Source organism: Brevibacillus ruminantium, assembly GCF_023746555.1.
In the GTDB taxonomy this organism is placed as follows: domain Bacteria; phylum Bacillota; class Bacilli; order Brevibacillales; family Brevibacillaceae; genus Brevibacillus; species Brevibacillus ruminantium.
This window is the reverse complement of the sequence record NZ_CP098755.1, coordinates 647,501-878,186: the sequence shown is the minus strand read 5'-3', so window position 1 is coordinate 878,186 and position 230,686 is coordinate 647,501. Positions and strand designations below refer to the sequence as shown.

The window sequence follows — 230,686 nt, the reverse complement described above, 5'->3', positions numbered from 1 at the left end:
GTTGCCGTTATAGGTTACCGTAAAGGCGTTGGCGAGCGCATTTACTTCGACGCTGGCCACATCGCTGGTTGTCGTGGCTATCTTGCTGCCCGTCGCCTGGCTGTTCGTGTTCGTCACGACGACATAGTAGTAGGTCGTGCCCGCCGCTCCTGTGGGCGCGATGTACGTTGCGTCTGTCGCACCATTGATCGCTGTGCCGCCGCTGTTACTGCTTATCGTATTCCTGTACCATTGGTAGCTCAGTGTTCCGCCGTCATTTACCGTAGCCCCGATGCTCAAGGACACGCTGTCTCCCACGTTTCCTGTGTGGTCCATCGGCTGCGTGTCGATATTTGGTGCTGCTGCATTGGTCAATACAGAGGCGTTCTGCACATACAATCTGCCTCCTTCCCCAACCGCTATATACTTATTGTTGGCAAAGGCGATATGGTGGAGGTTCGTCGAAATTCCTGAGGTCTCAGCCTCCCATATCTTCCCGTCAGCAGAATGGATGACGGTGCCTGATGAGCCGACGGCTGTAAAATGACCTTGTTCATATGTGACACCATTTAGTACAACAGTCGAATCGGTTGGCGACGTCTGCCTCTCCCACGTCACGCCATCCTCCGAATAGAGGATCGCACCCCCGTTGCCCACAGCGATGAACTTACCGTCACCATATGTAATCCCAAGCGGTATACCCGGGACATTGGAACTCTTCTGCCATTTCCTTCCGTCAGGAGACGAATAAATCTCGCCGTCGTTATAGCCGTCATTCCCTACCGCCACAAATTTTCCGCCACCGTAAGCAATGTCGCTTAGTATGGCGGGTGGAAAATACATGTCATTTGATAATTTTGTTGATGCCCAGACCTGCCCATCTAATGAGTAAAGGATGGTACCGCTTTCTCCTACCGCCACAAACATGTCGTCACTGCTTGTGATTGCCCTCAGGTCGAAGCTAACACCGCTGTCTCCCGTTTTCCACGAATCCCCATCGTCAGTGGAGAAGTACAGTGCACCGAATCTGCCGACTGTCACCCAGGTATCGAGTGCGTTGGTCACATCGTTCAGGTGTTCCGTGATGCTAAGGCTTCCGCGTATGTTCCAGTTCTCCTCATCGGTCGATTTGCGAATCGCTCCATTGTTGCCCACTGTCAGCCAGGTCCCGCCGTGATGGGCCACCTTGTTCAGAGCATCTGTTGTACGTGTTTCTTTGCTTTCCCAACTTTCAGCCGCCCGCACAATTTTGACCCATTTCCCGTAGCCACTGGTATCGGCTAACAACAAAAATGTCAAGAGCATCATACTAAGAAAGCGAGTAAACGATCGAGTCTTCTCTTTCATCCTATGAACCACCTTGCTTTCCTGTCAAAATTTGATAGATAACGACAACATATCAAACCGTCCTCCCAAAATACTCCCAAGGCGTGGAGCTGTAAAAATGGTCATAAAAAAGAGAGATTCTCTTCTGTAAACTGCGAGAATCTCTCTTTTTCACCTGTTAAGTTAATAAGCGATGAATCATCTGCTACGCTTCCGTCGCTTTGTGTACGAATGCTGCCGCCAGCTTGCGGATCTCCTCCGCAGGCGCTGCGCCAAGTTCCTCTTCCAACCCTCTAACATACTGCTCATATTGGGCGCGAAAAGAACCGGCCTCCCCATCTTCGGCATACAGACGAAGGAGCTCGCCAGTTATTTCCTCATCTAGCGGGGCATGCAGCAAATAGACGCGCAGCGTCTCCTTCGCTGCCGAACGGTTCCCGATTCGCCGATAGTAGGCGGTCAACATACGGGCAAGACCTGCTTGCTTCGTCGCAATCTCGGCAGCCAGACCCGCGCTCCAGCTATAATCCTTGCCCCCGTACAAGGAACCGGCATGCGACCTCAGCAGTTTGGCGGCTTCCGCCGTATTCCGCTCATCGATCTCCGCCGTACGGTTCATGAAGTCCCGGAAACGTTCCAAATCAGAGAAATCGGGAGATAGCTGCAGACGGTATCCGTCATTGCTGTTCGATAAATCCAAGCTCACGCCTGCATCCTTCAACGCTTTTTTCAACCGGTAAACCGAATTGTGCACATTATGGAGCGCACGATCTTCATCCAGATCCGGCCAGAGCAGGTCGGCCAAGTGCCATTGTCCAACAAGCCGGTTCGGATACGCCAGCAAATAAGCAAACAGTTCTTCTGTCTTACGAGTCGGCCAGTTGATCAAGCTTCCGTTCGAGCCCCTCGTTTCAAATGTGCCGAAGCAGCGCGCGATCGGTTCCTGATCCGCCGCGACTGCGGGTCGAAGCGCCGAACGCATGACGTGAAGCTTCAGTAACCTTGCCGCTACCCGTTCCAGATCCTCCGAAGTGACCGGCTTCAGCAAATAATCGACAGCATGGACACGGAAAGCATCCACCGCATAATCCGGATACGCCGTTGTGAATACGACCTGAAGCTCCTCATTTTGCTCTTTCAGCTTCTCTGCGAGCTGGATGCCGCCCATTTTTGGCATCTCGATATCGAGAAACACGGCGTCAGGTTTCAGCTCCGCATGGCGATCCAGCGCGGCAATCGGACTGGTGAACGCGCCGGCGACTTGCAAGAGCGGATGCTCACCGACAAGTCTCTCCATCAGATCCAAAATCGGTTGCTCGTCTTCCACAATCATGACACGCAGCAAGTGCACTCCCCCCAAAGGCAACCATTTGCAACAAGGCAGAAGCTAGCCTGTCGCATTCGCCGCCTCTCGTTTTGGCAAATAAACGACGACCTTTGTTCCTTTCTCCAGGGCTGAATCAATAGATACGCTCGCACCTGGCAAGGACATCAGCCGTTTGCGGACATTGGTCATTCCAATGCCGGAACCATCCGGTCGTTCGCCTGCATTCAACTGGTACAGGACATCATCTGCCATGCCAACGCCATCGTCGACAATTTCGAACCGGATATACCCGTTTCCGTCCGTAATTGATAACGCCACGGTTCCAGTGCCTTCCTTTTCAAAAATGCCATGCCGAATCGCATTCTCAACGAATGGCTGGATTGTGAAAGAAGGGATGACGACCGATTCCAACCCGGAATCCTGCTGCAGTTTGAAGGATAAGCGATCGCCAAACCGCGCCTTCTCAATCTCCACATAAGCCCGAATCAGTTCCAGTTCTACGTTTAGCGGCACATATGGCGCGTGAAGTTCTCGCTGAAACACTGTTCGCAAATAGCGGCTCAGCATAGAGAGAAGGTAAGCTGCTTTCTCTCCATCCGTGTAACAGAAAGAAACGATGCTGCTGATCGCATTGTACAGAAAATGCGGCTTGATCTGCGCTTGAAGAAAAGCGATCTCGTTTCGCATAGCTTGATCCATCGAGGTTTTCATCGACAATAACGTCCGAACTCGCGCGGTTAACGTCTTCGCATCGAATGGCTTGGCGATGAAGTCGTTTCCTCCGGCTCGGAAGCAAAGCTCGATATCGTACAAGGAATCCTTCACCGTGGCGAAAAGGACTGGCAGTTCAAGCACGGAACGCGTTTCTCGCACGGCCTGACACAAGTCGATACCCGAGATTTCGGGCATCATGACATCCACAATCATCAGATCGACGCGCGGGTAGGCCTCCAGCTTTTGAAGCGCCTCCTTGGCGGAAAAAGCCGTCAAAACGTTATACTCGTCGCCCAGCAAGTTGAGCAAAATCCTCACATTGGACGCTTCGTCGTCGACAACAAGTACGGTGTTCTGCCGCATCGGATCGATGATGTCCAGGGGCATCTGGAGCGCGGAGGTCATCCTGCTCCCAGCTACTGATGATAACAACGATGGTGCGGCGGTTTCATCAGTGCCTCCTTGAGCAATCGGCAGGATAAAGGTCATTCGCGTGCCTTGTCCTGGCTCGGACCGCTCAACAAAAATACGACCGCCCATTCTCTCAATCAGTTTCCGGCTGATGTATAGACCGAACCCCATCCCGGTATAGCCATCGTTAGGCACGACCTGATCCACTTGCTCGAAGTAGCCGAAAATCGCTTCATGGATTTCCGGTGCTATGCCAACCCCCGTATCCTCGACCGATACGGCCACTTGGCTTTCCGCCACTACAGCACTGATTTCGATATACCCGTTTTTCGTATGTTTCATGGCATTGTGAATCAGGTTATACAGCACCTGCCGTACCCGATTCTCATCCGCAGCAGCCATTGTGCCGGGCGGAATACGGTTCTCCCAACGCACATCCTTGCCCATCAGTTCGAATTCCAGCACTTGAAACGCCGTCTCGGCGGCGACGCGAAGATCCACCGCTGTCTGGCCTAGCAGCAGATCGCCATGCTTCAACCGGACAACATCAATCAGATCGTTCACGAGCGCAGACAGCTTGGTCGACGTATCGTAAATGAGCGACAGCTCTGTCCGCTGCCTCTCGGATAACGTGCCAGCTTTGCCGTCGAGTAAATAGGAAGCGATGTTCTGGATACCGTGCAGCGGCGTTTTCAACTCATGCGAGGTATTCGCCAGAAATTCGTCCTTCAGCTTGTCGCGAACAAGCAACTGCTCTGTCAACTTCTCGGTCTGCTCTGTTGCAGAGGTCAGACGCAGTGCGAGCAGTGCATTCATGAACATAATGACGGCAAGAAAGGCCATCCGCCGTCCCATGTCGGTTTGAACCAGACCGAGCGAATAGAAGAATCCGACCAGCAGGATCATGGTGACGGAGATCAGCATGCCAACCACCAAAAAGGATTCCTTGTGCTTCAGTTGTCCGTCCTTTTTCAAGCCAAGTCTGACGGCTCGGTATAAATAGAAAGCGACCACCAGCGTAACGTACTCCCAAGGCAAATTGCCAATCTTGGAGTATACCTCGTAAGGCAGCACAAGGACGGTTCCCAAATAAAGAGTGATCGGCGAAAGAAGCAGGGCAAGATGCCTGCGTGTCAGCAGCTTGCCGTCCAGATGATGGAGGAAGATCCCAAGTACAGCAATATTAGAGAATCCGCCGAGATTATACATTTTGCGATAAAATTCATTTGATATGCCCGGCACGAGCTGCAGCAATAGTTTGTCGCCATCCAGCACGACGAGCACCATCAAGGTCAGAAAGTACAGTCCGCTGTAAAGGTACGCCTTGTCTTTCAGACGCATGACGTAAATGCTCAGGTGGTACCCGCCAAACAGAAGCAGGATAAACAGACCGAAAAATTCGAAGGCAAACAGAATTTGGTCTAACCTTGAAATATCGGCCTGTGAGCCGAAGTACAAATCCTCGAAGCCACCGCCATTCGACAGGGTGAAATTGGCCACCTGCAGGATGATTTCCATCTCCGGCCCTTGTACCCAGGCGAACGTGCTGTAAGGTTTGTTTTCAGTCTGGTAATCATGGTTGGCGGCGGTGGTCGGGTTGCCTCCATTGCCAAGCAGGAGGCCGTTCACGTAAAGGCGGTGGGACGAGTGAATGTTCGACACCCGGAATCCATACTGGCCCCCAGTCTCGGGCAGCTTCACGATTAACCGATAGGTTCCGTATGTCGTCTGGCTTGCTTTGTCGATAGGAACGCTGCTGTACCATGCATTCGGAATTTGAGCGGAATAGGTAGACGCGTTTCCCGTTCGTCCATTTCGGAAATCATCCGGCCTAAAGAGTTCATTCGGGTAAAAGCTCCACTCTCCGTTGAGCGCAATAAAGCTTTTCTGTCCGAAATCCCACTGGCTCAGATCGAGAACGCCCTGCCGTGCTTCTGGTGCGGTCCGGTCTGGAACGGTATATTGGTACAGCGCGATCAAAAGAACGAACAAGATCAGCGGGATGAGCGCAAGCCCCGCCGCCCGATAGCCGAAGCGTATTCCCTGTTGTAAACGCAAGCTTCGCATCGCCGCCCTCCTGATCCCGCCTTCGACTTTCAACATGTTCCAACAGCCAGATACGCCAACACCATTCTATAAGAACGCAATCCCAAAATACTCACAAAAAATGAGGATCCTTCTATTCTACCCCTTTTAGGGATTCAATCATATTTATCCTGGTGACTCTTCTCCTAAGTAGTAAGTTAGCGAGAATGGTAAGCAAGTATGCAAGCATAACAGATACGAACATAGTAAAAATATTTAATTGATCGGGAATTTGTTGATGGCTGCTAGACAGTCCCTTTACAACGATTGAATAAACATAGCCACTGATCGGTAAAGCTACAATGACCGCAAATGTGGTGAGTATGATATTTTCAAAAAAGATCAGTCTGTTTATTTTATTTTTTTGATAGCCTAATACCTTCAGTGTTGCTAGCTCGCGATTCCTTTCATATATGTTGATGGAAGATATTGTGTAGATAGCGCCAAAGGCGAGTATGACCGCACAAATGATAAACATGATAAAGATAAAACTGTTTTGTTTCAAAATATACTGAGCCGATTTTTTTAGATCACTCTTATCGGCAATCGTATCTACATGTTGATCTTGTTCAAAGAAGTTACGGACGCTGACAAGATCTGTAGAGCTACTGGCCTCAACGAAAAGAGAGGCGGGGCTGTAGTCTATGCCAAAGCTCTTTAAATAGGCCGGTGTGGCATAAAACGACGGATTCGAATACTGTGTAGATATTTTTAACACTTTCATATCTACTGTTTTATTTGTAAGCTCTGGTGCAACGAAATTGATTTTGATGATGTTTCCTTCTCCAATCTGATATTTATCAGCGTAAGATTTGGGTACCAGCACTCCATCATCTTCCAAAGATATCCGATTGCCATTTTCGTCAAAGAAATGAATGAGATTGTTTTCTTTTTCCGTAACAACCAAAGTGGCATTTTCTTTTTTATCGTCTTGTATGAATTCAACAAGAAACGTGGATAGATAATAATGATTTTTAATCCCGGCGGGGAGTGGTAACGTCCCAGGGGAAGTTCCCCTCGCATAATCTACTCGCAAATCATATCTATTCACATCTTCAATTTGGTTCGCTACTTTTAACAAGGCCGTTTGCGTGCCAAAGGCAGTGATTAGTAAGATAGTGCTTACCACAACACCAATGGAGCTGGCTAAAGCTTTTTGTTTATGTAAAAATATATTTCTCAAAATGAGTTTGTTACTGTAGGAAATCCGACTCCAAATACTCGGAAATCGTTCGATCAATAATTGTTTCATCTTCTTTGGGGGTTTCGGACGCATAGCCTGAGCCGCACGTTCTTTTAATATGGCTCTGCCACTCAAGTAACACGCGAGGAGTCCAAAAGCACTCGAGACAATGATGGGCGGAATGACCGAGTAAACAGATAGTGAAAATGTAATGTCAGGCAGAGAGTAGGCCCGTGCATTCGACGCAGTTATTAATGGAATAAATACGATAGCGGCAATGACACAACCTATGATTGAGCCGATGATCCCTACCAGCACAGGGTATCCCATGTAATGAAGCATGATGTTTCTGTTTTTTACACCCAACGCCTTCATAATACCTACTTGATTTCTTTGAGAATCGATCATCCTCGACATGGTAAGAAAGAGGATAAGCGCTTCAATTAAAAAGAAAACGAATGGTATCACTCTGCTCATCATTTTATTATTATGTATCGTTTGATCGATTTTGGAATAACTGAAAGTCCGTTCTTTCCTTACTTGATCTACATACGTAAGTTGTTTGGATTGCGCTTCAATTGATTTCCCTAATTCGTCAACATCGTACCCTTCTTTCGCATCAATCATGATTTCATTATAGGTAAAGCCGCCTAAGATATCAGGCAGGGCCTCTTCGGCAATATAAGCGAATCCGTTCGTTTTATGGTCTTGGATTTCGTTCTTTTTTACATATTCAACATTTTCACCCAAGCCGCTAATGGTAAACGCAAAGCTTTTTTCATTCGTACTGATACTGATTTGATCACCGACATGATACTGATGTTCGTTGGCGTAATGGGAATCCAGTAAAATCTCATTCTTTTTGGACGGAATACTCCCCTCGATCAAAGTAGGCGTATTGATTTCATTTTTTTCAGGGATTGAATGAATTTTTAATGAAGCTTTATAATCTTCAAAGGCTTGTGTCGCATCAAAGGTATAACGCCCTTCTATTTTATGGATGCCTTCTATTTCGCTTAATCCAGCCAGATCATTTTTGGAAAGGTGACTGTAATAGACATGTAAGTCGCTGACATTATGTTCTTGAAAGTAAGCATTTGTATACGCACTCAGATTATCGCTTAAAGTGACTAACCCCGCATAGAAAAAAGCACCGACCGCGATAACCAAAACAAAGGCAATAAATTGCCCGATAGATTGTTTGATATCCCTTACTAATTTTAATAGTAATTTCATAATTACCATTCAATCCCTTCAACACTCTGTTTTTCCTCATTAATCGCAACGCTTTCGATCATTCCGCTTTTCACTTTAATCACTTTATCAGCCATAGGAGCAATCGCAGAATTATGTGTGACCAAAACGACGCATTTTTTCATGTCCCTGTTCAAATCTTGAAGAAGCTTTAAGACGGACTTGCCTGTCACATAATCCAAAGCTCCGGTTGGTTCATCACAGAGTAAAAGTAAAGGATTTTTGGCAACAGCTCTCGCGATCGCCACTCGTTGTTGTTCTCCTCCAGAGAGCTGGGAAGGGAAGTTTTTGATACGATGCGATAATCCAACTTTGTGCAAAATATCTTTCGCATCCAGATGGTTTTTACATACTTCAGTGGCAAACTCAACATTTTCCAGTGCGTTTAAATTCGGGATTAAGTTATAGAATTGAAAGACAAAACCGATTTTCTCGCCGCGATATTCTGTTAATTTTCTTTCGTTGAATCTGGTGATGTGTTGATCACCTACAATCACTTGACCCGAGGTCGCCGTGTCCATACCGCCAAGTATATGTAAAATCGTACTTTTACCGGCGCCGCTTGCCCCCAAAATAACGACGAATTCTCCCTCTGATATGGAAAAATCAACACCGTTTAAGGCCTTGATCGGCACTTCTCCGATTTTGTATTCTTTGGTTACATTTTTGAATTCGATCAACGTTTTCACTGTTTCCATCTCCCCGTATGCTATTGTTTGAAATTTGTTTGGCGCGATTTCAAGGTTTACTAGAAGGATAGAATTACACCGCTAGCTGCCCCGCTGATCTGATGGAGGCAGCGCCCCGACTTCTATCATACACCAAAAGGAAGAATTTGGATCTAACAACCGATGTATTTTTGCATCGGTCTCGAGATGGAGGGATTTTTTTTTTGAACGCCAGATCGTTGCGATTCTTCATTCGACATGTTCGCAAAAAAAACGGAGTAACCTCAAAAAGGCTGCTCCGTTCGAGTAAAATAGCATTTCAACATTATGAATCACTATTTATTTAATAATCTTTCTGTTTCTGAAATGAGTTCTTGAAGTATTTCAATACCTTCCTTTGTACGGTCTTGATTTGAGGAAATCAAAGTAATAATTTGGTCTATCTTTTTCTTATAATCATTGGGTTTTGTATGAAAACCTTCAATCATCCGAACTGCCTTTTTCTCATTGATACAGTATTCCCCATTTAATGCAAATATCACTTGATTTAGACATGAAATAGAGCGGAAGACATGGCCCGCAACGTACGAAATGTCATCCTTATCCAAGTTTTTCTCAGCAAACAGTAAGGAGAAGGATGATTCAAACATAAAATATCCAATCATTGCATCTTTTAATGGTTTTGGATACGGCATGGTTTTCGCTTTTAGTTCGGCTAACTGATTGGTGGGGTCAGATAATACTTTACAAATGGAGAGTTCACCCATATACATAACATTAATATAAGCATGGGGGTGTCCAGTCTGATAATGGGGAGAAACCTTTCCCGTCAAACAGTCATCCATAACCTGTGATACCCGTTTTACATCACGGAATAAAAAATCCACATGATATCCTTGAACAATGAGCCATCCCCCGCCATTTACCCACGGACCCCATTCTCCTAAAGATGTGATGATTTTTTCCCGATGTTCATCATCTAACTTTGTAGCGATCTTACTAACTTCACTGACATCAAAGCCTGCCGCTTCATCATAATAAATCCCAATATCAATATCAGAAGCAGCATGATTCGTTCCTCTTGCTCGTGAACCTCCTAAAACTACCCCCACAATGCCCTTAACTCCACTAAGTTCTTTATTTATTTGATCAATAACCTGTTGTACAGTCATACATTATTCATCTCCAATTAAAAATATCAGCAATTTTATTCATTTTTCTTATCCATTTCTTCACGCTCCATTTCTGTTATTCATCCTTTTTCCTTCCCATAGGTTTCGATAAGACATCGTTACTATCCTTTGTTAAAGCAAGATCTGTCAGCATCAATATTTCAAAAAGAAGGCGCTCCGATTCGAGAGAGTAGGTAGAAGCTATCTGTACTACCCTGCCGTTTCCGAAAAAGAATGTGTCAAAGCGGAAAGCAAATCCTTTGTAAACAGGGTATTTGGCGGAGCAGCAAAGCTAATGGTAACCAACTTCTTGGAAGAGGGCGATTGGTCCGAGAAGGAGATTGAATCTGAGTGCCCGCCTTCAGCATGCGCTGTGGCTGATCGTGTTAGTCAGGCTGCTTTTGCCTGATTTTCCAAGCAGCCCCGCAAGCATATTTAATGTTGCCACACATATAAAAAATGCCGTTTCGATGATTCATGTTGAAGGAAACAGCCCGTCACATGATATCCCTCGAAACAGCGAAGAGAATAAAATACCACAAAATGATCATACCATTACGCCTGAAAAAAATCATGCGCAACCTGAAACAATCGAGCTGTGGGACGAAAAACAAGCACTCTACTCCTCGCAAGTTCGATATGCGTTCGGTGTACAAATCGTATCTGCGATCTGGTTGGCCGGGGCGGTAGCGTTCATTACCTCCTTTTTGTCCTACCTATTTCGGATGAGAAAGCGGCGCAGAACGCTCACTCCGGTAACAGACCCGCGGATTTTGTCTGTCATGGAAGAATGTCAAAGGAAATTTGGTATAAAAAAACCAATCTCGCTTTACACAGGCGACTATGCAAAGAGCCCGTTTATTTCTGGATTGATTCATCCGTGGATCTTTATGCCGGAAGCGGTCGCGAAAGAGTTGCCCCCTTCTCAACTGCTGCATATTTTGTCACATGAACTGGCCCATTTTAAAAGAAAAGACATGTGGTGGAATACGCTCAGCAGTTTTGTCTTGATGATACACTGGATGAACCCAATCGTGTGGATCTCTATGAAAAGAATGAAAACATCCAGGGAAATCGCATGTGATGCCTGCGTCAAGGAGGTTCTCGGAGAACATGAAGCGACTCCATATGGCTTGACGATGATTGATTTCCTGAAGCGGTTTGCCTTTTATAAAATTGGTTTGGCGATTTCGTGCTTCTCAGAAAAATGATACCTCTCATACGTACTTTGACAAGGCTGACCTTTGGATAATTCAAAGGTACCTGTCGTCAAATTCATGACGATGGAGAACAACGTACAATCGAGCAGCGCTGTCTCTTCACTCTCCTCTGCCTCCCCATGGCGGCAGATTGCATCCGGATAGCTGAAGTGATCTCGAAATATATCCTTTATATACTCCTCGTCAATACTGCCTCGCTCAGCTGTCAGCAATTTCGTCGCTCTCCCCATCCGCAAATACGTATCGGAGGCCCCCATGCGAACAGAATCATCTACCTGTATACGAGGGCTGACAAAATGATTCGTATGTGTGATATGCCCTTCCAACGGATAGAGAACGTCGTAGTTTACCTGTGCAGTCTCTACCCCTACCGCCTCACCTTCTCGATGCGCCAACAAATAATTAGCCGCCGTCCCTCGGGGAAGTCTCGTGATTTGGCGAATCGCCTGAGGCAGCGTGCTGCTATTCAATATTCCTCGCAAAATGATGTGAATCGGAACCCCAACTGATTTTTCCGAGGATCGAAGGAAATTCAGACATACCGCTAGTCCTTTGGCATTCATTCCAATTTTCCCGACGATACCCGCTTCCGTAATCATGAGAATGGTCGGTCGCGGCGGCTGCTCGATTTCTACCACCACGAGCCCATCTGCTATGAGATTGATCCAGTCCCAGTTTTGTCCGATGAGTGTCTCCTGTCTTTTCGTAGCAGGTGGAACTGCCGCTATGCATGTGCACCCGTCTGCTTTCGAAGCGGAGCCGCCCAGATTGGTAATGATTTCGCTTCGCGCATTCAAGGCAACGATATCCTGCAAATCAAGACCTGCCCCTTCGCTGATGCCTTTGATTTCTTCCATGATCTCCGCATCGTACTGCTCGATCCATGGGATAAACTGGGCAGCATATGCTGTTGCCTCTTCCCACGAAATGGCTGCCCCTTCCCGGAAGGCTCGTTCATATGCCCGCAGATTCGTTACGATTTGCTCTCTGGCAAGCTGTCCGAATTGCCTCCCTCTTTCGTATGCTGTACCGCTAATCCGAAAGACAGGAAATCCTTTCATCTTGAGAGGCGCCTCCTTTTACAATCTCTTTTCCATATAATGGCGGTCGTAACCGCTGCCGTACTCCGCAATACGTGTCTCTATAATCTGAAAGCCCGCTTTTTGATAAAGAGCAACCGCCCCGACATTTTCCGGTCCAACGGTCAAGCAAACCTTTGTAAATCCATCCTCTCGCAATTGCGCAAGCAAGCTCTCCAAAAAAGTGTAGCCATACCCCAAGCCTTTTTTGTCCGCTCGAATGTAGAACCCGTACACATACGCTTTATCGGGCTGGCGAAAATCTCTCATCAGCTCACAAACACCAACGGGCCGAGAGTCTCCTTCTTCCTGAAAAAGGATGATGCAGCCATGTCTGGCAAGCGGTACGAGCACCCATTCATCGATGCTTCCATGCACGCCAAAGGCTTCCTGCTCCAGCTCCTTCAGCATCACTAGCTGTTCCTCCGTTAATGTCTCCACGATTTTAAGTGTTGTCGCTTTTGTCCTGTGCATGGCTGTTCATCTCCTCATTCTCTCTTGCCTGAAACCTCCAGGCGTCAACGAATTTGCTCTGACATCACCGTTAGCTCGGCGAGAATCGCTTCATCGACCTCGATCCCCAATCCCGGTTTATCGCTCACTACAATTTGCTTTCCTTGGCACGTCAGATTCCCCACATCTTTTGAAAAAATGAAAGGACCTGCCAATTCATTTGAAATAATATTTTTCTTCGCGATCGATAAGTGAGCTCCTGCCGCGCTGCCCACTGATGATTCTGGCATCGAGCCAATCTGACATTCCATCCCGGCCATTTCGGCTTGATGAACCAGCTTGCTTGCAGGGTAGATGCCCCCGCACTTCATTAGCTTGATGTTCACCTTATCGGCTGCCTTTTTCGCGATGACTTCCCGCATCTCACTCGGTCCGAGCAAGCCCTCGTCTACCATGATCGGAATCGCCGTCTGCCTGCGAATTTCCGCCAAAGCTTCCAGATCATCAGCCAGGACGGGCTGCTCCATCCAATCGATTTGACAATCCTCGATTTGCCCGAGAGCCAGCAAGGAATTGGTGCGATTGACCCATCCCTGATTGGCGTCTACCCGCAGCTTCACAGCAGGGCCGACCGCCTTTCGAACGGCACGAATGCGCTGTACGTCTGTCATAAGATCAGCGCCTACCTTTATTTTTACACTGTCAAAGCCGGAAGCCACAGCCTGCTTCGCTTCCTCTGCCATAACCTCGGGCGCAAGAATACTGAGCACATATGGCAGGGACAGAGTCGGATGATATTTTCCACCTAGTAAATGATAGACGGGCTGCCCTGCGGCCTTTCCCATTAAATCGTAGCACGCGATATCGACAGCCGCTTTTGCTGCCGGTGCTTGGTATACGCATCGGTTCATCAAATCGTGAATTCGCTCGATGTCAAACGGATTTTCGCCGATGATTGCCGGGATCAGGTGATGGACGAGCAGCGCATAAGTGCTCTCCCATGTCTCCCCCGTGACATGCTGATCGGGAACCGATTCTCCAAAGCCCACCAGTCCATCATCGGTCTCTACACGCACAATAATAGAAGGCATCTCGTAATAGGTGGCGTACGCAACAATAAACGGGCGCAAAAGGGGGATTCTGATGGCATGGACCTGGACAGACTTTATTTTCATTTCGTTTATACCTCCGTAGCTACAACCTTAGGAATTTGTCGATATCCGAAAGCAACAGCTTTTACCTTTCCGTCTTCTCCGTTCGTAAAGCCGATTGTAAGCTCGCTTCCGTCCATGCGGGCCAAAAAGTAGTCTTCGGCGATCTGCATAAGCGGATACTTCACTCCTTTGTCGCTTGCAAAAATAGCCGTATTGTTTATCAGAGTCAGCACACCGTCCTCTGCTGTTATGCTGACATCCATTCCTTCGCCTGAGATATATCTGCCCACGTACTCCTCGAATCGATTTGTCGCCGCCCGATATTCTTCATAGGTGACCAGAGGCACGTCAGCTTCCCGGCCTTCGAGAAGATTCAAGGCAGCCAAAGTCAGCTTTTCCACCGGTGTTCCGATCAGATTGGCGAGCGCCATTGTTGTAATTCCTCTTTCGGGAACGATGCTCAAATGAGCCGCAACGCCTTTGATGGCTCCCCCATGCTTCAGAAGCGTTCCTCCATAATAGTTGGGCTCCACCATCAGGCCATACCCGTAATACCTTTTGTAGTTGCATGGAATGTGAGGAAGGGTCATCTGCCTTACGCTTTCTTCAGAAAGTATCCGTTCCTTGCCGACCGTTCCGTCTGTACGAAAAATTTCAGCGTAATTCAGCATATCGCGCACAGTCGAATTCAAATGTCCAGATGCAGCCACAGCTGGCCCATCCTCCCAGTGCGGGTCAGGGTACAGCTCAGGTACACCTTGATTGTCTCTCATGTGATAAATCGTAGTAACATCTGGATAACGAGGCAGGTCACTCAAAAGAAAGGTGCTGCTCGGCATATTTGCTGGCTCAAGAATGTGTTCCTTCACGTAGACGTCATACGGTTTGCCGCTCACTTCAGCAATAATGGCTCCGAGCAGGGAGTAGCCGTCATTGGAGTAGCTAAAATGCTGACCGGGCGAACCCAGCAATTCGTAGTCCACTCTTGAGAGAACCTCAATAAATTCCTGATACGTATGGATCGGCTTCTGATCTTCCTTCTTCAAAAATCTGTGTATCGGATTTGCCTCTTCTGGAAGCGTGTCGAGCAAGGAATGCTTGATCGCGAGTAGATCGACAGGCAGTGGCGGAAGCCCGGATGAATGCGTCATCAAGTGATGAATCGTTATTTGCTCCGTCTTCTGGCGGTCCGGGGTCCGGAACTGTGGGAGGTATGTGAGAACAGGAGCATGGACGGACAGCTTTCCGGCTTCCTGTAGTTGCATGATCGCCATGCAAGTAAAGGACTTAGTGACCGATGCCAGTCCCATGACGGTATCAGGCGTAATCTCCAGCTTTTGCTCGGCGTCGCGGTAGCCGAACCCTTTTCGATACAGACTCTTACCGTCTTGATTGACTCCAATGACGAATCCAGGCGCCCGGCTCTCCTTTATCACCTTTTCTGCGAGCTCTTCAAACGTGCTTTCCCAACCTTGTCTATTCATCCTTCACACCTCTTTCCCGTCATTTACGTTTTCATCTGCGAGCTTCACCAAGTAAAGCACACCTATTGAAATGCCGGATACGTTACCGCTCTCGTCTCTTTGAAACCTGATCGCTTGTTCCTCTTCATCCAGCTTCATCACGAAATAATCATCTCCGATCGGGCGCAGCGGGACCTTATTGCCGCCCAGATCAAGCACCAGAGCTCCTTGCTCCATCATCACTTGCCTATCGTGGTTGGCCCCTGCCCGATACGTACCTGTGTACTGCCGCAGCTGTGCTTCGTTGATACTGCACTCCGTAGGAAATGGCAGGGAGGGAGAGGTTGCAGGACGGTTCTCCAGCGAATGGACGGCATAGTTCAGCAGCTCGATGATTGGCGTCTCTGCCAAATTCGCCATCGCGATACCCGTTATTCCTCGCTCGGGGATGATGACCATTTGCGAGGCCACCCCTTTGAGCCCTCCGCTATGCTCCAGCTTTGTAGCTCCGTAGTAATTCGGCGTCACGAATAATCCGTAGCCGTAATACTGACCATACCCCGCTTGGACATGCGGATGCGTCATCTGCTCCACGCTCTCTTTAGAAAGAATGCGTTCTGAACCGACCAGCCCTCCTGTCCGATATATTTCCGTATAGCGCAGCATGTCATGGACGGTAGAGTTTAAGTGACCGGAGGCGAGCACAACGGGACCTTCCTCCCACTTAGGATCAGGGTAAACTTCAATGTCCCTGGCCTCATTTTTAAGTCGATAGATCGTCGTTACCTCTTTGTAATGCTGTAAATCCTGCAAGTCGAACGAGCTATTATGCATTCCCGCCGGCTGAAGAATATGCTCCTTTATATACGTCTCGTAGGTCTTCCCGCTGACTCGCTCAATGATGGCGCCAAGCAGTGAATAAGCGTCATTGGAGTAGTTGAATCTTGCTCCAGGCTGCCCTAATAGCTGAAAATCTGTCTTGCTGATGACCTCCATAAAATCCTCGTACGTATGCACCCACTTCTGATCCTCTTTCTTGATTTGCTTGTGAATGGGATGGTCCTCGTCTTCGATATTCCCATCCGGCAAACCCTTGATTGCCAGGTAATCCGTTGGCAATAACGGCAATCCAGACGTGTGTGTCATAAAATGGTGGATCGTCATTTTCTCGGTGCAGCTCTGGTCGGGCGTGCGAAACTCCGGTAAATAGGCGAGCACCGGATCGTGAACCCGCAGCCTTCCCGCTTCCTGCAGCTGCATGATCGCAGCACACGTAAACGACTTGGTGATCGACGCTACGCCCATCACCGTATCAGGCGTAATCGCCAGCTGCCTCTCTTTATCCCGATAGCCAAACCCGTGACGATAGATGCTTTGACCGTCCTTGTTCAAGCCCACATACACGCCCGGTACGCCACACTTGTCAATGTGCGGTTGTGCTACCTCTACAAATTGCTTTTGCCATTCCTTGTTTTCCATTCTCGATCCCCCATCTCTCTGCTGATGCCTTGCTTACAGATCCACCCAGCTCTCTCCCAGCATGATGCCATACATCGCATCGAGCTTGATTCCATGTACACGCTTATTCACGGCCAGGAAGGTTTTCTCTTCGGAATACGGAATCCAGTAGGCTTGCTCTACCGCAATTTTTTGGATCTCCGTAAAAATCTGCTGTCTCTGAACTGGGTCGACTACCGTGCGGCTTTTCTCCAGTAAAGCGTCCAGCTGCGGATTCTGGATGTGGGAGTGATTCAGGCCGCCAATTTGACTGGAATGCATAAACAAATACAAAATATCGGGGTCCAGATCGGTGTAGCCCAGTACGTTCAAATCAAACTGTCCCTTTGCTGACAAATCCAGCACACTGCCCAGCTCGGCGTTTTGCACCTTGATCTCCACCCCGATATCCTTCAGCATGCTTTGTATCAAAGGAATTCCTTGTGTATTCATAGCGGTTAAAAGCTGCAGGCTGAGCGGCTTCCCGTCCTTTTCGCGGATGCCCCCGGCACCTGTCATCCAGCCTGCGTCCTCCAGGAGCTTTTTGGCTCCCTCCACATTGAACGGATAGCCGTATGTTTCGACAGCAGGATCATAGCCGAACATCTTCCGCGGCAGTGGACCGAAAGCACTCTCTCCTTCTCCTTGCTGGTCTGCCTGGATGATTGCTTTTTTGTTGAGCGCCATGTTTAGCGCCTGACGTACACGAAGATCTTGCAAAATCTCATTTTCCAGATTCATCTGAATGAAATTCACACCCAGCTTCGTCGCTTCCAAAACCTCGAATTTGCCGTTGCTCCTGTAATCCTTCACTTCTTTTGCCGATATCGAAGCGATGTCGATCGATCCGCTTTCCAAGGCAGCAATCGTTGTTTGCGTATCCTTGATGAATTTGATAACGAGCTTGTCGGGCATAGGTGGTCCTTGAACTTTGGCAAAAGGCTCTGCCCACTTGTACGCTTCATTACGGACCAGCGTGATCGATTCCCCTGTCTTCCAGCTTTCGAATTTCCACGGGCCGACCCCCGCCGGATTTCGCCCATATTCCTTGCCGTACTTCTCGATGGCAGTCATGGACAGCGGCTGCGTCACATTCGGCTGAATCAGATACGACAAGAGCGGGGCAGACGGCTCCTTCAACTGAAGAATGAGTGTCTTGTCGTCCGGGGCAGAGATCTTTTCAATCACACTGAGCAAGGGGCCAACTCCTGGAGAAGCCGTTTCCGGTGCCATCGCCCGTTCGTAGGTCGCTTTAAAGGAAGCAGCTGTCAGTGGTGTGCCATCGTGAAAGGTCACTCCCGAGCGGATTTTAAATGTCCAAGTCTTTTGGTCATCGGAAATGCTGTACGACTCCGCCAAATACGGCTTGATCTCTTTCGTTTCAGGGTCGGTGGACAAGAGCGCTCCCCCAATCAGCCTCGTCACGACCTCGCTCGCCGACATATTCGTTTTGTGTATATCGAGAGTATCCGGCTCTGCCGATAGCCCGAGTGTGATCGTACCACCCGCCTTTGGTTCTCCCCCGCCCTCCGGCTGGGTGCCCTCCTGCGCTGCCGGACTTGCTGACTGACTGCAGCCGATCGCCGCCAGCAAGAGCAAGCAAACGAGTGAAACATACCAGATGCGCCCTCGAAAATTTCTTCTTTTCTCCACAATGACTCCCCCTCATGATTGCAAGTGAATTGTTCGTCTGGCTGGACAAACGTCATTCGTTTACCCACATATCCTGTATGGTAAGTGTCGCAAGCGGGTTAGGCTTGACCCCTTGAATGCGATTGCTGATAACCTGGAACGTCTTCGCAGAATACAGCGGAATCCAATAAGCCTCCTCCACGACGAGCTTCTGGATGGCCGCGTATATTTTTTGCCTTTCCTGACTGTCTGTTGTTATTGAACCTTTTTCCAGCAGGCTATCCAGCTCTTTATGATTCACACGGAAAAAGTTCAAGCCGCCGATTTGGTTGGAATGTAAAAACAGCTCCAAAATATTCGGATCTATGCTCCCGTGATCGGTTGCCATCAAATCAAATTCGCCTTTTACGGCCTGTGCATGGGCGGTGGCCATTTCGTAGCTTTGAATTTTCAGATCGATGCCAATTTCCTTCAACATGCTTTGCACAAGCTGATTTCCTGGCTTAGGATCGTCGATGATCATCGTGAGGCTGAGCACTTTTCCGTCCTTTTCTCTGATTCCTTGCCCTCCCAGCTTCCAGCCGGACTCCTCCAGCAATCGAATCGCTTCTTCTTTGTTGTATTTGTAGCCATACTCCTCTACCGCTTTGTCGTAGCCAAACATAGTAGGCGGGATCGGTCCGTAGACTGGCACTCCTTCTCCCTGCAAATCTGCGATGATCAGCGCTTCCTTGTTGATCGCCAGATTGATCGCTTTGCGTACATGGACATCCCGCAAAATCTCATTTTCCAAATTCATGCCGATAAGGTTCACAACCGGCTGCATTCCTTCCAAAACGGTGAAATCTTTATGATTCTTGTACTTCTTCACGTCCTTGGCAGGTACACCCGCGATGTCGATCGTTCCGCTGTCCAGTGCAGCCATCAAGGTCTGCGTGTCTTTGATGAACTTGATGACGAGCTTATCCGGACGCACAGGTCCCTGATTTTCCACAAACGGTGCGCTCCATTTATAGTCATCATTGCGGATCAGCGTAATGGATTCCCCTGTCTTCCAGCTCTCGAACTTCCAAGGTCCGACCCCGACTGGATTTCGTCCAAAATCACTTCCGTATTTCTTCAGCGCCTCCATCGAAATCGGCTGTTGATACCCCCCGTAAGACAAGGCACTGAGCAGCGGTGCTGACGGCTGCTTCAGCTGAAGAATCAGCGTAGAGTCATCAGGTGCACCAACGGATTCGATTGTGGTCAGCTCTTGTCCCGTCACCGGTGAAGCGGTCTTTGGATCAATGGCTCGCTCTATGCTTTGCTTAAAGACAGATGCAGTCAACGGTGTTCCATCATGGAATTTCACTCCCGGGCGCAGCTTGAACGTCAAGGTCACTCCATCCTCGGAGACCGTGTACGATTCAGCGAGATGAGGCTTCAGCTCAAAGGTGTACGGGTCGAGAACCATCAAGGCTCCCCCCAGTAAGCCGCCTACGAAATTGCCCGCTGACAAGGCTGTTTTTTGCGAGTCTAACGTATCTGGCTCCGCTTGAAACCCGATTGTGATTGTTCCGCCCGTTTTTGGTGTTAGGCTGACAGTCGCTTTTGGTTGTTGCTCCACGTTTTTGGCGGGTGGAGGTGTAGATGTACACCCCGCTGCTGAAAAGGCGAGTAAACAAGCAAACAGGACGTATTTGATGCGGCAATCCAAATTTTTTCGCAACATTGCGTGCCTCCTTTTTTTGCATTGTTTTATTGGGTAAAGCAATGGCTTACGTGACTAACGTCGCTATATAGTCGCAAATTTCATTTGTGCTTTTTGACGGGTTAGTAGATAGTGCTGGCAGGAGTCGATTCGTAGATGAGTTCAAGTAGAATGGTATGGAGGTGGTCCCGGATTGCTCCTTCACCTGGAACAACCGGGACATATTCGTTTTCACTAACGAGAGAGTAAATGGTGGTTGAAGCGATACACAGCGCGGGGACGTCCTTGTTGATACGGCTGCTCCTCGCCAACCACTTCAATCACTTGATGATCGATCAGTTTTTTTACGGTTCGCTCTGAGCTTCGTCTGCTGATCTGGAGGTATTCGGCCAGGTCAGTCGCTGTAAACCGATTGTCCCGTCGCAGCTTTACATACTGGATCAGCTTATTTATGGTAGCGACACTCGAGCCTGACTTTTCGGCAATCTCCAAAATGGCCTTGTTTTCGCTTTTTAAATGAAAAGTTTTCGCCTCAGTGTTCACAGGCCCGATGACTTCTTTTTCATCTGTCACGAGATAAGCATTGCTTTCTTGCGTGTTTCGCGCATGATAGATCGCGATTCGCGCGTTTGCTTCCGCTTCCTTCGCTGTGAGACCGAACCCAAAGCCCATCGTGACCGTGACCTTGCACAGATGACTGACATTTTCCAATACATGGGCAATCTTGCCGTATTCCATCATTTGCTCAATACTGCCTCTCGTCCCGTAAATAATAAATTGATCCATCCCGAGCTTTTGAATAGAGGCATCGGTCTCTTTAACCAGCTCAAGCAGCTCTTGGAGCAAGATGATCGTGGCGTCCTGCATTTGGCTTTCTGCCTGAAAGCCTGCGCCGCCCGTCTGATTGATCGTAGCGATGCCCACCGCTATCTGCGAATTTTTGCTAATTTTCAGTTGCCCATACGCCACCGCTTGCTGGATAGCATCCCGAATATTTTTGTCTGGAACGATGAGCGGGGCGCAGGGAATATTCAGCTCACACAGGCGCGTATACACATAATCAACACCGGTCAGGGCAAATTTGCTCTCCCCTCTCTCCCAATGCTCCTTGTGAAAATGGATGACTTCCTCGGCGTCAAATCTGGTGCCGCCTTCTTCGACTATCTCGCTGTAGTCCGTTACGAACCAAGACGTAGGCTGAATGCCCAATTCTTCTGCTACCTTCTCGATATACGCAGCCTTTGGCACATCGATGGAAATCCGGTCCAATCCCCCCGGGACATGCAGCATCGTATGAAACAGCGAAAGTGAAATCGTATACTCATCAGATGGAATGTACACCGCTGGCCACTTTTTTTGTTCCGCCTTTTCTTTGGCAAAAAAGTACGGCAGCGGCCCAGCAAACAGCAGTACGTCACAATCATCAATGAGGTCAAGCAAAGCCGTACTCTCTTTTGGATTCTGGTATGTGTACGTCGTCAGATGAATATTTGCGTCTGCATGGATATTCTTTCTAATCCTTGGTACGAATTCTTCCGAAGAGATTGCCGCTATTCTAATGATCATTGCTCATTCCCTTTTCATTGTTATTTCCAGACTTGCTGATACACGCGAATAAAGTTTTTGCCCATGATCAGCTCGATGGATTCATCTGTATACCCTCGATTGGCAAGAGCACTGACCAGCTCAGGTACCATGCTATGTCCTTTCACCACATCAAAATCCTTCCGCGATGCCTCAGCGAGAGCAATCGGAGAATCGTACTTCATGAATGGCTCGATAATATCCAGTCCGATTCCGATGTGCTCTACCCCTACGAGTGCTGCGACATGATCCACATGGTTCAGCAGATGTTCCAGATCGGACTTGTCATCGCTATCGGCTACAAAAATGTTAACGCCATTAATCCCGATCACCCCGTTAGTCGAGGCAATCGCCTTGATTTGCTCATCTGTCAGATTGCGCATGGAGCCAGCGAGTGACCGACAGTTGGAATGGGAAGCGATAATCGGTTTTTTGGCAATCTCCATGACATCCCAAAAGCCTTCGTCGTTTAGATGACTGACATCGATGATCATCCCCATCGCTTCCGCTGCTTCGATCAGTTGCACGCCGAACTCGGTAATGCCTCCCTTTTTCCCTTCACGTACCGGAGAAAAGTGGCTGCCGTCTCCTGCGAAATTGCGTCTGCTCCAGACGAGTCCCATAAAACGCACGCCAAGCTCATAGAAAATTCGGAGCAAGCTGAGGTCGTTGTACAGCGGATCAGCTCCTTCCAGAGAGAGGACAAAGCCGACTTTCCCTGTCTTCTTAGCGGTTTCGATATCATCCACACTCTTACATACCATGATTTTATCCGGCGCCTCTTCCACCTCAGCGTGCAGCGCGCTGATTTGCTGGAGTGCCTTACGCAGTCCCATCTCCGGTAAAAATTTGCTGTCGATATAAATGGCAGCGACGATGGTCTGCACCCCGCCTGCCAAAAAGTCAGACAAATAATCCGATACAATGACGTTTTTTCTGCCGTACTCCCGTTGGATAGCCACATCCATCAGCAGATCAAAATGAGCGTCAATCATATGTTTCATGCCCCGCTTCCCTCGTTCTATCGCAAATTCTCAGGATTGAGTGGTTCCAGCTCCGGCAGCACGAAGCGTCCATCTTTGCGGACCAGCCGATCATCGAACCAGATTTCCCCTCCGCCGTACTCCGGCCGTTGGATCATGACCATATCCCAGTGAATGTTGGAATTGTTTCCGTTCGAAGCATCGTCATAGCATTGTCCTGGTGTGAAATGGAAGCTGCCATCAATTTTTTCGTCGAACAAAATGTCCTTCATCGGTTCTCGTATGAAAGGATTTACGCCAATCGCAAACTCGCCAATATACCGTGCCCCTTCATCCGTATCCAGAATGCCTTCCAGACGTTTCGTATCATTGGCTGTCGCATTTACGATCTTTCCGTTTGCAAACTCCAGCCGCACATTCTCAAACGTAAAGCCCTGATAGGGAGATGGCGTGTTAAAGGTGATGACACCGTTTACCGATTCACGAACCGGACACGTGAACACTTCACCATCGGGAATATTTTTTTCGCCTGCGCCCAAAACTGCCGGGATTCCTTTGATCGAAAAAGCAAGCTCTGTGCCGGATCCAATGATTTTCACTCGGTCTGTTTTTTCCATCAGCTCTTTTAGTGGCAGCATAGCCTTGGCCATTTTGGCATAATCCATCGTGCAGACATCAAAGAAGAATTTTTCAAAAGCCTCTGTACTCTTGTTCGCGAGCTGTGCCACAGCGGGATTGGGATAGCGCAGATACACCCATTTTTTCTGGAGCCGCACCTGGCGTACTGTTTTAGCAAAAGAAGCGAACAGCTTCATCTGCTCGTCGGGCACATCCGAGAGTTCGTTGATGTTGTTTCCACCCTCGATGAGGATAAAGGCTTGCATCTTCTCCATCCGAAATTGATCAATCTCTGCCCAAGTCTTAAACTGCATGGCATCTCCGTACAACAACAACTGACGTTGTACAGAATGATCCTGCAGATTTACATGAGCGTGTCCGCCTGCCTGATGAACAGCTTTCACCAGCTCCTTGATCAATGGTGTGTCAATTTCAATTGCCTCAATCAGTACATGATCTCCGGGCTGTACTTGAGTCGAATAGTTCACCAGCACATCCGCCAATTTGGTTAAACGCGAGTCCAACATCGATCCATGACACCTCCGCCAATTGTTTTTCTATTTTCGCCGCATGCACCTAATAGAGATGACAAGCAACCATTCTTCCCTCTACTTCTTTTAAAGCTGGCACTTCCTTTTTGCATACGTCCATGCACGCCCAGCAGCGCGGGTGAAATTTGCAGCCCGCAGGAGGATTGGAGGGCGAGGGCAAGTCTCCTGTTAATATAATCCGTTCCTTTTTTTCATCTGGATCAGAGACTGGAACAGCGGATAACAGCGATTGCGCGTACGGGTGCAACGGCTTGCGAAACAGCTCTTCTTTTTTCGCCTGCTCAATGACTTCTCCCAAGTACATGACGGCTACTCTGTCGGCAATATGTTCAACAACACTTAAATCATGAGAAATAAAGAGGTACGTCAGAGAAAACTGCTCTTGCAAATCCTGCAACAGATTGAGAATCTGCGATTGGATCGACACATCCAGAGCGGACACTGGCTCGTCGGCAATAATCACCTTTGGTCTGAGCATCAATGCCCGTGCAATCCCGATCCGCTGTCTTTGTCCCCCTGAAAATTCGTGGGCATAGCGTGTGAGATGCCTTTTGCTCAAGCCGACAATTTCAATCGTCTCTTCAAGCAGTGCTTTTCGCTGTTCTCTGGGTATGCGATGGGCAATCAGCGGCTCGGTTAAAATGTGCTGGATGGTCAGCTTGGGATTGAGCGTATCAAACGGATTTTGAAACACCATCTGCATGTTCCGCCGGATGTTGTGCATATCTGCTTTGCGAAAGGTCCGTATGTTTTTGCCTTGAAAAACAATCTCTCCCTCAGTCGGCTCTATCAGGCGCAATATGCACCTTCCCAGCGTCGACTTTCCGCAGCCTGACTCCCCGACAATCCCTAATGTTTCTCCTTCGTTTACGGTTAGATTCACTCCGTTCACTGCATGGACGTAGGTCGGTTGCTGGAACCATCCTTTGCCCAATAGAAACCGTTTTTGCAAATTTTTTATTTCCAAGATTGGCGTCGTCATACATTCACCGCCGATCTCTCGCTATTTTCCTCATACAGCCAGCATCTGCACTGGGACTGCTGGTCCACCGCCATCAGCCGCGGATTCTGTTCAAGACAGACAGGCATGACTTTGTCACAGCGCGGGGCAAAGCGACAGCCCTTGGGATATTCGTCCGGAGCCGGCACGCTACCAGCGATGCTGTTCAGACGCTTTTGTCCTTTGGCTTTGTGCGGACTCGACTGGATCAACCCGATGGTGTACGGATGCTTCGGGTTGCGCAGCAGGGATCGCACATCTGCCGATTCAATCACCTGCCCGGCATACATCACCATAACCCGGTCACATGTCTCGGCGACCACACCCAAATCGTGAGTAATCATGATCAGCGACATGCCCATCTCCATGCGTACTTTTTGAATCAAATCGAGAATTTGCGCCTGAATCGTCACATCGAGAGCCGTCGTCGGTTCATCCGCTATGAGTAGCTTCGGGCTGCAGGCAATTGCCATCGCAATCATGACACGCTGCCTCATCCCTCCCGACAAGCGATGTGGGTACTCGTGGTAGATTTCACTGGCCCGTGAGATTCCTACCTGTGTAAGCAGCTTGATCAACTTTCTCCTTTGCCTGGGCGCGCTTCATTCCTTCATGCTTTTCGATTCCTTCACTCATTTGCTTGCCGATGGTCAAAACAGGATTGAGAGAGGTCATCGGCTCTTGGAAAATCATCGCCATTTCTTTTCCCCTGATTTTCTGCATCTCTTTTTCGTCCAACGCCAGTATTTCCTTGCCGTTTAACTGAATGCTTCCCCCGATTTGTCCGTTTTTCCCAAGCAAGCGCATCATCGAGAGCGAGGCGACACTTTTCCCGCAGCCAGACTCCCCTACGATGCCCAAGGCTTCCCCCTTCTCCACGTACAAAGAAAGATCGTCCACTACCTTGAAAGCCTTTTCATTTTTTGCAAACGTGGTTGTCAAACCGGATACTTCCAGCACGTTTGTCATGTTTCTCCTCCTTGCAAATGAATGGAAGCCGACTTTTCGTTCGCGGCCTTACGATTTCGGATCAAAAATATCGCGCAGGGTATCGCCTAGCATGTAGACGGTAAAGACAACAATCGTAATCGCCAGTCCCGGAAACGTCGCCAGCCACCATGCTTCCCGCAAGTAATCCTTGCCTTCACTCAGCATCGTTCCCCATTCGGGAGTCGGGGGTTGAGCTCCCAGTCCAATAAACCCGAGTGCAGACGTACCTAAAATTGCACCTCCAATGAACATCGTCGTATAAACGATCAGTACATTCGAAATATTCGGAATCATTTGGTTGATAATAATCCACCAGTTGGAGCTTCCGATTGACCGGCTCGCTTCCACATACCCTGAGCCTTTGACAGTTAGAGCTGCTCCGCGAACCAAGATGGCAAAACCGGGTATTGATGCGATCCCGATCGCAATCATCGCATTTTCCTGACTGGGTCCCAGTGCTGCTACAATCGCCAAGGCCAGTACAATCCCCGGCAGTGCAAGCAAAACGTCCATGATCCTCATCATCACGTTGTCAAAAATTCCTCCCAGATAGGCGCTGGTTACACCGATCAGCGTTCCGGCGACAAACGTCATCGCAGAGGCCATCACAGCTACCGTTAACGTCACTCTGGTTCCATGCAGCAGGCGCGATAAAATATCACGACCGATGGCATCCGTCCCAAGCCAAAATTCCGCCGAGGGTCCCTGCATGAATGCCTCGTAATATGTTTTGGTCGGATCGTGGGGAGCAATCCATGGACCAATAATCCCAATGATCATGATCCCAAGCATCATGAAAAAGCTGTATTTCGCTTTTCTTTTTTGCATGATCTTGTCCAGCAGTTCAAAGCGGGGCAGAGACCTTTCCTTCCGCCATATCGAACGGACAGGAATCGTTTTGTTGAGCTCGCTCATGCTACGCTCCCTCCCTTTTTGTCGTGTAATCGATGCGTGGATCGAGAATGGCGTACAGCACGTCAATCAAAATCACGACCAGGACGTAAATCGCCCCGATAAACAAGGTCGTTCCCTGAATCATGGGAAAATCCCGCGAGCTGATGGCTTGAATCGCCAAAGTTCCAATTCCCGGCCAGTTGAATACTTGCTCGACAATGACGGCGCCACCCAAAAGTCCCGCAAATTCCAGCCCGATGACCGCCACAATCGGGATCATCACATTACGAAAAGCGTGGCGCAGCAGCACGATCCGCTCCCCCATTCCTTTTGCCCGAGCCGTTCGGATGTAGTCATTGGATAAGACCTCGACCATGCCCGCACGCGTTAGGCGGCTCAGTGCCGTCGCCATCAATGTACCGAGCGTGACCGCCGGCAGCACGATATCCATAAATCCGGTGCCTCCCGCGATCGGAAACCAGCCCAAGTGCACAGAAAACACGAGAATCACCAGCAGCCCCAGCCAAAAGCCCGGCAGAGCCATGCCAAAGGTTGAAAACGTCATAATAAGACCATCAAGAAACGTATCTTTAAATCTAGCTGCGAGAACTCCGAGGCCAATTCCGACAACAACCGCCACCCCTAGACTTGCCACAGCCATTTTTGCGGTCGCCGGAAAACGCTCAGCGATTTCTGTGCTCACGGGTCTCCCTGTTTTTAGTGATGTCCCCAAATCCCCTTTGACCACACCGGACGCGTAGTTTACATACTGGACGATGAGAGGCTTATTAAGCCCGAGTTCTTCCCGCAGCGCCTCGATTTGTTCCACCGTCGCCCGCTGTCCAAGCATGATCCGCACGGGATCGCCAGGGATGAAATGGATGAGCATAAACGTAAAAACGGAGAGCCCAAAGAGTACAATGACACCCGACAGCAGCCTTTTTAAAATATATTGCTTCATGAGGTCCTCACCCGGCTGTGAGCAACAAATTGATCATTCCCCTTGTCTTTGTCAGGTAAATGCTTACTGCTGACTTCCCTACAATCCATTCTGTCGTTTGACACCTTTCGCCCCTCCCTGTTCGAGACTTCTTCTAACGACACACGTCGTTATCCTGTCGTTATTTACTTAAAAATAGTCTATTCGAAATTTAAAGAAAATTCAACACGTATTTTTCATCTTTTTTCCATAGGTGGATGTCTGCTGCCACGCGATTCTAACAAGCGCATGATAATTTTATCGGAAAAGAAAAGCTGACATCGTTTTCCACGACATCAGCTTATCCTTCCCACCATTTTTATCATGCGTCTTTACGTATCTGTCCGCACATCATCCCACTCGTCCTCCATGTAGTTGACGAGTCAATTCAGCGCCCTGTGACATTCCAATACAACCTCATCGTTCAGCCCGCCCTCTACAGTCCTGCCGTTTATTCTCGCATTGACGCAAGCCCAGTCGTAGCGGTAGATCTAATCGGCCATCCCCTGCTCCTGCAAAAGCTTGATGTTTCGCGCTTTCCGCTCTTCTCCCGACTGCGAAGGCCGTACATGTCTATCGATCAGGTCCACGCTCACATTTAACATAAAATCATCGAGCTCCGAACCCCTTATAGGTCAACAACGCCACTGACTCCACATGCCCCGTATGCGGGTCAATACAGCTTTACGATACAATCTGTTATAATCCGTTGAACCCTTGATTTTACTTGGTTTTAAGCATTCGCATTTTGTTCTTTTATGTTAATTAAGGATGGCTGTTGTTACACTTTATCACCAGTTTCACACCAACTTGTCACCATTTGTCTCCACCCCTTGTTTTTGGCAATCGAGAAATGTTCAATTTTGCAGCAAGTATTTTCATGTTCATACGGCATGACTTTATATTTATGCACGGGCTTTGCATGGAGCCTCATCAACTGTTCGCTTAGTTTTATTGTACCTTTCGAGCCAATTCCCTCTCATGCTTTTTCGAATCAGCTAGCTGTGTGACAGTTCCACCGAGCTGACTTACCTGGCTTGGAACACAAACAGTCGTTCACACACGTCTTGCTCGATCTCCTCTCGAAACTCCGTGAGCGCCTAAACCCTTGTAAAACCTTAGGAACTTGATCATTCAGCAAGACCTAATATTTTTTCCTACCATAACATTTTTCACAATAAGCCATTACAGGTACATCCCATGAATTATACAGGTAGTAACCCATTTGATTTTCTTTATTGCAATCATCACAAGTACCTATAAATGAAAGTATTCTTCGGGACTCTATTTCCCTATTTCTTTCTTCCTCTTCCCATTCATAAATTACGGAAGCCCAGTCGTCACTTGTATTTTGTAAAGCTTCTACCGCTTTACGTAAACAATTATAATACTCTAACTCCGCTCCCTCTTGAACAGCTAATTCCTCCAAATGTTCATGAAGATTGCTATTTTCCTTATTACCAAAATCAGTATGGTTTTTTGTTATAAACATTGTAACACCACCCGACTCCCTCTTAAGTGCACTATACTCTATAGTGCTGAAAAAAATAAGGGCATCAGCCATACTATTCTTTCTGTTTTTGGCAAGTAAGAAATGTAGCAAATGGCAATTAAAAATGTACCACTTGCCAACCCCTAAATTATTTACCGTGTAATAGCGATTCTTTGTATCGATGGCTTTCGCCATTGAAGACGATCAAATGAGAGTGATGAATCAAGCGATCAATAACTGCCTCTGTTAAAATTGGATCACCAAATATATGATTCCATTGGCCAAACTGTAGATTGGTCGTGATAATAATACTTTTTCTTTCGTAGCACATGGAGATAATCTGAAATAGCAGTTCTGCACCTTGTTTATGCAGAGGAATATACCCCAGTTCGTCGAGTATTAACAGATCTAGCTTCTCAATATGGTTAAAGAATCGGCTCAACGAGCCAGTCTCGTGAGCGTCTAGCAGCCGATTGACTAATCCAGCGACAGTAAAGAACTTTATCTTTTTCCCTTGCTGCTGAATGGCATTTAAGCCAATCAGAGTGGATAAGTACGTTTTCCCCGTTCCCACACCGCCATAAAAGATCAGATTTTCTTTCTCCTCTATAAATCCACCATGAAGGATATGATCCTGCGTGAGACCTTGTCCCATCTGAATATGACCCCATTCAAATGGCTTTCCTGTTATTCTTGGCAAGGAAGATTGTTTAAAGAGCAGATTGATTTTCCGTACTTCTCGTTGTTGTATCTCGTTTTCTAGTATTTTGAGTAAGTACTCTTCATTTGTAGTAGCTTCAACCTCATGGAAATGTTGCCGAACCCAACTCAACTTGAGACGCTTTGAATATTCTTTTATCAATGCATCCACTAGTGATGACCTCCCGTTCCCTTAAAAAATTCATTGTAATGGGCTAATCCTCTAGTGGCTGTTGGAACGGCAGGAACAAAACCTTTCGGTTGGATGGTATCCCTTTGTCCACGGCCATTCATGAGTTGATAATAGATCTGCTTAATAGAATCAACGGCTGGGTGACCATTCTCAGAGGCAAGCTGCAAAGCTTGCGTGGGTATTTTCATATCATCGTTTTTTAAAATGACGGATAGTAGCTGGAGAGCTTCTTGCTTCTCTGGGACCGTGCAATTCGAGAGATAGACTTGCCATTCGATTGGCAATTGTTCATAAAAACTTGTGTATTTAATAGCAGTTGGCCGTTTTGCCATCAATATCAAATATGGCTGCCAAATCACTGATTTTGGCTCTTTGCCATACAGCCTGGGATGCTGTACGATCAGCTCATATTCTTCAGTTAAAATATCGACTCGGTCAAATGAGATCTTTGCCAAAACCATACATTTGGCAAAACGGGGAGACGTTGAGTAGAGTTTATTTTCGACTCGGATATATCCGTATTTATCCGCTTTTACTCGTTCATATCGGATACAATCAAACTCTTTGGCAGGTAATTGAAGAAGGTGTTCCTTGTCTGCCAAATATAGTTCGGAAAGCATGGTTTCTTTCACATAATGAGGTCTCTCCCGATCTTTCTCGGCTTTTTTCCAAAGGGTTTCGTTTAGCTGATCAAGATTGTGTATCTGCAACTCAGGAAGCAGGAAGTTGTTGCGAACGTACTTGACCATCGCCTCTACGTGCCCTTTTTCATTGCCACTACCGGGATTGCAAAACTCGTATTCAAAGTCATAATGAAAAACGAAGTTTTGAAATTCCTCCGTCAGTTCACGCTGACCATTTGGCATGATCTTTTTCACCGCTGGTGATAAATTATCAAATCGAATGACCTTTGGAACTCCACCTATATAGTGAAAGATACGCTTTAATCCCTCCAGAAAGCATTCTCGATTCTGAGACTGGAAAACTTGAAAGTAGAACGTGTTGCTATAAGGAAACGAGAGAACGAGGAATGGCAAGGTAACACTTTCTCCCTGATATTTGAATGGTGCTTCTCCAAAATCAACTTGAGCTGATCCAGGTCTCGTTTCCAATGGCAATGCCGCAGCATCACTTGTCTCCGCTAACTGGTGCTTACGTTGGGAAACATATTGTCTGACAGAGCGAGATGATCCTGTAAATTGGTATTCCTCCACTAATTGCGTGAACAAGCGTTGTGCTGTTCTTCGGAACTTCTTTTTCTTGTTCAAGTCCTCTTTGATCCATTGATCAAGAATAGGTTTAACGGGCTCCATGACTCTAGCTTTTCGAATTTGCTTGGGCTTTTCTTGTAGATTGAAATCATCCATTTCTGCATACTTCTGAACCGTCCTTGAATCACGATTCATTTGTTTGGCAATCTTGCTATAAGCTCGCCCTTTTTTGTTTGCCTCATGCCTGATATAATTAATTTCTGCCACTGCTAACATCTCCTAACTTTATACCTCCCGTCGTCTGTAATGCCCAACAGGAGTGTATTTTGATAAGGGGATGTTGGCAAGTGGTTTTTTAATTTATGCAGCCCCTACGGGTCTGCATAAATTAACTGCCATAACCTACATTTTTAGTCTGCCATAAACACTTTCTTTGAAACGGTGCCTTTTTCTCTAAAGCAAAATCAATAGCAAGATTTTTAACATCTACAGAATCATTTAATTGTATACTATTCGGATGATTTATTAACGTATCAATTCTTTCTGTGAGTGACACATATTCTGAAATAATTTGAGGTTGATCACGGTTAATAACATCCCCTACCGAATTTAATAGAGCAATAAGTTCTGCGTTCTTTTCATTGCTACATTTTCTTTTGAAGTTATTAATGGTGTTTAGTAAACTCTCAAATAATCTGTTTTTTTCCAAAACAATTCTTTCCTCTTTGTTCTTATTCCATTCAATTCGCACTTGCTCCGGAATAACAAGCTTGAGGAATTTCGTTGCACTGAGATTTTCCAAGGTCTTAAGGAACTTCTCTTCTTTGTTATTAGCTATATCGATCCACACACATGTGTCAATTACTACCCCGTTGTACCATATCATTGCTCTCTCACTTACCTTTCGCCTCTCATCATTAATCTATTGATTTCGTCTTCAACCTATCAACTCTATAAGATAATTATTAAATATCAAATAATCTTCCCGCTTTTGCTTCGTATAACCTTGAGTACATTTTTGCTGCAAAGGAATCAGTCATTCCTGCAATATAATCACAAACTAAACGTGCTTGTTGTCTTGGAGTTTTAGAGCTCCATTTTTCCCTATCATTTTTCGGGAGGAGATTTTTTTCATTCATCATTGCTGTGAATAATTTTCTTACAATTTGTCCTCCCTTCCATTCGATAGTCTGGACTCTCTGTGATAGGATAACTTCTTCATAAACAAGATTATCATTTAAAACATCTGTTAAATCCTTCAATCTAGCTGATAATATGGCTTTAAACCTAAGCCTAGGACTAGCAAATTGATTATCCTCTAATATTTCAACATTTGTAATAAGCATAGATATCAAATATGCAAATAATTCTTTTAATTTGAATGAAAAGTTTGACTCACTTACATCATTAGGTATTTCTTTTATTAACTCTAAAAGTTTTGAATCAGTACCTAATTGAACCTGCAGCAAATTTTTTAATTCATTTATTTTTATTAGTCTTAGTTTTAAAGAGTCCTCTAAATCATGAGTCGCATAAGCAATATCATCTGCTATCTCAATTATTGAGCACTCTAAGGTCTTATTCTTTGACTTTTTGTGTATTGGTTTACCTTTCTCATCAACTATAGTTTTATCAATGTCCGTGTAAATTACCCTGTCATTATCACTAAAGCCTGACAACAACCATTCGAAAGCATCTCTATCTTCTTCAAAAACACTTGCTTTGGGTGGTTTGAAATGATTATTTCCTGAGTAAACCCCTGGATTAACTAATTCCTCATAAATTACAGGATACTTAAGGGTAGCCAATAAAGTAGCTCTTGTAAGATTTAATCCAAATTCTTTATCACCTTCAAGCTTTGTTAACAATCTAAATGTATGAGCATTTCCTTCAAAACCCCCATATTCGAGCATCATTTCATTTAATGCACGTTCTCCTTGATGACCAAATGGAGGATGTCCAAAATCATGTGCTAAAGCAGCAGATTCAAGAAGGGAAATATCGATTTTTCCAGCCTCTCTAAGAACTTTTGAATTCTTGTTTAAATGAATAGCTATACCCCGCGCGATCTGTGCAACTTCCATTGAATGAGTAAGCCTTGTTCTGTGGAAGTCACCCTCTTCAGGGCCAATTACTTGAGTTTTAGCTTGCAACCTCCTAAATGCGGAGGTATGTACGATGCGACCATGATCCCGTTCAAAATCATCTCTTGCATCTAGAGGATTTCTTTTATCGTTCCTAGAAGGGTCCATTCTTTCAATGTCTTCTTTCAAATACAAGTGATTATCTGAACCGATAAGCAGGTACATAAAGACGACCTCCATTAAATATTCAACATTAATTGTACTTGGTAACTCTTCTTACACTATCTTACAAAAAGGACTTTTTTCCTACATGATTCTATCGTCTTTTCCTTACAGGATTCGACAATCGTCTGATTCATATATTTAATAAAAAAGGAACGCCATAGGCATTCCCAACTTGTTATTTCAACTGTTGTGCTAAAGTCTCTTTTAATAATTCGATCGCGTTTTCTGCCTTTGAATTGTTCGTTCCTAGTTCACCCCGAAATGCTTTGAAGAGGATGGATTGGGTAATTGTATCTACATTCCTTTGTACTTCAAGATAATGCTCCCAAGTATTACCAATACCTGTAGTTACCTGATAAATAATATTAACTATTTCCTGCTGCTCTTCCAAAGGTGGAAGTAAAATTTCTGCATCCATTAAAGCGGCCTGTGTCAATTTACGCCTTCCTGTTGAGCCTGAAGTTAAAGGGATAAAATCATAGTATGATAGGCAAATATTTAAATAATCTACAGTAATACCGCCTAAAGTTCTCAATGCATGTGCATGATTATTTACCCAAGACTGGAGTCTGTAAAAAATTCTGTGTAAACTCTCAACCTCTAAACTACAATTAGGAGTAGAAAGGTTGGGAGATTTTTATGATGTCAAAAGAGCAGATCAAGCAATGGATCAAAGAGAAAAACATGACGACGTACAGTCAGCGTTAAAGGATCTATTCGCAGACACGATCCAAGAAATGCTGGAAGCTGAAATCGAGTCCTCTCTTGGATACGCCAAGCATGACATGAAAAACAAGCGGACAACCAACAGCCGCAATGGATACAGCAAGAAAACCGTCCGTTCTGAGTACGGGGATGTTGACATCCAAGTACCTCGGGATCGAGAGGGTGATTTTGAGCCGACTATTGTGAATAAACATCAGTCCAATATCACAGGGATCGAAGATCAAATTCTCGCCCTCTATGCCAAAGGCGTATCTACACGCGATATCCAAGACCATCTGCAGCCTTAACCGCCTCAGCATCAATAATACATTTAAAAATTACCTTGACCTGACTAACAAACCTTCAGAACTTCACATATTTTTCCAAAGACTTCCTGAACAGTTTTATCTATTCCCAATTTAGTAAGTACCTCTATATTCTCTAGTTTTCCAAGATTAATACGATATATTCCTCTATTTCTTTCCTGTATTATTTCATTATTTTTAGCAACATATTTCATTTGCTCCTCCGAGAAATCATTAGGGATTAATTCAAAAATATCCGCAATATCAAGACTTTCAATGATCCTCCACAATGGACAAAAAGACATCTGACTACCAACAATTTCACCATTCTTATCAATATCTATCGTGAATTGCAAATCTTTAAAAACAGTTGCAATTGTCTCCAGAGTCGTATCCCTCTTAACTTCCTGGAAATAACTTTGAGCCATTGGTACCAAGTAATACTCAAGATAATCCGCTCGATCTAACTCAAAAAACATCTTAAAATAGATTCTTTCCCAATTAAAATTTTTAAAATAATAGAATCCTATATCCGCTGTAAAGGTGTGGTCAGCCACTATACTTTTTCTCTTTTTTCTTACTCGAAATACTGGCCATTCTTCTCCCGTATTCATCGAATTATAATAATCAATTTTTTCTACCTGCACCAAATTTGTAATAAACAAACCATACGGCATCATAACAAGAAGAATATTGACTAATTCGTACCATTTTCCTCGTTCAACAAACAATCCGCTGTTTACTAATTTTTCAAAATCACGTTCTTCGTCCTCAAAATATAATCTGAAGGCTGCCGTAGATATGATTTCTTCTTTGGTTAACATTGCATTTTCACGATACATAATATCCGGACATACTTCTATAAGAAATCCAATGAATTGTTTTGTGGGTATATCACTACGAATTGACATATTACCAATTAACTGAAAAGTAAAGAACATCGCATACTTATATAGTTCTTCATTTTGTATTAAACTTTGTTCCAGAAACAAAAACGACTCTTCATCTTTCAAAAATTCATGAATATACCAATATTCATCCTTTTCTTCCAATGCTAGTAATTCATTTTTTAAAGACTTACTCATTGCACTATTTCGAATAAAATCATGTAAATCATCTTCCCAGAAATAATTCACATTACCTAAAATATGTTCTTCGTAAACATCAACGATCTCATTATACGCTATTTCTGATTCATCGATTTGAACCTCCTCTTGATCGTCGTCATATTCTTCCGTCCCCGCTGCAGCTTCGTCCAATGAACTCATTAAATCTTCAATTATAGCTCTAAATTCAATTGTATAGGCAATTCCGTACTGATCCAACTGCTTAGGTATTTCGGAACACAAATATTTACAATATTTTATATCGTTTATTTCAGAATAATAATGCAGTTTTTTAATGTAGTATTCTTCCAAATAATATTTTATATCCTCTCCGTAATTAATAAGGAATAATTGATACTCTTCGGGGAAAATTCCCTTAAACTTATTGATTTCAAGAGCACGATCTTCATAACATATTCTGTTGTAATACAATTTAATAATATTGAAGCCATTAAAAGAAATTCCAATCGCAACACACTTTTCTATCACATGAGGATAAATATCAAGATCTGTATTTTTTATTTCTAGATCAAAGTTTCCCAATTGACTATTGATGTGATGTATATAATCTTCAAAAAAGACTTGATACTCGGTTAACTGCTTATTCTCATAACACCATATCAAGTCAAAAAATTGATGAAATGTACTATTTTCTCTTATTTTATCCACGAAGTATTCAAACTCGTTATCATCTAAATAATCAATAAAATCTATTGTTATTTTAGGCATAGATTCAAAATTATCAATACACTTCCGAAATAATTTTCTATACTTCTCCTCTGATAGATCATTAGAGAAATTAGATAATAAATATGCTAATTGATTGTAATAACATATTCCAAAAAATAAAACATCAAAATAATGATCTATATGATGTTTTAAGTAGCTATGTAAATATTCTTGTACTAAAGGGTTTTGAAATTTAATAATAACCCTACTTTCTTCCTCATCTACTAGCGATTTAATAACCGTTCTCTCTAATTCTGAAATGCATTCCTGAAAACTCTTTTTTTCAATAACATTCCCCATTTGATTCAGGCATCTGCTATAAATTTCTTCCAGATGATTACTCTGGATCGGTATTGGAGAAATTAATAAAATAACAGATAATAACTTTGCTTCAGTAGGTAGGCTACTAAATATTGATTTCCAAAAATTTTCCGGACACTCTAAATACCCCCAAAAACTTTCCATGCATTCTCGAGGATGTAGTTCTATATCTACATTCCTTAGGAACATTTCAATAACTCTTGGGTTGAAATTAGCATGGTCTACTATTTCTCTGTGCTTATGAAATAGTTTTTCTGTTTGTTGCCAAGTTAATTTTGACTGCATTAAATGTCCAAAAAAAATCTTAACTTTTTCAACATCTCTATATTGATCCAATCTACATTCAAGCTTATACTTTTCAACGACTTCTTTTAGATCCGCATGTTTTTTAAAACCTTGTTTTAAAATATATTCCCTAGTTGTCAGTATTAAGACGCTGTGATTGTCATCCTTTATTCGTTCAATAATTTTAGCCAACCGCTGCTCATCTTTTCCCGCAATTGAACTTTCTTGAAAAATGCTCCCCCAAAAATCATCAAATACAATTACTTTTTTTCCTTCACTTCGTAACGCTACATAAATATCGTCTACCGATTTAACCCAATAGAAGGCAGCATATCCTTTGTTTCGAATGAAATATCTTCCAAGATGATAGGCAATGGAGGTCTTCCCTACCCCAGGTTCGCCAGAAATAAGAACTACTTTCTTTGCCTCAAGTTTTTTTAATGCAATTTTATATGGTCTGGTCTCCACGAATACTTCTGCTCTTCTTAAAGCTTCCTCGAATTCTCTTGCGGATTCATGTAACAACACACCGTGCAGCGCACTGTTTAACATATTTTTTAAAACATAAGTATTCGGGACCAATAATTTTAAATATTTTTCATGAATCGACTTATACTTGTCTTGCCCGAGCAAATTATTAAAATCTTTTTCACAAAGAATATCATCACTACTTTTTATATAAGGATGAAATAATGCTTTAATTTTTTCTTTTTCAGGCGGTGAAAGATCCGTCGCGATTGTCAAGATATACCTGTCAGGATTTAATTTTTCGACTTTTTCTTTCTCGTTATTTTTGAGATAGCTATATAAGGCGCTCCCACTCTTCCATCTTTTAGCCTGAAGAATAATTCTATTATTTTGGTGAAAGCACCCTCCATCAACCCCTCCATCCTTCCCTTCTTTATACGACTCCAAAAAAATATTATCTCTCATTTGTACAATATCTCTAGACAATTCTTGAAACTCCATAGGTTCTAGTAATTTGTGATAATCATAATTGATCAACATTATCCCTCCATGACGATTGCTCCTTAATTGATAGATAATAGTAGGTCAAATAATATAAACACATATTGTATTATTTTATATCGTTTTGATCTGTATTGCTCCATACACAATATGACTATAAGAAAAAACCGAGGAAACACAGAATGGATAACCTGAATTTCTCTCGGCTCTAATGCAAGCGATTTATGCTTTAGGCATATTATTTAAGTTTAGAGATGCCTGATTTTTGATTGTTTTCAATAACTATTGTGCATTTCAATTAAAGTCATCCTACCCATGAAACCTTTCCCCCAACGACTCTCCATCTTACAGCCCCAAGGCTTTTCCCTCTCTCCCTACCCCCTATCCCCAAATCCTCCCTGCAATTATAGTCGTGATGAGAAACGGGTAAAAATCGAGTTCAGGACGAGCAGAATCGGGGTCAAAAAAGCAATTAAAGTCAGCACGTGAGGGCAGGAAAAGAGCAGGGAAAAAGCTGGGGATAGGAATAAAGAAAATCGAAGGAAATGATCGAGATAGAACAGGAGAAAAACGTTCGAAACCCTTGCCCCGCTTGCATTTCCCTTTCCTCCCCGTCATCAGCTTTCCCCTGCATTTACGGGTCTTGCGACCCTTTTAAAACAGAGAAAAAAGCCGAGGAAAAACAGGAGTGGATACCCGCTTCTCGCTCGGCTGACAGCACGACTCTTTATGCTTTTGTACGACTGTTTATGCTTTGAGATGACTGAAATTGCTTTCTACAACTATTCCCTCACCAACAAAACCACACTCTCCACATGTGTTGTGCTCGGAATAGGAAGGCATTTTCCCCCTTTCATTTCGTAAGGACTTTTTTTGCTTGTGCATCTTGCTATGGATGCTGTTATGAAAGCCTGTTTTATATACGAAGGTCAATTTGTACGGCTCGGGACTACCTTGATCGGGGTTCTCCCCAATAATCACTTTATCGACAATGCTTTCGAATACGTTCCGGTCGAATGCGGTCAGAACTTCATTCGTTTGAAGCACTTTGCGAAAATGTTCAAGCCGTTTCCCCAAGTTAATTTCATCTTGCGCGGATTGCTCCAACTGTTCCTTTTCTTCGAGCAATTTAGTAAGCGAAGTATCGAGTTCCGCATACTTCTGTTCGTAAGTAGCCCTGTCTATTTTCTCATCCAGGCACAAATCAATCAGTTTGCAACGTTTTTGCTCCGTGGCCTGAATATCGCTGATAATTTTGTTCAGTCGCTTTTGATTATTCTGGTCGCTAAACACGGACTCCATTCTTTTCATAAGCTCGTCCAGCACATCCGAATTGTTGCGGCACACCAATTTGTAAGATTCGACAAAAGCACCCTCAATCAGCTTTTCCTCCAAAGCTTTGCTGCGAGAGCAGTATTTCTTCCCTTTTTTCGTGGCTGTCACGCACTGCCAAATCACCTTCTCATGCGGGGTTCCGCTGTGCCAGTTCCGCCGCGAGAGGTTGCTTCCGCAGAAAGCACATTCCAACTTGCTGCTGAAAGCAAATTTCCTGCTGTACTTGTCCCGCTTGCCTTTTGCGCCGCGGCGGCGATTCTCGCCTCTTCGATGCAATATGTCCTGCGCCTTTTCAAAAACTTCTTCGCTGACAATCGGCTCGTGATGATTTTTGACATAAAACTGATCTTCCTCGCCGTAATTGTCCAGTCTTCTCTTGGAAATTGGATCGACGGTAAATGTCTTTCCTTGCAACAAATCGCCTTTGTACTTCTCATTCTTTATGATACCAAGAACGGTTGTGTCCTGCCATTCGACTCTTCCGTACTTGGTTTTATGTCCCGCCTCAGTCAGTTCCTTTGCAATAACGTAAGCGCCGATCCCCGATGTATATCGTTCAAAAATATAGCGGACGATTTCGGCTTCTTCTTGATTAACGGATATCTTTTTCGTATTCACATCGTAATCGTATCCCAAACAACTTTGAAAGCCCACCAGTTCGCCGCGCTTCATTTTCATTTTCAAACCTTTTTTCACGTTGGCGGAGATGTTCTCCACTTCCTGCTGCGCTACGGAACTTAGAATGACAAGCAACAATTCGCCGTCCATCGTCAGCGTATTGATATTCTCGTCTTCAAAAAATACGGCGATGTTTTTTTCTTTCAACATTCGAACGTATTTCAACGTATCCAGCGTGTTTCTCGCAAACCTGGAGATAGACTTCGTGATGATCATATCAATTTTCCCGTCCATGCAATCGTTAATCATGCGTTGAAAATCCTCGCGCTTCGTTACCTGTGTCCCGGTTATGGCTTCATCCGCATAAATATCAACCAGCACCCAGTCGCTGCGTTTGCTTACGAGATCGGTATAATAGGCGACTTGCGACTTGTAGCTGTTCAATTGCTCCTCAGTGTCGGTACTTACGCGGGCATAAGGGGCGACGCGAAGAACATCCGATAACTTTCCGGCGTTGCGATCCGATATTTTCCGACTTGCTTTAATCACTTCCACTTCAAGAGCCATGGTGTTGTCCTCCATTCTTATTTACTCGCTATCAGTTTAATAAGAGATGGGCGGACCGACAAATGTGCGAATCAAGAAGTAAGGTCCGAAATGATGCCGTAATCCCGCATCGTTTTGTTCTTTATCAAATGAAATTCGTTTTCGGTAATCAAAGATAATGCCAGTAGCTGCCTTATCATAGCGATTTGCATACTGTACCGGATGAGTTTATGGTTCATAGCTACCTCCCATTAATCCAGCAAAGCTGAAAAACAGAGATGCGCAACAAACATAACCGCGTGTGCGCATCTCTGTTTCCGCCTCTGTTTTGGTTGCTTCTCTTCCAATAACCCTATCCGGCGGACAGTGGTTAGCCGTCCTCATAGGCTTCAAACCTCTTCCAGGATCGCTGCAAGCCGCCCCCATTGCGCTGAACTGTGGCTGGACGGAAGTATCATTATCCCTCCGCATGGGTCTTCGCCTTAAATGGAACCACCCTTTATGTATTGCATGGGCAAAATCGCTCGCAGTTTACCGCTTCTGATGAAAAAACATGCGAAAATAAGAATTGGCAAAATGGTCGTGGCGCGCCTGCAATTTGGCTATCCTTCCAGGCCATGCGGGGAACGTACCGGATAAGATTGTATTCGGTTGTCAAAGAGCTACGAGGGAGATGTTTTGTCCCTCTACTATCCGCTACATTTTCAGGGCAAAATCGGAACTGGATCGTCTACACTTAGTTGGACAATAAAAATGAGGGCTTGTAGAATAAACCTATCATCCTAAGGAGCGGATCTCTACAATGCCAAAACAACAACGACGTACCTTTACAGCAGAATTCAAAAAAAAACTACGACTGACCAATTAACATACAGTAAGCATTTTCGGCCTGTTCCAGGTACACACTTGGATTCGTTCGGAATCGTCTGCGTTTGGTAGCTTCACTCAAACGAGCAGACCAACGCAGGCGTTCATTTTTAAAATCAAGGTAGTTTACAGACTGAAGTCTACTTAACACATTACTCTGGTGAAGTGCGTCATCGACAAATACGACCATTTCACCACTTCGGAGGATATATTCGTTCCAACTTCTCAGACCCGTCATCCGTCGATGCCGGGTCTTCGTCTGGCGGAAGAAACGCTCATGGTCGTTGTTCGTTCGTGGGACATGCGGATGGTCGTAACACGTAAACAGGCCTTTCCAAAACCCTCGGGAGTAGCTTTTCAGATTTGCAACCATTGGCAAGTCGTCTTTGCTGGTGTACGTCTGTTCAACCCAATCTAACAGATGCTGCATATGAAATCGAACCGTTTCACTTCGTTTATCTATGCTTGGATTCAAGATCCCGGCAACGTGGTGAATCGGTTTGGACCAGCGCATCACGGTAGCATATTGCTCTTCAAAATCATCCAATTTATCGAAAATTCTGATTAGGTTTTTGAGCAGAGAGGGCCCCTTTTTTACTCAGGCATCGTTCGAGGGAAGCCTGAATGGCTCTAGCATTTTCATAAACACGTATGCCCGGTAGATCGAGTGGGGGATTGCCGTCTTCGAGGAGCACAGAACGAATGGCCGCCACGTAATCTTTTGCCACCTCTGCTTCTGTAGAGGCATCGTTTTCGATTCGCTTCTCGACTTCGCGAATACCACGGAGGCTCTTCTTGATTCCTGTCTTGAGCTTGCGGTCTAAATCGACAACAGGCTTTGCAATGTCCTTTAGATAGTGGTATTGGCAGTATTGGTACGGCACGTCCGGCAGTAACGATTCCATGGCCATTCGGATGGATTGTTGACCATCCGTAACGATCCCGATGATGGGAAATCCCAGTTCGATAACAGGCAGGATGAGTTTCTTAAGTTCTTCTGCGGAGCTACTCTTTAGATTTTGTGCAGACAGGATCGTTCCGCTGAATACTTCTCGTATGACATAGAGCGTCTCATTGCCTTTCTCGGGCTGAACACCGTCCATGGAAATCATGATACCGCCACGGTCCTGAACAACTTGCTTGAGTGCTTGCTTGACGTGATCCGTCACGCTAGCGCGGAGCAAGGTAAGATAACGTTCGTACAACCGCTGAGAATTGCGTTCTGACGTGGTTACCCCGCGCTGATTCAACGTTTCCGTAATTTCGCCGATTGTCATATGTTGCTTAAACCGAAGCTGACCAACCAACGCTAGCACGTCAAAACCGTAGGAAGTGTGTTTCATGCTGAGAAGCTCAGCTTCAGCGGATTTGTAATAGGTTCTGGGGTATGAGCAATCTGCGTTGCTGCAAGCATAAGCCATACTCCAAGCTTGGATAACACCGGCAAGTGTGATGACATTCTTTTTCCATGCGGTATGATGTCGCCTGAGTTTCGTGCCACAGTGCGGGCAATGCTGTATCTCTGGCCGAAAGTATATTTTCTTTTCAGGAATGACACGATTCTTGGGTAAAGGCATGAGAAGACCTCCGTCAAATAGGCTAATGACTAACTTCGACAGAGGTCTTGGAAATCCTTGTTAGTTAATTGGTCAGTCGTAGAAAAAAAATGGTAGAACTCTATGAAAACGGAAAATCCAGAGCAGCGATCGTGGAGGAATATGACCTCACAGCCTCCGCTTTAGACCGCTGGATCAAACAAGCCCAAACAACGGGTTCCTTCAAGGAGAAGGACAATCGCTCCTCCGAAGACAATGAGCTGATTGCCTTGCGAAAGGAGAACCAGCGTCTGAAAATGGAGGTGGATATTTTAAAGCAAGCCGCGCTGATCATGGGACGAAAGTAGCTATCATCCAGAACAACCGTGATAAATACTCGGTATCAGCAATGTGCGACGTCCTGCAAATCGCAAGAAGTACGTTTTACTATGAAGCGAAAGAACAAACGAGCGAAGACGATGTCGCCGAAGCGATTGCGGACATTTTCCATAAGAATCGAAAAGCTTACGGTACACGCAAGATTAAAGTCAAGCTCCAGGAACGTGGTTTCGTCGTCTCCAGACGTCGAATTGGCCGGATCATGAAAGAGCAGGGACTTGTTTCTACGTACACCGTGTCGCAATATAAACCCCTTAAGTCCGCGTGTAATGAAGCGTCTACAGCCAATACGCTGAATCGCGAATTCGATCAAACGGAGGCTAAACGAGTCGTTGTCAGCGATCTGACGTATGTGAAAGTTCAGAACCGGTGGCATTACATTTGTGTACTTATCGACCTGTTCAATCGAGAGATCATCGGCCATAGTGTAGGCCCTCATAAGGATGCCGTGTTGGTTTCTCGTGCCTTTGCAACGGTTCAGGGTGATTTATCTCAGATTCAATGGTTCCATACCGACCGTGGCAGTGAGTTTAAAAATCAAAAGATGGATGCACTTTTGGAGACATTTGAAATTGGCCGATCCCTGAGCATGAAAGGCTGCCCCTACGACAACGCTGTGGCGGAAGCGACCTACAAGATTATGAAAACAGAGTTCGTGAACCAGATGAACTTCCAGAGTCTTCGTCATCTGGAACTGGAATTATACGATTATGTTAACTGGTTTAACAAGCATCGGATTCATGGAACACTAGGATACATGACACCGGTTCAGTATCGCCATGCAGCCCTTAAAAATGCTGTCTGATTTACTGTTGACAATCCACCTCACCTTTCTTCTTGCCGGAGGTATACACCCCTATAATATTTTCAGTTTCCCGAGCCGCTGTGTAACCGTCTTGCGAGACAATGAACACGTCATCAGCCATCACATCCTGCCAATAGGCAAGTAGCACCTGATAGACATCATATTTGTCAACCAATGTGATATTTTCAAATTCCTCAAGAATCGCCTCGGCAAGTTCAACAATCAGTTCCTTTATCTTTGTATTAGCGTCTATGTTGCAGAGTTTATCGTTTACACGGCTCTGCCATTTCTCGAATGCGTCGTCGATTCTATCGGCATACTGACTAAACTCGGCATGTGAATAAATCGTGTGACGCACATCGTCCTTCTTGACTATAGGCTGATAGAACCCTTCACGAAGAGGGGCAAACAATACCGATTTCAAGTCGCCGAAAATACTCCAATAGCGCTCCATATTGTCAACGTCATGCGCTGGGATACCACCTTTTAGATGCGCTTCGATATTCTGCAAATCCTCTGGGAGACTGCTATCGATATAGCGCGAGATGTTAAGATTATATCCATTCTTATCTCTAATCTCCTCGATAGGAACGAAACGGGAGTATTTCGGTTCTTCAATCCGTTCTCTGAATGTCGTAACGATTTTATAGATATCCCGCTCACGCAGACGGTTCTTGTTGCCATCTTTAATGTAGTCATGGCTTGCGTCAATCATAAAGATGCCATCGCGCTCGTCTGCTCCTTCCTTGTCAATAACAATAATGCAAGCAGGAATACCCGTTCCATAAAACAAGTTGGCGGGCAGACCTATGATTCCTTTGATGTATCCCTTGTCCACTATAGACTGCCGGATTGTCGCCTCGGCGTTGCCACGAAACAGGACGCCGTGGGGTAAGATTACGGCAGCCTTTCCATTACGTTTCAGCGACTTTAATATATGAAGCAACCACGCGAAGTCGCCATTTTTCTCCGGAGGCCTGTCGCCATATCCGTCAAAGCGACCGTACTCTTTGAGTCCGTCTGTCCAGTTCTTTGTGGAGAACGGAGGATTAGCGACCACAAAGTCAAAACGGCGAAGCGTAGTTTTCTCGTCATCATCCTCAAAAAACTGCGGGTCGGAAAAAGTGCTGTAGTTGCCGGCAATCTCTCCAGAGGCTTTGTTATGCAACACAAGGTTCATTTTAGCGAGACCCGCAGTAGCGATGTCCTTCTCTTGGCCGTAGATGGCCACTTCAAAAGGCGCTTCATCAGCCGCTCTGATAAGCAATGAGCCTGATCCGCATGCCGGGTCGTATACGGATGTGTCTCTTTTTGTCGCCCGGTCAATGCCAATAACCTTCGCGAGAATCCGTGAAACCTCAGCGGGCGTGTAGAATTGTCCTTTGCTCTTTCCGCTCTCAGTCGCAAAGTTGCGCATCAGATATTCATAAGCATCTCCGATGATGTCGTCGCCGTTGGCACGATTACTGGAAAAATTCAGTTCTGGTCTGCGGAATATGGAAATCAGCCCGCTGAGTTTGTCCACCATTTCTTGGCCTTTGCCCAGCTTGGTCTCATCGTTAAAATGAGCGTTGTCGATAACTCCGCGCAATCCGTTTGCTTCAGCGAGTTTGGCAATGACTTTATCCATTTCCTCGCCGATGTTCTTATTACCTATAAGGGCAACCATGTCATCGAAACTGCCGCCTTCAGGAACCTCAATGTCCGCATAAGCCACACCCTTAAACCTGTCGGAAACGTACTTTACGAACAGGATCGTCAGAATATAGTCTTTGTATTGAGAAGCGTCCATGCCGCCCCGTAATTTATCACAACTCGCCCATAGAGAGCTGTAAAGTTCGCTCTTTTTCACTGCCATGTTATTTGTCTCCTAATCTGCTGAACCGCCGTAAATTCTGTTAAGGGCAGATTTATTTTGCCCCCGACGACAATGAGGGGGCTAAGGTCATCCCCTGAATTATCCATGAAGCAACCCTTGCCTATGCTTCTACATTTTACAACTTGGGCTTGGTGGCACCGAAAGTTGAGTAAGTACGTAAATTCGACAGCCTTAAATTAAATTCCTGCAATTTATCCACTAAAAAACGAACCCGCGCTTGGAAGAAGCGCAACGAATGATTCGATAAACTTCGTTATAGTACCAAGGTTGGAGAATTCCTAACAATAGTAATAACAAGCCGATTCCACCAGGCAATCATTTTGAGCCTACAATGTGAGGCCTGCCAAACAGCACTTGTTTATCCGAATCGAACAGCCCTCGATAAACCACTTGTCCCCGAGTGGAGGAAGCGTCCACTACTTTGCCGTCTCCCGCATAAATGCCGACATGAGTAATATCCATGAATCTGCCATTACGCTCGTAGCTCCAAAACACAAGGTCACCTGGAACCAAGTCGGCCGCGCTTACTGTCAGACCATTCTCCACGCAAAATCTGGCCTGCTCCGCAGCGGTTCGCGGCAAGCTGATACCCAGTTGACGATAAACCCATTGGACGAGATAGCTGCAATCCGTAAAGTGGTCCTGACCGGCCTTTGGTTGGCTGTACGGATCGCCTAGACGAGTCAGCGCCAACTTGACAGCTTCACTGCCCAGTTCCCCTTCGGGCAATTGCTGTTGAACCAAATCAAGCTGCTCCGGCGTCAAGCCAATATCCGCATCTTTTCCAAGTATCGCAAACATAAGCGGGCGGAACTCCTCGGACAGCATTTCCTTCATTAATTCTATCTGTTCATTTGTAAAGCGGTATATATCTGCCTGTTGCTCCGCAGTATGGCTAGTGACGGTAATATGCAAAATGCGCTCATATCGGGTAATCGTCTCTTCGCTGGTGCTCCCGTCCTCATGTTCTACCGTAACCGTTTCCTTATGTTCTACCGTTTCAACACGAGATTCCAGCGAATTCATATCCCAAAACACCGATCGGATGATACCGATTCTTGTTGCATCAAGCGTGGCCACATCCATTCCGTTTTCCGCATCCGTGACGGTCTTCACGGCAAAGACGGCGATAATGTCCATCCAGTTATCAATTCGAGTGTTGTCCGCGCTGCCGGGATAATGAAATTCCACCCGGTCTACATTTCCAGCGGATCGCTGTAATTCTGCCAGCCGGGCGGCAAATTCATCGTCTATTTCCTGAACGATTCGGGTAAGCGGCTTTACATCGGCATCCGTATTTTCAACTGACACAAAGATACCGAAAGGAGAGGAAATAACCGCCGCGCTCACCATGACAATGCACAAAACTACAATTACCGAACCGCTGATCCCCAAAAGCGCCGTCAATCCATTGACAAGCAAGGCGGTGGCTCTTACAACCATTTTAATGATAAGGCGATTCAATCTCGCGATGGCTCGCGCGGTTTGAATGGATCGGTGGGCAGACATCGCCATCTGCGCAGCCCGCTGTGCTTCATTGACGGCATTCATTTTCCCTTCAGTTTGGGCATCCGAATGATTGTTAACGTGCTCTAGCCGATGCCCATTTTTTATAAATGGCGATAATGTCTTAAAATTTCGTACTTTCCGTTTGATCGTATAACCTGATTGTTTTGATATAGCAGAGGGGACTCGGGTTAACGGTTTCACGCGTCCATTTGCTGAACGAGATACCGCGCCGGAGAATGTTTCCTTCTTCCCGGCCGGTTTTGGATGTCCGATATCCCGTTTTTGCATCCGTTCAGGAAAGCTGCCTGTTCGAGAACAATGCAGAAGCCGGGCATTGACCCGGCTCCGTATAAAACGTTGTTTTCCTGAATGCGAGCCAGAAGACAAGACGTATTTTCCATTAACCGGCTTACGGAGACGTATGCTACGGGCAAGTCGCGGTGTACGCGCAATCGAAGACTCCGCATTAACATCAATCGGGCTCTGACTTGTGACAGAATCACCATCTGGCAACGGCCGCCTTTTTAGAATGTGCCGGATCAATCTCTTGTTGATACGCAGACTCATCCCCATTTGGGCACGAATCGTTTTTTTCGTAGCCGCTGCGGAATGGCGCTGCGCATATTCAACTGGAGACGAGGAAGTCGTCTTGTCATTCTCAACTTGCCGCTTGACACGATCGCTTGAACGCCTTACACGATGCAACACGTTTGGGAATCTGTCCAGACGTTTGATGTCTTTAACAACACTCCTCGTTTTAATTTCCTTCATCGTCCCATTCCACTCCCGTCGTTGGCAGCCATTCAGCGAATTTGTTCGGCCAGCCGATTGATCGTTCTCTCGTGACTTCGGCAATATTCGGGATAACGAAGACGAATCGCTTCAAAAAAGTAGGGGGCATAGCTGCAATCGAATAATTCGTGGGGAGTGGAGTAACGTTCGCCGCCTGCTTCGGTCCAGCCGTTCCATAAATTAAAGGCGAGCCGACACACTCGAATGGAACTGCCGGTTTGCCAAGGGGCCGAAAGACCTTCGGGCTTAATGCCGCTATTGGAAAAATCATACAAATCGCGGATATAACTTCTGGTTTCCCGGGAAATGCCCAATGTATAGAAAAGTGCCCGATGGTACCCGTCGTTGCATTTCCTTTCATCCAGCATCTGAACATAAAATCTCTCGTGTTCCTCATCTCGAAATCGAATCGAATGCATCGCTACAAACCCCTTTCATGGAAAATGAGCGGCTGGTTGCAACCAGCCGCTGACTGAACATGGTCCTCTATATAACAGTTCATTTTGGCAGGAAAATCGGACCCTCCGACGAAACAATTACATGTTTTTGAGCAAGTATTCCATTTGTTTCAAGCCTCTTTGGATAGATTTACGAACCGCCCGCTCATCGACATGCTCGGCTCTGGCAATAGCGACTTTGCTCATGCCCAAGAAATAATGGGCATAGATCCGTCTGGCGGATTTCACCGGCAATTGGCACATAGCTTCATAAAGTTGCTGCCGTGAAAGTTTGCGCTCGTAATACTCCTCCGGTGAAATCGAAAGAAATAAAACATGCTGCTCAATCCCGTCATTGCGATCAAGCGAAAAATAGGCCCGATGGCGATACGTTCGCAGCCTGTAGGCGCTTTCTTCCAAGTCGAAGCGGCGGATTTCATGGGCAACTTCTTCATCTACATCGACCCATACATCCGTCTTAAAAAAAGGATACATATTCCGCAAATTCATCTTTTTCATTCAAGTCCCTCCATTTTGGTTTGTTGGCAAACCAAAACAGAGGGGGGAGAACGACAGCCAACGTTCCATTTCAAACGTTTGTTTATTTTTCGTGAAAAACAAAAAAGACCTTGCCGCAGAGCATTCCAACACTCCATTGCGACTAAGTCTGAAAATGATATCCATCGTTGATGTGTTAGAAACCGTACTAGTAGGACAGACACATAAAGAGACCGCTGCCTGACATTGCAGGCATCTGAGAGCACATAATATCAGCTCCATCTCACATGGCAACACCGCTGCGAGAAGAAAGATAGTCTGTTTTTATGTTGGTGCTGTCATACGTTTTTTGTCCAAACGCTCCTTTTCATCTCGAACTCAGCCGGTTATAGGTCATTTGTTCGATGAAATTGAACTTACAAAACGACATTTTTTGGCGCCGTGAATAAACTCCTTTCAAAAGGGGACTTAATACCCTTGCATATAATTGTTAGCACCTTTGTTCAAATGATTATCCTCTAAAAAGCATTGGACAATCTCATTAAATCGTTGTGGTTGGCACAAGTTGCTTGGGTTACAGGAATCCTCAATGACTTGTAAACGAGCATTGGACAACAGCCCTGCAGTTTCATTCATTTGCCTGATAACTGGATAGGAATGGTCCCCCGCAATACAAAGCGCGGGCACTTTAATTTGCGGCAAGAACGGGGTGAAATCAATCCCCCTGACCGCCAGACGCTGTTTATACCATTCTCCAGATCTTTTTTGCAGCATTCCTTTTCGAATTGCACGATAAGCCAAGTCCCACTTATAATAAGTGATCTTCATCGAGCGTAAAAAGAATTCACCTGGCAAATAATACGAGAGCGAACTGATGAGATCGATCATGGAGACGAATTTGCCAAGCATAGTTGTCCTGACATTTATACTCAAGCAGTCTGAAATCACGATTGCGCTTACTTGGTTTGGATACAAATTCGAGAATTTCTGAGCAATGATTCCACCATAGGAAACGCCAACAATTACAGCTTTTTTAATTCCCAAATACCCCAGGAGGAGACTTAGATCCTCACACTGGGTTTCTATAACTCTTCCAACCGGAACTTTCAAATTTCCAGACTGTCCGTTTCCTCTCAGATCAAGGAACACAGTTTGATACGATTGTTTAAAATAATTTTTTTGAATTTCAAACATTTCATGTGTTAGTCCAAGACTATGAATAAAGACGAGGGATGTTCCTTGACCACAAACTTCATAATATAGCGAAGTTCCATTCACTTTCCAAAGTGGCAACATTCCCAACTCCTTTTCGTTAACATCTATTAACTTTTTTCCATTAACTATCTGCTAAAACGTAATTATTTTTCATGAGACGATAAGCTATGTTACCCTTCATCTTGATAATAGCAAGCCTCAATATCCGCAATCACCAACACATCCATATGGCGTCCATAACGCAGAATCGGCCTGATTACGGATCGTTTCCATATTTTTTCCCACAAGGTCCGCTTCGATTGCCCGACAATCATCTGCGTACTTTGGATATCGTTGGCTTTATTCAGCAAAAGGTATGGAATCTGCCTTCGGCTCCGGGCAAACAGCATCATAAACTTACCGCCCAACCGCGCTGTCAAGTCTTCCAGCACTTTGATGCGTTTTTTCAACTCATCAGCAACCTCAGCATGATCGTGAACATACGTTACAACCCAGTCAGCCTTCAAACGATAAGCAATTCGAAACCCCCGCCTGATTAAGCGCTCAGCATTGGTGCTTAATGTTACCCCGACGAAGACCGTCTCCTGCTTTCTCAAAGGTCCGCGAAGCGAATCGTTTCTTTCCCAGGCTTCCAATCGTTCGTCCACATCGTCAGCGATTTCCCGTAGCGCCAATTCACGCAAAGCAATCAAATTGCCCGTTCGGAAGAAATGATTCAAGGCCTGATCCACTTTATCTAGCGCATAGATTTTTCCTTCCCGCATTCGTTGCTGCAGCGTTTTTGGATCGACATCAATGAGCTCGACTTCATCGGCCATGCGCAACACGTGGTCGGGGAGGGTTTCCCGAACTCGCACGCCGGTAATCTGTTCAACCGCATCGTTCAAACTTTCCAAATGCTGTACGTTCATCGTCGAAATAACGGAAATGCCTGCGTTCAAAATGTCTACAATATCTTCGAATCTTTTTTTGTTTTTACTGCCGGGCACGTTCGTATGTGCCAGTTCATCCACGAGTACGACTTCCGGATTGCGGCGAATGATGGACTGGACGTCCAGTTCTTCCAGATTCGCTCCACGATACTCCAACTTCGCCCGCGGGATCGTTTGCAGCGAACCGACTTGCGCTAACGTTTCTTTTCGTCCATGCGTTTCGAGAAGTCCGATGACGACGTCAATGCCTTTCTTCTGCAAATCGTTCCCCTCGCGAAGCATCGCATACGTTTTCCCGACCCCGGGGGCGGCGCCGATGAGCACCTTGAATCGTCCTCTCCGGATTTCCCCTATTTTTCGCTCCACTTCCTGATCGCTTAGCCTGCGGTAGCGATCATCCGACCGACCTTCCGTCAGCATTTTGGTCGGCAGTATCCGCTCTCCTTCCTTTTCAGCACGATCCGCAACGAAGTAGATATCCGTATGTCTCGATTTTTTAAGGATGCCGTTTGTAATCGATCCCCGCCACAGCTCCTGCCAGCGATTTAGCTTGGAATGGCCGAGTACAATTCTCGTTACCTGATGCAAGGTTGCGTAACGAGCCAACATGCCGGGAAGCTTCCGTCTACTTGCCAAGGTGAGTTCTTCGAATTTAGCTCCTATTTTATCGGCCAATTTCAAGAGGGAACGCTTAAATGCAGTTGCTTCGCGAGACAGCATTTTTTTCGGATGGACAAATGTGACGATCATCAAATCTCCACCCAAGCGTTTGGCAATTTGTTGGCCGCGGCGGACATGAATGGATCCGTTCCAATGGTATTGCGCCGAGACGAGAATGCGTTCCGCTACTCCGGAAGGCCCGGTTAAACCTTGCTCCATGCGGTATTTTTCGTGGGAATCGTTCACATCTTCCGCCACTAGCCGCAAAGCCAGCTCCCGTAATTTTCCGATGTTGCTTCGCTCAAACAACATGGGCGAGGAGTCACCGTTGACATGCCCCTCCTCCAGCCGTTTCAGTATCGTTTCCGGCGATACGTCGATCAATTGGACTTCATCCGCCATCTCCAATGTGTTTGCCGGGACGGTTTCCTCCACCACGACACCGGTCCATTTTCTCGCCAGTTCCGTCGCGCCGTCGAGTTCGTACACGTTGACGGTTGTGATTACGCTGATGCCATGATTCAGCAAAAATTGGATGTCATCCAGACGTGTCGGAAACTGTGCTCCTTCCCGATTGCGATGGGCAAGCCCGTCAACTAATACCACTTCCGGATTGCGTTTGACCAGCGCCTCGAGGTTCAAGTCCTTACGCTCCATTCCATCCTTGATCCAGTGAATGCTGGGTACACGTTCCAAGTCTCCGAGTTGCTCCACCGTTTCCGGCCGCTGTCTTGTCGAAACCGCACAAATGACGGCATCGATTCCCTGCTGCTTCAAATGCTGACCTTCCTGAAGCATGTGGTACGTTTTACCCGAACCGCTGACCGCGCCGATATAGATTTTGAGCCGACCACGGTGTAGCTTGGAAATGGAGTACAGGATTTCTTCCGGCGTCTTCCTGCGAAAACTTCCCACTCTTGTTCCCCCCTTGCGCAAGCTCTTTACTAAAATGCGATAACCCCGCCTATTTGGCCATAGGCAGGGCTCGCAGATGATATTTAACTATTTCATAAGTTCGCGCAGCGCGATGTTCAATTTCAACACATTGACTCTTGGATCCCCGAAAATCCCCAAATCCCGTCCTTCGGTATGTTCTTGTACCAGTTTCTCGAGCTCGCTCGAAGACAAACCGGTCAACTTGCTGATACGCGGAATTTGCACGTTGGCGGATTCTGGCGTAATATGGGGATCCAGCCCTGAACCGGAGTTCGTGATTAAGGCAATCGGCAATTGGCTAACAGGAACGTCCGGATTGTTTGCCTTCCACGCTTCAACGGATTCTTCCGTCCTTTTCAGCAAGTCCGGGTTCGATGGCCCGTAATTGTTGGAACCGGAGGCTTCCGCTTTGTATTCAATGCTGGAGACCCGGCCTTGAAAATATTTTGGATCGGTAAAGTTTTGCCCGATTAATTCGGAACCGATGATTTCTCCGCTGCTGCTTTTGATCAAACTGCCGTTAGCCTGATCTGACATCAAAAGTTGCGCGATGCCGGTGCAAACGAGCGGATACACAATTCCGCATAGCAATATGAACAACAAACTGAGCCGAATCATGGAAAACAAGTAAGATCCGCGGGAAAGTCCCTGAACATGCTGCTCTGAATGATTCATTCCATTTCAATCCTCTCTGTATTCCGTTTCAACTACACCCATAAGTGAACGACCATGTCGATCAATTTAATCCCGACGAACGGCGCGATGACACCGCCCAATCCATAAATAAGCAGGTTCCGGCTGAGCAATTGGGCGGAACTCATCGGTTTGTAGGCAACGCCCTTCATGGCCAACGGAATAAGCAACGGGATAATGATCGCATTAAACACAAGCGCCGACAAAATGGCCGACATTGGTGATCCGAGTCCCATTACATTCAATACGTTCATTTCCGGAATCGCCTGCATGAACATGGCCGGGATAATGGCAAAATATTTGGCGATGTCGTTCGCCACGCTGAAGGTGGTCAGAGCGCCGCGCGTCATTAGCAGTTGCTTGCCGATCGCTACGACTTCAATGATCTTCGACGGATCGGAGTCAAGATCGACCATGTTGGCCGCTTCCTTGGCTGCCGTCGTGCCGCTGTTCATCGCAAGTCCTACATCCGCCTGCGCGAGTGCCGGGGCATCGTTCGTTCCATCTCCGGTCATGGCTACCAGCTTACCGGCCGCCTGTTCCCGCTTGATCACGGCAATTTTGTCTTCCGGCTTGCTCTCGGCGATAAAGTCATCCACCCCGGCCTCTCGTGCGATTGTCGCTGCTGTCAACGGGTTGTCTCCTGTACACATGATCGTTTTGATTCCCATCTTTCGCAACTGATCGAAACGCTCCCGCATGCCGGGCTTCACCGTATCCTTCAAATAAATGAGTCCGTAAATTCGATTGTCGACGGCAACGGCGAGCGGCGTTCCGCCCTCCGATGCGATCGCGTTCCCTTTTTGTTCCAAATCGGTGGGAATAACCCCTCCTTGTGCACTGACCCAAGCCTTGACTGCGTCAACCGCGCCTTTGCGAACTTTTCGTCCATTCGGCAAATCGATACCGCTCATGCGAGTTTCCGCTTTAAATTCTATGAATTCCGCACCTTCAGCCGCATTCGTTGGATACGTATACCCTTCTTTTTTCATGAGTTCGAGTACGGATCGGCCTTCGGGTGTTTCATCCTTCACTGAACTGACGGCTGCCCATTCGGCTACCGTCTCTACGGTCGTATCCCCAACCGCGATGAACTCGCTGGCCATCCGGTTCCCAAACGTGATTGTACCTGTTTTGTCCAAAATCATCGTATCGATGTCGCCTGCCGCTTCCACCGCTTTCCCTGACATGGCCAGTACATTGAAACGGGTTACTCGGTCCATCCCGGCAATACCGATTGCGGATAATAAACCGCCGATCGTTGTTGGAATGAGACATACCAGCAGCGAAATCAGAACGGGAATCTCCAATTTGATTCCAAGATAATCGGCCATCGGCGCCAATGTCACCACAACGATCAGGAAAATCAGGGTCAGGCTGACAAGCAGGGTATTCAGCGCGATTTCGTTTGGCGTTTTTTGTCTCTTTGCGCCTTCGACTAATGCGATCATCCGATCGATGAACGATTCGCCAGGGTCGCTTGTAATCCGTACGGTTATCCGGTCGCTAACGACCCGCGTGCCGCCGGTTACCGAACTGAAATCGCCGCCTGCTTCTTTGATGACAGGAGCGGATTCGCCGGTAATGGCTGACTCGTCCACGGAAGCGAGCCCATCAATGACCTCCCCGTCACCCGGAATCATCTCCCCTTGCGAGACAATTACAACATCGCCTTTGCGCAGTTCCGTGGACGGAACCACCTTCACGCTGTTGCCGGTCACTTTATTGGCCATGATTTCTTTTTTCGTCTTCTTGAGAGTGTCGGCCTGCGCTTTTCCTCTGCCCTCAGCCAATGCCTCGGCGAAGTTGGCGAACAGCACGGTAAATAGCAAAATTAGAAAAACCGCCAGATTAAATCCAACTCGTCCTTCGGTACCGAAGTAGCCCGGAAACAACGTCATTAACAACACGACGAACGTTCCTGCTTCGACGACAAACATGACCGGATTTTTCATCATGACAACCGGATTTAATTTGATAAAGCTGTCCAAGATCGCCTTTTTGACAATCTCTCCGGACAACATGCTTCTTCGTTTCGTATTCATGATCTCACCTCTTCTATTTCAGGAGCGTCAAATGTTCTGCGATCGGACCGAGAACAAGGGCGGGCAAAAAGGTCAAAGCTCCGATAATCAGTACGATACCGACGAGAATACCCGTAAACAATTTGGTGTCCGTGCGGAACGTTCCGATCGTTTCCGGAACCCATTGTTTCGCCGCCAGAGAACCGGCTACGCCGAGCAATGCCACAATGGAAACGTACCGTCCGAACAGCATGACAAGTCCCGTAGAAACGTTCCAGAACGTTGTGTTGTCAGCCAAACCTTCGAAGCCGGAACCGTTGTTCGCGGCGGAAGACGTATACTCATAAAGCACCTGCGATATGCCGTGGAAGCCGGGATTGCTGATGGCCCCTTTCCCCAAGTCCGTCAAAAAGGCAATGGCCGTAGGCGCAAGAATAATAAGCGGGTGAGCGAGAATCGCGATGGCAACCAGTTTCATTTCTCGAGCTTCAATTTTGCGCCCCATAAATTCCGGCGTGCGGCCGACCATCAATCCGCAAAGGAAGACACCCAATATTGCGTACATAAGCATGTTGACCAAACCGACGCCGTCGCCACCAAACACACAGTTCAGCATCATTTGCGCCAGCGGGACGAGACCGCCCAGCGGCGTCAACGTATCGTGCATGTTATTGACCGAACCTGTTGTAGCCGCAGTCGTAACCGTTGTAAACAAAGCCGACTGCGCTATACCGAACCGAACTTCCTTGCCCTCCATGTTGCCTTGCGAAGCGTCGATTCCGAGCGCATTCAGCGCTGGGTTCCCTCGCAGTTCCGATGTATAAACGATGGACAGGAAGGAGACAAACAAGATGAGCATCGCGCTGAAGATCACCCAGCCCTGTTTTTGATTTCGCGCGAATCTGCCGAACGTATACGTCAGCGCGGCCGGAATGCACCACATGGACAACATCTCGATAACATTGGTTAGCGGATTCGGATTCTCAAACGGGTGCGATGAATTGACGCCCATAAATCCCCCCCCGTTCGTTCCCAAGTGCTTGATCGATACGAGGGAAGCTACCGGACCGATCGCGATTTGCTGCGTCCCGCCTTCAAGCGTAGTCGCTTGAACGGTCGGACTAAGCGTTTGCGGCACTTTCAACGCAACTAGTGCCAATGTCACGATGATCGCCATCGGGATAAGCAAACGGGTGTGCGCTTTGACAAAATCGGTGAAGAAGTTGCCGAGCGTTTTCCCTTTGCTTGTCAAACCGCGAATGAACGCGATCGCTACGACGATGCCGGATGCCGCTGATGTAAACATCATCATCATAATAACAGCCATTTGCGAAAAATAGGACAGACCCGTTTCGCCGCTATAGTGCTGCAAGTTCGTATTCGTCATGAAGCTGATGACCGTATTGAAAGAAAGCGTTGACTCCATGTTATCGATGCCGTTCGGGTTGATCGGCAGCCATTTCTGGATGCGTAAAATCAAATAACTGACCGCCACCAAAATAACGTTGGTCAATATCAAGCTGAGCGTGTATCGTTTCCAGCTCATTTCAGCGCGGTTTTTCAAACCGGTCAGTCCGTAGATCAACCTTTCAATCGGTCCGAATATTTTGTCGGTCCGGTTGGGTTCATTGGAAAATACATGAAAGATGTATGCCCCCAAAGGTTTGACCAAAAAAACTAAAATCACAATGACCGCTACCAGTTGCAAAATGGCCATTTCATGCCCTCCTCAAACATATACAGATCATATTAAAATTTTTCGGGATTCACCAAAGCAAAAACGAGATATAAAAAAATCAAAACCGTAAAAACAGCAACTATTATCATGAGCGTTCTCCCCCCGATTCACCTGCAACTCGTCCGCACCAAGCTAAAAATAAGCAAAACAATCCATATACGCCACCTAGTGTTAAAATCATTGCGATATCCATCATGAATGATCATCCCTCCCTTCAAGCATGTACCCGGTACGTTTGCCTGATATGGATTCAGCTTTCGTTATCAAGCAGAAACGAAACATCATCGCTGCGGGTGTAAATGACATAGCTAGCGCCAAGTCCTTTGTAGATGAGTCTTGCATTGTTGCTGCCGGTGATGATATAGATCGGCTTGCCTGTCCAGGATCGGCAGATCTGAATGTATCGGCAAATCAAGGGCAAACTTGACTCAAACAAGTACACCTTCCCTACCGGTAACTCTGGAATGAGCCAGGTTTCCCGGTCTACAGTATCGACCATTAAGATGTGCTTGACGCCCAAATGTGTCAATCTCGACTTCTCTGTTTCATTATTGGTAATCGCTGCATAAGTTATTCCTTTGATTCGCAACGCTTTAATAAACTGCTCCCCGGTTTTGTTGGGCGCAGAGACGAGTACAAACTCATCTTGAGCTTCCATAGCCAATCTCCTCCATCCTGGTACAGGCAACAAAAAAGAAGCTTTCGGAAGAGGAACTCTTCGTCAGCTTCTTAGGCACGAAAAAACACCGTGTCTAATCACGACAATTGTTGCCTCTCTTAAAGACGCTTACGAGGTTAGCTGTCGGATTCGGGCGTAAGAGTCGCCCTACGCCGGATTTACCGGCGATTCACCCCATGAAGCCGACAAGACCGGCTTCGATTGGTTCCCCCGCTCCTTCGTGTTAATTGAAGAATTCAGCGATTGAAACGATGATTATCATGTTCACGAAACACCACAGAGGCATAAGCACTGTGGTCGAAACTTACGATCACAAGCTTCATCATCCTCTCTCTACAAGGGCCACACTTTTGAAAAGAGCTGCTTCCGCATTTACGAGTTTTGCTTATGGATTCGGGCGGTGAGAGTCGCCCTGCCCCTGCTTAAGCTTCGTATAAGCGGGGGAATTCATCCCTTACGGATCCGGTTGACTTGCTCTCACACAAGCACTGATCCGTAGTTGGTTCCCTCTTGTTCCTGAGTCACAATTAAGCAACTGTAAATGAAAAACAATTCAATTCATGGACGTATGTTACTCCGAGACAAAAAAACTGTAAAGTGAAGCATATTGTATATCCGCTTAAAAAGAGTGCTTTATGTTTGGGAATTCATGACCCTGGCAGAAGATCTTCATTTTTCTCGTATTTACTCATTATTTTGAGGTTTTTCAATCATTTTTACGAAATTTTTACGCCCAGTACCGGTTTATTTTACTCTTTTTTTACAGTAACCTAGAGAGGAGAGACACAAAAAAGAGCAGGATGTGTTTTGCTATGCATAAATGGAATGCGGTATGGATTTCGTTGCGATCGTACGTAAGCACGACTTTGCTGATCGCTCTCATGACCATGGTATTAAAACCGTTTGGTCTTGCTTTTGACTTGGTCAATATTGCTCTTATCTATTTACTCCCGGTTCTTTTCAATGCCGTCTTCGGGGGACTGCGTCCTGCTTTCTACGCGGCGATCCTGGGTGTCTTAGCCTTTGATTTCTTCTTCGTGCCTCCTGTACTGAGCTTTACCGTATCAGACTTGCGCTATCTGGTTTCATTTGGCGTCTATTTGGCGGTGGCAGCATTAACGGCCAGCCTAGCGGCCAAGCTGAAGCAGCAGGTCCTCTTTTCCAAGCAAAGGGAAGCTCACACAGCTGCGTTGTACGCGCTTAGCAAGCAGATGAGCGCGATCGCGGACATCCATTCCATGCTGGACAATTTTTCCCGACAAGTTTCGCAGACCCTTGACACAGAAATCGCGATCTATTTGGCGGATGACCAGAATACCCTGAAACTTGCCCATGAGTCTGCCGATCTTCCTGACTGCAGGCAAGAGAATACGGAAATGTCTATCGCAAAGCGAGTGTTTGAGCACGTCGAGACGGCCGGAATGGAAATTTCGCGTTTGAACGAATCTCCGGGTTATTTTATTCCGCTTCGGACCGAAGACCGCACATATGGTATCATCGCGCTCTATCCGAATGAAGCGCGAACCGGGATCACAACCGAGCAAAAGCGGCTCTTCGAGGCTCTCGGAGGCTTGGCGGCCAGCGCAATCGCTCGCCTCAGGCTGGCGGAGGAAGCCCGAATTGCTCATCTAACAGCAGAGTCGGAACGCCTTCGTACTGCAATTTTGGATTCGGTCTCCCATGAACTACGCACCCCTTTGGCAACCATCATCGGCTCGGCAACCGGTCTGATCGAGGGCGGGCATATTTTCTCTGCAGAGGATCGAATGGAGCTTCTTGTCACGATTCGTGACGACGCCCTTCGTATGAATCGCCTAGTGACGAATCTGCTCAGCATGGTGCAGCTGGAGAGCGGGATGCTGCGCCTCAGGAAAAACTGGTGCGATGTGGAGGACTTGATCGGCGTCACGTTATCTCAGGTCAAAGACTTTCAACAACATCGAAAGCTGCGCACCGAGTTGCCGGATGACGGGCCCATTATGGTCCTGGGTGACGAAGTATTGCTAGAGCAAATGTTGGTCAATGTCGTGAGCAATGCGATCAAATACAGTCCGGATTATAGTGAAATCGTCCTGTCAGTGAAAACCGGGGAAGCAGGCGTTGTCATCTCGGTCTCCGATACGGGGATTGGACTGAACGAGGACGAATACGATCGGATATTCGAAAAGTTTTACCGTTCAACCGCTGCGAAGCAAATAACCGGTACGGGATTGGGACTTGCCATATGCAAAGGAATCGTCGAGCTTCATGAAGGAACGATATCGGCGCAGCCGAAGGAACCGCGAGGGACCATTGTAACGATAACCCTTCCCTTAAACAAGCAAGACGACTTGCTTGCAGCAGCTGAAGAAAGGGGAACCACGAATCATGACCATGAATGAACATGGGGCTCGCATTTTGATCATCGATGATGAACCCCAAATTCGAAAGCTTCTGAAGGTAACCCTGCAAGCCCATCAATATGCCATCTACGAAGCCTCGACAGGAGAGGAGGGCCTCCAACAGGCATCCTTGATGTTGCCGGACTTGATCATACTTGATCTCGGGTTGCCGGGCATATCCGGCATGGAAGTGCTCGGCCGCATCCGGGAATGGTCAAATTCGCCGATCATTGTGCTGACGGCAAAAGACAGGGAGGAAGATAAAATCGTCGCGCTCGACAGCGGCGCCGATGATTATGTAACCAAGCCGTTCGGGATGGGAGAGCTCGTCGCTCGAATGCGTGTTGCGCTGCGGCACGTAGCCAAATCGTCGAATGAGCCCATCCTCCAGATCGGCGAGCTGACCATCGACCTGGCACAGCGAAGCGTGGAGTTGAAGGGAGAACGGATCAAGTTGACCCCAACAGAATACGATCTGTTGAAAATTCTCGCCTCCAACGCCGGGAAAGTAGTCACGCAGCGTCAGCTGCTCCAACAAGTATGGGGCAGCCACCACAATGAGACCGACAGCCATTATTTGCGGGTGTACATCGGACATCTACGCAAAAAACTCGAGGAAGACTCGACTCGGCCCAAGTTCATTCTGACGGAGCCGGGGATCGGCTATCGCTTCCTGTCCAGGGAGTAACAGAGTCGCTTACCTCGGCTACGTCCATCCTCCGTTCAAAAACGTAAGAACGGGACCTTCGTGTAGAAATATTGCCGTCTCCGTAAGTTTTTGTCCGATGCATCCGTTTTCGCGCACGAGAAAAGGCTAAAAATCAAAAATAGGCGTTGGATTCGGCTTTTACATTGTCTTGCAAAAAGCGTATGATCTCTATCAACAACTTCAAATTCATTTGAATCGCTGAATTCCCTAAGGGGAAACGGGGGAACCAACAGAAGCCATTAAATGGTTTCACGGGGTGAATTCCTTGTCTGCTTGGCACTTGGAAAGGGTACTCTCAAGCCCTAACCCGACAGCTAACCTCGTAAGCGCATTGAGAGAGAACCGTATCCGAGCTGCGTTTGTCTGATGGACTGACAACAGACTGCCCGAGAGCTTCGTTTCTCTGCTCTTCGGGCTTTTTGTCGTACCCAAAAAAACATTTAGGGAGAGTGGCAAGCATGTTACACGTGCAAGAAGCGGATCCACTGCCGGGTCTTGAATCGCCCGGTTTTCGGTATGAGGAGAGAATCCGTTCCATCGAAGTATTTCGCTTCGATCAAGAGTTGACCCGGCGTTTATTTTTCGAAAACGAAAAAGGTAGCGTGTGCGGATATCTGAAACTATCCGGCAACGGGTTTAGCGGTTGGGGAGAATACCGATTGCCTAATACGAAAAAACCGTTCGACCTCGTCGGATGGGCATCCGTATATATGAATCTGAAAGGTCTTAACATTGCCCAAGCCTTTCAATTGCTACAGGGTAAAGAAGAGAATTGGGGAAGGATTCGAAAAGAGTTGGCCGAATCGGCGTTGATGGACTTGTCATCCACTCTCGAGACCCCTTTTCTTTTGCCACATCACGGTGATTTTCCGATAAAACAACAATATATCATGGAACATGCCGAATCTTACGTCTCATTCTGATCTCGTAACGGAAAGGAGAAATGCATGGTGCAGGAGCTTGTAAATCAACTGAAAGAGGCCTACTTGCAATGATCGGTGAACATCCGCAGGAGGTGGAAGTAAGAGTCATTAAAAACCATATCGTGATCATTGCCAAAGGAACTCCAACAATTGAGCATTCCATCTCTGTCCATACCATACGCGGCAGAAGCATTCATCAGACGATAGTCGAAATGGATCGCGACCGATTGCAAGCGCTGTTGAAACCTAAAGTGGCTGCAATTGTCGGTTGCCGCGTCACTTCCATTCAATCCGACATTTGCATCGGCACCGGGGAAAAAATGGAGCTGATTCATCTGGATTGCGATATCGAGCACAAGTATATGCATGATTAGGTTTGAAGAGACGTTTTATTCCAAGGCCTGTCCGTCAGTTAAGTGGAACAGTATTCGAATTCATAATCGGGAGTGATAATGTTGTCATTATTGGTGATGAAATATGGCGGCAGTTCCGTAGGCGACGCCAAACGGATAAAGCGCGTTGCGCGTCGGATAGCGGACCGAAGGCAGGAAGGCCATCAGTGCGTCGTGGTGGTCTCCGCAATGGGAGATACGACGGACGATTTGATCGAGTTGTCCAAAGAAATCGCGGAGGCAACCCCTTCAGCGCGTGAAATGGACATGCTGCTCAGTACAGGAGAACAAGTTTCGGTTGCCCTGTTGTCGATGGCGCTGCACGCCCTGGGCGAACAAGCGGTCTCTTTAACCGGCTGGCAAGCCGGCATTCGTACAGAAGCCAACCACGGGAAGGCACGGATTATCGACATTCAGGCAGATCGAATAATGAATGCGCTAAATCAGGGGCGCATTGTCATTATAGCCGGTTTCCAAGGAGTGACAGAGAATGGCGAGATTACGACGCTTGGACGCGGGGGCTCCGACACGACGGCTGTCGCGCTTGCAGCAGCGATCCGGGCAGATTTGTGCGAAATATACACGGATGTGGACGGTGTTTATTCAACCGATCCGCGCATCGTCAAGCAGGCCAGAAAACTGAAGGAAATCTCTTACGACGAAATGTTGGAAATGGCTCATCTCGGAGCGGCGGTTCTTCACCCCCGTGCGGTGGAATGTGCCAAACAAAATAAAGTGAAGTTGGTCGTTCGATCCAGCTTTACGAACCATGAAGGTACGCAAGTAAAGGAGGAAACGGATATGGAACAAGGAATCGTGGTTCGTGGCATCGCGTTCGACAAGCCTATTGCGCATGTAAGCTTATTGGATATGCCTACAAACCCAAGCCGACTCGCTGCGGTTTTTAATTCGCTTGCGAATGACGACATTGATGTCGATCTTATCGTTCAAGGCGGAATAAGGAATGGCAAGGCTGACCTGTCCTTTACCGTTAGCCTCGCCGATCTGGAGAAGGCAAAAAGTGTGCTTTATCACATCCAGGCAGATGTTGGTTTCAAAAACTTGGAAACCCACTCCGATTTGGTGAAAGTATCTATCGTCGGGGCGGGAAATGTCAGTTCCCCTGGTCTTGCAGCGACGATGTTTCATACCATTGCCGAAACCGGCGTTAGCATTTACACGGTCAGCACGTCTGAAATTAAAATTTCGTGCGTAATCGAAGGGAGAAGGCTCCATGAAGTTATTCGATCCCTGCATACCGTGTTTGGACTCGACGAGCACGAATATGTCTTTGTAACGGACGTAAGTAATGAATGAATGTTACTCAACGGAAAAACACGCTGTATCTTAGTTCAATTAACACTAGAAATTAGCGGTACATTCGAAAACCTAAACCACTTAGAAAGAGTAGCACCATTGGCAGTGAGTTTTACAAGAGTGTTTAAACCGGAAAATGAAAAACAATTTAAAAAAGTAAGCGATTGTTCTCGGTTAAGACCAATCGCTTACTGTTGTTTGTTAATGATCCCCAGGCTTCGTCGTCATCAGGCGATACAGTTTCGTGTTCCGCGGGAACTTGTCGGTAAACGGCACAAGGGAACTGCCTACCTTCATCAATCCATTCCCGGCGTCAACATTGGTAATATAGGAGAGTTGCAGGTCCGAAATATTGAGAAGCCCGGCAAGCTCCATCCGATCGGTGCTGGCCTGATTCAGCATGACGATAAATTCGCTGTTCGCCAGCATAGTCCGGGCCGTATGGCTTTGCAGCAAATCATCCACGTTTTGCGTAATTCCCGTACAAAAAGCGCCATACTTTCGGACGCGCTTCCAAAGCGTGAACAGAAAGTTGGCGCTGTATTCATGCTGAAACAAAAGATAGATTTCGTCAATAATGATAAACGTATTTTTGCCTTTAACCCGATTTTGTGTAATCCGATTCAGGATGCTGTCCAAAACAACAAGCATGCCAATCGGGAGGAGCTGTTTGCCCAAGTCGAGAATGTCGTAGCAGATGAGCCGGTTATGGACATTGACATTGGTCGGCTTGGCGAACGTATTCAAACTGCCAGAAGTAAAAAGTTCAATCGCAAGCGCGATGTCCTGCGCTTCCGGCTCCGATTGCTTGAGCAGCTCCGCGCGAAAGTCCTGAAGCGTCGGCGGCTGCCCCTTATAGTTGCTCTGCAAATACTTCCTGTACACGCTGGCGGTGCAGCGGTCAATGAGCGACTTTTCCTTCGCTCCCAGTTGATATTCGCCAATCAACTGCTCGCATAACGAGAGGACGAATTCCGATTTGAGAATGATCGGATTGGCTCCATCGCCATATTGACGATTCATATCCATCGCATTGATATGGTTGGGCGAAGTGGCGGATATATGAATCGTCTCGCCGCCCAATGCGTTCACCAGTGCGGAGTATTCCCGTTCCGGGTCGATCAAAATAATATCGTCGTCGCTGGCCAGCATCTGGTTGACGATTTCCCGTTTCGCGGTAAAGCTTTTGCCGGAACCGGATACGCCGAGGATAAAGCTGTTTCCGTTCAACAGTTGCTTGCGGTTGGCAATAATCATGTTTTTGCTGATCACATTTTGTCCGTAGTAAATGCCGCCCGGATGCACGATTTCCTGCGCCCGAAACGGAATAAAGACAGCCGTGCTTTCCGTCGTTAACGTCCGCAAAGCGTGAACCTTCCGCAAGCCGTAGGGGAGCACCGTATTCAGACCGTCCATTTGCTGGTAGGTAAGCGTGGAAAACTGGCACAAATGCTTGCGGGCGGTTGTGAGCAGCGCCTCCGTATCGCTGTCGAGCTGCTCCTTGCTGTCCGCGATATGGACCATCGTCAGCAGGCCGAACATCATCCGCTGGTCGCGGGTGGTCAAGTCGTTCAGAAATTCTTTGCTCTCCTTGCGTTGCTGCTCCATATCGTAAGGGACCACGGCAGAAAAATTGTTGTTCCGGTTTTGTCGCCGCTGCCAGTTGGTAATGTTTGTCTCCACGCCGAGCAAACGGCTCTCCACCTCACGAACGGCCTCGTCGGTCGGAATCGGGATGATATCCAGCGACAGCAGCAAATTCCGGTTCAGGTCGCAAAGCTCGGACACCATGCTGTCCTTAATATAGCTGGCGTATTCCCGCAGAAAGATGACGCGGCCAAAAAAGTTGCCCATCCGAAAATGATCTTTTTCAAACTCGAACGTATCCGGGCAAATGTAATCCTTGAAATCATGCCCCTTGCGCATTGTTTCGGACAGATGGAAACGAAAATCCGCTTCCTCGCCAATCCGAAAGAAATCATGGAAAATGCGCAGACGGTCGGTTGCATCCAGTTCGATACATTTGGAACCGAGACGGGAAAAATGCGACATCAATTCGGTTCCGACCCTCGCGAAGTATTGGCGGGCTTCCTCCACATTTTTCTTGGCGACAGAAATGGTAACGTACTTTTCCTGAATCGTTCCGTTCGCGCCGATGGCCTTTGCGAGCAACATCTCGTTGTACTCTTGCCGGTACACATCAAGATGGTCTTGCCGAAGCGGAATCAGAATCGAGCTTTCAAAATCGGTCCGATTCATACGCCGGTTATGGATCGTGATCTTCGTGGTCGCTCCGCTGTCAAAGGAATTGAGCAGCTCGGAATAAGACAAAAACATCGCTTCCTTGTCTTCCCTGGACGCTACGGCGTAGTTGATGTCCTCGAACCGATACGATTTGGAGAACTTGTTGCCGACAAAAAAAATCCCGTCCGGCCAAAGGGCGCGAATCGGGATGACTTGCTGAACGCCTTTCGGGATAACAAATCGTTCCTTGTCCTGCTTGATGATGCGTCTGAGCGTTTTAATCACGGCGCTTCATCCTTTCCTGCTCATGATACTGCATGCTCTTTTTCAGCGCTTCAACATAAATATTGGTCGAATAGAAGACGAATCGCCTTGGCAGCAGAAATTCCGACTTCACATACGCCCAAAGCAACTGCTCGGCCGTCATGCCGTGATAGTTGATGAAACCCAAGGCTGCGCAAGGCGCGGCCCCCATAATGCACATCCAACTGAGCGTTTCCAAACCAAAGCGTCCGCGCAGTCCAAAATAAAGGACGATCGCCACGCCGACAGCCAGCACAGAAAAAAAGAACTGCCGCAAGGACAGTCCAAAGAATAAGCTTTCCGTATAATCCCGGATTTCCCGGTTGATTTTCACTTCCATTTGAAGTCCTCCCATTAACGATGCTCGCTATGGTCTACAGCTCGGCCCCATCCTCCGATTTAACCGTTGTTGGCTCTGTCTTTTTCGATCTTGCCAACAACTCATCGCCGGATGGAAGGGGATCGGCCAAAAGCGCAAATACAAGCTGAGCGCCGTCTCTCATCCCCTGTAAATACAAGCGTTCATTCTCTAATGCCCTTGTGAAATGTTGTTTGTCCTCCCATTCCATAAACGCCGGCAACTGCGTCATCTCCACGCCGGAAAACATCGCTTGAAAAGCCGATCCCTCTTCATCGCGACATCTGCGCAACTCGGGATGGCGTTCGATCCGAGCTGAAACGTGGTCCAGCCGCCGCTGGATCGCATTTTGAAACCATAACGGAAACTCCATTGACATCCCCCTCCTTGTGCGAATGCGATCTAGCGCAGCTGATGCTCTCGTCCGGACTTCCTTTGAAGCCACTGGACGATCCATTCGTCCACCTTCCGGCTTTGAGCCTGAACCGCCTCATTCTCGAACAGAGGAATTCCCTGATCAAGAGATTTTTTCCCGAGTTCGTTCAACTTCCTTCTTTCCTCCTCCAATTGACCAAGCAAACGTGTCATCGGTCGGCCTCCCAGCGTCTTCATTAGATCGGCGTTCCTGGCTGTCTAAATGATAGAGTATCTCTACATTTTATTGCGAAAATCGGTTTATTTCATTTTAATGCGATATTCGCATTAAAACAATGATGCACTCAAGTACAATTTTGCTTGTAATGTGAGGTGCATACAAATGAAACATCGAAAAGAACCGCCAGGCGACAAAAATATAATCGGCGTGAGAGTCGTTGCCATCCGCAAGGCAAAGGGGATGAAACAAAAGGAGTTTCTCGCCAGACTGCAAACGGCTGGTCTCGACATCAGTCCTACCAGTCTTTCGCGTCTGGAAGGGCAGTATCGGCTTGTCCAAGACTACGAAGTCGTTGCGATTGCCAAAGCGCTGGATGTTTCCGTCCGGGAATTGTTAGGCGAAGAATCGGAATGAAGCTACAGCCCCATCATCTCCCTCACCACCCGGTCCGCCATTTTGACCGTCCCCACGAGTACCAGCATGTTGAAAATCAACTCGCCAATGTACGTCCACACCATCGTAACCGCGCCTGCGCCTTCATCGACCGCCGGGGGAGCGGAGGCAAAGGCGGAGTAGATGATGCAGGCGAGTACGATAATCGCTCCCTCCAGACAAGCGGCTGCATACCCTTTGAGAAACGATTTGCCGATATTTTGGCTCGGCTCCCCGGCAAAGGCGGAGAGCGGAACGGGAGCGATGGCCGTATATAAATAGATGCGAAAAAACCGTCCGTACACCGAGAGTATCATCACAAAAGACAACACCATGATGAACAGACTGCCCAGAAGGGAGACGACCCACAGCGGAATGCTTTGCCAAAAGCCGACGTCTTCAATCGCTTTTGCAATGGTGTTCGGCAAGGTCATGGCCTCCGTCTTTCCAAACCCGGAACGTCCCATCATCGTGGAGATGATTCCCTGAACAATGGTAAACAGCGCCATCATGAGCTCCAGCCCGTAGGTGACGACCGCTTTGGCCAGGACAAAGCGAATAAACAGCTTGACGGCCATCTCCGGCTTTTTCATTTCGGCGAAACTGCCGGTCGTTTTCACCACGCCAATCACAAAAAACAAGACCAGTAGCGCCAATCCCGTCGCCTGCAACGCGCCGTGAATGTCGGTAATGACGCGCCAAACGCCGCCGCCCTTGAAGTCGGCCGGCGACTCGGTGACAAGCTGCCAGATTTCGTTCATTTTCTCGTTCCACGTATCGAGCGCATGTTCGAGATTGTCAATAATCCAACTGTTTTTGGCCATATTCTCACCCCTTTTCTGTAGACGGGGAACGGACAAACCGTCCGTTCCCCTCATTTGCGACTCCCGTTTATCCGGCAATCAGGGTAAGAATTTCCTTCGTGAAAGTAATGATAATCCCGCCGGCGAGCGTCAGGAACCCGTTCGCTCGCTGGGAAGGATCGTGAGACTTGAGCGACAATCCGATCTGGACAATGCCGAAGCCGAGTATGATCATGCCGATGGCCCGGATTAAGCCGAATATGAAAGTGGACAAATTATTGACCGTCGTCATCGGATCGCCCTCGGCATAAGCGGTAGAGACGAATACGGTTCCCGTTAACATCAGCATGATGTACAGCGCCAGCAGCCGTTTCCTTTTGATTTTCAATTTCATCATTCCCTTCGTAAAAATAGCGACTCCATGTCTTCTTCCGATAGAAGCTCATACTCTCCGTTTTCATCAAGCGTCACGGTTCGCCAATCCAAAGCGTGTTCCGTGCCGCCATGCTGGAAGGGAGGACCTTTGCCATCCGTCGTGAGCGCGACATGGGGATGCCTGAGCAAATCGTATTTGTCGTCTTGAACAGGACGCTCGCCGCGAATAAAGAGCAGGGCATAGCGGTTATCGAGAAGCCGCACCTCATCGGGCGTAAGCAAGTCGCGGCCGGACAACTGATAGTTGATCGAATAACTGCCGCTGCGGCCCTTGCTTTGGCCGTATGTGTTCGTGTCGATCGTTTCCTTGCCTAGCAGCTCCGAGACGTATTTGTGGGTGGATTGTTCATTGCCGCCCAGGTACAAAAACACGTCGCAGTTCCCCACGATCGATTCCCACGACTCCTTATACAGCGCTTTGAGCTGCGCCAAATTTTGCAGGATGATGGAAACCGAAATCTCGCGGCTGCGCATGGTGGAGAGCAGCTTGTCGAATTCATCGGGCAAGGCAACGTTGGCGAATTCGTCCATCACGAAATGCACGTGCACCGGCAAGCGTCCGCCGTGCCGGTAGTCGGCCTCATACATCAGGCATTGGAAAAGCTGGGTGTAGAGCATCCCGACGATGAAGTTGAAACTGCTGTCGTTGTCGGGAATGACGGCAAACAGCGCCGTCTTCTTTTCTCCCATGACAGCCAATTCCATTTCATCGACCAGGCTCATCCCGGCGATCGAATGCAAGTTGAACTTCTCCAGCCGAACGCCGAGGCCGATCAAAATCGATTTGGCCGTTTTCCCCGCCGCCAGCTTGAAGATGTTGTACTGTTTGACCGCCAAATGCTCCGGGTCGCGCATGGCCAGCCGTTCAAACAACTCGTCCAGCGGACTCTGGTAGGTTTCGTCTTCTTCCCGCACTTCGGCTGCGGCGATCATCTCCATCACCATCGGAAAATTCTGTTCCTCCGGCGGCGCTTCATAAAGCAAATACAACATGAGCGCCTCCAACAGCGCCGTTTCGGACCGTTCCCAGAACGGGTCATTCGTGTTGCTGCCCTTCGGCGTTGTATTGCGTATCAGGTTGGTGACCAGTTTCAGCACATCCTTGTCGTCGTGCAAATAGGCGAAAGGGTTGTAGCCGTGGGAGCGGTGCGGATTGATCAGGTCGAGCACCTTGATGTTATACCCTTTGGCCTTGAGCAGATGGCCTGTATCCCGCAAGATTTCGCCTTTCGGGTCGAGAACGACGAAGGACGTATGCGCCTGCATGACGTTCGGTTTGGCGTAAAAGCGCGTTTTGCCGGAGCCGGAACCGCCTACGACAAGCACATTCACATTCCGGCGATGCTTGCGACCGTCGAGTCCGATGCAAACCTGCTTGGTTAAAATTTTGTTTTGTTCCTGCTGCTTGCTTCGATATTTGGCGCAAATACTTTTCGCCCGGCCCCAACGGGCGCTGCCGTGCTCCTCCCTACGCCGGTAGTTTCGCGGAGAAGCCAGATAAACTCCAACGCCGAGTCCATAAGCCAGCGTAAAAAAGAGCAGACAGCGGGGCGTGTCTTCCACCCATCGGATGTCAAAAGGGCGGTAGATCGCCACGCTCAGATGCTCCACAATCGCCGGCAGCCCCCTGGAAAGAAAAGGAGCGGTGAGCAATGCCGCCCAAACGACGGGAATCAAAAAAACCGCAAAGAGTATCAAATGACTCCTTGCGGTTTCAACGCGCCTCATGGTGACTCCGGCGTTTATGTTTTTGATAAGGGGCTTCAATCGTTTTGAGCAACAGTTCATCGACGGCATCGGTGGGGCGCTTCTCGCCGATCAAATCGTTACGCAGCGCATTCAGCGCATGCACCACAATGCCATGCTCGTAATGATCCAAACAGAGAATCCGTTCTTCTTCCTTCACAGGCGCTCCCTCCTGAACAAAAATTGAACATGTCCCGCGCGGCGCTCCTATCTTGCTGGTTCTGTCCGATGCTGCTGCCGCTGCTGCGCCAGCATCCGGTTCATCCTGCGGGCAATGTCGTGCGCGGTATCTTTCATCACTGCCAGTTCGGTGCGGATTTGCTGCGGCTCCATGTTCTTCAGCTTCTCCGGCACTCGATGGAAACGAAAGGAAGACGTGTCTACGCCGAACTGTTTGCACAGCATGTAAGAGGCGCAGTAAGCATGGAAGGTATATTCGGAACGGCTGTAACGACCATCGCCGCGATCCACTTCCGCATGCGCCAGCTCCTGCGCGAGCGACCGGAAAATGTCCCCGGCATCCATGCCTCGGCGAATGAAAATATTTCTCGTATCCGGCTGGTAGAGCGCATGCGTTTCCGGTGGGAGCGCATCGCCGATGACGATCGGGACAGGGGTACGATCCATCAAGGCTTTGATACGCATTCGGTCGTCCGGATAGGTCGGTTGTTCCCGTTTTGGGTTGGCCGTCGTTTGCGCGATGTCGAACATCTTTTTAAGGTTATAACTGATGCCGGTGCTGCCGTCTTCCCTCCGGTACTCCTCGCCCGGCTCCAAAATATAAAAGCCGGTTTCCTTGCGGCGAATAAACACGCCTTGTTCCTTCCACGAATCGAAATCGGCGATGCGGGTCGCCTCCGGCCGCTGCGTGAGAATCAGAAGCGCATTGGATACGCTGTAGCGGTCGAAACGGCTTTGCACATCCAGATATCGTTGAAATTCATCGCCGCTTTGCGAGATGGCGGTCGTGGCGGCATCAATCGTCTCGTAGGCCCATTGCCTGAGTTCCTGCTTTTTTTGTGCCCAGGCTTCCTTGTCAAAAGGTTGCTCGGACGAATTCGCGGAAGAATGGCCGGATGCTTCCTGCCGGAATAAATCGTCCAGATTGTTCATTTCGCTTTCCCTCGCTTTCGGGTTCCGATTGGTTTGGTTTTGCCCGTCTTCACTTTTCCATTATTTCGCTCGCTTCGCTTGGGCAGAGACGATTCCTTGACCATCTGACGCCGTTCTTTCTCCGCCTTCCGATTTTCTTCCCGGATCTCGCGCAGCAGTTCGCGGATCGATGGCCGCTGCTGCACTTTCTCGGCTTTCGGTTCAATCATACCCCTTGCGGATGCTTCGCTGCGCCCTAAGGTAGGCTCGGACGGATGGGGCGGCTCCGTCGTCGCCATCGCGGGGTTTGGGTTGCCGTTCGCCGGGGAAGTTGGCTGCGCCGATTCGGGCATCTGCATAAGTTCGTCCAAAACATCGTTGGTGCTCTTCTCCGCAGAAGTTCCCTTGACCGCCGCTCTTTGTTCCTCCATCTGCTGACGGGTTTGGTCCGGTGCTTGTTGCCGGTGTTGCCCGGATGTTGATTGGTCGTGCTGATTCCCGGCGCGGGATTTCTCAATTTCGCTTTTAATGCTGGCCGTATCCACGGTCGCCAGTTTGAAGCGTTCGACAATGCGATTGATTTTGGACGCGTCCTCGGCCCGTACCATCACGTCGCATAATCCATCGACATTCTTTTTGTCCCGCAGGGCACAGTACAGGACGCCGTAACGTTTGGCCTCCTTGCAGAACGTGGGCAGGTCTTCGTTTTTGACGGCAAACACTTTCAATTCCTTGCCGCTGCGAAGCAAGCTTTCCAGACGGATGCTGCCCTTCGTCCGCTTCTGCCCTTGCAGGGCGGCAAACAAATAGACGGCCAGATGCTTAGCGCCTTCACCGGAAATCTTGGCCATTACCTCGATACCCCGCAGACTCATGTTGACGACCTGATCGGCCGCCTCGGCTCCACTGCTCATGGATGGAATCCTCCCTTCGTAATGGTTGATTTTGCTTGTCGCCATGTAGTTTAGTCATCATTTCACCGGATCGGGCAAGGATGCCCGCACACAGCTTCACCTCCTTTCGGAGCGTGGCAAGCCGCTTGGATAGTACGTCTATTTGCTCTTTGTAAGCGACGATCCGGCTTTCCTCCTTGCAGCGGCGGAGGCGGTTGTATAGCATTCTGCGCTCGCCGGAGACTAGGCGCATCTCTTGCCGGGCGACGGATACATAGTCCAAAAGCTGCTCTTTGCTGGAGATACGGTGCTGGCAAAGCAGTCTGGTCTGCGCGGTAATAACCGCCAAATGCCGCAAGTCTTCCCGTAATAAAAAAGGCGTCCTTCTCACGGACGCGCGAAAATGAGGCCATATGCCCATCTCATATAAATAGCGCAGGTACAATGCTTGCAAGCCGCTGAACTTCCTGCCGGATCGAAGCGTTCCTTTGCAAACGGCGCGCCTGCGTCGCGGCATGGGTAAAGACGGTTGCCGCCGGGGGAGACGGTTTCGCAAAATCCGCTGTTTCAGGGCCTCTTCCGTATAGTCGTCTCCCAAGCTGCGCAAACGAACGAAACGTTCCTTGCCCGGTGGACGCACTGCCATATGCTTCACGGTCGTTTTCACTTCATAGCCTTGCTTCTGCAACGCGGCGATAAACTGGGTCCATGTCATCGATGCCGCAATCGCCTGATCTATATCGGTCCGAATCAATCCTCGCCAAGTCGGCTTGCCTTCCCGATCCGCTTTCCATTCTCCGTAATGTTTGGCCTTGCCCGGCTCGGGTTGCTCGATTACTGACAATGCATGTTCCCGGCATAACCGGTCGGATGTTCTCCGCAGAAGGGCGTAGGAGGCTTTGTTGTCGTAGTACCGTTTTCCGTCCATAAAGGAGACGGAGTTCAGCACAAAGTGATTGTGCAAATGCTCCTTGTCCAGATGGGTCGCTACAATGACTTCAAAACGGTCTCCCCACAGTTCCTGCGCCAGTTTGACGCCGATGGCATGCGCGGTCTCCGGCGTAGCTTCGCCCGGCGCAAACGCTTGGTAGCCGTGAAACGCGACTATGCCATCCATCTTTTGAAATTGACGCTTGGTACGCTGCATTTGCTCGTAAGCGGTAAGCGGATCGCAATTGATTCCGCTCACATAAAGCTGTTCTTTCGTTTTGGCATCCGCTTTTGCATATCCCAGCACCTGCCGCAAGCCTTCATTCTTCACGGCGCGATCTTGCGCTGTTTTGTCGGGATTGGTGGCGTAATCAAGCACGCGCTTCAATCGGTCGGTGACATCCCATATTGCCGTCGTTGCCATACGTGACGCCCCCTTTACGGCGGATGTACATTTGGAGTCGCTTGCTCGGTTCTTCGCTCCGGTTCAGTCACCGCCTGTTGAATCTGCTGAACAGCGCGGCGCAATTGATCGGCCTCCTGTTGAAAAGCAGCCCGATCCAGATGCCCGGTCGCGTGCGCCCTCGCCGCCAATTGATTGAGATTGTTGCCAATGGCGTGAAGCTCGCGCATCATCGCGTAATAATCCAGCGGCGGCAGCGCCTTCGGGACATACCCATTGATTAAGAAACGAATAAAGGCTTCCTGAGAAAGCCCCGACTTTTTCACCTGGCTCGCGAGATGCTGCTGCTCCTTTTCATTAAGACGAACCAAAACAGGAATGTTGCGTTTCCTCATCGCATGACCTCCATCCGGAAACCGGCTTCGTAAAGCGATCCTGTTCGTAATAAACAATACGTCTTGCCTACCATCTCGTCATGAAACTTTTGCGTCCAAACGGAGGGGTCTTAGGGGCGCTGCCCCTAACAAGCGAATTTGGCTAGCCAAATTCAGTGCTTGCTGCAACACGAGACATTCGTCTCGCGTCGCCTTCAAAGCACCTGCCGGGAACAAGAGAGAACCCCAAAAACACAAAAAAGACGCCGATCCGCTCGACGTCTCCCTCAGAACTTTTTTGTTATCGCACCAACCAGCGGTAATCCTGGCGGCAGTCTACAATGAAATCGACATACACGATTTCATCCTGAATCTGATACAACACCAGATACCATTTATCTACGAACATTTTGTGATACTTGTTTGACGGGATAAATTCCGCTTCCAGAAAAGGATAGCGTTCCGGCATTTTCGCCAAGGAACGTATCGCTTGCAGCAATTCGTTTTTCGTTTTTCGCGCCGCATCCGGATTTTTTTCCGCAAGGAATCGCACATGAACCGCCAGCATTTGGCGGGCGCGATCGGAAACGATGATCTTATAACGGGGCATCTTTTCCATGCTGAACCTCGTCTATAATGCCCTCCAGGTAAGCGTCCAGTTCATCCGGCGTCACACCAACACGGCCCGCCAAACGATCCTCTTGCACAGCGAGCAGTTCTTCGCGCAGCTTTAACATCTTCTCGCGACGGGAAAACGTCTCAATGTCCATCACGACGAGATCGCCTTCACCGTTCTTGGTCAGATACACCGGTTCCCCCGACGATTTGCATAGATCGGCGATTTCATTATAGTTTTGCCGGATACTGGCGGAAGGCTTGATAATCATCTTGGTCACTCCTTGATAGCTGTATATTGATTTTATTATACCTATTACATGCTATACAATCAATGCAGTTGCGCTTATCCTCAATCTATTCACATCTTATCCACATGCTGCGAAAATTTTCCGTAACCCATAAAAAAAGACACCAACCGTTCAGCGTCTACCGCTATCGGGATGGTTCACCGCGTCTTCTTCGGAATTCCATCAATTCGTTGTTTACATCCTTTCCGAACTTAGGCGGCTCATCGGATATGAGAAGGGCGGGGGAGAGGAGCCTCTGTATCGTGGCTGCCGCCAATCGCCCCGGCTCATCATTATCCAGGTGCAGAACAAGTCGATTTACTTGGGGAAAGCACTGCAAGTAATGCGTTAGGGCAGACGGGGGAGTAGAGTCCTCCCCATTTGTCCTGGGCCTGTATATTCCGGCCAGCGACAGCTTATGCGCCTGCCGCCAATCCCGGCCGGCGAGATGTTTCAGCGTACAGTAGGATAAGAGATCAATGGCGCTCTCAAACAGATGCAGTTCCGTACTGTTTTCCGAGGCCGGAATGGAAAATGAATACCGCTTGTCGCTGCCGGCAACTTCTCCCATATAACGGGTGCTTGTCGTACCGCGTATCGCCGCATAGCGCGGCGTCCCATCTTGGTCAAAACCGACGAATACCGCGTTGTGGTAGCGGCGGCTTTCATACAACCTTCCCGTTTCCAGACAGTAGTCGATCACCGAGCGGTGGATGCCCCGTTTGCTCAAATAAGCCATGACGCGATGAGAGTTTTCATACGGTTCTGGAAGCTCCAACCGCGCCGTAGATGTGCGTTGTTGGCACGATTGCGAAACCGTAAGCATGTTGCCGGGATGAACGCCTTCCATTTGCAGCACCGCATCGAGAAAAGGCATGCCGCGCACTTTGATCAGGTAATCCAGCGCCGAGCGCCCGCCAATCCCCCTTGACCACCAGTACCATTTGCCGTTGGAAATTTTCAAGCTGTCATGTGTTCGGGTGGTGTAGACATTGCGGGAGCAGCGTACCAGTTCCGCAGGCTCGTACATTTGCAAATACGTGAGCAAATCCAGTCTTTTGGCGCGTTCGATCTGTTCCTTGTTTACGTAGCTCATTGCCGCAGCTCCATTTGGAAATCCAGACAGCGTCCGATGGGTATATTGTTCATCGTGCCTTACCCCTCTTTTTGGGGTACGTATAAGCTCTGCCTTCCTTCAACTTCGTAACGCCTTTCTTGTTCATGAATGCGTCTAAATCGCCTTCATGAACTTGACTGGTCACCCCGTTTGAGTCGCGGATGTAATAATACGTGTCGCCAAATCCGTTTTTCTCTTTGGATATCAACTCCAACGATGGCACGGTTTCTCCCTCCTCGATCAAGCCGGTTCCGTAACCAAAAGGCGGCAAAATCGGACAAAAGCATCCGCCGCTTGGGACGGCATACAACATGTTCATTCCTCCGGAAATAAGAAAAGGACCCCGAAGCTGGAGTCCAATTCATCATGTGATTTTACCTTTAACGGACGGGCATATCTTCGATCTGTGAAATGCTCGCACCGATACCATGTTCTTTTCCGTAATGGTCAGCAAGAAGTTCCCTTTCAGGGGTAGGAACGACGGTGTCAGGCCGTTATCGCTCACGGCCCACCACCCGCCGTTCCGGCGCTTCCGGTTCATCGTCAGGCACGCTGTCCACGGCTTCGTTTTCCCGTTTGTCCATGTTGAGCAGCGCATTCAGTTCGGCGAGCCGCGCCGATTTTGTTTGCAGCTCCTGTTCTTTCTCGAAAGGAGCTTCGACTTGTTCCTTCGCTGTTTCCATCTGCTGGAGCAGCGTGGAGAGTTGCTGGCGGCTATGTTCCAGTTTGGCTGGCAAATCCGCCAACATATTGTTCAACCGGGTGATGTTGCCGCCTGCATCCATCCCTAGCGAGACGGTATGGCCCAATGCGCCGCGCAGGGTCGCCTTGTATTCTTTATGGAAGCTGTCAAAGGATAACCATAGGGAAAAACCGAGATAACTGCCCGCCTCCTGCGGCTCGGATGAAGTCATTCCCTTGCACGCCTCCAGCAAGGCCGCGCCTGCTGCCGCTCTCTCCGTGTAGGTAAAATCCTTAATGACCATACCTGGGAACTTGGATTCATCCGTTCCCTCCGGCATAGCCGATTTGGAACGCAGATATAGAGCGACATCCTGTTCATACCCGGCAATTCGATCTTCTGTAGATTTGACTTGTTGCGGCAATACTTTCAGCAACCGATCCTCCAATGCGTAGCGTTGGCTCAAGTGATTAGCCTTGAGCAGCTTAAGCTTGGAAACCTGGATATCCAGGTCCATCTTCTCTTTGATATACGGATTACCGGTTGCCAGCGCCTTGACTTCGGCATAAGAAAGGGCTGCTTCATCGATATCCTCAGCAGAACGTACCGGCGATTTACTGGTCATGATCTGCGAAATGAAGCGCTGCTTGTTTTCGAGTGTCTGGTACAAATACGCGTCGAACGTGTTCTCCGTCACATAGCGAAAAATATGCACCTCGCTGTTCTGATTGCCTTGCCGGATAATGCGCCCGCTTCGCTGCTCCAGGTCGCGCGGACGCCAAGGGCAGTCGAGGTCGTGAAGGGCAATCAGCTTCGTTTGCACATTGGTGCCCGCTCCCATTTTAAATGTCGATCCAAGCAGTATACGAATCTGGCCAGTCCGCACCTTGGCGAACAGTTCCTTTTTCTTCACCTCGGTGTTGGCATCGTGAATGTACGCAATCTCCTCGGTAGGCACCCCTTTCTCTGTCAGCTTGCGTCGCAGTTCGTCATACACATTGAACGTTCCGTCTTGCTTTGGGATGGATAGATCGCAAAACACCAGTTGGGCTAGCCGCTTTTCCTCGTGTTCCTTCCATAGCCGAAACACATTGTCCGCACAAACGCTCACTTTACTGCCTTCGTCATCGGGCAACATCGGATTGGCCAGCCGTTGATCCAGTGCCAGCTTACGCCCATCATTCGTAATCTTGAGCATATTGTCTTCGTGCGGCTCTACTTCCTTGGCTCGCACCCGCTCAGCACGGTGGGCGAGATCCGCGACCATTTCCCGCTGGAAGTCGCTTGGCGGCACGGCAACATTGTGGAAATGGGCTTTCGGTACGGGAAGCTGGAGCATGTCCGCCGTCTGGATGTCAGCCACTTCCTTGAACATATTCATCAGTTCCGGCAAATTGTAAAAACGGGCAAACCGGGTTTTCGCCCGATAGCCCGTTCCTTCCGGTGCCAGTTCAATCGCCGTGACCGTCTCGCCAAACGTCGAAGCCCAGGAATCAAAATGTTGCAATCCTTGCTTTCGCAGCCGCTCATATTGCAAGTAGCGCTGCATCGTATACATTTCCGTAATGGAATTGGAGATCGGCGTACCCGTCGCAAAGATGATACCCCGGCCTCCGGTCAGTTCGTCCAGATAGCGGCATTTGGCAAACATGTCCGACGACTTCTGCGCTTCGGTTTGCGACAGTCCGGCCACATTGCGCATTTTCGTGTAAAGAAACAGGTTTTTGTACGAATCGGCCTCGTCCACGAATAGCCGATCCACTCCCAGCTCCTCGAAGGTGACCACATCATCCTTGCGGCTGGTATCGTTCAGCTTTGCCAGCTTGGTTTGCAGCGTCTTCCTCGTCTTCTCCAGTTGCTTGATCGCGTACCGTTCGCCCTTGGCCTCCTTCAGCTCGCGAATGCCGCTTGTGATCTCGTAAATTTGTTCCTCCAGTTGTTGACGTTGGCGCTCCATCGATATGGGAATTTTCTCAAACTGCGAATGTCCGATGATGATCGCGTCATAGTCGCCGGTGGCAATCCGCGCGCAAAACTTCTTCCGGTTCTTTGTTTCAAAGTCCTTCTTGGTCGCTACCAGAATATTCGCCGACGGATATAGCTGCAAAAACTCCGCCGCCCACTGTTCGGTCAAATGGTTCGGAACGACCAGCATGCTCTTGTTGCACAGTCCCAAATGTTTGCTCTCCATCGCCGCGGCGGTCATCGCGAAGGTTTTACCTGCGCCAACACAATGCGCGAAAAGGGAGTTGCCGCCATACAGCGATCGGGCAACCGCATTGACCTGATGCTGGCGCAGCCGGATTTCCGGGTTCATCCCGGTGAATCGGATATGACTGCCGTCGTATTCGCGTGGGCGGATGGCATTGAACCGATCATTGTACAGCCTTGTCAGCCGTTCGCGCCGCTGCGGATCTCGCCATATCCAGTCGCGGAACGCTTCTTTCATCATCTCCTGCTTTTGCTGGGCGATGGCCGTTTCCTGCTTGTTCAGCACACGCTTTTCCACGCCATCCTCATACACGGTGTCAAATACGCGCACGTCCCGCAAATTCAGCGTATCTTCGAGAATTTTGTACGCATTGACGCGGTTTGTGCCGTACGTGACGTTCGCCTTGATATTGTTGCTGCGGTCATCGCTTTTGCCTTTGACGTTCCAGGCAGCCGTATATTCGGAATACATGACATTGATGTAGGTCTGATACATCGGCGGCGTGTCCACCAGCTCAAACAAAAATTGCCGAATGTCTTCCGGCGGCAGCCAGGTTGCGCCCAAGCGGACATCAATTTCGGAGGCATCCAGGTCTTTCGGCTGCACCGCTTCAAGCGCTTGGACGTTTTCACCGTAACGTTCGGCATCGTATGCGGCAAACTGTCTGGCCACACGCAGCTTCTCCCGCACATTGCCGGACAAGTATGCATCCGCCGTTTCGTAGATCGGCTTTCCTTCCTCGTCCAGATTTTCGGGATTGGGAAAGATGACGCCGCGCAGCTCCTTTATCAGTTGTTCTTCCGTCCAGCCGGTTAGCTGCGCCATATACGGCAGATCGACACGGGCTTTTGCGCCGATGGAAACGGCAAGCGCCTCCGAAGCGGTATCCACCTGTTCCACGCGGATGCGCTGCCGGATGGTGCGTTTGGTGAACATATCCGCCTTGCGCAGCAACCGTCCTTCCTCGTCGATGATTTCCAGCGAGCAAAGAAGAAAGTAAGAACTGTCATCTGAAAAAGCAAGGCTGTTGGCGCGGCTGTTGATCAGGCCGTATTGCGCCGTAAACCGGTCATACTGCGCATTCAGCTTGCGCTGTTGCTGTTGAATCATCTCATCGCTGTAGTCTTCGGTTTGGTACTCGATCAGCTCGCGCACGGTGTCCCGCAGCTGAATCATTCCCTTGATGCGGCCTGCCGCCGTAGCGGATGTGTCCACGCGCCGCATCCGGCTGTTCTCCCGATAGTAGATTTGTCCATCCACCAACGCAAAGCTGAAATTGCGCACAGTCGGATCGGCAGGGAGAGAAGGCTCTTCTTCCTCCGACTGGTCTTCCCGCTCCAGCTCCGCCCATTCGGCATGGATGTTGGACAACGCTTCGTGCAGCAACTCATCCAGATTGGCGTCCGGGAATGGCTTGCAGGACGTTTCCTGCCGGTTGCCGTACATCCGGTCGTCAAAAACCATGGTGCCCAGCACCATATCGGGATGTTCCGCGAAATAGCGATTCACCGGCACACCATCCGCTGTCTCGGATAGGGATAGCCATGCTTCGGTTTGCTCGCTGACGGCGACCATGCGATCCCGTTTCTGTAAAAAGATTATGTCGGCGGTTACTTCGGTTCCGGCATTGGCCAGAAACGCATTGCTCGGCAGACGCACCGCTCCGAGCAATTCGGCGCGTTCCGCAATATATTTGCGAACCGCCGGGTTCTGCTTGTCCATCGTTCCTTTGGACGTAATAAAGGCGATAATGCCGCCCGGACGCACTTTGTCCAGTGTTTTCGCAAAAAAGTAATCGTGGATGAGAAACTTGTGCTTGTCGTAACGTTTATCCGCCACGCCATAACCGCCGAACGGCACGTTCCCGATGGCCAGATCGAAGAAGCTGTCCGGCAAATTCGTCTGTTCGTAGCCGCTGACCGCAATCAACGCCTGCGGGTATAGCTGCCTGGCAATACGGCCGGTAATGCTGTCCAGTTCCACGCCAAACAGCCGCGAGCCTTGGAACGACTCCGGCACCAGTCCAAAGAAATTGCCGATGCCGCAGGACGGCTCCAAAATATTGCCGCTGCGAAAGCCCATCGATTCCAGACAGTCGTACATCGCCTTGATGACGGTCACAGACGTATAATGGGCATTCAGCGTTGACGCGCGAGCGGATGCATATTCATCCGGCTCCAGCACATTTTTCAGTTCCGCATATTCGGCTGCCCACTGCGTGTTCGCTTCGTCAAACGCCTGCGGAATGCCGCCCCATCCGACATAGCGAGCCAGCACCGCCTGCTCGTCCGCTGTCGCTTGCCGCTGCTCCTGCTCCAGCTTGTTCAGCAGCCAAATCGCTTCCATGTTCCATTTGAACTTCGTTTTTGCGCCGCCATGCCCCAGTTCATCATCCGTAATCCGGTAGTTGACAGCCGGGATAGACGGACGGGCTGGCGCGGCGCGGCCGGCCGCACCATCAGAGGAAAGGGAAGTGTCTGGCTGCGATACGGTCTCTGGCCCCTCCGTCACCGGCTCTTCCGGTAAAACCGCATCTTCCGCCGTTTCCCATGCCGTTTCGTCAGTCCATTCCGGCTCCTGCTCCCCGGTAATCAGATGATCGTTCAGCGGGTTTTCGCGCAGCATTCGCTCAAAATCCCGGCGATTCACCTCTTTGATGAAGAGCGGGAACTGACGGTCTTGCAGCGTCACTGTTCGTTGCTCCAGCTGCACAACTTCATATTCGTCCGCGCCGATCCAGACCGTGCTGCCCGCGTCATAACCGTATCGTGCCCGTTCCCGATTCACCGGCGTGTGTTCCGATTCCGCTTGTGCGTCTGGTCGGGAAAGCCCCGAAGATGCATCCGGCTGCGGCGCATCGGGCCTGGCCAATTCCGCCGCTTGCAGCCGCAGCTTTTCCTCCTGTTCTTCCGCAAAGGCAGGCAATCGCTCGGCTTCCTGCCGGTTCAAGTAACGACCCGCTGCCAGCAGTTCGCCGATACGTTTCTGCACCTTCATCCACGGCAGCATGACTTGAGTATCCGGGTTCATGATGGATCCGCGGGTCAGCGTGATGCCTTTGCTGTCATAATTCATGTGAATATCCGTGCCGATCAGCGCGGGAAGACGCCCGCCGGTCCCATATTCCCGTTTCAGGAATTCGGCGTTCTCCTGTGCGGACAGCGACTGCTGGAAATGCAGCGCAATGCGATACTTGCCGTTCTCAAAACCGCTGCCGTTTTGCAAAATGGCGTCAATGACCGCTTGCGGCATGAAAAAAGCGGAGGCTTTTGCGTCCTCCGCTTGTTCCATCCACAGCGTCTGTTGCCGGATGGATGGTTCTGTCCTTTTTGACAAGTCAAATTCGTTTAACAGTATCATGCTGGCGATATGCCCGACGATGACGCCCCAATCGTAAAAGCTTTGCGCCGTGCGTTCCTCCGCCGTCCCCGCCCACAGGTGCAAAACGTTGCGATACGGTTCAAATCCTGCTCGTACGCCTTCATCAAGCGTCAGTTCGGTGATGCCTGCCGGAAACAAACCGCGCACATATAACACACGCTCGCGCTCATCCTCATGAGTATGGAAAAATGCTGCGATGTCCGACTTGTTCTCCCGCAGCGGCGCGGCTCGGAGCATGTCATTGATGATGGCATGGTCATGAAAAAACGGAAGACTTCGGTCCTCCGTTTCCCGGTCGTACCATTTTAATGATAAATCAGTTCCGCGAGAATCAGTTCCTCCGCCTGCTGCTTCAGGTTGTTCATGTGTCCCGTCCAGCCCAGCGGATCGCTCGCCTTGTCCGGCGCCGGGTGAGACGCGAGCATCTCCTGTATCGTCCGGTCGATCTGCTCCCGCGCTGTCCGGTCGATGTCCGCCAGATGCCGGTTCAACTGCTCCGACAACATCAGATGGGCGTACATGCCCTTCCGCTCGGTTTTCAGAAACGTCTTGCGCATCATCCCGTACTTCCCGATGGTCGTCTCCGCTTCGCTCAGCGTCAGGTTGGGCAGCAGATAATCCCCTTGCGGCGTGTACGTCAGTTCCATGTTCATCCTTCCTTTCTTGCAGGGTAGCTTCATTGTGCGGCAAGGAATCGGGTCTTGCAAGGGTATGAAACGATTGCCCCTCATTTGCACGTTGTGCATCCCGGCGCAGCGCCCGGACGGTCGATTCAATTTCCCGCAGCACCATCTCGGACACATCGCTGATCGCTGCGCCCAAGTGGGACAGCACAGGAAGCGTGTTGAAATACCCGATGCCGGACAAATCCTCGATGCTGATGTAATGTGCGGGATCGAGTCCGCAACGGGTCATCGCCATGTAAGCGACGGCCGTTTCGGCCATTTGCTTGAACAGTAATTCCACATGTGGTATGTCCAGGTCTTCCAGCAAACTGTGCTCCCGCTCTTTCATCAACTCCGCCACATAATCGGCGCTGTTGTCATCCACCGCATTCCGCGCAGCAGCGAGCAACGCAGCAGGCAGATCCGCACGTGGTTCAATCTCATCCGGCGCGCCGAACGCATTTTCCAGCGTTTCGATCACATGAGCCGTATCGCTGTCCTGCAACCGCCAAAGCGACACTTGCGGCTGGCGTCTGCTCTGGGTATCCGATACGTCAAACACATGGCGCAGACCCAGGTGGTTGCCTCGGTCTTCGATCAGGGCAATCCCTTTTGCGCCGCGCTTCACCCAGCGATCCAGCCGCTTGTTCCAGACGTCAATCGGCGCGCAGGCCGTCGCGTCAGGACGTTGTGCGTAGATCAACAGTTGATCCTGGAACGGATATTTATAGTTCCAGGCCGCCGTCCGCAAAAAATCCGCCCACCGCTCAGGTTGATTCGTCACCGTGTGAGCCGTGCTGGCAGCCAGTTCGACGATGCGTTGCAACTTGGCTGTCATGAGAGCACCTCCCTTACAGAAACGTTATTTGATTGGTCAGGCGAACGCCTTCCTCGGAATAACGAGCCGTAATCCGAATGAGTCCAATAAGTTACAGGCGATGCAGATTTCGGCGGACAGCGGACGGAGAGAGACCCACCTCCAAAGCCAGCTTTTTGCCGGACAACAAGACGCAGCCATGCCGGCCGCCCGCGTGGTCCATCAGGTAGCTGTACAATAGTTTTGCTGCAGGAGGGACCTTCGCTTTGGCCAGCAGTTGATACCGGGTAAGATCATTCATAAACTTCCTCCTCGGCAGACGTTATCGCTCCGGCGATCGTTCCGACAAACGCTCCGGCCGGACGTAGCAGTACAGATAGAAATTGTAGTCTCCCGCATGCGGGAAACAACGCAGGTAGTACCGATGGCGTGCGGTTTGAAAACAAAAGCCGTATACGCCGGAATACCACGCCCCCGATAATCGGGCCTCCGGATGCGACAGGCAAAGTTGATGCATTCGGCTGCGGCTTTGAAGCCATCCCTGCTCGGTCAATGCCCGCACAACCGCATCCAGTTCCGCCCGGAAAGCCGGCGTTTTAAGCGCTGGAGCATGATCGAACCAGGTTGACCAGAACGTCTCGCCGCTGCTGCCAAAATAACCGCGCAGGTGCCCGATGCAACCCCGTTTCGTATCCTTCTCTATCGAAGCGGAATAAAAATAGGCCGCGTCCTCCGAAGCGGCCGTTTGCAGTCTTTCCAACATGTTTTTTCCTCCCGGCTGGTATAGAAGTGTCCTCTAATGGGTTCCCCCTGTGCCATAATCGTCGTAGCTGGACAAATTGGCATGATAAAAGACGACGTCGCCGTCCAGCAGGGAGAACGTTGCCCCGTATGGATCGACGAAGTTGCGCTGAAACCCTTCCATCCGCCACTGATTGTCCAGCGGCGCGTTTTTGTATTGCAGATGCGGGTGGTTCAAGTCTTGATTGCGGATCGTTTCGATGTTGAAATTAACGATGATGTACCCATCCTTCAGAAATACGGGCGCATTGTCGTCCAGCCGGTGCGTGCGGCCGTACTCGGCCAGATTGAAGCCTTTCGGCACCACGTACGGCGCGGCGGGCAAGCTGTAGTCCCCCCGCCACCGCTGAACCGAAGCGTTGGCGCGGGCCGCATCAATGCCGGAGGGCACCTGCGTGCTTCCAACAAACGTCCGAAACTGAGGCGGCAGCAGCATGATGTCATAGCCGCCGACATACGTCGGCTTCTGCGCATCCTTCATATACTGATTGATAAACGTCTGCCTGTCTCCGGGCGAACCGTTTAACGACCAAAGGGTTGCGGCGGTGTCGGTCAACTCCTGCCTCGGCACATTGCGCAGGCGAGCGTCGAGCGTCACATACCGTTTCTCCACATCGTCGCTGGAGCCGATGCGAATAAACCGCTGACTGCCTGAATGATAGTAAAGATCGACTTCCTGCCGATTACGGCCTTTGCTGTCCACGAAGTAAAAGGTTGGCGTGACTTTAATCCCGTCGCCCGAGCCGAACATGTTGCCTTTCGTCATGACTTCGAATTTGACATGGTAACCCGTTTTGACCGCAACATTTTTCTTGCCGCTCTCCGGGTGACTGCCTTGCCGTACCGGCAGCACGTAAGGAGGGGTATTGCCGCGCGGTGCGCCGTCAATGCCTTTCGTGCCGACCCAATAGGCGTTTCCTGTCGGCGTCGCGCTGCCCTTTTGGGTGCGGAACACCGATTCCCAGGCAAAATCGGCAATGTCGGTGATGCGGAAATCATAGAGACGGCCGATCACTTCCACTGGAACCACCTGCGCAGCCACATGGTTGGACAAGTCCAGGTTGGCATTCATCTGGGACGTAAAGGATGCCGGGCTGTTCTCGGCAAACGTTCGGAATAACACGTCGTAATTCCCCTCCTCCACCCAAACGGGCAAGTAGAAGGTCGTCTGCAACTGGCCGACCGGGATGGACACCCACGTTTCCTTGGGGACGAACGTCGTGCGATCCGCTTTGTACACATCGAACGGAAAGCGTACCTGCTTGTCCCTCACATACTTGGCATAATCCCGATTGCCATAGCCCTTGATGTCCTTGTGCGGGCCGCTTGTCGGAATCATCACGGTAAAGGGCCGGTCCAGAATGAGCGCTGATCGCCCGGCAGTCGGCTGCGTTTTCTGGTTGTGGGCCTGATCGTCCGACACCGAGGCGTAGTTCACCACCGGCGTATGCACCGTCACCGGATTAATGCCGCCGATCGGATAGCTCTTGTTTTCTCCGCCGCCAATGCCCTTAACCAGTGTATAAAAGATGGTTCCAGTGCTCGGTTGATTCGCTTTATTCGTTTTTCCGGCATCAATGACATAGCCAGAGCCGTACAGCACATCCTGACCGATCATCGGGGGAGCCGGAATCGCTCCCGGCGTCGGTGCTTTTTCCTCAACGATTCGGTTGTCCATGATTGTATTTCCGTTAAAAATGAACGAGTCGTTTTTCACCTTGATCTTGCCGATGGCGCTTTCTGCAGTTGACCTCCAGTCCTCGTTCGGTACGGAAGGCCGGCTGGAACCGCCGGAAATCGTTTGTCCGGGAAGCGTCACATTCGAATAGACCGGATCGATGATATGCGCGTTGAGCGACGCATCATGCGCGGCGGAAACGGTTGGCGGCGCATAGCCATTCGGCTCCAGCGTCACCGTTCCCGACGGAAGCGCATAATTGGAGACAATCGCCTTCTGAATGCCGTACACTTCGAGATTTTGAATCGTCCAGAAGCTGTACTTGCGTTCAATCGAATAGTTTTTGGTGACCATCTGTGTATCTGAACGCGGAACGGTAATGGTCGTCGGATTCCCATCTGCATCGGGCGGGCCGGATTGCGTCTCCGTCCAGGTAAGGGTATATGTTTTACTCACCTGAATCGTGTACTGCTTTGTGCCGGTCGTTTCCGTGAACGTGTTGCGATACAAGTACGATTTGGCCAAAGCGTTCACATACAGGCTCTCTGAAGTCGGTATGCCTTGCAGCACATCAAATTTTTCTGCGCCGCGCGCATCCGCCTGAATGACGGCAGAAACGTTTGGCTCCATCGCTTCGTCCTGCTGGGAATCGCCCGGTTGAGGTTCTCCGCCCCCGTCGCCTTTACGCACCGTATGGTCCGATGTCGAATCCCCCGTATTGCCGTCCACATCCTTCACGACGATGGTGATTTGCACGCTCACTTTGTCGCCGGACGTGAACGGGATTTTGATCGGAATCGTTTTACTCGTTGACGTGCCGGAGAGGTTTCCGGTTTTGTCGCCCGTTTGAACGAGCCTGGCATTTCGAATATCCGTGATTTCGTATGACTGCAAATTTTTTAACGACTTGACTTCAAAAACAAAATTCCCGTCCACTTCGGTCACGTTTTGGTCGACCGTTTCCGGCGCTTCAATCCGGGACGTGACCGTTACCGAGGAGGGAATTTTGTAAATGCCGATAAAGTTGGAGCCGCCCGATCCCACCAGAATGGAACGCTCTTTGAGTTTGGGGTCGCCTTTTTCCTGAATGAACAGCTTCTCGTCGGGTTTGTTATTGTTCGTAATGTAAGATCGGATGATCTCGTACGTTTGACCGCCATATGTGACTTGCTCTTCGAACGTATGATTCGCCTCATCCCCGGTAGCGAAAACGCCTTTGTCCATTTCCTTGAGCTTGGTGCCGTCTTCCTTCTGATATATGGCTTTCACCGGATTGTTCTCCGCATATTCGGCAACCGCGTCCGTTCCGCCCAGATGCACCGTAAAGCTTCGCGTTCGCACCTTCGGATTGGTGTCCGGGTCTTCTTGCAGCCAGTCTTTCCGCGTCGGGTCCTGCTTGGGCGACAAATAGGAACGAACGATTTTATACGTTTTCCCGTTATCCTCGATCGTTTCGGGAAATTCATGATTGATCGTTTCCCCGACTTTGAACTTGCCCTTTTGAAACGTAACTTGCGGTTGCTCAATGACTTTTCCACCTACGGTTTTCGCAATGACATCGACGGGAAATTCCGCGCTTCGATAGGGCACATGAATGCCGAAATAATCGTCCAAGTCGTCCGGATGCGCCCAAGGTTCGGCCCTCTTGATCTCATCCAGCGTATAAAATGGCCCTTTGCGCACGTTGCCGTTTCCGTCGATGGACACCATGATGGCATACAAATATAAGTCGTCGTTGTCTTTGATGTCGCCCATGCCCGCGTTCCACATGCCTTCCGTGACAAGCGCCTCGCTGACTTCGTAATAGGTCGTGACAGGCTGGCCGGGGATGGGCGGATTCGGTTCTTGGCCGACTTGCCGTACTTGCTGGTCCAAAAAAGAAGCGTGTTGGCCGCTTCTCGGATCGCCGCACTGCTTGGGCGTCGAATTCGTACATAATTGGTCACGGCGCACCGTCCAACCCACGGTTCTGTATTTAATGGACGATGTTGCAGCCGTACTGGTGATCTTAAATTTGATGGTGCCATTTTCAGTTCTGACATCGGGAGGTCCCGCGAAAACAGAGGTTGGAATGGAGAAAAACAAAAATAAGCATGCCAGCAGCATGCTCAAGAATCGTTTATGCAATTTGTTCATATCTCTACTCCATCCTTTTCATCGTATGGTTGTAGAATAAACTTGCACTCGGACTTACTTTTAGCGTGGGTCCCCAGTTGCCTCCCACATTCGTAGACATCGAGATGTCGGTGTAGCCTTCGTACCAAACTCCTTTTTCAAAAGTTTGTTGATTGGGGAACCTTTCATCGTAAATTAAGTCTTTGTTTTCCTTAAACGAAACAAATTTAATTCTGAATTTGGCACGAACATAATTATCGCCAAATCCATTCCGGTAGATCATGGAAGGCTCGGGATCAAGGTATCCTTCGATCTGAATCTTGTTTTCTTTCACCCACTCCGCATACCGCCGGATATATTTCAATTCCGCATTGGAGCTTTGCACTTTCGTGGCAAATACCGCCTGCGCCCACGTATCGTCAATCGTTTTGTAATCCACGTTCAGCCAGAGTGCACCAAACGTTTTCAGTCGGCTCATCCAAATGTCCACGTTCTTCTTATTGAATTCCGGTATGGTCGAATAGAGCACCGAAGAAACCTTGCTGTCCGTAGGATGCGAGTAGGGATAGGCCATCTCATAGGCTTCATTCGGCACATCGGCAAGTATATAAGGATAATCTTGCGCATTCTTGGGCAGGTTGGTTGTGCGAATCAGGCGGCCCCATTCATCGTACTTCGCATTGGCGTCTTCTTGTGTGGAAATGAAGACGGTCGATGTCGGGCTATCCCAATTCACTTCCGCCCCCAGCGCTTCGCTGACAAAACGCAGCGGGACAAACGTCCGGCCGCCGCTGGTGATCGCCTTCGAATCGAAGGCCACTTCTTTACCATTGACGAGCGTCTTGCTTTCGCCGATCGTAAGCACAATATGCAGGTCGTCCCGCTCAATCGGTACGGTCATGGTTTTGGGCTCCCAGCCTACGTTCGCGCCCATCTTTTCCGCGATGAATCGAACCGGCACGAGCGTCCGGTTGTTTTCATCGACAAATGCTTGCGCATCGGGAAACCAGATTTTTTGTCCGTCCATGACGACGCTGACAAAGGACGGAGGGTTGCTCGCCGCGCTTGCCGTTACGGTGAACAAGCTGCAAATCATCGCGGCGACAAGTCCTGCAATTACCCATTTTCTCACGCCATTCGCTCCTCTCTTAATATGGATCATGACAAGTTTGGAAGATTTCGACTGTTAGGTTCATCATAAAGCCGATCTGACGGCGTGTCCACTTTCCGAAATCACCGCCGTCTCGTTAAGATGGCGAGTCAGGACAGCCCAGCGGCATATAGCCTTTTTGCGCGGCCGCTTTTTCGCTGGAAAACGTCTCTTCCACCGGATAAGTAAAGTCGCATGTGCTGCGATAATACACTTTCATGCTTCCTTTCCTGGCTCCGACAATCTCCGGCTTTTTGAGCACGCGGCTTCCGCCGAGCGCATAGTTGTTGTAAAACTTGCCTCCCATCGGAATGCCTTGGATAAAGGCAAGCACCCCGACGTCATCCACGGTATTGTGCCATTCCTCCTGCGAAATGGTCGGCAGCGTGAAGGTGTAAGAAAAGCCGTATCGGGAAACCGATTCGTTGTGTTTGTTGATCCGGTAGGCGAGTTCGTCTTCAATTGCGCGGACGATGGTGCTCCGGCGCACCTGCTCAAATCGCTCCGCATCCTTTAATAGCGCAATGTTCGTCTGATGCCTAACGTCGGCCCGCAAGCCTTCGTGCCAGCTCCGGCTGTCCGCATCGTAAGCGAGGACGAAATCGTCCAGCGTGAACGAAAGGCTGTTGCCCGATGAATCGGCGTAGGCATACGGCTTCTTCGCTCCCCAAACCGGTTTCCGTTCCGTGTTCCCGTCGGCTCCCGTCCACTCCTCCTCGGCATAGACGTAGAAACCGTCGTAACCAATCACCGCAATAGCCGGGATATACCGACCCAGTACGCCTTGGGCAACGGGATCGTCGGCAATGCCGAAGCTTGCGTACAGCGTCCGATAAAAAGCGGCAATCGCTTCGTCCTTGTTCAGCGCCACCCGCTTGGCCGATTCGTATTGCGTCTCCCGCTGCTGATTCGCATTGACGGTCAACATCCGCGCTGCGTCATCCACCGCGGCATCCAGCGCGGCGTTATAGCGCAGCTCGGTCAATAGCGCCTTCCGCTGCGTTTCGACTTCAATCCGGTTCACGGTCGCAAACGGCAGGAAAATGAGCGCCCCGACAATGGCCCATTCAATCAGCCTCATTGCGCACCACCCCGCCGTAAGGAATGAAGATTTTTTCGTTCGGACTGATGGCCTGGTTCAGAAAATCGAACAGGATCGTGCCGGGAGTCCGGTTCGTATTTTTAACCGTGACCGCAAATGTATCGCCGACCCGCAGCTTGTAGCGTCTCGCCGGATCGTCTTTTGCGGCCGCGCTGTTCGGGAACAGAACAGGCAAAATCTGCGCGTTGTAAAACTTGTCGTAGTGCACTTCGTAGCTGCCCCGAAACGTGTCCGGCCTTGTCGGGTCGTCGTAAACCGGCACATACTTTTTGCTGCCGTGTTCCATTTGCACATCGAAGGTGTTGCCCGTTGCCGCAATCGCCTCCATAAAGTCGTTGTACATGGTCGGCGACACAAAGCCTTTGTCCCGCACCGCATCCACAAACGTTGTCGTCGCTTTCAATACGACCAGTTCCGAAATATCGTCCTGCTGGTCGAAGGCTGCGGAAATAGGGTAGAGGTAGAGCAAAAGAACGGCAATGAGCACCGCGAAAACTTTCGAGAAACTGTTCATGGCATTCTCCTTAGCGTAAAGCGAAAATGAGGCGCAGCAGCCGCCCGGACGCATCCCGCTGGGTGACTGCCGTATACCGGGCATTCAGGCGAATGCCGGCGGGGACGAACGGGTCCCGATCGACCGGCGGCGCGTATCGAACGCCGTCCACCACAATTTCCGCGTCTCCCGTCTCCAACCGGGCAACGGATTGCGCTACCTCTGCGCCGGATACGGTGCCGTCGCCGGCAATCGGCGAAAACGCCATCTGCACGTTGCGATCCAGCGACTTTCCCGACACATAGGCGGTGGCGTTCAGCGCGGCCCCGGTTTGAAAGAGCAGCAGTCCGCTCGTTACGGCCATCAGAAAGAGAAGACAGGCCACACTCATTTCCAGCATCGTTCTGGGGGCATGTTCCATCGGCTTCCTCCTTGAAAACGCCGGGGCGTCCGTCTATACCCGAAAGGACGCCCCATCAGCGTTGTGATGTCAGTACGGACGCTTACTGCTGCCGAAACACAATGCCGCGAATGACGTTGCTTCTGTCATGCACCAGTTGCGCCCGAAATTTGCCGCTCGGATTGACGTAGTTGATATTCGCTTCATCGAGCGCATGGCTCAGTTGCCCCGGCGCTTCACCAACCACTGAGCCGTAAGTCACGCTGTCGATCGGAACACCCGTGTTGATCACCTTGCCATACCACTGACCCGCCGGATTTTTCCCGGTGACAATCTGGATGCCGAACTGATCCTGATCGCTGAACTTGCGCAGCGCGTTGACCACCTGACTGCCCGACAACATCGTGTTGTCGTACACCGTAAACGCCGTTTGCGACAGTTCCGTCTGGATATTGCTGAAATTGCTTTGCGCCGCCTTGGTGGAGTCTTGCGCGGAAATAAACAATACGACGGCGAGGGTAATGAGCGCGATGGCAAGGAAAATGCCCGCCGCCATCACGAGTGCTTTTTGCGCGTTGGACATGAACCGATCTCTCCTTCAAATGAAATTCGAAATAAAAAGTCACTTCCCATTTGGAAAGCGCCGCAACATGTCCGTTTACTGAATGCGCTGAAGCTGTTCGTAGTAAATGGACATCTGGTGCAAGCTGACGATGACGAGAGGAATGACCAGATAGCCGAAAATGAGGGCCATCATCGGCGCAAACCCGATCCATTTTCCCCAGCCTGCCTTTTGCTCGATCAATTGCTCGTACTCCTGTTTACGCTGCTCCTGCGCGTAAGCCTGTTCCGACTCCAGGTCGTCGAACGCTTCCCGAATCGGCAAACTTTGCGCCGCCAGTTCCAGCTTTTCCACCGTGCGGACGAACGGCACAAACGGCGCATCCTCTTTCAGCTGCGCCAGCGCCTGATCCGCGCCCTGTTCGAAATGGAGCAAGCAGGTTTGCAGCGGTTCCTTGAACACGCGGGCAAACTGTTCGATCCAGATGAGCAGATGCTCGACCGACATCCGGTCCATATCCGCCAGCATGGCGATGACGGCATGCAGTTGATCCACTTCATGCTTCATCTCCATCTGCCGCATGCGCCGCTGGAACAATCGAACGCCAACCGGCATGGCGTAGCCGCCCCATCCCGCGAGAGCGGCGAGGAGCGCTTCCCACCACTTCACATACTGATTGTCCAGCTTCGTGAGCTTGCCCATAATGCGCCGAGCCGCGGCGCGAAGCTGATCGTCCTGGCCCGTCATCGGCGTTTCGCTGCGGAGCAGGGCCATCACCGTTTCTTCGGTGAGGTGCTTCACCTCCTTTGCGCGATGGATGATGCGGCGATCGAGCGCCGCCGCCTCGCGCGCCTTGGCTTCCTCCTCCGGCGAAAGTTGGCCGAACAGGATGCCCGGCTTTACCGGCGCATGCAGGATTTGATGCCGGCTTGCGGCATGAAGCGCCATAAACATCCCGAGCACAGCCAGAAAAGCCATGCCCCCCGCCACGATGCGCTGTACATAGAGCCATTCCAGCCGAAGCGACGATGCGGTGTCTTTAAGCAGCTTGACCATGCGGTCAGCTTCTCGGGAACCGGGGGCGGGACCGAAACGATGCACAAGCCAGCGCATCCACGGCCATTCGTAAACCCGTTTCTCCCATCTTTTTCGGCCGGTTGGTTTTGGACTCGCGTCCAGCTCCTGAATGTTCCGCAGCAGGACGTAGGACAGCCATACGACCGCCATCAGGCCGATTTTCACGATCCAGCCGGTCGTGCTCGCATAAAAGGCGTCCATAGCCGGAAAGTAATGGCTGGCCCAAGCTTCGATCGGCCGGGTAAACAGCAGCGGCAACAGCGCGATGGCGGTCAGTCCTTGCAGCAGGAAGCCGAGGCGCTCGCGGCGCAGCAATTCCAGATTCAGTTCGGTCGCGAGCTTCCCGAGCGCCTTCAAGTACACGGAACCGGCTGCGGTTCGTTTGTCGCCGTATTCCTTCACCAGATGCGACAGCCCGGCCAAGCCCTGCAAATACCGGTTCGGCGCGCTTTCGATATACTGCGCCAGCCGCTGCTCGGCGTCGCTTGCCGTGAGCACTTCGTATATTTCGTGTCCGTGCAGCGCCATCTCATACGGCGCGCCGTCCGCCGCTTCATAAATGGCTTCTTCCACCATGCCATGACGATGATAATGATGACGCACATCCGAGAAAAAATGCCGGAGTTGCCGAAGCAGTCGCGTCTCCAGCCGATGGACCAGGTTGTCCGAAAAGATCCCGTGGCCAACCCAGAAGCCGATGCCAATCATGCCGAGCGTGGCCGGGTCGCGCACGCCGAGCGCCAGCGGAACAGCCGCCGCGAGCAGCACGCCCCATATGAGGAGCGCCGACTTCATCGTCTCCAGCCGCAGCTTCCATTCGTCGCCAAGCTGGAGAATGGTCATTCGTTTGCGAATATGGTGCAAATAAGCGCGCAGAATCGGCACGCGTTCGCATAGGCGATACAACTGCTGCATAATGCTATGCAGCGCTTGCTTCTTGCGGGCTTTGCCCGGTTTGCGCAACGCTTCATACTGCCGAACGGCCTCCGCGTCCGAACCGTGACGGGTTACCCATTGAAACGCCGCTACCATCGCTAGGAACAATACCGTCGCTGCGCCGAATAGTAGGGACAGCCATTCAATCTTCATCGCTATCCCCCCAGTGAACCGCCAAAAACGCCTCGAACGCCGCCAGGTCCGGCCCGGCGAGGCATGCGGCGATTTCCTTGCGGCTTCGCTCGGACAACGGATGAACGGCGACATAGCGTCCGTCTCGGTATTCGATGACGTTCCGCGCGACGTAAAGCGGGCGGTCCGTCGAGCGGCGGAAATATTCCAGCATCGTCTCCATGAACGCCGTCATTTTCTCCTCGGTCGTCGTTTTGTGGCGGAACGTCTCCGGGTAGGCCGTTTCCTGCTCCACCGGGACGCATTCGGTAATCCGTTCGATGTAGCGATGTCCGTCCGCGTCCCGCCTGAGGTGAATGTCGAAGTTGATGACGCTGACGACCTGCTGCTCGGCCACTTTTTCGTTTGTAAACACCCTTGTCTTCAGCAACGAGTTGCGCAGCGAATAGACGAGATCGCGGAACGTTTTGGCATGATGCGTAAACAAGGTGAACAGCGAAGCGACCTGCGCCATCTGCACCATCCAGGCCGCAACCGGGTCGGTCGCCACTTCTCCCAAAATATTGACCGAGCCGTCCGTTTTTTTCTGGATGTCCAGCCCGTCCTGCCCGGAGATCGTTTCCGTTTCCCGCAAGCTTAAAATGTTGCGTTCCCGGTATATTTTCCGAAGCTGAAGCTCAAAGCTCATTTCCTGCACCCGTATCGGCAAGATGGCCGGAATGTAGCGCACCATCGCCATCAAGAGCGTCGTTTTGCCGCTGCCCTGCGCGCCGGTGATGGCCGTTATGCGCTCGCCCATGACCAGATATCGAATCAGTCCGATGGGCAGCTCCGCATTGTCGTCCTGGATCAATTGTTCCAGCGTGGCGTTTTGCACATCGAATTTGCGCACAAAAAAAGCCCACGATTCGCTGAACCGGGGGCGCAGCACGACGACGCGGGAGCCATCGGCCATTTCGTTCACCTTAAAGCCGTTCGCCTCGGACAATTGGCCGGGGAAATTATGTTTGTACACGTTCTGGCACACGCGTCTCAGTTCCTGCTCCGAGCCGAAGGACAGAAAGCTCAAATGAATGGATTTCCCTTTATAAAACAGCCACACGCTGTCGTGCGACCTTGGCACCTCGCGCAGCTGCGCTTCTTCCTCCAGACTCCATTCGCCTTCCCACATCGCTGGGGGGATGCCGGAGACACCGCCCGATACGCCGTCGATTTTCATGTCGCGGATTTCGTCGATGACGCTAAACCCTTTGTAATGCTGGTAGATCCGTTGCACAACGATCTGCGTTTTGTCCTCGGCAGACAGCTTGCGCGCTTCCCGCTTGTAGATGTCGCGGATTTCGTCGGCGGTAACCCGGTACGACTCGGTCTCCTCGTCTTCCATGCTCCGTTTGGGGCGGTCCAGTTCGTATTGGCGGATGAGCTCGTCCAGCGCTCTCAAACGATGTTGTTTCTTAAACAGATAGAGCAGGATGTCAAACTGATCTTGCGGCGACAAGTCTTTCGGATCGTCAAACGGCAGAAGCCGATTCAGGTTATTATCGTCAAAAGTATAGCGCTGCTCGAGCAAATCAGCGATTACCTGCTTCACATACGCCTTGTCCCGCAAATCTCCGGACGTGCAGCCCCGCAGCGCTTTCTTCAGTTCCGCGCGCTTGTTTTTGCGGCGGCGGTATTCTTCTTCCGACAAGCCGAAGTCGATCAGGTTGCTGCTCGTCATCTCGTGCAGCGCCTCTTTCACGAACTTGGTCATCGCTTCCAGCGTGTAGACCGGTTTTTCGTCCGGCTGCTCCGGCAAGCGGCGGCTCATACGTAAATAGAGCAAGACGCCAATCGCGATGAGGATGCCCGCCAGAAGCAAACCGTTCAGCGCGAACATCATCGGTCATCGTCCTCCTTCCCGCCGAAAAGAGGCTTGTTCAGTCCGGCGTTGTTGATGATCGCCTGCGCCAATGCCCGCACTTGTTGCATAAAAGGATCGTTTTCATGACCGCGCGGCACCTGTCGGTTGCGAAATAAAAAACGGACGGCTTCTCCTTGCTGGGTCGCATCCAGCCAGCCCGTATTATGGACAATCGGGTGCGCAGGCTCCCGCCGATGGAACTGGCGCTTGATATTTTGAACGGTCAAAGCGGAGCGAGGATCGTATTGTCCGAATACAAGCAAATGCTTCCGGTTGGACTGAAGCTGCGCCTCCACCAGCGGAAAAACCTGCTCCAGCTTGAGCGCGTTTTGCGGCAGACAGACGACCAGCAAATCCGCCTGACGCAGCAGCCCCTCTGTCCACGCCGACAGCTTGCCGCTTCCGCCGTCCAGCAATACCAGATCGTAAGCGCGCCTTGTCAGTTCCAAAAGAGGCGTAAGCCAGTCCTGTGCGGCGGAAACAAACGATGCATCCGGCTTGTTCGATCCCGGAAGGATGTCGAGTCGGTCGGCGAGTAGCGGCAGCGTGTAATCCCGCAACCTGTTCGGTTCCAGCTTGCGGTTCTGCAAGAGCCTGAGCAGCGCATCGATACCCGCGTCAGGCGGAGCGTCCGCTTTGCTCATCCAGGTCCGTCTCGGGTAAAAGCTGCGTTCGATGACCGCGTATTCGCTTTGCAAATGCCCAAGCAGCAAAAGACGGGAGGAGTATTCAAGTCCAAGCAGCGCGGCGGAGGCGATCAGGTTGCTCGTCGTACCGGCTTGTCCCGAAACCGGACTCCAGAACACCACGGTAAAACCCATTGCTTCATCTCCTTTCGTGCAACTTTACCGGCCTCACGCACGCTTTCGCGCACGCACCCATGCCCGCCGGGCCGTTTTGGCATCGCATTCAAACAACTGTTGCAGCATGTCCAGCACGTTCCGGCGATACACCCCTGACAGCCGCCTGATATCGATGCGGCCATGATGCTGGTTGTCCAGTTCGACCGACATATCCCGTTCGTCCAGCGGAAAGCGGAACACGGCCTCCTCCCAGCGTACAGCCTGCTGCGGCAGCAGCAAATCGATATACGACTCAGGTATGGCGATCGGCAAGGTAGGGGTAATCAGTTTGTAAAACGAGAGCGGCTGGCCCTCCGCTTCGTGAAGGCACAGCCGCTGCATCAGATTCGCGTTGATTTGCATACCGAGCCGACGATAATTGCTGCACCAAACCCGCTTGTCATAGCCCGGCAACTCCCGTCCTTTCACAAATTCGGTGTGATCGGTGTCGAGCAGCATGACATCGTATGCTGTTTCGCCACCGGCTTGAAGCAGGCAACGCTCCAGTTGCGCTGGCGTGATGAACCCGGTCGCCACATCGATGCCTTCAAACTCCCGCAGCGAATAGCCGAATTCTACTTGCGGCAAATAGCCTTGCATGGACTGGGCAAGGGTGGAATCCACGATCAGCACCTTTCGCTCCATCGCCGTGAGCAGCTTGCCTAGCACGAGAAGCAGATGGCTTTTGTCCGGCGCGCCGAAAAACACGACTTTTTTCATGACAGCCTCCTTCACTGATTAAAAATTTGCTTCAATTTATCCGTGCTGGCAGGCGCTTCCGACGGCGATGCTGGCGTTGATGGCGCTGGCTCCGCGGACGCTTCCGGTTGATCTTCATTCGTCGTTGTCGGAGCGGAAGGGTAAGGCAGCGGTTGCGCGGCTGGCGGTTCGTGATCGACCGTAGCCGTTGCGCCTGCCGGTGGCGGCGATGGAACCGCTTCTTGCATGGCATTGCCTTGCCGCGTGACGATCCGCTCGTTTTGCAGTTGCTGCTGAACCGTCACGCTGCCGCTCGTTACGCGCAGTTTGTCCGACTCGCTCATCGCCTTGAGATTGTCATCAAGTTTCAGGCGAAGCTGGCGGGCAAGCTCGGTTGTCGCTTTTTCGAGCAGGTTCGGATCATGTTCCATCAAATCAAGCACTTTCGGATTTGCGGGATAATTGACCACAGCTGCTTCCTGCAATCCCGGCTCGATATACGGCAGGGCATACAGCCGTGCGCCTTGCAAGTAGGCATCGATAATCGCGCTTGACGTTTGCAAAATATCCTTCTCGTTCATTTCGAGCCAGATGACCGTTCCTGACAACTCCCGCGCTTTCTTCTTCGCTAACAGGACATAATCTTCTCCTGTCGGGAAGTTGATTCGCACGTCGATGTACTGTCCCTTTTGCAGATTGGAGGGAAGCTGAATGACATGAAACTCCTGCACCCGCACATCCTTCGGGATCGGCGTGCTCTCGTACAGCATGGACGACATCAGCGGTGTTCCGGGCTGCAATTCGATTTTGGCGCTTTTGCCGATGGCCGCTTCCCGTTCAGTAATCATCCCGGATGGCACCAGACTCGCGGGCATCGGGACGGACTGGAGATCCTCCGCCGTGACGGTACCTCCGGCCGGAATGGTTCGTGCCACGGTCCAGACGTTCCTGCGCGATTGTTCCTCTATCGTTTTCAGTTCCTTGATCTGCCTTTCGTAGTGTTCCTTCATTTGCTGCTGATTCTGCTCTTGCTCCGATTGCTTTTTCAGAGAATATATGACCGCAGCCACGAGTAAACAAACGCTTATAGCGATCGTGGTGATAATTAGTGCCTTGCGGTGCCGATACGTCCACGACATCGCTCACGTCTCCTCTCAATCAATCTTAAACTGCTATCGAAACTTTTACCGGGCATCGTCACGGAGCTTCTGCTTTTGCTGGGTCGCAGCCTGATGCTGCTCCAGCTTTTCTTGCGCCCATGCGGGCATATGCTCCGGGTTTATCAGACCCATAAAATCATCCCGATTCCAGCGAGCCTCCTCACCGGTATACAGATTGATCACGTAAACGGCGCGACCTCGGGAATAGGCAGAGGTGCCAAACCCGCTTAGCGCCAGCACAAGCTGGTTAACTGCGGTGCGATATTCGGGTCGCAACCGTTCCGGCCGGATGACAACAACCTGGTTGTCAATGCGCATGTCTTCGCGATTCGGCTGGCATTGGGCTTGGGTAAGGGGAGATAGGGGCACCTTGACACTGGCCCTTTCTTCTTTGAGATCCTCCAGCTCCCATTGCACGCGGGAAACAAAGTCATGCACGGCCTCAAGATAATCCGCGCCGGCCGCAATCGCGTAATATTGCTCGACACCCAACGAATTGTTTCGGGTGCAGGTACAAACCATGTACGGACGTTCGGCATTGGTTTCGTCTATGCCAAGCAGCACTTCCACCTTCCCGATGGAGATGGCCTGAACGACTTCGTAGTTGTCCACCATTCGCTTCATTTCTTCCATCGTCCGTCCTCTTTTCCTGGAAAGTTGCGGTCTTCCTTCGTTCCCCGGCTTCGCTTTGATAGGCCGGCTTCACGAGATTTCTTGTTTCGCGTTTGCGGTTCCTCGGTTTCATCCTCCAAAACTTCAATGCGATTGAAACCCGGCTTTTCTTGCATCAGGCGTTCATACTGACGACGCCTCCCTTTCGTGAAATACACCATGAATCGCCTCCCCAAAAATGGGCATAAAAAAGCTCTCCGTCCTAGGGTTGAGTGCCTGCCGAACAGGATACATGCTAACGTTCCTGTTCCCGTTGCCGTTTTTTATACCAGCTTTCCAACAGTTGTACGATCAGGTCTTCCTTTTGCTTTTCGGTGAAGTCCCTCGGAAAGAAACGGTCGATCCGCTCGCGCCGAATGGTCATCTTTTCTTTCTGGTTCGGCTTCTCCTCTGTGAGAATCGAGAAGATGACATCCACGTTAAGCCGCCCGTCCTGACTCAGTTTTTTCATGCGCTGCGCCTGCGCCAGCGAAGGAGTGCAGTCTTCGGACTGCATCGTTTCGTACAGGGCTTGCTGCTCTTCTTCGGACAAGTATGAAAGTTCTACGGCCGGATTGAAGGCGATTCGTTTATCGTCCACCATTTCGAGAATGGAGGGGGTCAGTTCGGTAAGGCGGATATAGCGCTGGATTTGATTGCGACTTTCGCCTGTCTGATCTGCCAACAATTGATCAGAGCGCTTTTGTGTCCCAACTTGGGACATATTATCTTTGCTCGGTCTGCCCGCCTGTCTTTTCATTGCTTCCAGCTTCATCTTATAGGCGAACGCTTTTTCGCTTGGCAAAATATTTTCCCGTTGCAGGTTGCTGTCCACCATAATGATGGTCGCCTGATCGTCGTCCAGTTCGCGGACGATACAAGGCATTGTTTCCTTGCCCGCCAGTTCGCTCGCTTTTTTACGCCGATGCCCGGCTACCATTTCGTAGCCGCCGTCCGTCTTCGGACGTACCAGGCCGGGAACGAGAACGCCGTATTGCTTCACGCTGTCCGCCATTTCAAGCATCGCTTCATCCGCCTTCACCTTGAACGGGTGGCCGGGAAAATCGCTGATTTCCGATAATGGTATTTCCATCACCTTTTCCCGCTGCTGGTCGGCGCGGCTCTCCTCCGTCGAGAATAAATCAGCGACTGTGGTCAGTTTGATGCTGGCGCGCATGTCGTCTTTCGCTGCCAATGCTCTGCACCTCCTTCGTAAAGGCGGCATAAGCCCCCGCAGCTTTCCCATCCGGATCATGGACGTAGATGCTTTTCCCCTTGGCGCTTGTTTCCGCCGCGCGAACGGATAGGGGAATTTCGGTGTTGAACACGCGCAGCTTGTCGCCGTAGTCGCGCCGAAGAATGAAGGAAATGTCTTTGGCAAATTTCGTCCGGCTGTCTACCATCGTTAGCAGCACGCCGTCCAAAACCAATTTCGGATTGATCTGCCTGCGCACACGGGCAATGGTCTGCAAGAGCTGCGTCATTCCCTTGGCGGGCAAATAGTGTGCCTGAACGGGGATAATGACGCTGTCCGCTGCCGCCAACGCGTTGATGGTCAACATGCCCAAACTCGGCATGCAATCGATCAGCACGTAATCGTAATCGGCTTTAACGGAGTCGATGTACGAACGCAAAATCGTTTCTCTGCTCATCGTGTTGACAAGCGATACTTCAACAGCAGACAGTTCAAGGTTGCCCGGCATCAGGTCAACGCCTTCATGGTGATGCAAAATACCTTCCCGCGCTTCATAGGATTCTTCCAGCATCGTTTTCGCCAGCAATGTGGCCAAAGATACCGACAGATTATCCGGTTCGTGGAACCCTAACGAATCTGTCAGGTTGCCTTGCGCGTCCGCATCGACCAGCAAAACCTTTTTCCCATCGGCTGCCAAACCGATCCCCAGGTTGACCGCCGTTGTGGTCTTGCCCACGCCGCCTTTCTGATTGGCGAGGGCAATCACTTTGGTCATCCAACATTTCTCCTTTCACGCAAAAAGCCGGTTGCGCTGAACATGTCAGAGTAACCGGCTTTTTGAATTGTATCTAATCGAGTAGGAGGGGGTGGCTAACCCCCGTCCTCTCACACCACCGTACGTACCGTTCGGTATACGGCGGTTCACCAAGCTTGACGAATGTCAAAATATCGCTGTGTTAAGCTTTTGAGCCCTTGTTGTTGCCAGTAGGCAATGCCGAGGGCTTTGTGTATATGCGGAGTCTTTGTAGTACGCCATGCCCCCTTGCGGGTGTTTGCAATTTCAATTGCTTTTGTGTGAGATATACCAAGAGAACGGAGTTCTCGATATCTGGTTCTCACTCGTTTCCACTGCGTCCACAAGCAAAGACGGAGCCTACGCCTTGTCCATTCCTCAATGGATTGTAAGATTCCCTTTGCGTCTGCAAGGGCAAAATATCCAATCCAACCCATGAGATACTGGTTTAACCTTTCAACCCGTTCCTCAAGCGAGATACTCCACACTGGATTCGTGATCGTGCGGATTTTCTCTTTTAACTTGAGAAGGGATTTTGGGTGGATACGAACCGTTGTCTGTTTTACGAAAGTAAAACTAAAGCCAAGGAATTTACGTTTCCACGGCCGGTCCACCGCACTTTTCTCCTCATTTACTTTTAGCCTAAGCACCTTTTCCAAGTAATCTTTCATGCTCTTCTTAACCCGTTCTCCTGCTCGTCTTGTTTTCACGTAGACGTTGCAATCGTCCGCATAGCGACAAAAGCGATGTCCCCTCTTTTCTAATTCCTTATCCAGATCATCAAGCAAGATATTTGCTAATAGTGGGCTTAGCGGTCCACCTTGCGGTGTCCCCTCACTTGAGGTAGTACAGATTCCTTTTATCATGACACCTGCGTTTAGATAGGATCGAATCAGCTTTAGAAGGCGCTTGTCTTGGATTTTACGAGCCACGCGGCTCATCAGGATATCATGGTTGACACGATCAAAGAATTTCTCTAGATCGATGTCCACCACGAATCTGTATCCTTCCCTGATATACGCTTGCGCTTTCCTTACTGCCATGTGGGCGCTACGTTTCGGGCGAAATCCGTAACTGGACTCCGAGAAGGTGGGATCGAAGATCGGTGTTAATACTTGGAGGATGGCTTGCTGGATGAAGCGGTCCACCACGGTGGGAATGCCTAATAACCTTACGCCTCCGTCAGGTTTCGGGATTTCGACTCTGCGGACAGGTGAAGGTCGATAGGTTCCTCTTTCCAATTCCTCACGGATAGTTTGCCAGTGTTCGTGTAGATAGTCGCGTAGTTGTTCGGTTGAAACACCATCGACTCCACCAACACCTTTGTTTGCTTCTACTCGTTGAAGTGCCATCCGTAAGTTTTCCCGTGATAAAACTTTCTCCAGCAAGTCCATAACGATATTCCTTCCTTCGCACATGCGGGTTCCGTGTTTGCTGAACGATACTCAGCCCTCTTTTTGTACCCTCGGGGCTTCACCCCTGCTCTTCAAAAGTAGTTCCTTTCTGGAATTCTGCTTCGACGTATCGTAACAAAAGACATGGATCGCGTGCTGACTTGATGTTCAGCCCTTCCCCATTCAAGCGTCCTCTACTCGGGTACTATGGCCTCTGCTGACTTCTGCATGTTCAGCGCCTCCTTACGGAGGCGGTTACCAACAGTTGAAGGCGTTCCATGCAGACCTCCCCAGGTAAGAACGATAACTTTCATCCCATGTACCTGCCCAAGTTTACTGCTGTATCCCTTGGCTGTATGGGGCTTTGTCTTGTTTAGCAGACTCGCCCGAATACAACAGCCTCAAATTGGGTTCGTGTACCTCAGGTCGGGATTTTGCCGCTGGCTTCCTTCAGATTCGACCTCACGGTCGACACCCTTGCCTTGAGCTAACGGTTGGGACAGCCACCCCCCGTTCGGGACTTCCACCCTATAGCTATCGCCCATGCTGGGCGCACTATAAAAAGAGAACGCCCCCGATAGTGGAAGACGTTCTCTTGAGCATTTCTTAATTTAAGCAATTTGCATATAATAGATCGCGAACCTACGGAAATTTTAATTATCTATTCTCAACCGGATTGTATTGAGTGCTCTATATCTGTTTAAAGCTTCAATTTCGCTGTAGACATCTAACGAACCGCTGACATCCTCAATAGTAACAACAAGGGCATAGGGAACATCATCATTTTTATCCTCCCAACGCGAAAACAGTTCAAGCCAGACCTGCCAGTCGCCAGCATTAAATCTAGAAAAGGTTTTACTGAACTGTTGACAAACATCCCATTTTTGTCGTCCTTCTTTGAAGTCTTGTTGAACAGGCTGCAATGTCACTCCGTCCACATGACTTTTCTTTAATGATGCCCGTATATAAGCCCCTAAATATTCTGTTCCCTTTGTTCTATCCACCGATGGCCTAGACACACATGTTACAGAAACCTTTGCAACATTACGTCCAACCTGGGCTGCCAAAATTTGCGGCATAAATATGGTTACTCTTTCCTTAGTAGTTCTGTTCAAAGTGCCTGTCCTAACAAAAGTTACTTTTGACTGAGAGGAATATTTGCTGTCGACTACATTGGAAATTCCCCTACCATACAGATTATGCGCTAGAGTCAGTTCCTCTTCCTCCATCCCATCAACGTCCCACAAAGCAACTGCATTATGATAAAGCAACGCTTTCGATAATAGCGTATCTCGATCCGGAATCGTATTTAGTATTTCTGCGTAATCACCTGCTACAATAGGAGCAGAAAAGCTAGTGCCCGCATCAGGTATTAACCTTCCATCTTTTGAAATAACCATTGAAAATGGATCATTAGGTACGGATGCATCACTACCATCCAGAATAATCGTTCCTGCATATGCGCTTAAATCCGGTCTAGAGAATCCTTGAAAACCTGGTCCGCGTCGACTATAAGGTGCAATTTGGTTTCTCTGAGAAAGACTATTTTGGTGGTCTGCACCGATAATTGATCCAACCACTACCGACAGCATCGAATCTGCCGGTGCGGATATTCTTGAATCATCATCATCCAAAATATCTTCCAGACCAAATTCCGTTTGCCAAAGCTTATTATTACCCGCCGATACAAAAAACTGTACGCCTGTTCTTGATTGTAAAGCGTCTAGTTCATACCCAATAATACTCATTTCATCTCCTTCTATAGGGGAGGAAGCGTTGGCAGATAAATTATAGATTTTAACAATATCCGAATGAGCACTTACCGCAGCCTGTATTCGCTGAATAAAGATATTTACCGGCACGTTACCATCGAGTATGTTGCAGTCAAGAATTCTAGTACGAGGGGTAATTATTGATGATGATAGCTGTTGATTAATATATTTAAAGGCCACTCGGCTTGCTACCTTAGTTCCATGATCGCTATCTCCTCCACTAGAGTCTGGAGCAACCCAATTCTTTATGATTAACGATGATAATGACTCAGGGAACATTACACCGGAGTCCAAGACAGCGACAATCGGAAGCTCTTCTAAATTAACGCTAGGATCAAGCTCAAGTTCCCCCATATCAACAGAGGCCTCTTGAGTAGTCTCTACATTAAAAAAATCTGTTTTCTCGATTCTATAAATTGCAGAATCGTTCTCGAAACGAGTCAATGCATTTGATGGGATTATGGCACGGACAACTGGCGTGTTATCCGATAAATAATAGGGTGATTCCTGGACATGCCCTCGCGTTTCATTTATTTTTTCAATTAGATGCGTCAGAGCAGAATGATACAAATGGTTTTCCAAATTTGGTATCAGCATAAGTTGAATATCTAAGGTAACAGGCACCTGTGCAGAAGCGGTTAATTTTCGCAATTCACTTGAATTCTTTTCGGAACCAATGTATGGTTTGAAATCTTCAATAAAATCAAAATAAGTTCTTCCACTGCCATTACGTGTATAAGCGTCAACCCGATTTCTTAACGTTTGGAACTGACTGCTTGTTGAAGTCACGATAGCACTCCGTACATTTTTAACAGCTCTTACCTTCATACCATTAGAATCAAATAAACTCTGCTTGTCTTGAATCTTCTCCCCCTGAGGCAACTCGATATTAAATACAAGCAAATCCGAATCTGCTAAAGAATTGTCTGAAGCTACTGCTTCCAATGTTTGCTTTATTGCCTGCAAGCTGTGACTCAGTTTGGAACCATGCTCTGAAAAGGAAACATTCCTTTTTGTTGGCAACGCTCTTAAGGTTTTATCAACTCGTTGAACTTCCTCATCTGGAATCCAAAAATGACTTTTCTGCTCATCACTCATCGCTCTTTTCCTCCTTATTGAACCGATAACTCAAAGTAGATTTAGAAATCCCTGTGATTTCTTCAAGTGTACGCATCGAAATGCCACTTTTATTTAACTTATATAGGGCACGAGTATAAGCATCACTGTCTTCGCTAATCAAAAGAGAGGACTGCTTAACCCATACATTCGCAATATCTTCTTTTGTGACAATTTTAGTTTTGTGTTGCATAATACAATATTTGGCTAGAGCCTGTAAGAAAGTACCAACTTGAGCTCCGCTCATTCCTTCTGTTAAGGTCGTAAGGATCTTAATGTCCATTTCGTAAAGCTCAAGTGTCTCGTTAATAAATTTAGTGATAATGCTTTCACGTTGCTGTGCATTCGGTAGTTCTAATAAAATTGAAGTATCAAATCTTCTCCAGATTGCTGGATCAAGAAGGTGATGATGATTGGTTGCCGCAACTAAAAACACGTTAACAGGCATCGAGTCCAAATTTTGAAGCAGTGTTGTCACTACCCTCTTTAATTCCCCTAATTCGTGCGCATCATCCCTTTTTTTAGCTATGGCATCGAATTCATCAAGAAACAACACAATTCGTTTGTTCTTAACAAACTCAAAAATTTTTCTTATATTTGTTCCCGTCTGACCAAGATACGACGAGACAAGACCATCTAGCCTTACATAAGCGACCGGAATATCAATTTCTCCTGCAATTGCATTAGCTGTTAATGTCTTGCCGCAACCGGGAGGTCCACAAAGTAATATCCGATTCGTTGGAGAAACACCCTTAGTTAACAATTCCTCCGCTTGCTTTTGCTCCTCAATAATTTGAAGCAAAGCTTCTTTCGTTTTCTCTGGCAATGCTACATCAGACAATTTGACTTTGGGCTGCAATACTTCAATCAATTCTAAAGCGCTATCCTTATCTTTAGGAGTGGGGAATGCGCTTTGCACAGAAAACGACATTTCGGACAGCGGACTCGAGTTAAACGAGACATTGCTTTTTTTATCGTAAGAATAGGCGCTCATAAGAGCATTAGATAATGAAGAATTTCCTTTTCGTTCTTCATCACTTGCCAGATTCTCAAGAGCTTTCTTAAACGCATCCTCATTTCCTGAACAATGCGCCTCAATTAATTTAATTATTAAACCCGACTTCATTTGTTCCCCTCAATTCATAGCTAATTATGTAATACATTATAATTCACAACCACACTTAAGTCAAAATGAATATTGGACACGATTGGACAAACCAAAATGAAATCAAGTTAAATCGCATGTAATATCAGTATTTACATTCATTAAACAGAAAATTAAATTGGACATTATTGAACTTTCTTAGTATATAAAAAGAGAACGCCTTCGATGATGAAGTAACGTTCTCTTGGGTATTCCACGATTATACAGTTCTCGAAACTATTCTCCTGCATTAAACATGTCTACACACCCGACGTCCAAATCCAGATCCAAAACGACCGAAACCTCAATTTTGTCTTTGAGCACCTTATTTTTGAAGTCGCTGCCGTCCGCCGTGAAAGTCATAAAACGCGCAAAGTGTTGAAAATAAAGGATTTCTACGTATCGATTCGTTGCATTCCTATTACGCACTCCACATGCCCCGTATGCGGAAACATATCCACCGGCTGCACTTCCCTCACCTCATACAACTCCGCCAGCACCTTCAAATCCCGGGCCAGCGTCGATGGATTACAGGACACGTACACTACCCGCTGCGGCTTCATCTGCAAAATCGTCGTGAGCAGCGCCTCGTCGCAGCCTTTGCGCGGCGGGTCCACTACGATCACATCGGGACGAATTCCCTGTTCCTTCCAGGCCGGGATCACCACTTCGGCCGGCCCTGTCTCAAACGTCACGTTTTCAATCCCGTTCAGCTTCGCATTACGATTGGCGTCCGCAATCGCCTCCGGCACAATCTCCACGCCGTACACATGACGCGATTTCTGCGCCAAAAAGAGCGAGATGGTTCCAATTCCGCAGTAAGCGTCGATCACGGTCTCCGTCCCGGTCGCACCCGCATACTCCAGTGTTTTGTTGTACAACACCTCAGTCTGCGCGGGGTTTACCTGATAAAACGAACGGGCAGAGATGGCGAATTTGATCGGCCCGATGTAATCATAGATGACGTCGCTTCCCCACAGGGTAACGGTTTTCTCACCAAAAATCACATTGGTGCGGGCGGGATTGATATTGTGCACGATGCTTTTCACGCCCGAGAGCCTGGTGCGGATCTCTTCGACCAGCTTGTCCCGCTGCGGAATAAACGCCTCGGTAGTTACCAGCACCACCATGACCTCGCCGGTGCGCGCCCCAACCTTGACGACGACATGGCGCAGCAGCCCCGTGTGATTCTTCTCGTCGTATGGGGTTATGTTTAACTGAGAGGCGATCTCCTTTACGGCGTTTACCGCCTCGTCATTGGCCGGATGCTGGATCAGGCACTCGTTCATATCGATAATCTCGTGTGATTTTTCCGCGTAAAAACCGCCAACCAAACCGCCGTCCTGCTCCCCAATGGGCACCTGAGCCTTGTTGCGGTATCTCCACGGATCGCTCATGCCCAGTGTCGGGTGGACGATGACCGCCTCTTCCCCTTCCACTTTAAAGCCGCCGATGCGGCGGAGATTGTCTTTGACGATCTGCTGCTTGTGAATCAATTGCTCCTCGTAAGCGAGATGCTGAAGAGAGCAACCGCCGCAGCGGTCGTAGATCGGACAGGGCGGAAGGGCACGGCTCGGGCTCTTTTCCACCACTTCGAGCAGCTCGGCAAAGCCAAAATTCTTTTTCACATGCTCGACACGGGCACGGACTTTCTCCTGCGGCAGCGCTTTCGGCACAAATAAGGTGTAGCCTTCTACACGGCCTACACCTGCTCCTTCGTGACTCAATCCGGTTATTTCTACCTCTATGATTTGTCCAAGACGCACCGGCAAGTCGAGCGGTTCTTTCCCCGCCGCCTGCGCTCCGCGTCGTTTCTTTGTTGTCTTCGCCACAAACCTTGCTCCTTTTTCTCTGTTTACCCGCTGCGGCTGCCGCATGACGAACAACCCCGTCCAGCGAATAGACACCTGCGTTTCTCTCGTAAATTGTAACCGAACACGTTGCCCGCAGCAATCTAGCCAGGGTTGGTTACGGGCAAGCGGGCAGAGCCGAAAAAATCGGTTGTATTGGGTACGAACAGCTTCAAATTCAGGGTATGAACAGACCGAAATTTAGTTACAAATAGCCCCGAATTCAAGGTACAAACAGCTCTAAATGCCCAGGCAGCGCTTTGATTTCACAGGGCAACTCGCCGCCCAGCTCTCCGTCCAGGTTCAGCTGCACTTTTTCTGTGCCGAGCGTGGTTGCTTTTAAATAATCGGTCTGGATGTACTTGATGAGCGGGTCCTTGAGGTGTTCGCCCCGTATGGCCTGCGTCGCCAAACGGATGAAATCGCCAAGGTTGGCTTTTTTGACGACGATGACGTCGAGCTTGCCGTCGCCCAGGTTTGCGCTCGGGGCCAATCGCTCAAAGCCGCCAATAGAAGGACTGTTGGCGATAAGGAAGATCATGATTTCTTCGTCGACCAGCACCTCATTTTTTGTCTCCAGCCGGACATGGATGGGATGGAGGAACGGCAGCTTTTCCAATCCCTTCACATAGTAAGCGAGCTGGCCCATGACGGTTTTCAGTTTGCTCGGCACCTCATAGGTCAGGTTGGTCAGCGAGCCGCCCCCCGCAATATTGATAAAATACCGGTTATTAATCCGGCCGATATCCACTTTTCTCTTTTTTCCCGAAGAGATGATGCGGCACGCTCTTTTGATCGAACGAGGGATGTCGAGTGCGCGGGCCAAATCATTGCTGGTTCCGCAGGGGATGATCCCCAGAGCAGGGCGGGCTTTTTTCTCCGCCATGCCGTTGACTACCTCGTAAATCGTACCGTCTCCCCCAGCCGCGACGATGACGTCAAAGCCACGAGACACAGCGCGTGATGCTTCTTCTGTGGCATCGTATTCACCTTTGGTGGCGTAGCATGATGTCTCGTACCCGGCCGATTCCAACAGTTCCAGGATCTCCGGCAGATTGCGACGCACGATTTCCCGACCGGAGCTGGGGTTGTATATTAATCTGGCTCGTTTCAACGCATTCCCTTCTTCCTTTATACGCTCTTGTCGTTCTCTCTACTCATCATATCCTGTATAGCCATTTTTGGGAATCGCTATGCCGCTGTTGGGCGTGTTAAGATAGGAAAAGATTACCTGTTGGATACGGAGGGGTTGCTGTGAATCAGGTGCTGGTGGGTGTAGATATCGGAGGGACCGCCATTAAAATGGCGTTGCTTCGCAGGGACGGGGCCATGCTTGGCAAAACGATGGAAGCGACGCCCGTTGCGGACGGTGAGGATGGCATTGTGCAAAAAGTGGCGGAAATGATGGATCTGCTGCTGGATGGGCAGGGCCTGCAGCGGGGAGATGCAGCCGGAATTGGCGTAGGCGTACCGGGAACAGTGGATGCCCAAAACGGAATCGTCCGGGAGGCCGTCAATCTGAACTGGAAAAGCCCGGTGCATCTGCGGGACAAACTGGCAGCCGCCACTGGACTTCCCGTAGCAGTCGAGAACGATGCCAACACGGCCACGCTCGGAGAGAGATGGCAGGGAGCGGGCCAAGGTGCCCGGGACATGGTCATGATAACGCTGGGAACGGGTGTCGGCGGCGGGATTATCTGCAATGGCCAGATTGTCGAAGGCGTCAACGGCATTGCGGGTGAGATCGGTCATATCTCCATGGCCCCGGAGGGAGGCCCGCTCTGCAACTGTGGCAAGACAGGCTGTCTGGAGACGTACGCCTCCGCTACCGCGTTTATTCGTGCTGGATGTGAGGCCGCCGCCAGCGGAGTCAGTCCCGCTCTCGCCGAACTGCTGGCAAACAAGGTCGACATCAAAGCCAGAGACGTCCTGGAGGCAGCCAAAGCGGGTGATCCAGGCGCAGCAGCCATTGTCGAGCAGGCTGGACTGTACCTCGGGCTGGCACTCTCTCATCTGGCGATTCTTTTAAATCCATCCAGGCTGATCATCGGAGGCGGTGTGGCGGCGGCGGGCGAGTTTCTCCTGGCCAAAGTGCGTCAGTCTTTTCGTCACTTCGTCCCCTTTCCGTACGTCATTGCGTCTACGGAAATTCTGCCCGCCACGCTGGGAAATGATGCCGGCATGATCGGGGCGGCCTGGCTGATCCTGTCCCAAACGCAGCATGAACCGGGCGATGCCGAAGCTAGACTGGATTGATTCTAGGTGTTCTTTTCGGTAACTGATGAAAAACCAAAGAATCTTCAAGCTTTTTATGCTTTTTACCCAAACAGCAAGGAGGAGTTCCCATGCCTACATCCCAGAAACCAAAGTCGCCGAAGCTGCCGTTGACTCACGCCGAACGCACACAACTGAGACGTGCAAAACTGCGGCTGACAGACATCGAAAAGCAAAGCCCCGAGCCCTTCTCCTCCCTTTTGGGGATTTCTGTGGAGCGAGCTCGGGAGCTGATCGCGCTTGCGGCATTCCAAACGATCCCGTCCATTGGCCCGAAGCTGGCTGAAGACCTTGTCCGGCTCGGCTACTACTCGTTGGACGAGCTTCGCGGCCGGGATGGAGCCGAACTGATTGATACGCTGGAGCTTATCTACGGCTGCCAAATCGATCCTTGTGTCGAGGATCAGATTCGCTGCGTCATCCACCATGCCGACTATCCGGACAGCCAAAAGCAGTGGTGGGAGTTTACCGAAGAGCGGAAAAGCTTTCGTGCCCAGCACGGCTATCCCCCAACGCGTCCGGCCTCTGGCAACTAGAAGAGGTGTCACGACTCGGGCGGCAGGAGCTGTGTGATCGTCTCGGGAAACGAAGTACCGTGTCAACACCTCAGGTAACCAAGATCCGTGTCTCACCTCAGGCGACCAGAGCAAGCTCGGGAAACGAAGTATCGTGTCCCCCACCTCGGTAACTAAGCGCCGTGTCCCGCCCCGGCCCCCTCTTCCACCTTTCTCTGACTGGTGACGATCAAAACCGCCCCCAACAGCACGGCGCAACCGCCCAGAAGCTGGAGCCAGCCCAGTCGCTCACCGAACAGCATCGCCGAAAAGCCAATCGTCACCACCGGCTCCAGTGTACTCAAGACAGAGGCCCGCGTAGACCCGATGAGCTGGATGCCTCGAAACAGACAAGCCATCGCCAGGATTGTGGAGAACAGGACGATACCGCCCAAAGCAAGCCAGCCCTGCATGCCAAAGCCAAAATCCGGTCCGCCGTCCTTCAGGGCCAGTCCAAACGTCGAAAACGTGGCAAACAGGGAGACATACGCACTGGTGACATAAGGAGAAAGACCCGTGACGACGCGATTGCCGACGATAAAATAAACGGAATAGATCACAGCCGCCGCCAAAGCCAGCACGACACCAAGCGGCTGGACGCCGTCAAACGAGAGACCGAGAACCAAAGCAAGTCCCGCGAGCGACAGCAGGATTGCCCCGATCGTCTGTTTTCGCAGGGGCTCTTTATTGACGAAATAGTTGAGAATCGCCACATAGACGGGAAATGTGTACAAAAGCAAGGCCGCCATGGAGGCCGGGATGTACTGCACCGAGGAGAAAAAGCAGCGCGACTGGAGTGTGTACAATACCCCGCCCAGGCAAAACAGCGCAAGCGCCTGCTTCCGGTTGATTCGAAGCGGCTCCCTTTTTACCGCCATCCAGACAAAAAACAGGATAGCTGCCAGCAAAAAGCGCAAAAACAACAGGGTCGAAACGGAAACGCCTGCCTCATAGGCGTAAATAGCAAAAATCGACATGACGCCAAAGCCTGCTGCGGACAAAAATACATAGAGCACGCCAGCATAAAGCGCGTTCATTTCTGGTCACCAACCTTTTGGATACGAACCGATTATCGTCTAGTGCCTTCTCTCTAAAAAACAGCGTTACCCTTTGATGACTGCCCCCTCCCGGCGGAACAGACGTGCTGAAAGAGCCACGATGCCCGCCACATACAAAAGCGAGGTGCCCATGCCAACGAATATGTGCCAGGGCTGAATCGCGCCGTAAAACACTTCTTTTACCAAAGCAACACCGCTAAAGATCGGCAAATAGTAAGCCCACTGGGGAATGTCTACCGGATTGACAGGCATCATCATATACGAAGGAACCATGGCCAGGACAATCACACCCGTCATATAGGTCTGCCCCTCTTTAAACGATTTGGCAATGGTACTCAGCGTCAGCTCCAGACCGGCAAACATCGCAGCCAGCAGCAGAATTGTCCCGCCCAGGACAACCAAGGAGCCTGGCTCCAAAAAACGCAGGGAAAACGAGCTTTCCGCTGTATGATTGAACGGCCCCATCCGAAAGACAAAGGTGAGCGACAGCAGCGAAGCCATCGCACTCATACAGCTCATGACCATGACCGCCAGCAGCTTGGCTGTGAGCAGATGATTGGCTGCAATCGGAGCAGTCAGAAGAGCCTCCAGGGTCCCCCGTTCCCGCTCCCCCACGACCAGGTCTGTAGCCGCGGCAATTCCCCCGGAAGCCAGTGACAAAACCAGCATCAGCGGAACAATTCCGGCAAGCATTCCCCCCGCTTGTCGATCCTTCGATGCCGTATTGTCGTACACCGTTTCGATCGGTTTGATCGCCTGCTCAGACAGTCCCGCCTGACGCAAGCGCTGGTTGACGATATCCTCACTGTACGACTTTACCGCTTCTTCAATCACGGTGCGGGCGTACATCGACTTTTGATTCGTCGAGTCATATGCCACCTCCACCCGCACTTTTTTTCCTGCCTTCACCTGCTGATCAAAGTTTTCCGGGATGGAGATAATCGCCCGCAGTCGCCCTTGTTCCAGCTCCGTTTGCGGCTCGGCAGGTGACAGCAGCTGGACACCCGTCTGCTTTTTCAGGTAGTCCATGAGGATGGATTGTCCGTTGACAGCGATCGGAACATAAGCGCGGGCTTCCTTCTCTACGTTGGTGTAAGACATGCTCAATAAAAAAAAGACGAACGGAATAATGACAAGAGGAATGACAAAGGTGCCGATCAAGGTTTTGCGATCGCGCAACAGATCGGTCAGCTCTTTGCGAAACACTGTCCAGACAACGTTATGTCTCATCCAATCCACCTCCCTCCACCATCGCCATGAAGATATCATCCAAATCGTTCATCTTCACTTTATTCCGCAGGCCCTCTATGGTTCCCGCATAGGCAAGCCGCCCTTTATGCATGATGGCGATCCGGTTGCACAGCCGTTCAATCTCGCCCATGTTGTGACTGGAAAAGAGAATCGTCTTGCCCTCCTCCTGCAGGCGTGCAACCATGCGGCGAAACATGTTGGCCGCCGTCACATCAAGTCCGGTCGTCGGCTCATCCAAAAGGATGACATCCGGGTCATGCACCAGCGTACGGGCAATCGCCACCTTTTGCCGCATGCCGCGCGAAAAGCCGCCCACCCGCCGATCCATAAACTCTTTCATATCCAACATGGAGCTCAGGCTCTCCATGCGCTGGGCGAGCATCCGATCATCCAGACCGTACAGCTTGCCAAAATAGGCGATATTCTCACGAGCAGTAAGCCTGCTGTAAAGACCGACATCCCCTCCAAACAGAATGCCGATGCAGCGGCGGACCTCCACCGGCTCTCGCCGCACAGAAAATCCGCGAATCCGGATATCTCCCGAGGTAGGCTGAAGAATGGTCGCCATCATCCGCATCGTCGTGGTTTTCCCCGCCCCGTTTTCCCCGAGGAGACCGTAGACCTCTCCCTTTTCCACGGAAAAAGCGACATCCTCCACCGCTCGCAGTTCTCCAAATCGCTTGCTCACTCTGTCTACCTCGATCACCGGCATCCCTCCTGTATTCGCATCGTCACTGGCTCAGCCGAACTGCTGACAAAAAGCGATTCCTGTCGCTCTCCGAAAACATTCCGATTGACGAAAAAAGATCTCGCTCCTAAAAAGAGGAGATCTCCATCAGAATCTTCCGACTCCTTTTCGCACTCTCCGCCTGTCAGACAAGGGAGAGAGTGGGATACTTCGCTTTCAGTCCGCTCAAGGAAAAGCCCGCGAACAATTTAACGAAGTCTTCGGTATCATTGATATAATGCCGATTTTCACGGGCTTCCCCGTGGTGTTCCAGATAGAGGAGACCCACCAGGCGATTGACGGGCACGCCTTCTGCTTCCTGGTCATAGATGCCGTCATTGGCCAGTACTTTTTCAAAATAGCGTACATAGGTCACGGTGATGGTCTTTTGCTGTCCCTCTTTTTCGAAAGTAACCAGCGAACGTTCAAAGGTATCAGCAGGCGATCCGCCTTTGCTTGGCGGTACGCTCTCCCCCGCAACGGATAGGATTTTCATGCTCATCGGAACCTCCTCCACACAATCTCCCTTCCATTATAGGGGAGCATTTCCATTCTTACAAACGAAACTGCTTTATCCATTCAAGCGCTTGGCCGTATCAGTCACTTCCCCATGCAGACGCTTCTCAAACGTTTTCCGCCAGCTGCCCGAAAGCTCTGCCACAGCCAGAATACGCTTGGTTGCCTCCCGATCTTGCTTGTCATGATGCATAACTCGGTTTGCTTCCTTTACGGTAATTCCAGCCGGATGACGTTCGATCAGCGACAGCGTGCTGTCCGGCGACACATGGCCTTCCTGCAGGACGCGGAAATAATAGCCGGTATAGCCGGTCTCCTGCACCCACAAAGCGAGCTGGGGCACATCGTGTTTCTTGGCGAGCTTGTGACAGGGCTGTCTGGGCTGCGTCACCTGTACGATGGCCTCCCCTAGTTGATACACATCCCCGATGCATACCTCGTCTTCCAGCAATCCTGCTGTGGTCACATTCTCCCCGAAAGCGGCCGGCATCAGCTTCCGATTCAGACGCTCTTCCCAGTATGCATAATGCTCGTGGGGATAGACACAGACGGCTTTATCCGGTCCTCCGTGATAAACGAGATCCGCCTGGCCGTCTCCCTCCAGATTCTCCCGTGACAGAAAAAGCGTTTCCGCCGTAGGTGTTTTAAAGATGCCGGTATGCACATCTTTTCCTTGGTACGTAAAGTTCACCGGTTTTCCGATGTTCAGTGAAACCAGTTTGTATGAAGAGCGGCTCACACGCCTTACCCCCTGCCATCTGTTGATCATTTCTTTTACAATAATGTCAGATAGAAAACGGGAAGTAAATGTATATACCGGTAAGGTTTTGTTACTTTTTTCTGATGGATCGCCATCATTTTGTCAGAAACCCATTCAAATGCGAGTCTATGTAGCAGGTCAATTCGCTTGCGAGGTGTTTTCTTTGCACAACGAGCTTTTCCCGTCAAAAGCAGAAGCACGGGAGGAAGAACAGGAAGATTCGGTTCTGGTTGAAAAGGCGCGTACCGGAGACAGAGAGGCCTTTGGAGAGCTGGTCAGGCGCCATCGGGCCAAGGTGTACGGATACGCCCAATCCTTCGCCAGAGAACCCTTTTTGGCAGAGGACATCGTTCAGGATGCACTGATCCGCGCCTTTCTCCATCTCGGCACGCTGGCAGACAGCCGCCGTTTCCTGCCCTGGCTCCACCGGATTGTGCGCAACCAAGCGTACACCAAGCTGAAAGCTGCAACTCTCAACAAAGAACAGAGCTTTTCCGCGCTCCAAGCCGCTTACCAGACAGAGGCAGCAGGTGAGACAGACTGGGAGAGTCTGGACAGCATCCTCTACAGGCTGGGCCGGGAGCGTGAGCGTTCCGAACGGGAGCATACCGCAACACCAGAGGAGGCACTCATGCGCCGAGAGCTGCTGGAAAGCATTACGCAAATGTTTCGCTGCTTGCGTCCCCGGGAGCGTCAAATTGTCGAGTCTCACTTTTTCGACCACCTCTCCCCGCAGGAAATCGCCGGATTGTTTCGCATGTCTGAAGCCAATGTCTATCAGATTCTCTCCCGCTCCCGCAAAAAGCTGGTGCAGGAAAAGATTCGTGTCGCGGTTGACCAATACGTATCCAATCGGAGGGAGTTTATGAAAAAAGTCGAGCTGAAAAAACCCGAAGCATTTGGTAAACACGTGTGGACGACCGCTGCTGCTGCTATGTATGGACTGACCGAGTATACCGAGCGGAGGTTTTCCCTGGAAATGCTCATGGGATTGACGGGACATGCATTCCGGCTCAATGTCATTCCCGGAAACGTCCACATTGCCGGGCCCACCATGTTCCCCTTCGACGAGGTATTGACCGAGGGGATGCGCAACCTCGGGTTTGAAACCAAGATCGTTCGTACACGGATGCTGACCGATCACGGCCCCAACGCCAATCAGGTAGATTCCTTCCTGCTCTCTGCGGAAGCGCGGGAAAAACGGAAGCTTCCGGAAAACCTGCCGGAGGCGCTTGCTCTGGTTCATGACTCCATTGACCGAGGATATCCGGTGCTCGCCTGGGATTTGTTCATTCCCGAATTCGGCTTGATCTACGGCTACGATGCGGAGGCACGTCAGTTCCAGGCGGGAGACAACTGCAGCCATAATGCCTCGATCCCCTACGAGCATCTGGGTCGCGGATTGATCGGGGAGCTGTTCGTGCTCGCAATCGACAAGCAGGTGGAGATCGACCAAAAGACTATGCTGACTCGGGCTTTGGAAACGATCCTGAAGCATTACCGCGAAGAGGCGGGCGATCCTGTCTGCTCATACGGCCTTGCTGCTTACGCCACCTGGCGAGATGCCTTTGCGCAGAAGGGCGTCGAGCCAAACGGCAATGCCTATACCCTCGCCGTGGCAGAGGATGCCCGCCGCTACGGCTACCTGTTTTGGAGGGAAATCGAGAAGACCTGGACGGATACCCAATTTGACGGAATCCGCCCCCTTGTTCACAAAGCAGCAGACTTGTACGGACAAATCTCAGATGAATATAAAGTGTTGACCCGTATGTTCCCCTTCCCTGCCGGTGGCGAACCCAACGATCCGCAGGAGAGTGAAGAAGCCATCCGGATTCTCGGGCGGATTGAAGCACTGGAGCAGGAAGCCGTCTCGCTTTTGGAGGAAATGCAAAAGCAATTGTAAATGGATGGATAAAAAACAGAGAAAAGCCCGACGTGCCAAATACCTGGCAACGCGGGCTTTTTCGTTGTGTGATCTCGTTATGCTTTCGCTTGGTGCCGTCTCTTTGTGCTTTTTCTTGGTGCTTTTTCGCTCTGTTTTCCGCAAACAGCAACACTTCTGATGACGAGCCTTACACGTTTTTCAAAACTTCCACCAGCAGTTTGTTCACCATCGGCGGGTTTGCTTTTCCGCGCGTCTGCTTCATTACTTGTCCGACGAAGAAGGCGATCGCCTTGTCATTTCCGGATTTGTAATCAGCTACGGCTTGCGGGCTGTTATTGACGACTTCCTGCACGATCTGGAGCAGGGCGCCCTCGTCACTGATCTGTACCAGACCCTTCTCTTCCACAATCTTCTTTGGCTCTTTGCCGGTCTCCACCATCTCTTTGAAGACGGTTTTGGCGATTTTGGAGGAGATCGTTCCGTTTTCGATCAGCTTAATCATTTCACCCAGTCCGGCTGGCGTGATTTTGACATCAGCCAATGTCAGGTTTCCGGCATTCAGGTACCCGAGCAGCTCTACCATCAGCCAGTTGGCTGCTGCTTTCGGGTCCGCTCCCGTCTTGACCGTTTCATCAAAGAAATCAGCCGTATCCTTGGAGATCGTGATAACGCCTGCGTCGCTTTGGGACAGGCCGTATTCATTCACGTAGCGGGCCTGACGCGCATCGGGAAGCTCAGGAATCGTGGCACGAACAGCCTCGATCCACTCTTCGGAGATTTGCATCCGCACCAGGTCCGGGTCCGGGAAGTAGCGGTAGTCATGTGCTTCTTCCTTGGAGCGCATGGAGATAGTCTTTTTGTTGTTCTCATCCCAGCGGCGGGTTTCCTGCACGATCTTGCCGCCTGAGGAGACGACTTCCCGCTGACGATCTACTTCATACTCCAGCGCAACTTGTACGTTGCGGAAAGAGTTCATGTTTTTCAGCTCGGTTTTGGTGCCGAACTCTGCTTGTCCCACCGGACGGATGGAAACGTTGGCGTCGCAGCGCAGAGAGCCTTGCTCCATGCGGACATCGGACACGCCGGTATACTGGATGATCGCTTTCAGCTTTTCCAGATAGGCTCTGGCCTCTTCTGGCGAGCGAAGGTCTGGCTCCGATACGATTTCAATCAGCGGAACACCTACGCGGTTGAAGTCAACCAGCGAATCGCCTCCGAAATCACTATGGGTCAGCTTGCCCGCATCTTCTTCCAGGTGCAGACGAGTAATGCCGATCCGCTTGGTTTCGCCATTTACCTCGATATCGATCCAGCCATTGTAGCCGATCGGCTGGTCAAACTGGGAAATCTGATAGGCTTTGGGCGAGTCCGGATAGAAATAGTTTTTTCGGTCAAATTTCGTTTCGCGAGAGATTTCGCAGTTCAGGGCAAGCGCCGCTTTCATGGCAAACTCCACCGCTTGCTTGTTGGTCACGGGCAATACGCCCGGATGCCCCAGACAGATCGGGCAGGTATGTGTATTCGGCGGCGCACCGAACTCGGTCGGGCAGCCACAGAAGATTTTACTGTTCGTCGCAAGCTCGGCGTGAACCTCCAGGCCGATGACGGTTTCAAACTGGCTCATGCTCTTACCCCCTCACCCATTCCGGCTTGCGCTGAGAAAATCCGGCCGCCTGCTCGTAAGCGTGGGCCACACGCAAGACCGTGGATTCGTCAAACGCCTTCCCGACGATCTGCAGGCCAATCGGCATTCCGTTTTGGGCAAAGCCGCATGGAACGCTGATCGCTGGCAGACCAGCCAGGTTAACGGGCACGGTGCAAATATCCTCCAGGTACATTTTCACCGGATCATCTGTGTTTTGCCCGATTTTAAAGGCCGTGGTCGGCGTGGTCGGATGCAAAATCACATCGAAGTTGGCAAACACATCGTTGAAATCCTGGATAATCAGGGTACGCACCTGCTGGGCTTTCTTATAGTAAGCATCGTAATACCCGGATGAAAGCGCGTAGGTACCCAGCATGATCCGACGCTTCACTTCCGGTCCAAAGCCTTGGCTGCGAGATTCTTTGTACATCTCGATCAGGTTGGCGGCATTGTCCGCACGCACGCCGTAGCGAACACCGTCAAAACGGGCCAGATTGGAAGACGCCTCCGAGGATGCCAGCAGATAGTAAGCAGGGACCGCATACTCAGTGTGCGGCATTGATACCTCGCTCCAGGTAGCGCCCATGCTCTCCAGCTGCTTCAACGCTGCCAGAACCGCTTCGCGCACCTCACTGTCGATGCCCTCTCCGAGCAGCTCCTTGGGTACGCCAATCCGCAGTCCTTTGACGTCGCCGGTCAGGGCCGACAGATAGTCCGGCACAGCGACATTGGCCGAAGTAGAGTCGTACTCGTCATGGCCTGCGATCGCTTGCAGCACATAGGCAGAATCCTCTACGTTTTTCGTAATCGGGCCGATCTGGTCCAGAGACGAGGCAAAAGCCACCAGGCCAAAACGGGACACGCGTCCATAGGTTGGCTTGAGACCCACTACCCCGCAAAACGCTGCAGGCTGACGGATCGAGCCGCCCGTATCGCTGCCCAGTGTAAAGAAGAAATGGCGAGCTGCCATAGCCGCTGCCGAACCGCCGCTGGAACCGCCCGGCACGTACTCGGTATTCCAGGGGTTTTTCGTCGGGAAAAACCCGGAGTTTTCGTTGGAACCGCCCATGGCAAACTCGTCCATGTTCAGCTTGGCGACAACCACTGCATTTTCTTCCTTCAGCTTTTTGGAAACCGTCGCATCATGAATCGGATCGTAGTTGCTCAAAAATTTGCTCGCGCACGTCGTGCGAACGCCGTGCGTCACGATGTTGTCTTTCAACCCCACAGGAAGCCCGTACAACAGGCCCGGCTCCTCGCCTGAACCTGCCAGACGCTCGTCCAGCTCTTTGGCCTTGGAAAGCGCCCCTTCCTCGTCCAGATGCAGGACTGACTTGATTTCGCCGTCGTGCTCCTTGATGCTGGCGATGGACGCCTGCACCAGCTCGGTTACGGACAGCTCTTTATCGCGCAGGGCGCTATGTATTTCCGACAATCGCTTGTCAAACAGCGACACGTGGGTGTCCTCCCTTCTTTTGTTTCCTGTTTCGTTGAGCGATACGCGGTTTGGCGAAAACAGGAGGGACCGCTTGGGGTCCGGATCTCGATCGTTTTATTCGAATACAGCCGGTACTTTGAACTGGCCTTCATCATGCTCCGGCGCATTTTTTAGTGCTTCTTCATTTGAAACGCACGGACGATTGACGTCTTCGCGCATCACGTTTTTCACATCGGTTGCGTGGCTGGTCGGCACGACGTTTGACGTGTCCAGCTCGTTCAATTTGGCTGCGAATTGCAGGATCGCATTCAAATCCTTGGTATAGCGCTCCGCTTCCTCTTCAGTCAATTGCAAGCGAGCGAGATTGGCTACATGCTCTACTTCCTTGCGGTTGATTCCACTCATGCTTCCACCTCCGAATCTATCACATAATTTTGATCTTACTTGAAAAGAACCAGTTCAGTCAATTTTCCCGGGTATTTCTATCCTTTTAGACAAAAATCTTTATTGATAAATAAAAAAGCCCCGGAGATAAATCACCTCCGGGACTTCGTCACGAGCCAGTAAAAATCACTGCGTCTTCAGTTGCGCCAGTTTTTGTCCCATGAGCACCGGGCTGCCAATCTTCACATTGTCCGCCCACTCCAAATCCTTGGACTCAAACAGCAGGATGACCGTGGAACCGAACTCAAACCAGCCCAGTTCATCCCCTTTTCGGTAATGCGGAGCGCAAGGAATCTGTTCACTCATTTTGCGGCCGCGTTTCACGTTTGTCGTCGCCCGGTTGTACATCACTTTTACGCTGCCGACGAACAGGGCGCCTACCTTGACGATGGCGACACACCCCAGTTCCTTTGTCTCCACATGGGTGACCAGCCGTTCATTGCGGGCAAACAGCTTGTCGACATGCTCAATTCCGAGCTGATTCACAGGATACAATCTGCCTGGCACGTACGTGTAGCGCGTCAGATTACCTTCGACCGGCATATGAATCCGGTGATAGTCGCGGGGACTTAAATAAATCGTGATAAATTTGCCGCCGTAAAAGCGCTGGGCCAGTTCCGGTGCATCGCCCAATAATTCGGCGAGACTATACTGCTTGCCTTTCGCCTGAATCAAGGTGCCTTCATGGGTATCGCCCATTTGCGAGACGGTGCCGTCAACTGGACTGGCAACGACGTCGTCCCCCTCGGCAATCGAACGAACGCCGGGTTTTAGTCGACGCGCGAAAAACTCTTTTAATGAGCGGTATTCGCGTACGGGTTTTTCCACAATACTGGGGTCGATGTTATAGTGCTTGATATAGTGGCGTATCGCCAACCGGCTAAAACGAGACGCTGTGATTTTGCCCATGGTACGCGACATCACATTTTGCGGCAGACGATGAATGATTCCAGGAAGGAGTTTCTTGTTCATAAGCATCCCCTTGTTTTTTCCGTACAAAATCTATCCATACTGTACCATCTTCTGGTACCGACAGTAAACCCCACTCCGACCTTGGTCTCATCATTTTCTTGGTCATGATTTGCTATACTAAGAAAGTCATACCAGCATGACTAACAGGAGCGACTATGATGAGACCGAACGATATTGAGAACCTGATCAATCAATACGAAGATGTATTATCCTGCTTTTTCCACTATATGTCTGATATGATCTTCCTTATGTCGGTCGAAGAGGGAACACGGTTTCGCTATGTTCTCATGAACCCTCCAGCCATGCAGGTTTCGAAGCTGACAGAAGATGCGTACGGCAAACAGATTGAGGACGTGTATCCCGAAGAGAAGGCTGCGACGCTCAACAGTATGTACCGGGATGCAGTGAAAGCCGGCAAGCCGATCTACTTTACAACCTATGGTGACATCATCGGAGAGTCTCTGCTGACCCCGATTTTTAACAGCGAGGGAGTCTGCACGCATGTCCTCACGGTCACCCGCGATCTCACGGAACGAAAGAAGTTGGAAACGCAGCTCGAATTCATGGCGTACCATGATGCGCTGACAGGATTGCCGAACCGCCGCCTCTTGATGGACCGAATGAAGCAGGCCATGTCCCAGGCCAAGCACATGGGCCGTCAGATCGCTGTTCTCTATCTTGACTGTGACTACTTCAAAGAAATCAACGATACCTGGGGCCATGCCGTGGGAGATGAATTCTTGCGGGTTCTGGCGAAAAAACTTTCTTCCTGTGTGCGCGAAGTGGACACCGTTGCCCGGCTCGGGGGAGATGAGTTTATCCTGCTTCTCTCTTCTCTCGATTCGGCTGAAGAAGCGGCCAAAGTGGCCAAACGGGTTTTGCAAACCCTTCAGGAGCCGTGGGTCATCCAGCAGCACTCCTTTACGCTTACCATGAGCATTGGTATCGCTGTCTATCCCCGCGATGGCACGACGATCAATGAACTGCTGCGCCACGCCGACATCGCCCTGTATCGCTCCAAAGAAGCCGGACGCAATCAGTTTTGCTTCTACTCGTCCTCTATGGAATAATCCAGAAAAACAAGAGCAGCGACAGAGCAGAGAAGAGAAAGCTGACCAGATAGAGAATCACGACCGTTTGTTTGGCGGACAAGCCCAGTGACATCAATCGATGGTGAACATGTCGGCGGTCTGCTTGATACATCGGCGAGCCAGCCATCGCCCTGCTGACCATCACCTGGACTGTATCGATCACGGGGAGACCCAGTGCCAGAACAGTGACAACCAACGTAATCAGAGTCGCCCCCTTCATCGCACCCTCCAGAGAGACCAATGCCAGGGCATAGCCGAGAAACATGGAGCCTGTGTCGCCCATAAACATTTTCGCCGGAAAAAAGTTAAACCGCAAAAATCCAAGAGCAGCCCCTGCAAGTACAATCGCCACCAACGCCGTCAATCCCTGCCCTTTCACATATGCCAGAAAAAACAGAGTAATGGCCGAAAATACCGTGGCACCTGCGGCCAGACCATCAACCCCGTCCAAAAAGTTGATCATGTTGATCAGGCCGGTGATCCAGAGAAGCGTGGCCAAACAGGAAAGCCATAAGGGAAAGAGATAATAGTCCCCCGCTTCCCCGCCAATCCATGAAAATCCCAGCCCGCGAAAACGGATGCCGCTCGCGAAAGCCAGCAGTCCGGCCAGTAGCTGCATCAACAGCTTGGGCAGCGCAGGAAAGTCTTTTCCCCTCGTTTTGTAAGTATCATCCAACCAGCCCACGGCCACCAGGAGCAGACTGCCGCCAAGCAAAACAGCCACCAGTTTTTGCACCCCTGCAAAAAAAATGGACACTGCCGCCACTCCGGCGAACATAGCCAGTCCCCCGGAAAGCGGCATGGGCTGCGCGTGACTTTTTCGCCCTCGGGGAAGATCCAGCAATTTTGCCTTCAACGCCACCACTCTGGCCACAGGCATCAGCAGCCATACGAGGCAGAATGCCGATAAACCCGGAATTAAATAAGAAACCATCTGTCTCACCCGCCTTTGACGTGCTCGCTTTTTATGTAGTGTGAGCAAAAACGGGGAGAAACTCGCGTATCCAGCATACGTCCTGGAAAGGTAAAAAAAGCCACCTGATCAACAGGCGGCTTTTTTCCGGAAAGGAAGCGGGTCCTTACAGTTTTTCCGAAACCAGTTTGGCTTGCGTGAACAGCAGGAGGTAGTCCGGTCCGCCCGCTTTGGAGTCAGTACCCGACATGTTGAATCCGCCAAATGGATGCACGCCGACCAAGGCACCTGTACATTTACGGTTGAAATACAGGTTGCCCACGTGGAATTCCGTGCGCGCTTTTTCCAGATGAGCACGGTTGCGGCTGAATACAGATCCAGTCAAGCCATACTCGGTATTGTTGGCGATTTCCAGCGCATGATCAAAGTCGTTTGCTTTGCAGAATGCAACCACAGGACCAAAAATCTCTTCCTGCATAATGCGCGCTTGCGGATCGAGATCAGCAAAAACCGTCGGCATGACGTAGTAGCCGTTATCTGGCCCTTTTTCTCCGCCAACCATCAGCTTGCCTTCTTTTTTCCCGATTTCGATATACTCGAGAATTTTCTTCTGTGCTTTGTCATCGACGACCGGACCCGTGTAGAAGTCAGGGTTTACTACATCGCCCACTGTCAACGGTTTGGTCAGCTCTACGACACGGTTGAGCACTTGGTCATACACATCTGCGTGTACGATTGCGCGCGAGCATGCGGAGCATTTTTGGCCGGAGAAACCAAAGGCAGACGCGACAATCGCTTGTGCAGCCATTTCCAGATCGCAATCATTGTCAACTACGATGGAGTCTTTACCGCCCATTTCCGCTACCAGGCGCTTCATCCATTTTTGACCCGGACGATGTTTGGCTGCCAGTTCGTTGATGCGCAGACCGACATCGCGGGAGCCGGTAAAGCTGATAAAACGAGTCAGCGTATGCTCAACCAAGTAGTCACCGATCTCGCTGCCGGAGCCTGGTACGAAGTTCACGACACCTGCCGGAACTCCTGCGTCTTCGAGAATTTCCATGAACTTCGCCGCGATGACCGGCGTGGTGGAAGCTGGCTTGAGGACAACCGTATTTCCGGCTACCAGCGCCGCAGTCGTCATACCGACCATGATCGCCAGCGGGAAGTTCCACGGAGGAATCACGATTCCGACGCCAAGCGGTACATAGTACAGCTCGTTGTCTTCATCCGGGATGCGTGTCAATGGATGGCGCTCCGCCAATTTATCCATTTGACGGCCGTAGTACTCCATGAAGTCGATCGCTTCTGCTGTATCCGCATCTGCTTCTGCCCAGCTTTTTCCTGCTTCTTTTACCAGCCATGCGGAGAACTCATGCTTGCGGCGGCGCATAATCGCTGCCGCTTTGTAGAGGTAACGGGAACGTGCTTGTGCAGGTACAGCTTTCCAGCTCTCAAAGGTTTGTGCAGCGGTCTGGATCGCCTTCTCCGCCAACGCCTGATCAGCCTGAGATACAACCCCGATCACTTGCTCTGTATTGGAAGGGTTGATGGAGCGGGATTTTTTTTCCGTTTTGATGCGCTCCCCACCGATGATCAGATCATATTCGCGACCCAGTTCGCTTTCTACTTTGGCGAGAGCTTCTTGAAATGCCTTTTTATTTTCCGGCAAGCTAAAATTGGTAAATGGTTCGTTTTTGAATTCCACTTGCATCGAGAACGCCTCCCTATCGTTTTCTTCCAAACTTCTCATCCAAATGTATATGCAAGGATCATACCAATTTGGCTGCAAACTGCAGATTCTTCTTCCCGGGTTAGTGTTTGCATTTTTCTCGGAAAACAACAGGCTTTCTTCGGTTACCCAAAATGAACAGATGTGTGCATAAACTTGAACACTCATTGACAAATATGCTTAAAAAAACACCCTGTCTCTCCAACGAGCAAGACAAGGTGTTATCAATTTGTTATTTTCTGTAAATATGCATGTACGGATCTCCATTGGCTGGGCGGATGTAAATAGCCAACGGCTGATTGATGGTTTGCACGTATAGATTGACATGGACATTTTTATCAAACGCCTGGTCAATCGCTGCTGCCGCAAACTGAGTAAATTGCAGGACCTCGGTTCGGGAATCGTATTCTGCGATTGCGGTGATCGTCATTTCTGTCAGCTTGCCGCCCATGAAACGGCCTACTCCGGTTACGCCGATAAACTCATTGAAAGCCCCCTGTATGCGCCGCTTCAGCTTTTCATTGAACTGCAGCGATTGCTGCGGATAGGCTTTTTCCACATCGCTGCTCGGAAACAGGTAGAACGCTTCGTCGATCGGCTGCCATTTGGATACGCTCGCTTCATTCGCATGAACGGTACCCGACATGATGAATCGGCCCGGTACCAGTGAGGAGTTTTGCTCTGGCACCTGATACAGGGCAACGACAATCGGCACTTCCGTTGAGTTGGCGCGGATGGTCTGCACAATTTTCGCTGCCAACTGCTGCCCTTTCGCCCGAAGTTCATCCAGCGTATAGTTTTTGTTTTGACCGGTGGCATCCTGGTAGAGCGGCGTCAATGATAGTCCGACCACCATTCCGGCCAACTGCTGCTTGTCCTTGCTGAGATAATCATGCTCCAGGACGTGGACCAGTGTGCTGGTTTTGCGCTTGCTGTTGGGCGCCCCGGCCTTTTCCTGAGCGATCCAATCCTTCACCTGATCGCGGGTGATCAATTGTCCTTCCTGAAACAGATAATCCGTGGTCGGGAACGTATCACGAGCGATCTCCATCAAGCCCAGCTCCAGGTGGCTGAAATCGATTCGATAGCCTGTCCCGGACAACATCCCTCGGGTCTGATTGGGCGAATACGGCGAGATGCTGCCATAGTAATCTTCCGAAACCTCCACCACAGGAGACAGGGAAGGAATTGCAGGCTGTAAATCTTCCGTTGGCTTTCCACCGGGCAGAAGAGAACAGCCTGAAGCCGTCAAAGCGAGCATCAATACCAGCGGAAACATGTATATCCATCGTTTTGTTTTCATTTATTCCTACTCCTTACAGGACAAAAGAGGCCGGAGCCTCTTTACGTTTTACGTATTAGTTCCACTTTTTCCACTTATCGTCTGATAATGTATAAACAAATGCAGATTCACCGATACCGACCCATTGGTATTTGCCTGCCCCTGGTGCGATGACAATCAATGTTTCCGGCGATCTGGCATCGAGCTGCTTCCATTCGCCGTTTACTTTTTCCATAATCCCCTGATCGGTTGCTACGGCCAAAATGCCTTGGCTGTCTACCGACAGTGAATACACCTGCTGGACGTCAGGAACGACTTCTGTCTTCCATTCTCCATCCTCATGATACAACAGACTGAACTGGGCAGCCACATATAAGCGGTTTTCCACCGGATCAAAATCCATGGCATAAACTTCCTGATCCAGCGGGAGCCACAGCTTCCATTCGCCCCCGGCATCAGATGACTGGTAGATCCCTTCCCCGGCGACAAAAGCAAACAGCCGAAGCTGCTCCCCTTCACGCGTTCCCGCAAAGCTGCGGATTTCGGCCGACTTTGGCAAACCTTTTCCCAATTGGGTCCAGCTTTGGCCTCGGTCGTTGGAGCTGAGCACCCCGTTTTTCCCGGCGGCGAAGATCAGATCAGCGTTTTTGGGGTCGACAAACCACCCGGTTACATCTTGCTGCTCCAACTGCGGGGAAAGCAATCCCCATAACCCACCGCCAGCAGAGCTGTATAAACCAGCGTGAGTTCCCACCCAGATCTGCTGTGCGTCCGATGTCATGGAAACATTGTGTATGACTCCTCCCAACTGCAGAACGTCCCGGTAGGTAAGATCTCCCGTCGATGACGCTGCCGTGACAGGTGGTGGAGCTGGCTTGTTGCGCCCGCTCTCACTGCACCCGGCTAAAAGCACCCAAGCCATCAAGATCATTCCCCATTGCAGCAAGCCTTTCATGCCCACTACACTCCTTCCCGTTCTCTCCCAAGCTGGCTTTCGCCTAGTCTTGTCCCTGCAGCAGCTCGCGAAAACCAGCTTCATCCATGACGGTTACTCCCAATTTCTCCGCCTTTTCCAGCTTGGAGCCCGCCTTTTCTCCCGCAATGACGAGATCGGTTTTTTTGCTCACACTGCCCGTCACCTTGCCGCCCAACCTGGCAATCGCTTCCTCTGCCTCCTGCCGCGTCATCGTGGACAAGGTTCCGGTCAAAACGATTGTTTTTCCTGCGAACGGCAGATCCGCTCCGCTCTCTACGCGGATGCCTTTATAGCTCATGTTGACACTTGCTGCTTTCAGCCGCTCAATCACCGCCTGTGCCTGGGGCTGACGGAAATAATCGACGATGCTGGCCGCCATTTTCGGACCAATTTCATCTATCTGGGTCAGTTCCTCTGCAGCAGCCTGCATGATCGCGTCCATTTCCCCAAAATGCTCCGCAATCACACGCGCCGCTTTTGCTCCGACAAGGCGAATGCCCAGCCCGAACAACAGCTTTTCGAGCGAATTTTCCTTGCTCGCCTCAATCGCCGCGAGCAGGTTGTCTACCGACTTTTCACCCATTCGCTCCATGTTCAGCAGCACATCGCGCTGTTCATGCAGGTAGTAGAGATCGGCAACACTGCGAATGATCTCAAACTGGTAAAGCTGCGCTACGACCTTCTCCCCCAGGCCTTCGATATTCATTGCCTGACGGGAGACAAAATGGATGATGCCCTCGCGGATTTGTGCCGGACACATCGGATTGATGCAGCGCAGGGCCACTTCTTCCTCCAGGCGCACCAGCTCACTGCCGCACTCCGGACAATGCGTCGGCATCAGAAAAGGGGTTTCGCTTCCATCCCGCCGCTCAGGCAAAACGGCCACGATCTCCGGGATGATGTCGCCCGCTTTTTTCACCATGACATGGTCGCCGATCAACAGGCCTTTTTCCCGTATCATATCCTCGTTGTGCAGCGAGGCGCGCTTCACGGTCGTCCCTGCCAAACTGACCGGCTCCAGAATCGCGGTTGGCGTCACGGTACCGGTGCGTCCGACGGAAACCTCGATTCCCTTCAGCACCGTAATGGCCTCTTCGGCGGGGAACTTGTAAGCAACGGCCCAGCGAGGGCTCTTCGCGGTGAAGCCCAGCTCTTCCTGTTGGCCGTAGCTGTCCACCTTGATGACGATCCCGTCAATATCATACGGAAGCTGGGCCCGTTTCTCTACCCAACTGTTGATAAAGGAGATCACCCCGTCAATGTCATCATACGTGCGGCGTTCCTGATTGACCTTGAAACCGAGCTCTGCCAGGAGATCCAGTCCTGCGCTGTGCGACTCCACATCCACGCCCTGCAAATCGCCGATCGCGTAAATAAAGGTGTCCAGCTGCCTTGACGCAGCAATTTTGGGATCGAGCTGACGCAATGATCCGGCGGCGGAATTGCGCGGGTTGGCAAAGAGAGCTTCTCCCCGCTCTTCCCGCTCCTTGTTCAGCTTCTCAAAGGCAGTTCGCGGCATAAACGCCTCCCCGCGCACCTCCAGTGTCAGCGGACGCGTCAGACGCAAAGGGATGGAGCGGATCGTCCGCAGGTTTTGCGTGATATCCTCCCCGACCTGTCCGTCTCCGCGTGTCGCTCCCTTGACGAACACCCCATTTTCGTAGTGAAGGGATATCGCCAATCCATCGATTTTCAGCTCACAAACATAGCGCACCTGCTGATTGCCGACGATCTGGCGCACCCGGCGGTCAAAGTCGCGCAAATCCTCCTCACCGAAGGCATTGCCCAAACTGAGCATCGGTGTCCTGTGGACGACCTTTTCAAACGCGGATAAAGGGGCGCTGCCCACTCTCTGCGTCGGAGAGTCGGGGGTGACCATGTCAGGAAAAAGATCCTCCAGATTTTGCAGCTCCCTCACGAGCTGGTCGTACTCCTGGTCTGTTATTTCCGGACGGTCTTCTGTATGATACAGACGGTTGTGATGCTCAATTTGTTCCCGCAATTCCAGAATTCGTGCTTCCGCCGTCAATCGATCCATATCGTTCATCCTTTGCTATTCGATTCCTACCCACGTTCAATTGGTGCAAATTTGGCAAGCAGCTTTTTGATCCCGGTCGGGCTGGGGAAAGCGATGTCCAGTTCCGTATCGTCTCCGCTTCCTTTTACTTTGACCACGGTTCCGACACCCCACTTGGCATGCTTCACTTTATCCCCTACCTTCCAAGCGATTCCTGCGCCGCCGCCATGACCCTGCAGCTTGCCTGGAGCGGTCTGGGCCGGTCTGGAGAAAGCAGAGACTCCTGCTGTGCCCCGCTCGCCAAAGGCTGTTTTGGCTCCTGGACCAGACTGCCCGCCTGCGAACGAACGGCCAAACCCGTCACGCGAGCCGTACCCGCGTCCGCCAAAGGAGCCGCCGCCCATACCGCCGGACTCCACGTCCAGATTGCCTTCCAGCAATTCGGCCGGAATCTCTTTTAAGAAACGGGAGGGAGCATTGACATTCGTGCGGCCAAACAGGGTGCGCATCCGCGCCGATGTCAGATAGAGCCGCTCCTCTGCACGGGTAATGCCCACGTAAGCGAGGCGACGCTCTTCTTCCATCTCCGTATTGTCAAACAGGGAGCGGCTGTGCGGGAATACCCCTTCCTCCATCCCTGCCAAAAAGACAACAGGGAATTCGAGACCCTTCGCGCTGTGCAGTGTCATCAGGACAACCTGCCCCTCTGCGGACACCTCTTCTTCCGTCTGTCCGTCTTCCAGCAGGGAATCGATATCTGCAACCAATGCCAAATCGGTCAGGAAGGCGACCAGGCTCTTATCCTCGTTTTTCTTCTCAAACTCCTGCGTAACGGACAACAGCTCCTCGATATTCTCCAGACGCGCAGCGGATTCCAGCGTTTTCTCTTCTTTCAGCATTTCCCGGTAGCCGGTCCGCTTCAGCACTTCTTCCACCAGCTCCGTTACCGACAAGTAATCGGTCATCTGCATCAGGTTTGTGATCAGATCAGAAAACGAGAGAATCGCATTGGTTGCCCGGGCGGGAAGGCCCATGTATCCGGCTTCCTGAATCGCTCCGTACAGGGATTGTCCGTGTGCATTTGCATAGGCTTGCAGCTTTTCTACGGTAGTATCCCCGATGTTTCGCTTCGGTACGTTGATAATCCGCGTCAGACTGATATCGTCATCGGGATTGGAGATCACCCGCAGATAGGCCAGAATATCCTTGATCTCTTTGCGGTCGTAGAACTTCGTGCCGCCGACGATCGTGTAGGGAATATTCGATTTGATGAACACTTCCTCGATCACACGGGACTGGGCATTCGTCCGGTAGAGGACCGCAAACTTGTCATATCTTTTGTATTCCGCCATCTGCCGCTTGATCGTATCGACGATAAAATACGCTTCATCATGCTCGGAATCAGCCTGGAAGCAAGCAATTTTCTCTCCGCTTTGATTATCGGTCCAGAGATTTTTCTCCTTGCGCAGCACGTTGTTTGCGATTACCTGGTTAGCCGCTTGCAAGATAGTTTTGGTGGAACGGTAGTTTTGCTCCAGTTTGATCAGTTTGGCCTCGGGGTAGTCCTTCTCAAAGTTCAAAATGATAGATATATCGGCACCGCGCCATTTGTAAATACTCTGGTCAGCATCGCCGACGCAGCAAATGTTGCGGAATTGATCGGCCAGCATCGAGATCAGCATGTACTGGGCACGGTTGGTATCCTGATACTCATCTACATGAATGTAGCGGAATTTTTTCTGGTAGTATTCGAGAACCTCCGGCACTTCCTTGAACAGCCGGACGGTGGTCATGATCAGATCGTCAAAATCGAGGGACTGATTGTTTTTCAGCTTCTTCTGGTACAATTCATACACCTTGGCGACAACCATCGAAAAGGCGTCCCCTGCTGTCTGGGAGTAGCGAAGCGGGTCAATCAGCTCGTTTTTGGCCCCGCTGATGGCGGCTAAAAGTCCCCGTGGTTCGTATTGCTTGGGGTCGATGTTCAGCTCTTTGAGACATTGCTTGATGACAGAGAGCTGATCGCCGGCATCGAGGATGGAAAAGCTGCGATTGATGCCCAGACGGTCGATATCTCTTCGGAGGATGCGAACGCAAAGCGAGTGAAATGTGGAAATCCAGGCATCCTCTGCTTCACGGCCGATGATGGCAGCAACCCGGTTTTGCATTTCACGGGCGGCTTTGTTGGTAAAGGTAATGGCGAGAATGCTCCATGGCGCCACTCTTTTTTCCTGGATCAGATAGGCGATACGCTGTGTCAGCACCTTGGTCTTTCCACTGCCCGCCCCGGCCAGGATCAATACCGGCCCTTCCGTGGTCAGGACCGCTTCCCGCTGCTGCGGATTCAGTCCGGCGATAATTCGGTCAACTGTAGACATATGTATAACTTCCACCTTTCCTGCCTCTCAAAAACGCTCCCGAACGAAAGCATATGTTCCTATTTTCTCACAGATCGCAGGAGAGTGCCAGTGAAACCAGGGGCCCTAATGCTGGCAAAGAGAGTAAACAGGAAATTCCATTTATTGGAATCTTTTCGACTGCTAACGGAAAGCTTCTGTCAGCGGCGGTGCATGACTCCGAACAGGGCATGACCCCGGCCAGGACACGCCCGTCAGCCGCGAGCAGCCTCTGGCAGTAGCGGCTCATACATCATAAAGGCGTGATTTTCCGTAATGAACTCGTCTTCGATGAACGTCCCCTCCAGATCGTAAACGCGCCGGTACAAGAGATTGTGGCGCTCATAGCCACCCCAGATGGCCGGCGTGATCCAGTGCTTTTTTTCATACACCTCATACCGTCTCGTGGGCGGAAGCTCTGCTCGCCATTCGCCTGCCAGATCGGCATCGGTCAGCGAGAGACATAATTGAAAGGCTTGCTGGGTCGGATTGGTGATCTGCAAATCGAGGTAGTTGTAAAAGCAGGTGGCTCCGCTGCCAAACGGCTGTGTTCGCCGGGAATCGGGGAACACATCATAGCTGTGCCGATGACGCTCTGTGACGATAAGCGGCGTAAACAGCGTCATCCAGTAAATCAGGTTGGAAAGCTGGCACAATCCCCCGCCCACACCAGACAGCACCCGTCCATGGGACAGCAGCATGCCGTCCAGATAGCCTTTTCGCCGCGTCGGTTTTCCGATCAGCTTCCAGTACGAAAATGTCTCGCCTGGTTGAATCACGATGCCATTCAAACGCTTTGCGGCGATGCGCAGATTGGTGATTTTGTTATGCTGCATCCACATCTCTACATCCTTCAGTCGGCGCAGCAGCGGTGTTTGATGTCGTTTGTGCAGGCAGGGCAGCTGCTCCTCCCTTTTCTCTTTGGCAAAGCTCTTTCTGTTGATCAGCCACTGTCCATAACGCTTCCATCGGTAGTAGTGGATGCCAGCCACAAGCCGCAATCGGCTGCGCTTGATTGGTTTCACGAGCGTGTCCTCCTCCACAACATCAAGCCGAGCGAAGCCAGCCATGCAAAGACCATCTTCCAGCCCCAGCTTGCTTGTAATCCTTCTACGATATAGGACGTCACTTTTTGCCCGGTCGTTGCTTGTTCTGTAAAATCAATCACCACTCCCCAGCCCAGCATGACCGGTAAACTGGCGATGAGATAGATAAGGATGTATATACTGACAAATACGATGAAAAATCGCATCGGGTCACCCACTTTCATCGAAACTGGCTCACAGTTTTCTCCAGTTCAGCTTACCATAAAAATCCAACGGAGAAAGGCTGTTGCCCCCTGCGAGTCAACAGCCTTCCTGCCCTTCTTTTCCGTTATTATTTTTTCGTCGATACCATCTTGTCTGCCAGCTTCAGCACCTCATCCTTTTTCAGGTCAGGGTGCTGAATCTCCAGAGAGTAGCGCATGCCATCCTCATCCCACATGAAGAACTGAATATCTTTGAGATACAATCCCTCCTTGCCGCGGATCGTTACTTTTTCACTACCTGGAAAGGTCAGTGACGGATCATCCTTTGGCACCGGAAAAATGCTGAGACTTACATACGGCACATCATCCTTGGTATAGGACAGCGTCAGCTCTTTTCGCTGAAACTCCCCTTTGAGGTCACTCAGCTCGATATCCTGCTTCAGCTCCGGAAGATCCCAATACAGAAATGGTTTTTCCAGCGCCGCCTGCGCCTCTTCCAGCGTGATTTTTTGGGCTGGATTGACGTCCTCCATCCGGGTCACTTTGACGTTGGGAGGAAGCTCGATTTGGAAGGTCTTCTCGGTGAAGGCCGGATTCCACTCCATCTTCGTATAGACCACTTCGCTTTTGGCATCGCCGTTCTCCATAATCGACTTCATGACATGCCACGTTTTTTGATCGATCCAAAACTCTGCCTTCCCAAACAGGGTTTCCTTTTCTTGCGGCGTCGCTTTGATATGGGTGACCGTCCGATCCAGCAGCTTTTCTTCCCCAATCACATCGACTTTGTGCGTATTCTTGATATTTTCCAGGAAGTTTTTGATCTGATCTTTTTGGGAAGGCATATCTCCGCTCCCGGTCAGATCAAACGTATAGGCGACATCCTTTCCCTTTTCGTAGATCAATAGCTGCTTGCCGTCATTTAACACTGTGGCTGCTTCATCCCCTGTTGTTGTCTCGACAAGGCGTTTTCCCGTCGCTGCGTCAAACCATTCGTTAACCGAGATTTCTTGTTTCAATTGTCCTCCCTCGTAGTTGCGCATCTTCGCTTCGCTTGCGTAGGAGTCCTGCTGGTTCTTTTCCGCCGCCAGCACCTTCCCTACGATCTCTCCGCCGGTTAATGACGGACTCCCGCATCCAGACACGATCACACCCAAAGTCAGGGTACACCCCAATAGCATGTTTCTTATTTTCAATTCGACTCATCCTTTCTGTATGGCATCCAGCAGGCAACCATCGTTCCATAAGGGGCCTTTGACCAGATTCGAATCTCGCCCTGGTGGTGATCCATGATCATTTTCGCGATGCTCAGGCCAAGCCCAGTGCTGTGAGTCGCCTTCTTGGTTCGGGCCGGGTCTGCCTGGTAAAATGCTTCAAATATCCGCGGCAGCTGCTCTGCCGGAATCGCTTCTCCTTCATTTTGGACAATCACCATAACACCCTCGCGCCCCCACTCCTCCAATACCGGTCGGCATGGCGGAAAAATCCACGGCGGCAGCGGCTGATTCTCCGAATAGGCTGCCAGCCAGATCTGTTTGCCCGCCTGCGTGTAGCGCATGGCATTGCTCATGAGATTGTCAATCAAACGCATGATTTGCTGGGGCTGCAGCTCGCATGTACCCGCCACCGCTGTCTCTGTCCGGAGAAGGATGCCATTTTTCCGGCAAAGCTCCTCGTACCCAGACAGAACGGTCTCAAAAAACTCTTCTCCATCAACGGCGACCTGCTCGGTTTTTCCCTGAGATGAGCGAAGGGCCGTATACATGGTCAGATCATCCAGAATTTGTTTCATGTAATCAATTTTATCGAAAAGGATGGAGACGTACTCCCGCCGCTCCTGATTGCTCAACCCGGTATCATGATGGAGCGCTTCCGCATAGGCCCGGATCGACGTAAGCGGTGTTTTCAAATCATGCGACAAGGAGGCCACCATATACTCCTTTTCCTGCTGCTGATGAACCAGCTCCAGCCTGGCCTTGTCGATGCTCTCCCGCATTTTCTCAAAGTGGGCAAGTACCTCGCCGATCTCGTCTTTGGAGCGATGCTCATTGGCCGGGATCGGCAGGTTTTGAGCAAATGCGGTCATTTGCTTCATCAACAAGGCCACAGGTCGATTCAGCTTGCGATTCAGCAGATAGACCACTGTCACATACAACAGGATCAAAAAGATAGCCAGCGAGCCGGCCAGCCAGATGCCCCGCTCCCGAACGCCGTCCAGCCACTCTTCCCTGGCCAGAGTGATCTGATAGAATCCGACCATTTCCGAATCGCGGTCAACCAGTTTTTTCACCGAATACGTCCGCGTGTTTTTGCGCAGCTCATGCAAATCGTAGAGATTGCGCTTTCGTTCGGTTTGCAAACGGGTGTAGGGCAGCGAGCCTTGATCCAAGGAAGAGTAGAGCAGAGTTCCATCGATTCGGTACAGCTCGATGCTCACCGAATGGCTGCTGAGTGCAGCAATCGCCTGATAATGCTGGGGCGGCTGAATTTGATACAGAGAGGGATCTTGCAGCTTTTGCTCGATTGCGCCAATCTTTTGCGAGGCTTGCACAAATTCCTTGACATCCCGGCTCTGGTCGAAAGCATTGATCAATCCATACAGGACGAAAAGGGCAGCGACTGGCAAAAGCATGATAACCAGATGTGTGAGCAGCAGCCAGCGTTTCAGCTTCATGACAGGCGCTCTCCGATAAAGCGGTACCCGACTCCCCACACCGTCTGAATGTAGGCAGCTTCCCGCATCGTATCGCCCAGCTTGTCGCGAAGGCTTTTCACATGAACGGTCACCGTGTTGTTTCCCTCTGTATCCGCCTGTTGCCAGACATGCTCATACAGCTCTTTTTTGGAAAACGTCCGGTGCGGGTGCGCGACCAGCAAAAGGAGCAGAGCAGACTCCTTGGCTGTCAGCGTCACTTCTTCCTCGTTCACAAAGACCATTCGCTTCTCCCTGTCAATGGCGAGCCCATGCTTGAAGGTGAGCAGCTCACTGCTGTCCGCATGGTTCTGGTAGCGGCGGTACCGGCGAAGATGCGAAGCAATTCTCGCGGACAACTCCAGCAGACTGAACGGCTTTGTCACATAATCATCGGCTCCCAGTGCGAGTCCTCGCACCTTGCTCTCGTCCTCCTGCCGCGCGCTCATGATTAACAGGGGGACATCGCTCACCAGACGAATGTTTTTACAAAGTGTGAAGCCGTCCATCTCCGGCAGCATCAGATCGACGAGGACCAGATCAAAGGAACCCGTCTGAAAATCCTCCCAGCCTTCCATGCCGCTGGTTGACCACGTGACGTCATGCCCTTCTCTTCGCAAATGATCCCGCACAATCCGGGCAATCTCCGGATCGTCTTCCACCAGTAGGATGTGCGCTGCTGTTTCCATCTCTGCTCCTCCCTCTCTACGCGTTTCATTGTAGCTGCTCTTTTCCGTACTCTTTTTGATTTAAGAAATTCTTTATGATTATAAGGCAAACAAAAAAGAGAGACTGACTCGTCTCTCAGGAGGAATAAAATGGAAGCGCTTTTTCTGTCTTATCTCGCTTTTACCGCTGGAACCGTCCCCAGCGCTGCCTCCAGATCTTCGTAGATGATATTGCCGACCACGATCGTGTCTGCAACGGCAGCCATTTCCGCTGCCTGCTCGGCGCTGCGAATACCGCCCCCGTAAAAAAGATGCGCGTCTGCTGCGCCATTCCGGCAGGCCTGCACGATAGTCGGGTCCCCGTACGTGCCGCTGTACTCCAGATAGACAATCGGCAGACGGCAAATTTTCGCCGCCACCTGTGCATACGCCTTGGCTTCCGCCGCATTCTCAATAGGACGAGCTTTCGTCAGCCTGGCTACACCGGAATCCGGGTTGGCTACCAGATAGCCCTCGGTAATGATTTCGTCCCAGTGTATGTATGAACCGTACGCCTTCAGACCGCTGACATGCGGCGTAAAGAGCCAATCAGCATCTCCCGCGTTGATCACCAGCGGAATCAGGTACGCATCAAAACCGGGTACGACGGCATCGAGCGAAGAGATTTCCAGCACGGCCGGGACCGCAAAGCGGCGAATCCGCGACATCAGCTCCAGCGTATTGTCATAGGTTACGCCGAAGGTGCCGCCCACGATGATCGCATCGGTCCCTGAATCGCAGAGTGCTTCCAATGCAGCGTCATCGATGGTTTTGTCAGGGTCCAGCTTAAAGGTATGGCGCCAACTGCGATAGTCAATCAACGGTGCTGCCTCCTGCCTATTTTCCGATTCGCTCAAGCGCCAGCTGATAGCCGTCGTTGCCGTAATTCAGACAGCGCTTGACGCGAGAGATGGTGGCTGTGCTGGCACCTGTCTCCGCTTCGATCTGATTGTAGGTGTAGCCTTTGCGCAGCATGCGGGCTACTTCCAGCCGCTGTGCGAGCGACTGCATTTCATTGACGGTGCAGAGGTCGTCAAAAAAGCGGTAGCACTCTTCCATCGACTCCAGGGAAAGCACCGCTTCGAACAATTGCTCAATTCCTTTGCCTTTTAACTTTTCCAATTGCATCTGGATCACCCCATCACTCTTATAGGGAAAGTTTTTCACTGTAAAATTTTCAAGCGTTAAAGCTGACAAGATAATCTTAGAAGAAATGGGCCCTCCCTGCAAGCCCTATTCTTCTGGAACCTATTCAAATTTGAGATAGCTGGTAATCGCAGGTGCATTTGGAACAATCGATACCCAGGTATTCCCCCTCAGCAGCGGCACCTCTTTGCTAAGTGAGGCATCCTCGTAGGCTCGAATGACACCGTTGCTCCGTTTCCATTTGATCTTTTTCGCTTTTCCCTGCTGGAACAGATAGCCGTCCCCAGGGCCGACGACATCCACCTCTTTGCGTCCTTCATTGTCGAGCACGCGATGTTTGGTGGCAATCACCAACAGATTCGTTGTCGACAGCTGCTCGTTGGTGGTCAGATCGAGGTGCGGTTTTCCCGCTGTGTAGCGCATGTACTTTTTCTTTTCCGGGTCGTAGACAAATCCGGCTTTGTTCAGTTGATGAAAGACCAGGTCGATCTTCGTTGCCGGTTCGCCTTCTGTAATCTCCGCATCTGAAGGAAAAAACGGGAAGTACGGCAGCTCTCCGGTCATGCGGATGCCCTTGTCCACCATCGCTTGTTCAATCAGCTCCGGTTTGGTGTACAGATTATGTGGGGCCTGACGAAACTTCTCTCGCCAAAAATAGCGACCGTTGGGAATCTCATCGAGGTGGCTGTAATCCGAGCGGGACAGCGTCCGAAGTGCGTCCGGACTGCCTCCGGCATGAATCAGCATAGCATCAAGCCCAACGCCCAACTGAATAAAATACGGCCGGATACTCCGTACAGGACCGATCACTTCCGGCTTTTGACTGTGAAAAACAGCGAGGAAGCGGGTCATTTCCATTTCAGCCAAAACTTCATAGACCAAGTCCGCCTTGTTTACACCAGACTGCGGACGTGCTTGCGGTGCGTTGTTGATCATCACCATGATCGGACGCTGATCCAGCCGCTCCTGGCTGCCCAGGCCGGTAAATGGTGCCGTGTAAGGATATTGCGGCGGCTGCTCTTCCGCTGGAGGGGTCTGCGTAATGGGAGCGGGCGGCTGCTCCGGTTGCGGCGTTGTATCGGCCGGCTTCGGCGAGCACGCTGCGAGCAGCGCCAGAGAAAGCAACATGAGAGTTCGTTTGATGCGTCTTTGCATGAAAGCGCTCCTTTCCAGTTTTCTTCCGCACCCTCTTTTTTTCTCTGAAGGGAAAAGAGAATCCTGCTTCCACATGATTTCCACGATTCTCATACCCTGCTCCCACACATCCGTTCAGCTGCTGTGCTACAATTGACAAAAACACGGATGAAAAGCGAGGAATGCCGTCATGCAAACGCCCTACCTCGTCTATTTGGTAGATGACGAAGCCAGTTTATTGGATCTTTTGCAATCCTATCTGCAAAATGCCGGTTACCAGGTTCGAGCCTTCCGCAGCGGCGCCGAGGTGCTGCCTGTCCTGGACGAACCGGAGCAACCACATATATGGATACTCGATATCATGCTGCCCGACATCGACGGATACGAGCTGCTGCGTCTAATCCGCGGGAAGTCGGATGTCCCCATCGTCTTCATCTCTGCCCGGGATCAGGATATGGATAAAATTATCGGACTGGAGCTGGGCAGCGACGATTACCTGGCAAAACCGTTTTTGCCTCGGGAACTGGTGATCCGGGTGCAAAAGCTGCTGCAGCGCACCTACGAAAAAGGAGGAGCCTTGAGCCCTGCACCTGTCCAAGTCACTTACCAGGACTGGGTAACCGTGGGACCGTATCAGATTTCCGAAAAAGGGCGGCAGGTAAAGGAAGGAGAGTCGCAGATCGAACTGACCACGAAGGAGTTCGAACTGATTGTCTACCTCCTCCAAAATCAGGGACTGGCCCTGAACCGCGAGCAAATTTTGGCCGCGATCTGGGGCGAGGATTATATCGGGTCGGATCGGGCTGTCGATGATCTGGTTAAACGGATTCGCAAAAAAATGCCCAAATTCCCGATTGAAACCGTCTACGGCTTCGGCTACAGGATGACCCGGACATGAGCCGATTTCGCCTGAAAAACCTGCCGCTCTCCCGGCAAATCCTCATCCTGTTCATGCTTTTGACCAGCGTGCTGGGGATCGGTGTCGGGATTGTCTTCCCGTTTGCCGTCAAGCAGTATCTGGTGAACAACACCTACTCCCTGCTGGAGCAGGAGTTTTACACCTTGTCCGACCATATTTCCTTCAACGAACACAACGAACTGCTTCCGGTACCGGCGGCCGCGCCCTACTTTTTGCAGGTTTTGCTTTCCCGCTATGAGTATTCCTTTGACATGGTTGTTTATTCTGCGGATGGCGTACAGCTTGGCAGCCGCATATCGGATCGGGCTTCCTTCCGAGACCGCGACGCAGCCGCCCTGTACAGACAAGCCGCATCCTTCCCGCGCAACCAGGTCCAGCACGGAATGCTGGAACGCGGCGGAGAAGACTATCTGTTCGTCAGCAAGCTGATGGATTACCACGGCTTTCCCTATTACCTCGTGCTGTTTTCCAAAGAGCAGGAGCTGAATCAGATCAACGCTCTTTTGACGCGGCAGTTTTTCCTGATCTTCCTGGTGCTGCTTCTGGTCAGTTGGCTGCTCGCCGTCTGGTTCAGCCGGTACCTCAGCCAACCGCTCCGTTCACTGGATGAATCCTGCCAAAAAATCGCCAAAAGGCAGTTTGATACACCGCTGACGCTGGATCGGGAGGATGAAATCGGTCAGCTCGCCCGCTCCTTTGAGACCATGAAGCACCAGCTCAAGGAGCATGATGAATCCCAGCGCCGTTTTGTGCAAAACATCTCCCATGAATTGAAAACGCCGATCATGGCGATTCAGGGCTACACCCAGGGCTTGATCGAGGGGGTGTTTCAAGGGCCGCAAGCGGAAAAAGGGCTGGAGACGATCATGCAGGAAAGCAAACGCCTGGAAAAAGTAGTGGGACAGCTTCTCTATCTCACGAAAATTGAATCGGTCTCAGAAATGATGCAGATGGGCAGAGTCGATGTGATCGAGATGTTCCAACTCCTGGAGCAACGGCTCTCCGTGCTGAATCAGGATATCGAATGGCAACTGACGCTTCCCTCCAGCCTGGTGATCGAAGGAGACGGAGAACAGTTGAGCACCGCCTTTGTGAATATCCTGGAAAATCAGCTGCGTTATGCGAGGAGTCGCCTCATCGTCACGGCGTCACAGGCAGATGGCAAGGCGGTCATTCACATCTCCAACGATGGTCCGCCGATCGAGGAAGCGCTTCTGCCTCACCTCTTCCAACGCTTCCGCAAGGGCAAATCAGGCAAGCACGGACTTGGCCTGGCCATCGCCCGCGCTGTCTTCGAAGCCCACGGAGGCACGATCTCCGTCCGCAATGAAGCAGAAGGGCCATGCTTTGCCATTACGCTGCCAGTGAAAAGATAGCAACAGTCCCGGTTTACAGCGATTTGATTGATCAATCGAAGGCAAAACAGGCGACAGAAGCAGCTAACAAGCAAACGAAATAACCCGAAGAAAGCTTATCCACATGCCAAGGTTCTGAAGTACACGGGTATGAACAAGGCCGTTTTCCGTTGATTTTACGGGGAACGGCCTTTCTTTACGTGAAAAAAACTTTTATCACTTTCTATTTTTTATATTCTTACTAAATAGAATATTCATTGACGTAAACGTTTTCAATTGATATGTTTATTTAAAATATATAATTCGATCATTTATGGGGGTTTCACATGAAAAAAAAGAATAAGCTTCTCTTTCTCTCAACCCTATTGGTGGGCGCACTGGTCACAGGCTGTGGTTCAAGCGGTGGCGCCAATACCGGACAAACGAGCAGTGGAAACACCAACACTCCTGCTCCTTCTACCGAAAGCAATCCCAATCCAGGTTTGACCGTACTGAAAATCGCTACCCAAAGCCCGCTGTCCGGCGCTCAGTCGCTTGAGGGAGAAGGCATCAAGCTGGGAGCACAGATGGCTGTAGCCGATCGGGCTGAGGAATTCAAAAAGCTCGGTTTTGAAATTCAGCTCTTCCCGCAGGACGACCAGGCTGACCCGAAAATCGGCGTCACCAATGCCGAGATGCTGATCGCTGATCAAGATGTATTCGCTGTTATTGGCCACTACAATACCGGCGTGGCAATCCCCTCCTCCGTGAAATACGAGGACGGCAAGCTGGCGATGATCTCCCCTGCCAATACAGGCGTGGAACTGACGGAAGCAGGCAAAAAGAGCGTGAACCGCCTGGTCGCACGCAACGACCAGATCGCTCCGGCCGCTGCCAAATACGCCAAGGATAAACTGGGCGCGACGAACGTCTTCCTGACGCATGATAAAACGGCTTACGGACAAGGCTTGACCGATGAGGTCCGGAAAGCTTTCAAAGAACTGGGTGTCAATGAGCTGGGCTATGAAGGAATCACGGCCGGGGAAAAGGATTACAGCGCGATCGTGAATCAGCTGGTTGCCAGAAAACCTGACCTCGTTTTCTTTGGCGGCATGTACGCAGAGATGGGGATCATTGCCAAGCAAGCTCGGGATAAAGGCTATACCGGCAAATTTATGGGCGGTGAAGGACTGGAGTCAGCCGATATCTACAAAATTGCCGGCCCTGCTGCAGAAGGCATCGTATACGCAACAGTCGTCAGCGACATCCGCTCCCAGGAGGAAGGGAAAAAATGGATCGATCGTTTTAAGGAGTCCTTTAAGAAAGATCCTGGTGCCTTCTCTCCATTTGCCTACGATGCGACACTCGTTGCCCTGAACGGTATCGAAAAGGCAATCCAAGAGAACGGCGGCAAAAAGCCTACGCGTGAGCAAGTCATGAACGCGATCCGCGGCACCAACGAGTTCAGCGGGCTGTTTACCAAAGTTACCTTTGACGACAAAGGGGACAATAAACACTCACAGGTTTACATTTACCAATATGGCAAAGAGAAAGCCGAATTCATGGGCGAGGCAGGAAAATAAGGAAGTGCAAGGAAAAGTACGCGTCTTGTCAAAAGAGATGATGTACTTTTCTTTTTTTTTGTGAACGAAATGCCCTCCGGTTTACCAATAGAGAGTGACAATCAGGAAAGGGGCGTGTGCTGTGAAGCAGCCGCACGAAGAACATCTGCATCAACTCATCTTACGCTGTCTGGACGGCGATACAGAAGCGTTTGGCGATCTGTACGACCTGACCATTCAGGACGTGCAACAAACCGTCTTTTTTCTTTTGGATCAGAAGCATGATGCCGAGGATGTCATTCATGACATTTATTTAGAGGTTTATCAGTCACTGCCCGGTTACGACGCCAGCCGTCCGTTTCGCGCCTGGCTGAAAGGCCTCTGCATCCGGCAAATTCAAAACTACCGCAGAAGAAACTGGAAGCTTACCCGGCTGTTTGACCGCGTATCCTCTTTTTCACTGTTTCGTGAGGATGCAAACTGGTCGAAACCCGTAGATGACCAGATCATCGGCCGTGAAATCTGGGAGAAGGTGATGTCCCTGCCCTTTCCCTATCGGAGTGTCTTGATCCTTCGCTATCTGTTCGATTATTCGCAGGAAGACATCGCCGCGATCCTGCAGCTCCCCCTTGGAACAGTCAAGTCCAGACTGCACCACGCCCTGCGCAAGGCAAAAATCAAATTAAGCGAGATGCCGCTTGGTCTCGCAGAGGAGTGATCAGATGTTTGACCAGGAACAAGCTCTTTCACAGTTGTTGAGGCAAAAAAGCAAAGATTTTACGGTCAGTCCCCGATTGAAAAATAGAATTATGGCGTCTGTTATGGCGGTACAAGCGGATCAGATGGCTGCTCAAGCGGCTCAGGCCGACCTACCCACTCGGTCATTGCCGCCTGCTCAAGCAGACCGGGCTGACGCGACTCGGCACCGCGTTCCGTCTGGCAGAACCGCGTCTCGTAAAACCAATGCCGGAAAGCCGCTTTTGGCGATGGTCAGCTTGCTGGTCCTCATGATCACGAGTGGATTTGTTGTCCTCAAATACCTGGAGATTAAAAATGAAGCGGGAGAAACCGTGCTGTCCTACCAGGAGGCTCGGCCGCTTTCTGCGGAGAAGATCGAAGAGTTGAAAGCAAAGCAAGCCACAATCGATCAACTGCGCAGCACGCTTCAGCCGGGGACGGCGGCGGCTGTCTATCAGGCAAAAGACGAAAACGGCCAGCCCCAATACTTCTATATTCAAAATCCGCTCGTCGTGAACAACCTGGACGCGCTGAAAGAACGGCTGGGTCCCGATCTGCGCACTCCGGCAGAAAAGATTGATGGGTACCGTTTTTCTCAAGCCACCCTGTTTATCGGATACGAACTCGACGACTCGCAGATGGCAGTCATGGCTGCAGAAGCACAGGAACAAAACAAGGAATATGTGATCCGCCCCGTACCCATGCGCTCTGACATTACTTCTGTGTCAATTACCTATGAAAATGATGCCGGTCAGATCCTCTTCCTGAATGCGCGCCATCAGGAAGGACAGGGCCGTATCGTGCTGCCGGCCGTGCATGAACAGTCCGAGCAGGTGCTGATCCACGGAAGCGAGGGCATCTATTTGGAATATTTGCATCCAGAAGGCGGAAAAAGAAAAATACTGGAGTGGCTCCAAGCCGGATCAAACTGGCTTCTCTCCCTCACCACTGCAGACGGTTTTTCCAAAGACGACCTGATCCGGATAGCCGAATCCATATCGGCCCGGAAAATCTCGAGCCGGTAACACCTTTCAAAAAAGAAGACCACCCCTCATCTATTCTTGAGGTGTGGTCTTTTCTTCAACACTCCTGAAGCATTCGGGCCAGCAGCGCCCCCCGGACAGCCATCTGCCCGATTTCGACATACTCTTCCGGCGAGTGGGCAAAGGCCCCTTTTGCTCCCATTCCATCCAAGGTCGGAACCCCGCAGGCCGCAGCAAAATTGCCATCGCTGACACCGCCCGTACCCGACTCCTGCAGTTCAAATCCCAGCTCCGAACTGGCGATCTGCTGGGCGCGTGCGAACAGGTTTCCACTCTGATCCGTCCGCTCCATGGGCGGCCTGCGTATCCCTCCGGTCACGGTCAGCTTTGTGCCCGGCAGACTCGGCTGTAGCGAAAAGAAGATCTCTTCTATACGCTTTGCTTCTTCCAGCGTCATCACCCGCACATCTACCTCTGCCTCGGCAAAGTCCGCTACGACGTTCGAGCCGATTCCTCCCTTGACCAGCCCGACATTGACCGTCGTGCCCACCTGGTAATCCGTAAGGGTATGAACGTACTGGATGATGCGGGAGATTTCTTCGATGGCGGATACTCCTTTGGCATGGTCGACTCCTGCGTGCGAGGAGATGCCCTGAACGCAGATGCGAAAATGCGCACTCCCCTTTCGCCACGTTTTCAAGGCACCGTGCGGCTCTGTCGGCGGGCCATCGGATCGCGTCCTTCCCCAGCAGCAGGCGATTTTGCAAGAATTGCTTTCGACCGTGCAGGAAATGTCCTCCGAGCTTGGATACCGGCCGCCATCTGGAAGATCAGTCTAAGGACTGGTCTTTTTTTTATGTAAATTGTCGAGTGAATAGAATAATGTTTGCCGCCAAAAACGCTTGTTGCGCTAAGCCCTCGTTTCACTAACGCACCGCAGGGATTCTCCTTAGGAACATAATACAGGCCGGACGGCTGACCTTTCCCTTTCGAGAGATACTATAGCTAACCTTTTCCAAAACCTTAACGTTTACGCGAACGTTATACTTTGCTAAGATAGATACTGTCTTTTTTCATGAACGTATCGGGAGGGTCGTGCATTGTACCGAATCGAGGAGGTCTCCAAGAAGACCAATTTGACGAAAAGAGCGCTTCGCCACTATGAGGAAATAGGGGTGATCAGCCCATCCGGCCGCTCTGAGGGCGGTTATCGCCTTTATACGGAGGAGGATATCGCACACATCATCGAGGTTAAAAATACCCGTGATCTTCTGGGAGCATCCCTGCAGGAAATCAAAGAGATCATGGATCTCGGCAAACGTTACGAGCTGTTGAAGCAGGATTACTTCCAGAATCAACATACCAGTGAAAAGCTGCGTCTGTTGACAGAGCTGGAGGAAACTTTGGAGGCACAGCGCGTCGTCCTTCAGGAAAAGCTGACCAAATTGGCCGTCATGATTGAGGGCTACGATGAAAAACTGACGCGGATCCGCAATAAAAAACGAGAGCTCGAACGGGAAACGTAAAATCAAGGAGTGAACATCTGTGAGCAGTCATCAAATTTCCTTTCAAAGCTTGTTTAGACAGCCCAAATCAGCCTGGGCAGTCGCCTTTGCCTGTGTCGTTGCTTTTATGGGCATCGGTCTGGTCGACCCAATCCTGCCTGCTATCGCCGAAAAGCTGCAGGCTACCCCCAGCCAGGTGTCCCTGCTGTTTTCCAGCTACATGGTGATGACGGGGATCACCATGCTGGTCACCGGCTGGGTATCGAGCCGGATCGGTCCCAAGCCTACCCTGTTGATTGGCCTTCTCGGGATTATCGTTTTTGCCTTTTTGGGCGGCATGTCCAATTCGGTTGGGGAAATTGTCTGGTACCGGGCCGGATGGGGGCTGGGCAACGCCTTCTTCATCTCTACCGCTCTCGCCGTCATCGTCAGCGTCGCCAGCGGCGGTACTGCCGGTGCCATCGTCCTGTATGAAGCGGCCATTGGTCTAGGCATGTCCGTCGGTCCGCTGCTCGGCGGTCTGCTGGGCGGGATCAGCTGGCGCGGTCCGTTTTTTGGTGTCTCTGTCCTGATGGCGATCGCCTTTCTTGCCGTATTTGTTCTGCTCAATGAAGTCCCCGCTCCCACGCGCCGCAGCTCGCTGCTCGATCCTCTGCGGGCGCTCTCACACGGCGGGCTCTTTACCCTGGCTGTCACTGCTCTTCTCTACAACTACGGCTTTTTTACGCTGCTTGCCTTCTCGCCGTTTGTCCTGCATATGGATGAACACAGCCTGGGATACGTCTTCTTCTTTTGGGGCGTCATGCTTGCCATCACCTCGGTCATCATCGCTCCCCGGCTGCAAGAAAAGTACGGATCAATTGCTACTTTACGTATCATGCTGCTCTTGCTGGCTCTCGTATTGCTGGCCATGGGTGTCGGGGTCGACTCGAGGGTTATTCTGGTTCTCGCCATCGTCATCGCCGGTGCCATTCTGGGGGTGATCAATACGGTGTTGACGACCTCGGTCATGGATGCTGCACCTGTGGAAAGAGCTGTCGCTTCCTCGGCATACAGCTTCGTCCGTTTTTCCGGCGGAGCCGTCGCTCCCTGGCTGGCCGGAAAACTGGCCGAATGGTATTCCCCTCAGGTGCCTTTCTATATGGGAGCTATTGCAGTAATCGCCGGTATTCTAGTACTGGTCATCGGGAAAAAATCGCTGGCGCAGGTGAAATGATAGGCAGTGGTTCACGGTCGGTGATACGATCCAGCATGACATCGATGCTATTTACGCTAGTGAGCAAATGTTCGTATCGTAAACTGCCCCAGGGTTGGTTATCTCTGACCTTGGCCCGTATTGCGAGGCCCCGGGGTTATCTCTGACCTTGGCCCGTGCTGCGAGGCTGTAGTGAGAAGAATCATATTTCCCTGCTCAGCTCCGTACTCCGCCCTGCAGGATGATTCACTGTCCGCTCCTCAGCGGCTGGCGGGGGTGCGCAAAAGCCGTTTCGCTTCGTGGTTATCCCAAGGTTGCGCCCCTGTTTCCCGCCATCCGCTGCTCCGCTGAGTTGGGCTACACAGTCGCACCGCAGGGAAACATGATTCTTCTCCAAACAATCTGCTACTTCCGCGTTTTTAAAGGGTGAAAGAAAGCGAAAGCCAACGATTCTATCTGAAATCGGAGAAATCGATCGGTTTACTCATGGCCAAGAAATTAGTAGCGTATGCAGGAGTAGATCCAAGTGTATACTCGTCGGGGCCACTGATTCCGTTGCCTCTTATTAAGACTATTCAAGTCTTACTTCATATAGATATTCCAACTGCTTCTCCAAGATCCTTGCCGGAATAGACGGAAACAGAGCATCGCGAAGGGCGGCGGAAACGCGCCCGTCCAGCTGTGCTACCATTCCGATCCGGTTGGACATTCTGGTAATTTTCCCGGTTCGACCGACACGTTCGCGTTCATATCTTTCCAGCGCCACTTTAATGGCAGGATTGTGTTTCAAGTGACTTGCCAGGATGACTGCGTCTTCAATAGACTGTCCGGCTCCTTGTCCCATATTGGGCGTCATGGCATGTGCCGCGTCACCGAGTAAAACGATGCGTCCGAACGCAAAACGGCGAATTGGCGGTAGATAGTAAATATCATGTTGGAGCAATTGACGATCAGAGGTTTGCGTCAGTATTTGAGGTATCGGTTCATGATAACCCTCGAATCTCCTCATCAAGTCCCGTATAGTATCGCTTCTTAATTGAGAATTCGGTGATTTGGCATTCACGCAGGCGAACCAATAGATCCGGTTGTTCGACAAGGGAACCAAACCAAAGCGTCCCCTGCGACCCCATGTTTCTATAAATACATTCGGATCATATTGAAGCAAGTCTGGTTCGGCCTGCACAACCGCCCTCCAACAAGTGTATCCCGCATATTGTGGCTTTGCATTCGGCAGCAAAGCTTCGCGAATGTTGGAGTGAACACCGTCCGCGCCGACCAGTAAATCTCCTTCCTCCGTTGAACCGTCTTCAAACCATACTTTCACTCCGGAGTCATTTTGTTCAAAACGCCTGTAAGTTTTTCCAGTATGAATAATTTGCTCCTGACCTAAAGCGCACAAGAGCAACTCCAGCAGCATTCCACGTTCAATCGTAACATTATCGGGTCCGTACTTGCGGCTAATGGCGGCTGTTTCCGTGCGCTGCAGTATTTTCCCTGCGGGCGTAAGGATGCGAAGCTCTTCTAACAGCTTCCCTGCCCGAAGGACTTGATCGCCGACATCAAGCTTCTGCAATGCTCGAACGGCGTTCGCCCCAATTCCGAGCCCGGCACCTGCGAAACGTACTTCTTTCTTGCTTTCAAACACTTTCACGTTCATCCCGATTTTACGCAAAGCAATGGCTGTACTCAGTCCTCCGATGCCCGCGCCGATAATGATTGCTTTCATCTCAAATACACCACTTTCCGATAAGCTTTGAAATAAAAGAGATCATGAACGGAAACGTTTTCGACCCTCCTCCGATAAGCTGCCTTCCATAATAACCGCGAACACTTGAGGAAACATATCAGCGAAGTTGTACCCCAACCTGTCGATCACCTCCGGATGCTCCAAATGCTGCATCGCCTGAATCAATACGTTCACGATAATGATCGGCGGAATATCGGAACGGAAAAATCCATCCCTCGCCCCCTGTTCGAACATGCCGATGAGGGTTCCCGTTATGATGCTCCTCCGGCGTTCCTCGAGATGTACATATGCTTCCGGGACGGCCCTTCGGAAGTCTTCGACGACCGAGGCGTGCAATTGGCTAAACCGCTTCCTGACACTAAGAATGAACGACTGTACTTTCTCGGTGATATCCATCCTATCGTCGTTGATGATGCTTTGAATTTCCTGCTCGAATGAATTGTAGAAATCGTCGATTACTGCAAACAGCAGTTCTTCCTTACTTGTGAAGTATTTATAAAAGGTCGATTTGCTCATTTTCAGATCGGACGCAATCTGTGCTGTCGAAACTTTGGAGTAGCCGACTGTTGCAAACTGCTGCTGGGCATAATCCAAAATTCGTTTTCTTTTTATACTTTCCCTATCCATCCGTTCCCCTCCGTCAGTACCCATAATACCATTACAGTACTATCAGTATTGTATTTCCTTCAATTTCCTTTTGTCAACCGTGTATCCATCCATGTATCCGTTCGCGCCAATTGAAAATAAAAAAACACTCCCAAAGATCGGGAGTGCTCAAACGATTAGCTTTTCACAATCAATACATCAAGAAAGCACGTCATTTCGGCCATGTTCTACTGTAGTAGAATTATATATTTGCATACTGCTACAGTAGCGAGCTGTTAACATGAGAATGGGTACGTTGGAAACCTTGCGAATGCGTCTGCATACTGACCACCCGTCCTCGTAAAACCTGTTGGTCTTCCACAATCAGTATCGTTTTCGTCATGCTAATGACCTCTCGTCCTCTATCTCTCCAAAGATATTTTTTAGCATGTTATCATGACTCTGAGGTTGTCACAGTATGGGCAGATTTTCCAAAGGGCGTAGACTACCTCCTGTATGTATGAAAAATGGTATGATAAACAAATACATCTAGGCAAGCAGGTGATAAACATGAAGAAGCTGTCTATGCTAGTAGGTTTATGGTCGATGTTAATCATCGGATTTCTATCCGGATGTTCCGGGAACCAACCGACCTCTCCTGCCAATCCATCCCCTCCCGTTCCTGCGCCCGAAGCGAGTTCCGAGCCGCCTCCGAGTCCATCCGCACCTATAGCGGAGAAGGACGCGATTCGTGAAAGAATAGACAAGATGACGCTGGAGGAAAAAATCGGACAGATGATCATTGCCGGTGTACAAGGGACCTCCGCCTCATCCGAGGATGAAAGAATGATTAAGGAACAGCATGTCGGAGGGATTATCTTTTATAAAAATAACCTGTCCGATCCGTCCTCGGTCGTTCGCTTTGCAAACCAGCTCAAGCAATGGAACGAGAGCCATTCTGTCCCACTGCTGCTTACTGTAGATCAGGAAGGCGGGCGAGTCAGTCGTTTGCCTGGGCTTGATCTTCTGCCGACCGCACAGGAAATCGGGCAATGGAACAACCGGGAAGCCGCGGGGGAAATTGGCGCTATCCTTGGAGAAGAGCTTAAGGGAATGGGCTTGAACATGAACTTTGCTCCGGTGCTCGATATTAATAACAACCCGAAGAACCCGGTTATCGGAGACCGCTCTTTTGGATCGACTGCCGAAATCGTATCCTCCATGGGCATAGAAGTTATGAAGAAAATGAAGCAGACCGGAGTCATCCCGGTCGTGAAGCATTTTCCGGGACATGGGGATACCGAGACGGATTCCCATCTGGATTTGCCGGTTATTCATAAGAGCGAGAAGGATTTAACCCAACTGGAGTGGAAGCCTTTCGCCAGTGCCATTGAGGAAGGGGCGGACGCTGTTATGGTGGCTCATATTTTGTTTCCGCAAATCGATGAGCAATATCCTTCTTCCTTATCGCGGGCGGTAGTGACGGGCCAATTACGCGATAAGCTGGGTTTCGAGGGCGTCATCTTGACGGACGACCTGACCATGGGAGCGATTGTGAACCGGTATGGAATCGGGGAGGCATCTGTTCTTTCGGTGCAGGCGGGGACCGATATTGTTCTCATTGCCCATGAATACTCTAATGTGGATAAAGTGATTGCCGCCCTGAAGCAAAGCGTAGCGGATGGCACGCTGTCCGAAGAGAGGATTGACGAAAGCGTCCGGAGAATTCTACAGTTGAAAACCAAGTTCAACCTGGAGGACAAGCCGGTCGATCCCCCTGATTTGACGTTGCTAAATGAACGGATAAGTAAGGCGATAGACACCTATCGAATACAATAGAAAGCTGAACGTCTCAAATCCCCGCACTTTCGGTAGTGCGGGGAAAAAAACCCTTGATCTCTCAAGGGCTTCGTAGACGGTATCTATGGTGGAGCATAGCGGGATCGAACCGCTTTCACTGCCCATGGACTGCACGACGAGCTTTGAACAGGGGCAAATCATTATTGCACATGTCGTAGTTTATCCGGATTTGCTACGGCATAGATCGTTTGGATTTGATTATTTTTAAAAGCAAATGAGTATATATACTGAATTTTTTCATCCGCTTTGACTTGAACCCCCGGCAACCCGTTTACTGTAAGGAACGAATAAGAATACTTCCCTCCATACATTCTGAGTATATTATCATGAAAATTGATGACTTTATCAAAGCCAATGATAGGAATTTGCGCAGCTCTTACTTTGCCTCCGCCGTCTGAATAGAAAACCACATTTTCACTGACTAGCTCAAGCAGTTTGCTCGTATTTCCTTGCATTAAAGAGTTCACAAACTCCTTTATTTGCTCCTCTGCCATCGAGATCGAAGGGGTTTGATCAGGATCGAAATGAATGCTCTTTTTGGCTCGATGATAGATTTGACGGCAATTTGTACTGCTTTTTCCGATCATTTCCGCTACTTCATCATACGAATAATGAAAAATCTCACGGAGCAGGAATACTGCTCTTTCTACAGCGTTTAGTTGCTGCAAAAGCAAAAGGTACGCCGTGGAAATTGATTCGTGTTGTAAATACGCATCTGATGGATCTCCTCCCAGAGCATTATTCTCGATCAGAGGCTCTGGAAGCCATGGTCCAACGTACAGTTCTCGTTTCTTTGCCGACGAACGGAGAAGGTCCAGACACCGGTTCGTAACGATCTTGTATAAAAATGCTCGCTCATTTTTAATTACAGAAGAATCGGACAACTGATCATATGCAAGAAAGGCTTCTTGTACAATGTCTTCTGCATCCATAACACTCCCCAGCATCCGATAGGCTAATGAAAAAAGAGGAGTTTTATACAAATTATACAATTTTTCGATGCTCATAGGGGATTCTCTCCATTTCCTCATGCGAGAGTATATGCTGTACAGCTCTTTTGGCGCTTGCTGTCGCGGCATCGACCAGTAGTTCACCGTGTGAAGCCCACTCTCCTGCTACATATAACCCATTAATTTCCGGGACAGCGGGCCCTGGGTTCTCTTGACGTTTTACATGCATAAAATCATGGCAAACCGTGATCTTTGGAAGGTATTGTTTGACAACTAATTCCTCCCGCCAACCCGGTTGCACCAAATCCAAGGTTTGTTCCAGGTCTTGTAAATCTTTTTCTGAGTTTGTCTCCCTTCCTTGATACTTGATCAAGGATATGACTTGTGCACCATCTTCGCTTAGGTAAGCTGCACGCGATTGATTGGAGAGAAAGACAGTTTGATCGATTCCATATACAAATTGTTGCTTCGGTTGTGGAAGTCGGCGCAAAGCGACATCTAAACAAGCTGCAGTGACTTCAATCGCCTGTTCTTTCCAAGTATGGAGAGCGGTTTCCTCCGCATGGGGCACCAACTGGCAAGCGATCGCAGGCGAAGTTGTGACGATGATATTTCTCGCACTTACTTTCGTTCCGTCTTCACAAAGGACATGTTGTACAATTCCGTTCTGATGTTCGATACGATTGACCTTGTTCTTGGTTAAAAAGTGCACTCCGTATTCAGATGCTTTTTTCCTTAATTCATCGACCAGTGTGCCCCAGCCACGATCTAGATACAAGACACCTTTCATGGAGTTTTGAAGTTGTTTTAAAACTGGGCCGGCAGCTTGTAAGTCAGGAGCCATTACATAACTTGCTGTTCGCAGCAGAGAGTAAAATACATTTCGAACCATGGGATCTTGTAAATTTGTTTCAATCCATTCGCGGAGACTGATTTGATCAAATGGATGAGTATCTAGCTTTCCTAATTTCGCAAACCAAGCAGCTACCTCCATTTTACCTTTCCAGGTTAAGAGGGGGGTGGTGAATAAGGATGTAACTCCCATGGGTAGAGTGCTTAGTTTTCCTTTCCAAATCCCATAGGCATCACGGGAAGGTTGATCTCCTGGCAGATTCAATTCAAATTCACGGAACGTAGCATGAGCATCTCCACAATACAAGGCATGCCCTCCCAGGTTGAAGTACGCTCCATTTTTCTTATTCGTAATCGCTCGACCGCCTAAGCGATCCTGTTTTTCAATGATTACCGCTTGCTTGCCTGCCTTTGCTGCATAGATCGCAGCTGTTAATCCTGCGACTCCCCCGCCGACAATAGCCACATCGTATGTTTCCATTTGAATCATCCCTTTCGTTTTTTGTACCGGTATGACGGGGAGGGGCAGCAGAATGTGACAAGAAAAATTTTTTCTAATCAGGCAAATTTCCAGACCGTGTTCCTACTTCATAAGAAGGAAGCACGTGATCGTACATAAGATGCAAAATCATCCCGGTCGCTGCATGATCCAGGTTATGGCAGTGGTCCATCCACATGCCGGGATTATCCGCGAGAAATGCGACATCATACGACTCACCAGGCATGACGTTTAACGTATCGGTTAGCCAAGGCGTTTTCACTTTCTCACCGTTTTTCTTCAAAACCGGTGGTTGGTACCGCGAAATAAAAATGGAGCCCGACACCGCGTGCCAAGCCCCTCCTTATACATTATTCGTATTTCACAAATTCAATCTTCAAGATTCGCATCGCATCCTTAAGCGGAAGTCCGTTCTCATCCGTATTCTGAGCAGCGATCTTGTCCACTGCTTCCATTCCTTCAAATACTTGTCCGAATACGGTGTGACGGTTATCCAGATATGCGCGGCCGCCAATCTCCTGATACTTCGCTTCCGCATTCAACGGGAGTGCAGACAGATCCAGGTACTGCTGATCTACATTCGGACTTTGTACGATGAAGAAATGGTTGGTATTGGAGTTCGGTCCTTCGTTCCCCATGCTGATCGCCCCTCTGAAGTGGAACAGGTCCCGGTTGAACTCATCTTCAAACGCGCCACCAAAGATCGTCTCGTTTTCCTCCGGCGTTTCTTCTTTGCCGCCGATTTGGATCATGAAATCATTGATCACACGGTGGAACAAACGCTCATTGTAGAAGCCCTTTTTCGAAAGCTCCTTGAAATTTTGGACTGCCTTCGGAGCCTTGTCGGGGAACAGCCTCAGCTTGATCACTCCTGCATCGGTCGTGATGACGCAGATTTCTTCACCCTTGGCCGGCTTTTCGAGCTGGAACAGCTTCACATCCGAGACATCGATTCCGGTATCCTGCCAAACCAGTCCCCACAGCTTCCAATCCGTTGTTTCCTTGCCCAGCTTCGCCAATCCTATGTAATCCGTCTTTTCGATAATCTTATTGTCCTTCGTGTAGCCAAGGTACTTGAATTTGGCAATGGCACGATAGTTGGTGAAAGCACCGTAATCAGCAACCGTATACAGCTTTTCTACCTTCGCTTCTACGACTTTCACTTCCTTGTATTGTGACAGGCCCGCTAGGTATTCCTGCACTGCTGCTCTCGTTTGAGAATCAGCCGCCAGAAACTTTTCCACCTCTTTTGGATTCGCAATATTCTTAACAAACTCCGCAAAAAATTCTTGCACTTCCGCTTGGTCCCCGCCATGTGGACGGAATTGATTCACCTGGATTTCCTTGTTGTAGTCATGGGCCGTTGGTGCAGGCGCCGCTGATACCATCGATGCGCTCATAAGTGGAACGGCAAGGCTGAGAGCAGTTGCGATACGAATTACCTTTTTCATGTTCTTCCTCCTCGTCTGGATATTTGTTGCGTATCTTACTTCCAATTTTTCGCAGTATAAATCCAGTATATATCATTTCCCCCACAGTCATACAATTACTTTTTAAAAATTCTGATTCTTATACTTTTGACACCGCTGACCCTAAATATTTTCCATTTATTTGTGATAAGACTCACCGCGCTGTCTGCAGTGTAGCCGATTCACATACTCTGCTTGCGCCTGAGCAAGTAAACCCTCTACTGCCTGTGCACTTTTTGCCATTGACGTTCATCCTCCAAAATGATTTTCTCATGCAAAAAAGGCTCACTCCATCTGTAACAAGTGGAATAAGCCTTCTAAGTGGGGGCAAGTTTGTAAAGTGTGTACGTTGAACTATGTACAGTGAACGACCCGTCCCCCAGCTTAGTAAACCCAGTAATATATCTTTCCTACACAGAATTCCCTGTCAGGAAGTTTAGTCCAATATCAAACTCTATACTAAACCACCTTCAATGAAATGCTACATTTTCAAAACACTACTCAAATCCGCAATTTACAAAAAAAATGCACAGTGTTAAAATTTGGAAAGAGACGTAAATGGAAATAAAGGAAAGACCGATTTGATTGGAAGGTGAAAGAGATGGAGGAAAGTGTAAGCACTCTTCAATTTACTACCATCGGTGATGTCATAAAAAGATACAGAGAACAGGCTAATCTAAGTATCACACAACTTGCAAACATGTCGGGGGTACACAAGGGGGTTATTTCAAAAATCGAATTAGGGGATACGAAACGACCAGAATTACGAACAATCAAAGCGATAGCGCATGTTCTGGAAATCCCATATCAAGAAATTGTTGAGCACTATATTGATGTAGAAAAACGGGTGGAAGCGTTAAAGGAACTGCTTATGGAGGCCGTAGAATTTTCAAACGAGCCTTTAGTATCAAAAGTAGCTTTGAAACTTCTCGAATCTCCACAAGAAGATACATATAACGCGATAAAACAGCTATATCTTCTGACGGAAAACCTTGCAGATACAGCTTTTAAGTTGATGCTATACAAGATCATCGCAAGATACGCACGAGAGCGAGGGGTTCCTCCATACGTTGCAAAAAGTCTGTTACAAATTTATCTAATTGAGCGACTTGACTTAAAGCAAATGGAGGAGTCTTTCAAAGCTGGCGAGGAAATCTTGCACTACGTCGACTTCTTATCTCAAGAAGAAAGGATTATTTACTATTTCAGAATGGGACTACAAGCTTTTGCGATAAAGAGATACAAGCAGTGTATTGAACTTTGCGAGGCAGGTCTAGCATTGGAGACGACACAAACAGAACTCAAAGCAAGGGCATATTTGGCAATGATCAACTCTTATCTACTAACTGAAAATTATGAAGCTGTAGAAAGTCATTTGGTTTTCTATGAATTACTTGATTATAGTTTTGTTAAAGAATCGGCTAAACTAACAAGAGCTATTGTTAAAGCAAGGAAAAAGGAATACAACATAGCAATCCCCATGTTAAAAAGTTGCCTTGAAGAAATCAGCGAACATGCCCGTATACACGTCATAAATGAATTATTAAGGGTTTATTTCGAAGTAGGAGATACAGAGTTAATCTCCGAACTTCTCACGAAAGAGGAACAATACTTGGTATTTGATGCAAAAACCCCCTATAAACATTCCTCTTTGGGGGAATACTTCAAATATAAAGGTAATTTCTATTTCAATACAGGCAAGTTTGATGAAGGTGTTACGAGCTATTTGAATAGTATGCTAGCATACGGACGGATAAATGATCATGAAGAGATTACCAAATGCATGAGTGATCTTATTGCCTCTTACGTTTCATATGGAAAAGGTATAGATGCGCTATCTACTCAAAAATTAAAACAAGTATATAATGAACTTATTGATTCATCACCATAACCCGTGCTAGACATTGAAAAAACGCAGATGTTCCTCTATCGTGGGAGTTGTCGAGACAACCACTGAAAAGGAGGAAATCTGCGTTGTGCCTTGATTTTAGCACAGACTTTGTCAGACTTCCATCATTCCATCTCACTCATTGGGAAAAAACAACGGAAACGGATTGGATCGCTGTTCTGGAACCGAATTCTGCTTGTTATCTTTGTCCGATCTGTCTCCGAGCCAGTACCAACCATGCCCGTCCTGGACGGCGTATTCTTCGTCATCGTTTCGTTCCTTCTTGGGGGACCGTCTGGGTATCCGTTCCCGTGTATCGCCAGCGCTGTGCGAGTTGTGGGCTTACATGGACAGTGGAATGGAACGGTATCCCGCCTCGAGGATTGGTCACCTCTGCTTTTCAAGAGATGGCGGTGGATATGTGCCGCGGCCGGGATTTGCTCTCGGTTGCCAAGCAATTGAGTGTGGCCTACTCGACACTCGAACGCTGGTACTACCAACTGGCCCCCCAACGCCTTGCTCAACCAAAAGAACATGAAGCTCCTGAAGTGGTCTGTCTGGATGAGTTTGCGTTGCAAAAAGGACATAAGTACGGCGTGAACCTCATGGATGCTCAAACCGGTCATATCTGGCAAGTCACAGAAGGACGTTCACGTGAACAGGTACGAAACGCCCTGCAGCAATGGCCCTTTCGTAAGGCTCCCCATGTAGTTGTCACGGATTTGGCTCCAGGAATGGCTGAAACAGTACGCCAAGTCTGGAAGCATACCCTTGTGGTAGCAGATAAATTTCACGTGATCCAGCTTTTCTCGAAAGCGTTGGAAGCTACCCGAAAACGCACTCATGCTCGTGGAACACATCGTCGGGGCAGACATGAGCAACGCCTGCTCCATACGATCCCTGACAAGCTGAAGCCCGAAGAGCTTCAGGAACTGAAGAATTGGTTAGCAGAAGATCCACACCTCAAACGACTCTACTTTGCGCTTCAAGACATAAGAACCGTGTATGCCGTTCAAACCCAAGAGGCAGGCGAGGAAGCACTTCAGAAATGGATTGACGACCATCTCTATTCTCCGACTCCTGCGGTTCGTTCCATTGCCAAAACGATTGTCCAGTGGCGAGAGCCCATTCAGAATTATTTCTCCTTTCGGGTAACGAATGCCAAGATTGAAGGGACACACAACAAAGTGAAGGTGATCAAACGAAGAGCCTACGGCTACCGCAATCTAGAGAGATTCAAGATTCGCATTAGACTGGAGTGTAAACCGGCTACATAACTACGAAAAACTGCGATAGAGGGAGATCAAGCACGTTTTACGGTGAAGAGCTAACTTATTACCTAATAGGAAGAAAGTGGGTGTGATTAATGAAAAGAAAAATTTTCATGATTTTAACGGTATTTACGATGGTTTTATCTGTAAACTTAGCATCTAGCAACCTTGCCGATTCCAACAAAAAAGTCTCTCCGAAAACAACTGTTATCCCATACGTGTATGACCCAGGCTATTAATGCAGAACTATAAAACTTCCTCAAGGACGCTCAATGAGCGTTCTTTTTGTTTTTTATGTAGATTCAAGTCGAATTATGTAAAACTTCTCAAGGCGTCATTTTTGCTATGGGGGTGTGCGACAGCCTTTACAATAATTACATAGAGTAGAAAAAATAACAAAGGGGTGAATCAATGGCAGATCAGTATCCAGATGACATTTTCTATTTCTCTAATGCTTTTAATATCCCCCAGAAAGGCAACCCTGGAAGAAAGGCGTTCATCAATCGGCCAAGATCACAGGAACGCCATCTAAAAGGGACAATCAAATCAATTTCGTGAACTACTCTCCACTTAGGCTAACGCCTTGAAGTGGGAGCTTCTCAAATCCACGACGAAAGTAACCTTTCGTCTCCTCGAGCGTTACTTCGGGTAGTCCCTACCCTAGATGTCCGACGTTTCGGAGTTCTTTTGTTACCTTGGATATTTTACGCATGGAAGGATAAGCTTGGTTTTCGCATTTTGTTTCTCCATGCAACCCCATATATCCAGTTATCAAAGAACATCATAAGTAGATTTTACCAAAGTGTCGGACAACTGAACAGGCAAAAGCCTGTCCTTGTCCGAAGTCGATTCATCCCCCACTTACAACCAAACGCTGTAAGGTTTTAGAAGTGGAGACTTCTCGACCTATAAGTTAAAAAATAAACAAAGACAGAAATGATCAATCCGTATAAGGAGCCAATATTTTACTAGGAAGGGTATTGTATTGGAAGAGGAAAAACTTAAACTGACTATAGAACAGTTGCGACAACAATTATGCCAAATGGTAAAAGAAAAGGGCTTCTCCGATCCTTCCGTAGTAGCCTTAAGCCAAGAACTGGACATCTACATTGTTGAGTATCAGAAAAGACATACAGAAGTGAAAACATGGAATATGTAACATCAAATAAGTAGGGCTTGCTGAACCAATGTGAAGTTTACAAGGAGATCATGGATATTATTCTACGATTCCCCACGTCTTTTCATTGTTCAGGAAGCCTATTTACACGATTATCTATTTAGTTTGCCAAGCCTGCTTATGTAGTACTCATCAAGTACAATCTCCTGCCTAATCTTGTGTACCCTCACTTGTGGTACGGTTCAGCTTAACGGGTCTAACGGCGAAAAGTGTAAAAGTGGCCGTACAGAATCCAATATGGCCGAGGTCAGCCTACGCAATTATGTATAAAGCATCGTCATATCTTGATCATTCCCTCAGCATCAACAATAGTAGACACTCACATAGAACGTGTGGCCACTGGTGACCTGCCTAGATAATAGAACTGACAAGGCATCTTAATAATCCAGTAGACGTCCATAATCATTCCATTGACCGTACATTTTGTTTTCTCTCGTGTTGGTTATGAATTTGTCCAATCTGCTCTTAAATAATTCCGGTTGATTTTTTAGGCTTTGTATCGTGTCGATCCGAACTCTTTTATACAGATCCGGAAATGCCTTGAAATTCTCATATATTTGCTTTTCCTCTTTCAGCCTTTGCTCTATAACGGGATCGATTCGAAAAGAGTCGTAATCCATATCAGGAAGAATCTTTCTTCCTTCGTCTGTCATCAACCCCAACTTTTCGAGGCGGCGGACACGTTCTTTATTCAATTCGGTCCATGAGCTTTTTTTGCCTCGAGGGGACAGCCTCTGTGCCAGATCTGTTTCAGATATTTTCTTCTTGACTCCATCGATCCATCCAAAGCACAAAGCTTCCTCGACCGCATCCAAATATAAGAGCATATCCGATTTGGGCGTCATACTAACTAAGACCCAACAAGATTTTTCAATCTTACTATTTTCCTGTAGCCAAAACCTCAACTCTCCTCTGGACTTTACAGGAATTAAATTATCGATTTCCATATTTAGAAATATTTCCTCTCTACATTTATCATATATCCGTCAGTTCATGCTTGCTTTGTCAGCATGTGATTTGGAAATTGATGCTTTTATCATGGTCAGTATGAAAGCAAGCGACAAAAGCATAATACCGCTCCAGATAAGCTGATGCGCGCCCAACTGGGAAATAAACAAGCCGCCGATCCATGTCCCTACAGTGATGCCATTCCGGAAAGCCAGCATAACTTCGAACCTGGTCGTATAAGCATACACCAAATTAGAGATAGCAAACATCAGGATAGCGGATAGTAAGATCGCTTTTCGATTCATGCCGGAAGCGAGTAATGTTAGGAATGGGCCTGAAATGGCAACGATTAAAGCAAATGCACTCACAAGGTACCCGGCCTCCGAGGGTGATATATGAAACTTTTGAGTGACTTGGGGAAGAACTCCGATCATGCCCATTTCAGTTGTTATGATGCCAAATATACCTAAAGCCAGAAAAAAGATTAGCGAAAAATAGCTATTTTTCATAAATCGTGCCTCCATCGGTATATAAAAAAACGGCCTTCAGTTGGAAGACCACTTTTCAGAATGAGTTACTGTTTGTTGGATATTACGTTATCAAGAAACTGATCTGCGTCGCTATTGAATTTCCAGTTGACCCCAAATTTATCAACCAGCGTTCCAAAGCACGAAGACCAAGGATAATTGGATAACGACATGGTGACATAGCCACCAAGGGACAAACTATTAAAGTATTGTTCCAGTTTTTGCTTATCATCGATGACTAGGCTAATCAGAATATTATTCCCTTTCACCAGCTCACCTGTTACCGCCTTCATTGAAGGCAAAATGTCCGACATCATGATTTTCCCGCCTGCGAATTCTATGGAAGACTCCATGACCATATTTAACTCATTTTCCGGCATTGGGTAGTTTGGATCTTGTGGGATATCCCCAAATTTCACTATTTTTACCTCAAGTGCGCTTAAAGCCTCCGAATAAAATTCAATCGCTTGTTCTGCAATTCCATCAAAGTTTAAATAGGCAATAGCTGACATAAAGCATAACCTCCTTCTTGTTATAAATGGAGTATAATTTATAAGAGGTGACAGCTGTATGTCACCGTTTCATAATGAAGTAGAAAAAAAAAGAGGGGAACCGATGGAAAAGGTTGAGAGGCTAATCTCTATCATTATGATATTGCTGAAGAAAGATGTTGTTTCTACCAAAGAATTCGCGCAATTATTTAGCGTTTCCAAAAGAACGATTCTTCGCGATATGGAAACCTTGAGTTTATCAAACATCCCGATCTATTCGGTCATTGGAATTCATGGCGGCTACGGCATTATGGATGAATACAAGGTGGATAAACGTCTTTTAAACAGCTCCGACTTAGAGAATATATTGACTGCGCTCGGCGGATTGGAACAAATTCTAATTAGTGAAGAAGTTGAAATAACGATCAAAAAAATAGAAGCCATGGTTAGCCCATTGGCTCCGAAAGGTTCCATTCAATTATCTTTTTATGATTGGGAGGGGCGGTCTGAGATTCGTCAAACCTTGAAGACATGTCAGGAAGCCATCTTAAAGCGAAGAGTAGTTTCATTTGATTATATAGATAAAAATGGCACTGCGACGAAAAGAACTGTAGAGCCCTATCAGCTTCATTTTAGCGAGACGAGTTGGTACCTGAAAGGATTCTGCTTACATCGCATGAGATATAGAACGTTCAAATTATCTCGGATCGATCATCTTAATATGAATGAACAAACGTTTAGCCCTAGAAATGATTTGTTGGAACAAGAGCAGGAAGCAAGTTTTCAACCGGAACTAGTCGCAGTCAAGGCGTTGATTTCGCCTGGCATAAAAGATCAATTCATTGAAAGGTACGGTCGAAAGAGTATTGAAAAATACAGTTCAGAATATTTTTTAGCTACCATCTATGTTCCGCAAAACAGTATTGGCTTTCAATTTTTAGCGAGTTTCGGGACAAATCTGGAAATAGTAGAGCCGAAAACCTATATTGAAGAATTTCGAGATTATTTACTTAAAATAGTGAATAAATATTCCTAAAAGGTCTCTTTTAACATTAAAAGTTGGCGGGACCCTTTACCCCCAACAATAATAAATAACAGGCGATTCGTTTGAAGGATTTCGAACAAATTGGAGAACCAGCACCTTTATGGAATTGACACGCCTAGTCTTTAACCTGTTCAATCTCCTGCGAATCCGCCTTCTACTTCGTTTGTCCGATATATCACCTCTATTATTTATATGTGATGCGGTTCTCGTATTAGCTTGCTTATGTAGTAACTGTCTAGCACAATCTCGTGTCTAATATTTTTTACTATCACTTGTGGTACGGTTCCCCGCGCTTGATCTTAAACAAATCTGCCTTTAGTTGAATATGAACCATCATTGCTTTCACCCGCAATTTTTTGAAAATCTCCCGTTTCATGAAGAAGCATGTTTCCCTGCGTTGCGACTGTGGAGCCCTGCCCAGCGGAAGGGGGATTCGCGGGAAAAAGGAGCGTAGCCTTGGGATGACCTCGGAGCGTTACTGCTTTTACGTCTCCCCCGCGAATCCCCCTGGAGCGGACAGTACATGCTTCCTCGCGGGCGGAGTACGGAGCTGAGCAGGGAAACCATGCTTCTTCTCGCCAGAGCACCGATTTCAAAGGTTTACATCCCCTCAAATACTAGGCGCAAATCAAAACGTATACATGCTGCCTTACAAAATGAAAAAACGAAGCTGCCACGAACAAGGGGCAGTTCCGTCACCCCCGCTGGGCATCTTCGCTTTTTTGCTTTCTATCATCCACCCAGATAGCGCCAGATGATCAACGCCCCGACACCGGCGAGCAGCGCCCAGACAATCTGCTTTCTCCACAAACCGACGGAGAGTGCAACTACCCCGGCAGCCAAAAATTCGGGACTCCACTGACCGTTTTTTGTATGAAAGAGAATCGGCGGTACCGTCAAGGAACTGAACACCCCGACTGGCACCATCGCCAGTCCTCTTTTCAGCCAATCGGGAACCGACCAGCGGGAGCTGATCAACAGCATTGGAAAGCGTGTCAAATACGTGATCAGTGCCATCAGTATAATAATGAGGATGATGTTATCCATCCCGCTTCACCGCCCCAATCATCACCGCAACCAGAGTTCCCGCAATCACTCCGGCAGTTCCGCCGCCGAGCCAGTAAGCAAGACACGCCGCCACCGATGCAGCTAGCCCTACCTTCACGTGAAAAGACGAGAGGAGATTGACCGCCAGGAAGCCTAAAAATGTAGCAATAAAGGCAAAATCAAGACCAAACGCTTCCGTCTGGGTAAAGACAGTGCCAAACCACGCGCCCGCCAGTGTACTTACGTTCCAGATCACGTAATCCACAATCCCGGCACCTGCAAAAAACGGCAGACTCGGTTTATTGCCAGAGGTGAGATATGTCACCTTCAAGGCGTACGTCTCGTCATTCAGCCCGGCTCCCATCAGCGAGAGCTTCCACGGAGGTGTTTGGCGAAAATACGGCCCCAGCGAAAGCCCGTACAAAAGATGGCGGGCGTTTAACAACGCGGTAGAGACCAAGATCGGCCAGCCCACGATCCCCTGCGAAATCAAACCGACGGCAGCAAATTGGGAGGAACCCGCGTTTACCAGCAGGGATAGCAGCATGGCCTCTGTAATGCCAAGACCGGCTTGTCTGGCCAGAATGCCGAAAACCAGCCCGTCTACGATTCCGGCCGATGCGACGGGAATAATTTGTTTCATCCCTTGCAGAAAAGACAATTTTGACGAATTCAAGCAATTCCCCCTCCTGGCACACTCCCACTCTATAATTGTCTCTACTTTCTGTCAATAATGAGGTGCAGGAAGACAACTTCTATCGAAGCCTCTTCAAAGATAAGCGGCCTTCGGTCCAGGCAAATAGGGTTCCCATGTCTCTTTTAACAGGTGAATTCCTGCTGCAATCTCTTCCGTAGACAAACCGCCAAATCCAAACTGAAAAACAGGGGCTTGGCCCGGTGGATAGGCCATCCATTTTGGCGTGGCCGGATAGACGCGAATTCCTGCTGACCGCGCCACACGGGCCAACTCCTCCGCCGTCAGCAAAGAGGCCACTTCTACAGTCATCGACAAGCCCGCATTATGGCCCATCACCCGGATGCGCTCTCCAAACTGTTCATGCAAACTGCTCAGCATAGCTTGATGCTTCTTGCTGTAGAGCGTCCGCATTTTGCGAATATGCCGTTCCCATTCACCGTTTTTCATGAACAGAGCCAGTGTCTCTTGATGTATGCGCGAACAGGATTGATCAAACTCCCGGAGTCTCTCCTGATAGCGCCGCAGCAGTTCAGGCGGCAGCACCATATAGCTGATCCGTATTGAGGGCAGAAGCGATTTGGAGAAGGTCCCCAGATAAATGACCCGTCCCGCCTGATCCATCCCCTGCAGAGAGGGAATCGGTTTTGTCTGATACCGAAACTCGCCATCATAATCGTCCTCGATGAGGTACGCCCCTGTCCGGGCTGCCCATTGCAGCAGTCTGGATCGCTTTGCGTAGGGCATCACCGCCCCGAGCGGCTCCTGATGGGAAGGAGTAACATAAACCAGCGGTGCTCGGCTGGCTTCGAGCACTTCCACCTGGATGCCATCCTCATCCAGCGGGATCGGGATGACCTGGTAGCCGTTTTGCACAAAAACACTTCGCACGCCGTTGTAGCCCGGCTCCTCCATGGCGATGCTTTGACTCTCCCGGCCAAACAACCAGCACAGCAACTGAATCAAAAGCTGTGTCCCCGCTCCAATCACAACCGCATCGGCATGAGCATGTACCCCACGCGCCTTTTGCAAATAGCTCGCGATCTGCTCCCGTAAAACCAGCTCGCCCTGCGGGTCACCGTAGTAGAGAATCTCCCTGTTTTCCCGCTGCAAGCACTGATTGCTGTAACGACGCCAGATCTCATAGGGAAAATGATCAGCGTCGACCCGCGCATGGTGAAAATCGTAGAGAACTCTTGCCGTGTTTTCCTTCTCGACTGACTGCCTCTTCACCTTTTCCTGGCCATCACTGTTTTTGATTGGTTCCAGCCACGGGAAATCCCTCGAAATGCCCGCCGCCTCGCCGATCTCCTCCTCCCACTCCACCACATAAAAACCGCTTCTCTCCCGGCTTTCGATATAACCTTCTGCCAGGAGCTGATGGTAGGCCGTTTCCACTGTGGTTTTGCTCAGATGCAGGTTACGGCTCAAAGCACGAACAGACGGCAGGCGGGTGCCCGGCGGGATACGCCTGCTCCGGATTTCTTCCCGAAAATACTGGTAAAGCTGCGCGTACAACATGCCAGTGCTGTCTTTCATCCAGTTGGGGTGTATCTCCATCTTGCCCTCCTGTTGACCTGATACTTTCAGGTAAAATCCTCGAAATGAGAAGGTCAGTATTCTTAGAAACATCGTAGCAAATGAAAACGTTTTTGTGGAGCACCCTCAACATGAAAAGACCGATGGATCACGCCATCGGCCTTTTCTATCCGTTCTATTTATGAACCCCATTCTATACTTTCCATACTTTCTATCATTCTATACGCTTACTTCTATATGTCCACCGAACGTCCACCGTTTCGTATCTGTCAGCCTACGCCAGATAAGCTTCCCGCACCTGAGGATTTGCCAGGAGATCTTGCGCATCGTCCTTCAGAATAATTTCACCTGTCTGAATGACGTAACCGCGATTCGCCACCGATAGCGCCTGGTTTGCGTTTTGCTCAACCAGCAGGATCGTCATTCCTTCCCGGTTCAGCTCTGTGACAATATCAAAAATTTGTTCCACCAGAATCGGCGCCAAGCCCATGGACGGCTCATCCAGCATCAGAATTTTGGGCTTCATCATCAGTCCGCGTGCGATCGCCAGCATCTGCTGCTCACCGCCGGACATCGTCCCGCCTTTTTGATCAATCCGCTCTTTCAGCCGCGGGAAGTAGCGAAACGCCCGCTCGATGCCCTCTTCGATAATCTGCTTGTCTTTTACAGAAAACGCACCCATCTCCAGATTCTCACGCACGGTCAGTTTGGGGAAAATCCGGCGGCCTTCCGGCACATGGGCAATTCCCAGCAGTGCGATGTCATGCGTCCGCATCTGGGTAATATCTTTCCCGTCAAACGTGATGCGGCCTTCTCGGGCACGCGTCTGTCCACAGATGGTTTTCAAGGTAGTCGACTTCCCGGCCCCGTTGGAGCCGATCAGCGTAACCACTTCGCCCTCATTGACTTCAATGCTCATGCCTTTCAACGCGTGGATACCGCCGTAATAGGTGTGAATGTTTTGCAATTCAAGCAACGGCATGTTTTTTCCTCCCCCTCTTACGACACTTCCGTCGCGCTTTTCCCCAGGTAAGCCTCAATCACGTTCGGATTATTGCGGATCTGTTCCGGCGTACCCTCGGCAATCTTGCGTCCATAGTCCAGTACGTGAATGTATTCGCTCAGCCCCATGACCAGCTTCATGTCATGCTCGATCAGAATAATCGTCAAACCCAGCTCACTCTTCAGCTTGCGGATAAAATCGGTCATCTCGATCGTCTCGCGCGGGTTCATCCCGGCAGCCGGTTCGTCGAGCAGTATAATCTTTGGATTGGTGGCCAGCGCGCGGGCGATCTCCAGGCGCCGCTGCAAACCGTACGGCAGACTCCCGGCCGCTTCATTGGCGACATCCGCGATGCCGACGTATTCCATCAATTGATACGCTTCCACCTTTGCACGCTCTTCCTCTTCCCGGACACGCTTGGTATTGAACATGATGCCCAAGATTCCCGCCGACAGCCTGCTGTGAGTACCCACCATCACATTTTCCAGGGCCGACATCTGCTTGAACAGACGAATATTTTGAAAGGTACGCGTAATCCCCCGCTCCGCAATCTGGTCAGGGCGCAGTCCCTTGATGCTTTTTCCATCGAGCAGGACGTCTCCCTCATCCGGCTCGTAGAAACCCGTCACCATATTGAAGAAGGTGGTTTTGCCCGCACCGTTGGGACCGATGACAGCCGTAATGCTTCCCTCTTCAATTTTTACCGTTACATCCTGATTGGCAACCAGACCGCCGAAGCGCTTGGTCAACCCGTTGGCTTCCAATAATGCCATAGTGCTCCCTCCTTCTTCGCTACGACTCTTTCCCCTGGAGCTTGCTTAAAATGCCAAGCTTTCCTCCGGAGTATTTGCTGCCTCTGATCGCATCCAGATCGTTCTTCTTCCGCTTGGCCGGTATCAGCCCGTTCGGCCTGTACAGAGCGACGAGGATCAGCATGACCCCGAAGATCAGGCGTTGGAATTTGGACGGGTCCAACTGGTTTGGCAGATTAATGATCCCTGATTGCTGCAGCGAATGCAGGAAGTTGGAGAACTCCTTCAAAAGCTGTACCTGAAGCACGGTGACGAAGGCCGCCCCCAGAATAACACCGGGGATGCTTCCACTGCCCCCGAGAATAACCATGACGAGAATCCCGATCGACTCCATCAGTGTAAACGACGTCGGGTCGATAAAGGTCTGCTTGGCTGCAAAGATGACGCCCACCACACCGGCGAAGGATGCTCCGGTGGCAAAAGCAGCCAGCTTGGTATTGAGCAGGGAAATCCCCATCGATTGCGCAGCCAGCTCGTCTTCGCGCACCGCCACCCAGGCGCGGCCCAGACGGGAGTGTTCAAAGCGGATATTGGCGATGACGATGAAAATAATCACGAACAAGACAATAAAATAGAAGTAGAACGGCGTGCTCATTTTGATCCCGAACAGCTCCGGCTGCGGGATCGGTGTAATCCCCTGCGGTCCGTTCGTAATGTTGATCGGCTTATCCAGGTTGTTGAAGATAATCCGAATAATCTCACCAAAGCCAAGCGTAACGATGGCCAGATAGTCTCCCTTCACCCGAAGAACCGGCAAGCCCAGCAATATTCCGAATATCGCGGCCACTATCAAGCCGACGATGAGAAATGGCCAGAACCAGTCACCCGTGAGCGGGAAAAGCTCGCCTGGAATAAACTGATTGGCCTGGGACGTGGAGAAAATCGCGTAGGCATAGGCACCCGCTGCAAAGAACGCCACATACCCCAAGTCAAGCAGACCGGCAAAACCTACTACGATGTTCAGCCCGAGCGCCATTGCCACGTAGATGCCCACCTGCGAGGCTACCTCCATGTAATAGCGGTTGTCTCCTGCGACCAGCGGGATAATCAACAGCAGCACAGCAGCACCCAGAATCATTCGAACCATTTTGCTGGAATTGGTGTAGTAAATCAAGATGATCGAGAACAAAATCCCGAGGAAGGCAATGACGGACTTGTCCAGAAAATGCAAGGCTGATGCAAAGCCAACGATCCAGATCAAGGTAAAAATGAGCGGAATTCCTTTGATCGATTTCCATCCGATGTTTGCCATGTCTCTCACCTCACCTACACTTTCTCTTTCACGGCTTCGCCAAACAGTCCCTCAGGCTTGAAGAGAAGCACGAGAATCAAAATGCTGAATGCAAAAACGTCTTTGTACTCGGCACCAAAAGCGCCTCCTGTCAGTGGACCCATATACGCGCCGGACAAAGATTCCAAAAGTCCGAGCAGCACGCCGCCCACCATCGCGCCGCGAAGGTTTCCGATCCCTCCGAGAACCGCTGCTGTAAAGGCTTTCAAGCCGAGGATAAAACCAATATAAGGGTCGATCGTCCCGTAGTTTTGTGAAAACAGCACACCTGTGGCTCCGCCCAGGCTGGAACCGATCAAGAAGGTCAGCATGATCACCTTGTCCACGTTGATCGTCATCAGGGATGCTGTGGACTGATCCTGTGCAACCGCACGCATGGCTATCCCCCATTTGGTCTTTCCGATAAACAGGGTCAGCGCGATCATCATGACAATCGCCAGGATAATAACAATAAGTCCTTTGGTTGGAATGGAGGCAAAGCCAAGAGAAACGCTGCCGGAGAAAAGAGCGGGAGTATTCAGATAAAACTCATTGCGGGCGATTGCCTCTGTAAAACGAACCAGGTCTTGCAGCAAAAAGGAAACCCCGATAGCGGAGATCAAGGGGACCAGACGAGGGGCTCCCCGCAGCGGCCGGTACGCAATCCGTTCGATCAAAACGCCTAAACCGCCAGTCAACGCCATCGAGATCACCAGCGTCATGAAAAATGCCACATACGGATTCATTCCTTGGAGCGCGCCCAGTGAGTCGGAGATCAGCAGAACCTCCGTACCGATAAAGGCACCCACCATGAAAATTTCTCCGTGGGCAAAGTTAATAAATTCAAGAATACCGTAAACCATGGTGTAGCCGAGAGCGACGACAGCGTACATGAATCCCAGTGTCAACCCGTCCACTATCACCTGAGGCAAAATGCTTAGCATCATGCTTCCCATCCCTCATTCCTTCGTAAACTTGTGGATATTGCTAATTTTCTGCATTCTGCGAGAAGAAAGGGCTTTCTTACAGGCCCGTGGCTGTGGCTGAATGAGGACTTCCAAACTATTACCAACTTCCTGCTATCCGCGAAAAAAGACAGAAAAATCAGCCATTCCTATCATATCAAAACACTTTGGACGATCGCCATAAAGAAATCTGGCACCTCTCGATTTCTCCGCGATTTTTCGTCAGCGTTCTTCAAGCATTCTCTGTTTTCTTTCCGTTCGTGCTGCCTTTTCTGTCCCTTCTAGCATTCTCCTCATCGCGAATTGAATCCCCCTTTTACTACTCTTTATGTGTTGACAAAAATAAATCGAGCTGTCTCAACAGCCGGCGTTCACCCGTCGTTATACAGATTTTGCCAGCTACAAGAATAGATACAGCTTGATTCTTATTCATTTTAAAATAAATTAGAAAATTTACAAGAGAAAAAAATATTTTTTTATTATACATATACTCCCAACACATAGCGGAGAATTTCATGCTGAAAAAGAATATATCAATACTTCGCTAAACTAAAGAATCGACAGTCTTTTTATTCCACTGCTTGACTGGGTACAAGAATATCCCCCGTCTTGACTTCCACGATCCCTTCAGCCGAGAGCCGCACATAGGGAAGATGCGTGGCCGTAAAGAACAGCAGGGAATAGAGCGGGTCCAGATGGGGATATCCCTTGCTCAAAATCCAGCGCGTCAGACCCTCGGCCATCTCCATCACTTCGCTCATGGGTGCAGGGGAAAACCGTCCAGCCAAGGGCAGCGGGCATTCACAAACGATTTTTCCTTGTTCACAGGCGACAACCCCGCCCCCCAGTTCCAACACCCGCTGCAACGCCTGGGCCATGGCCTGGGCATTTCGCCCTAAGACGAGCCAATCATCAGATGCTGTATAGGTGCTGGCCAGCCCCTCGATATGCTTCCCGTACCCTCTGACGACTGCTTGGGTCATCCTGTTCTTTTGCAAATTGATCAAGCAAATGAAAGCCAGCTCCGGGTCCTCTACAAGAGAAACATGGCCGTTATCATCGACGGGCAAATCTTCATACTCCAGCTTGGTAATGACTGCATTCAGCATCTGGATGACTGGTATTTTCTCGCTTTTTGCTTCTATAGAGAACCACGCTTCGTCCACCTTTACCCGATGGTCCGTTACCGGTGGAAAATGATAATCCGACCACTCAGGTTTTTCGGTCGCTACCAGAAGGCTTCCCCCTTTTGCGGACAACTGGCCGTTTGCAATGACGGTATGCGGTGTAGGCTCCTCTGGAGTGGCCAACAACAGCAAATCAGCCAGACGACCCGGAGCAATTCCGCCCACCTCGCTGTCGATGCCGTAGTAAACTGCCGGATTGAGCGTCGCCATCACATACGCTTCTTCCGGTGGCATGCCCGCCTCGATGGCTACCCGGATCGTTCCGTCCATCAAGCCCTGACGATACATTGGCGGTGTGCTGCCGTCAGAGGTAAGCATCATTCTCGGCGACCAGGGGATGCCCGCTTCGATCAGTCCCTGAACCAGTATCGGCAAATCGGGACGGATGCTAGAATGTCTCAGCGTCGCATACATGCCAAGCCGCAGCCGACGCAGCACCTCCTGTGCCGTCATACTCTCATGGCAAGCGGTTATCCCGGCAGCCGCTGCGATATTTAGGGTTTGTTCTGATGCTCCCGGATGATGTCCCTCCATCCGTTTCCCCAGATCCAGTGTCCGTTTGATTCCATAAAGGAGCGTCTCGTCCTCTTTGAGCACACCTTGCCAGTCAGTCAGCTCTCCTCCCTGGATGACACGGGGATGCTCCAGCATCCGGTTCAGACCTTCTCTGTCAAATGGCGCTGCCGCTTCCGTCCGTCTCATCTGGGGGTCCAGTCTTCCCCAGAAGTATTGCTTTACGGGGTGTTTCGCCACCTTTTCCATCAAGGCCGCTACCTGTTCAAACGGAAGACTCATCAGCATCAGGCTGTCCGAAATCAGTGTGGTTGTTCCCCGCTCCAGGGCAAAGTCAGCCAAGGTAAAGGGATTGTACCATTGAAAAGGATGCGCATGCGGTTCGATGTAGCCGGGCACCGCATAAGAACCCGCCGCCTCGATCACCTCTGTATGATGCCCGATAACCGGTTCCTTCTCTCCTACATAAGCAATTCTTTCACCGGAGACGGCGATATGGACTTCTCGCCATTCCTTTGTATAGACATGCAAAACCTTGGCACCCTTGATCCACATGTCGGCAGCCTCTTCCCGCCTGGCGACGCGCAGCAGCTTCAGATAATCAGCTTCCCCGATCGGGCGAATACGCATATTGACCCCTCCTGTTCAAATCGACTTACGAACTACCTGCTTTAATGCTTCGCCACCTTAGAAACATTTTCCTTGGCTGTTTTCCTTCCTGCCGTACAAACTAGGCTGTAAAGACATGTTGGACAGGAGGATTCTCATGCGAAAAAACGTCGGTACCGTAGATGCCATGATTCGCATCACTGCCGGATTGGTGGGTTTGGCCTATGGGGTTGGCAGAATGAGCCGCCGTCCCTACCGAACGCCTTGGTTGCTGATGGCGCTGTCGGCGATGAAGGTGGCAGAGGGAGCCACTCGCTTTTGCCCCATGCTGTATGCAATGGACACCGAAACCGTGACCAACAAGGGTGTGAACAAAATGGTGGGCAAGATGACACAGGCTGGAGTACGGGCAGCCATGAACCGAATGACAGGGGCAAAAAGCGGTTCAGGCAGTGAAGCACAAGCCAGAGATAAAGAAAATGCCTCCCAAATCACAACTGACATGACATCACAGCGTACATCTGCTCACACCCATGATCTTTCACCAGAAGACAAACAGTTGGAAACCGCAGTACGCAATTTTGTTTCTTCAGCGGATGATTTTCACACGACAGCGACAAGTGACGCCCGGGAGAAGTCCACACCCTCCGAGCGCTATAGCCGGGATGAGCATTTTTACCCCACCTATTCATAAAAGGAGGAGGATGATCAGATGACGGTGGTCGGCTCCCCTTTCTACGAATGGTTCACGCATAATTTTTTTGTGATTGCGATCATCATTGGCTGTGTGGCTGTGATGGGCTACTTCTTTTACGACACACGTAAAAACAAGGGGAGATATCGCCAGTGAACGGCGTATCCTCCTTTTTTCATTTACAAATTTACTTGTTCCACTTATAATTGTCATAACAACTAATTTTGAACAGGAGATGTGACCCTTGGATGTCCTTCGCTATGAATCCATCGGTTTTCTTTTGGGTGTTACCTATCGGCGTATCAGTCATTTTGTCTCCATACGCCTGCGGGAGCTGGATCTGACTCCGGAACAGTTTGCGGTTCTCCTTCGCTTGCGTGAGCAGGACGGCATCAATCAGAAGGAAATTGCTGCGCGAACGGCCAAGGATCAACCGACCACAGCCCGCATCCTGGACGTTTTGCTGCGAAAGGAGCTGATTGAGAAAAAGGTCAGCGAAGCAGATCGTCGCGCTTTTTTGATCTATCTGACCGAAAAAGGAAAAGCCTTTACAGAACAGGCGATTCCGCTTGAAGAACAAGCGCTCAAAGAGATGCTGGCAGGGATTGATCCTGAACATTTGCAGTTATTCAAAGAGATACTTTTGACCATTCAGACAAACATCAATCAAGACATCACAGAGTAGGAGTGGAATTGTTGGAAGAGCTGAGAGAGAATCATACTGCTTTAAAAAGAGAGAAATTATGGACAAAGAAATTTGTTCTGCTTACGTTGTGCAACCTTTTTCTGTTTTTGAATTTGCAAATGATGACCCCCGCTTTCCCGGCTTATGTGACCGATCGATTCGGAGCCAGTGACTTCCAGACAAGTCTGGTCATCAGCCTGTTTGCTTTTTCTGCCGTCATCACCCGGATTTTTACCGGAAAAGCACTGCAAACGAAAAAAAGCCTGACGATCCTGCTCCTCGGCATTACCGTCGTCCTTCTCGCCACAGCCGGCTACATCTGGTCTGGATCGTTGATGATGCTGTTTGTGATGCGTGTTTTATTCGGTGCCGGATTCGGTATGACAAGCACCACCTTTCCTACCCTTGCCGCCAATGTCATTCCCAATCAACGGATGGGGGAAGGCATGGGTTATTTTGGTTTGTCCTCCAGTCTTGCCATGTCGATTGCTCCAGTCATCGGACTCTTTATTTTGGGAAAATTCGGTTTTACCGCCCTGTCCGTTTCAGCCATCGTTTTGGTTATCGCCATTCTTCCGCTTTTGCGCGCCGTTCAGCCCGAGTCAGTCAGCCGAACCACTGCGCATCAGCCACAAGCACAAGCAACTGATACAAACAGCCGTATCCCCCGAATTATCTGGCTGCCAGCTTTCCTCAATCTGCTCTTGGGGATTACCTACGGCGGACTGATCAGCTTCCTGGCGCTCTTTGGAAAGGAAGTTCAGATCGAAAACGTCGGCTGGTTCTTTCTGTGCAACGCAGGCGCGATGGTGCTGATTCGTCCAGTCTCCGGAAAGCTGTTTGACAAGCTGGGCCATTGGGCTGTTCTCCCACCGGGAGCGCTTTGCGCGGTAATCGGACTTTTGATCCTCCCGCATGCGACCAACGTGCAGATTCTTCTGCTCGCCGCTCTGTTCTACGGACTCGGATACGGAACGATCCAACCGTCGATTCAGGCCTGGATGATTAAAGAAGTTTCTCCGTCCCAGCGCGGGATTGCCAACGGACTTTTTCTCAACTCCATCGATCTGGGCATCGCACTGGGGGCCATGCTGCTTGGCGTGATTGCATCGGCTACCAGCTACTCCGCCATGTTTGGCTGGTCCTCCCTGTGCATGGTGCTTTTCCTGGTCATCTATCTGGCCTACCAGCTCGTATGGAGACGGGTGAAGCAGCCGATTGCCGGAAAAGAAATGAACGCCTGACGCTGAACCAAAAAACCTCCTTGCCACTCACCGTGGTTTGGAGGTTTTTTCGTCATGACGTATGCCGTTTTGCTTTATTTACCCAGCGCCCGACTGGCGATATCAGTCCGGTAATGCGCTCCTTCAAAAGAAATCGACTCGACAGCCTGGTAGGCAGCTTGTCTCGCTGCCTGCAAATCGCGGCCGATGCCGGTCACTCCGAGCACTCGACCACCGCTTGTGGCCGTTCCCTCCGAGGTTTCCACGGTGCCGGCGTGAAACACAGCGACTCCTGCATGCTTCCGATCCAATCCCTGGATGAGCAGCCCCCTCGGATAGTCAGCCGGATAACCGGGTGCAGCCATCACCACACAGACTGCGCTCTCCTGCTTCCAGGCGACGTCCAGGGAAGCCAGCTCTCCATTAACCGTAGCCAAACAGATCTCAAGCAAATCTGTTTCCAGGAGCGGCAAAATGACTTGCGTCTCCGGATCGCCAAAGCGGGCATTGAATTCTACCACCTTCGGCCCCTCTTCGGTAATCATCAAGCCGGTGTACAATACGCCACGAAACGGAATGCCATCCCGCGCCATCCCTGCTGCCATCGGCTTTACGATGGTTTCCACGATCGACTCGACAAGCTCCTTGGACATTTGCGGCACAGGCGCATAGGTGCCCATCCCCCCTGTATTGGGGCCTTGGTCGCCGTCATACACACGTTTGTGATCCTGCGAGGTGACCATCGGCTTTACCGTCTCTCCATCGACAAAAGAGAGAAGGGACAGCTCCTCCCCCTGCATGAACTCTTCGACAACGACACGAGCCCCGGCCTGGCCGAACGCATGCTCCTCCATAATGGTATAGAGCGCCTGCTCCGCTTCTTCCAGTGTTTCCGCGACGATGACTCCTTTTCCTGCAGCCAATCCGTCTGCTTTGACGACGATGGGTGCTCCCTGTTCACGCACGTAGGCAAGGGCCGATTCGTAATCAATAAACGATTCGTAGTGTGCAGTGGGAATGCCGTATCGCTTCATCAAATATTTGGCGAAGGATTTGCTGCCCTCGATCTTGGCAGCCTGGCCGCTCGGTCCAAAAACCGGGAGACTGCGTTCCTCAAAGAAATCGACAATCCCGCCCAGGAGCGGGTCCTCCGGGCCGACGATCGTCAAATCCACACCCTCGTCTTTGGCGAATTGAGCCAATGCTGCAAAATCATGAACGGGAATCGGCACGTTCTTTGCCAACAGGGCTGTTCCTCCATTGCCAGGGGCACAAAAAATCTTGTTTACTTTGGGACTTTGCGCCAGCTTCCAGACAATAGCATGTTCACGGCCGCCGTTGCCGATTACCAGTACGTTCATCGTATTCCCCTCCTGAGAACATCCTTTTTACTCTTTCTAATGCTTAAAGTGTCGCACACCTGTAAAGACCATGGCAATCCCAAATCGGTTACACGCATCGATTGAATCCTGATCCCGGACTGACCCGCCCGGCTGGATAATCGCGGTAATCCCTGCTGCAGCAGCCGCCTCCACGGTATCGGACATCGGGAAAAAGGCATCCGAGGCAAGCACAGCGCCCCGCCCTTTTTCCGCAGCCTGTTCGATGGCGATCTTGGCCGCACCGACCCGATTCATCTGTCCAGCCCCGACGCCAATCGTCATGTTGTCTGCTGCCAGTACGATGGCATTGGATTTGACGTGCTTGACCACCCTCCAGGCAAATTTGAGCTGTGCCAGCTCTTCCGCCGTCGGCTTTCGATCCGTGACGACGCGAATCTCATCATCGGCGAGCTGTTTGAAATCATAATCCTGCACCAGTGCTCCGCCCGCAACAGGAGCGATTCGCAGAACGGCAGCTTCCTCTTGGGCAGACGACAGATTGGGCAGGCGCAAAAGACGCAGATTCTTCTTCTCCATCAGGATATCCAGCGCCTCCTGACTAAAATCGGGAGCCAGGATGATTTCCAGAAAGGTCTCCTTCATCAGAAGTGCGGTTTCCTTGTCAATCGGGCGGTTGGCTGCCACAATTCCCCCAAAAATCGAGACGGGATCTGCTTCATACGCTTTTTGGTACGCTGCCTGTACATCTTTTCCGATGCCCACACCACAAGGATTGGAATGCTTGATGGCCACGACAGCCGGCTCTGTGAATTCACGAACAATGGCAACAGCAGCGTCTGCATCGTTGATATTATTATAGGAAAGCTCTTTGCCATGCAGCTGTTCAGCCTCCGAAACGGCTGCCCCCCTGCTCAAAGGCTCCTGATAAAAAGCGGCACGCTGATGAGGATTTTCCCCATACCGCAAATCCTGTACCTTCTCATAAGTGACGGTCAGGTTTTCCGGAAACACTTCTCCGACCACTTGATTCAAGTATTGCGCGATCAGTGCATCGTAAGCAGCTGTGTGGCGGAATACCTTGGCTGCCAAACGACGACGGGTTTCCAAAAGGGTGTCACCGGATGCCTCGATTTCGCTGGACACCTGTTCGTAGTCTGCTGCATCCACGACGACGGTGACGAATTGGTGATTCTTGGCCGCTGACCGAAGCATAGTCGGTCCGCCGATATCAATATTTTCAATCGCTTCGGCATACGTAACACCCGGCTTTGCAATCGTCTCCTTAAACGGATACAGATTGACAACCACCAGGTCAATCGTCTCGATGTTCAATTCTTTCAACTGCTGAAGATGCGACTCGTTGTCGCGTACAGCCAAGAGGCCACCATGAATATTCGGATGAAGCGTTTTGACACGTCCGTCCATGATTTCTGGAAAACCGGTTACATCGGAAATACCAATCACGGGAATACCCGCTTCCTTGAGGAGAGCAGCCGTCCCACCGGTAGAGATGATCTCAACCCCGGCAGCAGCCAGGCGACGAGCAAAAGGAACCAATCCAGTCTTGTCCGAAACGCTAATCAGTGCTTTTTTCACACTCACGTAAAGAACCTCCTGACTTTTTCAGAAAACGTATGAAAAACACGAACATTATATAAATATTAAAACATAATCGTACGTTTTTATCAAGGAATCCAAAAAACAAAACGCAGCCATTCCGTGCCGGAGCACTAAAGGACTGCGCTTGCGCTTCTTCTTTCCATGACGACTTCTGATCAGATCAGGGGCCGCCTCTTGTTGCTTTGCATTTTCTTGATCCGTTCCCGCAAAGATATACTTTTCGGTGTCTTGCCTTTATCGCTGGCCCTGTTTCCGCTTGCCTTGGTAGGGCCTTTCTTCTGCTCTCCCTTTTCTTTTACCGGATGGATCATCAGATTATTCACCTGATCGGGCGAAATCGGCTTTCCATCCTTGACCTGCTGTTTTACCTTTTTCTTCGTCTCATCGGAGAGATTCAGTCCCATACCGCCCAGCTCATTCAGCACAGAATCAATATTTCCAGCCCCATTTTTCGGCACTTTCTCTGCAAGCTTGATAAGGTCATCCATGGTCCATTGGCGTCCCGTTCGTTTGCTCAGCTTTCCGAGCAATTCAGCTACGATATCCCGGTTCATCTCGCTCCTCCTTCTTTCCGCCTTCCTTTTACTCTATGTCAGGGCTGGAAAAAAGTTTTTCCTCAGGCGCGATCTATCTAGGTTTTTTTGTTGAAAGGATGTCCCGGAGACGCAACCGATCGGTACCCTTCCCGCAGACGAGAAGCAACAGAGACCTACTCTGCCTTATTCACAGCATTTCTCAACGGGCTGGGCATTGACGTACTTTTCCAGACCCGCGAACGCCATGTTCCATGCCATTTCAAACCAGGCGCGCGCGGCCTCCCATTCCGCTGTCGCTCCCCAGCCATTGTGAATCAGCTGAATGTTCGTTCCATCCCCGTCAGGCAAAAACGAAATGACCACTTGTGTCAGCGGTCGAACCTCGTTCATCAGGGAAGCAAACTGTCTGGTCCCTTTCCACTCAAAAACCAGAAGCTTGCCCGGTTCCAGCGCCAATATCTTGCAACCGATGGTGCTGTCATTTTCACGATCATCAGGCGCCCAGAACAATTCATATTTTCCGCCGACTACCGGCTCCACTTCTGCCGCGTTGGTCAGCCAGTTGGCCAAATGCTCACTTTTTGTAAAGAACTGAAATGCTTGCTCAGGTTGACAGGATAGTCTTACGCTTTTGTGTATGATCTTGTCCATGTTTTTCCTCCCCTTCCAGGTGCTTGTCTCCATTATACGATGAAAGGGGAGCAAACTGCTTCTTCTCGTTAGCTCTCTCAGAAGGAAAATCACCCAGCTCCTAAATAAACCTTGAGTATGTAGCGGAACTCGTGACGTAGTAAAGATATAGAGAAAAGAGTGGGAAAGGAGCTGGACATCAAGAGAGATGAGCATCAGCGACGAGAACCTGACAGCTGAACTGAAAAAGCGAAACCCTGCGGCGTTGGAATATGCGATGAATCTGTACGGCAAACACGTCTATGCTCTGGCTCACCGCATTATGGGCGGGATGGGAAAGCGAGAAGATATCGAAGAGTGTGTCAGTGATGTCTTTATCACCGCGTGGAAAAAGATCGGGGAGTTTGATGAAAGCAAAGGATCATGGAGAACCTGGCTTCTGATCCTGGCCAAGTACAAAGCTTTGGACTACCGGCGCGCTCTTCAGAGGCGGGCTAAAGCTCCCTCGCCAGACGATCCGCCCGCTCAGATGCCTGTAGAGGATGTGGTCATTTCCCGGGAACGCTCTGCCGAGATTGTCCGGTTGGTAGACAGCTTGTCCGAACCAGACCGAACCATTTTTATCAGACGATATTTTTCTTATGAGTCGATGGAAACAATCGCAACCGCGATGGGCTTGACGAAAAGGGCTGTAGAAAACAGGCTTTTTCGCACCCGACAAATCCTGAAACAGCAGCTTCAGCCTGAGGGAGGGGAGGATTCGCATGAGACATATTGAGGATAAAGACGATAAAGATGTATTTGACCTGATCGATCGAGTCCAGCAAGAGGATTGGCTGAACTTGCGTGATGTCCCGGAGCTGGTTTCGCAAGCATCTCCCTGCCTGGATGACAAGACGCTGGATAGAATCAAGTCCCGGACATGGAGGGAGCTTGGCGTGCAGCCTGTCTCCCAGCGCCGTACTGGCAGACGCCATAACAAATGGGCGGTCTCTGCTGCCATCCTGCTGGTACTGCTAACGGCGGCCATCGGCATGTCTGAGGAAGTCCGTGCCGAACTGAAAAGGGTCCTGCAGTTTCTCCCCGGTTTTGGTGCCGTAAGCGAGGAAGCCGAGCATCCCCTCTATGTCTTGGAGAAACCAGTTGTCCAAGAAGTGAACGGCACGACTTGGAAAGTGGAAGGCATTCTCCTCCAGGAAAAAGAAGCGTGGATCAAACTGAGCGGAACAGGCGGTACACCACCTGACAAGGTCACGCTAACAACAGACCCGCCCCAAAAGGAGCAATACGATTTTCAACGAGGCACTTCCACTTCCTCTACAAAGGGTTGGAAAGCGTGGTATGACTATCAGGGAAATATACCGCTTTCAGAAAAAGAAGCTGTCCACCTGCATCTTCCCTCTGCTGTCATTGGTCCGCTTCCCTTGGCTTTGGCCAAACAGGCTGATGATCTCCACGGTCTGGGGCCAACCGCCGAAGCAAACGGCGTCACCATAACAGCGGTGGTCACCCCGATGGAGCAGGACCGCTTGTGGGTCAATCTCCTGTCTCTTTTGCCGGATGAACTGCAGGCAGATTCGTATGGGGTCTACCCGATCAATAAGGACATCAAGCTGAGTCTGACCGATGAGAAGGGTCATGCGATCCAGATCGAAACCGAAGAGCCCTTTGTCAATGAAAAGGAATTCTACTTTACCAGACCGGCATCGGCAGCGGATGATTACCTCTTGTCGATCTCGCATATTCGCGTTGTCAATCGCCATGCACCCTTTGAAAAGGTATCATTGCCCCTCCCAGAGCAGGGAGCGGTGGAAATCGACCGAACCGTAGCACTGGATGGCCTTCCCGTTCACTTTTTCAAAGTGGAGCGAATTTCCCCTGAGTCGGTGCGCGTCTACATGAATACCCATTTTGACTCCACGCAGCCCAAAACACTGCAAAGCTTTCGGGTAGATATGCTGGACCCGGAGCGTATGTCCTACATGTGGAAGGTAAACGAGGAGACGGAAGCCATCGAGTTTATCGAGCTGGAAGTACGGCCGGAGATGAAAAAGTTGACCTTCTCCATCGGCGAGCCGATGTTCCTCATAAAAGGCCCTTGGCAGATTAATTTGGAGTAGCATACTCCTGGAAGGTGTTTTTTGGATATCAAAAAGGACGGGATGACGAACTCCCGTCCTGCACTCCCGACCTTTTTTGATTTATTTCGTAGCTCTATCCCCTCTTCGATTCAGTTTTTCAAGCGATTGAATAAACTCATCTACGGTCTGATTAAATAGCTCCGAAACAAATGGTTCTGTCGTTCTAAAGATCATCCAGAATAATTCGTATTTCTGCCACCCACAGGCTCTACTATTTTCATTATTTTCTATGTTTCGAGATAATATAGAACTGAACTAATGAACCAATCGCTCCAAGTACAAGAACTCCAAATATAGGTGGGGGAAGTTCCAAAACTATTATCTCAATCAGTAGGCTAAAAAACACAATTAAGGTAGTTATTTGTAAAATTATTTTTCTATTCATTTCAACCTCCATCCTTTAGCTAAATTTGTTTCATTTTACAAAACAGCCATCGTCCAAATAGACTAATGGCTGTTTCATAAAATTTTTAATATCCGCTAACCAAATCAAATTTGACACTGGTCCAATTTCTGTAATCCATAACTTTCTAAGCAGAACTAAGATGCTGCACCTGAACAACTTTTGTATTAGAAGTAACTTACTTGTGCCCAGTTACCACGAATTCTCCTTCGCTGTCGATATCAAATGTTCACTATAAATTGTTCAGGGTCTCGTACACTTTTTGAGCAATCTTTGCTTCTACTTTCGGAACAGACATTCCAACAGTAAAAGCCGTGAAACGCAAGAGAGAACAAAGCATAAATTTCAAGCTTCTCATTTTACTCATTACGCATTATCCTTTTTTTGGCAATACATAAACAATAACGCAAATTCACTTAAAATTCAAATAACTACATTTGTGGGTATTTTCGTAATGTGTAAATTTTATCTTTATATCATAAAAAAAATTGAATATTTTCTATCATGACAGTTGTCGACAACACCATATTTTAGTGATTCGTTTGAGAAAATGAACGACGCTATCAGCTACATTGAAGAAAACCTGACAAGAATTGATCATTCCGAATTGGCGTAAATCAGCAAAAGGAGATGACAGGATGAAATACAAGATTGAATGCTCGATTTCTTTGTGGAGGAAAAAGTGGTAGGGAAAAACCAAACGGGCGGACACCTACAGTATAGTCAGGTGTTCGCCCTTTTTTTACGAATGTTATTAACTGTCGATTTGTACCCGGTTTCCATCCAACCTTACTCTTCCGGCAAGTAGCTTGTCGATAACAGCTACCAGCAATCCATGCTCCACTTGATGAATCCGCTGACTCAAGGACTCCGTGGTATCCTGCTCAGACACCTCTACGGGAATCTGCGCGATGATCGGGCCGGTATCCAGCCCCGCATCAACCATATGCACCGTTACCCCCGTTATCTTTACCCCGTAGGAGAGTGCCTGCCCGACGGCATCCTTGCCTGGAAAGGCGGGCAGAAGCGACGGATGGAGATTGATCATCCGCCCTTCGTAGGCTTGCAGCAGTGTCTCTCCCACCAGCCGCATATAGCCTGCCAGGACGATCAACGAAACCTCACGCCGCTGCAGCTCCGCAACGATTTGCCGTTCAAAAGCCGCCTTGTCCGGGTACGCTTTGGGATCGAAAACGAACGTATCGATCTCAAACCGCTTCGCTCTTTCCAATACTCCCGCCCCCGGCTTGTCACAGACCAACAGCGAGACCTCGGCATCTGCCAGTCTGCCGTTTCTCACCGCTTCCGCAACCGCCTCAAAATTGGAGCCGTTTCCCGAGGAGAATATGGCTATGCGTTTCACTTCGCCACCCCGTTGTATGCGACTTTCCGCTCGCCGGTGCGAATGGAACCGATCTGGTACACCTGCTCGCCCTGCTGCTTCAGCGTTTCCATCGCCCGCTGCGCATCCTCCTGCGCTACGACTACAACCATGCCGATGCCCATATTAAAAGTGCGGTACATATCCTCCATGGAAATGTTTCCTGCCTCCTGCACCAGCGTGAAAATCGGCAGAACAGGCCAACTGCCCAGGTCAACTACAGCTTCCGTCCCCTCCGGCAGGACACGCGGAATATTCTCCGTAAAGCCGCCTCCGGTAATATGCGCCATGGCCTTTACCCTAACGGCTTCCAGCAGCGCGAGAATTTGCTTCACATAAATCCGCGTCGGGGTCAGCAGCTCTTCTCCCAGCGACTTGCCCAGCGCTTCCACATGCTCCGTGAGAGAAAGGCCACGATCCGCGAGCAGCACCTTGCGAACCAGTGAGAACCCGTTGCTGTGCACGCCGCTGGAGGCGATGCCGAGCAAAACGTCACCCGGCTGCACAGTCGCACCCGTAATCAGCTTGTCTTCGTCTGCCACACCCACGGTAAAGCCGGCAATGTCATACTCCCCTTCGGCATACATGCCGGGCATTTCCGCTGTCTCGCCGCCGATCAGCGAGCAGCCTGCCTGGGCACACCCGTCGGCGATTCCTTTGACAATCGCTTCGATTTTTTCCGGTATCACTTTGTCACAAGCCAGATAATCGAGGAAAAACAGCGGTTCTGCGCCCTGTACGACCACGTCGTTGACACACATCGCCACAGCATCGATTCCGATCGTATCGTGTTTGTCCATGGCAAAAGCAAGCTTCAGCTTGGTGCCGACTCCGTCCGTGCCAGAGACGAGCACAGGCTTTTTGTACTTGCTGGTATCCAGACGAAACAGGGCGCCAAATCCGCCCAGGTCGGTGAGCACCTCTGGACGGAACGTCCGCTTCACATGCTTTTTCATGCGTTCGACGGCCTGATTGCCCGCTTCGATATCGACTCCCGCTTGCTTGTAAGCATCACTCATGATTTCTCCTCCATGCTCCAATGGATCTCTCAGCACTTCGCCGCTGGCAGCGCAGCCTCAAACTCTATTTCTGTCGGATATTTGCCGTTAAAGCAGGCCAGACAATGTCCCCGATTGGGAGAGCCATCCTCGCGACCGATTGCGTCAATCATGCCCTCAACGCTGAGATAGCTGAGCGAATCGGCTCCGATGTAGCGGCGGATCTCCTCCACAGATTGAGAAGAGGCGATCAATTCGTCCCGGGTCGAGGTGTCAATCCCGTAAAAGCACGGGTTCATGACGGGCGGAGAGCTGATGCGGACATGCACTTCCTTCGCTCCAGCCTCGCGCAGCATTTGAACAATCCTGCTGCTTGTCGTTCCGCGAACGATCGAGTCATCGATCATGACCACGCGTTTGCCTTCAACCACTTTGCGGACAGCGGACAGCTTCATATACACGCCACGCTCGCGCAGCTCCTGAGTCGGTTGGATAAAGGTACGGCCGACATAGCGGTTCTTGATCAGCCCCAGCTCGTAGGGGATGCCCGTCGCTTCGGCAAATCCGATCGCGGCAGAGATGCTGGAGTCGGGAACCCCTGTTACCACATCTGCCTCTACCGGCGATTCCAGCGCGAGCTGTTTGCCCAGACGCTTTCGTGCCATATGCACGTTGATCCCGTCGATATCGCTGTCCGGACGTGCGAAATAAATGTACTCAAAGGTGCAGATGGAACGTTCTGTCTTGGGTGCAAAGGTAGACTCACGCACACCGTCCTGATCCACGACAATCAGCTCGCCCGGCTGTACATCCCGCCAATATTGCGCCCCGATAATGTCAAAGGCGCAGGTCTCGGAGGCGACACAGACGGCATCGCCCAGTCGTCCCAGCGATAGCGGACGCAGCCCGTTGGGGTCAAGCGCCATAATCATTTGCCGCTCATTCATGACCAGGAGCGCATACGCTCCCTTGATGTGCTGGAGCGCCTCGCGGACAGCTTCCGTCAAATCACTGCTCTTGGAGCGTGCGATCAGATGAGCGATAACCTCGGTGTCACTGGTAGTCTGAAAAATGGAGCCTTTGGCCTCCAATTCCTTGCGCAGAACAGCTGCGTTCACCAGGTTGCCGTTGTGGGCCACCGCCATACTGCCATGTGCGTAGCGGAAAAAGAGCGGCTGCGCATTTTCAATTTTGCTGGCTCCCGCTGTCGTATAACGGGTGTGTCCAATCGCGATATGGCCGCGAAAGGTGTTCAGATCGACCCCTTCAAACGCCTCCGCTACCAGACCCATGCCGCGATGTTTGTACCAGCGCTCGCCGTCAGAGGCGCAGATGCCTGCGCTCTCCTGACCGCGATGCTGCAGGGCGTGAAGCCCCAGATAGGTGAGCGGCGATGCTTCCTTGTGGTTATAGATGCCAAACACGCCGCATTCTTCGTTCAGTTTATCCCAGATTACCCGATCAAACATGGAATCGCATCCTTCCATGCGGCCTTCAAAGCTGTCAGCGAAGCACGTACAGCTTCGGTTCCGTTGATGTTCACCACCAGTTGCTCCGAGCCCGTTTTGCCAATCGCCTGAGCAGGCACTCCCTGCTTGGCCGCCAGTGCCAATACGGTCTCGGCATCTTCTGCGGCTGCGCTGATCAGGATACGGGACTGTGATTCACTAAACAGCAGTACGTCTGCTCGCAAATCAGAAGAGAGCGAGACAGATGCACCGATATTTTTGCCAAAGCACGCTTCCGCCAGTGCTACGCCAAGTCCGCCTTCCGACAGATCGTGGGCCGATTTGACCAGCCCTTGACGGATGGCATCCAGCACCAGCTTCTGGACAGCCGCTTCCTTTGCCAGGTCAATTTGCGGGGGACGTCCGGAAATCGTGCCGGTCACGTACTTTTGATACTCGCTGCCCCCAAGCTCTGCATAGGTTTCGCCAAGCAGGATGATGACATCCCCTTCGCCCTTGAAGTGCTGGGTCGTGATATGATCCACATCGGTGATCAAGCCGACCATCCCGATGGTGGGCGTCGGGTAGATTGCGTCACCGCTGCGTTCGTTGTAAAAGGAGACATTTCCCCCGATCACCGGCGCATTCAATACCCGGCAGGCTTCGCTCATGCCGTCCACCGCTTTTTCGAATTGCCAGAACACCTCCGGCTTCTCCGGGTTTCCGAAATTGAGGCAGTCGGTCACCGCGAGCGGCTCTGCTCCCGAGCAAACGATATTGCGCGCCGATTCAGCAACAGCGATCGCTCCGCCCACCTCCGGATCGAGGTAGACATAGCGTCCATTGCAATCCGTGCTCATTGCGAGGGCCTTGCGCGTACCGCGCACCATGACGACGGCAGCGTCGGAGCCAGGTCCAGCAGCTGTATTGGCGCGGACGATGTGGTCGTATTGCTCGTAGACCCATGCTTTGTTAGCCACAGTGGGCTGAGCGAGCAGGGCTTGCAGCATCTCATTCAAATCTTCCGGCTGCTTGATCGCTGCTACCGGGTCCACTTTTTCGTTTTCCACGTAGTAAGCAGGTACAGCGGACTTTCGATGGTAGACAGGCGCATCATCCGCCAGTGTTTTCACCGGCACTTCCGCTACCACCTCACCGTGATGAACCAGTCGGAGCAGACCGTCATCCGTCACTTTTCCGACGACGGCAGAAGCCAAACCCCATTTGTCAAAAATCGCCATTGCCTTGGCTTCCTGGCCCTGTCCCACGACGACCAGCATCCGCTCCTGCGATTCGGACAGCATCATTTCATAAGCGGACATGCCTGCTTCCCGCTGCGGCACCAGATCGAGGTTCATCTCAATCCCGTTCCCCGCCTTGGACGCCATCTCGGCGCTGGAGCAGGTCAAGCCCGCCGCTCCCATATCCTGAATCCCAACGACGATCCCCGTGTCGATCAGCTCCAGGCATGCTTCCAGCAGCAGCTTTTCCATGAACGGATCGCCCACTTGCACAGCTGGCCGTTTGTTTTCCGATTCCTCTGTCAGTTCTTCCGAAGCAAATGTCGCACCGTGAATGCCGTCGCGCCCCGTGCTTGCCCCCACGTAAATAACCGGGTTGCCAATGCCGCTGGCTACCCCTTTCTGGATTTTGTCGTGGTCAATCAACCCGACACACATCGCATTGACCAGCGGATTCCCTTCGTAGGTGGAGTCAAAATTGACCTCGCCGCCCACAGTCGGGATGCCGATGCAGTTGCCGTAGCCTGCGATCCCCGCCACGACATTTTCAAACAGGTATTGAACACGCGGATTTGTCAGCTCACCGAAGCGAAGCGAGTTGAGCAGCGCTACCGGACGTGCGCCCATGGAAAAGACGTCGCGGATAATGCCGCCCACACCTGTTGCCGCTCCCTGGTAAGGTTCAATCGCCGAAGGATGGTTGTGGCTTTCGATTTTGAAAACAACGGCCTGATTGTCCCCGATATCCACAATCCCGGCTCCTTCGCCCGGTCCTTGCAGTACGCGCGGTCCCGATGTAGGGAAACGGCCGAGAACGGGACGGGAGTTTTTGTAGGAGCAATGCTCCGACCACATTACACTGTAAAGGCCGGTCTCTGTCCAGTTTGGCTGGCGACCGAGAATGCTGACGACGAGCTGGTACTCTTCATCTGTCAGCCCCATGTCCCGGTAGAGACGCTGGTCGGCAATTTGCTGGGCAGTAGGTTCTCTATGCGTTGGCTTTGACACTGTTTCGTTCCTCCCATGTCCGTAGTATCGAGGTAAACATGCGCCGTCCGTCCGCGGAGCTCATCCACTCGTGAACAGCCCGTTCCGGGTGAGGCATCATGCCGAGCACATTTCCTTTTTCATTGCAGATCGCCGCGATATCCTCCAAAGAGCCATTCGGGTTTTCTCCGTTATAGCGGAAGACGATCTGGTTATTTGCTTTCAGCTTGGCCAGTGTTTCTTCGTCACAGTAATAGTTGCCCTCGCCGTGCGCGATTGGAATCTGAATCACTTCTCCCGCCTGATAGTCGCGGGTAAAGGCTGTTTCATTGTTTTCAACACGCAGGGCAGTCAGCTTGCAGCGGAATTTAAGCGAACGGTTTCGCAGCAGCGCTCCCGGCAGGAGCCCTGCTTCCGTGAGGATTTGAAAGCCGTTGCAGATGCCCATGACCAGCTTGCCTTCTTCCGCAGCCTTGGTCACCTGCTCCATGATTGGCGAGAAACGGGCGACAGCTCCGCAGCGCAGGTAATCCCCGTAGGAAAAACCGCCAGGGAGCAAAATGACATCGTAGCCCGACAAGTCGTTAGCAGAGTGCCAGATGTAATCAACCTGCACGTTCATCACATCTTCTACTGCCTGGAACATATCCACGTCAGCATTGGAACCGGGAAAGACGATTACGGCTACTCGCATCGCTCAGCCCTCCACAATCTCAAAGCGGTAATCTTCAATCACCGTATTGGCGAGCAATTTTTCACACATGGCCGAAATCCGCTCTTCCGCCTGACTCCGGTCGGAAGTATCCAGCTCGACCTCCATGTATTTCCCGATGCGCACGTCTTTTACTTCATCAAATCCAAGTGAATGCAGCGCTCCTTTGACTGCATGTCCCTGTGGGTCCAAAACGCTTTGACGCAAAGTTACGTAAACGACAGCTTTATACATGTGCTTCTCCTCCCAATCGCTTCAGCATTTCCTGATAGGCTTCTTCTACTCCGCCAAGATCGCGGCGAAAACGGTCCTTGTCCAGCTTTTCTTTCGTCCGGGCATCCCAGAAACGGCAGGTGTCCGGTGATATTTCATCGGCGAGGAGAATCTCCCCTTCCGGTGTACGGCCAAACTCCAGTTTAAAATCGACGAGCAGGATGTTTCGCTCCTGCAGATATTCGGTCAACACTTCGTTGACCGCCAGTCCCATTTTTTCAAGCTGGGCCTGGTCTTCCTCTGTGGCAATCCCCAGTACCTTGATATGGGAAGCATTGACGAGTGGGTCACCAAGCGCATCGTCTTTGTAGTAAAATTCAACGACAGGATGTGGAAGAGGCGTACCTTCCTCCATGCCCAACCGTTTTGCCAGGGAGCCGGCAGCGATGTTGCGAATCACAACTTCCAGCAGAATGATTTCCACCTGGCGGACTAACTGCTCCGTCGGCGACAACAACCGGATAAAGTGATTATCGATGCCCCGTTCCTTCAGCATGGTGAAAAAGATCGCCGTGATCCGGTTGTTGAGTTCTCCCTTGCCGGAAATGGTCGCCTTTTTTTCCCCGTTAAAAGCGGTAGCATCATCCTTGTACTCGACCCAATACTGATTTTCCAAAGACGTACGATAGATCCGTTTCGCCTTTCCTTCGTATAGTTGTTCTCGTTTTTCCACTTCCGAAGTCACCTTCCCACGGTAGTATGGGTAAAACCAAACTAATTTACGAACGTTTCAAATTAATTAAAACATAATCATACGTTTTTATCAACGAAAACAAACGAAATCAATTCGACAATCGTTCGTAATTTACGCACAAAAATTTAACTTCTAACCTTAATATTCGTGTCTGTAACATTTCGGTACGCAAAACAAGAACTTCGGAGGGGCGTGTAGTAAAAAAACCGGGATCAGTAAACAGTAAAAGAGAGAATTTGAGGAAAACGGGGAGGGAACTTTTTTGCGGGACACATTTATTCCAGTCACCTCTGCAGCGAGCGGTCTCGGTCAGGAAATCACTTCTGATGTGTACGTGCACTGTGTACAAATCGTCAATATTTGTTTGGTGGGAAATCCGCAGTCTGCCGAGTGGGTGTTAATCGATACCGGCATGCCGAAATCGGCTGCTGAAATTTTCGCTGTAGCCGAAGACCGCTTCGGGCCCGATTCCCGTCCAAAGGCGATTATCCTGACGCATGGCCATTTTGACCATGTCGGTGCCGTGATTGAGCTTTCTTCGCTTTGGGATGTGCCTGTGTACGCTCATGAGTTGGAGTTTCCTTATCTGAACGGCACATCGGACTACCCTGAGCCTGACGGTTCTGTCGAAGGAGGCTTTCTTGCCAAGCTTTCTCCGCTGTTTCCGTACGGGGGAATCGATTTGGGAAGTCGCCTTCAGCCACTGCCTGATGACGGTACCGTCCCCCATATGCCGGGCTGGCGCTGGATTCATACACCCGGTCACTCTCCCGGACACGTCTCCCTGTTCCGCGAGCAGGACCGGACGTTGATCGCCGGAGATGCCTTTGTCACCGTCAGACAGGATTCCCTCTATAAAGTGCTGACGCAAACAGTCGAATTTACGGGTCCTCCCCGCTATTTGACCACAGATTGGGAGGCCGCCCGGGAATCCGTCGCCAAGCTGGAAGCCCTTCACCCGTCCAGAGCTGTCACTGGTCACGGTTTGCCTGTGGCAGGTGAAGAGCTTTCTGCGGGACTCGCCCGGCTCGTTCGTGATTTTGACAGCATCGCTATCCCTGATTACGGACGTTTTGTGGAACCAGAACCTGCTTCTGTCCCTGAGAATATGGAGCTGTTTTAAACCTGCAAATCGCGCCTGCACACCAATGGCTGCAGGCTTTTTTCATGCCGTCCAATCATTGTAAATATGCACGAGCAAACATCTGGCACGGTTGTTTCGGCTATGCGATAATGATGACAGAAAAAATTTTTTTACTATGGAGGTTACATACAATGGCAGATCCACGCATTCAAGAACTGGCCAGTCGCCTCATCCGATATTCACTTAATCTGCAAAAAGGGGAAAAGGTTCTCATTGAAAATATCGGCATCCAGGTGCCGTTGGTCCGAGCGCTTGTGCGCGAAGCATTCGCAGTGGGCGCACTTCCTCTAGTGACATTGAAAGATCAAGAAATTATGCGTGCACTGAAACAAGGGACCAGTCAGGAGCATATGGAGCTAATGGCCAAACATGAGCTGGCCCGTATGCAAGATGTAGACGCCTATATCGCTGTCCGCGCTTTTGAAAATATCAATGAGTACGCGGATATTTCCGATGAAAAGATGGGACTATATTCTCGTCACTTCTATCAACCGGTCCACTCCAATGAACGGATTCCCAACAAACGCTGGGTGGTGCTCCGCTATCCAAACAAATCGATGGCGCAGCTTTCCAATATGAGTCTGGAGGGCTTTGAGGATTTCTACTTCTCCGTCTGCAATCTGGATTACTCCAAAATGTCCAGGGCGATGGACCCGCTGGTCGAATTGATGGAGCGGACCGACCGTGTCCGTCTCGTCGGGCCGAAAACAGACCTGTCTTTCTCGATCAAAGGAATTCCCGCCATCAAATGCGACGGCAAGCGCAACATCCCGGACGGCGAGGTATATACTGCTCCGGTTCGTGATTCTGTAGAAGGAACGATTTTCTACAATACAGCCTCCAACTACCACGGCATCTCTTTCACGGATGTCCAATTTACCTTCTCAAAAGGTAAAATCGTCGAAGCAACCAGCTCCAATACCAAAGCGCTGAACGAAATCCTGGATACGGATGACGGGGCACGCTATATCGGCGAGTTTGCCATCGGCTTCAACCCGCATATCATGCATCCGATGCTGGACATCCTGTTTGACGAAAAGATCGCAGGCAGCTTCCACTTTACTCCGGGGAATGCCTATACCGTAGCAGACAACGGAAACCGCTCCTCCATCCACTGGGATCTGGTACAAATCCAGCGTCCAGAATACGGCGGTGGGGAAATCTGGTTTGACGATGTGCTGATCCGCAAAGACGGCCGCTTTGTCTTGCCAGAGCTGCAAGGGCTGAATCCAGAGAACCTGGTCTAATAAAAAGGCTGCCCCGGAAGAATCTCCAGGGCAGCTCACCGAATCATTATCACGTACGTCGTATTGCTGTTGAAGCACGCTCTGTTTCGTCCAACCGGCGAAAAGAGTCGTGCTTTTATTTATAGACCAGTTGGGATTCCAGCATATGGCGGACAATCACCTCGGAAAGTGCCTCTGCTGTGTTGTAGCATTCCTCGAGTGTATTGTTGGTTCCACCGATTTCCAGGAGCAAGCTCCCTCCGGAAATAGACTGATTATACTCGCCATTTCCCTCGTTCTTCCCTTTCAGAATAATGCCGCGTGACAAGCCGGGATACGCCGCCTCCAGGTGGGCATGAAGATGTTCCGCCAAATTTTTGTTTTCCTGATAGTTCGGATTGGCCGTCCCGATGACAAACAAGATGCGGGCATACGTCTTGCCGTTCAAGGTATGGGCTACCTTGCTGCGGGGCTCGTTACCGTCCCGGTGAATGTCAAACAGGTATTTCAAATGGGGGCTCGTGTTTGCTGCTGCCACGACCGCCTTGTACGATTCTGTGTAGGACATGGCAAAGCTCTTCTTTTGCTCGGCCAGCTTCTGGGCAAAGTCATCCTGGCTCACCATCGTGGGGACGCCCTTCGCCTGCAACAGCTCACCCAGCCGCTTCCCGACCAACGTAATATTGTTCACGGGATCATCCACGGAGCTGCCCTGTGTCATCTTCGCAACATTGTGCCAGGATTCACGGTTATGTGTGTGATAGATATAGACGGTCTCATTTCCGATCATCCCGGCATTGTAGCCAACCCCGGGGCTGCCGGTTCCCGTACCCGGCGCGCTTCCTGCCGGCTGGACCAGTTCAACAATCCAACCGGCAATATAGGCAGAAGACTGGTCGGGCATGCGAATCAAATACCAATCTCCTTCCGTTTGGATGATCGGATACGTTTGCCCTGGTTGAACGACTCCCACCACCGCATAATCGGTCCCGGGACCGCTTCGCAGGTTGGTGTCGGGATTTTTCACGCGAATGGATGCTTCCGTTTGAGCCGGCGCGGCTGGCACAGGAGTGCTTGTCCCTGGCGAATTGTTTGGCTGGCCCTGGGCTCCCCCCGCATTTGGGGTGGGGCCGAAAATATAGCCATAGGTGCCGTTGTAGCTGATCTTGTACCATCCATTTGTATTCCCTTGATGCGTAACAACCGTGCCGGCGGGAAGCCAACCGACGACAGTGGCCCAAATATCCGGATCGGAAAATACTTCGAAGCCGTCATGCAACACAAGTGTGTTTCCCGTTTGTTCCAGGCCAACTCCCACAGTAGGCGGTACATTCGATATGGGCGGGCTCACCGGCACACTAGGTGCGGGTGGAGCTACTGGTACACCCGCGGGCGGGGCTGCCGGCACACCAAGTGCGGGTGGAGCTGCTGGTACACCTGCGGGCGGGGCTGCCGGCACACCAGGTGCGGGTGGAGCTGCTGGTACACCTGCGGGCGGGGCCGCCGGCTCAGTTGGCGTTAGATTTGGGTTTGGCGCTGGAGTTTGCAGCACTGGCGGTGGCGGAGCCGGGGTTGGCGCCGGAGCGGGTGCAGCCGTTTCTGTCAGGTAGCTTGCGTTAACCCAGCCGTTCACTTTGTCAGAGAGCTTGATCTGTGCCCAGCTCCCTTGTTTTTTCACTTGCAAGAATACGCCGTTTTTGTCGATAATCTGCAAGATTTGCGCAGTAGCATTCGGTTCCGCCCGCACATTCAGCATGTCTACCGTGCTCTTTACATAGATAATCCGGGGAATTTCGATCATTTTGACGTATTTATTGTTGAGCCACCCCGACTGGCCATTTGCCAGCTTTACTTGTGTCCAGCCGTTTCGCTGCGAAACGATAGACAGCCGTGTAGCTTTGGTGATGGTTCCGACTATCTGGCTAGTTGTATCTGGAGCACTGCGAATATTTAACTGATCGACGGTTACCTCGACATGGGTTGCCGCCTGTGCGACCGAAAAGGGCGTCAGCAAAAACAGGAGACAAACAGCGATCAACATGGTTTGTGTACGTAAAAGCAACAGTCTCGTTCCTCTCTTCCACTGGTTATTGCCGGAAAATACATCCTACTAGGTAAGAGTTTCTCGATAAAGTTACAAATCCCTCCATTTTGTGACAGGTTTTTCATTGTAATGTTGATTTTCCGAACGGGTCCATCCTCGTTTCATGAACAAATGCCAGCCTGATTCCCCAACGCCCATAAGAAAAACGCGGAAAAATGTATCCGCGTTTTTGTAATGAGAAGCATCATGTCTCCCTGCTTGGCTCCGGGCTACGCCCTGCAAGGATGATTCACTATCCGCTCCACAACGTTTGGTGTCTCCCCCGCGAATCCCCCCGGAGCGGACAGTGCTTGAAAATTTTATCTATCTCCTTGCATACTACTCAGTTTCCATTCGTTATTTTCCTCAGTGAAGGATAATTCTAGTGTTCCCGCGTAAGTCTCATCGTTTATCCATACTTCGTAATGTGTAATAAACCGTCCATCTTTACTTATATCGAAAGACCTCTGACGGAAAGTGCTTCCCTTCATAGGGAATGGAGTGGTTATGGTTTCGTTCTCCACTTTATAAATAAAATTCTCACCTTCCACAGTAGCTTTCTCGGAAATATACTGTTTGACTTTTTCAGTGTCACCTTTCATCACGGCTCGGAAAATTTCCCTTGCCTGTAAATCTAGGGTATTACGCAGTTCGTAGATTTTCTTATTCGTATCATTAATCTGTTTTTCCTTAACTAAAGAGGCTTCAAGTTCTTCGTTTTTATTTTTCAATTGAGTGATTTCAGCTTGTAACCTCTCCATTTCGGTTTGATTCGTATTTGTGATTGTCTCGTTAGAACAAGCTACAATTACTAAAGCACTAAGGATAAACATGATCAGAACCAAGCCCTTTTTCATCCCTAACCTCCTATGGTTTTTCATATAGTAAAGAGTTTTAATCAAGCCGAGGATTTATTCCTCGGCTATTATATAATGAAGACGTACAGCGATTGGAAAAAGTTTCAAATTGGATTTTCTGCCAAACACCAATCGGCCTTGCCCGTCTTCGAGCACGTGCGCCTTGCGGATAATCCCTACGTGGCGAGCCTTTTCCGGGATGTCCCTTTGTAGATCAGGGTAATTCCTTCGATGATCCAGTCTTCGGCGACATATTTTCCGAACGTACAAAAAAACCTGACGCTTGATTGCGTCAGGGTTGCTCCTTCTCAGCAAATTGCTGGCTCAGCTTCTGATACGTCGGCGGAAATTCCGCCTGGTATCGCAGGTAGGTAGGGATCGGATAGCGGATGCCGCCCTTGTTGGTTCCCTCCAACCCGGCAATCAGCTCCTCTGCATCGCGGTAATGAAAGCTGAAGGCCATCTCATGATCCTGTGTCTGCGCAAACAGGCGGTCGCCATAACAGGGAACGATCACTTGCGGCTCACCTGTTTGCAGCGGCTTGATCGCTATGTCGGCGCAATCGGCCCGGCTGGAGAAGGTCGACGGGATCGAACCGCCCCGCTTGTACAGCATGCCGGCGACCAAACGCATGATTTGCGCGGAATTCCCGTAGACCACCACGACGTCTGGTTCAACCGAAGCCCGCTCCAGCGGAAAGGAGACGTAATACCCGCTCTCCTCTCGCGAAAACTTGGGCACATCCTGCTCGCTTTTCGCCCCCGCCTCCAGCGAATCGGTATACATCCCGCAGGCCAGATGCCCTTCGGAGTAAAAGGGAAGCTGCTCCTCATAACCAAAAGCCACCTGCGCGATGGGACAGGAGAGGTCCGCTCCATCCATGGCGATCGTCCAACCGTAGCGGCGAGAAAAACCAACCGCCTGGCAAATCGTGATCAGATACCCGAGATCTCTGGACGGTCGCTTTGCTTTGGCAGGCAAATCACTTTCATTCTTGACGATTTTGATTCCGACCGGAAAGCTGTCAGGACGAATATACGCCTGAATCGCTTCACTTACTTTTTGAACGCTCATGAAATCCCTCCGTTTGGCTCGTTTTCGGAATGGTTCTTCATTCGTCGCAGAAAATCCTGTTTTTCCCACATTACCATGCGGCGATGCAGCTGTCCGTCCGCATATCCGTGCCTCCGATCAGCACCCCTTGATCATCGCGCCAAATAATTTGCCCCCGCCCAAAGCCGGTTGGCCCCATTCCCCACTTGATCTGGTGCCCTTTTCTCTCCAGCGTCAGCGCGATGTGCTCGGGAAAATGATGCTCTACTTCTACTGTTTTCCCCTCTATCCAGCGCCATCTGGGTGCGTCCAGGGCAGCTTGCGGATTGAGCAGAAAATCGACCGTGTTCATGACGACCTGTACATGACCCTGCGGCTGCATGAAGCCGCCCATCACACCAAATGGCCCTACCGCCTGACCGTTCTTGGTCAAGAAGCCCGGGATAATCGTATTGAAGGATTTTTTCCCCGGCTCCAGCCGATTGGCGTGATGAGGGTCCAAAGAGAAGTTCTTTCCGCGGTTTTGCAGGGCAATCCCCGTTCCCGGCACCACGACTCCCGATCCAAAGCCCATGTAGTTGCTCTGGATGAAGGAAACCATATTGCCTTCTCCGTCCGCGGCTGCCAGGTAGACGGTACCGCTGGCAAGCGGTTCGCCCGGCTCGGGGATGCACGCTTCCTCGCTGATCAGGGTGCGCCTGTAGGCAGCGTACTCCTCCGTCAGAAGATCAGCTACGCGAACACTCATCTTGTCCTCCTGCGTAATGTAGCGGAAGCCGTCGGCAAAGGCCAGTTTGATCGCCTCGATCTGCTTATGGTAGGTATCGACAGACTCCTTTGCGTTAAAGGTGAAGCCCTTCAAAATGTTCAGTGCAAGCAAGGCAACGAGCCCTTGGCCGTTCGGCGGGATTTCCCAGACATCATAGCCTCTGTAATGCACACTGATCGGCTTGACCCATTCCGGGCGATAGGAAGCCAAATCATGAAGACGGAGAAAACCGCCGTATTGTCGAGAAAATGCATCGATCTTTTCCGCAAGCTCTCCGGAGTAGAAGCTCTCCCCTTTTGTTTCCGCAATTTTCCGAAGAGTTTCGGCGTGTCCAGGCGAACGCCAGATTTCCCCCACTTTCGGAGGACGCCCGTTTGGCGCAAAGGTATCAAACCAGGCGGCGAATTCAGCTCCCTTCCCAACCTGGCTAAATCGCTCAAAGGCCAGCTTCCAGTAGTGGGCCAGCGTCGGCGAGAGGGGGAACCCGTTCTCCGCGTAGTCAATAGCTGGCTGGAGCACTTCCTGAAGAGGCAGCTTGCCAAAGCGTCTGGAGAGTTCAGCCCAGGCCGCCGGCGCTCCCGGTACCGTCACCGGAATCCAGCCGTAGGTTGGCATTTCTTCATACCCCAGTGCTTTTACTGCCTCAATCGAAATTCCCTTTGGAGAGGGGCCGCTGGCGTTTAAACCGTGCAGCTCTCCATTTACCCACACGAGCGCAAACGCATCCCCGCCGATTCCGTTTGAGGTGGGTTCCACCACAGTCAGGCACGCTGCCGTGGCAATTGCCGCATCAATGGCATTGCCTCCTTTTTTCAAAAGATCCAGTCCCGCCTGCGCCGCCAGCGGCTGAGAGGTGGCGACCATGCCGTTGCGGGCATAGGTCGTCATCCGCCGAGAAGCATACGGATACTCCATTGCGTCAAAAAAACTCATTGAGGTTCCTCCGTTCCACACGAATGTAAAATTTAGCCGATAAAGAAAAACCCGTAGCACATGGCAATTCCCATCACCAGGGCCGGATGGAGCTTCCATTTTTCCAGCAGCAAAAATGATGCCACTGTGAGAAGTCCGGTTTGCATCCAGCCGATTCCCTCCACTGCCCCCATCAGAAATTCATAGGTCATCACACCCAGCAGTACCGTCACAATGGGCCGAACCGATTGTGTCATGGCCTTTACCTGGGGCGAATTGCGAAACAGATTGAGAAAGCCCAGCAGCAAGACCATGGCGATCGCAGTGGGTGCAACCGTCGCCAGCAGGGCAACCGTCGCGCCCGGGACTCCAGCTACCTGATAGCCGACATATCCGGCCAGCTTGGTCGCAATCGGACTGGGAAGCGCGTTGGCTACGGCGAGAATTTCCCCGAACTCTTTCATCGTTAACCAGCCATAGTGATCGACCACTTCATTTTGAATCAGCGGAATGCTCGGCGGCCCGCCCCCATACCCCAAAATATTGGAGATAAAAAAGGCCCAAAACAACTGAAGATAGATCATGCTGCCCCCTCCTTGTCTCCTTTGCTCCGTTGTTTGCGGACGGCCCAGGTCGCATAGCCAAAGGATAAGGCTAACGCGATCACCACCACGATGCCGGGGTGCAAATCAAGGAACAGCAATGCCACCAATGAGAGCGCCAGCGAAACGGCGGCACCGCTCTTGTTCTTGCTTCCCTGCCACCCCTTTTGCAGGAATTCCCACGTCAAGACACCCGTCATCACTGCAATCACCGGCTGAATCGCCTGAATCATCCCATATACCCCGGGGGCATCCTTCCACTGATAAATCACCTGAAGCAGCCCGATCATCACAAGAACGGTCGGCAGCACCATCGCGCAGTTGGCGATCAGCGCACCTGTCCACCCTTTCAACTGGTAGCCCACATAAGCCGCCAGTTTGGTGCCGATCGGTCCGGGCAGCGCATTGGCCATGGCCAGATTATCGGTAAAGTCTTCTTCATCCACCCACTTGTACTTCCTTACGCATTCGGTATAAAACAAAGGAATCATGGTCGGGCCGCCGCCATAACCAAAAATACCGATCCGGAAAAAAGCCAGAAACAACTGCCAATAGATCATGTCGAAGCATCCCCCCTGCTGTTATGTATATGGACTGTTCAGCCTTGCCCATTCCCTTTCAGTTGGTCCTTCCAGGCGAGCGATTCTCTTAGCGGATAAATTTGAATCGCGACTTGATCACCTTCAGCATATTGATGACATTGACTTTGGTAATGCCGTCGATCTTGTTCAGCTTTGTCATCAGGAACTCAGACAACTCATCGTAGTCGCGCAAAAGAACTTGGATGATCAGCTGGTATTCTCCCGAGGTGAGAACGACGAGCCGGGCCTCGTAAATCTCGTTTAATGCGGCCACGACATCGTCCAGCTTACAGGCCTCGACTGCGATTTGAATATACACCTGCACATTTAGTCCGACCTTGACCGGGTTGACCACGCCAACCAAACTGAGTACTCCCTCCTCCTGCATTTGCTGAACGCGCATTCTGACAGTCTTTTCGGTTACGTCCAGGTCCTTGGCGATCTGTGTAAAGGGAAGCCGTGCATTCTCCTGAAGTGCATTGGCAATGGCGTAATCGAGATCGTCTAGCTGTGAAAAAAGTGAACGGTGCATTTTTCCTTCCATGGCTTCCTCCCATTTCAACTCCTGATATCGACCAATATGAATGTAATAAGTACTTATATCAGTAAATAAAACAAAAAAATGGACGAATGACATTCATTGTTTGAAACTATAATATGATTCCCCCCTAATTGCAATAGTTTTCCGAAAATTCGCTTCCGCAAAAAAAGCAGATTCTTTGCGAACAAACCTTGTGGTCTGCCGCTTAGAATCTGCTTATTTGGATGGTGAACTGTTCTTTTCTACATAGACCGCTTTAAATGGAACAAATAGCGATTGCGAATAATCACGAAGTACACAAATTGAACGAGCACAAAGCTGGCCAACACAATCGCGGTCGGCTTTGCCACTGATGTGATCAGTATGAGTTTCAGCAAACTATGCAGCGAGAAAAACGCTACGGCGCTGTGAATAATCGCGACCAGAATCGGGATGAAGAAAAGCAGCGCCACCTGGGTGGTTACGATCCGCGACAACTCACGTTCCGTGAGGCCGATTTTCGTAATCGCGCCATATTGTCGTTTATCGTTTTCCAGATCGGTATACAGCCGGAAGTAGAGGAAGCTGCCCGCCGCGACGAAAAAGAGCAAACCGACAAACAACCCGATAAACAGCCCTGTATTTGCCAATTGCTTCAGCTCATGATACAGCGGGGCGCGCGCTTGGAAGGAATACGGCCCCGTATCTCCCTCGCTCAGTTCCGTCATCAATTTTTTACTCAGCGCATCGGTTTCCTTCCAATTCTCAACATTGTACAAAAAGTTTTGTTCGAGCGAATCCGCTGTGATCTGGGCGAACACCGGATCAGGCACAACGACAATGCGCGAACTATTCAAGGATGAGATTACAGGCATAAGCGAAGAGATTTTTCTCTGCAATGACTGTCCCGCTACAGGAAACGGCTCGCGATCAAGCTCTTCCCCCGGCCAGCGTTGAAAAAAGATAGCCTCCCCCGGCCCAACCTGAACCTGGTCCTGTCCCGCAGCACCGGCGATCCGATTATATTCGGACAAGCCGATCAGGGCCACATTCTTGGATCTGTCTTCTCCTCCAGACAGAACCTTTACCGTTGTCTCCACTTTTTCAAAAGCAAACCCGCCATCCTTCAAGGCAGCCTCGATCTTGGACACCTGCTGCTGATTCAGCTTGGTGTCTGCATCGGCTCGGTATGAGAAGGCAAACGGGTTCGTCTTGACCGTCGTTTCCGTAATCGAAGATGCCAGAGCAGCGAGCGTGCCAACCGCGCAAAACGCTACGGTCGAAACGATACAGACAAGAAAGAACATCCGGGCATTGTCCTTCATCCGATATGTCAAATCAGACAACGTGACGATGTTGGTGTGATTCCAATAGAAGCGCTTGTTCCTCTTCAGAAGCCTGATCAGGTACACACTTAGCTGTGTAAACAACAGATAGGTCCCGGCAATGGTCAAGGCACTTACCGGAATGAGCATAATGATGACCAGCGGCCCGCTCACCCAAAATGCCAGCACGTACGCCAATCCGAGCAAAACCGCCGCCAGCAGGGATAAAAAGACGGATGCCTTCGGCTCTTGTTTGGGACGCTGGTTCCCTTGCAGAAGCTCTAACAGACTGCTTCTTTTCAAAAAGAGTAAAGTAAACAGCGAGATCACCACATACAGGCAGAAAAAGCAGACGATCGTCAGCACCATGGCTTCCCACGGCAGGTAGAAAGGAAGCGGTTCTACATCCAGCAAGAATCCGGCAAATTGAAAGAACAGTTTTCCCAGTACCATGCCCAGACCGATTCCAAACAAAATCGAGATGGCCCCGATCAACATGTTCTCCATAAAGATCAGCACATTTTGCTGACCGCGCGTCATCCCGTGCATGATCAAAATCCCGAACTCTTTTTCCCGCCGCTTCAAGAAAGCTCCTACACAGTAGAACAAGAAGAAAAAGGCGAACAGGAAGATGATGTACTCGGCTGCTTTCATCCCTTCTGCGACATAGCGATGAACCTGGCCGCTATCTACCCCGGGATGATAGATGAACATCGCGTAGATGAAGAAGATCATCACCGAGAAAACACTGCTCAGAAAAAAGGCTGCATAGGTACGTTTGTTCCGGGAGACGTTGTTAAACGCGAATTGACGAAAGGTCATGCGTTTTCCCTCCCAGAAGTGACAGGACATCGATGATTTTCTGGAAAAATGCCTGTCTGCTGTCTCCGCGGTACATCTCGTTGTGCATCTGACCGTCCTTGATAAACAGGACGCGGTGACAATAGCTGGCCGCAAGCGGATCATGGGTGACCATCATCATCGTCGTACCGTCGTTTTTGTTGATCGTCTCCAGCGTCTCCATCACATTGCGTGAGGCTTTCGAGTCGAGATTGCCTGTCGGCTCGTCTGCCAGCAGCAAAGAAGGGGTGTGGATGATGGCACGAGCAATGGCGGCACGCTGCCGTTGACCTCCGGAAACCTCATAGGTTCTTTTTTCCAGGATCTCGGTAATCCCCAGCTTATCAGCCACAGTCCGAAGCTTCTCTTCCATCTCCGCTACACTTTTGCCGTCGAGGGTAAGGGGCAATACGATGTTTTCCGCAATCGTCAGCGTATCCAGCAGGTTGAAATCCTGAAACACGAAGCCCAGCTCTTTTCGGCGAAACAGGGCCAGTTGGTTTCTCTTCAACTGGTGAGGGTTGGTTCCGTTGAGCAATACCTCACCCGAGGTAGGCGAATCGATCGTCGAAATCATGTTCAGCAACGTTGTTTTTCCGCTCCCTGACGGACCCATGATGCCGACGAACTCCCCTTTTTTTATCGTAAAGTCAATATCAGTCAACGCTCGATACGTGACTCTGCCTCCATATATCTTACTGAGGCGCTTAACATGCAGCATATCCATGTGCGCTTCTCCTTTCTATTTTGACCTTCCTTTTTTCATGGGAAATTCCTTTTCCTCTTCCCACTATACGGAAGCGCGCATGGGCTAGCCATCGAATTAGCTTTCATCCAGCTTACGTTCTTGTAAGGTTGGTACGACCGCGAAAAAGATGATCCGTACTTTGGTTCCCACGCCAACCTTCGACTCGAGCTCCACCTCATGCGAAAGCCGTCCGCAAATCTCTTTCACCAAATAGAGCCCCATCCCTGTCGACTCCGGGTATTTACGTCCATTTTCGCCCGTGAAATAGGGTTGATATACACGCTGTATGTCCTCCGACGGAATACCGATACCGCTGTCTTCCACTTCGAGAACAACGTGTTTTCCCCTGGCAAATGAACGGATCGTTACCTTGCTTCCTTTTTTATCAGAGTAACGGACAGCATTGGTCAGCAATTGGTTGAGAACAAAGGAAAGCCATTTTTCATCGGACTCAACCACCCAGTGTTCATCTACAGCCAGCTCGGGATAGATCTGGTTTCGAATAAAGAGCCGTTTGTTCTCTGACACCACATTTTGAGCCAAACGGCGAAGGGAGACCGGCTCGATCAGGAAGTCCTGTTCGAAGCGGTCCAGGCGGGCACTGTAGAGCACCGTCTCCAGCCCCCGCTTGATCCGGTCTACTTCTTCGCGCACGCTTTCCACCCGGGGGTCATCCTCATCCTGGAGCAGAAGATGGATCACGGATATCGGCGTCTTCATCTGGTGAACCCATTGCTGGATAAAGGTCGTATGATCCCGTTGCTTCGTTTCATAGGCGTGAAGCTGCTCCTTAAACAGCCGATACTGATCCTGAAACGTCTGATCCATCGCCCGCCCCAGCGGAGAATTGCCATGTGCCAATGTCAGCTCCTCCAGCGTACGAACCGGTGCACTTAGCCGCTGGTAAACCAGCCGGTTGGATAAATAGCGGAACGCCAAAAAGCAGCCCCCAAAGAAAAAGCACAGGAAAACCGCATAGCTGATTAACGAAGGGTTCCAATACCCGTCCAGGGCAAAAATGAGTATCAGCAAAAACAATTGAATAAAGAACATGGTCAGAAATGCCCACTGATCCCGTAGAAAAAGCCTCATTGGCCGTCCTCCCAGGTTACCTTTAACCGGTAGCCGGAACCGCGCACAGTCTCAATTGCCCCGTCCAATCCCAGTTCTTTCAGCTTTCCGCGGACACGCGTGATGTAGACGTTTAAGGTATTTTCATCGACAAACTGCTCATCCCACAGCTTTTCCAAAAGGCGCTCACGGCTGACCACCCGCGGATACTGATTGAGCAGCGCCTCTAGCAACAGCGCCTCTTTTTTGCTCAGCTCCACCTTCTCTCCATGCATCGTCAGCTCCATCCGTTCCAGGAACAGGCGCAACCCGGCCACTTCAAACGTCCGTTCGCTTTCCTGGGCTGCATAGATGCCATACGCCCTTCGGAGCTGACTGCGTATTTTGGCCAACACGACATCGTAATCAAACGGCTTGGTGATGTAGTCATCCGCTCCATTTTCCAGTGCCATCACCTGATCCATTTTGCTCTCCCGTGCGGAAATGAACAGGATCGGGCAGTTGGACACCAGCCGTATCTGCCTGCACCAATAAAATCCGTCAAACTTCGGCAGGTTGACATCCAGTAGCACCAGATCAGGATTTGCCCTGGTGAAGACATCCAATACCTGCTCGAAATTTTCCACATTCACCGTTTCATACCCGTATTTCACCAGTTGCCCCTGGAGCAGCTGATTGATTTTCGGATCATCTTCTACAATCATGATTGTCGACATCGATCGTCCTCCTCGATTCTGTCGTCTTTCTTCTGTTTCTACTATACCAAAAAACCGGATACGTCCCAGCATCTGAGACGTTCCGGTTTTGGGCAGGCACCCTGTTACGCCTGGGTTACCATCAGCTTTTGCAGTTTTTTGATTCCCCGAAAATGGAGAATTTTTACCGACGCTTCCGTTTTGCCGAGGATTTCCGCGATCTCGTTCATCCGCAGATCAGCCAAATAGCGCAGAGAGATGACGTTGCGCTGATCTACCGTCAACGTTTTCACGTTTTTCCAGAGATCCTCATGGGACTCCAGATTGATGACGCGCTCATCCGGCAGCTTCTCGCTCGTGACCAGACTGGAGAAAACCTCCTGATCGGCTGGATATTCCCGCTTTTTGCGCAGATAGTCAATCAGCGTATTATGCGCAATCCGAAAAATCCACGCCCCAAAAGGATGGCGTCCATCGAACTGGTCAAGCTTCGAATATACTTTGATAAACACCGTCGTCGTCAGGTCCTCGACATCCCAGACATTGCGAATGCGGTAGCGAAAATAGCGATAGATTTTAGTTGAGTACTCTTCGTATATATGTTGGTGGTCAAGCGACTGAAATTTTCTTGCAGTATTCATGGTCCTTACTCCCGTGTCATTGATTTTTCTGTATAAATGGTTTTTGTATGAATTGTCTTTATTGTAAAAGGCCCGGGAGAAAGGAACCATCGAGTTATATTTCATCTTCCTTACAGTTTTGTAAGGTGTATGTCCGCGATCACTCTGCCATCCCGCATTTCAATCCTCCTGTCTGTCTGGCCAGCCAGATGCTCATCATGCGTGACAAAGATAATGCCGGTCCCATACTCCTGCTGATATTTCCGCAACAGCTGAAAGACCATTTCTCCATTGTTCGTATCGAGATTGCCTGTGGGTTCGTCAGCCAGCAGCCATTGCGGGCGATTCACCAATGCGCGGGCGATGGCGACACGCTGCTGCTCTCCACCAGATAGTTGGGAGGGCAAGGAATCCTGCTTATGCGCAAGACCAACCCAATCGAGCAGTTCCTGTGCCCTTTCCTTCTTGTCATAGCTGACTTTGCGCGGGAACAAGGGAGACATCACATTCTCCAAAGCCGTAAGCGTCGGCAGCAGGTGAAAATGCTGGAAAATAAAACCAATACGAGCAAAGCGGAAATCAGCAAGCGTCTTTCCTTTCAGCTTGCCGACATCCACATCGTCGTAAGCAATCATTCCCGCCGTCGGTGCGTCCAGCGTGCCGATTACTTGCAGCAGCGTCGATTTTCCTGAGCCGGATGGACCGACAATCGAAGTACATTCATTATTTTGCAGCAGGAGCGTTACATCTTCCAACGCAGTGGTGATGACTCCGTCTCCGCGATATGTTTTGGATAGCTTTTCGATTCGGATGTTCATGGTCATGTCGTTTTACCCCACCTCTCGTTTATGGTAATTTGAGCCACTTGGAAAAATAGTGTTCCTTCACAGGGAAATAGGCGGTGGCAAAACGGATGAACTCCTTGGTATCAACCTGCTTGTAGGCATATTGCTCATAGTACGTCTGCAAAAATCGCCAGCCTTCTGTGATGCCGCCATAGGTCGAGATCAACTCCCAAAGGCGCAGCGACGGCACGGCATAAACAGCCCCGTAGACCTCTCCGTCATATTCGTCCAACGCCAGATTGGATGGCATGTCACGGGCCAGATTGACGGCTGCCTTTGTCCTCGCCCATACTTCCTGCTCGCTTTTATTGTCGTGCTCCATAAAAAACATCGCACTGGCTAATTCCGCAAATCCCTCATCCAACCACCCCTCCCGGTACGAATCATTGGCGACCACGCCATAAAACCACTGGTGGGCGATCTCATGAACAACCGTGTACCTCAGGGATGCCAAATCCTCTTGCGGCACCACTGTCACCACCCCGGGGTACTCCATGCTCACCCGGCCATCCACCAACAGATCAAGCTGCTTGTGAGGATACGCACCGATTTTGCCGGAGAAAAGTGAAAGGGCTTCTGTTGCCGTCTGCAGTACGGCTTCGAGTTGTTTTTGCTGGGCCTTCTCTCCGAATACCCGGATTTGCACCCCGTCTTTTTCCTGAGACAAGGATTCCAGCCCTTTTACTACTGCCACATACAGTTCACGGACGTTGGCAACAGCAACCTCCCCTGATGTCTTTGCTCCCGCTCTATCTTCGTCCGAAGAGGTGATGACCTGATACCCCGGCGGCACTTCGTAGTGTAATGTAAAATCTGCATGGCTTGTGTGGTACGACTCGCCATTGACCCGATAGGGCTGCTTGTTCCAGCCGTTATGGTAGGTCGCCAGCATGGGATAGGCTTGGGCGAGAAAGTAACGCTGGTCCATCCTGTCAAAACGCAAGCCTTCTTCCGGTACGGTAAACGTATAGGCAACGCGAACCTCCCCTTTTTCTCCCGGCGCCATCTTCTTTTCGAGTGAGAGAGCGAGCGTATCGGAGGAAAGCTGGTATTTGGCCGGCTTCTGATTCACCTCTACACGGTTGATTCGCACATCGGCACTCCCTTCGATGCTCGGCGGCTTGTTTTCCCTCGTAAAGACATTGGGAATAAAATAAAACACCAGTGAATCCCACGTATCCGCCGAACGATTCTCCACCTGAATCGTCGCTTCCGCGGTGAAGGTCCCCTGTGGGTCCATGCGAAGCGACAAATGGTAACGCGCTTTGCTGCCGTCCGGAACAGATTGGGACACAAAACCGGCAAGCTGGCCAGGCTCGTTTGCAGATTCGTCCTGATTGGGGGGCTCCGCTTCTTTCTGCTGAGGCGATACTTCTTTTGGGGAAACGGGGTCAACCGTTCCCCCTTGCTGTTCGCCAAGGCCTTCGGACGATGCCGCTTGTTTGACTTCTGAAGCCTTCCACAGCCGAATCGCACTGGAGGTGGCCCCGGTTATAAAGCCGAGGAGGAGCAGCGCCAGCATCACCCGCAGTACTCGTTCGTTCCGCCTGCTGTTTTTATGGGAACCTCGCAGCCCTTCCGCAGGACGAAACCGTACCGCCATCATGGCCGGAAATACAGCGCCCAGGAGCCCCACCACAACAGGAATGAGACCAGCACTCAGCAAAAGCAGTATATCTTCCGTGGGAAACTGGCGATACAACGCCATAATCACCAGCACCCCCAGCCCAATTCCGCCCATCGCTGCCAACAGACCGCAGAGCAGCCCTTCCCACAAAATCAACCGAAAAATGGCTGTGTTGCGCCAGCCCACCGCTTTGAGCAACAAGAACTCCGCTTTGCGCTCCATGACGTTTTGCCAAATAATTTCCGCTGTCGTCAACACCGCGATCACCAGCGCAAGAACCATCGCCACGTAATGCGCTTGCCCGATTTCCACTGCGACATATTGCCCGAGCCAGGACGTATACATCAGTCCTTGCAGACGAAAGGTGACGAAACCAAAAAACACCAGAAGCGAGGTCGGTACAGCCATCGCAAATACAGAGAGCAGGCTGCGCCGAAACCGCGCAAGCAGATGAACCCGTGCCAGTGAAAAGACACCTTGTACACGAGCCCATCGACGGGAAGCGGGCTGCAATTCACCCGTCCGCAGCATGGTAACAGGCGAAATTTTCCCTACCATCAGAGCAGTCGGTATTGCTGCCAAACCATAAATGACGAGACCGCATAGGCCGATGCCAAAGACCCGCTCGATCGGAACATGTGCCCCCTGTTGCAGCACGACCGCGCCCACTATGGCCCAACAGATGAGGGTAACCATTCCTCCCTGCAGACCTGCTTCCAAAAAGATAATCCGGCGGATATGCGCAGGACGCCAGCCTACGCTGAGCAGCAGGCCAAATTCCCCAGTTCTCGCGTACAGCGTCACCAGATTTGTGGCAAAAACGTAAGTAGTCGCGACAAGCATCACGATGCCCATGATGCCGGAAAAACCGAGCTTGGTCTCACGAAACAGCGTAAATACCGTGCCCAGCTTCACAAAGATTTGTTCGATCCAGCCTAATTCCGCATCGGGTCGGTCGCTCCGGACATGTATCAGGGTCGGCTCAGGCGATGATCCGAGCGTGATATCCGCGAGCAATCCTGTCCGTCTTTCAATCTCTGCTGCCACAGCCTGCAGCTTCTTTTGGCTGTCCTCGTTTACTTGTTCTACTCCTTTGATCTTCAACCGGATGGAAGAGATCGGCTTATCACCGAGAAGCTGGGCTGCCCCATCCAGCGTGGTCAGGAGCAAGGGAGGACTTGTCAGCAACCCAAACGGATTTTCGATGGGTTTGAGTGAGAGCGGCGGGTTGACAGGGTTGCCTTCCTTATCCAGGACCAAGCGTGCCAGAGCCGGACGGTACGTTTCCATTGGCAGCTCATTTAATGGATCTTTGGAAATATTCAGCTTTTCGGGATCGTAAAAGCCGATCCATTTGGGTGACATTTTTGCTGTATTCCATCCGCTGAAATACTGAAAGGGACGAAACGTTCCCTGATAATCTTCATCCGTAAAAAGAAACATTTCCTGGACATCCGCAGGGTACAGCGGCTTGATCTCTCTTGCCTCGTAAGCAATATTCCATCGTTCAGGGTAGGGGCTCGCCCCTTTTTGAAGCGTGAGCGGACTGGGACTTTCCGTAATATGAGAACTAATTGCCGCTCCTTGCCCGTTTTTCGCCTGGAATCGCTGTCCTGTTTTGCTGTCGATTCCCGAAAGCCCAGAAAGCAGCAGATGATGCGCTTCTTTTGCCTCCAAAGTAAAGGATGCGAGCGGCGGGCCGACTCTCTTTTGCTTGTCCAAAAACCTCTTCCCGCCATTTTGCTTGATCATTTCCATCGTTTGATCGGCCTCTTCCTTGGTCCCAAAAGGAAGCTCCAACCGTTCATATGTGCTCACAAATCGTAAATCGGTGTCCATTCGGTTGCTCATCAAGATAGGCAGATTGGTAACCGTCCCGTTGTCTCCATCATCATACGTATCGGTTGTATCCTTTTCCGTAAAATAGCGGCTCTCACCCATCGGAACCACTGCCTTGTCCAACCCGACCAGCCGGGCCTCTGCCTGCGGATCGATGCCTACTAACAACTGATTGAATGATCCGAACTGTTCCAAGTACCACTTGCCAATGCCATATTCGGCAAGCAGCCCCAAATCGCCTTCGGGCGGTCCTTGCCAAGTACCTACTTTGTAATATTCCGTGTTCTCCCAGCTTGGTGTCAGCTTCACTCCATCGTTACTGTATTTTCCAATGATATGACGATAAATTCCCGGCTCTTTTGGCTTCTCCATTTTTCCATAAAAAAACGTCGTCCAGGAATAGCCCACTGGCGCTAATGGAGCTGCTATCTCCACATCCGCAATCTGCTTGATACTTTCTAAATCATCAAGACTGATCCCGCCTTGCAAGCCGCTTAAATAGTTTGGCTCCAACAGACCATCCTGCTCCGTCACGCTCCGTGTCCCCTCAGGCCGAACCACGATATGATAAGCGGCCTTCCATCTCTTTTGCAAAATCTCCTGCGTGGTCCCGTTCCCGCTCTCTGTGACCCCGATAAAATAGCTGAGTGTTGAACTGATCGTCAGCATACCAACAAGCAGCAATGCAAAACGCGCGGGATGGCGCCACCAGTTGTTCCAAATATAACGGATCATGGACACACCTCGATCTACCGTCTATTCTGGTCCGCACGCAATTGTGCGCCCCTTTCCAGACCTGCTCTCCTTTTATATGAACAGAGCTCATCCGAAATTTCCATATTCGTCTAAATTTTACAAATCCCTGTTGTGTTTAGGCAATTTTATCTGGTTTTATTCTTCTTCATCTTTGGCATTTTCTGATGGAACAGGTTGCAAAGCAAAAGAAAAGAGGATGGCTGCTTGCTCCATCCTCTTCCCTTATTGGCAGACACTATGCCATTCTGTTTTCTTAGAGCAAACCCAAACGTTGGAAAATCGTATCCACATGCTTCAAATGATAGCGATGATCAAAGCAATCATCCAGCTCTTCCTTGCTGAGCGTCGACGTTACCGCCGCGTCGCTTTCCAGGATTTCGCGGAACGAGCGCTGCTCTTCCCAAGCCTGCATGGCACGGGGCTGTACGATATCGTAGGCCTGCTCGCGGCTCATGCCTTTTTCGATCAGCTTCAGCATCACCTGCTGGGAGAAAATCAGACCAAAGGTACGGTCCATGTTGCGCTTCATGTTTTCCGGGAACACCGTCAGGTTTTTGACGATATTCATGAAGCGGCGCAGCATGTAGTTCAGAAGCTGCGTTGCATCCGGCAGAATCACACGCTCCACCGAAGAGTGGGAGATATCGCGCTCATGCCACAGCGGCACGTTCTCGTAAGCGGACAGCATGTGACCGCGAATAACGCGGGCCAGACCGGAGATGTTCTCGCTGCCGATCGGATTGCGCTTGTGTGGCATCGCTGAGGAGCCTTTTTGCCCTTTGGCAAAGGCCTCTTCTACTTCGCGAATCTCGCTCTTTTGCAGGCCGCGAATCTCGGTCGCAAATTTATCCAGCGAGGTGGCGATCAAAGCGAGCGTAGCCATGTATTCCGCGTGACGGTCGCGCTGCAGGGTTTGCGTCGAAATCGGCGCCGCTTCCAGCCCGAGCTGCTCGCACACGTATTTTTCCACGAAGGGATCGATGTTCGCGTAGGTACCGACAGCGCCGGAGATTTTGCCGAAGGCCACTTCTTTTTTCGCCGCGCGGAAACGGGCCAGATTGCGCTTCATCTCTTCATACCACAGCGCCAGCTTGAGGCCAAATGTGGTCGGCTCCGCATGCACGCCATGGGTCCGGCCCATCATGACGGTGTCCTTGTGTTCCCGTGCCTTGTCTGCCAGGATCACGAGGAAATCCTCCAAATCCTTTTCCAGGATTTCATTGGCTTGCCGGAGCAAATACGACAGTGCAGTATCGACCACGTCGGTCGAGGTCAGACCGTAATGCACCCATTTTTTCTCTTCGCCAAGCGCCTCTGTCTCGGAAACCGCGCGGGTAAAGGCTACGACGTCATGACGCGTCTCTTCCTCAATTTCATAAATCCGGTTGATGTCAAAGCTGGCATGCTGACGCAGCTTTTTCACGTCCTCTTCCGGAATGACACCCAGCTTGGACCACGCCTCGCAGGCGAGAATCTCCACTTCCAGCCAAGCCTTGAATTTGTTTTCCTCCGTCCAGATGGCGCGCATCTCCGGTCTTGTATAACGTTCGATCATGATTGTCCCTCCGCTTTGTTCCATATTTCCAGCCTGTCAATCTCGCTGAGCGCCGCTTCCACTGTAGACGCCAGCACGTTGATATGGCCCATCTTCCGTTTCGGCTTGCTGTCTGCTTTGCCGTACAAATGAAGCTTGGCCGTCCGGGGCAGCCTTTCGATCCTCTCTAGCACCGGCTCCAGATGCTCACCCAAAATATTCACCATTACGACCGGAGAAAGCAGCTCGGTCGATCCCAGCGGCAGGTTGCAGACAGCACGCACATGCTGCTCAAACTGGGACGTGACACAGGCATCCATCGTATAGTGGCCCGAGTTGTGCGGACGCGGTGCCAGCTCATTTACATAGAGTTCCCCGTTTGCCCCGAGAAACATCTCCACGGCTACCAGCCCGACTACATCCAGCTTTTCTGCGATCTTGCGGGCTATTTCTTCTGCTTTCCGTCTGACCGCTTCCGGTATACGGGCCGGAACGATGGAAAGATGCAGGATGTTGTCTATATGCACGTTTTCGGCGGCCGGAAAAACAGCCAGCTCCCCCGCCGGATTGCGCGCTGCAATGACGGACAGCTCCATGACAAAGGGCACAAACTGCTCGACGATCAGTTCGGTTCCCGCTTTGGCCAAGGTCTCGTATGCTTCGTCCAGTTCAGCCTCGGACCGCAGCACCCACTGCCCTTTTCCATCATAACCGCCAGTGGCGGTCTTCATCACCGCCGGCAAGCCTAGCTCTTGAACGGCCTGTCGCAAGCTCTCCTTGCTCTCTACCACACAGAACGGGGCGACCGGGATGCCTAGCTCACGGATCGCCGTCTTCTCCCGGATGCGATGCTGGGTAATCCGCAACAGGCGGCTCCCCTGCGGTACGTATGATTTGGTTTCCAGCACCTCTGCTACCTGTGCGTCTACGTTTTCAAATTCGTAGCTGATTACGTCGCTAGCCTCCGCCAATTGCAGGGCAGCAGTCACATCATCATAGCGGGCGACAATCTGCCTGTCTGCTGTTTGCCCGCATGGCGCGTCCTCCGTCGGGTCCAGGGTGACAAACCGGTATCCCATGGCACGTCCAGCCAGCGCGATCATTCGACCCAGCTGCCCTCCGCCGAGAATGCCGATGGTCGCTCCCGGCTTTATCTGTTTGTCAGGTTTCACGGAAATCTCTTTTTTATCCATCATGCCAGCTCACTATCTCCCAGTACTTTATCGCGGACGACCTTTCTTCTGGCCACGAAGCGCTCCTGGATTTCCGGGTACTTGATGCCCAGAATCTGAGCAGCCAACAGTCCGGCATTGACAGCTCCCGCCTTGCCGATGGCAACCGTGGCAACCGGCACACCGCCTGGCATCTGAACGATGGACAGCAAAGAGTCAAGTCCGTTCAAGGTAGATGATTTCACGGGTACGCCAATCACCGGCAGCTCTGTTTTGGCCGCTACCATTCCGGGCAGATGAGCCGCTCCACCCGCTCCGGCAATGATCACCTCAAGACCGCGCTGCTTGGCTCCCTCTGCGTAGTCAAACATCAGATCCGGTGTCCTGTGTGCTGATACCACTTTCTTTTCATAAGGTACCTTCAGCTCGTCCAATATCGTACAGGCAGCCTGCATCGTTTCCCAATCAGACGTACTGCCCATGATCACACCTACCAACGGTTTGAACATACCATCCTTCGCCCCTCTTTCGTCAATATCCTTTTTTCGTTCATAGAGCCGGTCACTATCAAAAGGAATGCGAGCTGGCCTATCAATGAGAAAACCCAACCGACCCTCTCCGCCTGCGAGCAGGGAATCGCCTGGGCATGCTATCTTTTTCAACATGTATAGTGTAACAGGGGGGGAGAAGAGCTGTCAACAAACAAACCGAACGTTATCATTATCGCAGATTATAAATATTCGCCTTTAGGTGCGGCCTGCAACGTTATTTTCTCTATTTGGATCGATGGGCTTTTACTTTCCCCCTTTTCTCCTCTACCTACTTTAGGTCCGACTTACTTCTCTGCCCTTTGACGGTCCAGCCACTCCTGCGCCTCTTTCTCTTTCCCTTTATCCAGCAGCAGCCAGTACTGGATAAACGGCTCTGCATCTTCGCCCGCTTCCGCCGATAACGCCTCCACCCACGCTTTTCCTGTCGCCACCTGGTATTGGTACGTGGTAACGAAGCGATGAAGCATCGCGTGCAGCCGCTTTTCCCCCCACGCTTCACGCAGGAGCAACAGCATGCTGGCCGTCCGGGAATAGACCAGATCGCTGTAGCTGTCGTTGTCAGGGAAGCGGGACAGCGGCATCCAGGGACTCAGCCCTTTTGCGGCGTAGAAATCGGTTGTGGTTCCCCGGACCAGCCTCGCCTGGACACGATCTTTGCCCAACTGGGGGTAAGCGCTCAGCATGAAAGCAAGAGAGGCGTACTCGGCCAAGCCTTCATCCAGCCACGCCTCCTCTACCTGATTGTTCCCGACAAGCCCATAGAACCACTGATGGGCTGTCTCGTGCACCACGGTAGGAATCGAAGCCAGATGATCTCCCTGGTAATGCGAGCCATCTACAAAGACGAGTCCGGGATTTTCCATGCCGTTGATGCTGCCGCCGATCCTGACGACATCATACTCCGAATAAGGGTACAAACCGAATTGGCTTTGGAAGTAGGCAAACGACCGAACCGCCGCCAGGTGATTGCGCTCCACCTGCGTGGCTGAATCCCCTTGCCGCCACCAGCTTCTCACCCACGTATCCCCGACAAGAGACTCTGTGGGCTGATAGGTATGATCCATGATCACGAGGGCAAAATCACGCACGTTTCCGACCTCCAGGGTGTACGTGCGCTGACCGGGGATCGTCTCCCTCCCCGTTTGCCCTCGATCTGTTGCCGTGCTAGCGAACTGATACCCGGCAGGCAAGGTCAGCTCCAGCTCATAGCGGGCCACCTCAGAAAAGAAGGGATCTCCTACCGGTCCATAGGGATCGAGATGCCAGCCAGAGGCGTCATGGACAGCCAGGACGGGCAGCCAATTTCCCAGCCAGATGGCGTGGTCATCATACGACATCCGGCCCATGTTGCGGGGAAGTGTCATGCTGAAGTCAAGCGACATTTCGATTGCTGTTCCGGGCTTCACACCTGTTTTCCCGAGGGGCACCTTCACTACCGTTGCCTTGCGCTGGTAGGCTGCCGGTTTTCCCTGAACAGTCAGCTTGGTGATCCGGTAGGTGCCAACAGACGGTTTGCTCCCCAAGAGCCCCTCCCACAGCATTCCTCGCTTCGGCTCCGTAAAGGCATAGGGATAGATGTGCAAATAAGCAACGTCCGGGTCACGCGGCACGAATTCAATCTGGAGATGGCCTGTCACCTTTTTTGTGCCCGGATCTACATTCACAGCGGCGCGGTAGGTGGTCAATTTCGCCAAATCCAAGACCGCTTCGCTCTTTTCCGGCTTCATTTCATGGTTCGTGAACCAGTCATTGTTTGGTGACGCGTCATGGTTCGTGGACCCGTCATTGTTTGGTGACGCGTCATGGTTCGTGGACCCGTCATTGTTCGTGGGCGCGGGAGCATGAGCCTTTCCATTCGCGATCGCTCCAACAGAAGTCACCCCGCTCATCGCATCCGCTCGTGAAACTGCCGAACCGGGTACAGCAGCTGCTCCTGCGAGTGTCATCATCACGGCCAAAGCGATCATCACCCGAAAGCCGACTCCGATAAAGTTATCCCACACTGTCCTTTTGCTACTAAATCCTCTCTGGCTATTTCCTTTTTCCAGTCCAATTCCGCCCGCTTTACCGCTCCCACTGCCACGCTCCCTGCCGTTTCCCTCGTCGTTGACATTGCCTGCACCTGGTACCATCTCTGTCCCCCCTTATCGACCCCTGCCTTTCGACGTGTTGATCCTCTCGCGGCTAAGACTGATAACTCTTAAAAACCTGGTCCCATTCCCGCTCGTCTGATAGCGAGAGCAACCGTTCCTCTCCGCGAACCATATCCCTGACGACAACCTTCCCCGCCGCCATTTCGTTTTCCCCTACGATCAAGACGAGAGGAATTCGTTCTTTGTTTGCATAGTCGAGCGCTTTTTTCAAGCGACGCCCCATTAGCTCCACTTCGACCCGCAGCCCGCTTCGGCGAATGCGCTGGGCCAGTCTCAGCACCTCAGCCTCTGTCCCCAAAGGAATGATCAGCACATCCGAACTGTGCACGGCCCATTTCTCTTCATCCTCCATCGTCAGGGCTGTCAGAATCACATCAAGACCAAAAGAGATGCCGACTGCCGGATACTCACGCCCATCGCCCAAAAATTGTCCGATGATCTTGTCGTATCTTCCTCCGCTGCCAATACTGGATGTGATTCGGCCGTCCTGCAGAAAAATCTCGTAGACAGTACCGGTATAGATACTGAGTCCCCGTGCCAGAAAGGGATGAAACCTGACGTCACCCGTTTCTCCTGCTGCCTGCAAGAGACGAAACAGCTCTTGCAACTCAGCCGCTCCTTCCTGCACCAGCGGATTATCAAACTCCTTCGCCAATCCCGCTAACGTCGGGACTCCCTTTCGCAGAAAATCTGCTATCCTCTCAATGACCTCATCACCGACAAGCCGATCCCGCAAATCATCACAGACACCTTCCACACCGATCTTTTCCAGCTTGTCGAGTGAGAGCATGATATCCGCAGCCTGCTCCTCCCCGATGCCCATCACCTGCAGCACTCCGGACAACAGTTTGCGATTGTTCACCTGGATATAGACGTCAAGCCCCAGCCGGGAAAAAGCATCAAAAGCCATCCGTATCAACTCCGCTTCCGCCAGCATGGACGAAGTCCCCACGATATCCACGTCGCATTGGACAAACTCACGGAATCGTCCTGCTTTCACCGGTCCATCCCGGAAGACCTTCCCGATTTCATAGCGTTTAAAAGGCATCCGCATCTCCGGATTCATCCCCACCACTTTGGCCAGCGGAACAGTCAAATCATAACGGAGGGCCAAATCACGTTCGCCCTGGTCGCTTAAGCGGTACACTTCTTTCAAGATTTCTGCCCCTCCCCCGTACTTTGATCCCAGCAAATCAAAATACTGCAGCATGGGCGTCTCCAGCGGCTTGCAGCCATACGAGGCAAATACCGCCTCCAGCGTCCGCCTGATGTGATTGCGCAGCCCCTGCTCTTCCGGCATAAAATCCTTGGTTCCTTTCACATTGCGAAGCAATCCTTCCATGACTCTTCCTCCCTTTTTCCCGTTTGTCCTGCCTGTTTCCTGAAAATTGTCCTCCGCAGCCAAAAAATGATATACAAAAAAGCCATGCAGGGACGCAAATGCCCGCATGGCTACTCTACTGCCACCGCAGGCACCAAGCACGAACAGCGCTTGCACCTGCGGAAAAATTTCCGAAGATACAAACGCTCTAGTGATGGTGATGCAGTTGAAGGAATGCGCGAAGACCGATCATCGGTGATCCCTCCGAAGCAGAATTTGCCCTATCATACAATATCCGCCGGGGAAAACGCAAGCCTCCCCCAATCATAAAAAACCCGGCCGCCACCACTTTCGGTGACAACCGGGCTGAGTTTCCCATCTATTCTCTGAGGAAGATAAAGTACGCCAGGAAGACAAAGAACAGGACATACATCACTGGATGAACCTCGCGGCCTTTTCCTTTCAGCAGCTTGATGACCGGATAGACGATAAAGCCCGCCGCGATCCCGGATGCGATACTGTACGTCAGCGGCATCATCAGGATGGTCAGGAAGGCCGGGAAAGCCTCGTCCATTTCCTTCCAAGCAATATTCGCCATATGAGAGGCCATCAGCACACCGACCATAACCAGGGCTGGTGCGGTAACAGCAGGCGTAACAACCGCCAAAAGCGGAGAGAAGAAGAGCGCCAGGATGAACATCCCGCCAGTTACGACGGAAGCAAAACCGGAACGTCCTCCGGCAGCCACACCGGCTGTAGATTCCACATAGCTTGTTGTCGTCGAGGTACCCAAAATGGCACCAGCCATACCGGCGATCGCATCGGAAGCCAAGGCACTTCCTGGACGCGGCAGCTTGCCGTCTTTCAGCAGACCAGCCTGACTGGCTACTCCCAGAAGCGTCCCAGTCGCGTCAAAGAAGTCAACAAACAGGAAAGTAAAAACGACGATGAGCATTTTGGCACTGAACAGTGTAGAAAAATCACCTAAGTATTGAAACGCAGCACCAAATGTAGGAGCCAGGCTCGGCGGAGTCGAAATGACTTTTTCCGGGAGATTCACAATCCCGAAGATCATGCCCACGATTGCCGTTCCGACCATCCCAATAAAGATCGCCGCATTAATCCGGCGCGCCATCAAAACGGCGGTCAAAATCAGACCAAATACCGCAAGCAATGCATTTTTAACTGCTGTCACTTGTGCTGCATCCATCTCTGGATGGAAGGTAAGATGTCCAAGCGCAACCGTAGTCGCGTCACTGGAGATAATGATTCCCGCGTTTTTCAAACCGATAAAGGCCACAAACAAACCAATCCCGGCTGATACGGCATACTTCAGCCCCTGCGGAATCGAGTTGACGATGGCTTCGCGAATCCCGGTCAGCGACAGAAGAAGGAAAATCGTACAAGAGACAAACACTCCTGCCAATGCTTGCTGCCAAGGAATACCCATGGTCAAAACTACCGTATACGTAAAAAATGCGTTTAATCCCATCCCGGGAGCCTGTGCAATCGGCAAGCGACCGACAAACGCCATCACGAGCGTACCAATTGCCGCAGCCAGCGCTGTCGCCGTAAAGATCGCTCCGAATTCAGGATAGTTGGCTTTCAGTTCAGGCGGGAGGTCAGCACCACTCAGGATGAATGGATTGACAGCCAAGATGTAAGCCATAGCAAGGAATGTGGTGATACCGGCGATCGTTTCTCGACGATAATTGGTACCGAGCTTGTCAAATTCAAAGTACTTCCGCACTGGATGTCCCCCCAGATTCATTTCGGTAAAATAAAAAGGTCGAGGTGCAACGATCCACCTCGACTACCGAACAAAACAGACGGAAAGACAAATGAAAATAAGTACTGTTACAGATTCTCCGTCGCTGAATTGTTCGTAGCCAGGTCGTTTTCGGCAACCATGTAGAAACTTCCGGGCCTTATTCCCAGAAATATACGAACCTTCCTATTCACCTGTTCACAACGAGAAGTGTAACAGGAAGAAAAGAAGATGTCAACGGAAAATACGAACATTAAATTTTTATTAGCAAAAAACATCCGGTTTTATCAAAGGACAAGCAGAACGCGCGAACTCCGCGGACTGCTTGTCCCGATAACCGAACAAAAACCTTATTCCCACTCGATTGTTGCTGGCGGTTTCGAGGTAATATCGTATACAACTCGGTTTACATTCTCTACTTCATTGACAATCCGGGTCGAGATTTTCTCGAGGACATCCCACGGAATCCGTGCCCAGTCTGCCGTCATGCCATCAATCGAAGTGACCGCCCGAATCCCTACCGTATAGGAGTACGTCCGTACATCCCCCATAACCCCGACGCTCTTCATATCAGGCAGCGCCGTGAAGTATTGCCAAATCTCGCGGTCCAATCCAGCGTTGGCGATCTCTTCACGCAAAATCGCATCGGATTCACGAACGATTTCCAGCTTCTCTTCCGTAACCTCACCCAAAACACGAATGCCAAGGCCAGGACCGGGGAAAGGCTGACGCCATACGATCTCATCCGGCAGGCCGAGCTCGGAGCCCAGCTTGCGTACTTCGTCCTTGAACAGGGTTTTGAGCGGTTCAATCAGGGTAAAGTTCATATCCTCCGGCAAGCCTCCCACGTTGTGGTGAGACTTGATCGTTTGCGCTGTGGCAGTACCACTTTCAATGATGTCTGTGTATAGTGTACCCTGCGCAAGGAAATCCATGTCTGTCAGTTTGCCCGCTTCTTCGTCAAATACATAGATAAACTCATTCCCGATGATTTTGCGTTTTTTCTCGGGATCGGTTACCCCTTTTAATTTGTCCAAGAAACGTTTGCGAGCATCGATTTTAATCACTTTCATGGAAAATTTATTGGCGAATGTTTCCATGACACTTTCGGCCTCGCCCTTGCGAAGCAGGCCATGGTCCACGAACATGCACGTCAACTGGTCGCCGATGGCCTTGTGGATCAAAGCAGCCACGACCGATGAATCTACCCCGCCGCTCAGCGCACAGAGAACTTGTTTGTTGCCAACCGTTTCACGGATTTTTTTGACCTCATCCTCGATGAATGACGTCATGCTCCAGTCCCCTTTGCAGCCGCAAATCTGGAACAGGAAGTTGGAGATGAATTCATTTCCTTTTACCGTATGACGCACTTCTGGATGGAATTGTACTCCGTACAGCTTGCGCTCCGGATGGCTGATCGCTGCTACTGGACAGCTGTCGCTTACGGCATCCACGCGGAAACCAGCTGGCAGCTCCACCACTTTATCCGTGTGACTCATCCATACCACTTCATTTTCCGTCCACTGATCATACAAGCTGTGGGGGTTTTGAAGACGAAGCTCAGACTTGCCGTATTCCCGCTTGCCGGCACGCTCTACTTTGCCCTCCAGCATGTAGCTCATCAACTGCATACCATAGCAGATCCCCAAAACGGGCAGGCCAAGCTCAAAAATGGCTGGATCTACCTTTGGTGCTCCCTCTTCATAGACGCTCGCTGGACCTCCGGAGAAGATAATCCCCTTTGGCTGCATTTCCTTGATCTTTTCCACTGGTGTATTGAATGGCACCAGTTCACTGTATACACCCAAATCCCGCACACGACGGGCAATCAGCTGGTTGTATTGTCCCCCGAAATCAAGTACGACCACCATTTCCATTGGCTTGCTCATGTAATCCTCCTTCTCCTGTTTCCGCCAGATTGCTACCGGAAGTTTCCACCTTGCCTCGGTTGTTGAACCACCATCGGGACGCCCATCATCGCGTACAGCACAATGCTCGCGATCATCTTGTCAGTCGCCCCTTCGTTGTAAAAAAACCGGGACCGACACCTCCGGTTAAACGACACGGAGGCAGAGTCCCAGTTTGTGTACACTTTTGCGGTTGCATGTACAAAAATCCGAAGTCCTCTCCTCGTAGTCGCTCGATTTACGGTCGAGCGGTAGAAACTTTCAGGCCAATTCCTGAGACTATACGAGTGTTCGAAGGAAATTCTAGCAGACTGAAGATAATTGTTCAAGGCTTCAATTGCTGGCTTAGTCGTTCCATTATTTTGTGGGCGATGGCCCTCGCCTTTTCTTCCATCTCCCGACAGCCGTAATGCACCCGTTCATACCAGTGTGTCAGGTATTGCAAATCCTGCCGTTTGTCGCCTGTCAGTTCAATGCGCTTGACGTACTCCCGCAGGGTTTCCCCCGGTTCGCGCCGTGAATGGACATGCTGGACCAATTGCATCAGCAGGTTGTAGCGATCCTCGTACAACTCGTTTGGATGGTTTCTCATCTTCCGTTGCAGCCACCATAACGTGATCGCGCCCCTCCGCCTCCAAGCCAGGTAAGCGCCTGCCACCACGATCGCCACTCCGATGGTTTTCACAGGCCCAGGGATCTTCCAGCTTCTTTTGCCGACCGCATCCGCGCCTTCCAGTTCATCCATGCGGCCATCTCCGCGATTGCGTGAAGGCTGTTCCCCCAGATTAGGGATTGGGAGAGAAGTTTCCTGATCTCCTGTGTACAGATCGTACTTGATCCGCACCGGTGATACAAAAGTACTGGTTGCTTCAAATGGAATCCATCCTTGTCCGGGGAAATACACCTCTACCCAGGAGTGCGCATCCTTGTTGCGGACTTCGACAATATCGTTGCCCAGACCGTCTTTTCCCACAACCGTGCCGGGCGCGAATCCTTTTACCCAGCGGGCGGGAATACCGACCGAACGCAGCATGACAGCCATCGACGTAGAAAAATGATCACAGTATCCGCGATGACTATCAAACAGAAAGTGATCGACGAAATCCTGTCCGGGAGCCGGTACCGGCACATCCTTGGTCTCGTACTTATATTCTCCCCCCGTACGGAGGTAATTCTCGATCGCCCTTACTTTTTCATAAGGAGTCGGCGCTTTTTCGGTGATCGATTTTGCCAGGTCCTTCACTCTCTGCGGCAGTTCCTCGGGAACCTGCAAATAGCGCTGCTTCACTTCGTCCGGATAGTTCATTCCCACCTGCATGATTGCTTTTTCACTAATAATCGGGACCTCAACTTCCAGTTGATACGACTCCGGCTTCAAGGCCACATGAGACCTCTCCGCAACCTGTTGTTCGGGGGGCTTAATCGCCTCCCGTGACCTTATGATAGGTGAGCTTTCCCCCGGCTGCTCAACGGGTCTTGGTCTCGTTTCCCTGACCGCCCTGATCTCTACTTGCTGGTGGTTGCTGTCATACACCAGATTGACCTGGGATGGATCAATCGAGACCACCCTTTTCAACTGTCCCGGATAAAACAGCGTGGCAAACCGTTCCCCTTTTGAAAAATCAAGTGTCGCAGTAACATCCTTCATCTCAGGTCCCCGGTACAGCATGTTTTTCCACAGGTAGCTCGGCGGGTTTTCTATCACCTGATACTCCCGTTCTCCCTTTTGCCAGCCGCGCCCCGTGTACATATCTTTCGAGTCGCCCCGCCAATAAGTACGTTCATTTGTCACACCGACAAAAACCAATGTGTCATCCTGCTGGAAGGGTCCCCCCAGATTTTCATCGTTGTTGTCATACCCTACTTTTTTCATCGTGCCGATTGCCGGACCATTGCCTGAACCGGTCAGAAACGCAATCGGGTCCGGCCAACTGGGATCTTTTTTCGGTCCCGCGTAGGCAACACCCGCTGCAATCGCCACGACCAGGACAGGCGCAATCAACGCTTTCCACAGCGTCCAACGCCGTTTGTCGACCAGTGGAGCCTGCTTGGAGATAGCAAACACATGCGCCACAGCCAGCAGCAAAAATCCGTAGATCAGGGTGCGGATGATCGCTCCGTCCGCTTCAAAAGGTAAAAACGTATCCAGTACCGCCAAATACAGCTCCGTCAAAAAGACAAACCACAAGCCTTGCCGCTGCTCCAAGACCAGATAGGTGACCATGGAAATTAACAAGGCCAGCATCAAATCGAAAAGCAAATTACGGGTCAGCGGCAGCATCTCTGTCCAGTTTTGCTGCAAAGCCAACGGAATATCCCGTTGAAGGCTCAGGTAAATCTGTGAAAGCCACTCCGTACTAAAAAAAGACGTATCCGAAAAATCAGCATGGAGAATCCACAGGATCCCCACGAGCTTTACCGGAAAGGTCAGCCAGCGGTAGGGAACTACCAGGTCAATCAAAAGGATGCCCGCAACGATCATGTAAAATGGCCACAATGTTCCGGTATCAGTCAGCTCCGCCAGCGGCAGCAGCCACTCTCGCAGCATGAGAAACAGCAGGAGGGCAGCCGCCCACTCCAATCCTTTGGGGCGTTTCCAAATGCTCATCACGAGGCACCTCCTATCTTGCTTGTATCCTCTACATCATCCAGGTGCACCGTTTTGCATGAAACTTTACTGGCAGTCAGCATTTGCATCGCCTGTTTTTCTTCCGGTGTCGGAATCGCCTGTGCATGCATTCGCAACAAATGAATGTGTCTTCCCTTTTGTGAGAGGTGCACCAACCGGGCAATCATGTCTTTGTCAATCCGGGGTGTAATCACGACCAGTGTTACACCAGGAGGCTGTTCCAATGCTTCTCTCCCTACCAATCGGGAAAAGTAGTCCGTCCCCTCGGGCATGACCCGCGCCAAATGATCAAATATACGGATAAAGTGGGTATGTGAGCAGGAAGGGTGAATGACCACTCGCTCTTTTTGCTTGTAAACCAATCCGTAGTGATACTGATTCCGGTTGGCATAGGCGGTCAGACTGGCTGTCAGCTTTACCGCTGCTTCAAACAGCTGGGACGGCTGATCTTTATAGTGCTCCTTTTCTACATCCAGGAAAAAAAGCACTTGGTTCATCGCCTGGTGCTCAAACTCTTTGGTTTTGAGTCCTGTGCCGCGCGCCGACGCCCTCCAGTGGATTTGGCTTAACCTGTCCCCTCGTTGATACTCTCGCACGCCACGAACTGCCGCCACGTCGTCCGAGCGGCGGTGCGCGACATGCACGGTACCACTAAAACTCCCATCGCCCAAGGCCCACTGCGTCATCTCTTTGTAAGTGGGATACACCAAAAAATCATTGGAGAGCGTGAAGGTTTTTTTGCGCTCCACAAATCCAAAGAAATCTCCCCCGCTGACAACACAGTCGTTCAAGCGGTAATGACCGCGCGGCAAACTGGGGATGACGTATTTAAACTCAATCTCTCTTTTCAGCCAAGGGAAGAGCAACTGCCGATGTGGTTCAAACACCCCGGCCAAACGGTCAGGCAATGGCTCTGTCACCATATTCCAACCAAGCGGAAACCAGAAACGGCGACGTAAACGGACCGTAACGACAACATCATCGCCCTCCTGCAGGCGATTGCGGTCTATTTCTCTGGTTACCTCCAATGAGTGAAACATCAGGTAATAGGCGATCAGTTCGTATACCAGAAACACCAGACTGCTGTAGAACAAAAACCAACTGGCAAACCCGCCCTGAAACATGGCAAATACATAGGTGATGAGAACAAGTGCAGCGGTTTTGATTTTCCCGTAGCGTTGCTGTTTCATCCTTCATTCACCGCCCTAGCTGACCGGAACACGCGTTTCCGCCAGGATCGAAGAGAGAATCCGCTCCGTCGTGGTTCCTTCCAGGCGAGCCTCCGGTTTTAAAATGATACGGTGCGTAAAGGTTACAGGCACCAGCTCTTTGATATCATCCGGAATCACATAATCTCTGCCTCGAACGAAAGACAAAGCTTGTGCAGCCCGGAAAAGCGCCAAAGAACCGCGCGGACTGACACCCAGATAAACTTGATGATGCTCCCTGGTTCGTTGGCACAGACGAACAATATATTCCTGCACGCCCTCAGACACGCGAACGGCTGCTACTTGTTTTTGGATCTGCGTCAGTTCTTCCGCTGTCACCACCGGTTCCAGCGTTTCCAATGGATTGTTCTGAGAAAAGCGCGTCAACATCTCCATCTCTTCTTTGAGTGTCGGATAACCCAGACTTAGCTGCATGAGAAAACGGTCTAACTGTGCTTCGGGTAGTGGAAAGGTTCCTTCGTACTCTAACGGGTTTTGGGTAGCCATGACAAAAAAGGGAGCGTTCAACTGGTAGGTATGTCCGTCGATGGTCACAGAACGCTCCTCCATTGCCTCCAGCAGAGACGACTGGGTTTTGGGCGAGGTTCGGTTGATTTCGTCGGCAAGGATGACATTGGCAAAAATCGGACCGGGTCTAAATTCAAATTCCAACGTTTTCTGGTTAAAAATCGCGACCCCTGTTACATCTGTAGGCAGCAGGTCCGGGGTAAACTGAATCCGCTTAAACTCGCCGCCAATCGACCTGGATAGCGAGCGAACCAGCATGGTTTTTCCGACACCCGGTACATCCTCTAACAGGACATGGCCGTTTGCCAAGATGGCTGCCACGCAAAATTCAATAATCGAGCGTTTGCCAATTAGTACTTTTTCAATATTGTTTATTAACTTCTCCACGGAAGGATGGGATTGATCCAATTTGATTGGGTTCACAAAGCATACAACTCCTGTTCCAGCGTAATCTATCTTTTTTGGCGCTTAGATATTTCTAAGGTACAATCAGGTAATCGCAAAGCAGCTGCTTTTTTGGCTTCTTCCTTATTTTATCTGATTTTTCTTGCCAGTAGAGAGGAAACCTATTCCTAAGGTAAGATAACACGCTATAAGATACAAGGAAAAAATCGTTAATCTTTGTAAAATTGTGAAACTAACTATAAAAAAAAGGGTAGGACGCATTCCTACCCTTTTTGGTCATTCATAAATATGGCGTGCCCTGAGAGATTCGAACTCCCGACCTTTTGATTCGTAGTCAAACGCTCTATCCAGCTGAGCTAAGGGCACATTATCATGAGGAAATACATGGAGCGGACGACGGGTCTCGAACCCGCGACCTTCGCCTTGGCAAGGCGACGCTCTACCAATTGAGCTACGTCCGCATCAAACAATTTCATTCAGTTTTATGATCGGCACCGATCACTATGGTGCGGGTGGAGGGACTTGAACCCCCACGGTCGCCCGCCAGAACCTAAATCTGGTGCGTCTGCCAATTCCGCCACACCCGCATTTTGCAATGGGTAACCGCATGGTAATCAAAAACTGGTGAGCCATGAAGGACTCGAACCTTCGACCCTCTGATTAAAAGTCAGATGCTCTACCAACTGAGCTAATGGCTCGTTACAAGTGGCTGGGGTACTAGGATTCGAACCTAGGAATGACGGAGTCAAAGTCCGTTGCCTTACCGCTTGGCTATACCCCAACAAATGGTGCCGGCGATAGGACTTGAACCCACAACCCCCTGATTACAAGTCAGGTGCTCTACCAATTGAGCTACACCGGCCTATGCTGTTGTATGTATTTATAAAAGGTGGCTCGGGACGGAATCGAACCGCCGACACGAGGATTTTCAGTCCTCTGCTCTACCGACTGAGCTACCGAGCCAAGATATTGATTGCCATCGGCCCTGCATCAAGAAGGGTAAAATGGCGGAGCTGACGGGACTCGCTTCCACTGGCGACTCTGCCTCGAAAACCTTCTTGGCGAGCCAGATCTGCAGTACCCGAGCAATCCTACTTGAGCCTTCAACAAGGGTGAACCCGTTTACGGGTGAGAGGCCCATGACTTCTTTGAAATGGCGGAGCTGACGGGACTCGAACCCGCGACCTCCGGTGTGACAGACCGGCGTGAACTCCAACTTCACCACAGCTCCATATTTGTTTGCACTCACGTGCACTGCCATCTTACTTGGTCAAGCGGCAACTCAGCATTGTTCAAGTAGATGATTTGGTTGCGGGAGCAGGATTTGAACCTGCGACCTTCGGGTTATGAGCCCGACGAGCTGCCAGACTGCTCCATCCCGCGTCAATAAGATACTCTATGAAAATGAATGGTGGAGGCTGACGGGATCGAACCGCCGACCCTCTGCTTGTAAGGCAGATGCTCTCCCAGCTGAGCTAAGCCTCCAGATACCCCTCAACAAGTTGTTTTGGGGCCCCCGCAAAGTACTCGATGTTACCTTTACTTTATGGGGTAGTATGGTGACCCGTAGGGGATTCGAACCCCTGTATGACAGCGTGAAAGGCTGCTGTGTTAAACCGCTTCACCAACGGGCCATATAAAAAGTATTACGATGGTGCGGTCGGCGAGACTCGAACTCGCACGGGTCGCCCCGCCACCCCCTCAAGATGGTGTGTCTGCCAATTCCACCACGACCGCAACTTAGGATGGTAGCGGCGGAGGGGCTCGAACCCCCGACCTTTCGGGTATGAACCGAACGCTCTAGCCAGCTAAGCTACACCGCCACTGTCTGCAAAGTTTTAAAAAATGGCGGAGAGTGAGGGATTCGAACCCTCGCTACGCTTACGCATACTAACGGTTTAGCAAACCGTCCCCTTCGGCCTCTTGGGTAACTCTCCGTATATGGCTCCTCGGGAGGGACTCGAACCCCCGACCGATCGGTTAACAGCCGATTGCTCTACCAACTGAGCTACCGAGGAACATTTGTGAAGGAACACAGCTCGTGCTGCTTCGCACCTTCAAAACTGGATATGCATGTTTGCTAAAGGGTTTTGTGGATAAGTCCTCGACCGATTAGTATTCGTCAGCTCCACGCGTTGCCGCGCTTCCACACCGAACCTATCAACCTCATCGTCTATGAGGGGTCTTACCAGCTTGCGCTGTGGGAAGTCTCATCTTGGAGGGGGCTTCACGCTTAGATGCTTTCAGCGCTTATCCCTTCCGCACATAGCTACCCAGCTGTGCCACTGGCGTGACAACTGGTGCACCAGCGGTGCGTCCATCCCGGTCCTCTCGTACTAAGGACAGCTCTCCTCAAACTTCCTGCGCCCGCGACAGATAGGGACCGAACTGTCTCACGACGTTCTGAACCCAGCTCGCGTACCGCTTTAATGGGCGAACAGCCCAACCCTTGGGACCTACTTCAGCCCCAGGATGCGATGAGCCGACATCGAGGTGCCAAACCTCCCCGTCGATGTGGACTCTTGGGGGAGATAAGCCTGTTATCCCCAGGGTAGCTTTTATCCGTTGAGCGATGGCCCTTCCATGCGGAACCACCGGATCACTAAGCCCGACTTTCGTCCCTGCTCGACTTGTAGGTCTCGCAGTCAAGCTCCCTTCTGCCTTTACACTCTACGAATGATTTCCGACCATTCTGAGGGAACCTTTGGGCGCCTCCGTTACCTTTTAGGAGGCGACCGCCCCAGTCAAACTGCCCACCTGGCATGGTCCTCTCACCCGATCAGGGTGACGAGTTAGAAACTCCGTACATCAAGGGTGGTATCCCACCGACAGCTCCACAGAGGCTGGCGCCCCTGCTTCTCAGCTTCCCACCTATCCTGTACATGATGCACAAAGTTCCAATACCAGGCTACAGTAAAGCTCCATGGGGTCTTTCCGTCTTGTCGCGGGTAACCTGCATCTTCACAGGTATTATGATTTCACCGGGTCTCTTGCCGAGACAGCGCCCAAGTCGTTACGCCTTTCGTGCGGGTCGGAACTTACCCGACAAGGAATTTCGCTACCTTAGGACCGTTATAGTTACGGCCGCCGTTTACTGGGGCTTCGGTTCAAAGCTTCGCTTGCGCTAACCCATCCCCTTAACCTTCCAGCACCGGGCAGGCGTCAGCCCCTATACTTCGCCTTGCGGCTTCGCAGAGACCTGTGTTTTTGCTAAACAGTCGCTTGGGCCTTTTCACTGCGGCCCCCTCGGGCTATAAACCCTACCGGGGCGCCCCTTCTCCCGAAGTTACGGGGCCATTTTGCCGAGTTCCTTAGCAAGAGTTATCCCGCGCACCTTAGGATTCTCTCCTCGCCTACCTGTGTCGGTTTGCGGTACGGGCACCTTGTTCCTCGCTAGACGCTTTTCTTGGCAGTGTGAAATCAGGGACTTCGGTACTTAAATTTCCCTCGCCATCACAGCTTGCCCTTGATAGTGTGCGGATTTGCCTACACACCAGGCTTGCTGCTTGGACGGCCATCCAGTAGGCCGCTCACCCTATCCTCCTGCGTCACGCCATTGCTCAAACGGTACAGAGGTGGTACAGGAATATCAACCTGTTGTCCATCGCCTACGCCTTTCGGCCTCAGCTTAGGTCCCGACTAACCCTGGGAGGACGAGCCTTCCCCAGGAAACCTTAGGCTTTCGGTGGACAAGATTCTCACTTGTCTTTTCGCTACTTACACCGGCATTCTCACTTCCAAGCGCTCCACCGCTCCTTCCGGTACGGCTTCACTGCTGCTTGGAACGCTCCCCTACCCAGTCCGTAAGGACTGCCATAGCTTCGGTGGTATGTTTAGCCCCGTTACATTTTCCGCGCAGAGTCACTCGACCAGTGAGCTATTACGCACTCTTTAAATGGTGGCTGCTTCTAAGCCAACATCCTGGTTGTCTGGGCAACTCCACATCGTTTCCCACTTAACATACACTTGGGGACCTTAGCTGATGGTCTGGGCTGTTTCCCTCTTGACGATGGATCTTAGCACTCATCGTCTGACTCCCGGACATAAGTCATTGGCATTCGGAGTTTGACTGAGTTCGGTAACCCGATGAGGGCCCCTAGCCCAATCAGTGCTCTACCTCCAAGACTCTAATTCCGAGGCTAGCCCTAAAGCTATTTCGGGGAGAACCAGCTATCTCCGAGTTCGATTGGAATTTCACCGCTAGCCACACCTCATCCCCGCACTTTTCAACGTGCGTGGGTTCGGGCCTCCAGTAGGTGTTACCCTACCTTCACCCTGGACATGGCTAGATCACACGGTTTCGGGTCTACGGCAACGTACTTGCGCCCTATTCAGACTCGCTTTCGCTGCGGCTCCGTCTCTTCGACTTAACCTTGCACGCTACCGTAACTCGCCGGTTCATTCTACAAAAGGCACGCCGTCACCCATAGATCGGGCTCCGACTATTTGTAAGCACACGGTTTCAGGTACTATTTCACTCCCCTCCCGGGGTGCTTTTCACCTTTCCCTCACGGTACTGGTTCACTATCGGTCGCTAGGTAGTATTTAGCCTTAGCAGATGGTCCTGCCAGATTCACACGGGATTTCACGTGTCCCGCGCTACTCGGGGTGGGTCTCGGAGAGACGCGCGTTTGGGCTACGCGACTGTCACGCTCTATGGTCAGCTTTCCCAAACTGTTCACCTACGCGCGTCTTTTGTAACTCCATGTGAGACGCCCCACAACCCCGCCAGGTAAACCTGACGGTTTAGGCTCTTCCGCGTTCGCTCGCCGCTACTGACGGAATCACTATTGTTTTCTCTTCCTCCGGCTACTTAGATGTTTCAGTTCACCGGGTCTGCCTTCTCGCCACCTATGTATTCAGTGACGGATACCATCCCATTACGAATGGTGGGTTTCCCCATTCGGAGATCCCCGGATCAAAGCGTGCTTACCGCTCCC

At 50.4% G+C, this 230,686-nt stretch carries 189 protein-coding genes, 15 tRNA genes, 1 rRNA gene, 7 pseudogenes and 4 riboswitches (2 of these 216 cut by a window edge); of the genes and pseudogenes, 36 read left to right on the top strand and 176 right to left on the bottom strand.

Going from position 1 to position 230,686, the window contains the following annotated elements:
- The 6 genes from NDK47_RS04410 to NDK47_RS04385 form a co-directional block, all read right to left on the bottom strand.
- Positions 1 to 1,326 carry the start of an InlB B-repeat-containing protein gene (locus NDK47_RS04410; protein ID WP_251873657.1) on the bottom strand. 5,007 nt of this gene lie to the left of the window's left edge, so the window shows 1,326 of its 6,333 coding nt (coding positions 1-1,326); it begins with the start codon at positions 1,324 to 1,326; the stop codon falls past the left edge of the window.
- A gap of 184 nt (positions 1,327 to 1,510) precedes the next feature.
- A complete protein-coding gene (locus NDK47_RS04405; protein ID WP_251873656.1) occupies positions 1,511 to 2,650 on the bottom strand; it encodes a response regulator in 1,140 nt (379 codons plus the stop codon).
- Positions 2,651 to 2,692: 42 nt separating this feature from the next.
- The gene (locus NDK47_RS04400; protein ID WP_251873655.1) at positions 2,693 to 5,824 is read right to left on the bottom strand and encodes a hybrid sensor histidine kinase/response regulator; all 3,132 of its coding nucleotides are present in this window, start codon (positions 5,822 to 5,824) and stop codon (positions 2,693 to 2,695) included.
- Between the two features lie 112 nt (positions 5,825 to 5,936).
- The gene (locus tag NDK47_RS04395) at positions 5,937 to 8,261 is read right to left on the bottom strand and encodes an ABC transporter permease (RefSeq protein WP_251875983.1); all 2,325 of its coding nucleotides are present in this window, start codon (positions 8,259 to 8,261) and stop codon (positions 5,937 to 5,939) included.
- A 2-nt stretch (positions 8,262 to 8,263) separates the two neighbouring features.
- Positions 8,264 to 8,968: an ABC transporter ATP-binding protein gene (locus NDK47_RS04390; protein ID WP_305883369.1), complete on the bottom strand. Its 705-nt coding sequence runs from the start codon at positions 8,966 to 8,968 to the stop codon at positions 8,264 to 8,266.
- A gap of 314 nt (positions 8,969 to 9,282) precedes the next feature.
- On the bottom strand, positions 9,283 to 10,119 hold the full coding sequence (locus tag NDK47_RS04385) for a nucleotidyltransferase domain-containing protein (RefSeq protein WP_251873653.1): 837 nt from the start codon (positions 10,117 to 10,119) through the stop codon (positions 9,283 to 9,285).
- Between the two features lie 142 nt (positions 10,120 to 10,261).
- On the opposite strand from NDK47_RS04385, the gene NDK47_RS04380 reads away from it, so the two are divergent.
- The gene (locus NDK47_RS04380) at positions 10,262 to 10,528 is read left to right on the top strand and encodes a BlaI/MecI/CopY family transcriptional regulator (RefSeq protein WP_322112100.1); all 267 of its coding nucleotides are present in this window, start codon (positions 10,262 to 10,264) and stop codon (positions 10,526 to 10,528) included.
- The gene (locus tag NDK47_RS04375) at positions 10,461 to 11,330 is read left to right on the top strand and encodes a M56 family metallopeptidase (RefSeq protein ID WP_251873652.1); all 870 of its coding nucleotides are present in this window, start codon (positions 10,461 to 10,463) and stop codon (positions 11,328 to 11,330) included. The genes NDK47_RS04380 and NDK47_RS04375 overlap by 68 nt, the downstream gene beginning before the upstream one ends.
- Here the strand turns inward: NDK47_RS04375 and NDK47_RS04370 are convergent.
- From NDK47_RS04370 to NDK47_RS04270, 21 genes and pseudogenes are all read right to left on the bottom strand, one after another.
- The gene (locus tag NDK47_RS04370) at positions 11,288 to 12,400 is read right to left on the bottom strand and encodes a C45 family autoproteolytic acyltransferase/hydrolase (protein WP_251873651.1); all 1,113 of its coding nucleotides are present in this window, start codon (positions 12,398 to 12,400) and stop codon (positions 11,288 to 11,290) included. The genes NDK47_RS04375 and NDK47_RS04370 overlap by 43 nt on opposite strands.
- An 18-nt stretch (positions 12,401 to 12,418) precedes the next feature.
- Entirely contained in the window at positions 12,419 to 12,892 is a 474-nt protein-coding gene (locus tag NDK47_RS04365) for a GNAT family N-acetyltransferase (protein ID WP_251873650.1), read from the bottom strand.
- A 44-nt stretch (positions 12,893 to 12,936) separates the two neighbouring features.
- Entirely contained in the window at positions 12,937 to 14,046 is a 1,110-nt protein-coding gene (locus NDK47_RS04360) for a mandelate racemase/muconate lactonizing enzyme family protein (protein WP_251873649.1), read from the bottom strand.
- Positions 14,047 to 14,051: 5 nt separating this feature from the next.
- Entirely contained in the window at positions 14,052 to 15,509 is a 1,458-nt protein-coding gene (locus NDK47_RS04355; protein WP_251873648.1) for a serine hydrolase, read from the bottom strand.
- A 3-nt stretch (positions 15,510 to 15,512) separates the two neighbouring features.
- A complete protein-coding gene (locus tag NDK47_RS04350; RefSeq protein WP_251873647.1) occupies positions 15,513 to 16,967 on the bottom strand; it encodes a serine hydrolase in 1,455 nt (484 codons plus the stop codon).
- 33 nt (positions 16,968 to 17,000) lie between these two features.
- A complete protein-coding gene (locus NDK47_RS04345; protein WP_251873646.1) occupies positions 17,001 to 18,638 on the bottom strand; it encodes an ABC transporter substrate-binding protein in 1,638 nt (545 codons plus the stop codon).
- A gap of 52 nt (positions 18,639 to 18,690) precedes the next feature.
- Positions 18,691 to 20,331, bottom strand: coding sequence for an ABC transporter substrate-binding protein (locus NDK47_RS04340; RefSeq protein WP_251873645.1), 1,641 nt, complete (start codon positions 20,329 to 20,331; stop codon positions 18,691 to 18,693).
- Positions 20,332 to 20,544: 213 nt separating this feature from the next.
- Positions 20,545 to 21,876 carry a transcriptional regulator gene (locus NDK47_RS04335; RefSeq protein ID WP_251873644.1) on the bottom strand — a complete coding sequence of 444 codons (1,332 nt, stop codon included), beginning with the start codon at positions 21,874 to 21,876 and terminating at the stop codon, positions 20,545 to 20,547.
- 20 nt (positions 21,877 to 21,896) lie between these two features.
- Positions 21,897 to 22,898: a dipeptidase gene (locus NDK47_RS04330; RefSeq protein WP_251873643.1), complete on the bottom strand. Its 1,002-nt coding sequence runs from the start codon at positions 22,896 to 22,898 to the stop codon at positions 21,897 to 21,899.
- A 17-nt stretch (positions 22,899 to 22,915) separates the two neighbouring features.
- On the bottom strand, positions 22,916 to 24,022 hold the full coding sequence (locus NDK47_RS04325) for an aminopeptidase (protein WP_251873642.1): 1,107 nt from the start codon (positions 24,020 to 24,022) through the stop codon (positions 22,916 to 22,918).
- A 49-nt stretch (positions 24,023 to 24,071) separates the two neighbouring features.
- Positions 24,072 to 25,028 (bottom strand): ABC transporter ATP-binding protein, encoded by a 957-nt coding sequence (locus tag NDK47_RS04320; protein WP_251873641.1) that lies wholly within the window; start codon positions 25,026 to 25,028, stop codon positions 24,072 to 24,074.
- Positions 25,025 to 26,015, bottom strand: a pseudogene (locus tag NDK47_RS04315) (ABC transporter ATP-binding protein). The gene NDK47_RS04320 and the pseudogene NDK47_RS04315 overlap by 4 nt, the downstream one beginning before the upstream one ends.
- Positions 26,016 to 26,063: 48 nt before the next feature.
- Positions 26,064 to 26,951, bottom strand: a complete 888-nt coding sequence (locus NDK47_RS04310) for an ABC transporter permease (RefSeq protein ID WP_407653380.1) — start codon at positions 26,949 to 26,951, stop codon at positions 26,064 to 26,066.
- 1 nt (position 26,952) lies between these two features.
- The gene (gene nikB, locus NDK47_RS04305; protein ID WP_251873640.1) at positions 26,953 to 27,891 is read right to left on the bottom strand and encodes a nickel ABC transporter permease; all 939 of its coding nucleotides are present in this window, start codon (positions 27,889 to 27,891) and stop codon (positions 26,953 to 26,955) included.
- A gap of 401 nt (positions 27,892 to 28,292) precedes the next feature.
- Entirely contained in the window at positions 28,293 to 28,400 is a 108-nt protein-coding gene (locus tag NDK47_RS04300) for a DUF4272 domain-containing protein (protein WP_256481570.1), read from the bottom strand.
- 653 nt (positions 28,401 to 29,053) lie between these two features.
- Positions 29,054 to 29,401: a hypothetical protein gene (locus NDK47_RS04295; protein WP_251873639.1), complete on the bottom strand. Its 348-nt coding sequence runs from the start codon at positions 29,399 to 29,401 to the stop codon at positions 29,054 to 29,056.
- Positions 29,402 to 29,549: 148 nt separating this feature from the next.
- A complete protein-coding gene (istB, locus tag NDK47_RS04290; RefSeq protein ID WP_122915621.1) occupies positions 29,550 to 30,272 on the bottom strand; it encodes an IS21-like element helper ATPase IstB in 723 nt (240 codons plus the stop codon).
- The gene (gene istA / locus NDK47_RS04285; protein ID WP_024985313.1) at positions 30,272 to 31,780 is read right to left on the bottom strand and encodes an IS21 family transposase; all 1,509 of its coding nucleotides are present in this window, start codon (positions 31,778 to 31,780) and stop codon (positions 30,272 to 30,274) included. Before istA ends, istB begins: the two co-directional genes overlap by 1 nt.
- A gap of 112 nt (positions 31,781 to 31,892) precedes the next feature.
- Positions 31,893 to 32,390, bottom strand: a complete 498-nt coding sequence (locus tag NDK47_RS04280) for a PIN domain-containing protein (RefSeq protein WP_251873638.1) — start codon at positions 32,388 to 32,390, stop codon at positions 31,893 to 31,895.
- A 79-nt stretch (positions 32,391 to 32,469) separates the two neighbouring features.
- Positions 32,470 to 33,813, bottom strand: coding sequence for an anti-phage deoxyguanosine triphosphatase (locus NDK47_RS04275; RefSeq protein WP_251873637.1), 1,344 nt, complete (start codon positions 33,811 to 33,813; stop codon positions 32,470 to 32,472).
- 175 nt (positions 33,814 to 33,988) lie between these two features.
- The gene (locus NDK47_RS04270) at positions 33,989 to 34,348 is read right to left on the bottom strand and encodes a restriction endonuclease subunit S (protein ID WP_251873636.1); all 360 of its coding nucleotides are present in this window, start codon (positions 34,346 to 34,348) and stop codon (positions 33,989 to 33,991) included.
- 149 nt (positions 34,349 to 34,497) lie between these two features.
- Here NDK47_RS04270 and NDK47_RS04265 point away from each other — a divergent pair.
- A pseudogene (locus NDK47_RS04265) lies at positions 34,498 to 34,820 on the top strand (transposase); the annotation flags it as partial.
- Between the two features lie 50 nt (positions 34,821 to 34,870).
- On the opposite strand, the gene NDK47_RS04260 reads toward NDK47_RS04265, so the two are convergent.
- From NDK47_RS04260 to NDK47_RS04240, 4 genes are all read right to left on the bottom strand, one after another.
- The gene (locus tag NDK47_RS04260) at positions 34,871 to 38,269 is read right to left on the bottom strand and encodes an ATP-binding protein (RefSeq protein ID WP_251873635.1); all 3,399 of its coding nucleotides are present in this window, start codon (positions 38,267 to 38,269) and stop codon (positions 34,871 to 34,873) included.
- 711 nt (positions 38,270 to 38,980) lie between these two features.
- The gene (locus tag NDK47_RS04255; RefSeq protein ID WP_251873634.1) at positions 38,981 to 40,753 is read right to left on the bottom strand and encodes a recombinase family protein; all 1,773 of its coding nucleotides are present in this window, start codon (positions 40,751 to 40,753) and stop codon (positions 38,981 to 38,983) included.
- Positions 40,754 to 41,582: 829 nt separating this feature from the next.
- A complete protein-coding gene (locus tag NDK47_RS04245) occupies positions 41,583 to 42,146 on the bottom strand; it encodes a transposase (RefSeq protein WP_171506468.1) in 564 nt (187 codons plus the stop codon).
- A 1-nt stretch (position 42,147) separates the two neighbouring features.
- Positions 42,148 to 42,942, bottom strand: a complete 795-nt coding sequence (locus NDK47_RS04240) for a transposase (RefSeq protein ID WP_251873633.1) — start codon at positions 42,940 to 42,942, stop codon at positions 42,148 to 42,150.
- A gap of 323 nt (positions 42,943 to 43,265) precedes the next feature.
- Here NDK47_RS04240 and NDK47_RS04235 point away from each other — a divergent pair.
- Positions 43,266 to 44,338, top strand: a protein-coding gene (locus tag NDK47_RS04235; protein ID WP_251873632.1) for an IS3 family transposase whose coding sequence is annotated in 2 segments (ribosomal slippage) — positions 43,266 to 43,467 and positions 43,467 to 44,338 — 1,074 coding nt in all. Because the reading frame shifts where the segments join, the coding sequence is not laid out codon by codon here.
- A 1-nt stretch (position 44,339) separates the two neighbouring features.
- Here NDK47_RS04235 and NDK47_RS04230 read toward each other — a convergent pair.
- The 11 genes from NDK47_RS04230 to NDK47_RS04185 all read right to left on the bottom strand — a co-directional run bounded on the left by NDK47_RS04230 (position 44,340) and on the right by NDK47_RS04185 (position 58,309).
- Positions 44,340 to 46,196, bottom strand: a complete 1,857-nt coding sequence (locus tag NDK47_RS04230; protein WP_251873631.1) for a type I restriction-modification system subunit M — start codon at positions 46,194 to 46,196, stop codon at positions 44,340 to 44,342.
- A 336-nt stretch (positions 46,197 to 46,532) separates the two neighbouring features.
- Positions 46,533 to 48,497 (bottom strand): C40 family peptidase, encoded by a 1,965-nt coding sequence (locus NDK47_RS04225; RefSeq protein ID WP_251873630.1) that lies wholly within the window; start codon positions 48,495 to 48,497, stop codon positions 46,533 to 46,535.
- A gap of 32 nt (positions 48,498 to 48,529) precedes the next feature.
- Positions 48,530 to 48,937, bottom strand: a complete 408-nt coding sequence (locus NDK47_RS04220) for a DUF6075 family protein (protein WP_081105551.1) — start codon at positions 48,935 to 48,937, stop codon at positions 48,530 to 48,532.
- Positions 48,938 to 49,054: 117 nt separating this feature from the next.
- Positions 49,055 to 49,474, bottom strand: a complete 420-nt coding sequence (locus tag NDK47_RS04215; RefSeq protein ID WP_120117243.1) for a sigma factor-like helix-turn-helix DNA-binding protein — start codon at positions 49,472 to 49,474, stop codon at positions 49,055 to 49,057.
- A gap of 447 nt (positions 49,475 to 49,921) precedes the next feature.
- Positions 49,922 to 50,749 carry an alpha/beta fold hydrolase gene (locus NDK47_RS04210; RefSeq protein WP_061574125.1) on the bottom strand — a complete coding sequence of 276 codons (828 nt, stop codon included), beginning with the start codon at positions 50,747 to 50,749 and terminating at the stop codon, positions 49,922 to 49,924.
- Positions 50,750 to 50,838: 89 nt separating this feature from the next.
- Positions 50,839 to 53,175, bottom strand: a complete 2,337-nt coding sequence (locus NDK47_RS04205) for a histidine kinase (RefSeq protein ID WP_251873629.1) — start codon at positions 53,173 to 53,175, stop codon at positions 50,839 to 50,841.
- An 87-nt stretch (positions 53,176 to 53,262) separates the two neighbouring features.
- Positions 53,263 to 53,871: a potassium-transporting ATPase subunit KdpC gene (gene kdpC / locus NDK47_RS04200; protein ID WP_054819097.1), complete on the bottom strand. Its 609-nt coding sequence runs from the start codon at positions 53,869 to 53,871 to the stop codon at positions 53,263 to 53,265.
- Positions 53,872 to 53,903: 32 nt separating this feature from the next.
- Complete coding sequence (gene kdpB, locus NDK47_RS04195) at positions 53,904 to 55,934, bottom strand: potassium-transporting ATPase subunit KdpB (RefSeq protein ID WP_017551730.1); 2,031 nt, start codon at positions 55,932 to 55,934, stop codon at positions 53,904 to 53,906.
- A 13-nt stretch (positions 55,935 to 55,947) separates the two neighbouring features.
- A complete protein-coding gene (kdpA, locus tag NDK47_RS04190) occupies positions 55,948 to 57,630 on the bottom strand; it encodes a potassium-transporting ATPase subunit KdpA (protein ID WP_120117238.1) in 1,683 nt (560 codons plus the stop codon).
- Positions 57,631 to 57,662: 32 nt separating this feature from the next.
- Positions 57,663 to 57,740: a potassium-transporting ATPase subunit F gene (locus NDK47_RS27785; protein ID WP_080612102.1), complete on the bottom strand. Its 78-nt coding sequence runs from the start codon at positions 57,738 to 57,740 to the stop codon at positions 57,663 to 57,665.
- 161 nt (positions 57,741 to 57,901) lie between these two features.
- Positions 57,902 to 58,309: a hypothetical protein gene (locus NDK47_RS04185; RefSeq protein WP_227277957.1), complete on the bottom strand. Its 408-nt coding sequence runs from the start codon at positions 58,307 to 58,309 to the stop codon at positions 57,902 to 57,904.
- A gap of 111 nt (positions 58,310 to 58,420) precedes the next feature.
- Positions 58,421 to 58,582: riboswitch (cyclic di-AMP (ydaO/yuaA leader) on the bottom strand.
- Positions 58,583 to 59,142: 560 nt separating this feature from the next.
- Between NDK47_RS04185 and NDK47_RS04180 the strand changes: the two genes are divergently transcribed.
- From NDK47_RS04180 to NDK47_RS04160, 5 genes are all read left to right on the top strand, one after another.
- Entirely contained in the window at positions 59,143 to 60,711 is a 1,569-nt protein-coding gene (locus NDK47_RS04180) for an ATP-binding protein (protein WP_120117236.1), read from the top strand.
- Positions 60,698 to 61,399 (top strand): response regulator, encoded by a 702-nt coding sequence (locus NDK47_RS04175; protein ID WP_120460066.1) that lies wholly within the window; start codon positions 60,698 to 60,700, stop codon positions 61,397 to 61,399. The genes NDK47_RS04180 and NDK47_RS04175 overlap by 14 nt, the downstream gene beginning before the upstream one ends.
- Before the next feature lie 207 nt (positions 61,400 to 61,606).
- Positions 61,607 to 61,765: riboswitch (cyclic di-AMP (ydaO/yuaA leader) on the top strand.
- 122 nt (positions 61,766 to 61,887) lie between these two features.
- Positions 61,888 to 62,343 (top strand): hypothetical protein, encoded by a 456-nt coding sequence (locus NDK47_RS04170; protein ID WP_251873628.1) that lies wholly within the window; start codon positions 61,888 to 61,890, stop codon positions 62,341 to 62,343.
- 68 nt (positions 62,344 to 62,411) lie between these two features.
- Positions 62,412 to 62,717 (top strand): Na-translocating system protein MpsC family protein, encoded by a 306-nt coding sequence (locus NDK47_RS04165; RefSeq protein WP_161655355.1) that lies wholly within the window; start codon positions 62,412 to 62,414, stop codon positions 62,715 to 62,717.
- Between the two features lie 81 nt (positions 62,718 to 62,798).
- Positions 62,799 to 64,052: an aspartate kinase gene (locus tag NDK47_RS04160; RefSeq protein ID WP_227277956.1), complete on the top strand. Its 1,254-nt coding sequence runs from the start codon at positions 62,799 to 62,801 to the stop codon at positions 64,050 to 64,052.
- A 201-nt stretch (positions 64,053 to 64,253) separates the two neighbouring features.
- On the opposite strand, the gene NDK47_RS04155 is transcribed toward NDK47_RS04160, so the two are convergent.
- Genes NDK47_RS04155 through NDK47_RS04140 form a run of 4 tightly spaced genes read right to left on the bottom strand, consistent with a single transcriptional unit; the run spans position 64,254 to position 67,545 of the window.
- The gene (locus NDK47_RS04155) at positions 64,254 to 66,581 is read right to left on the bottom strand and encodes a VirB4-like conjugal transfer ATPase, CD1110 family (protein WP_227277955.1); all 2,328 of its coding nucleotides are present in this window, start codon (positions 66,579 to 66,581) and stop codon (positions 64,254 to 64,256) included.
- Positions 66,574 to 66,939 carry a PrgI family protein gene (locus NDK47_RS04150; RefSeq protein ID WP_198828582.1) on the bottom strand — a complete coding sequence of 122 codons (366 nt, stop codon included), beginning with the start codon at positions 66,937 to 66,939 and terminating at the stop codon, positions 66,574 to 66,576. The genes NDK47_RS04155 and NDK47_RS04150 overlap by 8 nt, the downstream gene beginning before the upstream one ends.
- A gap of 34 nt (positions 66,940 to 66,973) precedes the next feature.
- On the bottom strand, positions 66,974 to 67,330 hold the full coding sequence (locus NDK47_RS04145; protein ID WP_144871737.1) for a hypothetical protein: 357 nt from the start codon (positions 67,328 to 67,330) through the stop codon (positions 66,974 to 66,976).
- A gap of 29 nt (positions 67,331 to 67,359) precedes the next feature.
- Positions 67,360 to 67,545 (bottom strand): aspartyl-phosphate phosphatase Spo0E family protein, encoded by a 186-nt coding sequence (locus tag NDK47_RS04140; protein ID WP_127486765.1) that lies wholly within the window; start codon positions 67,543 to 67,545, stop codon positions 67,360 to 67,362.
- A 169-nt stretch (positions 67,546 to 67,714) separates the two neighbouring features.
- On the opposite strand from NDK47_RS04140, the gene NDK47_RS04135 reads away from it, so the two are divergent.
- Positions 67,715 to 67,966, top strand: coding sequence for a helix-turn-helix domain-containing protein (locus NDK47_RS04135; protein WP_054819090.1), 252 nt, complete (start codon positions 67,715 to 67,717; stop codon positions 67,964 to 67,966).
- Positions 67,967 to 67,968: 2 nt separating this feature from the next.
- On the opposite strand, the gene NDK47_RS04130 is transcribed toward NDK47_RS04135, so the two are convergent.
- The 14 genes from NDK47_RS04130 to NDK47_RS04065 all read right to left on the bottom strand — a co-directional run bounded on the left by NDK47_RS04130 (position 67,969) and on the right by NDK47_RS04065 (position 83,604).
- The gene (locus NDK47_RS04130) at positions 67,969 to 68,808 is read right to left on the bottom strand and encodes a VirB6/TrbL-like conjugal transfer protein, CD1112 family (RefSeq protein ID WP_198828581.1); all 840 of its coding nucleotides are present in this window, start codon (positions 68,806 to 68,808) and stop codon (positions 67,969 to 67,971) included.
- Positions 68,809 to 68,875: 67 nt separating this feature from the next.
- On the bottom strand, positions 68,876 to 69,181 hold the full coding sequence (locus NDK47_RS04125; protein ID WP_144871767.1) for a glutamyl-tRNA amidotransferase: 306 nt from the start codon (positions 69,179 to 69,181) through the stop codon (positions 68,876 to 68,878).
- Entirely contained in the window at positions 69,181 to 70,950 is a 1,770-nt protein-coding gene (locus tag NDK47_RS04120) for a VirD4-like conjugal transfer protein, CD1115 family (RefSeq protein ID WP_251873627.1), read from the bottom strand. The genes NDK47_RS04125 and NDK47_RS04120 overlap by 1 nt, the downstream gene beginning before the upstream one ends.
- The gene (locus NDK47_RS04115) at positions 70,937 to 71,128 is read right to left on the bottom strand and encodes a hypothetical protein (RefSeq protein ID WP_144871743.1); all 192 of its coding nucleotides are present in this window, start codon (positions 71,126 to 71,128) and stop codon (positions 70,937 to 70,939) included. The genes NDK47_RS04120 and NDK47_RS04115 overlap by 14 nt, the downstream gene beginning before the upstream one ends.
- Before the next feature lie 47 nt (positions 71,129 to 71,175).
- Positions 71,176 to 72,081 (bottom strand): hypothetical protein, encoded by a 906-nt coding sequence (locus NDK47_RS04110; RefSeq protein WP_144871745.1) that lies wholly within the window; start codon positions 72,079 to 72,081, stop codon positions 71,176 to 71,178.
- Positions 72,078 to 72,974 carry a PcfB family protein gene (locus NDK47_RS04105; RefSeq protein WP_144871747.1) on the bottom strand — a complete coding sequence of 299 codons (897 nt, stop codon included), beginning with the start codon at positions 72,972 to 72,974 and terminating at the stop codon, positions 72,078 to 72,080. The genes NDK47_RS04110 and NDK47_RS04105 overlap by 4 nt, the downstream gene beginning before the upstream one ends.
- On the bottom strand, positions 72,892 to 74,307 hold the full coding sequence (locus tag NDK47_RS04100; protein ID WP_144871749.1) for a relaxase/mobilization nuclease domain-containing protein: 1,416 nt from the start codon (positions 74,305 to 74,307) through the stop codon (positions 72,892 to 72,894). The genes NDK47_RS04105 and NDK47_RS04100 overlap by 83 nt, the downstream gene beginning before the upstream one ends.
- Positions 74,308 to 74,321: 14 nt before the next feature.
- On the bottom strand, positions 74,322 to 74,681 hold the full coding sequence (locus NDK47_RS04095; RefSeq protein WP_144871751.1) for a plasmid mobilization protein: 360 nt from the start codon (positions 74,679 to 74,681) through the stop codon (positions 74,322 to 74,324).
- Between the two features lie 280 nt (positions 74,682 to 74,961).
- Complete coding sequence (locus tag NDK47_RS04090) at positions 74,962 to 75,279, bottom strand: type II toxin-antitoxin system RelE/ParE family toxin (RefSeq protein ID WP_251873626.1); 318 nt, start codon at positions 75,277 to 75,279, stop codon at positions 74,962 to 74,964.
- Complete coding sequence (locus NDK47_RS04085; protein ID WP_036623502.1) at positions 75,257 to 75,547, bottom strand: type II toxin-antitoxin system Phd/YefM family antitoxin; 291 nt, start codon at positions 75,545 to 75,547, stop codon at positions 75,257 to 75,259. The genes NDK47_RS04090 and NDK47_RS04085 overlap by 23 nt, the downstream gene beginning before the upstream one ends.
- A gap of 163 nt (positions 75,548 to 75,710) precedes the next feature.
- Positions 75,711 to 76,661: a DUF3991 and TOPRIM domain-containing protein gene (locus tag NDK47_RS04080; protein WP_124331899.1), complete on the bottom strand. Its 951-nt coding sequence runs from the start codon at positions 76,659 to 76,661 to the stop codon at positions 75,711 to 75,713.
- A 49-nt stretch (positions 76,662 to 76,710) separates the two neighbouring features.
- The gene (locus tag NDK47_RS04075; protein WP_251873625.1) at positions 76,711 to 76,995 is read right to left on the bottom strand and encodes a hypothetical protein; all 285 of its coding nucleotides are present in this window, start codon (positions 76,993 to 76,995) and stop codon (positions 76,711 to 76,713) included.
- 181 nt (positions 76,996 to 77,176) lie between these two features.
- Complete coding sequence (locus NDK47_RS04070; RefSeq protein WP_251875975.1) at positions 77,177 to 79,681, bottom strand: helicase-related protein; 2,505 nt, start codon at positions 79,679 to 79,681, stop codon at positions 77,177 to 77,179.
- A 3,581-nt stretch (positions 79,682 to 83,262) separates the two neighbouring features.
- Positions 83,263 to 83,604, bottom strand: a complete 342-nt coding sequence (locus tag NDK47_RS04065; protein WP_227277952.1) for a TnpV protein — start codon at positions 83,602 to 83,604, stop codon at positions 83,263 to 83,265.
- A 64-nt stretch (positions 83,605 to 83,668) separates the two neighbouring features.
- Between NDK47_RS04065 and NDK47_RS04060 the strand changes: the two genes are divergently transcribed.
- Both NDK47_RS04060 and NDK47_RS04055 read left to right on the top strand, forming a co-directional pair.
- Entirely contained in the window at positions 83,669 to 83,917 is a 249-nt protein-coding gene (locus NDK47_RS04060; RefSeq protein WP_227277951.1) for a hypothetical protein, read from the top strand.
- A 6-nt stretch (positions 83,918 to 83,923) separates the two neighbouring features.
- Positions 83,924 to 84,532: a hypothetical protein gene (locus NDK47_RS04055; protein ID WP_227277950.1), complete on the top strand. Its 609-nt coding sequence runs from the start codon at positions 83,924 to 83,926 to the stop codon at positions 84,530 to 84,532.
- A gap of 19 nt (positions 84,533 to 84,551) precedes the next feature.
- On the opposite strand, the gene NDK47_RS04050 is transcribed toward NDK47_RS04055, so the two are convergent.
- The 22 genes from NDK47_RS04050 to NDK47_RS03945 all read right to left on the bottom strand — a co-directional run bounded on the left by NDK47_RS04050 (position 84,552) and on the right by NDK47_RS03945 (position 110,518).
- Positions 84,552 to 84,740 carry a helix-turn-helix domain-containing protein gene (locus NDK47_RS04050; protein ID WP_227277949.1) on the bottom strand — a complete coding sequence of 63 codons (189 nt, stop codon included), beginning with the start codon at positions 84,738 to 84,740 and terminating at the stop codon, positions 84,552 to 84,554.
- A gap of 21 nt (positions 84,741 to 84,761) precedes the next feature.
- Positions 84,762 to 85,202, bottom strand: coding sequence for a hypothetical protein (locus tag NDK47_RS04045; RefSeq protein WP_227277948.1), 441 nt, complete (start codon positions 85,200 to 85,202; stop codon positions 84,762 to 84,764).
- Positions 85,203 to 85,235: 33 nt separating this feature from the next.
- Positions 85,236 to 89,054, bottom strand: coding sequence for a DUF5704 domain-containing protein (locus tag NDK47_RS04040; RefSeq protein WP_251873624.1), 3,819 nt, complete (start codon positions 89,052 to 89,054; stop codon positions 85,236 to 85,238).
- Positions 89,055 to 89,058: 4 nt separating this feature from the next.
- Positions 89,059 to 90,165, bottom strand: a complete 1,107-nt coding sequence (locus tag NDK47_RS04035) for a copper amine oxidase N-terminal domain-containing protein (protein ID WP_227872726.1) — start codon at positions 90,163 to 90,165, stop codon at positions 89,059 to 89,061.
- 115 nt (positions 90,166 to 90,280) lie between these two features.
- Positions 90,281 to 91,264: a hypothetical protein gene (locus NDK47_RS04030; protein ID WP_124331903.1), complete on the bottom strand. Its 984-nt coding sequence runs from the start codon at positions 91,262 to 91,264 to the stop codon at positions 90,281 to 90,283.
- Complete coding sequence (locus NDK47_RS04025) at positions 91,251 to 91,799, bottom strand: hypothetical protein (RefSeq protein WP_227277944.1); 549 nt, start codon at positions 91,797 to 91,799, stop codon at positions 91,251 to 91,253. Before NDK47_RS04025 ends, NDK47_RS04030 begins: the two co-directional genes overlap by 14 nt.
- A 10-nt stretch (positions 91,800 to 91,809) precedes the next feature.
- Positions 91,810 to 92,199 carry a hypothetical protein gene (locus NDK47_RS04020; protein ID WP_227277943.1) on the bottom strand — a complete coding sequence of 130 codons (390 nt, stop codon included), beginning with the start codon at positions 92,197 to 92,199 and terminating at the stop codon, positions 91,810 to 91,812.
- 82 nt (positions 92,200 to 92,281) lie between these two features.
- Positions 92,282 to 92,761 carry an ABC transporter permease gene (locus tag NDK47_RS04015; protein WP_227277942.1) on the bottom strand — a complete coding sequence of 160 codons (480 nt, stop codon included), beginning with the start codon at positions 92,759 to 92,761 and terminating at the stop codon, positions 92,282 to 92,284.
- Positions 92,762 to 92,836: 75 nt separating this feature from the next.
- A complete protein-coding gene (locus NDK47_RS04010; RefSeq protein ID WP_251873623.1) occupies positions 92,837 to 94,906 on the bottom strand; it encodes a hypothetical protein in 2,070 nt (689 codons plus the stop codon).
- On the bottom strand, positions 94,896 to 96,767 hold the full coding sequence (locus tag NDK47_RS04005; RefSeq protein WP_251873622.1) for an ATPase, T2SS/T4P/T4SS family: 1,872 nt from the start codon (positions 96,765 to 96,767) through the stop codon (positions 94,896 to 94,898). The genes NDK47_RS04010 and NDK47_RS04005 overlap by 11 nt, the downstream gene beginning before the upstream one ends.
- Positions 96,764 to 97,609, bottom strand: coding sequence for a CpaE/TadZ family protein (locus NDK47_RS04000; RefSeq protein WP_251873621.1), 846 nt, complete (start codon positions 97,607 to 97,609; stop codon positions 96,764 to 96,766). The genes NDK47_RS04005 and NDK47_RS04000 overlap by 4 nt, the downstream gene beginning before the upstream one ends.
- Before the next feature lie 33 nt (positions 97,610 to 97,642).
- Positions 97,643 to 98,350, bottom strand: a complete 708-nt coding sequence (locus NDK47_RS03995; protein WP_124331908.1) for a hypothetical protein — start codon at positions 98,348 to 98,350, stop codon at positions 97,643 to 97,645.
- 11 nt (positions 98,351 to 98,361) lie between these two features.
- Entirely contained in the window at positions 98,362 to 99,468 is a 1,107-nt protein-coding gene (locus NDK47_RS03990; protein ID WP_251873620.1) for an SAF domain-containing protein, read from the bottom strand.
- Positions 99,469 to 99,513: 45 nt separating this feature from the next.
- The gene (locus tag NDK47_RS03985) at positions 99,514 to 100,122 is read right to left on the bottom strand and encodes a hypothetical protein (protein WP_251873619.1); all 609 of its coding nucleotides are present in this window, start codon (positions 100,120 to 100,122) and stop codon (positions 99,514 to 99,516) included.
- Positions 100,110 to 100,322: a hypothetical protein gene (locus tag NDK47_RS03980; protein WP_124331911.1), complete on the bottom strand. Its 213-nt coding sequence runs from the start codon at positions 100,320 to 100,322 to the stop codon at positions 100,110 to 100,112. Before NDK47_RS03980 ends, NDK47_RS03985 begins: the two co-directional genes overlap by 13 nt.
- A 74-nt stretch (positions 100,323 to 100,396) precedes the next feature.
- Positions 100,397 to 101,335 carry a ParB/RepB/Spo0J family partition protein gene (locus NDK47_RS03975; RefSeq protein WP_456151383.1) on the bottom strand — a complete coding sequence of 313 codons (939 nt, stop codon included), beginning with the start codon at positions 101,333 to 101,335 and terminating at the stop codon, positions 100,397 to 100,399.
- Positions 101,283 to 102,110, bottom strand: a complete 828-nt coding sequence (locus tag NDK47_RS03970) for a ParA family protein (protein ID WP_251873618.1) — start codon at positions 102,108 to 102,110, stop codon at positions 101,283 to 101,285. The genes NDK47_RS03975 and NDK47_RS03970 overlap by 53 nt, the downstream gene beginning before the upstream one ends.
- A gap of 146 nt (positions 102,111 to 102,256) precedes the next feature.
- Positions 102,257 to 103,522, bottom strand: coding sequence for a group II intron reverse transcriptase/maturase (gene ltrA, locus NDK47_RS03965; RefSeq protein ID WP_251871428.1), 1,266 nt, complete (start codon positions 103,520 to 103,522; stop codon positions 102,257 to 102,259).
- A gap of 653 nt (positions 103,523 to 104,175) precedes the next feature.
- On the bottom strand, positions 104,176 to 106,392 hold the full coding sequence (locus NDK47_RS03960) for a S8 family peptidase (RefSeq protein ID WP_251873617.1): 2,217 nt from the start codon (positions 106,390 to 106,392) through the stop codon (positions 104,176 to 104,178).
- Positions 106,385 to 107,536 carry an AAA family ATPase gene (locus NDK47_RS03955; protein ID WP_251873616.1) on the bottom strand — a complete coding sequence of 384 codons (1,152 nt, stop codon included), beginning with the start codon at positions 107,534 to 107,536 and terminating at the stop codon, positions 106,385 to 106,387. The genes NDK47_RS03960 and NDK47_RS03955 overlap by 8 nt, the downstream gene beginning before the upstream one ends.
- Positions 107,537 to 107,949: 413 nt before the next feature.
- Positions 107,950 to 109,386 (bottom strand): 23S rRNA (uracil(1939)-C(5))-methyltransferase RlmD, encoded by a 1,437-nt coding sequence (gene rlmD / locus NDK47_RS03950; RefSeq protein WP_251875971.1) that lies wholly within the window; start codon positions 109,384 to 109,386, stop codon positions 107,950 to 107,952.
- 241 nt (positions 109,387 to 109,627) lie between these two features.
- Positions 109,628 to 110,518: a diacylglycerol kinase gene (locus tag NDK47_RS03945; protein WP_251873615.1), complete on the bottom strand. Its 891-nt coding sequence runs from the start codon at positions 110,516 to 110,518 to the stop codon at positions 109,628 to 109,630.
- Positions 110,519 to 110,658: 140 nt separating this feature from the next.
- On the opposite strand from NDK47_RS03945, the gene NDK47_RS03940 reads away from it, so the two are divergent.
- Together NDK47_RS03940 and NDK47_RS03935 are read left to right on the top strand one after the other, a co-directional pair.
- The gene (locus NDK47_RS03940) at positions 110,659 to 111,660 is read left to right on the top strand and encodes an ROK family glucokinase (protein ID WP_251873614.1); all 1,002 of its coding nucleotides are present in this window, start codon (positions 110,659 to 110,661) and stop codon (positions 111,658 to 111,660) included.
- A gap of 89 nt (positions 111,661 to 111,749) precedes the next feature.
- Entirely contained in the window at positions 111,750 to 112,214 is a 465-nt protein-coding gene (locus NDK47_RS03935) for a helix-hairpin-helix domain-containing protein (protein WP_251873613.1), read from the top strand.
- Positions 112,215 to 112,366: 152 nt separating this feature from the next.
- On the opposite strand, the gene NDK47_RS03930 is transcribed toward NDK47_RS03935, so the two are convergent.
- From NDK47_RS03930 to NDK47_RS03910, 5 genes are all read right to left on the bottom strand, one after another.
- Positions 112,367 to 113,269 carry a DMT family transporter gene (locus NDK47_RS03930; RefSeq protein ID WP_251873612.1) on the bottom strand — a complete coding sequence of 301 codons (903 nt, stop codon included), beginning with the start codon at positions 113,267 to 113,269 and terminating at the stop codon, positions 112,367 to 112,369.
- Positions 113,270 to 113,335: 66 nt separating this feature from the next.
- On the bottom strand, positions 113,336 to 114,520 hold the full coding sequence (locus NDK47_RS03925; RefSeq protein ID WP_251873611.1) for an ABC transporter permease: 1,185 nt from the start codon (positions 114,518 to 114,520) through the stop codon (positions 113,336 to 113,338).
- Positions 114,510 to 115,247, bottom strand: a complete 738-nt coding sequence (locus tag NDK47_RS03920) for an ABC transporter ATP-binding protein (RefSeq protein ID WP_305883368.1) — start codon at positions 115,245 to 115,247, stop codon at positions 114,510 to 114,512. The genes NDK47_RS03925 and NDK47_RS03920 overlap by 11 nt, the downstream gene beginning before the upstream one ends.
- A gap of 166 nt (positions 115,248 to 115,413) precedes the next feature.
- On the bottom strand, positions 115,414 to 115,770 hold the full coding sequence (locus NDK47_RS03915) for a hypothetical protein (RefSeq protein WP_251873609.1): 357 nt from the start codon (positions 115,768 to 115,770) through the stop codon (positions 115,414 to 115,416).
- Positions 115,771 to 115,839: 69 nt separating this feature from the next.
- On the bottom strand, positions 115,840 to 116,523 hold the full coding sequence (locus NDK47_RS03910; RefSeq protein ID WP_251873608.1) for an MOSC domain-containing protein: 684 nt from the start codon (positions 116,521 to 116,523) through the stop codon (positions 115,840 to 115,842).
- A 175-nt stretch (positions 116,524 to 116,698) separates the two neighbouring features.
- Here NDK47_RS03910 and NDK47_RS03905 point away from each other — a divergent pair, with 175 nt between their 5' ends.
- Positions 116,699 to 118,447, top strand: a complete 1,749-nt coding sequence (locus tag NDK47_RS03905; RefSeq protein ID WP_407653428.1) for an RNA polymerase sigma factor — start codon at positions 116,699 to 116,701, stop codon at positions 118,445 to 118,447.
- A gap of 169 nt (positions 118,448 to 118,616) precedes the next feature.
- Here NDK47_RS03905 and gatB read toward each other — a convergent pair whose 3' ends face one another.
- The 4 genes from gatB to asd all read right to left on the bottom strand — a co-directional run bounded on the left by gatB (position 118,617) and on the right by asd (position 122,928).
- On the bottom strand, positions 118,617 to 120,053 hold the full coding sequence (gatB, locus tag NDK47_RS03900) for an Asp-tRNA(Asn)/Glu-tRNA(Gln) amidotransferase subunit GatB (protein ID WP_251873606.1): 1,437 nt from the start codon (positions 120,051 to 120,053) through the stop codon (positions 118,617 to 118,619).
- 4 nt (positions 120,054 to 120,057) lie between these two features.
- Complete coding sequence (gatA, locus tag NDK47_RS03895) at positions 120,058 to 121,530, bottom strand: Asp-tRNA(Asn)/Glu-tRNA(Gln) amidotransferase subunit GatA (protein WP_251873605.1); 1,473 nt, start codon at positions 121,528 to 121,530, stop codon at positions 120,058 to 120,060.
- Positions 121,531 to 121,626: 96 nt separating this feature from the next.
- Positions 121,627 to 121,917 carry an Asp-tRNA(Asn)/Glu-tRNA(Gln) amidotransferase subunit GatC gene (gatC, locus tag NDK47_RS03890; protein ID WP_251873604.1) on the bottom strand — a complete coding sequence of 97 codons (291 nt, stop codon included), beginning with the start codon at positions 121,915 to 121,917 and terminating at the stop codon, positions 121,627 to 121,629.
- Between the two features lie 165 nt (positions 121,918 to 122,082).
- The gene (asd, locus tag NDK47_RS03885; protein ID WP_251873603.1) at positions 122,083 to 122,928 is read right to left on the bottom strand and encodes an archaetidylserine decarboxylase; all 846 of its coding nucleotides are present in this window, start codon (positions 122,926 to 122,928) and stop codon (positions 122,083 to 122,085) included.
- Between the two features lie 158 nt (positions 122,929 to 123,086).
- Here asd and NDK47_RS03880 point away from each other — a divergent pair, with 158 nt between their 5' ends.
- Positions 123,087 to 123,998, top strand: coding sequence for a diguanylate cyclase domain-containing protein (locus NDK47_RS03880; RefSeq protein ID WP_251873602.1), 912 nt, complete (start codon positions 123,087 to 123,089; stop codon positions 123,996 to 123,998).
- Here the strand turns inward: NDK47_RS03880 and NDK47_RS03875 are convergent.
- The 14 genes from NDK47_RS03875 to NDK47_RS03810 form a co-directional block, all read right to left on the bottom strand.
- Positions 123,988 to 124,953, bottom strand: coding sequence for a glycosyltransferase family 4 protein (locus tag NDK47_RS03875; protein WP_251873601.1), 966 nt, complete (start codon positions 124,951 to 124,953; stop codon positions 123,988 to 123,990). The genes NDK47_RS03880 and NDK47_RS03875 overlap by 11 nt on opposite strands.
- A gap of 145 nt (positions 124,954 to 125,098) precedes the next feature.
- Complete coding sequence (gene pruA / locus NDK47_RS03870; protein WP_251873600.1) at positions 125,099 to 126,646, bottom strand: L-glutamate gamma-semialdehyde dehydrogenase; 1,548 nt, start codon at positions 126,644 to 126,646, stop codon at positions 125,099 to 125,101.
- A gap of 250 nt (positions 126,647 to 126,896) precedes the next feature.
- Entirely contained in the window at positions 126,897 to 127,967 is a 1,071-nt protein-coding gene (locus tag NDK47_RS03865) for a CamS family sex pheromone protein (protein ID WP_251873599.1), read from the bottom strand.
- A gap of 55 nt (positions 127,968 to 128,022) precedes the next feature.
- The gene (locus NDK47_RS03860; RefSeq protein ID WP_251873598.1) at positions 128,023 to 128,901 is read right to left on the bottom strand and encodes a WD40/YVTN/BNR-like repeat-containing protein; all 879 of its coding nucleotides are present in this window, start codon (positions 128,899 to 128,901) and stop codon (positions 128,023 to 128,025) included.
- Positions 128,902 to 128,944: 43 nt separating this feature from the next.
- Positions 128,945 to 130,969: an NAD-dependent DNA ligase LigA gene (ligA, locus tag NDK47_RS03855; protein ID WP_251873597.1), complete on the bottom strand. Its 2,025-nt coding sequence runs from the start codon at positions 130,967 to 130,969 to the stop codon at positions 128,945 to 128,947.
- A 17-nt stretch (positions 130,970 to 130,986) separates the two neighbouring features.
- Positions 130,987 to 133,317 carry a DNA helicase PcrA gene (gene pcrA, locus NDK47_RS03850; RefSeq protein ID WP_251873596.1) on the bottom strand — a complete coding sequence of 777 codons (2,331 nt, stop codon included), beginning with the start codon at positions 133,315 to 133,317 and terminating at the stop codon, positions 130,987 to 130,989.
- A 233-nt stretch (positions 133,318 to 133,550) separates the two neighbouring features.
- Entirely contained in the window at positions 133,551 to 134,360 is an 810-nt protein-coding gene (locus tag NDK47_RS03845; RefSeq protein WP_407653379.1) for a VanW family protein, read from the bottom strand.
- Positions 134,357 to 134,587: a hypothetical protein gene (locus NDK47_RS03840; RefSeq protein ID WP_251873594.1), complete on the bottom strand. Its 231-nt coding sequence runs from the start codon at positions 134,585 to 134,587 to the stop codon at positions 134,357 to 134,359. Before NDK47_RS03840 ends, NDK47_RS03845 begins: the two co-directional genes overlap by 4 nt.
- Before the next feature lie 125 nt (positions 134,588 to 134,712).
- Positions 134,713 to 135,780 carry a LolA family protein gene (locus NDK47_RS03835; protein ID WP_251873593.1) on the bottom strand — a complete coding sequence of 356 codons (1,068 nt, stop codon included), beginning with the start codon at positions 135,778 to 135,780 and terminating at the stop codon, positions 134,713 to 134,715.
- Positions 135,777 to 137,258 carry a sensor histidine kinase gene (locus NDK47_RS03830; protein WP_251873592.1) on the bottom strand — a complete coding sequence of 494 codons (1,482 nt, stop codon included), beginning with the start codon at positions 137,256 to 137,258 and terminating at the stop codon, positions 135,777 to 135,779. Before NDK47_RS03830 ends, NDK47_RS03835 begins: the two co-directional genes overlap by 4 nt.
- Positions 137,255 to 137,965: a response regulator transcription factor gene (locus NDK47_RS03825; RefSeq protein WP_251873591.1), complete on the bottom strand. Its 711-nt coding sequence runs from the start codon at positions 137,963 to 137,965 to the stop codon at positions 137,255 to 137,257. The genes NDK47_RS03830 and NDK47_RS03825 overlap by 4 nt, the downstream gene beginning before the upstream one ends.
- Before the next feature lie 149 nt (positions 137,966 to 138,114).
- The gene (gene pcrB, locus NDK47_RS03820) at positions 138,115 to 138,804 is read right to left on the bottom strand and encodes a heptaprenylglyceryl phosphate synthase (RefSeq protein WP_251873590.1); all 690 of its coding nucleotides are present in this window, start codon (positions 138,802 to 138,804) and stop codon (positions 138,115 to 138,117) included.
- Positions 138,805 to 138,820: 16 nt separating this feature from the next.
- A complete protein-coding gene (locus NDK47_RS03815; RefSeq protein ID WP_251873589.1) occupies positions 138,821 to 139,111 on the bottom strand; it encodes a YerC/YecD family TrpR-related protein in 291 nt (96 codons plus the stop codon).
- A 120-nt stretch (positions 139,112 to 139,231) separates the two neighbouring features.
- Positions 139,232 to 140,284: a DUF3048 domain-containing protein gene (locus tag NDK47_RS03810; protein ID WP_251873588.1), complete on the bottom strand. Its 1,053-nt coding sequence runs from the start codon at positions 140,282 to 140,284 to the stop codon at positions 139,232 to 139,234.
- A 169-nt stretch (positions 140,285 to 140,453) separates the two neighbouring features.
- Between NDK47_RS03810 and NDK47_RS03805 the strand changes: the two genes are divergently transcribed.
- The 5 genes from NDK47_RS03805 (at position 140,454) to NDK47_RS03785 (ending at position 145,841) form a co-directional block, all read left to right on the top strand.
- Positions 140,454 to 141,161 carry a response regulator transcription factor gene (locus NDK47_RS03805; protein ID WP_251873587.1) on the top strand — a complete coding sequence of 236 codons (708 nt, stop codon included), beginning with the start codon at positions 140,454 to 140,456 and terminating at the stop codon, positions 141,159 to 141,161.
- Complete coding sequence (locus NDK47_RS03800) at positions 141,158 to 142,558, top strand: sensor histidine kinase (protein ID WP_251873586.1); 1,401 nt, start codon at positions 141,158 to 141,160, stop codon at positions 142,556 to 142,558. Before NDK47_RS03805 ends, NDK47_RS03800 begins: the two co-directional genes overlap by 4 nt.
- 305 nt (positions 142,559 to 142,863) lie before the next feature.
- Positions 142,864 to 144,099, top strand: a complete 1,236-nt coding sequence (locus NDK47_RS03795) for a branched-chain amino acid ABC transporter substrate-binding protein (protein ID WP_251873585.1) — start codon at positions 142,864 to 142,866, stop codon at positions 144,097 to 144,099.
- Positions 144,100 to 144,220: 121 nt separating this feature from the next.
- Positions 144,221 to 144,796 (top strand): sigma-70 family RNA polymerase sigma factor, encoded by a 576-nt coding sequence (locus NDK47_RS03790; RefSeq protein ID WP_251873584.1) that lies wholly within the window; start codon positions 144,221 to 144,223, stop codon positions 144,794 to 144,796.
- Between the two features lie 4 nt (positions 144,797 to 144,800).
- The gene (locus NDK47_RS03785; RefSeq protein ID WP_251873583.1) at positions 144,801 to 145,841 is read left to right on the top strand and encodes a DUF4367 domain-containing protein; all 1,041 of its coding nucleotides are present in this window, start codon (positions 144,801 to 144,803) and stop codon (positions 145,839 to 145,841) included.
- 55 nt (positions 145,842 to 145,896) lie between these two features.
- On the opposite strand, the pseudogene NDK47_RS03780 reads toward NDK47_RS03785, so the two are convergent.
- Positions 145,897 to 146,523, bottom strand: a pseudogene (locus tag NDK47_RS03780) (M20/M25/M40 family metallo-hydrolase); the annotation flags it as partial.
- Between the two features lie 376 nt (positions 146,524 to 146,899).
- On the opposite strand from NDK47_RS03780, the gene NDK47_RS03775 reads away from it, so the two are divergent.
- Together NDK47_RS03775 and NDK47_RS03770 are read left to right on the top strand one after the other, a co-directional pair.
- Positions 146,900 to 147,325, top strand: a complete 426-nt coding sequence (locus NDK47_RS03775; protein WP_251873581.1) for a MerR family transcriptional regulator — start codon at positions 146,900 to 146,902, stop codon at positions 147,323 to 147,325.
- Between the two features lie 19 nt (positions 147,326 to 147,344).
- Positions 147,345 to 148,520, top strand: a complete 1,176-nt coding sequence (locus NDK47_RS03770) for an MFS transporter (RefSeq protein ID WP_251873580.1) — start codon at positions 147,345 to 147,347, stop codon at positions 148,518 to 148,520.
- A 550-nt stretch (positions 148,521 to 149,070) separates the two neighbouring features.
- Here the strand turns inward: NDK47_RS03770 and NDK47_RS03765 are convergent.
- The 3 genes and pseudogenes from NDK47_RS03765 to NDK47_RS27780 all read right to left on the bottom strand — a co-directional run.
- Complete coding sequence (locus tag NDK47_RS03765; RefSeq protein WP_251873579.1) at positions 149,071 to 150,225, bottom strand: FAD-dependent monooxygenase; 1,155 nt, start codon at positions 150,223 to 150,225, stop codon at positions 149,071 to 149,073.
- A gap of 42 nt (positions 150,226 to 150,267) precedes the next feature.
- Positions 150,268 to 150,873, bottom strand: a complete 606-nt coding sequence (locus NDK47_RS03760) for a TetR/AcrR family transcriptional regulator (RefSeq protein ID WP_251873578.1) — start codon at positions 150,871 to 150,873, stop codon at positions 150,268 to 150,270.
- A 246-nt stretch (positions 150,874 to 151,119) separates the two neighbouring features.
- A pseudogene (locus tag NDK47_RS27780) lies at positions 151,120 to 151,188 on the bottom strand (DNA-binding response regulator); the annotation flags it as partial.
- A 213-nt stretch (positions 151,189 to 151,401) separates the two neighbouring features.
- Between NDK47_RS27780 and nagZ the strand changes: the two are divergent.
- The gene (gene nagZ / locus NDK47_RS03750) at positions 151,402 to 152,670 is read left to right on the top strand and encodes a beta-N-acetylhexosaminidase (RefSeq protein WP_251873577.1); all 1,269 of its coding nucleotides are present in this window, start codon (positions 151,402 to 151,404) and stop codon (positions 152,668 to 152,670) included.
- Positions 152,671 to 152,831: 161 nt separating this feature from the next.
- Here the strand turns inward: nagZ and NDK47_RS03745 are convergent, their stop codons facing one another.
- From NDK47_RS03745 to NDK47_RS03730, 4 genes and pseudogenes are all read right to left on the bottom strand, one after another.
- Positions 152,832 to 153,698 carry an RNA polymerase sigma-70 factor gene (locus tag NDK47_RS03745; protein WP_251873576.1) on the bottom strand — a complete coding sequence of 289 codons (867 nt, stop codon included), beginning with the start codon at positions 153,696 to 153,698 and terminating at the stop codon, positions 152,832 to 152,834.
- On the bottom strand, positions 153,676 to 154,974 hold the full coding sequence (locus NDK47_RS03740) for a protoporphyrinogen/coproporphyrinogen oxidase (protein WP_251873575.1): 1,299 nt from the start codon (positions 154,972 to 154,974) through the stop codon (positions 153,676 to 153,678). The genes NDK47_RS03745 and NDK47_RS03740 overlap by 23 nt, the downstream gene beginning before the upstream one ends.
- Positions 154,975 to 155,047: 73 nt before the next feature.
- Positions 155,048 to 155,278 (bottom strand): annotated as a pseudogene (locus NDK47_RS03735) (multicopper oxidase domain-containing protein); the annotation flags it as partial.
- Positions 155,279 to 155,342: 64 nt separating this feature from the next.
- Entirely contained in the window at positions 155,343 to 156,443 is a 1,101-nt protein-coding gene (locus NDK47_RS03730; RefSeq protein WP_251873574.1) for a peptidylprolyl isomerase, read from the bottom strand.
- Between the two features lie 619 nt (positions 156,444 to 157,062).
- On the opposite strand from NDK47_RS03730, the gene NDK47_RS03725 reads away from it, so the two are divergent.
- The 3 genes from NDK47_RS03725 (at position 157,063) to NDK47_RS03715 (ending at position 160,779) form a co-directional block, all read left to right on the top strand.
- Positions 157,063 to 158,352 (top strand): helix-turn-helix domain-containing protein, encoded by a 1,290-nt coding sequence (locus tag NDK47_RS03725; protein WP_251873573.1) that lies wholly within the window; start codon positions 157,063 to 157,065, stop codon positions 158,350 to 158,352.
- 83 nt (positions 158,353 to 158,435) lie between these two features.
- Entirely contained in the window at positions 158,436 to 159,626 is a 1,191-nt protein-coding gene (locus NDK47_RS03720; RefSeq protein ID WP_172920624.1) for an ISL3 family transposase, read from the top strand.
- A gap of 979 nt (positions 159,627 to 160,605) precedes the next feature.
- Positions 160,606 to 160,779: an aspartyl-phosphate phosphatase Spo0E family protein gene (locus NDK47_RS03715; protein ID WP_251873572.1), complete on the top strand. Its 174-nt coding sequence runs from the start codon at positions 160,606 to 160,608 to the stop codon at positions 160,777 to 160,779.
- Positions 160,780 to 161,174: 395 nt separating this feature from the next.
- Here the strand turns inward: NDK47_RS03715 and NDK47_RS03710 are convergent, their stop codons facing one another.
- The 3 genes and pseudogenes from NDK47_RS03710 to NDK47_RS03700 form a co-directional block, all read right to left on the bottom strand.
- Entirely contained in the window at positions 161,175 to 161,744 is a 570-nt protein-coding gene (locus NDK47_RS03710; RefSeq protein ID WP_251873571.1) for a YdeI/OmpD-associated family protein, read from the bottom strand.
- A gap of 204 nt (positions 161,745 to 161,948) precedes the next feature.
- Positions 161,949 to 162,254, bottom strand: a pseudogene (locus NDK47_RS03705) (MFS transporter); the annotation flags it as partial.
- 65 nt (positions 162,255 to 162,319) lie between these two features.
- Positions 162,320 to 162,784: a VOC family protein gene (locus tag NDK47_RS03700; RefSeq protein ID WP_251873570.1), complete on the bottom strand. Its 465-nt coding sequence runs from the start codon at positions 162,782 to 162,784 to the stop codon at positions 162,320 to 162,322.
- 103 nt (positions 162,785 to 162,887) lie between these two features.
- Between NDK47_RS03700 and NDK47_RS03695 the strand changes: the two genes are divergently transcribed.
- Complete coding sequence (locus NDK47_RS03695) at positions 162,888 to 163,799, top strand: helix-turn-helix transcriptional regulator (RefSeq protein WP_251875969.1); 912 nt, start codon at positions 162,888 to 162,890, stop codon at positions 163,797 to 163,799.
- 741 nt (positions 163,800 to 164,540) lie between these two features.
- Here the strand turns inward: NDK47_RS03695 and NDK47_RS03690 are convergent.
- The 8 genes from NDK47_RS03690 to NDK47_RS03655 all read right to left on the bottom strand — a co-directional run bounded on the left by NDK47_RS03690 (position 164,541) and on the right by NDK47_RS03655 (position 173,468).
- A complete protein-coding gene (locus tag NDK47_RS03690) occupies positions 164,541 to 164,855 on the bottom strand; it encodes an AzlD domain-containing protein (RefSeq protein WP_251873569.1) in 315 nt (104 codons plus the stop codon).
- Entirely contained in the window at positions 164,848 to 165,531 is a 684-nt protein-coding gene (locus tag NDK47_RS03685) for an AzlC family ABC transporter permease (RefSeq protein ID WP_251873568.1), read from the bottom strand. The genes NDK47_RS03690 and NDK47_RS03685 overlap by 8 nt, the downstream gene beginning before the upstream one ends.
- Before the next feature lie 93 nt (positions 165,532 to 165,624).
- Entirely contained in the window at positions 165,625 to 167,109 is a 1,485-nt protein-coding gene (gene pdxR, locus NDK47_RS03680) for a MocR-like pyridoxine biosynthesis transcription factor PdxR (protein WP_251873567.1), read from the bottom strand.
- A gap of 253 nt (positions 167,110 to 167,362) precedes the next feature.
- A complete protein-coding gene (locus NDK47_RS03675; RefSeq protein WP_251873566.1) occupies positions 167,363 to 168,070 on the bottom strand; it encodes an ABC transporter ATP-binding protein in 708 nt (235 codons plus the stop codon).
- Between the two features lie 17 nt (positions 168,071 to 168,087).
- On the bottom strand, positions 168,088 to 168,864 hold the full coding sequence (locus NDK47_RS03670; protein ID WP_251873565.1) for an ABC transporter ATP-binding protein: 777 nt from the start codon (positions 168,862 to 168,864) through the stop codon (positions 168,088 to 168,090).
- A 19-nt stretch (positions 168,865 to 168,883) separates the two neighbouring features.
- Positions 168,884 to 170,155: a branched-chain amino acid ABC transporter permease gene (locus NDK47_RS03665; protein ID WP_251873564.1), complete on the bottom strand. Its 1,272-nt coding sequence runs from the start codon at positions 170,153 to 170,155 to the stop codon at positions 168,884 to 168,886.
- Between the two features lie 14 nt (positions 170,156 to 170,169).
- Positions 170,170 to 171,117, bottom strand: coding sequence for a branched-chain amino acid ABC transporter permease (locus tag NDK47_RS03660; protein WP_251875967.1), 948 nt, complete (start codon positions 171,115 to 171,117; stop codon positions 170,170 to 170,172).
- A 590-nt stretch (positions 171,118 to 171,707) separates the two neighbouring features.
- Positions 171,708 to 173,468: an adenine deaminase C-terminal domain-containing protein gene (locus NDK47_RS03655; protein WP_251873563.1), complete on the bottom strand. Its 1,761-nt coding sequence runs from the start codon at positions 173,466 to 173,468 to the stop codon at positions 171,708 to 171,710.
- 136 nt (positions 173,469 to 173,604) lie between these two features.
- Between NDK47_RS03655 and NDK47_RS03650 the strand changes: the two genes are divergently transcribed.
- The 4 genes from NDK47_RS03650 to NDK47_RS03635 all read left to right on the top strand — a co-directional run bounded on the left by NDK47_RS03650 (position 173,605) and on the right by NDK47_RS03635 (position 176,070).
- Positions 173,605 to 174,141: a YgaP family membrane protein gene (locus tag NDK47_RS03650; protein WP_251873562.1), complete on the top strand. Its 537-nt coding sequence runs from the start codon at positions 173,605 to 173,607 to the stop codon at positions 174,139 to 174,141.
- Positions 174,142 to 174,159: 18 nt separating this feature from the next.
- Positions 174,160 to 174,297 carry an EYxxD motif small membrane protein gene (locus tag NDK47_RS03645; RefSeq protein WP_251873561.1) on the top strand — a complete coding sequence of 46 codons (138 nt, stop codon included), beginning with the start codon at positions 174,160 to 174,162 and terminating at the stop codon, positions 174,295 to 174,297.
- A gap of 88 nt (positions 174,298 to 174,385) precedes the next feature.
- Positions 174,386 to 174,826 carry a MarR family winged helix-turn-helix transcriptional regulator gene (locus tag NDK47_RS03640; protein WP_251873560.1) on the top strand — a complete coding sequence of 147 codons (441 nt, stop codon included), beginning with the start codon at positions 174,386 to 174,388 and terminating at the stop codon, positions 174,824 to 174,826.
- A gap of 20 nt (positions 174,827 to 174,846) precedes the next feature.
- Positions 174,847 to 176,070 carry an MFS transporter gene (locus tag NDK47_RS03635; RefSeq protein ID WP_407653427.1) on the top strand — a complete coding sequence of 408 codons (1,224 nt, stop codon included), beginning with the start codon at positions 174,847 to 174,849 and terminating at the stop codon, positions 176,068 to 176,070.
- 74 nt (positions 176,071 to 176,144) lie between these two features.
- Here NDK47_RS03635 and purD read toward each other — a convergent pair whose 3' ends face one another.
- The 4 genes from purD to NDK47_RS03615 form a co-directional block, all read right to left on the bottom strand.
- A complete protein-coding gene (gene purD / locus NDK47_RS03630) occupies positions 176,145 to 177,410 on the bottom strand; it encodes a phosphoribosylamine--glycine ligase (RefSeq protein ID WP_251873558.1) in 1,266 nt (421 codons plus the stop codon).
- A gap of 36 nt (positions 177,411 to 177,446) precedes the next feature.
- Positions 177,447 to 178,994, bottom strand: coding sequence for a bifunctional phosphoribosylaminoimidazolecarboxamide formyltransferase/IMP cyclohydrolase (gene purH, locus NDK47_RS03625; protein WP_251873557.1), 1,548 nt, complete (start codon positions 178,992 to 178,994; stop codon positions 177,447 to 177,449).
- Positions 178,995 to 179,167: 173 nt separating this feature from the next.
- Positions 179,168 to 179,566 carry a hypothetical protein gene (locus tag NDK47_RS03620; protein ID WP_251873556.1) on the bottom strand — a complete coding sequence of 133 codons (399 nt, stop codon included), beginning with the start codon at positions 179,564 to 179,566 and terminating at the stop codon, positions 179,168 to 179,170.
- Positions 179,567 to 179,731: 165 nt separating this feature from the next.
- On the bottom strand, positions 179,732 to 180,199 hold the full coding sequence (locus NDK47_RS03615) for an SRPBCC family protein (RefSeq protein ID WP_251873555.1): 468 nt from the start codon (positions 180,197 to 180,199) through the stop codon (positions 179,732 to 179,734).
- 187 nt (positions 180,200 to 180,386) lie between these two features.
- Here NDK47_RS03615 and NDK47_RS03610 point away from each other — a divergent pair, with 187 nt between their 5' ends.
- Complete coding sequence (locus tag NDK47_RS03610) at positions 180,387 to 180,956, top strand: sigma-70 family RNA polymerase sigma factor (RefSeq protein WP_251873554.1); 570 nt, start codon at positions 180,387 to 180,389, stop codon at positions 180,954 to 180,956.
- Complete coding sequence (locus tag NDK47_RS03605; protein ID WP_251873553.1) at positions 180,943 to 182,298, top strand: hypothetical protein; 1,356 nt, start codon at positions 180,943 to 180,945, stop codon at positions 182,296 to 182,298. The genes NDK47_RS03610 and NDK47_RS03605 overlap by 14 nt, the downstream gene beginning before the upstream one ends.
- 1,178 nt (positions 182,299 to 183,476) lie before the next feature.
- On the opposite strand, the gene purN is transcribed toward NDK47_RS03605, so the two are convergent.
- Genes purN through purC form a run of 7 tightly spaced genes read right to left on the bottom strand, consistent with a single transcriptional unit; the run spans position 183,477 to position 190,435 of the window.
- On the bottom strand, positions 183,477 to 184,085 hold the full coding sequence (purN, locus tag NDK47_RS03600; protein WP_251873552.1) for a phosphoribosylglycinamide formyltransferase: 609 nt from the start codon (positions 184,083 to 184,085) through the stop codon (positions 183,477 to 183,479).
- On the bottom strand, positions 184,082 to 185,122 hold the full coding sequence (purM, locus tag NDK47_RS03595) for a phosphoribosylformylglycinamidine cyclo-ligase (RefSeq protein WP_251873551.1): 1,041 nt from the start codon (positions 185,120 to 185,122) through the stop codon (positions 184,082 to 184,084). Before purM ends, purN begins: the two co-directional genes overlap by 4 nt.
- Before the next feature lie 29 nt (positions 185,123 to 185,151).
- Positions 185,152 to 186,570 carry an amidophosphoribosyltransferase gene (gene purF, locus NDK47_RS03590; protein WP_251873550.1) on the bottom strand — a complete coding sequence of 473 codons (1,419 nt, stop codon included), beginning with the start codon at positions 186,568 to 186,570 and terminating at the stop codon, positions 185,152 to 185,154.
- Positions 186,555 to 188,798: a phosphoribosylformylglycinamidine synthase subunit PurL gene (purL, locus tag NDK47_RS03585; RefSeq protein ID WP_256481330.1), complete on the bottom strand. Its 2,244-nt coding sequence runs from the start codon at positions 188,796 to 188,798 to the stop codon at positions 186,555 to 186,557. The genes purF and purL overlap by 16 nt, the downstream gene beginning before the upstream one ends.
- Positions 188,779 to 189,471 carry a phosphoribosylformylglycinamidine synthase subunit PurQ gene (gene purQ, locus NDK47_RS03580; RefSeq protein ID WP_251873549.1) on the bottom strand — a complete coding sequence of 231 codons (693 nt, stop codon included), beginning with the start codon at positions 189,469 to 189,471 and terminating at the stop codon, positions 188,779 to 188,781. The genes purL and purQ overlap by 20 nt, the downstream gene beginning before the upstream one ends.
- Before the next feature lie 3 nt (positions 189,472 to 189,474).
- Positions 189,475 to 189,723 carry a phosphoribosylformylglycinamidine synthase subunit PurS gene (gene purS, locus NDK47_RS03575; RefSeq protein ID WP_251873548.1) on the bottom strand — a complete coding sequence of 83 codons (249 nt, stop codon included), beginning with the start codon at positions 189,721 to 189,723 and terminating at the stop codon, positions 189,475 to 189,477.
- Complete coding sequence (gene purC, locus NDK47_RS03570) at positions 189,716 to 190,435, bottom strand: phosphoribosylaminoimidazolesuccinocarboxamide synthase (protein WP_251873547.1); 720 nt, start codon at positions 190,433 to 190,435, stop codon at positions 189,716 to 189,718. Before purC ends, purS begins: the two co-directional genes overlap by 8 nt.
- A gap of 283 nt (positions 190,436 to 190,718) precedes the next feature.
- On the opposite strand from purC, the gene NDK47_RS03565 reads away from it, so the two are divergent.
- On the top strand, positions 190,719 to 191,579 hold the full coding sequence (locus NDK47_RS03565) for an MBL fold metallo-hydrolase (protein ID WP_251873546.1): 861 nt from the start codon (positions 190,719 to 190,721) through the stop codon (positions 191,577 to 191,579).
- 152 nt (positions 191,580 to 191,731) lie between these two features.
- Positions 191,732 to 192,847 carry an aminopeptidase gene (locus NDK47_RS03560; RefSeq protein WP_251873545.1) on the top strand — a complete coding sequence of 372 codons (1,116 nt, stop codon included), beginning with the start codon at positions 191,732 to 191,734 and terminating at the stop codon, positions 192,845 to 192,847.
- A gap of 115 nt (positions 192,848 to 192,962) precedes the next feature.
- Here NDK47_RS03560 and spoIIP read toward each other — a convergent pair whose 3' ends face one another.
- From spoIIP to NDK47_RS03360, 41 genes and pseudogenes are all read right to left on the bottom strand, one after another.
- Positions 192,963 to 194,888: a stage II sporulation protein P gene (spoIIP, locus tag NDK47_RS03555; protein ID WP_251873544.1), complete on the bottom strand. Its 1,926-nt coding sequence runs from the start codon at positions 194,886 to 194,888 to the stop codon at positions 192,963 to 192,965.
- Between the two features lie 341 nt (positions 194,889 to 195,229).
- Positions 195,230 to 195,766: a hypothetical protein gene (locus tag NDK47_RS03550; RefSeq protein ID WP_251873543.1), complete on the bottom strand. Its 537-nt coding sequence runs from the start codon at positions 195,764 to 195,766 to the stop codon at positions 195,230 to 195,232.
- Between the two features lie 123 nt (positions 195,767 to 195,889).
- A pseudogene (locus tag NDK47_RS27925) lies at positions 195,890 to 196,023 on the bottom strand (IS1380 family transposase); the annotation flags it as partial.
- Positions 196,024 to 196,058: 35 nt separating this feature from the next.
- Positions 196,059 to 196,841, bottom strand: a complete 783-nt coding sequence (locus NDK47_RS03545) for a DUF169 domain-containing protein (RefSeq protein ID WP_251873542.1) — start codon at positions 196,839 to 196,841, stop codon at positions 196,059 to 196,061.
- A 70-nt stretch (positions 196,842 to 196,911) separates the two neighbouring features.
- Entirely contained in the window at positions 196,912 to 198,522 is a 1,611-nt protein-coding gene (locus NDK47_RS03540) for a gamma-glutamyltransferase family protein (RefSeq protein ID WP_251873541.1), read from the bottom strand.
- 32 nt (positions 198,523 to 198,554) lie between these two features.
- Positions 198,555 to 199,085 (bottom strand): chromate transporter, encoded by a 531-nt coding sequence (locus NDK47_RS03535; protein ID WP_251873540.1) that lies wholly within the window; start codon positions 199,083 to 199,085, stop codon positions 198,555 to 198,557.
- Complete coding sequence (locus NDK47_RS03530) at positions 199,082 to 199,663, bottom strand: chromate transporter (RefSeq protein WP_251873539.1); 582 nt, start codon at positions 199,661 to 199,663, stop codon at positions 199,082 to 199,084. The genes NDK47_RS03535 and NDK47_RS03530 overlap by 4 nt, the downstream gene beginning before the upstream one ends.
- An 88-nt stretch (positions 199,664 to 199,751) precedes the next feature.
- Complete coding sequence (locus NDK47_RS03525; RefSeq protein WP_251873538.1) at positions 199,752 to 200,228, bottom strand: Lrp/AsnC family transcriptional regulator; 477 nt, start codon at positions 200,226 to 200,228, stop codon at positions 199,752 to 199,754.
- Between the two features lie 239 nt (positions 200,229 to 200,467).
- Positions 200,468 to 202,351, bottom strand: coding sequence for an FtsX-like permease family protein (locus NDK47_RS03520; RefSeq protein WP_251873537.1), 1,884 nt, complete (start codon positions 202,349 to 202,351; stop codon positions 200,468 to 200,470).
- A complete protein-coding gene (locus NDK47_RS03515; RefSeq protein WP_251873536.1) occupies positions 202,326 to 203,096 on the bottom strand; it encodes an ABC transporter ATP-binding protein in 771 nt (256 codons plus the stop codon). The genes NDK47_RS03520 and NDK47_RS03515 overlap by 26 nt, the downstream gene beginning before the upstream one ends.
- Positions 203,097 to 203,192: 96 nt before the next feature.
- Positions 203,193 to 204,209, bottom strand: coding sequence for a sensor histidine kinase (locus tag NDK47_RS03510; protein ID WP_251873535.1), 1,017 nt, complete (start codon positions 204,207 to 204,209; stop codon positions 203,193 to 203,195).
- Positions 204,206 to 204,904: a response regulator transcription factor gene (locus NDK47_RS03505; protein WP_251873534.1), complete on the bottom strand. Its 699-nt coding sequence runs from the start codon at positions 204,902 to 204,904 to the stop codon at positions 204,206 to 204,208. Before NDK47_RS03505 ends, NDK47_RS03510 begins: the two co-directional genes overlap by 4 nt.
- A 104-nt stretch (positions 204,905 to 205,008) precedes the next feature.
- The gene (locus NDK47_RS03500; protein WP_251873533.1) at positions 205,009 to 205,524 is read right to left on the bottom strand and encodes a sigma-70 family RNA polymerase sigma factor; all 516 of its coding nucleotides are present in this window, start codon (positions 205,522 to 205,524) and stop codon (positions 205,009 to 205,011) included.
- 110 nt (positions 205,525 to 205,634) lie between these two features.
- Entirely contained in the window at positions 205,635 to 206,327 is a 693-nt protein-coding gene (locus NDK47_RS03495) for an ABC transporter ATP-binding protein (RefSeq protein WP_251873532.1), read from the bottom strand.
- A gap of 22 nt (positions 206,328 to 206,349) precedes the next feature.
- Positions 206,350 to 210,549 (bottom strand): FtsX-like permease family protein, encoded by a 4,200-nt coding sequence (locus NDK47_RS03490; protein ID WP_251873531.1) that lies wholly within the window; start codon positions 210,547 to 210,549, stop codon positions 206,350 to 206,352.
- A gap of 274 nt (positions 210,550 to 210,823) precedes the next feature.
- Complete coding sequence (gene purB, locus NDK47_RS03485) at positions 210,824 to 212,125, bottom strand: adenylosuccinate lyase (protein ID WP_251873530.1); 1,302 nt, start codon at positions 212,123 to 212,125, stop codon at positions 210,824 to 210,826.
- Positions 212,122 to 213,300, bottom strand: coding sequence for a 5-(carboxyamino)imidazole ribonucleotide synthase (gene purK / locus NDK47_RS03480; RefSeq protein ID WP_407653378.1), 1,179 nt, complete (start codon positions 213,298 to 213,300; stop codon positions 212,122 to 212,124). Before purK ends, purB begins: the two co-directional genes overlap by 4 nt.
- A complete protein-coding gene (gene purE / locus NDK47_RS03475) occupies positions 213,297 to 213,785 on the bottom strand; it encodes a 5-(carboxyamino)imidazole ribonucleotide mutase (protein WP_251875953.1) in 489 nt (162 codons plus the stop codon). Before purE ends, purK begins: the two co-directional genes overlap by 4 nt.
- Before the next feature lie 326 nt (positions 213,786 to 214,111).
- Entirely contained in the window at positions 214,112 to 215,959 is a 1,848-nt protein-coding gene (locus NDK47_RS03470; RefSeq protein ID WP_251873529.1) for a M1 family metallopeptidase, read from the bottom strand.
- A gap of 52 nt (positions 215,960 to 216,011) precedes the next feature.
- Positions 216,012 to 217,322 (bottom strand): histidine--tRNA ligase, encoded by a 1,311-nt coding sequence (locus NDK47_RS03465; protein WP_251873528.1) that lies wholly within the window; start codon positions 217,320 to 217,322, stop codon positions 216,012 to 216,014.
- A 358-nt stretch (positions 217,323 to 217,680) separates the two neighbouring features.
- On the bottom strand, positions 217,681 to 219,051 hold the full coding sequence (locus tag NDK47_RS03460) for an NCS2 family permease (protein ID WP_251873527.1): 1,371 nt from the start codon (positions 219,049 to 219,051) through the stop codon (positions 217,681 to 217,683).
- A gap of 116 nt (positions 219,052 to 219,167) precedes the next feature.
- Positions 219,168 to 219,269, bottom strand: a riboswitch (purine riboswitch).
- Positions 219,270 to 219,419: 150 nt separating this feature from the next.
- Positions 219,420 to 220,958, bottom strand: a complete 1,539-nt coding sequence (gene guaA, locus NDK47_RS03455; protein ID WP_251873526.1) for a glutamine-hydrolyzing GMP synthase — start codon at positions 220,956 to 220,958, stop codon at positions 219,420 to 219,422.
- Positions 220,959 to 221,182: 224 nt separating this feature from the next.
- Positions 221,183 to 221,283: riboswitch (purine riboswitch) on the bottom strand.
- An 18-nt stretch (positions 221,284 to 221,301) separates the two neighbouring features.
- Positions 221,302 to 223,584, bottom strand: a complete 2,283-nt coding sequence (locus tag NDK47_RS03450) for a transglutaminase TgpA family protein (protein WP_251873525.1) — start codon at positions 223,582 to 223,584, stop codon at positions 221,302 to 221,304.
- Entirely contained in the window at positions 223,584 to 224,795 is a 1,212-nt protein-coding gene (locus NDK47_RS03445; RefSeq protein WP_251873524.1) for a DUF58 domain-containing protein, read from the bottom strand. Before NDK47_RS03445 ends, NDK47_RS03450 begins: the two co-directional genes overlap by 1 nt.
- Before the next feature lie 15 nt (positions 224,796 to 224,810).
- Entirely contained in the window at positions 224,811 to 225,764 is a 954-nt protein-coding gene (locus NDK47_RS03440; RefSeq protein ID WP_251873523.1) for an AAA family ATPase, read from the bottom strand.
- A 271-nt stretch (positions 225,765 to 226,035) separates the two neighbouring features.
- Positions 226,036 to 226,112, bottom strand: a tRNA-Arg gene (locus NDK47_RS03435).
- A gap of 19 nt (positions 226,113 to 226,131) precedes the next feature.
- Positions 226,132 to 226,207, bottom strand: a tRNA-Gly gene (locus NDK47_RS03430).
- A 43-nt stretch (positions 226,208 to 226,250) separates the two neighbouring features.
- Positions 226,251 to 226,333 (bottom strand) — tRNA-Leu (locus NDK47_RS03425).
- A gap of 35 nt (positions 226,334 to 226,368) precedes the next feature.
- Positions 226,369 to 226,444, bottom strand: a tRNA-Lys gene (locus NDK47_RS03420).
- Positions 226,445 to 226,452: 8 nt separating this feature from the next.
- Positions 226,453 to 226,527 (bottom strand) — tRNA-Gln (locus NDK47_RS03415).
- A 5-nt stretch (positions 226,528 to 226,532) separates the two neighbouring features.
- Positions 226,533 to 226,608: transfer RNA gene (locus tag NDK47_RS03410), tRNA-Thr, on the bottom strand.
- A 28-nt stretch (positions 226,609 to 226,636) separates the two neighbouring features.
- A tRNA-Phe gene (locus tag NDK47_RS03405) sits at positions 226,637 to 226,709 on the bottom strand.
- A gap of 191 nt (positions 226,710 to 226,900) precedes the next feature.
- Positions 226,901 to 226,977: transfer RNA gene (locus tag NDK47_RS03400), tRNA-Asp, on the bottom strand.
- Positions 226,978 to 227,052: 75 nt separating this feature from the next.
- Positions 227,053 to 227,129, bottom strand: a tRNA-Met gene (locus NDK47_RS03395).
- 26 nt (positions 227,130 to 227,155) lie between these two features.
- A tRNA-Val gene (locus tag NDK47_RS03390) sits at positions 227,156 to 227,231 on the bottom strand.
- 72 nt (positions 227,232 to 227,303) lie between these two features.
- Positions 227,304 to 227,380, bottom strand: a tRNA-Glu gene (locus tag NDK47_RS03385).
- 18 nt (positions 227,381 to 227,398) lie between these two features.
- Positions 227,399 to 227,483, bottom strand: a tRNA-Leu gene (locus NDK47_RS03380).
- Positions 227,484 to 227,492: 9 nt separating this feature from the next.
- Positions 227,493 to 227,569 (bottom strand) — tRNA-Met (locus tag NDK47_RS03375).
- Positions 227,570 to 227,592: 23 nt separating this feature from the next.
- Positions 227,593 to 227,683, bottom strand: a tRNA-Ser gene (locus tag NDK47_RS03370).
- A 5-nt stretch (positions 227,684 to 227,688) separates the two neighbouring features.
- Positions 227,689 to 227,764, bottom strand: a tRNA-Asn gene (locus tag NDK47_RS03365).
- 74 nt (positions 227,765 to 227,838) lie between these two features.
- Positions 227,839 to 230,686, bottom strand: a 23S ribosomal RNA gene (locus NDK47_RS03360) (it continues 80 nt past the right edge of the window).

What these genes read in the sequence shown, in the direction of transcription:
- NDK47_RS04045 (WP_227277948.1), bottom strand. Translation starts at nt 85,202, where the DNA reads ATGTTGGAAAGACTGCAAACGGCCGCTTCGGAGGACGCGGCCTATTTT.
- NDK47_RS04020 (WP_227277943.1), bottom strand. Translation starts at nt 92,199, where the DNA reads ATGGAACATGCCCCCAGAACGATGCTGGAAATGAGTGTGGCCTGTCTT.
- NDK47_RS03665 (WP_251873564.1), bottom strand. Translation starts at nt 170,155, where the DNA reads ATGGCAAACATCGGATGGAAATCGATCAAAGGAATTCCGCTCATTTTT.
- NDK47_RS03525 (WP_251873538.1), bottom strand. Translation starts at nt 200,228, where the DNA reads ATGGAAGGAAAAATGCACCGTTCACTTTTTTCACAGCTAGACGATCTC.
- NDK47_RS04070 (WP_251875975.1), bottom strand. Translation starts at nt 79,681, where the DNA reads ATGAACCCGGAAATCCGGCTGCGCCAGCATCAGGTCAATGCGGTTGCC.
- purM (WP_251873551.1), bottom strand. Translation starts at nt 185,122, where the DNA reads ATGAGTGATGCTTACAAGCAAGCGGGAGTCGATATCGAAGCGGGCAAT.
- NDK47_RS04030 (WP_124331903.1), bottom strand. Translation starts at nt 91,264, where the DNA reads ATGAGGCTGATTGAATGGGCCATTGTCGGGGCGCTCATTTTCCTGCCG.
- guaA (WP_251873526.1), bottom strand. Translation starts at nt 220,958, where the DNA reads ATGAGCAAGCCAATGGAAATGGTGGTCGTACTTGATTTCGGGGGACAA.
- gatB (WP_251873606.1), bottom strand. Translation starts at nt 120,053, where the DNA reads ATGAGCCAGTTTGAAACCGTCATCGGCCTGGAGGTTCACGCCGAGCTT.
- NDK47_RS04280 (WP_251873638.1), bottom strand. Translation starts at nt 32,390, where the DNA reads ATGATATGGTACAACGGGGTAGTAATTGACACATGTGTGTGGATCGAT.
- NDK47_RS03700 (WP_251873570.1), bottom strand. Translation starts at nt 162,784, where the DNA reads ATGTCAGCTATTGCCTATTTAAACTTTGATGGAATTGCAGAACAAGCG.
- kdpA (WP_120117238.1), bottom strand. Translation starts at nt 57,630, where the DNA reads ATGGCCATTTTGCAACTGGTAGCGGTCATTGTGATTTTAGTTTTTTTG.
- nikB (WP_251873640.1), bottom strand. Translation starts at nt 27,891, where the DNA reads ATGAAGCAATATATTTTAAAAAGGCTGCTGTCGGGTGTCATTGTACTC.
- NDK47_RS03795 (WP_251873585.1), top strand. Translation starts at nt 142,864, where the DNA reads ATGAAAAAAAAGAATAAGCTTCTCTTTCTCTCAACCCTATTGGTGGGC.
- NDK47_RS03825 (WP_251873591.1), bottom strand. Translation starts at nt 137,965, where the DNA reads ATGGAAACAGCAGCGCACATCCTACTGGTGGAAGACGATCCGGAGATT.
- NDK47_RS03800 (WP_251873586.1), top strand. Translation starts at nt 141,158, where the DNA reads ATGAGCCGATTTCGCCTGAAAAACCTGCCGCTCTCCCGGCAAATCCTC.
- NDK47_RS03445 (WP_251873524.1), bottom strand. Translation starts at nt 224,795, where the DNA reads ATGAAACAGCAACGCTACGGGAAAATCAAAACCGCTGCACTTGTTCTC.
- pcrA (WP_251873596.1), bottom strand. Translation starts at nt 133,317, where the DNA reads ATGTCTACAGTTGACCGAATTATCGCCGGACTGAATCCGCAGCAGCGG.
- NDK47_RS03860 (WP_251873598.1), bottom strand. Translation starts at nt 128,901, where the DNA reads ATGAAAGGCTTGCTGCAATGGGGAATGATCTTGATGGCTTGGGTGCTT.
- pruA (WP_251873600.1), bottom strand. Translation starts at nt 126,646, where the DNA reads ATGCAAGTGGAATTCAAAAACGAACCATTTACCAATTTTAGCTTGCCG.
- NDK47_RS03510 (WP_251873535.1), bottom strand. Translation starts at nt 204,209, where the DNA reads ATGAGGCTTTTTCTACGGGATCAGTGGGCATTTCTGACCATGTTCTTT.
- NDK47_RS03505 (WP_251873534.1), bottom strand. Translation starts at nt 204,904, where the DNA reads ATGTCGACAATCATGATTGTAGAAGATGATCCGAAAATCAATCAGCTG.
- NDK47_RS03535 (WP_251873540.1), bottom strand. Translation starts at nt 199,085, where the DNA reads ATGATCTATCTTCAGTTGTTTTGGGCCTTTTTTATCTCCAATATTTTG.
- NDK47_RS03610 (WP_251873554.1), top strand. Translation starts at nt 180,387, where the DNA reads ATGAGCATCAGCGACGAGAACCTGACAGCTGAACTGAAAAAGCGAAAC.
- NDK47_RS03930 (WP_251873612.1), bottom strand. Translation starts at nt 113,269, where the DNA reads ATGAACGCGCTTTATGCTGGCGTGCTCTATGTATTTTTGTCCGCAGCA.
- purF (WP_251873550.1), bottom strand. Translation starts at nt 186,570, where the DNA reads ATGTTTGATCGGGTAATCTGGGATAAACTGAACGAAGAATGCGGCGTG.
- ligA (WP_251873597.1), bottom strand. Translation starts at nt 130,969, where the DNA reads ATGAACGATATGGATCGATTGACGGCGGAAGCACGAATTCTGGAATTG.
- NDK47_RS03815 (WP_251873589.1), bottom strand. Translation starts at nt 139,111, where the DNA reads ATGCAATTGGAAAAGTTAAAAGGCAAAGGAATTGAGCAATTGTTCGAA.
- NDK47_RS03865 (WP_251873599.1), bottom strand. Translation starts at nt 127,967, where the DNA reads ATGAAAACAAAACGATGGATATACATGTTTCCGCTGGTATTGATGCTC.
- NDK47_RS04385 (WP_251873653.1), bottom strand. Translation starts at nt 10,119, where the DNA reads ATGACTGTACAACAGGTTATTGATCAAATAAATAAAGAACTTAGTGGA.
- NDK47_RS04255 (WP_251873634.1), bottom strand. Translation starts at nt 40,753, where the DNA reads ATGGCTCTTGAAGTGGAAGTGATTAAAGCAAGTCGGAAAATATCGGAT.
- NDK47_RS04150 (WP_198828582.1), bottom strand. Translation starts at nt 66,939, where the DNA reads ATGGAAGTGAAAATCAACCGGGAAATCCGGGATTATACGGAAAGCTTA.
- NDK47_RS04310 (WP_407653380.1), bottom strand. Translation starts at nt 26,951, where the DNA reads ATGAGCGAGCTCAACAAAACGATTCCTGTCCGTTCGATATGGCGGAAG.
- NDK47_RS04120 (WP_251873627.1), bottom strand. Translation starts at nt 70,950, where the DNA reads ATGAGGCGCGTTGAAACCGCAAGGAGTCATTTGATACTCTTTGCGGTT.
- NDK47_RS04340 (WP_251873645.1), bottom strand. Translation starts at nt 20,331, where the DNA reads ATGTTGCGAAAAAATTTGGATTGCCGCATCAAATACGTCCTGTTTGCT.
- NDK47_RS04210 (WP_061574125.1), bottom strand. Translation starts at nt 50,749, where the DNA reads ATGTTGCCACTTTGGAAAGTGAATGGAACTTCGCTATATTATGAAGTT.
- NDK47_RS03880 (WP_251873602.1), top strand. Translation starts at nt 123,087, where the DNA reads ATGAGACCGAACGATATTGAGAACCTGATCAATCAATACGAAGATGTA.
- istA (WP_024985313.1), bottom strand. Translation starts at nt 31,780, where the DNA reads ATGTTAGCAGTGGCAGAAATTAATTATATCAGGCATGAGGCAAACAAA.
- NDK47_RS03745 (WP_251873576.1), bottom strand. Translation starts at nt 153,698, where the DNA reads ATGAGCATCGAAAAATTGTATAATTTGTATAAAACTCCTCTTTTTTCA.
- purK (WP_407653378.1), bottom strand. Translation starts at nt 213,300, where the DNA reads ATGATGGATAAAAAAGAGATTTCCGTGAAACCTGACAAACAGATAAAG.
- NDK47_RS04085 (WP_036623502.1), bottom strand. Translation starts at nt 75,547, where the DNA reads ATGATTATCAAGCCTTCCGCCAGTATCCGGCAAAACTATAATGAAATC.
- NDK47_RS04275 (WP_251873637.1), bottom strand. Translation starts at nt 33,813, where the DNA reads ATGTACCTGCTTATCGGTTCAGATAATCACTTGTATTTGAAAGAAGAC.
- NDK47_RS03490 (WP_251873531.1), bottom strand. Translation starts at nt 210,549, where the DNA reads ATGATCCGTTATATTTGGAACAACTGGTGGCGCCATCCCGCGCGTTTT.
- ltrA (WP_251871428.1), bottom strand. Translation starts at nt 103,522, where the DNA reads ATGGACTTGCTGGAGAAAGTTTTATCACGGGAAAACTTACGGATGGCA.
- NDK47_RS03670 (WP_251873565.1), bottom strand. Translation starts at nt 168,864, where the DNA reads ATGGCATTATTGGAAGCCAACGGGTTGACCAAGCGCTTCGGCGGTCTG.
- NDK47_RS04060 (WP_227277951.1), top strand. Translation starts at nt 83,669, where the DNA reads ATGAAACGATTGCCCCTCATTTGCACGTTGTGCATCCCGGCGCAGCGC.
- NDK47_RS04225 (WP_251873630.1), bottom strand. Translation starts at nt 48,497, where the DNA reads ATGAAGGAAATTAAAACGAGGAGTGTTGTTAAAGACATCAAACGTCTG.
- NDK47_RS03730 (WP_251873574.1), bottom strand. Translation starts at nt 156,443, where the DNA reads ATGAAAAAGGTAATTCGTATCGCAACTGCTCTCAGCCTTGCCGTTCCA.
- NDK47_RS04180 (WP_120117236.1), top strand. Translation starts at nt 59,143, where the DNA reads ATGCATAAATGGAATGCGGTATGGATTTCGTTGCGATCGTACGTAAGC.
- NDK47_RS03690 (WP_251873569.1), bottom strand. Translation starts at nt 164,855, where the DNA reads ATGGATAACATCATCCTCATTATTATACTGATGGCACTGATCACGTAT.
- NDK47_RS04125 (WP_144871767.1), bottom strand. Translation starts at nt 69,181, where the DNA reads ATGAAATTGAAAATCAAAAGGAAACGGCTGCTGGCGCTGTACATCATG.
- NDK47_RS03540 (WP_251873541.1), bottom strand. Translation starts at nt 198,522, where the DNA reads ATGAGTTTTTTTGACGCAATGGAGTATCCGTATGCTTCTCGGCGGATG.
- NDK47_RS04185 (WP_227277957.1), bottom strand. Translation starts at nt 58,309, where the DNA reads ATGGAAGCTCAAGATGAGTTTGTACTCGTCTCTGCGCCCAACAAAACC.
- NDK47_RS04100 (WP_144871749.1), bottom strand. Translation starts at nt 74,307, where the DNA reads ATGGCAACGACGGCAATATGGGATGTCACCGACCGATTGAAGCGCGTG.
- NDK47_RS03530 (WP_251873539.1), bottom strand. Translation starts at nt 199,663, where the DNA reads ATGATCTATTGGCAGTTGTTTCTGGCTTTTTTCCGGATCGGTATTTTT.
- NDK47_RS04140 (WP_127486765.1), bottom strand. Translation starts at nt 67,545, where the DNA reads ATGACACGTTTGCTTGGTCAATTGGAGGAGGAAAGAAGGAAGTTGAAC.
- NDK47_RS03620 (WP_251873556.1), bottom strand. Translation starts at nt 179,566, where the DNA reads ATGAACCGGGATATCGTAGCTGAATTGCTCGGAAAGCTGAGCAAACGA.
- NDK47_RS03655 (WP_251873563.1), bottom strand. Translation starts at nt 173,468, where the DNA reads ATGCGTATTCGCCCGATCGGGGAAGCTGATTATCTGAAGCTGCTGCGC.
- NDK47_RS03765 (WP_251873579.1), bottom strand. Translation starts at nt 150,225, where the DNA reads ATGAAAGCAATCATTATCGGCGCGGGCATCGGAGGACTGAGTACAGCC.
- NDK47_RS03830 (WP_251873592.1), bottom strand. Translation starts at nt 137,258, where the DNA reads ATGAAGCTGAAACGCTGGCTGCTGCTCACACATCTGGTTATCATGCTT.
- NDK47_RS04010 (WP_251873623.1), bottom strand. Translation starts at nt 94,906, where the DNA reads ATGAAGATTGAATGGCTGTCCCTACTATTCGGCGCAGCGACGGTATTG.
- NDK47_RS03560 (WP_251873545.1), top strand. Translation starts at nt 191,732, where the DNA reads ATGGCAGATCCACGCATTCAAGAACTGGCCAGTCGCCTCATCCGATAT.
- NDK47_RS03515 (WP_251873536.1), bottom strand. Translation starts at nt 203,096, where the DNA reads ATGGATATGCTGCATGTTAAGCGCCTCAGTAAGATATATGGAGGCAGA.
- NDK47_RS04135 (WP_054819090.1), top strand. Translation starts at nt 67,715, where the DNA reads ATGAAACATCGAAAAGAACCGCCAGGCGACAAAAATATAATCGGCGTG.
- NDK47_RS04005 (WP_251873622.1), bottom strand. Translation starts at nt 96,767, where the DNA reads ATGATGTTCGCGCTGAACGGTTTGCTTCTGGCGGGCATCCTCATCGCG.
- NDK47_RS04350 (WP_251873647.1), bottom strand. Translation starts at nt 16,967, where the DNA reads ATGGAAAACAAGGAATGGCAAAAGCAATTTGTAGAGGTAGCACAACCG.
- NDK47_RS03470 (WP_251873529.1), bottom strand. Translation starts at nt 215,959, where the DNA reads ATGGTACCAGGTGCAGGCAATGTCAACGACGAGGGAAACGGCAGGGAG.
- NDK47_RS03615 (WP_251873555.1), bottom strand. Translation starts at nt 180,199, where the DNA reads ATGGACAAGATCATACACAAAAGCGTAAGACTATCCTGTCAACCTGAG.
- NDK47_RS04330 (WP_251873643.1), bottom strand. Translation starts at nt 22,898, where the DNA reads ATGAAACATATGATTGACGCTCATTTTGATCTGCTGATGGATGTGGCT.
- NDK47_RS04025 (WP_227277944.1), bottom strand. Translation starts at nt 91,799, where the DNA reads ATGAACAGTTTCTCGAAAGTTTTCGCGGTGCTCATTGCCGTTCTTTTG.
- NDK47_RS03545 (WP_251873542.1), bottom strand. Translation starts at nt 196,841, where the DNA reads ATGAGCGTTCAAAAAGTAAGTGAAGCGATTCAGGCGTATATTCGTCCT.
- NDK47_RS03520 (WP_251873537.1), bottom strand. Translation starts at nt 202,351, where the DNA reads ATGACCTTTCGTCAATTCGCGTTTAACAACGTCTCCCGGAACAAACGT.
- NDK47_RS04320 (WP_251873641.1), bottom strand. Translation starts at nt 25,028, where the DNA reads ATGACGACGCCAATCTTGGAAATAAAAAATTTGCAAAAACGGTTTCTA.
- NDK47_RS03675 (WP_251873566.1), bottom strand. Translation starts at nt 168,070, where the DNA reads ATGCCGTTGCTTGAATTGCAAAACATTCACACCTATTACGGCGGTATC.
- NDK47_RS03500 (WP_251873533.1), bottom strand. Translation starts at nt 205,524, where the DNA reads ATGAATACTGCAAGAAAATTTCAGTCGCTTGACCACCAACATATATAC.
- NDK47_RS03875 (WP_251873601.1), bottom strand. Translation starts at nt 124,953, where the DNA reads ATGGTTTCTTATTTAATTCCGGGTTTATCGGCATTCTGCCTCGTATGG.
- NDK47_RS04040 (WP_251873624.1), bottom strand. Translation starts at nt 89,054, where the DNA reads ATGAACAAATTGCATAAACGATTCTTGAGCATGCTGCTGGCATGCTTA.
- NDK47_RS04240 (WP_251873633.1), bottom strand. Translation starts at nt 42,942, where the DNA reads ATGAAACACACTTCCTACGGTTTTGACGTGCTAGCGTTGGTTGGTCAG.
- purB (WP_251873530.1), bottom strand. Translation starts at nt 212,125, where the DNA reads ATGATCGAACGTTATACAAGACCGGAGATGCGCGCCATCTGGACGGAG.
- NDK47_RS03805 (WP_251873587.1), top strand. Translation starts at nt 140,454, where the DNA reads ATGCAAACGCCCTACCTCGTCTATTTGGTAGATGACGAAGCCAGTTTA.
- NDK47_RS04370 (WP_251873651.1), bottom strand. Translation starts at nt 12,400, where the DNA reads ATGAAAGGATTTCCTGTCTTTCGGATTAGCGGTACAGCATACGAAAGA.
- NDK47_RS04110 (WP_144871745.1), bottom strand. Translation starts at nt 72,081, where the DNA reads ATGAACAATCTGGACGATTTATTCCGGCAGGAAGCATCCGGCCATTCT.
- purD (WP_251873558.1), bottom strand. Translation starts at nt 177,410, where the DNA reads ATGAACGTACTGGTAATCGGCAACGGCGGCCGTGAACATGCTATTGTC.
- NDK47_RS03450 (WP_251873525.1), bottom strand. Translation starts at nt 223,584, where the DNA reads ATGAGCATTTGGAAACGCCCCAAAGGATTGGAGTGGGCGGCTGCCCTC.
- NDK47_RS03980 (WP_124331911.1), bottom strand. Translation starts at nt 100,322, where the DNA reads ATGGTGTATTTCACGAAAGGGAGGCGTCGTCAGTATGAACGCCTGATG.
- NDK47_RS04095 (WP_144871751.1), bottom strand. Translation starts at nt 74,681, where the DNA reads ATGAGGAAACGCAACATTCCTGTTTTGGTTCGTCTTAATGAAAAGGAG.
- NDK47_RS04080 (WP_124331899.1), bottom strand. Translation starts at nt 76,661, where the DNA reads ATGAGCTACGTAAACAAGGAACAGATCGAACGCGCCAAAAGACTGGAT.
- NDK47_RS04360 (WP_251873649.1), bottom strand. Translation starts at nt 14,046, where the DNA reads ATGAAAATAAAGTCTGTCCAGGTCCATGCCATCAGAATCCCCCTTTTG.
- NDK47_RS04230 (WP_251873631.1), bottom strand. Translation starts at nt 46,196, where the DNA reads ATGGCAGTGAAAAAGAGCGAACTTTACAGCTCTCTATGGGCGAGTTGT.
- NDK47_RS04220 (WP_081105551.1), bottom strand. Translation starts at nt 48,937, where the DNA reads ATGCATTCGATTCGATTTCGAGATGAGGAACACGAGAGATTTTATGTT.
- NDK47_RS04015 (WP_227277942.1), bottom strand. Translation starts at nt 92,761, where the DNA reads ATGTCCAACGCGCAAAAAGCACTCGTGATGGCGGCGGGCATTTTCCTT.
- NDK47_RS04075 (WP_251873625.1), bottom strand. Translation starts at nt 76,995, where the DNA reads ATGTTGTATGCCGTCCCAAGCGGCGGATGCTTTTGTCCGATTTTGCCG.
- NDK47_RS03660 (WP_251875967.1), bottom strand. Translation starts at nt 171,117, where the DNA reads ATGCTAAGCATTTTGCCTCAGGTGATAGTGGACGGGTTGACACTGGGA.
- NDK47_RS03785 (WP_251873583.1), top strand. Translation starts at nt 144,801, where the DNA reads ATGTTTGACCAGGAACAAGCTCTTTCACAGTTGTTGAGGCAAAAAAGC.
- NDK47_RS04395 (WP_251875983.1), bottom strand. Translation starts at nt 8,261, where the DNA reads ATGAAATTACTATTAAAATTAGTAAGGGATATCAAACAATCTATCGGG.
- NDK47_RS03605 (WP_251873553.1), top strand. Translation starts at nt 180,943, where the DNA reads ATGAGACATATTGAGGATAAAGACGATAAAGATGTATTTGACCTGATC.
- NDK47_RS03970 (WP_251873618.1), bottom strand. Translation starts at nt 102,110, where the DNA reads ATGACCAAAGTGATTGCCCTCGCCAATCAGAAAGGCGGCGTGGGCAAG.
- NDK47_RS04105 (WP_144871747.1), bottom strand. Translation starts at nt 72,974, where the DNA reads ATGAGCAGTGGAGCCGAGGCGGCCGATCAGGTCGTCAACATGAGTCTG.
- purS (WP_251873548.1), bottom strand. Translation starts at nt 189,723, where the DNA reads ATGTATAAAGCTGTCGTTTACGTAACTTTGCGTCAAAGCGTTTTGGAC.
- kdpB (WP_017551730.1), bottom strand. Translation starts at nt 55,934, where the DNA reads ATGAATACGAAACGAAGAAGCATGTTGTCCGGAGAGATTGTCAAAAAG.
- NDK47_RS03760 (WP_251873578.1), bottom strand. Translation starts at nt 150,873, where the DNA reads ATGGATAGGGAAAGTATAAAAAGAAAACGAATTTTGGATTATGCCCAG.
- NDK47_RS03915 (WP_251873609.1), bottom strand. Translation starts at nt 115,770, where the DNA reads ATGAGCATGAAAATCCTATCCGTTGCGGGGGAGAGCGTACCGCCAAGC.
- NDK47_RS03990 (WP_251873620.1), bottom strand. Translation starts at nt 99,468, where the DNA reads ATGTCGTGGACGTATCGGCACCGCAAGGCACTAATTATCACCACGATC.
- NDK47_RS03710 (WP_251873571.1), bottom strand. Translation starts at nt 161,744, where the DNA reads ATGGAAATCGATAATTTAATTCCTGTAAAGTCCAGAGGAGAGTTGAGG.
- NDK47_RS04365 (WP_251873650.1), bottom strand. Translation starts at nt 12,892, where the DNA reads ATGCACAGGACAAAAGCGACAACACTTAAAATCGTGGAGACATTAACG.
- NDK47_RS04000 (WP_251873621.1), bottom strand. Translation starts at nt 97,609, where the DNA reads ATGGGTTTTACCGTGGTGTTCTGGAGTCCGGTTTCGGGACAAGCCGGT.
- NDK47_RS03840 (WP_251873594.1), bottom strand. Translation starts at nt 134,587, where the DNA reads ATGCGATTTTTCATCGTATTTGTCAGTATATACATCCTTATCTATCTC.
- NDK47_RS04065 (WP_227277952.1), bottom strand. Translation starts at nt 83,604, where the DNA reads ATGGAACTGACGTACACGCCGCAAGGGGATTATCTGCTGCCCAACCTG.
- NDK47_RS27785 (WP_080612102.1), bottom strand. Translation starts at nt 57,740, where the DNA reads ATGATAATAGTTGCTGTTTTTACGGTTTTGATTTTTTTATATCTCGTT.
- NDK47_RS04325 (WP_251873642.1), bottom strand. Translation starts at nt 24,022, where the DNA reads ATGTTGGACTCGCGTTTAACCAAATTGGCGGATGTGCTGGTGAACTAT.
- NDK47_RS03935 (WP_251873613.1), top strand. Translation starts at nt 111,750, where the DNA reads ATGCCTACATCCCAGAAACCAAAGTCGCCGAAGCTGCCGTTGACTCAC.
- NDK47_RS03925 (WP_251873611.1), bottom strand. Translation starts at nt 114,520, where the DNA reads ATGAGACATAACGTTGTCTGGACAGTGTTTCGCAAAGAGCTGACCGAT.
- NDK47_RS03645 (WP_251873561.1), top strand. Translation starts at nt 174,160, where the DNA reads ATGACGGTGGTCGGCTCCCCTTTCTACGAATGGTTCACGCATAATTTT.
- NDK47_RS03985 (WP_251873619.1), bottom strand. Translation starts at nt 100,122, where the DNA reads ATGGAAGAAATGAAGCGAATGGTGGACAACTACGAAGTCGTTCAGGCC.
- NDK47_RS03695 (WP_251875969.1), top strand. Translation starts at nt 162,888, where the DNA reads ATGGAAAAGGTTGAGAGGCTAATCTCTATCATTATGATATTGCTGAAG.
- NDK47_RS04165 (WP_161655355.1), top strand. Translation starts at nt 62,412, where the DNA reads ATGATCGGTGAACATCCGCAGGAGGTGGAAGTAAGAGTCATTAAAAAC.
- NDK47_RS03955 (WP_251873616.1), bottom strand. Translation starts at nt 107,536, where the DNA reads ATGAAGTCGGGTTTAATAATTAAATTAATTGAGGCGCATTGTTCAGGA.
- NDK47_RS04295 (WP_251873639.1), bottom strand. Translation starts at nt 29,401, where the DNA reads ATGTTTATAACAAAAAACCATACTGATTTTGGTAATAAGGAAAATAGC.
- NDK47_RS03550 (WP_251873543.1), bottom strand. Translation starts at nt 195,766, where the DNA reads ATGAAAAAGGGCTTGGTTCTGATCATGTTTATCCTTAGTGCTTTAGTA.
- purE (WP_251875953.1), bottom strand. Translation starts at nt 213,785, where the DNA reads ATGTTCAAACCGTTGGTAGGTGTGATCATGGGCAGTACGTCTGATTGG.
- gatC (WP_251873604.1), bottom strand. Translation starts at nt 121,917, where the DNA reads ATGAGTGGAATCAACCGCAAGGAAGTAGAGCATGTAGCCAATCTCGCT.
- NDK47_RS03960 (WP_251873617.1), bottom strand. Translation starts at nt 106,392, where the DNA reads ATGAGTGATGAGCAGAAAAGTCATTTTTGGATTCCAGATGAGGAAGTT.
- NDK47_RS04145 (WP_144871737.1), bottom strand. Translation starts at nt 67,330, where the DNA reads ATGGAGTTTCCGTTATGGTTTCAAAATGCGATCCAGCGGCGGCTGGAC.
- purQ (WP_251873549.1), bottom strand. Translation starts at nt 189,471, where the DNA reads ATGCGAGTAGCCGTAATCGTCTTTCCCGGTTCCAATGCTGACGTGGAT.
- NDK47_RS03495 (WP_251873532.1), bottom strand. Translation starts at nt 206,327, where the DNA reads ATGACCATGAACATCCGAATCGAAAAGCTATCCAAAACATATCGCGGA.
- NDK47_RS03740 (WP_251873575.1), bottom strand. Translation starts at nt 154,974, where the DNA reads ATGGAAACATACGATGTGGCTATTGTCGGCGGGGGAGTCGCAGGATTA.
- NDK47_RS03650 (WP_251873562.1), top strand. Translation starts at nt 173,605, where the DNA reads ATGCGAAAAAACGTCGGTACCGTAGATGCCATGATTCGCATCACTGCC.
- asd (WP_251873603.1), bottom strand. Translation starts at nt 122,928, where the DNA reads ATGAACAAGAAACTCCTTCCTGGAATCATTCATCGTCTGCCGCAAAAT.
- NDK47_RS03465 (WP_251873528.1), bottom strand. Translation starts at nt 217,322, where the DNA reads ATGGAAGGATTGCTTCGCAATGTGAAAGGAACCAAGGATTTTATGCCG.
- kdpC (WP_054819097.1), bottom strand. Translation starts at nt 53,871, where the DNA reads ATGAATCATTCAGAGCAGCATGTTCAGGGACTTTCCCGCGGATCTTAC.
- NDK47_RS04400 (WP_251873655.1), bottom strand. Translation starts at nt 5,824, where the DNA reads ATGCGAAGCTTGCGTTTACAACAGGGAATACGCTTCGGCTATCGGGCG.
- NDK47_RS04055 (WP_227277950.1), top strand. Translation starts at nt 83,924, where the DNA reads ATGTGGTATGTCCAGGTCTTCCAGCAAACTGTGCTCCCGCTCTTTCAT.
- nagZ (WP_251873577.1), top strand. Translation starts at nt 151,402, where the DNA reads ATGAAGAAGCTGTCTATGCTAGTAGGTTTATGGTCGATGTTAATCATC.
- NDK47_RS04090 (WP_251873626.1), bottom strand. Translation starts at nt 75,279, where the DNA reads ATGGAAAAGATGCCCCGTTATAAGATCATCGTTTCCGATCGCGCCCGC.
- NDK47_RS04050 (WP_227277949.1), bottom strand. Translation starts at nt 84,740, where the DNA reads ATGAATGATCTTACCCGGTATCAACTGCTGGCCAAAGCGAAGGTCCCT.
- NDK47_RS03725 (WP_251873573.1), top strand. Translation starts at nt 157,063, where the DNA reads ATGGAGGAAAGTGTAAGCACTCTTCAATTTACTACCATCGGTGATGTC.
- NDK47_RS04355 (WP_251873648.1), bottom strand. Translation starts at nt 15,509, where the DNA reads ATGAATAGACAAGGTTGGGAAAGCACGTTTGAAGAGCTCGCAGAAAAG.
- NDK47_RS04335 (WP_251873644.1), bottom strand. Translation starts at nt 21,876, where the DNA reads ATGATCATTAGAATAGCGGCAATCTCTTCGGAAGAATTCGTACCAAGG.
- pdxR (WP_251873567.1), bottom strand. Translation starts at nt 167,109, where the DNA reads ATGGAGATACACCCCAACTGGATGAAAGACAGCACTGGCATGTTGTAC.
- NDK47_RS03995 (WP_124331908.1), bottom strand. Translation starts at nt 98,350, where the DNA reads ATGAAAAAAGTCGTGTTTTTCGGCGCGCCGGACAAAAGCCATCTGCTT.
- NDK47_RS04175 (WP_120460066.1), top strand. Translation starts at nt 60,698, where the DNA reads ATGACCATGAATGAACATGGGGCTCGCATTTTGATCATCGATGATGAA.
- NDK47_RS03810 (WP_251873588.1), bottom strand. Translation starts at nt 140,284, where the DNA reads ATGCAAAGACGCATCAAACGAACTCTCATGTTGCTTTCTCTGGCGCTG.
- NDK47_RS04215 (WP_120117243.1), bottom strand. Translation starts at nt 49,474, where the DNA reads ATGAAAAAGATGAATTTGCGGAATATGTATCCTTTTTTTAAGACGGAT.
- NDK47_RS04130 (WP_198828581.1), bottom strand. Translation starts at nt 68,808, where the DNA reads ATGGCCAAAAACAGTTGGATTATTGACAATCTCGAACATGCGCTCGAT.